At 52.3% G+C, this 230,686-nt stretch carries 200 protein-coding genes, 2 tRNA genes, 3 pseudogenes and 1 riboswitch (1 of these 206 only partly in view); of the genes and pseudogenes, 92 read left to right on the top strand and 113 right to left on the bottom strand.

Features of this window, described 5'->3' with window-relative positions; all coding sequences use genetic code 11:
• Positions 1-33: 33 nt before the first annotated feature.
• The 13 genes from AB8809_RS11145 (at position 34) to AB8809_RS11085 (ending at position 17,022) form a co-directional block, all read left to right on the top strand.
• Positions 34-1,527, top strand: a complete 1,494-nt coding sequence (locus AB8809_RS11145) for a PLP-dependent aminotransferase family protein (protein WP_349855987.1) — start codon at positions 34-36, stop codon at positions 1,525-1,527.
• 190 nt (positions 1,528-1,717) lie between these two features.
• The gene (locus tag AB8809_RS11140) at positions 1,718-2,812 is read left to right on the top strand and encodes an ABC transporter ATP-binding protein (protein ID WP_349855988.1); all 1,095 of its coding nucleotides are present in this window, start codon (positions 1,718-1,720) and stop codon (positions 2,810-2,812) included.
• A 371-nt stretch (positions 2,813-3,183) separates the two neighbouring features.
• Positions 3,184-3,936, top strand: a complete 753-nt coding sequence (locus AB8809_RS11135; protein ID WP_349855989.1) for a hypothetical protein — start codon at positions 3,184-3,186, stop codon at positions 3,934-3,936.
• Positions 3,937-4,048: 112 nt separating this feature from the next.
• Positions 4,049-6,010: a DUF1800 domain-containing protein gene (locus tag AB8809_RS11130; protein WP_349855990.1), complete on the top strand. Its 1,962-nt coding sequence runs from the start codon at positions 4,049-4,051 to the stop codon at positions 6,008-6,010.
• A 16-nt stretch (positions 6,011-6,026) separates the two neighbouring features.
• A complete protein-coding gene (locus AB8809_RS11125) occupies positions 6,027-7,226 on the top strand; it encodes a DUF1501 domain-containing protein (RefSeq protein WP_180779669.1) in 1,200 nt (399 codons plus the stop codon).
• A 32-nt stretch (positions 7,227-7,258) separates the two neighbouring features.
• A complete protein-coding gene (locus tag AB8809_RS11120) occupies positions 7,259-10,330 on the top strand; it encodes a DegT/DnrJ/EryC1/StrS family aminotransferase (protein ID WP_349855991.1) in 3,072 nt (1,023 codons plus the stop codon).
• On the top strand, positions 10,327-11,355 hold the full coding sequence (locus AB8809_RS11115; protein ID WP_015840466.1) for an NAD(P)-dependent oxidoreductase: 1,029 nt from the start codon (positions 10,327-10,329) through the stop codon (positions 11,353-11,355). Before AB8809_RS11120 ends, AB8809_RS11115 begins: the two co-directional genes overlap by 4 nt.
• Before the next feature lie 351 nt (positions 11,356-11,706).
• Entirely contained in the window at positions 11,707-12,486 is a 780-nt protein-coding gene (locus AB8809_RS11110; protein ID WP_181844877.1) for an SDR family oxidoreductase, read from the top strand.
• Positions 12,487-12,653: 167 nt separating this feature from the next.
• Entirely contained in the window at positions 12,654-13,469 is an 816-nt protein-coding gene (locus AB8809_RS11105; RefSeq protein WP_349855992.1) for a TauD/TfdA family dioxygenase, read from the top strand.
• Between the two features lie 13 nt (positions 13,470-13,482).
• A complete protein-coding gene (locus AB8809_RS11100; RefSeq protein WP_225182491.1) occupies positions 13,483-14,532 on the top strand; it encodes a Stf0 family sulfotransferase in 1,050 nt (349 codons plus the stop codon).
• Positions 14,516-15,760: an aspartate aminotransferase family protein gene (locus tag AB8809_RS11095; protein WP_349855993.1), complete on the top strand. Its 1,245-nt coding sequence runs from the start codon at positions 14,516-14,518 to the stop codon at positions 15,758-15,760. The genes AB8809_RS11100 and AB8809_RS11095 overlap by 17 nt, the downstream gene beginning before the upstream one ends.
• 69 nt (positions 15,761-15,829) lie before the next feature.
• On the top strand, positions 15,830-16,483 hold the full coding sequence (locus AB8809_RS11090; protein ID WP_349855994.1) for a 2OG-Fe(II) oxygenase: 654 nt from the start codon (positions 15,830-15,832) through the stop codon (positions 16,481-16,483).
• Complete coding sequence (locus tag AB8809_RS11085; RefSeq protein ID WP_349855995.1) at positions 16,480-17,022, top strand: AAA family ATPase; 543 nt, start codon at positions 16,480-16,482, stop codon at positions 17,020-17,022. Before AB8809_RS11090 ends, AB8809_RS11085 begins: the two co-directional genes overlap by 4 nt.
• A gap of 47 nt (positions 17,023-17,069) precedes the next feature.
• On the opposite strand, the gene AB8809_RS11080 is transcribed toward AB8809_RS11085, so the two are convergent.
• Positions 17,070-17,318 (bottom strand): GlsB/YeaQ/YmgE family stress response membrane protein, encoded by a 249-nt coding sequence (locus tag AB8809_RS11080; protein ID WP_005972245.1) that lies wholly within the window; start codon positions 17,316-17,318, stop codon positions 17,070-17,072.
• 398 nt (positions 17,319-17,716) lie between these two features.
• Between AB8809_RS11080 and AB8809_RS11075 the strand changes: the two genes are divergently transcribed.
• Complete coding sequence (locus AB8809_RS11075; protein ID WP_349855996.1) at positions 17,717-18,508, top strand: hypothetical protein; 792 nt, start codon at positions 17,717-17,719, stop codon at positions 18,506-18,508.
• Positions 18,509-18,619: 111 nt separating this feature from the next.
• Here the strand turns inward: AB8809_RS11075 and AB8809_RS11070 are convergent, their stop codons facing one another.
• A complete protein-coding gene (locus AB8809_RS11070; protein WP_015840474.1) occupies positions 18,620-19,243 on the bottom strand; it encodes a transcriptional regulator in 624 nt (207 codons plus the stop codon).
• Between the two features lie 264 nt (positions 19,244-19,507).
• Between AB8809_RS11070 and AB8809_RS11065 the strand changes: the two genes are divergently transcribed.
• Genes AB8809_RS11065 through AB8809_RS11055 form a run of 3 tightly spaced genes read left to right on the top strand, consistent with a single transcriptional unit; the run spans position 19,508 to position 22,573 of the window.
• Positions 19,508-20,482 (top strand): threo-3-hydroxy-L-aspartate ammonia-lyase, encoded by a 975-nt coding sequence (locus tag AB8809_RS11065; protein ID WP_349855997.1) that lies wholly within the window; start codon positions 19,508-19,510, stop codon positions 20,480-20,482.
• A 10-nt stretch (positions 20,483-20,492) separates the two neighbouring features.
• Positions 20,493-21,434, top strand: coding sequence for an ornithine cyclodeaminase family protein (locus tag AB8809_RS11060; protein WP_349855998.1), 942 nt, complete (start codon positions 20,493-20,495; stop codon positions 21,432-21,434).
• A complete protein-coding gene (locus tag AB8809_RS11055; protein ID WP_349855999.1) occupies positions 21,431-22,573 on the top strand; it encodes a DSD1 family PLP-dependent enzyme in 1,143 nt (380 codons plus the stop codon). The genes AB8809_RS11060 and AB8809_RS11055 overlap by 4 nt, the downstream gene beginning before the upstream one ends.
• A 102-nt stretch (positions 22,574-22,675) precedes the next feature.
• Here AB8809_RS11055 and AB8809_RS11050 read toward each other — a convergent pair whose 3' ends face one another.
• Both AB8809_RS11050 and AB8809_RS11045 read right to left on the bottom strand, forming a co-directional pair.
• Positions 22,676-23,152 (bottom strand): OsmC family protein, encoded by a 477-nt coding sequence (locus AB8809_RS11050; RefSeq protein ID WP_181844867.1) that lies wholly within the window; start codon positions 23,150-23,152, stop codon positions 22,676-22,678.
• 3 nt (positions 23,153-23,155) lie between these two features.
• Entirely contained in the window at positions 23,156-23,683 is a 528-nt protein-coding gene (locus AB8809_RS11045) for a MarR family winged helix-turn-helix transcriptional regulator (protein WP_015840479.1), read from the bottom strand.
• Between the two features lie 62 nt (positions 23,684-23,745).
• Here AB8809_RS11045 and AB8809_RS11040 point away from each other — a divergent pair, with 62 nt between their 5' ends.
• Positions 23,746-24,618, top strand: coding sequence for an EamA family transporter (locus AB8809_RS11040; RefSeq protein WP_349856000.1), 873 nt, complete (start codon positions 23,746-23,748; stop codon positions 24,616-24,618).
• Positions 24,619-24,719: 101 nt separating this feature from the next.
• Here AB8809_RS11040 and narI read toward each other — a convergent pair whose 3' ends face one another.
• The 5 genes from narI to AB8809_RS11015 all read right to left on the bottom strand — a co-directional run bounded on the left by narI (position 24,720) and on the right by AB8809_RS11015 (position 33,595).
• Positions 24,720-25,397 carry a respiratory nitrate reductase subunit gamma gene (narI, locus tag AB8809_RS11035; protein WP_180778088.1) on the bottom strand — a complete coding sequence of 226 codons (678 nt, stop codon included), beginning with the start codon at positions 25,395-25,397 and terminating at the stop codon, positions 24,720-24,722.
• 26 nt (positions 25,398-25,423) lie between these two features.
• Entirely contained in the window at positions 25,424-26,143 is a 720-nt protein-coding gene (narJ, locus tag AB8809_RS11030; RefSeq protein WP_349856001.1) for a nitrate reductase molybdenum cofactor assembly chaperone, read from the bottom strand.
• Positions 26,136-27,701: a nitrate reductase subunit beta gene (narH, locus tag AB8809_RS11025; RefSeq protein WP_015840483.1), complete on the bottom strand. Its 1,566-nt coding sequence runs from the start codon at positions 27,699-27,701 to the stop codon at positions 26,136-26,138. Before narH ends, narJ begins: the two co-directional genes overlap by 8 nt.
• Entirely contained in the window at positions 27,701-31,492 is a 3,792-nt protein-coding gene (locus AB8809_RS11020) for a nitrate reductase subunit alpha (RefSeq protein WP_180778048.1), read from the bottom strand. The genes narH and AB8809_RS11020 overlap by 1 nt, the downstream gene beginning before the upstream one ends.
• 714 nt (positions 31,493-32,206) lie before the next feature.
• Positions 32,207-33,595, bottom strand: coding sequence for a NarK family nitrate/nitrite MFS transporter (locus tag AB8809_RS11015; protein WP_180778047.1), 1,389 nt, complete (start codon positions 33,593-33,595; stop codon positions 32,207-32,209).
• Positions 33,596-33,930: 335 nt separating this feature from the next.
• On the opposite strand from AB8809_RS11015, the gene narX reads away from it, so the two are divergent.
• From narX to AB8809_RS10995, 4 genes are all read left to right on the top strand, one after another.
• On the top strand, positions 33,931-35,739 hold the full coding sequence (gene narX, locus AB8809_RS11010) for a nitrate/nitrite two-component system sensor histidine kinase NarX (RefSeq protein ID WP_349856002.1): 1,809 nt from the start codon (positions 33,931-33,933) through the stop codon (positions 35,737-35,739).
• Entirely contained in the window at positions 35,732-36,382 is a 651-nt protein-coding gene (gene narL, locus AB8809_RS11005; RefSeq protein WP_010276892.1) for a two-component system response regulator NarL, read from the top strand. The genes narX and narL overlap by 8 nt, the downstream gene beginning before the upstream one ends.
• Before the next feature lie 262 nt (positions 36,383-36,644).
• Positions 36,645-37,922, top strand: coding sequence for an acyltransferase (locus AB8809_RS11000; protein WP_180778045.1), 1,278 nt, complete (start codon positions 36,645-36,647; stop codon positions 37,920-37,922).
• A 295-nt stretch (positions 37,923-38,217) separates the two neighbouring features.
• Positions 38,218-39,258, top strand: a complete 1,041-nt coding sequence (locus AB8809_RS10995; protein WP_015840488.1) for a DUF481 domain-containing protein — start codon at positions 38,218-38,220, stop codon at positions 39,256-39,258.
• A 73-nt stretch (positions 39,259-39,331) separates the two neighbouring features.
• Here the strand turns inward: AB8809_RS10995 and AB8809_RS10990 are convergent, their stop codons facing one another.
• Positions 39,332-40,018, bottom strand: coding sequence for a gamma-glutamylcyclotransferase (locus tag AB8809_RS10990; protein WP_181844860.1), 687 nt, complete (start codon positions 40,016-40,018; stop codon positions 39,332-39,334).
• 437 nt (positions 40,019-40,455) lie between these two features.
• Here AB8809_RS10990 and AB8809_RS10985 point away from each other — a divergent pair, with 437 nt between their 5' ends.
• The 3 genes from AB8809_RS10985 (at position 40,456) to dauA (ending at position 44,528) form a co-directional block, all read left to right on the top strand.
• Positions 40,456-41,259: a siderophore-interacting protein gene (locus tag AB8809_RS10985; RefSeq protein ID WP_349856003.1), complete on the top strand. Its 804-nt coding sequence runs from the start codon at positions 40,456-40,458 to the stop codon at positions 41,257-41,259.
• 286 nt (positions 41,260-41,545) lie between these two features.
• Positions 41,546-42,646 (top strand): sodium-potassium/proton antiporter ChaA, encoded by a 1,101-nt coding sequence (chaA, locus tag AB8809_RS10980; protein WP_015840491.1) that lies wholly within the window; start codon positions 41,546-41,548, stop codon positions 42,644-42,646.
• A gap of 163 nt (positions 42,647-42,809) precedes the next feature.
• On the top strand, positions 42,810-44,528 hold the full coding sequence (dauA, locus tag AB8809_RS10975; protein WP_349856004.1) for a C4-dicarboxylic acid transporter DauA: 1,719 nt from the start codon (positions 42,810-42,812) through the stop codon (positions 44,526-44,528).
• 24 nt (positions 44,529-44,552) lie between these two features.
• Here the strand turns inward: dauA and AB8809_RS10970 are convergent, their stop codons facing one another.
• Positions 44,553-44,969 carry a hypothetical protein gene (locus AB8809_RS10970; protein ID WP_015840493.1) on the bottom strand — a complete coding sequence of 139 codons (417 nt, stop codon included), beginning with the start codon at positions 44,967-44,969 and terminating at the stop codon, positions 44,553-44,555.
• Between the two features lie 138 nt (positions 44,970-45,107).
• On the opposite strand from AB8809_RS10970, the gene folM reads away from it, so the two are divergent.
• Genes folM through AB8809_RS10955 form a run of 3 tightly spaced genes read left to right on the top strand, consistent with a single transcriptional unit; the run spans position 45,108 to position 47,176 of the window.
• A complete protein-coding gene (gene folM / locus AB8809_RS10965) occupies positions 45,108-45,830 on the top strand; it encodes a dihydromonapterin reductase (protein WP_349856005.1) in 723 nt (240 codons plus the stop codon).
• 57 nt (positions 45,831-45,887) lie between these two features.
• Positions 45,888-46,376, top strand: coding sequence for a sigma-70 family RNA polymerase sigma factor (locus tag AB8809_RS10960; RefSeq protein ID WP_219607090.1), 489 nt, complete (start codon positions 45,888-45,890; stop codon positions 46,374-46,376).
• Positions 46,373-47,176 carry a hypothetical protein gene (locus tag AB8809_RS10955; protein ID WP_349856006.1) on the top strand — a complete coding sequence of 268 codons (804 nt, stop codon included), beginning with the start codon at positions 46,373-46,375 and terminating at the stop codon, positions 47,174-47,176. Before AB8809_RS10960 ends, AB8809_RS10955 begins: the two co-directional genes overlap by 4 nt.
• Before the next feature lie 86 nt (positions 47,177-47,262).
• On the opposite strand, the gene AB8809_RS10950 is transcribed toward AB8809_RS10955, so the two are convergent.
• Together AB8809_RS10950 and AB8809_RS10945 are read right to left on the bottom strand one after the other, a co-directional pair.
• On the bottom strand, positions 47,263-47,838 hold the full coding sequence (locus tag AB8809_RS10950) for a YceI family protein (RefSeq protein ID WP_349856007.1): 576 nt from the start codon (positions 47,836-47,838) through the stop codon (positions 47,263-47,265).
• Positions 47,839-47,998: 160 nt separating this feature from the next.
• Positions 47,999-49,294, bottom strand: a complete 1,296-nt coding sequence (locus tag AB8809_RS10945) for an immunity 26/phosphotriesterase HocA family protein (RefSeq protein ID WP_349856008.1) — start codon at positions 49,292-49,294, stop codon at positions 47,999-48,001.
• Positions 49,295-49,415: 121 nt separating this feature from the next.
• On the opposite strand from AB8809_RS10945, the gene rstA reads away from it, so the two are divergent.
• The 4 genes from rstA (at position 49,416) to AB8809_RS10925 (ending at position 53,543) form a co-directional block, all read left to right on the top strand.
• On the top strand, positions 49,416-50,153 hold the full coding sequence (gene rstA, locus AB8809_RS10940) for a two-component system response regulator RstA (RefSeq protein ID WP_015840499.1): 738 nt from the start codon (positions 49,416-49,418) through the stop codon (positions 50,151-50,153).
• Positions 50,150-51,463, top strand: coding sequence for a two-component system sensor histidine kinase RstB (rstB, locus tag AB8809_RS10935; protein ID WP_342414309.1), 1,314 nt, complete (start codon positions 50,150-50,152; stop codon positions 51,461-51,463). Before rstA ends, rstB begins: the two co-directional genes overlap by 4 nt.
• Positions 51,464-51,641: 178 nt before the next feature.
• Positions 51,642-52,106, top strand: coding sequence for an acid resistance repetitive basic protein Asr (gene asr, locus AB8809_RS10930; RefSeq protein WP_043881779.1), 465 nt, complete (start codon positions 51,642-51,644; stop codon positions 52,104-52,106).
• Between the two features lie 825 nt (positions 52,107-52,931).
• Positions 52,932-53,543, top strand: a complete 612-nt coding sequence (locus tag AB8809_RS10925) for a helix-turn-helix domain-containing protein (RefSeq protein ID WP_015840502.1) — start codon at positions 52,932-52,934, stop codon at positions 53,541-53,543.
• Between the two features lie 63 nt (positions 53,544-53,606).
• Here AB8809_RS10925 and AB8809_RS10920 read toward each other — a convergent pair whose 3' ends face one another.
• The 5 genes from AB8809_RS10920 to fimA all read right to left on the bottom strand — a co-directional run bounded on the left by AB8809_RS10920 (position 53,607) and on the right by fimA (position 59,300).
• Positions 53,607-54,185: a fimbrial protein gene (locus AB8809_RS10920; protein WP_349856009.1), complete on the bottom strand. Its 579-nt coding sequence runs from the start codon at positions 54,183-54,185 to the stop codon at positions 53,607-53,609.
• Between the two features lie 12 nt (positions 54,186-54,197).
• Entirely contained in the window at positions 54,198-55,247 is a 1,050-nt protein-coding gene (locus AB8809_RS10915; protein WP_349856010.1) for a fimbrial protein, read from the bottom strand.
• The gene (locus AB8809_RS10910; RefSeq protein WP_015840505.1) at positions 55,244-57,874 is read right to left on the bottom strand and encodes a fimbrial biogenesis usher protein; all 2,631 of its coding nucleotides are present in this window, start codon (positions 57,872-57,874) and stop codon (positions 55,244-55,246) included. The genes AB8809_RS10915 and AB8809_RS10910 overlap by 4 nt, the downstream gene beginning before the upstream one ends.
• 81 nt (positions 57,875-57,955) lie before the next feature.
• Entirely contained in the window at positions 57,956-58,660 is a 705-nt protein-coding gene (locus AB8809_RS10905; protein WP_015840506.1) for a fimbria/pilus periplasmic chaperone, read from the bottom strand.
• Positions 58,661-58,748: 88 nt separating this feature from the next.
• On the bottom strand, positions 58,749-59,300 hold the full coding sequence (gene fimA / locus AB8809_RS10900; protein ID WP_015840507.1) for a type 1 fimbrial major subunit FimA: 552 nt from the start codon (positions 59,298-59,300) through the stop codon (positions 58,749-58,751).
• Positions 59,301-60,048: 748 nt separating this feature from the next.
• Here fimA and AB8809_RS10895 point away from each other — a divergent pair.
• The 4 genes from AB8809_RS10895 to AB8809_RS10880 all read left to right on the top strand — a co-directional run bounded on the left by AB8809_RS10895 (position 60,049) and on the right by AB8809_RS10880 (position 64,619).
• On the top strand, positions 60,049-60,351 hold the full coding sequence (locus AB8809_RS10895) for a hypothetical protein (protein ID WP_015840508.1): 303 nt from the start codon (positions 60,049-60,051) through the stop codon (positions 60,349-60,351).
• Between the two features lie 315 nt (positions 60,352-60,666).
• Positions 60,667-61,488 (top strand): serine protease, encoded by an 822-nt coding sequence (locus AB8809_RS10890; protein ID WP_015840509.1) that lies wholly within the window; start codon positions 60,667-60,669, stop codon positions 61,486-61,488.
• Positions 61,489-61,948: 460 nt separating this feature from the next.
• Positions 61,949-63,727 carry an EAL domain-containing protein gene (locus tag AB8809_RS10885; protein WP_182100164.1) on the top strand — a complete coding sequence of 593 codons (1,779 nt, stop codon included), beginning with the start codon at positions 61,949-61,951 and terminating at the stop codon, positions 63,725-63,727.
• 46 nt (positions 63,728-63,773) lie between these two features.
• Entirely contained in the window at positions 63,774-64,619 is an 846-nt protein-coding gene (locus AB8809_RS10880; RefSeq protein WP_181846906.1) for an EcsC family protein, read from the top strand.
• Between the two features lie 7 nt (positions 64,620-64,626).
• On the opposite strand, the gene hrpA is transcribed toward AB8809_RS10880, so the two are convergent.
• Positions 64,627-68,514: an ATP-dependent RNA helicase HrpA gene (hrpA, locus tag AB8809_RS10875; RefSeq protein WP_349856011.1), complete on the bottom strand. Its 3,888-nt coding sequence runs from the start codon at positions 68,512-68,514 to the stop codon at positions 64,627-64,629.
• Positions 68,515-68,850: 336 nt separating this feature from the next.
• On the opposite strand from hrpA, the gene AB8809_RS10870 reads away from it, so the two are divergent.
• Positions 68,851-69,456, top strand: a complete 606-nt coding sequence (locus tag AB8809_RS10870; RefSeq protein WP_015840513.1) for an FMN-dependent NADH-azoreductase — start codon at positions 68,851-68,853, stop codon at positions 69,454-69,456.
• 65 nt (positions 69,457-69,521) lie between these two features.
• Here AB8809_RS10870 and AB8809_RS10865 read toward each other — a convergent pair whose 3' ends face one another.
• Together AB8809_RS10865 and AB8809_RS10860 are read right to left on the bottom strand one after the other, a co-directional pair.
• The gene (locus AB8809_RS10865) at positions 69,522-69,755 is read right to left on the bottom strand and encodes a YnbE family lipoprotein (RefSeq protein WP_015840514.1); all 234 of its coding nucleotides are present in this window, start codon (positions 69,753-69,755) and stop codon (positions 69,522-69,524) included.
• 15 nt (positions 69,756-69,770) lie between these two features.
• Positions 69,771-72,362 (bottom strand): YdbH family protein, encoded by a 2,592-nt coding sequence (locus tag AB8809_RS10860; RefSeq protein WP_349856012.1) that lies wholly within the window; start codon positions 72,360-72,362, stop codon positions 69,771-69,773.
• Positions 72,363-72,734: 372 nt separating this feature from the next.
• Here AB8809_RS10860 and AB8809_RS10855 point away from each other — a divergent pair, with 372 nt between their 5' ends.
• The 3 genes from AB8809_RS10855 to AB8809_RS10845 all read left to right on the top strand — a co-directional run bounded on the left by AB8809_RS10855 (position 72,735) and on the right by AB8809_RS10845 (position 77,475).
• Positions 72,735-74,288: a PAS domain-containing methyl-accepting chemotaxis protein gene (locus AB8809_RS10855; protein WP_015840516.1), complete on the top strand. Its 1,554-nt coding sequence runs from the start codon at positions 72,735-72,737 to the stop codon at positions 74,286-74,288.
• A 520-nt stretch (positions 74,289-74,808) separates the two neighbouring features.
• Complete coding sequence (locus AB8809_RS10850) at positions 74,809-76,362, top strand: PAS domain-containing methyl-accepting chemotaxis protein (RefSeq protein WP_181828696.1); 1,554 nt, start codon at positions 74,809-74,811, stop codon at positions 76,360-76,362.
• Positions 76,363-76,482: 120 nt separating this feature from the next.
• Positions 76,483-77,475 (top strand): 2-hydroxyacid dehydrogenase, encoded by a 993-nt coding sequence (locus tag AB8809_RS10845; protein WP_349856013.1) that lies wholly within the window; start codon positions 76,483-76,485, stop codon positions 77,473-77,475.
• A gap of 33 nt (positions 77,476-77,508) precedes the next feature.
• Here AB8809_RS10845 and AB8809_RS10840 read toward each other — a convergent pair whose 3' ends face one another.
• From AB8809_RS10840 to AB8809_RS10830, 3 genes are all read right to left on the bottom strand, one after another.
• Positions 77,509-77,799 carry a DUF333 domain-containing protein gene (locus AB8809_RS10840; protein WP_180778024.1) on the bottom strand — a complete coding sequence of 97 codons (291 nt, stop codon included), beginning with the start codon at positions 77,797-77,799 and terminating at the stop codon, positions 77,509-77,511.
• Between the two features lie 294 nt (positions 77,800-78,093).
• Positions 78,094-78,432: a 2Fe-2S iron-sulfur cluster-binding protein gene (locus AB8809_RS10835; protein ID WP_300991967.1), complete on the bottom strand. Its 339-nt coding sequence runs from the start codon at positions 78,430-78,432 to the stop codon at positions 78,094-78,096.
• Positions 78,433-78,464: 32 nt separating this feature from the next.
• The gene (locus tag AB8809_RS10830) at positions 78,465-78,617 is read right to left on the bottom strand and encodes a hypothetical protein (RefSeq protein ID WP_369987480.1); all 153 of its coding nucleotides are present in this window, start codon (positions 78,615-78,617) and stop codon (positions 78,465-78,467) included.
• 545 nt (positions 78,618-79,162) lie between these two features.
• Here AB8809_RS10830 and AB8809_RS10825 point away from each other — a divergent pair.
• Positions 79,163-79,435 (top strand): hypothetical protein, encoded by a 273-nt coding sequence (locus AB8809_RS10825; RefSeq protein WP_014915626.1) that lies wholly within the window; start codon positions 79,163-79,165, stop codon positions 79,433-79,435.
• Positions 79,436-79,906: 471 nt separating this feature from the next.
• Here AB8809_RS10825 and AB8809_RS10820 read toward each other — a convergent pair.
• From AB8809_RS10820 to AB8809_RS10810, 3 genes and pseudogenes are all read right to left on the bottom strand, one after another.
• A pseudogene (locus AB8809_RS10820) lies at positions 79,907-80,174 on the bottom strand (transposase); the annotation flags it as partial.
• Positions 80,104-80,478: a hypothetical protein gene (locus AB8809_RS10815; RefSeq protein ID WP_349856014.1), complete on the bottom strand. Its 375-nt coding sequence runs from the start codon at positions 80,476-80,478 to the stop codon at positions 80,104-80,106. The pseudogene AB8809_RS10820 and the gene AB8809_RS10815, both read right to left, overlap by 71 nt.
• 52 nt (positions 80,479-80,530) lie before the next feature.
• The gene (locus AB8809_RS10810) at positions 80,531-80,896 is read right to left on the bottom strand and encodes a hypothetical protein (protein ID WP_349856015.1); all 366 of its coding nucleotides are present in this window, start codon (positions 80,894-80,896) and stop codon (positions 80,531-80,533) included.
• 300 nt (positions 80,897-81,196) lie between these two features.
• On the opposite strand from AB8809_RS10810, the gene AB8809_RS10805 reads away from it, so the two are divergent.
• Positions 81,197-81,550, top strand: a complete 354-nt coding sequence (locus AB8809_RS10805; protein ID WP_336712816.1) for a hypothetical protein — start codon at positions 81,197-81,199, stop codon at positions 81,548-81,550.
• Between the two features lie 6 nt (positions 81,551-81,556).
• On the opposite strand, the gene AB8809_RS10800 is transcribed toward AB8809_RS10805, so the two are convergent.
• From AB8809_RS10800 to AB8809_RS10770, 7 genes and pseudogenes are all read right to left on the bottom strand, one after another.
• The gene (locus AB8809_RS10800; RefSeq protein ID WP_349856260.1) at positions 81,557-82,090 is read right to left on the bottom strand and encodes a lipid II-degrading bacteriocin; all 534 of its coding nucleotides are present in this window, start codon (positions 82,088-82,090) and stop codon (positions 81,557-81,559) included.
• Positions 82,085-82,363 (bottom strand): annotated as a pseudogene (locus AB8809_RS10795) (2Fe-2S iron-sulfur cluster-binding protein); the annotation flags it as partial. The gene AB8809_RS10800 and the pseudogene AB8809_RS10795, both read right to left, overlap by 6 nt.
• A gap of 185 nt (positions 82,364-82,548) precedes the next feature.
• A complete protein-coding gene (locus AB8809_RS10790; protein ID WP_349856016.1) occupies positions 82,549-83,103 on the bottom strand; it encodes a hypothetical protein in 555 nt (184 codons plus the stop codon).
• A gap of 84 nt (positions 83,104-83,187) precedes the next feature.
• Positions 83,188-83,430 carry a hypothetical protein gene (locus AB8809_RS10785; protein WP_349856017.1) on the bottom strand — a complete coding sequence of 81 codons (243 nt, stop codon included), beginning with the start codon at positions 83,428-83,430 and terminating at the stop codon, positions 83,188-83,190.
• A complete protein-coding gene (locus tag AB8809_RS10780; RefSeq protein WP_349856018.1) occupies positions 83,427-83,747 on the bottom strand; it encodes an MFS transporter in 321 nt (106 codons plus the stop codon). The genes AB8809_RS10785 and AB8809_RS10780 overlap by 4 nt, the downstream gene beginning before the upstream one ends.
• The gene (locus AB8809_RS10775; RefSeq protein ID WP_349856019.1) at positions 83,747-84,883 is read right to left on the bottom strand and encodes an N-acetylmuramidase family protein; all 1,137 of its coding nucleotides are present in this window, start codon (positions 84,881-84,883) and stop codon (positions 83,747-83,749) included. The genes AB8809_RS10780 and AB8809_RS10775 overlap by 1 nt, the downstream gene beginning before the upstream one ends.
• A 1-nt stretch (position 84,884) precedes the next feature.
• A complete protein-coding gene (locus tag AB8809_RS10770; RefSeq protein ID WP_349856020.1) occupies positions 84,885-85,694 on the bottom strand; it encodes a TIGR02642 family protein in 810 nt (269 codons plus the stop codon).
• A 77-nt stretch (positions 85,695-85,771) separates the two neighbouring features.
• Between AB8809_RS10770 and AB8809_RS10765 the strand changes: the two genes are divergently transcribed.
• Positions 85,772-86,647: a hypothetical protein gene (locus AB8809_RS10765; protein ID WP_349856021.1), complete on the top strand. Its 876-nt coding sequence runs from the start codon at positions 85,772-85,774 to the stop codon at positions 86,645-86,647.
• 354 nt (positions 86,648-87,001) lie between these two features.
• On the opposite strand, the gene AB8809_RS10760 is transcribed toward AB8809_RS10765, so the two are convergent.
• From AB8809_RS10760 to AB8809_RS10745, 4 genes are read right to left on the bottom strand one after another with little or no spacing between them, the layout of a single operon-like run.
• Positions 87,002-88,789: a DUF3427 domain-containing protein gene (locus tag AB8809_RS10760; protein ID WP_349856022.1), complete on the bottom strand. Its 1,788-nt coding sequence runs from the start codon at positions 88,787-88,789 to the stop codon at positions 87,002-87,004.
• A gap of 22 nt (positions 88,790-88,811) precedes the next feature.
• Positions 88,812-89,105: a nuclease domain-containing protein gene (locus AB8809_RS10755; protein ID WP_369987588.1), complete on the bottom strand. Its 294-nt coding sequence runs from the start codon at positions 89,103-89,105 to the stop codon at positions 88,812-88,814.
• 5 nt (positions 89,106-89,110) lie between these two features.
• The gene (locus AB8809_RS10750) at positions 89,111-89,758 is read right to left on the bottom strand and encodes a DUF1367 family protein (protein WP_349856024.1); all 648 of its coding nucleotides are present in this window, start codon (positions 89,756-89,758) and stop codon (positions 89,111-89,113) included.
• Positions 89,755-89,880 (bottom strand): hypothetical protein, encoded by a 126-nt coding sequence (locus tag AB8809_RS10745; protein ID WP_349856279.1) that lies wholly within the window; start codon positions 89,878-89,880, stop codon positions 89,755-89,757. Before AB8809_RS10745 ends, AB8809_RS10750 begins: the two co-directional genes overlap by 4 nt.
• 32 nt (positions 89,881-89,912) lie before the next feature.
• Here AB8809_RS10745 and AB8809_RS10740 point away from each other — a divergent pair.
• Both AB8809_RS10740 and ttcA read left to right on the top strand, forming a co-directional pair.
• Positions 89,913-90,569: pseudogene (locus AB8809_RS10740) on the top strand (tyrosine-type recombinase/integrase); the annotation flags it as partial.
• Positions 90,570-90,636: 67 nt separating this feature from the next.
• Complete coding sequence (gene ttcA / locus AB8809_RS10735; protein ID WP_349856025.1) at positions 90,637-91,572, top strand: tRNA 2-thiocytidine(32) synthetase TtcA; 936 nt, start codon at positions 90,637-90,639, stop codon at positions 91,570-91,572.
• Positions 91,573-91,683: 111 nt separating this feature from the next.
• Here ttcA and AB8809_RS10730 read toward each other — a convergent pair whose 3' ends face one another.
• From AB8809_RS10730 to AB8809_RS10720, 3 genes are all read right to left on the bottom strand, one after another.
• Positions 91,684-91,860, bottom strand: a complete 177-nt coding sequence (locus AB8809_RS10730) for a hypothetical protein (RefSeq protein WP_015840535.1) — start codon at positions 91,858-91,860, stop codon at positions 91,684-91,686.
• Between the two features lie 491 nt (positions 91,861-92,351).
• Positions 92,352-93,335 carry a zinc transporter ZntB gene (gene zntB / locus AB8809_RS10725; protein WP_015840536.1) on the bottom strand — a complete coding sequence of 328 codons (984 nt, stop codon included), beginning with the start codon at positions 93,333-93,335 and terminating at the stop codon, positions 92,352-92,354.
• A gap of 137 nt (positions 93,336-93,472) precedes the next feature.
• On the bottom strand, positions 93,473-95,089 hold the full coding sequence (locus tag AB8809_RS10720; protein ID WP_305888124.1) for an ABC transporter substrate-binding protein: 1,617 nt from the start codon (positions 95,087-95,089) through the stop codon (positions 93,473-93,475).
• A 164-nt stretch (positions 95,090-95,253) separates the two neighbouring features.
• On the opposite strand from AB8809_RS10720, the gene mpaA reads away from it, so the two are divergent.
• The 4 genes from mpaA (at position 95,254) to AB8809_RS10700 (ending at position 98,126) form a co-directional block, all read left to right on the top strand.
• Positions 95,254-95,973 (top strand): murein tripeptide amidase MpaA, encoded by a 720-nt coding sequence (mpaA, locus tag AB8809_RS10715; protein WP_181828704.1) that lies wholly within the window; start codon positions 95,254-95,256, stop codon positions 95,971-95,973.
• A 79-nt stretch (positions 95,974-96,052) separates the two neighbouring features.
• Positions 96,053-96,556 (top strand): thiol peroxidase, encoded by a 504-nt coding sequence (gene tpx / locus AB8809_RS10710; RefSeq protein WP_015840539.1) that lies wholly within the window; start codon positions 96,053-96,055, stop codon positions 96,554-96,556.
• A gap of 369 nt (positions 96,557-96,925) precedes the next feature.
• The gene (locus AB8809_RS10705; RefSeq protein WP_349856026.1) at positions 96,926-97,705 is read left to right on the top strand and encodes a hypothetical protein; all 780 of its coding nucleotides are present in this window, start codon (positions 96,926-96,928) and stop codon (positions 97,703-97,705) included.
• Between the two features lie 139 nt (positions 97,706-97,844).
• The gene (locus tag AB8809_RS10700; RefSeq protein WP_320704140.1) at positions 97,845-98,126 is read left to right on the top strand and encodes a hypothetical protein; all 282 of its coding nucleotides are present in this window, start codon (positions 97,845-97,847) and stop codon (positions 98,124-98,126) included.
• A 42-nt stretch (positions 98,127-98,168) separates the two neighbouring features.
• Here AB8809_RS10700 and tyrR read toward each other — a convergent pair whose 3' ends face one another.
• The 4 genes from tyrR to AB8809_RS10680 form a co-directional block, all read right to left on the bottom strand.
• Complete coding sequence (gene tyrR, locus AB8809_RS10695; protein WP_181848709.1) at positions 98,169-99,737, bottom strand: transcriptional regulator TyrR; 1,569 nt, start codon at positions 99,735-99,737, stop codon at positions 98,169-98,171.
• 136 nt (positions 99,738-99,873) lie between these two features.
• Positions 99,874-101,418 carry a M20/M25/M40 family metallo-hydrolase gene (locus AB8809_RS10690; protein WP_015840543.1) on the bottom strand — a complete coding sequence of 515 codons (1,545 nt, stop codon included), beginning with the start codon at positions 101,416-101,418 and terminating at the stop codon, positions 99,874-99,876.
• A gap of 160 nt (positions 101,419-101,578) precedes the next feature.
• Positions 101,579-102,622 (bottom strand): YcjF family protein, encoded by a 1,044-nt coding sequence (locus AB8809_RS10685; RefSeq protein WP_015840544.1) that lies wholly within the window; start codon positions 102,620-102,622, stop codon positions 101,579-101,581.
• Positions 102,619-104,016 carry a YcjX family protein gene (locus AB8809_RS10680; RefSeq protein WP_180778010.1) on the bottom strand — a complete coding sequence of 466 codons (1,398 nt, stop codon included), beginning with the start codon at positions 104,014-104,016 and terminating at the stop codon, positions 102,619-102,621. Before AB8809_RS10680 ends, AB8809_RS10685 begins: the two co-directional genes overlap by 4 nt.
• A gap of 271 nt (positions 104,017-104,287) precedes the next feature.
• Between AB8809_RS10680 and AB8809_RS10675 the strand changes: the two genes are divergently transcribed.
• The 5 genes from AB8809_RS10675 (at position 104,288) to AB8809_RS10655 (ending at position 115,667) form a co-directional block, all read left to right on the top strand.
• The gene (locus tag AB8809_RS10675; RefSeq protein WP_349856027.1) at positions 104,288-106,030 is read left to right on the top strand and encodes a ShlB/FhaC/HecB family hemolysin secretion/activation protein; all 1,743 of its coding nucleotides are present in this window, start codon (positions 104,288-104,290) and stop codon (positions 106,028-106,030) included.
• Positions 106,031-106,041: 11 nt separating this feature from the next.
• A complete protein-coding gene (locus tag AB8809_RS10670) occupies positions 106,042-106,557 on the top strand; it encodes a toxin-activating lysine-acyltransferase (RefSeq protein ID WP_349856028.1) in 516 nt (171 codons plus the stop codon).
• A 27-nt stretch (positions 106,558-106,584) separates the two neighbouring features.
• Positions 106,585-114,387 carry a hemagglutinin repeat-containing protein gene (locus AB8809_RS10665; protein WP_349856029.1) on the top strand — a complete coding sequence of 2,601 codons (7,803 nt, stop codon included), beginning with the start codon at positions 106,585-106,587 and terminating at the stop codon, positions 114,385-114,387.
• Positions 114,387-114,995, top strand: a complete 609-nt coding sequence (locus AB8809_RS10660; RefSeq protein ID WP_349856030.1) for a hypothetical protein — start codon at positions 114,387-114,389, stop codon at positions 114,993-114,995. Before AB8809_RS10665 ends, AB8809_RS10660 begins: the two co-directional genes overlap by 1 nt.
• A 117-nt stretch (positions 114,996-115,112) precedes the next feature.
• Positions 115,113-115,667 (top strand): hypothetical protein, encoded by a 555-nt coding sequence (locus AB8809_RS10655; RefSeq protein ID WP_300992021.1) that lies wholly within the window; start codon positions 115,113-115,115, stop codon positions 115,665-115,667.
• 92 nt (positions 115,668-115,759) lie between these two features.
• On the opposite strand, the gene pspC is transcribed toward AB8809_RS10655, so the two are convergent.
• The 3 genes from pspC to pspA all read right to left on the bottom strand — a co-directional run bounded on the left by pspC (position 115,760) and on the right by pspA (position 117,094).
• Positions 115,760-116,125: an envelope stress response membrane protein PspC gene (gene pspC, locus AB8809_RS10650; RefSeq protein ID WP_015840550.1), complete on the bottom strand. Its 366-nt coding sequence runs from the start codon at positions 116,123-116,125 to the stop codon at positions 115,760-115,762.
• Positions 116,125-116,349 (bottom strand): envelope stress response membrane protein PspB, encoded by a 225-nt coding sequence (gene pspB, locus AB8809_RS10645; protein ID WP_010276759.1) that lies wholly within the window; start codon positions 116,347-116,349, stop codon positions 116,125-116,127. Before pspB ends, pspC begins: the two co-directional genes overlap by 1 nt.
• Positions 116,350-116,428: 79 nt before the next feature.
• A complete protein-coding gene (gene pspA / locus AB8809_RS10640; protein ID WP_010276756.1) occupies positions 116,429-117,094 on the bottom strand; it encodes a phage shock protein PspA in 666 nt (221 codons plus the stop codon).
• A gap of 225 nt (positions 117,095-117,319) precedes the next feature.
• On the opposite strand from pspA, the gene pspF reads away from it, so the two are divergent.
• Positions 117,320-118,306 carry a phage shock protein operon transcriptional activator gene (gene pspF / locus AB8809_RS10635; RefSeq protein ID WP_015840551.1) on the top strand — a complete coding sequence of 329 codons (987 nt, stop codon included), beginning with the start codon at positions 117,320-117,322 and terminating at the stop codon, positions 118,304-118,306.
• 71 nt (positions 118,307-118,377) lie between these two features.
• On the opposite strand, the gene AB8809_RS10630 is transcribed toward pspF, so the two are convergent.
• Both AB8809_RS10630 and leuA read right to left on the bottom strand, forming a co-directional pair.
• The gene (locus tag AB8809_RS10630; RefSeq protein ID WP_015840552.1) at positions 118,378-119,895 is read right to left on the bottom strand and encodes a cellulase family glycosylhydrolase; all 1,518 of its coding nucleotides are present in this window, start codon (positions 119,893-119,895) and stop codon (positions 118,378-118,380) included.
• Between the two features lie 350 nt (positions 119,896-120,245).
• Positions 120,246-121,922 carry a 2-isopropylmalate synthase gene (gene leuA / locus AB8809_RS10625; protein WP_349856031.1) on the bottom strand — a complete coding sequence of 559 codons (1,677 nt, stop codon included), beginning with the start codon at positions 121,920-121,922 and terminating at the stop codon, positions 120,246-120,248.
• 274 nt (positions 121,923-122,196) lie between these two features.
• Between leuA and AB8809_RS10620 the strand changes: the two genes are divergently transcribed.
• Positions 122,197-123,009: a helix-turn-helix transcriptional regulator gene (locus AB8809_RS10620; protein ID WP_349856032.1), complete on the top strand. Its 813-nt coding sequence runs from the start codon at positions 122,197-122,199 to the stop codon at positions 123,007-123,009.
• Positions 123,010-123,252: 243 nt separating this feature from the next.
• Here the strand turns inward: AB8809_RS10620 and AB8809_RS10615 are convergent, their stop codons facing one another.
• Together AB8809_RS10615 and AB8809_RS10610 are read right to left on the bottom strand one after the other, a co-directional pair.
• Positions 123,253-123,741, bottom strand: a complete 489-nt coding sequence (locus AB8809_RS10615) for an RES family NAD+ phosphorylase (protein ID WP_040032173.1) — start codon at positions 123,739-123,741, stop codon at positions 123,253-123,255.
• Positions 123,738-124,178, bottom strand: a complete 441-nt coding sequence (locus tag AB8809_RS10610; protein WP_015840556.1) for an antitoxin Xre/MbcA/ParS toxin-binding domain-containing protein — start codon at positions 124,176-124,178, stop codon at positions 123,738-123,740. Before AB8809_RS10610 ends, AB8809_RS10615 begins: the two co-directional genes overlap by 4 nt.
• A 171-nt stretch (positions 124,179-124,349) precedes the next feature.
• On the opposite strand from AB8809_RS10610, the gene sapA reads away from it, so the two are divergent.
• The 6 genes from sapA (at position 124,350) to fabI (ending at position 130,684) form a co-directional block, all read left to right on the top strand.
• Entirely contained in the window at positions 124,350-126,038 is a 1,689-nt protein-coding gene (gene sapA / locus AB8809_RS10605; protein WP_349856261.1) for an ABC transporter substrate-binding protein SapA, read from the top strand.
• Complete coding sequence (gene sapB / locus AB8809_RS10600; protein WP_015840558.1) at positions 126,035-127,000, top strand: putrescine export ABC transporter permease SapB; 966 nt, start codon at positions 126,035-126,037, stop codon at positions 126,998-127,000. Before sapA ends, sapB begins: the two co-directional genes overlap by 4 nt.
• A complete protein-coding gene (gene sapC, locus AB8809_RS10595; protein WP_015840559.1) occupies positions 126,987-127,877 on the top strand; it encodes a putrescine export ABC transporter permease SapC in 891 nt (296 codons plus the stop codon). The genes sapB and sapC overlap by 14 nt, the downstream gene beginning before the upstream one ends.
• Before the next feature lie 16 nt (positions 127,878-127,893).
• Entirely contained in the window at positions 127,894-128,886 is a 993-nt protein-coding gene (gene sapD, locus AB8809_RS10590; protein WP_180778000.1) for a putrescine export ABC transporter ATP-binding protein SapD, read from the top strand.
• The gene (gene sapF / locus AB8809_RS10585) at positions 128,886-129,701 is read left to right on the top strand and encodes a putrescine export ABC transporter ATP-binding protein SapF (protein ID WP_015840561.1); all 816 of its coding nucleotides are present in this window, start codon (positions 128,886-128,888) and stop codon (positions 129,699-129,701) included. Before sapD ends, sapF begins: the two co-directional genes overlap by 1 nt.
• Before the next feature lie 194 nt (positions 129,702-129,895).
• Positions 129,896-130,684, top strand: coding sequence for an enoyl-ACP reductase FabI (fabI, locus tag AB8809_RS10580; protein WP_015840562.1), 789 nt, complete (start codon positions 129,896-129,898; stop codon positions 130,682-130,684).
• Between the two features lie 29 nt (positions 130,685-130,713).
• On the opposite strand, the gene AB8809_RS10575 is transcribed toward fabI, so the two are convergent.
• The 6 genes from AB8809_RS10575 to AB8809_RS10550 form a co-directional block, all read right to left on the bottom strand.
• Positions 130,714-131,073, bottom strand: coding sequence for a hypothetical protein (locus AB8809_RS10575; protein ID WP_181846188.1), 360 nt, complete (start codon positions 131,071-131,073; stop codon positions 130,714-130,716).
• A 4-nt stretch (positions 131,074-131,077) separates the two neighbouring features.
• Positions 131,078-131,464, bottom strand: a complete 387-nt coding sequence (locus AB8809_RS10570) for a DUF6331 family protein (protein WP_349856033.1) — start codon at positions 131,462-131,464, stop codon at positions 131,078-131,080.
• A 30-nt stretch (positions 131,465-131,494) separates the two neighbouring features.
• Positions 131,495-132,466, bottom strand: a complete 972-nt coding sequence (locus tag AB8809_RS10565) for an FAD:protein FMN transferase (protein ID WP_349856034.1) — start codon at positions 132,464-132,466, stop codon at positions 131,495-131,497.
• 100 nt (positions 132,467-132,566) lie between these two features.
• Entirely contained in the window at positions 132,567-135,443 is a 2,877-nt protein-coding gene (locus AB8809_RS10560) for a flavocytochrome c (RefSeq protein WP_349856035.1), read from the bottom strand.
• A gap of 334 nt (positions 135,444-135,777) precedes the next feature.
• Positions 135,778-138,144: a glycoside hydrolase family 31 protein gene (locus AB8809_RS10555; RefSeq protein WP_349856036.1), complete on the bottom strand. Its 2,367-nt coding sequence runs from the start codon at positions 138,142-138,144 to the stop codon at positions 135,778-135,780.
• Positions 138,145-138,178: 34 nt separating this feature from the next.
• Complete coding sequence (locus AB8809_RS10550; protein WP_015840567.1) at positions 138,179-139,489, bottom strand: MFS transporter; 1,311 nt, start codon at positions 139,487-139,489, stop codon at positions 138,179-138,181.
• 320 nt (positions 139,490-139,809) lie between these two features.
• Here AB8809_RS10550 and AB8809_RS10545 point away from each other — a divergent pair, with 320 nt between their 5' ends.
• Positions 139,810-140,880: a LacI family DNA-binding transcriptional regulator gene (locus tag AB8809_RS10545; RefSeq protein WP_182100146.1), complete on the top strand. Its 1,071-nt coding sequence runs from the start codon at positions 139,810-139,812 to the stop codon at positions 140,878-140,880.
• On the opposite strand, the gene AB8809_RS10540 is transcribed toward AB8809_RS10545, so the two are convergent.
• Complete coding sequence (locus AB8809_RS10540; protein WP_180778084.1) at positions 140,871-141,773, bottom strand: LysR family transcriptional regulator; 903 nt, start codon at positions 141,771-141,773, stop codon at positions 140,871-140,873. The genes AB8809_RS10545 and AB8809_RS10540 overlap by 10 nt on opposite strands.
• Before the next feature lie 419 nt (positions 141,774-142,192).
• Between AB8809_RS10540 and AB8809_RS10535 the strand changes: the two genes are divergently transcribed.
• The 3 genes from AB8809_RS10535 (at position 142,193) to AB8809_RS10525 (ending at position 147,798) form a co-directional block, all read left to right on the top strand.
• Entirely contained in the window at positions 142,193-144,505 is a 2,313-nt protein-coding gene (locus AB8809_RS10535) for an FdhF/YdeP family oxidoreductase (protein ID WP_180777994.1), read from the top strand.
• Positions 144,506-144,741: 236 nt separating this feature from the next.
• The gene (locus AB8809_RS10530) at positions 144,742-146,676 is read left to right on the top strand and encodes an exoribonuclease II (protein WP_181848725.1); all 1,935 of its coding nucleotides are present in this window, start codon (positions 144,742-144,744) and stop codon (positions 146,674-146,676) included.
• 204 nt (positions 146,677-146,880) lie between these two features.
• On the top strand, positions 146,881-147,798 hold the full coding sequence (locus AB8809_RS10525; RefSeq protein WP_015840572.1) for an aldo/keto reductase family oxidoreductase: 918 nt from the start codon (positions 146,881-146,883) through the stop codon (positions 147,796-147,798).
• A 53-nt stretch (positions 147,799-147,851) separates the two neighbouring features.
• Here AB8809_RS10525 and AB8809_RS10520 read toward each other — a convergent pair whose 3' ends face one another.
• Entirely contained in the window at positions 147,852-148,355 is a 504-nt protein-coding gene (locus tag AB8809_RS10520; RefSeq protein WP_015840573.1) for an Lrp/AsnC family transcriptional regulator, read from the bottom strand.
• 71 nt (positions 148,356-148,426) lie between these two features.
• Between AB8809_RS10520 and AB8809_RS10515 the strand changes: the two genes are divergently transcribed.
• Together AB8809_RS10515 and AB8809_RS10510 are read left to right on the top strand one after the other, a co-directional pair.
• The gene (locus AB8809_RS10515) at positions 148,427-149,608 is read left to right on the top strand and encodes an MFS transporter (RefSeq protein ID WP_349856037.1); all 1,182 of its coding nucleotides are present in this window, start codon (positions 148,427-148,429) and stop codon (positions 149,606-149,608) included.
• A 515-nt stretch (positions 149,609-150,123) separates the two neighbouring features.
• The gene (locus AB8809_RS10510; RefSeq protein WP_015840575.1) at positions 150,124-152,187 is read left to right on the top strand and encodes a carbon starvation CstA family protein; all 2,064 of its coding nucleotides are present in this window, start codon (positions 150,124-150,126) and stop codon (positions 152,185-152,187) included.
• 141 nt (positions 152,188-152,328) lie between these two features.
• Here the strand turns inward: AB8809_RS10510 and araD are convergent, their stop codons facing one another.
• Positions 152,329-153,024, bottom strand: a complete 696-nt coding sequence (araD, locus tag AB8809_RS10505; protein ID WP_349856038.1) for an L-ribulose-5-phosphate 4-epimerase — start codon at positions 153,022-153,024, stop codon at positions 152,329-152,331.
• Between the two features lie 334 nt (positions 153,025-153,358).
• On the opposite strand from araD, the gene osmB reads away from it, so the two are divergent.
• Complete coding sequence (gene osmB, locus AB8809_RS10500; protein WP_010276685.1) at positions 153,359-153,574, top strand: osmotically-inducible lipoprotein OsmB; 216 nt, start codon at positions 153,359-153,361, stop codon at positions 153,572-153,574.
• A 58-nt stretch (positions 153,575-153,632) separates the two neighbouring features.
• Here osmB and yciH read toward each other — a convergent pair whose 3' ends face one another.
• Both yciH and pyrF read right to left on the bottom strand, forming a co-directional pair.
• Entirely contained in the window at positions 153,633-153,968 is a 336-nt protein-coding gene (gene yciH / locus AB8809_RS10495) for a stress response translation initiation inhibitor YciH (protein ID WP_181828727.1), read from the bottom strand.
• Complete coding sequence (pyrF, locus tag AB8809_RS10490; protein WP_349856039.1) at positions 153,965-154,708, bottom strand: orotidine-5'-phosphate decarboxylase; 744 nt, start codon at positions 154,706-154,708, stop codon at positions 153,965-153,967. Before pyrF ends, yciH begins: the two co-directional genes overlap by 4 nt.
• 328 nt (positions 154,709-155,036) lie before the next feature.
• On the opposite strand from pyrF, the gene AB8809_RS10485 reads away from it, so the two are divergent.
• A complete protein-coding gene (locus tag AB8809_RS10485; RefSeq protein WP_349856040.1) occupies positions 155,037-156,080 on the top strand; it encodes a zinc-dependent alcohol dehydrogenase family protein in 1,044 nt (347 codons plus the stop codon).
• A gap of 81 nt (positions 156,081-156,161) precedes the next feature.
• On the opposite strand, the gene lapB is transcribed toward AB8809_RS10485, so the two are convergent.
• Both lapB and AB8809_RS10475 read right to left on the bottom strand, forming a co-directional pair.
• Positions 156,162-157,331 (bottom strand): lipopolysaccharide assembly protein LapB, encoded by a 1,170-nt coding sequence (gene lapB / locus AB8809_RS10480; RefSeq protein ID WP_300992113.1) that lies wholly within the window; start codon positions 157,329-157,331, stop codon positions 156,162-156,164.
• 12 nt (positions 157,332-157,343) lie between these two features.
• On the bottom strand, positions 157,344-157,649 hold the full coding sequence (locus AB8809_RS10475; RefSeq protein ID WP_194430329.1) for a LapA family protein: 306 nt from the start codon (positions 157,647-157,649) through the stop codon (positions 157,344-157,346).
• 251 nt (positions 157,650-157,900) lie between these two features.
• Between AB8809_RS10475 and AB8809_RS10470 the strand changes: the two genes are divergently transcribed.
• The gene (locus tag AB8809_RS10470) at positions 157,901-158,845 is read left to right on the top strand and encodes a sugar-binding transcriptional regulator (RefSeq protein WP_320704105.1); all 945 of its coding nucleotides are present in this window, start codon (positions 157,901-157,903) and stop codon (positions 158,843-158,845) included.
• Positions 158,846-158,933: 88 nt separating this feature from the next.
• On the opposite strand, the gene AB8809_RS10465 is transcribed toward AB8809_RS10470, so the two are convergent.
• From AB8809_RS10465 to pgpB, 9 genes are all read right to left on the bottom strand, one after another.
• Positions 158,934-159,932 (bottom strand): sugar phosphate isomerase/epimerase family protein, encoded by a 999-nt coding sequence (locus AB8809_RS10465; RefSeq protein WP_320704103.1) that lies wholly within the window; start codon positions 159,930-159,932, stop codon positions 158,934-158,936.
• A 98-nt stretch (positions 159,933-160,030) separates the two neighbouring features.
• Entirely contained in the window at positions 160,031-161,521 is a 1,491-nt protein-coding gene (locus tag AB8809_RS10460) for an FGGY-family carbohydrate kinase (RefSeq protein ID WP_349856262.1), read from the bottom strand.
• 2 nt (positions 161,522-161,523) lie between these two features.
• Positions 161,524-162,468, bottom strand: coding sequence for a transketolase C-terminal domain-containing protein (locus tag AB8809_RS10455; protein WP_349856041.1), 945 nt, complete (start codon positions 162,466-162,468; stop codon positions 161,524-161,526).
• Positions 162,461-163,291, bottom strand: coding sequence for a transketolase (locus AB8809_RS10450; RefSeq protein ID WP_349856042.1), 831 nt, complete (start codon positions 163,289-163,291; stop codon positions 162,461-162,463). Before AB8809_RS10450 ends, AB8809_RS10455 begins: the two co-directional genes overlap by 8 nt.
• Before the next feature lie 151 nt (positions 163,292-163,442).
• Positions 163,443-164,540: an ABC transporter permease gene (locus AB8809_RS10445; RefSeq protein WP_349856043.1), complete on the bottom strand. Its 1,098-nt coding sequence runs from the start codon at positions 164,538-164,540 to the stop codon at positions 163,443-163,445.
• Position 164,541: 1 nt separating this feature from the next.
• Entirely contained in the window at positions 164,542-166,017 is a 1,476-nt protein-coding gene (locus AB8809_RS10440; RefSeq protein ID WP_349856263.1) for a sugar ABC transporter ATP-binding protein, read from the bottom strand.
• 77 nt (positions 166,018-166,094) lie between these two features.
• Positions 166,095-166,727, bottom strand: a complete 633-nt coding sequence (locus AB8809_RS10435; RefSeq protein ID WP_349856044.1) for a DUF2291 domain-containing protein — start codon at positions 166,725-166,727, stop codon at positions 166,095-166,097.
• 44 nt (positions 166,728-166,771) lie between these two features.
• Positions 166,772-167,713, bottom strand: coding sequence for a D-ribose ABC transporter substrate-binding protein (locus AB8809_RS10430; protein ID WP_349856045.1), 942 nt, complete (start codon positions 167,711-167,713; stop codon positions 166,772-166,774).
• A gap of 263 nt (positions 167,714-167,976) precedes the next feature.
• Complete coding sequence (gene pgpB, locus AB8809_RS10425) at positions 167,977-168,753, bottom strand: phosphatidylglycerophosphatase B (protein ID WP_320704091.1); 777 nt, start codon at positions 168,751-168,753, stop codon at positions 167,977-167,979.
• A gap of 272 nt (positions 168,754-169,025) precedes the next feature.
• Between pgpB and ribA the strand changes: the two genes are divergently transcribed.
• A complete protein-coding gene (gene ribA / locus AB8809_RS10420) occupies positions 169,026-169,619 on the top strand; it encodes a GTP cyclohydrolase II (RefSeq protein WP_107167579.1) in 594 nt (197 codons plus the stop codon).
• Between the two features lie 72 nt (positions 169,620-169,691).
• Here the strand turns inward: ribA and AB8809_RS10415 are convergent, their stop codons facing one another.
• The 3 genes from AB8809_RS10415 to AB8809_RS10405 all read right to left on the bottom strand — a co-directional run bounded on the left by AB8809_RS10415 (position 169,692) and on the right by AB8809_RS10405 (position 175,812).
• Positions 169,692-171,323 carry an ABC transporter substrate-binding protein gene (locus AB8809_RS10415; RefSeq protein ID WP_320704089.1) on the bottom strand — a complete coding sequence of 544 codons (1,632 nt, stop codon included), beginning with the start codon at positions 171,321-171,323 and terminating at the stop codon, positions 169,692-169,694.
• 212 nt (positions 171,324-171,535) lie between these two features.
• On the bottom strand, positions 171,536-174,208 hold the full coding sequence (acnA, locus tag AB8809_RS10410) for an aconitate hydratase AcnA (protein ID WP_349856046.1): 2,673 nt from the start codon (positions 174,206-174,208) through the stop codon (positions 171,536-171,538).
• A 299-nt stretch (positions 174,209-174,507) separates the two neighbouring features.
• A complete protein-coding gene (locus AB8809_RS10405; RefSeq protein ID WP_015840587.1) occupies positions 174,508-175,812 on the bottom strand; it encodes a dicarboxylate/amino acid:cation symporter in 1,305 nt (434 codons plus the stop codon).
• Positions 175,813-176,730: 918 nt separating this feature from the next.
• Here AB8809_RS10405 and gstA point away from each other — a divergent pair.
• Positions 176,731-177,339 carry a glutathione transferase GstA gene (gene gstA, locus AB8809_RS10400; protein ID WP_015840588.1) on the top strand — a complete coding sequence of 203 codons (609 nt, stop codon included), beginning with the start codon at positions 176,731-176,733 and terminating at the stop codon, positions 177,337-177,339.
• Positions 177,340-177,393: 54 nt separating this feature from the next.
• On the opposite strand, the gene pdxY is transcribed toward gstA, so the two are convergent.
• The 5 genes from pdxY to anmK form a co-directional block, all read right to left on the bottom strand.
• Positions 177,394-178,254, bottom strand: coding sequence for a pyridoxal kinase PdxY (pdxY, locus tag AB8809_RS10395; RefSeq protein ID WP_015840589.1), 861 nt, complete (start codon positions 178,252-178,254; stop codon positions 177,394-177,396).
• 84 nt (positions 178,255-178,338) lie between these two features.
• Entirely contained in the window at positions 178,339-179,616 is a 1,278-nt protein-coding gene (tyrS, locus tag AB8809_RS10390) for a tyrosine--tRNA ligase (protein ID WP_349856047.1), read from the bottom strand.
• 236 nt (positions 179,617-179,852) lie between these two features.
• Entirely contained in the window at positions 179,853-180,536 is a 684-nt protein-coding gene (gene pdxH / locus AB8809_RS10385) for a pyridoxamine 5'-phosphate oxidase (protein WP_349856264.1), read from the bottom strand.
• Between the two features lie 106 nt (positions 180,537-180,642).
• Positions 180,643-180,960 carry an MliC family protein gene (locus AB8809_RS10380; RefSeq protein ID WP_336710137.1) on the bottom strand — a complete coding sequence of 106 codons (318 nt, stop codon included), beginning with the start codon at positions 180,958-180,960 and terminating at the stop codon, positions 180,643-180,645.
• A 97-nt stretch (positions 180,961-181,057) separates the two neighbouring features.
• Entirely contained in the window at positions 181,058-182,170 is a 1,113-nt protein-coding gene (gene anmK, locus AB8809_RS10375) for an anhydro-N-acetylmuramic acid kinase (RefSeq protein ID WP_015840593.1), read from the bottom strand.
• A gap of 349 nt (positions 182,171-182,519) precedes the next feature.
• Here anmK and AB8809_RS10370 point away from each other — a divergent pair, with 349 nt between their 5' ends.
• Positions 182,520-182,987: a glycine zipper 2TM domain-containing protein gene (locus AB8809_RS10370; RefSeq protein WP_015840594.1), complete on the top strand. Its 468-nt coding sequence runs from the start codon at positions 182,520-182,522 to the stop codon at positions 182,985-182,987.
• A gap of 131 nt (positions 182,988-183,118) precedes the next feature.
• Here the strand turns inward: AB8809_RS10370 and slyA are convergent, their stop codons facing one another.
• The gene (slyA, locus tag AB8809_RS10365) at positions 183,119-183,556 is read right to left on the bottom strand and encodes a transcriptional regulator SlyA (protein WP_015840595.1); all 438 of its coding nucleotides are present in this window, start codon (positions 183,554-183,556) and stop codon (positions 183,119-183,121) included.
• A gap of 227 nt (positions 183,557-183,783) precedes the next feature.
• Complete coding sequence (locus AB8809_RS10360) at positions 183,784-184,023, bottom strand: DUF1289 domain-containing protein (RefSeq protein WP_015840596.1); 240 nt, start codon at positions 184,021-184,023, stop codon at positions 183,784-183,786.
• A 288-nt stretch (positions 184,024-184,311) separates the two neighbouring features.
• On the opposite strand from AB8809_RS10360, the gene gloA reads away from it, so the two are divergent.
• Positions 184,312-184,719 carry a lactoylglutathione lyase gene (gene gloA / locus AB8809_RS10355; protein ID WP_180742737.1) on the top strand — a complete coding sequence of 136 codons (408 nt, stop codon included), beginning with the start codon at positions 184,312-184,314 and terminating at the stop codon, positions 184,717-184,719.
• Positions 184,720-184,865: 146 nt separating this feature from the next.
• Positions 184,866-185,537, top strand: coding sequence for a ribonuclease T (rnt, locus tag AB8809_RS10350; protein WP_015840598.1), 672 nt, complete (start codon positions 184,866-184,868; stop codon positions 185,535-185,537).
• Positions 185,538-185,650: 113 nt separating this feature from the next.
• Here rnt and AB8809_RS10345 read toward each other — a convergent pair whose 3' ends face one another.
• On the bottom strand, positions 185,651-186,001 hold the full coding sequence (locus AB8809_RS10345; RefSeq protein ID WP_015840599.1) for a Grx4 family monothiol glutaredoxin: 351 nt from the start codon (positions 185,999-186,001) through the stop codon (positions 185,651-185,653).
• A gap of 341 nt (positions 186,002-186,342) precedes the next feature.
• Between AB8809_RS10345 and AB8809_RS10340 the strand changes: the two genes are divergently transcribed.
• Entirely contained in the window at positions 186,343-187,194 is an 852-nt protein-coding gene (locus tag AB8809_RS10340; RefSeq protein ID WP_349856048.1) for an NlpC/P60 family protein, read from the top strand.
• A gap of 95 nt (positions 187,195-187,289) precedes the next feature.
• Here AB8809_RS10340 and AB8809_RS10335 read toward each other — a convergent pair whose 3' ends face one another.
• Positions 187,290-187,379: a YnhF family membrane protein gene (locus AB8809_RS10335; protein ID WP_129706256.1), complete on the bottom strand. Its 90-nt coding sequence runs from the start codon at positions 187,377-187,379 to the stop codon at positions 187,290-187,292.
• A gap of 406 nt (positions 187,380-187,785) precedes the next feature.
• Here AB8809_RS10335 and purR point away from each other — a divergent pair, with 406 nt between their 5' ends.
• Both purR and cfa read left to right on the top strand, forming a co-directional pair.
• Positions 187,786-188,811, top strand: coding sequence for an HTH-type transcriptional repressor PurR (gene purR / locus AB8809_RS10330; RefSeq protein WP_015840601.1), 1,026 nt, complete (start codon positions 187,786-187,788; stop codon positions 188,809-188,811).
• Between the two features lie 200 nt (positions 188,812-189,011).
• Positions 189,012-190,163, top strand: a complete 1,152-nt coding sequence (gene cfa / locus AB8809_RS10325) for a cyclopropane fatty acyl phospholipid synthase (protein ID WP_336710215.1) — start codon at positions 189,012-189,014, stop codon at positions 190,161-190,163.
• A 61-nt stretch (positions 190,164-190,224) separates the two neighbouring features.
• Here the strand turns inward: cfa and AB8809_RS10320 are convergent, their stop codons facing one another.
• On the bottom strand, positions 190,225-190,860 hold the full coding sequence (locus AB8809_RS10320) for a riboflavin synthase (RefSeq protein WP_015840603.1): 636 nt from the start codon (positions 190,858-190,860) through the stop codon (positions 190,225-190,227).
• A gap of 248 nt (positions 190,861-191,108) precedes the next feature.
• Here AB8809_RS10320 and AB8809_RS10315 point away from each other — a divergent pair, with 248 nt between their 5' ends.
• Together AB8809_RS10315 and AB8809_RS10310 are read left to right on the top strand one after the other, a co-directional pair.
• On the top strand, positions 191,109-192,482 hold the full coding sequence (locus AB8809_RS10315) for an MATE family efflux transporter (protein WP_349856049.1): 1,374 nt from the start codon (positions 191,109-191,111) through the stop codon (positions 192,480-192,482).
• A 160-nt stretch (positions 192,483-192,642) separates the two neighbouring features.
• Positions 192,643-192,719 (top strand) — tRNA-Val (locus tag AB8809_RS10310).
• 695 nt (positions 192,720-193,414) lie between these two features.
• Here the strand turns inward: AB8809_RS10310 and uca are convergent.
• The 8 genes from uca to AB8809_RS10270 all read right to left on the bottom strand — a co-directional run bounded on the left by uca (position 193,415) and on the right by AB8809_RS10270 (position 202,124).
• Positions 193,415-197,020: an urea carboxylase gene (gene uca / locus AB8809_RS10305; RefSeq protein WP_349856050.1), complete on the bottom strand. Its 3,606-nt coding sequence runs from the start codon at positions 197,018-197,020 to the stop codon at positions 193,415-193,417.
• 111 nt (positions 197,021-197,131) lie between these two features.
• On the bottom strand, positions 197,132-197,272 hold the full coding sequence (locus AB8809_RS10300; protein WP_349856051.1) for a hypothetical protein: 141 nt from the start codon (positions 197,270-197,272) through the stop codon (positions 197,132-197,134).
• Entirely contained in the window at positions 197,263-197,898 is a 636-nt protein-coding gene (locus AB8809_RS10295; RefSeq protein WP_349856052.1) for an urea amidolyase associated protein UAAP2, read from the bottom strand. Before AB8809_RS10295 ends, AB8809_RS10300 begins: the two co-directional genes overlap by 10 nt.
• A gap of 11 nt (positions 197,899-197,909) precedes the next feature.
• Entirely contained in the window at positions 197,910-198,656 is a 747-nt protein-coding gene (locus tag AB8809_RS10290; protein ID WP_349856265.1) for an urea amidolyase associated protein UAAP1, read from the bottom strand.
• Between the two features lie 13 nt (positions 198,657-198,669).
• On the bottom strand, positions 198,670-199,461 hold the full coding sequence (locus tag AB8809_RS10285; protein WP_180778080.1) for an ABC transporter ATP-binding protein: 792 nt from the start codon (positions 199,459-199,461) through the stop codon (positions 198,670-198,672).
• Complete coding sequence (locus AB8809_RS10280; protein ID WP_015840611.1) at positions 199,458-200,273, bottom strand: ABC transporter permease; 816 nt, start codon at positions 200,271-200,273, stop codon at positions 199,458-199,460. Before AB8809_RS10280 ends, AB8809_RS10285 begins: the two co-directional genes overlap by 4 nt.
• Positions 200,274-200,296: 23 nt before the next feature.
• A complete protein-coding gene (locus AB8809_RS10275; RefSeq protein WP_015840612.1) occupies positions 200,297-201,355 on the bottom strand; it encodes a putative urea ABC transporter substrate-binding protein in 1,059 nt (352 codons plus the stop codon).
• A gap of 59 nt (positions 201,356-201,414) precedes the next feature.
• Positions 201,415-201,516: riboswitch (guanidine-I (ykkC/yxkD leader) on the bottom strand.
• A gap of 194 nt (positions 201,517-201,710) precedes the next feature.
• Entirely contained in the window at positions 201,711-202,124 is a 414-nt protein-coding gene (locus AB8809_RS10270; RefSeq protein ID WP_181848477.1) for a MarR family winged helix-turn-helix transcriptional regulator, read from the bottom strand.
• An 81-nt stretch (positions 202,125-202,205) separates the two neighbouring features.
• Between AB8809_RS10270 and AB8809_RS10265 the strand changes: the two genes are divergently transcribed.
• The gene (locus AB8809_RS10265; protein WP_181828748.1) at positions 202,206-202,469 is read left to right on the top strand and encodes a DUF3861 domain-containing protein; all 264 of its coding nucleotides are present in this window, start codon (positions 202,206-202,208) and stop codon (positions 202,467-202,469) included.
• Positions 202,470-202,542: 73 nt separating this feature from the next.
• Here the strand turns inward: AB8809_RS10265 and katG are convergent, their stop codons facing one another.
• Both katG and AB8809_RS10255 read right to left on the bottom strand, forming a co-directional pair.
• Positions 202,543-204,717: a catalase/peroxidase HPI gene (gene katG / locus AB8809_RS10260; protein WP_015840615.1), complete on the bottom strand. Its 2,175-nt coding sequence runs from the start codon at positions 204,715-204,717 to the stop codon at positions 202,543-202,545.
• Positions 204,718-205,020: 303 nt separating this feature from the next.
• Positions 205,021-206,286 (bottom strand): metallophosphoesterase, encoded by a 1,266-nt coding sequence (locus AB8809_RS10255; RefSeq protein ID WP_349856053.1) that lies wholly within the window; start codon positions 206,284-206,286, stop codon positions 205,021-205,023.
• Positions 206,287-206,365: 79 nt separating this feature from the next.
• Between AB8809_RS10255 and AB8809_RS10250 the strand changes: the two genes are divergently transcribed.
• Positions 206,366-207,139 carry a DeoR/GlpR family DNA-binding transcription regulator gene (locus AB8809_RS10250; protein WP_015840617.1) on the top strand — a complete coding sequence of 258 codons (774 nt, stop codon included), beginning with the start codon at positions 206,366-206,368 and terminating at the stop codon, positions 207,137-207,139.
• Positions 207,140-207,186: 47 nt separating this feature from the next.
• On the opposite strand, the gene AB8809_RS10245 is transcribed toward AB8809_RS10250, so the two are convergent.
• The gene (locus tag AB8809_RS10245; protein WP_349856054.1) at positions 207,187-207,978 is read right to left on the bottom strand and encodes an HAD-IIB family hydrolase; all 792 of its coding nucleotides are present in this window, start codon (positions 207,976-207,978) and stop codon (positions 207,187-207,189) included.
• Positions 207,979-208,585: 607 nt separating this feature from the next.
• Between AB8809_RS10245 and AB8809_RS10240 the strand changes: the two genes are divergently transcribed.
• Both AB8809_RS10240 and AB8809_RS10235 read left to right on the top strand, forming a co-directional pair.
• Positions 208,586-209,881: a cation:dicarboxylate symporter family transporter gene (locus AB8809_RS10240; RefSeq protein WP_332409242.1), complete on the top strand. Its 1,296-nt coding sequence runs from the start codon at positions 208,586-208,588 to the stop codon at positions 209,879-209,881.
• 244 nt (positions 209,882-210,125) lie between these two features.
• Positions 210,126-210,202, top strand: a tRNA-Val gene (locus AB8809_RS10235).
• Between the two features lie 359 nt (positions 210,203-210,561).
• Here AB8809_RS10235 and narP read toward each other — a convergent pair.
• Positions 210,562-211,194: a nitrate/nitrite response regulator protein NarP gene (gene narP / locus AB8809_RS10230; protein ID WP_015840619.1), complete on the bottom strand. Its 633-nt coding sequence runs from the start codon at positions 211,192-211,194 to the stop codon at positions 210,562-210,564.
• 98 nt (positions 211,195-211,292) lie between these two features.
• Positions 211,293-213,011 (bottom strand): nitrate/nitrite two-component system sensor histidine kinase NarQ, encoded by a 1,719-nt coding sequence (gene narQ, locus AB8809_RS10225; RefSeq protein WP_349856266.1) that lies wholly within the window; start codon positions 213,009-213,011, stop codon positions 211,293-211,295.
• Positions 213,012-213,262: 251 nt separating this feature from the next.
• On the opposite strand from narQ, the gene napF reads away from it, so the two are divergent.
• Genes napF through napC form a run of 7 tightly spaced genes read left to right on the top strand, consistent with a single transcriptional unit; the run spans position 213,263 to position 219,192 of the window.
• Positions 213,263-213,799 (top strand): ferredoxin-type protein NapF, encoded by a 537-nt coding sequence (gene napF, locus AB8809_RS10220; RefSeq protein ID WP_349856267.1) that lies wholly within the window; start codon positions 213,263-213,265, stop codon positions 213,797-213,799.
• Positions 213,796-214,116 (top strand): chaperone NapD, encoded by a 321-nt coding sequence (napD, locus tag AB8809_RS10215; protein ID WP_349856055.1) that lies wholly within the window; start codon positions 213,796-213,798, stop codon positions 214,114-214,116. The genes napF and napD overlap by 4 nt, the downstream gene beginning before the upstream one ends.
• Complete coding sequence (napA, locus tag AB8809_RS10210) at positions 214,113-216,599, top strand: nitrate reductase catalytic subunit NapA (RefSeq protein ID WP_349856056.1); 2,487 nt, start codon at positions 214,113-214,115, stop codon at positions 216,597-216,599. Before napD ends, napA begins: the two co-directional genes overlap by 4 nt.
• A 5-nt stretch (positions 216,600-216,604) precedes the next feature.
• Entirely contained in the window at positions 216,605-217,297 is a 693-nt protein-coding gene (gene napG / locus AB8809_RS10205) for a ferredoxin-type protein NapG (RefSeq protein WP_349856057.1), read from the top strand.
• Positions 217,284-218,147: a quinol dehydrogenase ferredoxin subunit NapH gene (gene napH, locus AB8809_RS10200; protein ID WP_349856058.1), complete on the top strand. Its 864-nt coding sequence runs from the start codon at positions 217,284-217,286 to the stop codon at positions 218,145-218,147. The genes napG and napH overlap by 14 nt, the downstream gene beginning before the upstream one ends.
• On the top strand, positions 218,144-218,581 hold the full coding sequence (gene napB, locus AB8809_RS10195) for a nitrate reductase cytochrome c-type subunit (RefSeq protein WP_349856059.1): 438 nt from the start codon (positions 218,144-218,146) through the stop codon (positions 218,579-218,581). The genes napH and napB overlap by 4 nt, the downstream gene beginning before the upstream one ends.
• An 8-nt stretch (positions 218,582-218,589) precedes the next feature.
• On the top strand, positions 218,590-219,192 hold the full coding sequence (napC, locus tag AB8809_RS10190) for a cytochrome c-type protein NapC (RefSeq protein WP_015840628.1): 603 nt from the start codon (positions 218,590-218,592) through the stop codon (positions 219,190-219,192).
• 721 nt (positions 219,193-219,913) lie between these two features.
• On the opposite strand, the gene ccmI is transcribed toward napC, so the two are convergent.
• The 13 genes from ccmI to nrfD form a co-directional block, all read right to left on the bottom strand.
• Complete coding sequence (gene ccmI / locus AB8809_RS10185) at positions 219,914-220,783, bottom strand: c-type cytochrome biogenesis protein CcmI (protein ID WP_349856060.1); 870 nt, start codon at positions 220,781-220,783, stop codon at positions 219,914-219,916.
• On the bottom strand, positions 220,780-221,238 hold the full coding sequence (locus AB8809_RS10180; protein WP_349856061.1) for a cytochrome c-type biogenesis protein: 459 nt from the start codon (positions 221,236-221,238) through the stop codon (positions 220,780-220,782). Before AB8809_RS10180 ends, ccmI begins: the two co-directional genes overlap by 4 nt.
• On the bottom strand, positions 221,235-221,792 hold the full coding sequence (locus AB8809_RS10175) for a DsbE family thiol:disulfide interchange protein (RefSeq protein WP_040032209.1): 558 nt from the start codon (positions 221,790-221,792) through the stop codon (positions 221,235-221,237). The genes AB8809_RS10180 and AB8809_RS10175 overlap by 4 nt, the downstream gene beginning before the upstream one ends.
• Positions 221,789-223,744, bottom strand: coding sequence for a heme lyase CcmF/NrfE family subunit (locus tag AB8809_RS10170; protein WP_349856062.1), 1,956 nt, complete (start codon positions 223,742-223,744; stop codon positions 221,789-221,791). Before AB8809_RS10170 ends, AB8809_RS10175 begins: the two co-directional genes overlap by 4 nt.
• The gene (ccmE, locus tag AB8809_RS10165) at positions 223,741-224,223 is read right to left on the bottom strand and encodes a cytochrome c maturation protein CcmE (RefSeq protein WP_332409228.1); all 483 of its coding nucleotides are present in this window, start codon (positions 224,221-224,223) and stop codon (positions 223,741-223,743) included. Before ccmE ends, AB8809_RS10170 begins: the two co-directional genes overlap by 4 nt.
• Positions 224,220-224,441, bottom strand: coding sequence for a heme exporter protein CcmD (gene ccmD, locus AB8809_RS10160; RefSeq protein WP_015840634.1), 222 nt, complete (start codon positions 224,439-224,441; stop codon positions 224,220-224,222). Before ccmD ends, ccmE begins: the two co-directional genes overlap by 4 nt.
• Complete coding sequence (locus AB8809_RS10155) at positions 224,438-225,178, bottom strand: heme ABC transporter permease (protein ID WP_180777951.1); 741 nt, start codon at positions 225,176-225,178, stop codon at positions 224,438-224,440. Before AB8809_RS10155 ends, ccmD begins: the two co-directional genes overlap by 4 nt.
• Positions 225,179-225,244: 66 nt before the next feature.
• A complete protein-coding gene (gene ccmB, locus AB8809_RS10150; protein WP_349856063.1) occupies positions 225,245-225,901 on the bottom strand; it encodes a heme exporter protein CcmB in 657 nt (218 codons plus the stop codon).
• Complete coding sequence (gene ccmA, locus AB8809_RS10145) at positions 225,889-226,521, bottom strand: cytochrome c biogenesis heme-transporting ATPase CcmA (RefSeq protein ID WP_181828763.1); 633 nt, start codon at positions 226,519-226,521, stop codon at positions 225,889-225,891. The genes ccmB and ccmA overlap by 13 nt, the downstream gene beginning before the upstream one ends.
• Before the next feature lie 615 nt (positions 226,522-227,136).
• Positions 227,137-227,982 carry a heme lyase NrfEFG subunit NrfG gene (gene nrfG / locus AB8809_RS10140; RefSeq protein ID WP_349856064.1) on the bottom strand — a complete coding sequence of 282 codons (846 nt, stop codon included), beginning with the start codon at positions 227,980-227,982 and terminating at the stop codon, positions 227,137-227,139.
• A complete protein-coding gene (gene nrfF / locus AB8809_RS10135; protein ID WP_349856065.1) occupies positions 227,979-228,380 on the bottom strand; it encodes a heme lyase NrfEFG subunit NrfF in 402 nt (133 codons plus the stop codon). Before nrfF ends, nrfG begins: the two co-directional genes overlap by 4 nt.
• The gene (locus AB8809_RS10130) at positions 228,373-230,247 is read right to left on the bottom strand and encodes a heme lyase CcmF/NrfE family subunit (protein WP_349856066.1); all 1,875 of its coding nucleotides are present in this window, start codon (positions 230,245-230,247) and stop codon (positions 228,373-228,375) included. Before AB8809_RS10130 ends, nrfF begins: the two co-directional genes overlap by 8 nt.
• Before the next feature lie 21 nt (positions 230,248-230,268).
• Positions 230,269-230,686, bottom strand: partial view of a cytochrome c nitrite reductase subunit NrfD gene (gene nrfD, locus AB8809_RS10125; protein WP_225182417.1) — the end only. It continues 545 nt past the right edge of the window; only the last 418 of its 963 coding nucleotides appear in the window; its start codon lies beyond the right edge, outside the window; it ends in the stop codon at positions 230,269-230,271.

Raw genomic sequence — 230,686 nt, 5'->3', positions numbered from 1 at the left:
AGTGCCAGTTTTGAATATTTGAAGGATCCACTTTTGCGCTCACTTCTGACCGACTTATTGCTTCAGCGTTTAGCCAACCAGCAAGACGGTGCGCTAAACAAGCGTTTGTACGACTGCATTCGGCTAGCGATTCTTGATGGCGCGATTGCCGCTGGCGAGCGTCTGCCGTCGTCGCGCGATCTGGCGCAGCAGCTATCGCTGTCACGTAATACCGTACTGACCGCTTACGAACAGCTCCTGGCAGAAGGCTATATTGATGCGCGCAAAGGAAGCGGGACATTCGTCACGGAACAGTTACCCGATGGCAATATGCAACCGGTGAGCAACGACAGCGCCGGAGAAATCCGTGAACCTAAACATGAATTATCGCGTCGCGGTATGCATCTGCTGGGTTATGCCGGTGCCTCCGCCCGCCAATGGGGCGCGTTTATGCCGGGCATCCCGGATATCGCTAGCTTTCCTCACGATTTGTGGCGACGGATTCAGACGCGACTGACGCGCCGCGTTCGTCCCGAACAGCTTTCCTATTCACCGATTGGTGGCTGTCCCGAACTGCAACTCGCTCTGGTGGATTATCTGCGCGTCGCCCGCTCTGTCGAATGCACGCCGGAGCAGATTCTGATTACCGAAGGCACGCATCAGGCGATGGATCTGCTGGCTAAAATGCTGTGCAACCCCGGCGATTTGGCATGGATTGAAGATCCCTGTTACTGGGGGATTCGCAATGTTCTGACGATTAACGGCCTGCGAGTCGCCCCCGTTGATGTCGATGAACAAGGGCTGGCACCGCCGGAAACGCTGGCACCTGATGCCGTTCCACGCCTGATTTGCGTGACACCGTCACATCAATATCCACTGGGCGCGGTGATGAGTCTGGCACGGCGTCAACGTCTGCTGGCACTGGCGCAGGAGCACGGTTGTTGGGTGGTGGAGGATGATTACGATAGCGAATTCCGCTTCTCCGGCAGCCCGATCCCCGCGCTGCAAGGGCTACAGGCGCAATCACCGGTGATCTACATCGGCACATTCAGCAAAACACTCTACCCCGGTCTGCGTGTCAGCTACATGGTGCTGCCTCCGCTGCTGGCGCAGTCGCTAAAGACCGCACATTCCGAACTCTATCGCGGCGGTCACTGGCTCACACAAGCGACGCTCGCGCAGTTTATCCACGAAGGCCACTACGCCGCACATATCCGCCGCATGCGCCTGCTCTACGCCCGACGTCGCGCGCTATTGACGTCGTTGATTGAACAACATCTGGGCGCGGATTACGTTGGAGACAACAGCAACGCCGGGCTGCATATGCTGCTCAGTCTGCCTCCTCATATCGACGATGTCGTGCTAAGCGCGGCAATCTTGCGCCGTGGCGTGATGGTTAAACCCCTCTCCAGCTACTACCTGCAACCGACGCAACAGCGTGGTTTATTACTGGGCTACGCCAGCGTGGAAGAGAGCCAAATGACGAAGGCGTTTTCCGTGATTGTGGCCTGTATTCAGGCGCTGAATACCCGCCATTCCGACGTCTGATCGCCCTCGTATTCATCCAGGCCAGCACGCACCGTTACGGTGCCATTTGCGTCAACACGCCCCATAACAGCGCATCTGTGGTAGTGAACGATCGCGTTTTCGTGCATTGCGCGCGGTATTTTCTGTTCGCTTAGTATCCGGCATGGTTTATGCATTCTTATGAATAACAGTGACTGCCGGAGAGTGAAAAATGAGAAATTATGTCAGCTTCAGGAATGTTCAGAAGACCTATGACGGCGACCGTCTGATCGTCAAAAACCTCAATCTGGATATCCGTGAAGGTGAATTTCTGACCCTGCTTGGGCCATCCGGCTCGGGAAAAACCACCAGTTTGATGATGCTCGCCGGGTTTGAAACCCCGACGCAGGGCGAAATTCTGCTGCGCGATGCGCCGCTGCACCATCTTCCACCACATCAGCGTGACATCGGTATGGTATTTCAGAACTACGCTCTGTTCCCACATATGACCGTGGCAGAGAATCTCGCCTTTCCATTGTCCATCCGTCGCCTGAACCGCGCCGACATCAAAGAGAAAGTGGATCGAGTTCTGGATCGCGTGAAACTCACCAGCCTGGCCGACCGCTACCCCGCGCAGATGTCCGGTGGCCAACAGCAGCGTGTGGCGCTAGCCCGCGCGTTGGTTTTCGAGCCTAAACTGGTGCTGATGGATGAACCGCTGGGCGCGCTGGATAAACAGCTGCGCGAGCATATGCAGTTGGAAATCAAGGAGCTGCATCAGTCGCTGGAGTTAACCGTGGTGTACGTCACCCATGACCAGAGCGAAGCGATGACGATGTCCAACCGCGTCGCCGTGTTTAACGATGGCGTGATTCAGCAGATGGATAGCCCCAGCGATATCTACGAAAAACCGGAAAACGCCTTTGTGGCACAGTTTATCGGCGAAAATAATACGCTGCTCGCCACACGCGCCGAGGCCGAAGGCGCATTCTACCGGGCAACACTGGACGACGGCACTTCACTGCGTGCGCTGAAAGTCCGCCCCAGTTCGCCGGGTCGAAAAATTACGCTTTGCATCCGCCCGGAACGCGTTCACGTCAACGCGCCCCACGTCGACGACAGCATGCAGCAGGTCAAAGCCCGCATTCAGCAGTTCATCTATCTGGGCGATCACGTCCGGATGATGACGGAAGTGGCTGGGCAACCGCAATTCATGGTGAAACTCCCCGCCAGCGAGATTCAGTCGCACTGGAAAGCCGGCACCGAAGTCAACTTGTCATGGCAGCCAGAGCACCTGCGCGCGCTGGATAGCATCATCACTCATTAACTGACAAAAGCACGGATATGAATCGCACGCAGTGCGCAAAAATGGGCGCACTGCTTTTTACCTCACCCCGTCACTCTTGCTCTCTGACCATCAGTATTAACCATAATCACCTTCCCCACGCCCCTTCACATGCAGTTTGAAGAATGACCGATATACTCTGAGGTTATTTTAACTCGATAATACACCTACCAAAAAAGCATTTTGTGGATAAAAAACTTAGCATATTCATCATAATATTTTCGGTGATAATGAATATTATTAAATAGACAGGAGGAAACCCCGTTAAAGAATAATTTAACAATCACAATAGAACGTTCGACAAAACCGTAGGAAATATAATCAGAAGTAAAATGATAAAAGGATTTTTCATTATGCTTTCAGAATATCATGCCCCCCCCATTATAAAAACATTCTACCGCCCTATAGAGGTTGCTATTCGTTGGAGTTATTTAATACCATCAGAGTCTGAAATACTTGATAAATTCGATGAAGCACCGCTAACTTTCTTACATTATTCTGCTCAAATGTGGCCAAAACTGTCATTAAACCACGAAAGAGTGATTGATGGGCTCATCAATGGGGAACTGCGGCATAGTAAACGCGGAGTGACCAGTTCAACCCCCATAGACTTAAGCGATCCCGATTTATCCATTCGTCATATCGATCTAAAAAACTGGATGATGTCATATTATCCAAACGAGAAACCCGATTTTTTATTCTCTCCAGAGGAACAATTTTCCGCCATAACAATAAATATGAATTCGGTGCATATACTTTTAGCCGAATTAGAGGTGATGCGTATAAAGAACAACCACCTTGAAACCCAGCATAATAATATACAAAACGATTACCTTTCACTAAAAGCTATTTGCGCATCAGCGATGCTGAATTCAACGCAGCCTGCACTGGGAGAACGAAGTGAAAGTACATATCTGACAGTTATTGGGGCATTAATTAGCCTTTATAATAAACATTCACCTTCAGGCCAGGCATATACGCTTTTTACCTCTCAGGATGCGGTGATTTCTGCCTTAATTGCTCACTATGGCGATAAAAGGGGCATTTCCAAAAGCACGCTTGAAAACAAGTTCGCTCAGGCAAAACGTCTACTCAATAACTCATAGTTTTTACCCTTACCAGGGTCTACATCACCCCAGCTAAGGTGAAAACCACATACTCTTTTTACATAGTAGATATCCACATCATTCTATTACGTCTGAGGGATAATCTACTATCATGCATAAACAAGCTCGTTTTGCATTAGCGTATCTTACGCCATTTCATACCCAGCAGATCTCGTCGCCCCTTAGAAAACCACGACCATCATCTTTTGCAAGTAGTCTGTGCAACATTCTCATTCTGCTGTGGACTCTCACATTCTGCACCTCAGGAATCGCCTTAACAATTGCAGAAACACGTCATCTGGTCGACCGCACTGGATTTGGCACAACCCCACAGGATATTGAACGTTTCAAAGAGATGACGCGGGAACAAGCCGTGGATTATCTGCTAAGCACACTCGATGCGCCTTTTTACACTCTTCCCCCGGCTTTCGTGCAGAAACCTTATCCAGATTACTGGCAGGAAGGCTGGCGAGAGCAAAATATGATTTTCTTCCGTATCAACGAAATTAACCAGCTGCAGACGTGGTGGGTACAGGAAATGATTCTGACACCCACTCCATTTGCCGATCGCCTCACGCTGTTCTGGCACAACCATTTCGTTTCCCGGTTTGACAACACCCTCATCACCGCCCCTTTTTTCGATCAGCTCACTCTATTTCGGCAGGTCGGTAGCCAGAGCTTTCGCCTTCTGATACGAAAAATACTCCAAGACCCCATGATGCTCAGCGGGTTGGATAACACCTCTAATACACGCCAGAATCCTAATGAAAATCTTGCAAGAGAATTGATGGAGCTCTTTACCCTAGGAGAGGGTAATTACAGTGAAAATGACGTCAAACAAGTGGCCCGCATTCTGGCCGGGCATGGTGTCAACGCCATGCAGCAATGGCGTTATCGATTTGACGCCATTGCGGCGGTATCTGGCGAAAAAACGCTGCTAGGCAAGAGAATTCAAGGAACACCCGATGAAGAACTCGATCAGCTTGTTGATGTTTTATTGTCGCAACCCCAAACGGCAACGCGTTTAGCAGGAAAGTTTTACCGCGCCTTTATTTCGCTAGAGGATAACCCTGAAACGGTATCCGCATTAGCACAAAATTTACGCAATAATGACTATGCGATGAAACCGTTCATACGTGAATTGTTGCTCAGTCCCGCTTTTTGGCACGAGCGCAATCGTGGAGCATTGGTCAAATCCCCGCTGGATCTTATCGTCGGTTTTTCTCGCACGCTGTCGCTGGTGTTGCCCGATCAACAGATCCTACTTGATTATCTTCAGACTCTGGGACAAAGCCCCTTTATGGCTCCCTCAGTGGCGGGATGGGAAGAGGGAATGGCATGGCTTGATAGCAAGACACTGGTCGATCGTACCAGAGTGTTAACCCGACTGTGGTCTGCTGTAGAAAATCCGCCGCCTGACAATGATGGGTTAATCGTGCGTTTTTCATCCGAAAGTCGTGGGCTACCTGCTCGCTTTATCGTCACCGCCAATGGGCAAAAGCTTGCCAGAATTACTGCAAAGATCGGGGCAGATACCCGGCAAGAACAAACTTCCAACGAGCCAGGAAATCTGAAACCCATGTGGGAAACCGTCGCTATTCTCTTACCCAGTGGATCCGCAACATTGGAAAATGTCACCATTACGATGGATGCAGATGAACCCGATACCCATTTATTTATCAATTGGATTTCCTTCAATGGCTATCGTTTTTCTCCCCATCAAGCCAGTTGGGTCATCCCGAAAGGTTCCTCCTGCCAGGCAGATTCACCGTTAGGATCTTTTTACTGCAACCTGAGTTTATCTTTTGACCTTACTCTACCGGTTGGGAGCGAAGAGGCCAGTCTGATCGATCGGAGTACGCCACTCAACGCCAACATCGAATACGGTACAGGTCGCCTAAAGCCGCAATTTAGTCAATCGGGAAGCACGCTACCCACTAGCGTCACACCTTATGCCCGTATATCTCCTCATTCACTACTGGCTATCTCGCCTTTTAGACAACCCGTCAGTTGGGATAACAGTGCCGTGACCTTAAAGGCACTGACACTTGACCCTGCATTTAATATGAAATAGATAAGGATATCTGCTTATGTCAGCACCGTTTATACCGTCACGGCGTTTACTTCTCGGTGGGCTTGCCGCAGGGATATTAACAACCATGCTTCCCCTGCGCGGGTTCGCCAAAAGCACCATTCCTATTAATAAGCATTTGATCGTCATTGAATTATTTGGGGGAAATGATGCGTTAAACACGTTGGTTCCCTATCGGGATCCGCTCTATCGACATTATCGCCCTATGCTAGCGTTAAAAGCGCACGAATATGCGCCTTTAAACGACGATTTAGCTTTTAACCTCGCCTGGAAAAAACTCGCTCATGTATTTCAAAAGGGGGAGTTAGCGGTAATACAAGACGTGGGTTATCCGTCGCCCAATCTGTCTCATTTCAGTTCCGCCGCAATATGGGCCAATGGCGCTGATACCCCGACGCTGAAATCAGGATGGGCTGGTCGCGTTCTGAGCACCTCTTCACGTGAGGAGCGGTATCATGATACCGATGGCATTATTCTCTCTGGCGATCAGTCTTTACTTATCCATCCGACGATCCAGGCGCTGACGCTTCAGGATAGTCGCGCCCTGCTTAGCACCGATTTAACCCTGGCCTCCTCCCAAACCAATGATAACCGCCCTCCCGCAGCACAACACATCCTGCGGTTAATGGAGAGTACCAGCACGATAAGTCGACGAATTCAAAATAAGCTGCGCAATCAGAACCATTTCACTCGTCGATTTACCCACGACGGCTACATTGAACCGCAAAATGCCCAAGCGGCAACAATACTCTGGCTTATAGAGAATAATGTCCGTTCACCGCTGTACAAAATCAGTTTGTCTGGCTTCGATCTGCATAGCAATTTGCGCGGTGAGCATGAACGCCAACTCAGCAAAGTAGAAACGTTAATGCTGGGGCTACGGCAAGGACTCATCGATATTGGCGCCTGGCAGGACAGCCTGATTATGGTGCACTCAGAGTTCGGACGTCGGCCAAAAGAAAATGCATCGGGCGGAACCGATCACGGCACCTGTGGGCCAATGTTGTTATTGGGTGGTCAAGTCGAGGGGGGCATCTGGGGAGCCCGCAGCCCACTCGATAAGTTGGATAGCGATGGCAACCCTTATTTCTCTACCGATTTCCGCTCGATATACGCCGCCGTCGCCGAACGTTTTTGGAAACTTCCAGTGACTCAGGCTGGGGGAACGCCGCTCTCTCCTCTGAATATTCGCCTTTAACCGATCGCCTTATTTCTACGGGACACCCTTGTATGAAAAAAACCATGGCACTGAACCATCCGACTACGATCACCGATAGCGATAACTGGCAAATGCTGGCAAAAATCCGGCAATCCTGTCGTGATAATATCCATATAAGCGGAGGCCTCCCCGCCGGACAAGCCGATATTCTCGTGTGCCTCACGCTGTATAACGAACCGGCTCCCATGCTTGCCGATACGCTGGCAGGGCTGGTTCGTAATCAGCAAGAGTTAACCACAACGTTTACCAATCGTCCGCCCAACCTCATCATTTGCATCCTACTTGATGGCACCGACAGCGCTCACCCATCAACCGTCTCGCTTTTAGCCTCGCTGGGATTACTGCCAATGCAAACGCCCACATCGGACAAGCAGAGCAATTCATTGACGCTTCAGGTCAGCGAACAGTCCACCTCTCATATTCTGCGCTGCTGTGATCAATCTGGGATAGCTGAAAGCGCGGAGCAGAACATGACGCTACTTCTTGCCAACAAGCGCCATAATGCAGGAAAGCTGGATAGCCACGCCTGGTTTTTTTGGGGTGTAGGGCGTGTCGTTAAGGCCGAATTTGCCATGCAGATCGATGCGGGATCGGTCACTGAGTCAGCATGTTTGATACAGTTGCTACAACATATGTGGCGAGATCCTTATTGTGGGGCCGTCACAACGCGCGTGATGCTCCCGGTTCCTACTGATGCAAACCTGGCGCAGAATTGGCAATATGCCGATTTTATTTGGGAAAAAGTCAGTGATTGGGCCATCGGCAGTGCTCTGCATTATCTGGAAGTGGTTCCTGGACAATGCAGTATGATTCGATGGAGCCAATTTTGTGAAAATCACGGACATCCGCACGCGCCGGTTGAGGCCTATCTGCGTGGGTTAATTCCCCAAGGTTTATTAGAGCGTAACCTGTTTCTAGCGGAAGATCGGGTTATGGGGTTTGAACTGGCCACACACCATCAAGGGAGTGGGGTACGTTATGAGCAAGGTGCCGTTGTACGTTCAGACCCAGCGCCTACCTTCATAGAACTTCTGCGCCAGCGACGACGTTGGGTCAATAGTACCCTTGCCGCTCGCTTACACTCGTTATCCCGATTGCCCGAGGTGATAACGCAGTCCTCTCTTTCGCCAATGCGACGCTGCAATGTTACGCTTTCTTTACTTTGGGGAATGTTACAGTTTATTTCTCAATTTATGATGCCCTCATTTAGCGCCATTTTGCTCGCGGCAGGTGTACACACATTTGTCAGCCGTATCCTGCCAGACGCCAATCCGTCACTTAACACCACTGCAGCCATAGGTGCGGCACTGCTTTTTATTGTCATCTGGATCGGAACGCTCTGTATGAACCGTAGAGCCACGTTGAATAATGAGGCTGGCACGTGCTACCACATCGCTGCGATGTCGGTACTCGGAGGATTACTGGGAGCAGCATGTATCCTGGCACTGTTGGAAACCTCCATAACGAACGTCAGCCTCATGGGCGTGGCTCTGTTACTGCTTTGCCTTGCCATTGGCCTGCATTCATGGAGTTATCTACGGCAGTTCCTACGCTGGATGCCCCTTTACCTCATTCTATTACCGATTTTCAGCCTCTATCTGACAACCTACTCTATCGCCAACATTAATGATGTCAGTTGGGGAACCAAAGGCTTGACCACTCATCAGTCTGGGGATAATAAACAAAAATCGTGGGCGGCCACTCGCGACAAACTGCTATTTATCTGGGGTGCCGGTTCACTGACCGTCGTGTTACTGTTCTTGCTGGCACTCCCTAACACGCAATGGATGTTCATTATCCAATGCGCTGCCATGTTTTTCTGTGTTCGTATAATACTGTCATCCATCACCAGCATCGGTGCCAGTCTCACCAAACGATTGCGCATGCGGCGTAAACACGCATCTGTTCCCTTTGTCGATCGCGTTGAATATCCCGTCTCCTCTTTGCTCCCTATCGTCAGGCCGGTTTTCCCACCTTTCGAGTCCTTCTCGTCGATCATAGAAGAGAGTCTTACCCGCGGTAATGTCACCAACAATGGCCCCTATGTTCGCCAATTAGAAAGTCGGTTAACTGAATATCAATCGGTTCCCACACGCGTATTCTGTAACGGTGAGCAGGCATTAATTACCCTGTTACTGGCAGCAGACATTAAGGGCAAAGACGTTATTGTCCCCTCATTTACCTTTGCTGGCACGCCTCATGCTGTCGTTATGGCTGGGGGGACGCCAGTTTTCGCTGATATTAAAAGCCAGGATTGCCCGCTGCTGGATCCCAACGATGTTATACGTCGCATCACTGCGAATACTACCGCGATTGTCGCTGTGGACGTTTATGGCTATGCCAGCGACTATGCCGCATTACAACAAATTGCGCGAACCCACGGACTGCGTCTGTTTATCGACAGTGCCCCTGCATTTGGTACCACGGTTAATGGACAACGGATCGGTGGCTTCGGCGATGCACAAATTTTCAGTTTTCACGCAACGAAGTCATATAACACCATTGAAGGTGGCTGCCTATGCAGTCATGACGCGGAGCTCATCAAACGTGCCGAAGCGATTCGCAATTTCGGGCAGGATGCATCTGGTATCTGTGTACTTCCTGGATTGAATGGCAAGATGAGTGAACTCAACGCGATTATCGGGCTGGCACAACTCCCTTATCTGGAATCCCAATTAACATGCCGTCGGCAAGCAGCATCGCGTCTGATTACGGGTATGACTTCCATTCCCGGCCTGACCCCCTGCTTACCCCCAGAAGGGCAATCCCCTGTCTGGCAATATCTCCCCATTTACGTAGATGCGAAGCGTTATGGTATGAGCCGTAATGACCTGCAACACGCGCTGCATGCACAAGGGATCATGGTGCGCAGCTATTACGCACCAGCCTGTCATCTCATGCCCGCCTATGCACGGAAGCCGCAGGCCTCACTCCCACAAACCGAACTTCTGTCTGCATGTGTTTTGGCATTGCCAATTTACAACGACATGACGGAGAAAGAATGCGAACTCATCCTTACTTCACTCAGCGCATTAGCCCTTTCTCCCCTCACTCACCATGTTGCTGAAGGAGTACACGCATGAAAAACACGATATTGGTCGCTGGCGCAGGTGGCTACATCGGCATACCGCTATGCCATTTATTAATTAATCAGGGATACCGCGTGGTGGCCTTCGATCGCTTTTACTTCGGCCAGCCCGTATCAGAAATGCCACAATCTCCAGAATTCCATACGCTACGTGGCGATATACGCCACATCACCCCCGATATATTGCACAATGTTGAAGCCGTCATCGATCTCGCGGGATTAAGCAACGATCCTGCCGCACAAATATCGTCCACGCTCACCCATGCCATCAATTACGACGGCGCTTGTCATCTCGCCAATACGGCAAAAAAGGCGGGTGTTCAGCGCTACATCTATATGAGTTCCGCCTCGGTTTATGGTCGTTCTGGTGCAGAATCAGCAGATGAAGAAATGGAGTGCAAACCACAGAGCCTCTACGCGGAGCTAAAACTGAATGTTGAACGAGAACTTATTCGGCTAAGCGATACCACCTTTCAGCCAATTATTCTGCGTAACGCCACAGTGTTCGGCCTGGCACCTCGTATGCGCTATGACCTCTCCGTCAATATCATGACGCGTATGGCCGTGCGGGAGAAATTCATTACCATTGATGGTGATGGCCTCCAGCACCGTCCGTTTATTCACGTTCAGGATGTCGCCCGTGCCGTACTACTCGCCTTACAGCTTGATCTCCCACTTTCAGTGCCCCCCGTTTTTAATATTGGTGGCGACTCGTTAAATCACACCATCAACAGCATTGCTGCCATCATCACCGAGGAAATTCCCGAGGTGAAAATCGTTCATCACCCTCTATCTCTGGATACCCGTGATTATCAACTCTGTTTTTCCCATGCGAGAACTACGTTAGGTTTTTTACCTACACGCAGCATTCGTGATGGAGTAAGAGAAATTGTTCATGTGCTAACTACCGATCAGTTGGCGGGAACACAGCCGACCTGCTTTACCGCACAGTGGTACACGGATTTAATTGAGTGGGAGAAACGCTTACAACCTTTGCAGCTAGATGGGCATCTTTTTTAGGTTTATACAGATAACATTGATGGCGGCGGGGTTGTAAAACAATCCCGCCGCACAGTCACACCAACACGGAGGTAACAATTAAAACGAAGAAAATAATTATCTTTATACTGAATAATTTTATTTAGGTAATTAATGCGTGACTAATCACAACTCAAAAATATCCTGTTTATTAATGACAGAATATCGCTGGAGTTTTTTCCTGATATCTATTTAAACTCAATACAGTTTCAAGTGCGATCCCTTCCTATTTCAAGTTTCAGGTACGTTATTCAATAATAACGTTTTATTCTGCAACACGAATTATTTAGGGCACATTCTAATGGATGGAAATCTCAATATAAGGGAATCGGTATGGATACGCCGCACTTCTTTGCCCTGTCTGGAAAAACCGCGCTCATCACCGGAGGATCGCGTGGGTTAGGGTTGCAAATTGCCGAAGCACTCGGTGCACAAGGCGCTCATATTATCCTCTCAGCGCGCCACGCCGATGAATTACAGACCGCGCAGTCACACCTCTCCTCGCTGGGTATTCGTGCCGAATGGATTGTCGCCGACAATACGCAAGACCGCGATATTGAACGCCTCGCAGAGGAAGCTATCGCTAAAACAGGTCAGATAGATATTCTCGTCAATAATGCCGGTACAGCATTCGGTTCCCCGGCGGAAGACCATGCGATTGCTGACTGGGATCGCGTCATGAACCTGAATATCCGCAGCCTGTTTTTATTAACGCAGAAAATCGGTAAAGGCAGCATGATCCCCCGCCGCTATGGAAAAATTATTAACGTGGCATCGCTTGCTGGTTTACAGGGTAATCTGCCCGGCTGGCTGGAAGGCATAGCCTACAGTACCAGCAAAGGTGCCGTGGTGAATTTTACCCGAGCATTAGCGGGCGAATGGGGAGAATTTAATATCACCGTCAATGCACTCGCGCCCGGTTTTTTCCCTTCAACGATGACGCAGAACCTGTTGAATCGGCTTGGCGTCGATGCGCTGGCGCAAAAATCTCCACTGCGACGCATTGGTGATGATGAAGACTTAAAAGGTGCTGCGATCTTATTTGCTTCCGACGCCAGTAAATATATTACGGGCCAAATACTTTCTATTGACGGAGGTATGAGCGCCATATAAATCCCTCCGCATTATTAGCTCTACCCTAAATAATTCGAGTTTCAGGCAGGTGGAAAATCTGCCGACAGCAGATTTGAACGCAGCTAACACCCATGCAGCGTGAAGTATGACGGATATAGATTCATGTACGGTGTTTTTCAGTCGAGCTAATTACAGGAGTAATAGCGATGAAAAGTTGCTTTGATGGATGGTCACCACAGGTTATTGATAGTGAAGATAAAGCGGCCGTTATTGCGCATCTCGAAAAATATCGATTTGCCATCGTTACCAGCGAATGGGAATACGATGATACTGACTTCAAAAAAATATCAGCGCTTTATTCGCTGGGGGAGATTTATCAGTCAGCCTTTAACCGTCAGGAACATAAAGAAGGCGTTTCCACATCTGGGGTAAATCAGATTGGCGGGCTCTCACACGGCACGCATATGGTTTTCAATAGTACCTCACACCTTTCTCTTCATACCGATGGTTCTTATATCCCGATTGGGAGCATAAAAACGTCGATTCTTCTGTGTAAGCAGCATGCCAGCCAGGGCGGTGAAACCGTGCTGTTCGACAGCGTTTCCGCCTTTCAGCAGCTTCAGGCTGAACACCCTGATTTAGCGAATATTCTGCTCGAAGAACAGATTTTCCGTCGCCGTTCAACCGGCACACAGTCAGGGAAACAGTATGCCCATATCGGCCCGGTTTTTCGTCGCGATCGCGACGGTGGGTTTATTGGTGGCTTTACGCTGGATATGACCGCCGACTGGGAGTATTCGCGCGGCATCAACCCGCGCGTTGTCGAGGCCGTCGAGTATCTATCACAACTGGCCGCTGAAGGTAGCCGCTATCACCTGACATTCCCTCTTTATCGCGGGCAGGCCTTGATCATGCGTAACGATAAAATCTCTCACGGACGTCATGCCTACACGGACGATCCCGCCCATCCGAGAACGCTGCTGCGCGGAATGTTCACCCGCGAACCAACCCTGATCGCATAATCAAGGAGAGAGAATGACCGATCGTTCAATGACAGAATCCGTCTTAGCGGCACGTTGGGATGGCTGGCTGACGTGCCCGCAAGAGCACCTCCACGCTCGGATGCGGGATGAGTTAGCCGAGACGCCGATCAGCGAGAAAACGCTGGCAGCCATGCTGGCCTTCGTTCATGAATACCGACTCAACGGCGTAAACTGGAGTGCTCAGGGTATACGCGGAGACGAAGTTCAGGATCAACTACAAGGCCTCCAGCACGATGCACCGCCGTATTTTGCGCTGTTTTGCGAGAAAATTGCCCTTGCTGAAAAATATAAATGGGTCGGCGGCAGCGTGGATGCAGACGTTCTGGCAGCACAAACCCGCTATCAGAAATTTGCTATCGTCTCCACGCCCAGAGCGGGCACCCACCTACTCCGCACGCTGCTAGGTTCCCACCCGAACATTGAAATGCACGGTGAAGCGTTCAACCGCTTTGGTCAACATTTGTTGCCCTATTCCGTTAAAGACACCGCTATTGAGACGATCCTGCATCGACACCTGTTCAAACCCTATTTTGAATACGTCGAGGCGGTTGGTTTCGTACTGTTTCGGGATCTTGATACTACCTGGGGTGATGCGCCGATTTGGCCTGCCTTGCAGGCGATCCCCGACCTGAAACTGATCCTGCTGGAAAGACAAAGTCGGCTACAGCAATTCGTGTCGTTGAAGAAAAGCCTGCGCGACCGTATCTGGTACGTCGGTCAGCATGACAGCCGCCCGGTTTCTCATGAGAAAATGGCGGTATCGCCCGATGAATTAACAGCGTTCATCGATAACAATCTGGAAAATCAGGCTGCGTTTTATCAGGCTTTTCAGCACCACGACATCCTCAGTCTTGACTACGAAACGCTGATGTCAGCACCCGATCGTGTTGCCAGCACGGTACTGTCCTTTTTGGGGATTTCCGATTTCAGGCTCTGCGCCGGCACAGGGAAAAAAGAGACCCGATCTATTGATACGATCGTGAGTAACGTTGACGACCTCAGAACCACGCTGACAGGGACAAAATATGAATCCTACCTCTAACTCATACTGGCCGCCTTATACGGCTCTCGCAGAGAAAGACGAACGCCCGCTGATTCATCGTGGTGAAGGGGTTTATCTCTACGATGAACGCGGCCAGCGCTATTTTGACGGGATGTCCGGCTGCTATAACCACTGTCTGGGGCACTCTCACCCTGAATTCATTGCCGCCCTGCAACAGCAACTATCCACACTGATTCATGCCTGCAATATCTATTCAAATACCCAACTCCCCGGTGAACTGGCTGAGAAACTTGCCGCGAAGCTCATCGGTACGGGTCTGAGCAAGACGTTCATCGTCGGGAGCGGCAGCGAAGGCGTTGAAAGTGCACTAAAAATGGCCTGGCAATATCAGGTCAACCGCTCCCATCCGGCGCGAACGAAAATCGTGGCGATCAACGGCGCGTACCACGGCTGTACACTCGGCGCGATGATGGCGACAAGACGCCCGTTTATCAATGAAGGCATTTTACCGTCTCTGCTCGACAGCAATACGATCACGATGCCCCCGCCTGAACATCTCAGCGACATCTGCGTCTGGGAAACGCTGCTGGAAGAACAGGAATCGAGCATCGCTGCCGTCATTATTGAACCGATTATGGCAATGGAGGGCACTCGGCTCCTGCCGGAGGGCTTCCTGCAACAGCTCTCGCGGTTAACAAAGAAACACGACATTCCGCTGATCTGTGACGAGGTCTACTGCGGCGTTGGCCGCGCGGGAACATTCTGTGAATCAGTCGCACAAGGCGCACAGCCTGACATCGTCATTTTCAGCAAGTGTCTCGGCGGTGGCGTTCCTATCACCGCCGTACTTGCCACTGAAGCCATTACCGACAGCTTCACCGGACAAGCGCCGCCGTTTTTCCGCCACGGTCATACGCAATCCGGCAACCTGCTAGGCTGCCGCGCGGCGCTATTTGTCATGGATTATCTGGAGGCACATCACCTCTACGATGCGGTCACGGCAAAGGGAAGGACGCTCCTCCAACTCGCCAAACAGCATTTCCCTCAAACCGAGGGACTGATCAGCCTGCAAGGCAAAGGCCTGATGCTGTCGATGACATTTGCCTCTCTCGAACAGTGCGGCCGCGCGCAGGCGGCGATACGTCAGCAGGGTGTCATCGTTGGCGCAGCAGGCCCGTACCTAAAATTGGCACCGGCCTTCACGATTTCAGCCAATGAAACCGAGGAACTGATTCAACGTATGACTACCGCACTGGGAAGCCTCTGATGGGCGTTAGCCGCCGCTATCGGGTGTGATTAACACCCATCAGATATAATTAACAACAGGGAGTGAAAAATGTCCGACTATTTTGATCTTGAACGTATCATACACGGCAAACGACATGAAACCCCGTTCCAGTGGGGCGAATTAACCCAGATATGGCGTAACAGCAGCATCGCCTCGACGCTTGCCCATGAGTTCCCAACCGATGGATTTAACTACCGTGAACGTAACGGCGGTTACTTTTATCGTCGAACGCTGATTCCTTTAGCCTCTGGCAAAGTGAGCAATGCCACCACGCTCTCTGACGCCTGGCTGGGAATGTGTAACGAGCTGACCTCTGACGTCTTTACTGCCGCCCTGTCCGCCTTTTGCGGAGCCGACCTTTCCGAACTCAAAATGGAAGCGGTGGCTTTTCGCGGCGGCCGGGACACCCACTATCTCCCCCATGTCGACGCGTCGCTGAAACGCGGATTCCGCCTGATTATCTATTTCAACGCCGAATGGGAAGAAAGCTGGGGCGGCGCCTTTCAGATTCTCAACCCAGACAACCATGCGGACGTCTGCCATTCCGTCCTCCCGCTCATGGGCAACGCCAGCGTCATCATCCGCAACGGGTTTTATGAAACCTGGCATGCCGTCGTGCCACTAACTGGCGTTTCCGTCAAAACACGTAATGCGCTGAATATTACCTATTACGAACCCGGCACGACGAGTACGGCACAGTGAAGAAGCTTATTTTCCTCTACGGGCCACCTGCAGTGGGGAAACTCACGATCGGTCGCCTGCTGGCGGAGAAAATGGGAGCAACGCTATTTCATAATCATCTGACGTATGATGTCGCGATGGCGGTGCTCCCGCCTGATAGTGCATTTAGCACGCTCAGGCGCTTCGCTTGTCAGCTCAGGCTCTATGCCATCGCACTGCTTTTTGCAGAGGATGAGCGCGACCTGATCACGACCTTCTGCTATGAGGGAGCCAAAGACGACGGGTACATTGAGGCGATAAAGACACTGTGCGCGGAACAGGGCGTTACGCCATTTTTCGTGCAGCTCCGTAGCGACGAAACGCATCTCTTAAATCGAGTGGAAAACGCTGATAGACAGCAGTTCGGTAAAGTAAATACGCAGGATAAGCTCAAAGAAATTCTGAAGAATTATAACTACGCCGATACGATCGATGCCGCCCATCATCGTTCACTGCACACTTCTGCGCTGGCACCTCACGAGGCCGCAGAGCAACTGCTCGACTGGTTTTCTTCATATTGAAGCAATAAAAAGGCCGTTGCCCCAGAACAGGGGCAACGGGTATAGCACTAGTCTCGAATCTTGCGGTACACCCACAGCACGACAATCGCGCCGACAATCGCCACCACAAAACTGCCGAAGTTAAAGCCATCGACCCGGCCGAACCCAAAGAAAACGCTGATATAGCCGCCCACGACCGCACCAACAATCCCGAGCAACACCGTCAGGATAAAGCCGCCGCCGTCTTTACCGGGCATAATCCACTTAGCCAGAATCCCCGCAATCAAGCCAAAAATAATCCAGGACAGAATACCCATACCTACTCCTCGCGTTTTCGTTTCACCACACCCGACACTGCCACTCATTGGCAAATCGGACAGTTAAGCAAGTATAGGTGAGGATTGAGGAAATGGTTGGCGGTATGGGAGAAGACAGAGAGTCAGTACCTCATGTATATATACGCGCCAACCAGATAAAATCTTGGATGGATTCTCAACTCATAGAGGAAACACCTAAAATACCCATGATGTTAAAAATGAAATAAGATAAATTAATAGCTAGCTAAAAAAATGACATTAGATATAATTTCCATGTATTTTTTCATATATTAGTTTATTTTAAAACCCTCAGAAGGTATTATATTGAGAGTAATTAATTTTATTATTTTAATCACCCTAAAAACTCATTCATAGCAACCTATATCTAGAGATAAAAAATGAAAGAAAATGAATTGCAAACTGCAATCATGTCATCTTTACAAGACTATTGTTCTAGGAACGAAATTGGCTATCAGCACATGTCTTTTTATAATAATCAACAAGGCGATACGTTAAATAAATTATGTGCTGATTTCGTATTCACGCTCAGTTGTTGCCATTTTTACATGGCTGAGGTTAAAGTTCTTGATAGTAGCGGGGAGTTGAATTCTTGGGATGATGAGCAATTTATTGCTAATTGTTATTTTGAAGAATATGGTTTCCCTATCCGCTATTTTTACAACGAGGCGAATGTTTCATATCTCTCTCGACCTCAACCCAAGAATTATGCTGAACTCGTAATGGAAGAGATAAAAATGAGCAGGCCAAGTTTATTAGATAGCAAACGACCACTAGTTAATAACCATTTATATATAAAAGACTTATTTAATACACATGGTGCTACAGGTGAAAGAAATATTGGAGCGATACTCACAGCCTTAGGTGAAAATTATCTTAAAACAAATGGAATGATTGCTATAGCGTATGGAAACAATGGTATGCTTTACGCTGACATACTCACACCACAAATAGCAACCGATATATCAGAAACATTAAGAAAGTATGCCAAAAATAAAAATATAACAAACAACCTGAAAGGAATTATCAGTAACTATTTTTCTGGCGAGAGTGATCTCATACAGGCAATGAATGATCCTCAGAGAAATTTTCCCATTAAATTCTCATCTAACAATAAAAAAAACAATCACCAAAAGAATAACGATAAAGGTTCGAATAGCCCGCGTATGTGATTCTAGAAAGTCAATAAAATTCTTACGATATAATCTAGTCGCATATAGGCCTAACATACTTGCGCTCCGAAAGGAGCGCTCTAGCACTTTAGTTTCAACTAACCTTTCGCCCTATTCCTTCGCATACAAATACACCGAAGCCCGCGATACACCCAGGTACTGTGCGATGGTTTCCATCGATTTTTTGACTTCCAGCAGGCCGCTGTCTTTCAATTCCTGAAGCAGGATTTTTCTGTCCTGCGCTTTTAGCGCCCGTGGTGTGGTGGCAAGCCGGGCGGCGAAATTGTCGATGTGTTGTCGGATTGCCGCTGCGCCGTTTGGTTCCAGATGCTCGGTCACAGAATCGGAAGCAAGTTGGGTGAACTGCGCTAGCGTATTCTGCATGCCACGAAATAGCGTCATGTCGACGTTCAGGCATAGCGCCGCGACGTAGTCACCGTCTGCATTTTTGATGCCGACCGAGGTGCTTTTTACTGGACGCCCATCGGCAAACTGGTTGGCGTAATTCGCCAGAATGTTAGGAAACTCGGGCGAGGCGATGCGGGCAAGACCCAGTTCCGTCGCAGGAGCACCCACCTCCCGGCCAGAGAGGTTATTGTGAATGGAAAGTATCGCGTGTTCCGGGTTCTTCAGATCGTGCACGACCACTTCACAAAATGGCGCAAACGTCTCGCTCAGCCCTTTCGCGATGGCCTCTAGCTGCGTCAGCAACAGACCTTCTCCAGATGCCGCCATATTTCTCTCCCCTACCAATATTTGCGCCAGCGCGTTTTCTGGCGCTGAGTGTACTGTAAGTACACCCGATTTAGTACCGCGCCTTATCCCTACTCATTCTGCCCTTTTTCAGCAGCACACGATGAGTCTCACAGCAGCGAGACGCTAAACATAAATCAAGTTAGACAATTTATCTAATTTTATATATTTTGTTTATTGCGCATTCGACAGCATCGGGGTCAGCGGCCTCGGTATTCACAATCACGATTAGCAGGTGATCCAGACATGAGTTACTTACGCCTCCCCACTTTCGACGATGTGGTAGCCGCAGCGGAACGTATTGCTGGCTATGCCAATAAAACGCCGGTGATGACATCACGCACGGTCAATGACGTATTCGGCGCAGAGGTTTTCTTCAAATGTGAAAACTTTCAGCGCATGGGCGCATTTAAGTTTCGCGGTGCCATGAACGCGCTGTTGCAGTTCTCCGACGAGCAGAAAGCCGCTGGCGTCGTCACGTTTTCTTCCGGTAACCATGCACAGGCCATTGCCCTTTCCGCCAAATTACTTGGTATTCCGGCAACGATTGTCATGCCGCACGATGCACCGGCAGCAAAAGTCGCCGCAACGCGTGGCTATGGCGGAAACGTGGTGGAATACAATCGCTATACCGAAGATCGTGAGCAGATTGGTAGAGATCTCGCCGAAAAACATGGCCTGACGCTGATTCCTCCTTACGATCACCCGCACGTTATTGCCGGACAAGGCACGGCTGCCAAAGAGCTGTTGGAAGAAACCGGTGAGCTGGATGCCCTGTTCGTCTGTCTGGGCGGCGGCGGGCTACTATCGGGTTCGGCGCTTTCTGCTCGCCAGCTATCACCGCATTGTAAAATTTATGGCGTCGAGCCTCTCGCGGGCAACGACGGACAGCAATCTTTCCGCAGCGGAAGCATTGTGCATATTGATACACCCAACACCATTGCCGACGGCGCACAGACCCAGCATCTGGGCAACCATACCTTTCCTCTGATTCGCCAGAACGTCGACGATATTCTGACCGTGACGGATGACGACCTGATTGACGCTATGCGGTTTTACGCCGAACGCATGAAGATTGTCGTGGAGCCAACGGGTTGCCTCAGCTTTGCGGCAGCACGCAATCTCAGAGAATCGCTACGCGGTAAACGCATCGGCATTATTATCAGCGGCGGAAACGTCGATATCAGCCGCTACGGCGCTTTTCTGACCGGCAATGCTTGAGGAAAGAACCATGATTTTTATTTCTGAAGCAGAATCGGCATCACTCATCAGCCATGAGCTGGCCTATGATGCCGTTCGCGAGGCGCTGCTCGCCGCCAGCAAACCGGAAGCTCGCAGTTTTTCGGTGGTACACGGCCAAGGTTCCGATCCAGGTAACACTTTCAGCATCAAAGCGTCCGCCACAAGTGAACTTGCGGGGCTAAAAGTCGGTTCGTTCTGGCCGGGAAACCCTGCTAACGGGCTGCCCCGTCATAATTCCCTGATTTTGCTGTTCGATCAGCAAATCGGGAAAATCGCTGTCGCGATTGAAGCCGGAAAGGTAAACGCCTTTCGTACCGCCGCTGCCAATGCCGTTGCCGCCGATTTGCTGGCAAGACCTGATGCCTCGGTTTTGGCCGTGTTCGGCACCGGCAATCAGGCGCGTTATGAGTGCGCCGCGCTGGCAAGAATTCGCCCGATTCGTACCGTGCTGATTGTCGGGCGCGATAGCCGCAAATCCGCAGAGATGGCACAAGAACTCAAGGCCGCCGGGCTGGATGCGCAAATCAGCGATGCGGAAAGCGCGTGCCGCGCAGCGGATATCATCGTGACGGCAACGCCATCCCGCGCGCCGCTGTTTAATGCTGACTGGGTTAAAGCCGGAACGCATGTCGTCAGTATGGGATCGGACGCCGTCGGCAAGCAGGAACTGCCGCCAGAACTGTTTACCGCTGGCCGCCTGTTTTGCGATCTGCCTTCCCAGTCCCGCATGATAGGTGACTTCCAACACGCGCCAGCCCATGTGACGCTGACGGCCATCGGCAACGTGATTAGCGCAGGTGCTACGGGACGACAAACGCCGGACGACATCACCGTGTTTGACAGTTCCGGTTTGTCCATTCAGGACTTATATATCGGCCAGCGCATTCTTGCCGCCTGGCAGCAGGCTCAACGAGACGAAGGTGCACAATGAACAATATTGCATGGCTTAACGCGCTGGAAACGCCCTTTTTACTGATTGATGAGTTCCGCTTTCAACGCAATATCGACAGGCTTTATCAGCGAACGGAAGCGTTGGGCAGCCGGGTTCGACCGCATCTCAAAACGCTACGCTCGATTGAAGCCGGTCGCTATCTGCTCAAAGATGCCAATTCACCCGCGACAGTTTCGACGCTGGCAGAAGCGGAAGCCTTTGCCGAGGCGGGTTATACCAACCTGCTCTATGCCGTGGGAATCGCCCCGCACAAACTGCCGCGCATCGCCAACTTAATCCGTAATGGCGTGAATATTCATATTCTGCTGGATAGCGCGGAACAGGCGCAGGCGGTGGTCGATTTTGCTCGCGCCAACAGCGTGACATTTTCAGTCTTTATTGAGATCGACTGCGACGGGCACCGCGGCGGCATCCCGCCGGAAAGCGACGCGTTACTTGCGCTGGCGAAACAGATCGACGGCAACGGTGCAACACTCACTGGCCTGCTGGCGCACGCGGGAGAATCGTACGCTTGCCGCACAGACGAGGCGATCAGGGCGGCCGCACGTGCAGAATGTGAAGCCATCAACACCGCCGGACGGCGTGTTCGCGCGCTGGGGATTGCCTGCCCTGAACTCAGCGTCGGTGCCACGCCGACGGCACATTTTGCCGAAGATCTCACCGGCGTGACCGAAGTCAGAGCGGGCGTGTTCACCACGTTCGATCTGGTAATGAAAAATGTCGGGGTGTGCACATTGGACGATATCGCCCTGTCGGTTGTCAGCACCGTCATTGGTCACAACCGTGAAAAAGGCTGGGTGTTTATTGATGCAGGCTGGATGGCGCTTTCCCGCGATCGCGGCACAGCACCTCAGGCAAAGGATTACGGTTACGGGCTAGTTTGCGACCTGTACGGCAGCCCTTACAACGACCTCTGCGTGACGATCACCAATCAGGAACACGGCATTATCACGCTACCTGTCGACAGTGGACTTTCGGTCGATCATTTCCCCGTCGGCACGCGGTTGCGGATATTGCCTAACCACGCCTGCGCGACAGCCGCGATGCATCAACACTATCAGGTGCTGAAATCGCACAGGAATGCGCAGGAAACCTGGCAGCGCATTACCGGATGGTGATGACCGGCTACATGCAATCGCTCATCCCGCCCGATCTGCACGCGTCGGGCGGTGATTTCACATCACTCACGTTTATCTCTGCGCGCCGTCAACGCGTTCAGTTCAGTTGCTCGTCCCTAACGTCGGCTCGCAGTTCACCGGAAAATTCACCGAGTGGGCGATGTAGCAGGCGTCATGTGCTAGTTCATGCAACTGGGCATATTGCTCAGCGGTAGGCTGCTTTTCGCCGCTGAATGTTACCTGCGGACGCAGCGTGACGTCCAACATCGCCGTTTTTCCTGCCGCATTCACGCCCATCGTGCCCACCGCGTGATCCTGATAATCATCCACGCAGAAACGTTTTTTGGCCGCAATGGAAAGAAACCACAGCATATGGCAACTGGACAACGAGGCCACCAGCGCCTCTTCAGGGTCGACTGCGTCTTCCAGCGAAAAAGGTAGCGGGACAACATGCGGTGACGATGAGGCACGCAGCGTAATACCGCCATCAAACTGCCACTGATGCAGTCGGCTGTAGCGGTTATCAATAAAATCTTGCCCATCGCGCTGCCAGCAGATTAAAGCACGGTATTCAGACATGGCTCAGTTCCCTTTGTTATGATTTTCCAGCCCTCGCAGTAGCGCCGCGAGGTTATCATCAAGCGCAGCCAGGACATCGGCAGGCAGTACCGAGAGCACCTGACGCTCGTTCTCAATGTGTGCCTCAACGGCACGGTTAATCAGTTCAAGCCCCGTACCAGTGAGTTGCACAAGCGTACTGCGCGCATCCTGTTCATTCTGCACGCGTTCGATAAATCCACGGGTTTCAAGACGCTTTAGGCGGTGAGTCATGGTACCCGACGTCACCATCAGCGTGGAGAACAAATCCGTCGGGCTCAGGCAATGCGGCGCGCCCGCACGCCGCAGCGTCGCCAACATATCAAATTCCCAACTGCTCAGATCGAATCGGGAAAAACAGGATTCCAGACGCTGATCCATGAGCACGGCACAGCGTCGTAGACGTCCAATCGGTCCCATCGGGCTGGCATCTAGATCAGGCCGTTCGCGCCGCCACTGTTCAAGAATGGCATCGACCGCGTCGTATTCGCGCTCGCGAGTTTGATTTTTCATTTATCTTGACTTCAAGTTAATTAATCAACACTATCATAATATCTTGAATTGAAGGTAAAGTCATGAACACTGCATCCTCACCACACTATTGGCGTGACGTTCTACTCACGGCGATGGCTCCCGCGATTTGGGGGTCTACCTACATTGTGACATCCGAACTCCTGCCACCGGATCGTCCCTTCACGGCGGCGCTTATCCGCGTGCTGCCTGCGGGTCTATTACTGCTTTTATTCACCCGCCGCTTTCCTGCCCGGCAAGACTGGTGGCGCATCGTCGTGCTCAGCGCTCTGAATATCGGTGTTTTTCAGGCACTGCTGTTCGTCGCCGCTTACCGTTTGCCTGGCGGATTGGCAGCGGTACTGGGCGCGATCCAACCGCTGCTGGTCATGGTGTTGGTCTGGGCGGTGGATCATCGCGCCCCCAGACTGGCTACGCTGTGGTCGGCGATCATCGGCGTCGGCGGCATGGCCATTCTGCTGCTGTCGCCGCAGACGACCTTTGAACCTATCGGAATCGCCGCTGCGCTGCTGGGTGCGGTGTGTATGGCGACGGGAGTCTGGCTGACGCGCCGCTGGCGGCTCGATCTGCCCGTGCTGCCGCTTACCGGCTGGCAACTTTTCATCGGCGGATTAATGCTGGCGCCAGTCGCATGGCTGGTTGATGCGCCGCTGCCCGCGTTAACCCTGTCGCAATGGGCCGCCTACGCCTATCTTTGCCTTGCGGGTGCCGTACTCGCTTATGGGCTCTGGTTCCGTGGCGTATCCCGTCTGCCAACGGTTGCCGTTGCCTCATTAGGGCTGCTAAGTCCACTCACTGCCGTAGTGCTGGGTTGGGTTCTGCTTTCGCAATCGATGACCGGTACGGCGTTTCTGGGTTTGGCGATCGTGTTAGCCAGCATTTTCGCCGTGCAATGGACGACGGCACGAGGTAAGTAATTAATGAAGAACTGCTGATAACGGCCGTTGTTGGCGGGGAAAGATGAAAAGGAAGACGTTAAAACGGCGGCGTTACGATAACGCCGCCGTTTTTATCATACTTAGCGACGGTTACGCACGAGCTGGTAGCGACGCGTCAGATACTCGACCGGTGCGCTCCAGATGTGAACCAGACGACAGAACGGAAACAGAACGAACAGCGTCAGCCCCAGCACGATGTGCAGCTTGAAGATCAGCGCAACCCCAGCCAAATGTGCAGACGCCCCGCCCTGGAAAAACGCCACGCTTTGCGCCCAACCAACCAGCTTCAACATTTCACTGCCGTCCATATGCTGTGCAGAGAACGGAATGGTCAGCAGCCCCAGCCCCGCCTGAATCACCAGCAAAGACAGAATAAGAATGTCGCCAACGCTGGACGTGGCACGAATGCGCGGGTTGGTCAGACGGCGCTTTAACAACAGCACGCCACCGACAAACGTCAGCAGACCTGCCGCACCACCGCCAAACATCGCCATTTTCTGTTTTACGTCCATTGGCAGGAAGGCTTCGTACATCCAGTGCGGCGTCAGCATACCGAGGAAATGCCCGGCAAAGACGCCCAGAATCCCCAGATGGAACAGGTTGGACGCCAGACGCATCCCTTTCTTATCCAGCATTTGGCTCGAACCCGCACGCCAGCTGTACTGGCCGTAGTCATAGCGCAGCCAGCTACCAATCAGGAAAATGGCCATCGCCAGGTAAGGATAGATGTCAAAAAAGAACACATTGCTGAAGTTTATAAAAGAAGAGTTCGTGATTGCACTCATTAGCGTTGCCCTCCCGCCGATGTCGCGTCAAGATTCAGATATTGCGGCACCACCGCGCCAGCGAAGCGGCGTTGGTGTTGCGTTTGTTGGGCCGATGCGCAGCCTTCTTCGCCGAGGAACTTAACCTGTTCCTCTTCCCACACGGCATCCAGCGCCTGCGGCGTGTCGTCGCGCGTTTCGTCAACCACCTTGTGTGTGACATCGTCACTTTTCAGGTCGCTACCGGACAGCGCCAGCAGCAGATCGAACAGCACAGCATAGCTGCTGTCACGCTGCTGCAAACGCGCGCCAATCAACGCCAGAATTGGCGCGATGTCGACTAAACCCGCGCGGCTCTGCGCGGGCTCCAGACGAGAAAGGTACTCAAGATACAGCGGTAGGTAGTCCGGCAGCTCACGGCAATCCAGCGCCAAACCGGCATCCTGATATTGCTGCATCAGATCGACCATCGCCTGACCACGGTCACGAGACTCACCGTGAACGTGCTCGAACAGCAGCAGCGAGGTCGCCCGGCCGCGATCAAACAGGCCGCTGTACTCCGCCTGTTTGTCCAACAAATCTTGCGCACACAAGGTATTGATGAACTGCATCAGTTGATGGCTTTCACGCAACGGTAAGGCATCGGCCTGCTCTACCGCCTCGATCAGCTCAGCTTGGTTTTCCCACAACTCGCTATCGGGGTAGTCCAGCAGGCGGGCAATAATCCGCAGGCTAATCATGATTAGTCTCCCGCATGACTTTGCTGTTCATATCGCGCGTTTTGCTGCTGACATCAATCGCATCAATACGCTTGCTGTTGAACAAGTTGAACTTGGTATCGCTGCCGTGGCAGCCATCGCCAAAGCTGAAGCCGCAGCCTTTGCTTTCCGGGAAGGCTTCACGAGCCAGTTCACGATGGCTTGATGGAATCACGAAACGGTCTTCGTAGTTAGCAATCGCCAGATAGCGGTACATTTCCTGCGCCTGAGCTTCCGTCAACCCAACCTGTTCCAGCGCACTGGTATCAATCTTGCCTTCTACGCTTTCCGCACGTTTGTAGTGACGCATCGCCAGCATACGTTTCAGCGCCAGCAAGACAGGCTCGGTATCCCCTGCGGTCAGCAGGTTCGCCAGATACTGCACCGGAATGCGCAGGCTTTCGACGTCCGGCAATACGCCGCTGTGTGCCAGTTGGCCGGCATCCGCCGCAGACTGAATCGGTGACAACGGCGGGACGTACCAGACCATCGGCAGCGTGCGGTATTCTGGGTGCAGCGGCAGCGCCAGCTTCCAATCCATCGCCATTTTGTACACCGGCGACTGCTGTGCCGCTTCAATGACGCTGTTTGGAATGCCGTCTTTCAGTGCTTGTTCAATCACTTTCGGGTCGTGCGGATCAAGGAACACGTCCAGTTGGCTCTGGTACAGATCTTTCTCGTTTTCCACCGACGCCGCTTGTTCGATGCGGTCGGCATCATAGAGCAGCACACCCAGATAGCGGATACGTCCAACGCAGGTTTCCGAGCAGAGCGTCGGTTGACCGCTTTCGATACGCGGGTAGCAGAAAATACATTTTTCTGATTTGCCGCTCTTCCAGTTGAAGTAGATTTTCTTGTACGGGCAACCGGTCAGGCACATACGCCAGCCGCGGCATTTATCCTGATCGATCAGGACGATACCGTCTTCGCCACGTTTGTAGATCGCGCCGCTCGGACAGGTCGCGACACACGCCGGGTTCAGGCAGTGCTCACACAGACGCGGCAGATACATCATGAACGTGTTTTCGAACTGGCCGTACATCTCTTTCTGCATATGCTCAAAGTTTTTATCTTTGGCGCGTACGCTAAATTCACCACCCAGATCGTCTTCCCAGTTCGGGCCGTTCTCGATTTTCTTCATCCGCTGGCCGGTAATCAGCGAGCGCGGGCGGGCGACAGGCTGATGCTTACCTTCCGGCGCTTTACGCAGGTTCTGATAGTCGTAGTCGAACGGCTCATAGTAGTCGTCGATTTCCGGCACATCCGGGTTAGCGAAGATTTTGGACAACACGCTGACGCGATTACCCATACGCGGCTCAAGCTTACCGCTGATTTTACGGATCCAGCCGCCCTTCCATTTTTCCTGATCTTCCCAGGCATGGGGATAGCCCACGCCCGGTTTGGTTTCGACGTTGTTAAACCAGGCGTATTCCATCCCTTCACGGCTGGTCCAGACGTTTTTACAGGTAACGGAGCAGGTGTGACAACCGATGCATTTGTCCAGATTCAGCACCATGCCCACTTGTGAACGAATTTTCATCAGGCTTTCTCCTGCTGTACCGATTTTTGTACTGTTTGTTGCTGAACCGTTTGTTGCTGAACATAGTCCTGGCCTTCATCATCCAGCCAGTCGATGCGTTTCATTTTACGAACCACGACGAATTCATCGCGGTTTGACCCGACGGTGCCGTAGTAGTTAAAGCCATAAGCCAGTTGGGCATAGCCACCGATCATATGGGTCGGTTTCGGGGTGATGCGGGTCACCGAGTTGTGAATACCGCCGCGCTGTTGGGTCACTTCCGAACCAGGCAGATTAATAATGCGTTCCTGCGCGTGGTACATCATCGTCATGCCCGCAGGTACACGTTGGCTAACTACCGCACGTGCCGTCAGCGCACCGTTGGCGTTAAACGCTTCTATCCAGTCGTTATCCGCAATGCCCAAATCGCGGGCATCCTCTTCGCTCAGCCAGATAATCGGGCCGCCACGTCCCAGCGTCAGCATTAACAAGTTGTCGCTGTACGTGGAGTGAATGCCCCATTTCTGGTGCGGCGTCAGGAAGTTCAGCGCTTTTTCCGGGTTGCCGTTAGGTTTCTTATTCATTACAGGTTCTGCCGCACGAGTATCGACCGGCGGACGGTAGACCAGCAGGCTTTCACCGAAGGCGCGCATCCACTCATGGTCTTGATACAGTTGCTGGCGGCCGGACAGCGTACGCCACGGAATCAGCTCATGAACGTTGGTATAACAGGCGTTATAGGAAACGTGTTCGTCTTCGAGGCCAGACCAGGTCGGGCTGGAGATAATCTTGCGCGGCTGCGCCTGAATATCGCGGAAGCGAATTTTCTCGTCTTCTTTATTCAGTGCCAGATGCGTGTGGTCACGCCCCGTGAATTTGCTCAGCGCTTCCCATGCTTTCACCGCTACCTGACCGTTGGTTTCCGGGGCCAGAGACAGAATTACTTCTGCCGCGTCGATCGCCGTTTCAATCTTCGGACGACCTGCCGCCGCACCTTCCGCTTTGGTGTAGTTCAGCTTTTTCAGGAAATCGACTTCGGTCTGCGTGTTCCAACCGATGCCTTTACCACCGTTGCCCAGCTTGTCCATCAACGGACCGAGCGAGGTGAAACGTTCGTACAGGTTCGGGTAATCGCGCTCCACGACCATCAGGTGCGGTGCCGTTTTGCCCGGAATCAGATCGCATTCGCCTTTTTTCCAGTCATCCACGCCAAACGGCTGTGCCATTTCCGCCGCCGAGTCGTGCTGAATCGGCAAGGTCACCAGATCGGTTTCCTGGCCCAGATGTCCCTGACACACGCGGGAGAAAGCTTTCGCAATACCTTTGTAGATTTCCCAGTCGCTTTTGGAATCCCATGCAGGATCGACAGCCGCAGACAGCGGGTGAATAAACGGATGCATATCCGAGGTATTCATGTCGTCTTTTTCGTACCAGGTTGCCGTTGGCAGAACGATGTCGGAGTACAGGCAGGTGCTGGACATACGGAAATCAAGCGTCACCACCAGATCCAGTTTTCCTTCAACGCCCTGATCGCGCCATTCCACTTCTTCCGGCTTCACGCTGCCTGCCGTGCCCAGATCTTGCCCCTGAATACCGTGCTCCGTACCCAGCAGGTACTTCAGCATGTATTCGTGGCCTTTACCGGAGGAACCCAACAGGTTAGAACGCCAGATGAACAGGTTGCGTGGGTAGTTTTGCTCACTATCCGGCTGTTCAGCGGCAAATTTGATTTCGCCTGATTTCAACGCGGCAACGGTATAGTCCTGCGGCGTTACACCCGCGGCCCGCGCTTTCTCCGCGATATCCAGCGGGTTAACGTTCAGTTGCGGCGCAGACGGCAGCCAGCCCATACGTTCAGCACGTACGTTGAAGTCAATCATGCTGCCGCTAAAGCGGGATTTGTCCGCCAGCGGTGACAGCAGCTCTTGCGGCGCGACGGTTTCATAACGCCATTGGCTGGAGTGGTTATAGAAGAACGACGTGCTGTTCATGTGGCGCGGCGGACGCTGCCAGTCCAGACCAAACGCCAGCGGCGTCCAGCCCGTTTGCGGACGCAATTTTTCTTGTCCGACGTAGTGCGCCCAACCGCCACCGCTCTGACCGACACAGCCGCAGAAAATCAGCATGTTGATGATGCCGCGGTAGTTCATGTCCATGTGGTACCAGTGGTTGATACCCGCACCGACGATGACCATAGAGCGCCCGTGCGTTTTATCCGCGTTGTCTGCGAATTCACGTGCAATACGGATGATGTTCTGACGAGAAACGCCAGTAATCTTCTCGGCCCAGGCAGGGCTGTACGCTTTGACATCATCGTAATCACGCGCGCAGTTGTCGTCGCCCAGACCGCGATCCAGACCGTAGTTCGCCATCGTCAGGTCATACACGCAGGCAACCAGCGCTTCGCTACCGTCAGCCAGCGTCAAACGCTTAACCGGCAGTTTGTGCAGCAGAATTTCTTGTAGCTCAACGTTGTTGAAATGCTCGCTGACCGCGCCACCAAAATACGGGAAGCCGACATCAACGACATCGTCGTGCGACCCCAGCAGGCTCAAGCGCAGCTTCACTTCTTCACCGCTCAGACCGTCGCGCTGTTCCAGATTCCATTTGCCCTGATCGCCCCAACGGTAGCCAATCGACCCTTGCGGTGCCGTCAGGTTGCCGCTTTCATCGTCAATCGCGATGGTTTTCCACTGCGGATTGTTGTCCTGACCGAGGTTGTCCACCAGATCGGAGGCTCGCAGCATACGACCCGCCGCGTAGTAACCGTCTTCGCGCGGTTCCAGCAGCACCAGCATCGGTAAGTCCGTGTATTGGCGCACATACTCGCTGAAATACTGACTTGGTTTGTCGAGGTGGAATTCTTTGAGAATAACGTGGCCCATTGCCAGCGCCATCGCGCTGTCGGTCCCTTGTTTCGGGTTCAGCCACTGATCGCACAGCTTGGCGATTTCAGCGTAATCCGGCGTGACCGCCACGGTTTTGGTGCCTTTGTAGCGGACTTCCGTAAAAAAGTGGGCATCCGGGGTACGGGTTTGCGGAACGTTAGAACCCCAGGCAATGATGTAAGAGGAGTTATACCAGTCGGCAGACTCCGGTACGTCAGTTTGTTCGCCCCACGTCATCGGTGACGCAGGCGGCAAGTCACAGTACCAGTCGTAGAAGCTCAGGCATACACCGCCGAGCAAAGAGAGGTAACGCGCACCCGCGGCGTAGGACACCATCGACATCGCAGGAATCGGGGAGAAACCGATAATGCGGTCTGGGCCGAAGGTCTTGGCTGTGTAAACGTTAGAGGCGGCGATCAGCTCGTTGACTTCGTTCCAGTCAGAACGAACGAAGCCGCCACGGCCACGAATTTGTTTGTAGTATTTGGTTTTTTCGGGGTCGTTAACGATGGATGCCCAGGCATCAACTGGATCGCTGTGCGTCAGTTTCGCTTCACGCCACAGTTTCAGCAGGCGCTTACGCATCATTGGGTATTTCAGGCGGTTAGCGCTGTAGAGATACCAGGAATAGCTGGCTCCGCGCGGGCAACCGCGAGGTTCATGGTTAGGCAGGTCCGGGCGGGTACGCGGATAGTCAGTCTGCTGCGTTTCCCACGTCACCAGACCATTTTTCACATAAATCTTCCAGCTACATGAACCGGTGCAGTTTACTCCGTGGGTAGAACGTACGATTTTGTCATGCTGCCAGCGACTGCGATAGCCGTCTTCCCAGTCACGATTGGTATTGAGGGTCTGGCCATGACCATCGGAAAACGGTTCGGCCAGTTGTTTGAAGTAACGTAACCGGTCAAGGAATTTGCTCATCCGGACTCTCCTGCTGCGAAGCCTGCTGGCCCCTGTCGTTATGAAATGCTCGTAGCAGACATCTGTTTTTGCTTACGACACATCGCTCAAGTTGGCGCTAGGGTATCCAGCAACCACGTCGCCAAATTTGATAACGATCAAGAGTGTCCCCCGGTGAAAAACGGAGTACATCAGCAACTACCACTAAAGAATTATCACGAAAAAACAAACTAAATTACTGATATATAATGATAAAAATAAAACCATTAATTTTGTGTTTATACTGAATTCATACACACGACTATTTAGAGGTAGTAGTCGGAAAGAGACGAAGAATCGTACAAATTCAGTAAAGGGGGGACGCTGGATGCAGCGTGAAAAAAACGCCTCCCCGAAAAGGAGGAGGCGCCGTAGTCACATTTTTATGTTTTATGCAGGTATTGCGAATATTTCGTGCGCGACAACACTGTCATTTTCATGCTACTTCGTAGCACGCGCCCGACTCGGGGCGGCTCAAGCGCCGCTCGCCCCGAGACCCCAGGCTTCCGGCTAAATTATGCCGCTGCGGCGGTCCCATCGGTGTTCATGAGCACTATTCGAGCCGCCAGTGACGCGTTCCAAACGCGGCACTGACTTTCGCGGCGTCCATGCCGCTCACTCGGTGCTCATGCCCACCGCTGCATAATTTTTACGCCGGAAAAACAGAAACAGAGAATATTCTGGAATTTTAGGCAACTAATTTTTCTTTCTGGCATAGAACAGCCAGGTCACCAATACGCACACAACATAGCACACCACAAACACCTTCATCGCCCCCGTGGGTGAACCGGTTAACTCCAGCGACATCCCGAAGGCTTGAGGAATGAAGAACCCGCCGATCGCGCCAATGGCCGAAATAAAGCCCAGCGCCGCCGCCGTGTCCGTGGCTGCGGTACTCTGCGCATCCGCATCGCTCCCGCCTTGCGATTTAACGCGATCCGCCGTTAATTTACGGAAAATCACCGCAATCATCTGGAAGGTTGAGCCACTCCCCAAACCTGCCGTCAGGAACAGCATCATGAAGATGCCAAAGAACATCTCGAATGAACCCGTAGAGTTCGCACTCGGCAGAGACAGGAACAGCAACACCGAGAAAATCGCCATCAGGATGAAGTTAATCAGCGTAACTTTCACACCGCCAAAACGATCAGATAGCATTCCGCCCACCGGACGCGCCAACGCCCCCAGCAGCGGCCCGAAGAACGCGTAGTACAGAATCACAATGTCTGGGAACTGCGTTCTGGACAGCATGCCGAAACCCGCAGAAAAACCGATAAATGAGCCAAACGTAGACAAATACAGGAAGCTGAGCACCCACAGGTGCATTTGCTTCAGAACCGGCAACTGCTTGCGTATTGACGCATTAGGCGCAGGAAGATCGTTCATGCCAAACCAGGCCGCGGTTGCAGCAATCACCAAAAACGGTACCCACATCCATGCCGCATGGTGCAACCAAATCTGATGGCCGTCTGGCTGAACAACACCATTGCCGGAGAAGCCCAGAATTGGCAGGAAGATCACCACCGGCACCAGCAGTTGCATCACGCTCACGCCGAGGTTACCCAAGCCGCCATTAATGCCTAGCGCGCTGCCCTGCCGTGATTTGGGGAAGAAGAAGCTGATGTTAGCCATGCTGGAGGCAAAGTTTGCGCCTGCAAAACCACACAGCAGGGAAATCGTCACGAAAATATTGTAAGGCGTGTGCGGGTCTTGTACGGCAAACCCGAGCCAGATACACGGGATAATCAGAATGAAAGTACTCAGCGTCGTCCAGCGGCGACCGCCAACCAACGGGATAACGAAGGAGTAAGGTACACGCAACAGCGCGCCGGAGACGGAAGGCAGCGCGGTCAGTAAAAATAACTGATCTGTGGTAAAACGAAACCCGACCTTGTTTAGGTTAACGGCTACGGTGCTGAATATCATCCAGACACAAAACGACAACAGCAAACAGGGAACAGAGATCCAAAGGTTACGCTGTGCTATCCGTTGGCCGCCAGATTGCCAGAATTTTGTATCTTCAGGGTTCCATTCCCTGATCAGCGTACTTTGCGATACTTTTTCGGGTGATGAAGGCTGCGTCATAAAAACCTCGATAAATAAAAACGCGGTAGAATTAAGGCGCAACATTAGGGATTACACCGCAGGTAAAGTTGATGCAAATCAACGCGCTGTCAGGTAAAAAAACCGTGTAAAAACAGCCACACTCCTTAATGAGTAATAAAAATAGAAAAATAAGCAGCGATAATTCAATCTGTTATATCTCCATTTTTTCTGACTGTCATACCCCCTTTCAAGGCACGGATATTCGGTGGTACTCACTAGTGGGTATAGGGTTATCATGTAGGATCGGGAAAAATGCCAAAAGGGTTATCCTTCCCGGTACTGATTTTCTACTCCTCCAGCAGAGGTCGCTGTTTATGTTGAAACGTTTCCTGCTGCCGCTGTCGCTCGTCAATCAGGTTGCACTATTGATGCTGCTACTCGGTTTGCTGGGTATTGCAGGTATGTCGGTTTCCAGTTGGATGTCTCAGAGCATCCAGGGGAACGCGCACGCCATTAATAAAGCGGGCTCGCTTCGCATGCAGAGTTACCGCCTACTCTCGATGGTGCCACTCTCTGCCGAGAATGAAATTTACCTGCAAGAACTGGAAGAGGACGAAATCAGCAGCGACCTACAGCAGGCCGTACGTCGGGAAGGACTTAGCGAACAATTTACCGCGTTGCGTGTTTTCTGGCTGGAGAATCTACAACCACATCTGCGACAGGCAACGCATTCTTCCGATGCGTCGGCAGATGTCGCCCGCTTCGTGAAGCAACTGGACGATCTGGTCTCCGCCATCGATCATAAGACCGAGCAGCGCTTGATGATGGTCACGCTGGTGCAGCGCGTCTTTATCGGCATCATGCTTATTCTGCTGATCACCACGTTCTTTTATCTGCGTCGCCGTCTGTTGACACCGTGGCGACGCTTGGTGTCGATGGCGCAGGCCATCGGTCACGGCGATTTCACCCAGCGCGTCACCATTAACGGTCATGATGAAATGAGCACGCTGGGACAGGTGCTGAATAGCATGTCGGATGAACTGTCCGCCATGTACCACAGTCTTGAGCAGCGCGTGGCAGAGAAAACCGCCGACCTGCAACAGAAAAACGATCTACTCTCTTTCCTTTATCGCGCCAGTCGACGCCTGCATACCGGTGCGCCACTGTGCAGTCGGCTAATGCCGATTCTGAACGAACTGTCATCGCTGACGCCGCTTCGCAATATTCAACTACGGCTGTATGAAGATAACAATCAGGAGCAGTTTCATCAGTTCAGTGATTTCAGCCAGTCGCAGCCGGATCACTGCCCGGACAACAGCTGCCAAAGTTGCGGCATGCAGGTAAAACGTGAAGAGATGCAGGGGGAGCCTCACTGTTGGGATCTGCACGATAAACACGGGCAGTACGGCGTCGTACTGGCCACGCTGCCAGACAATACCGCACTAAGCCGCGATCAGAATCAGTTACTGAATACCTTATTGGAACAGTTGACCAGCACGCTGGCGCTGGAGCGGCAATCCAACCATCAACAGCAGCTGATGCTGATGGAAGAACGCGCCACGATTGCCCGCGAACTACACGACTCTATCGCGCAGTCCCTCTCCTGCCTGAAAATTCAGGTGAGCTGCCTGCAAATGCAAGGCGGTGATTTGCCCCCGGCTTCACAGCAGCTGTTGACGGAAATGCGGGAAGAGTTGAACACCGCCTATCGCCAACTGCGTGAACTCCTGACCACCTTCCGGCTGAAACTGTCGGAATCCGGCTTACTTGCCGCGCTGCGGGCCTCGGTCGATGAATTCAGCAAACGACTTGGGTACCCCATCGAACTCCATTACCGTCTGCCGCCGCAGTCGGTCTCCGCACATCAGGGCATTCACGTCCTGCAAATTGTGCGTGAAGCACTGAGCAATATTTACAAACATGCGCAGGCCACACAGGTCGATATCACCCTGCAACTACGTCAGGGCCACATCGAACTTAGCGTGGCCGATAATGGCATCGGCATTCCTGATGATGCCAGCCGCGCCAACCACTATGGACTTATTATCATGCGCGACCGTGCACGGGGTTTGCACGGCGAATGCATTGTTCGACGCCGGCCATCGGGGGGCACTGAAGTGAACGTCAGCTTCCTCGCCGAATACCGTCACCGGCTGCCATTAACAGGAGAAACTCATGATTAACGAAGATGCTGCCACCCTACTGCTGATTGATGACCATCCCATGTTGCGCAATGGCGTGAAGCAACTCATCAGCATGGACCCGGAATTACAGGTAGCAGGTGAAGCCAGTCACGGCGAACAGGGTGTTGAGCTCGCGGAGCAGTTGGATCCGGATTTGATTTTGCTCGATTTGAACATGCCCGGCATGAATGGCCTGGAAACGCTGAATCGTCTGCGGGAAAAATCGCTGTCTGGTCGTATTGTCGTCTTTAGCGTATCTAACCACGAAGACGATGTTGTCAACGCCTTAAAAAATGGGGCCGATGGTTACCTGCTGAAAGATATGGAGCCAGAAGATTTACTGGCTGCGCTGCATCAGGCCGCTTCAGGAAAAATGGTGCTGAGTGAAACACTGACGCCGATTCTGGCCGCCAGCCTGCGTGAAAGCCGTCACAGCAGCGACCGGGATATTCAGCAGCTCACGCCGCGCGAACGCGATATTCTGAAACTGCTGGCTCAAGGATTGTCCAATAAAGTCATTGCCCGCAAACTCACGATTACCGAAAGCACCGTTAAGGTTCACGTCAAACACCTGTTGAAGAAGATGAAGTTAAAATCACGGGTTGAAGCGGCCGTCTGGGTATTACAAGAAAAAGTGATTTAATTAAATTGTCATAAAAAACAGCTATTGTCAGCGGTACGGATAAGGCGCTCTGGCGCCCTACCGTCCGAGATTATCCTCGCGCGAGCGAGGATGCAGCGACAGTTGATGCAAATCCCGCCAACGCCCCACAAAATGTAAACGGTTGCTAAACGAAACCGGCATTTATAGCCATTATCCTAATTAATGTGACGTTGCTCTCGTCTAAACTAGTTTGTAATCGCATTTTTCGGCTTTTACACCGAGTTTAACGTTGAGGAACAACATGAAGAAGGTCAATAAGGAGCGATTTATCGGCCTGGAATGGTTACGATTTTTGCTCGGCTGCTATGTGATGATTTATCACACGGTCCACGTTTATCCCCAGCGTGAGCGCATTCCTTTCTTAAGCGAGCTCACCAGCATGGGATTCTTCGCGACCAGCACGTTCTTTGTTCTGTCGGGTTTTTTACTCGCGCATGTCTACATTAAAGACGGGCGTCTGCGTGAGCCGGTTCGTCAGTTCTGGGCCAAACGCTTCTTTAATCTTTACCCTATCCACATCATTGCCCTGCTGTCTTCCATTGCCGTCGTCACGCTCATGCAGTGGCTGGCCGTGCCGCCGGAAGGGCAAGTCGCCAGTGCGCGTTTTGTTATTTATGACACTAACGACCCCGCTGCCGACCCCGAAACGCTGCGCCATTACATGACGAATGCGCAATTGGCGTTCAACGGGTTATTGCAGGTACTGATGTTGCAGGCATGGAATCCTTACTTCCTGACCTTCAATGCCCCGTTATGGTCGCTTTCTACCCTGTTCTTTTTCTATCTGACCTTCCCGCTGCTGGCCCCGCGTCTGCTGAACAGCCGTCATCCGTGGTTGTGGATGGGGATCGTCTGCCTGTTATACCTGCTGCCGCCGATTTGGGTTATCTGGCAACAGCAGTTCGGCATGCCGTACACCGGGTTATTGCAGCGCGGGCCGATCTTCCGTCTGCCGGAATTTCTGGCCGGGATTTTGGGGTATGCGCTATTCCGTCATTATCGTCAGAAAGATCGCTTGCCGCTGACCAAAGGCCAGCGCTCTGCACTCGCCCTCTTTATCAGTGTAAATTTTCTTGTCGCCACCTGGCTGTTCACAAAAGGCGAAGCCTATTGGTACTTCCTGTTGCATAACGGCTTGCTTCTGCCTGCACAGGTCGGTTTGGTCTGCCTCAGCGCGTTGGCTCGTGAGCCTGACAGCGCGTGGCTGCGACATTGGTCCCCGCGTCTGGGTGCAGCATCGCTCTCGATCTTTGCGCTGCACGTTCCGCTTTTCAATCTGTTCCGTACGCTGGAACAGCTGGTGCGCGGTAATCCGATGGCCTGCTTTAGCGATTGGGATCAATGCATTGCCGCCGCCGGTCAGGTGCAGCTTTCCATGACGGGCTATATTATTTTCCTGCTCACGACCGTGACGCTCTGTGTGCTCTTCCAGGAACGGATCGTGCTGCGCGTGAGGACGTTCCTGACCTCGCGTTTCCTGAACACCAACAGTACTTCACGAACGCAACGCGCCGCGTAGCATCAGTTCTCGCACACGCCTCTCTGGCCTGAAATCGCTCGGGCCAGAGAAACCTGCCCACATGACACATGCCTTTCTATCAGCCCCAAAATGTGACAGACATCGCGTTATAGCTGTTAATCATCAATAGCAACTTTTATAACTATTTACATTCTAATCAATTACCGTTTTCGAGTAGAGCATCACTTCGATTCCTGTTAATGTTTGCCGTTCCGGGCTAAACCGGTTCGTTTTCAACGGCTGTACGTCTCTGACGGACATCTCAATACATGTCACCACTGTTTACTTGGCAATAATGACACTATCCAAACACGCAATCTCTTCCCTCAGTCTGGTTATCGCCCTCTCTGCTGGCATTACACAGAGCCGCGCTGACACCATTTGGCTGAACAACGGCGACAAGCTCACAGGGAAAATCACGCTGCTCGACGGCGGTAAACTCTTTATCAACACCGACTATGCTGGCTCTATTTCTGTAGCCTGGGACAAGGTGAAAACCTTTGAATCCGACCATGGTCTGGTGATTCAAGGCGAACGCTACGAGAAAGGCGTCCTGTATCCGACGATCAAAGCGAGCGAAAACCGTGCCATCGTCGCGAACCCGTCACTTGCTAACGAAGCCGCAGGCCCGCAAACATTGCCACTTTCCGAGATCACGTCCATCGTCGCGCAGAAGCCGCTGGTGACCGATTTCGCCTGGAAAGGCAACATTGATGCCGGCATGTCGCACAAGAAAAGTTCGACTGAAACGGATAACTACGATGTGACGCTGAACACCAAAGCGCGTCACGATACATGGCGACACAACCTTGATGCCAGTTACCATTTGGCAAAAGAGGATAAAGTCGAGAGTACCAAAAATGCGGCTGGCGAATATGCGCTGGACAAATTCGTGGATGAGAACTGGTTCTGGCAGGGCCGTTATCAATACAAACGTGACTGGATCGAAAGTATTAAAATCAACCGTTCCTTCGGTCTCGGTCCCGGTTATCAGTTCTGGGATAACGATTTAGGCGCGTTCTCTCTGACCTCACTGGTCAACTCCCAAACGTTTGTATACCGCGATCAGGGCGATGATGATTTCTACTCTGGTGCAATCAAATGGGCGTATAACCGCTATATGTTTAGCAAATCGGTTGAAGCCTTCACCAACGGTGAATTGGGGCGTTCATTTGATGGCACTGCGCCAATCTATCTGAAAGCGGATGCAGGTCTGCGTTTCAAACTGACCGACTGGTCTTCGATGACCATGAAAGTGTCACGTACCCGTATTGAAAGTAATCAGGGGAATGTTGACGACACGCTGTACACCATGGGTGTTGGCGTCGGCTGGTAATTCGGTCACTTCATACGTCTCAAGGTGAACGGCGATGTTGTCGTTCACCTCAATTCTCACGCTCATCGCGCCGTTATTGTCCGTTCCCTGCTGCCGCAGAACACGACTGTTGCAGAATACGCACCCGCTGCGCCAGTTCGCTCACGCTTGCATCTTCCGTTCCGTGATTTTTCAGTTCCTGCTCCAACGCAAACAGATATTGTGCATTGGTGCCGAGCGGCCCGCTCGCACGGGCAATCAGCGGGGCAACGCTCTGAATACAGGTATCATTTTCATTCAAAGGGTGTTCCGGTTCGGACACAAACACCAGCGCCGTCAGCGGTGCGCCGTTTTTCCGATGCAGCTCACACCAGAGTGGACGATAGCAGCCCGTCAGCATTTCACGCTTCCACAGCAGCTCCAGATCTTCACGCAGAGACGCTTCCGGTAACCGGAAAGCCAGACCTGTCGTTTGTCCACCGGGCTGCAACGCCAGCATCCGTCCCGGCTGGGTTACCGTGCCGCGACCGATGGTGAGACGCAGGCAAAAAGCACGCTGCCACCCTGTCAGCGTGGCAAGGCAGGTTTCTTCAGCGTCAAAAACCGGGTTCCACATCAGCGAACCGTAGCCAAATACCCAGACCGGACAGCTATTGGGCCGGAGCGCCAGCATCCTGTCCAACGAATCAGCCCGCTGTTGCGGCGTGAGCAGTAAGGTTTCCTCAATACAACCAAAAGACGTTCTACAATCTGCTTTCTGCAAAAAATCGCGTGTTAACACTACTTACTACCCCCAACCTTACTCTTTTTCTGCTCGTCAGATCGGCTCTCGCCCTGCGTTTAAAAACCTAACTGCTCCATCTGCTCAATTTTACAACACCATCAATATTGAGGTTATTCATTTATGGCTTTGCAATCAAGTTTGATAGTGGTCACAAAAACTAAAAAAGTTCGTGATAATGTTTCATCCACGCGATATTCCGATTTTGTATCAACTTAATCGGCAATGCGCCGCCAGACTTGACGTTTTCCTGAGACAAACCTCATTTTTGTGACGTCAGCAACCTGCCGAAAATCGTACGTTTGCCGCTTACACGCCAGCGCTCGCAGAATATCGACGGCGACAAGATAATAACGGCCAAACATCAAATGATAACAATTATCATCTCGTGTTATTATCTTCTTTATTTTGGCATCGACTACCCACGGAGACACTGCATGGCAACGCCGCGTCAGCCTGTTTTAGTTCAGGTTAAACAGATCCACGATATTTCCCCTCATTTGCGCTGCATTACTTTCCAGCATGACGTGTTGCGCGATTACCCAGCCGAGCGCTATGGCGCGCATATCAAACTTTTTCTGCCACAGGCGGGACAGCAAAAACCGATTCTGCCAGCCATTGGCGAACGCGGCCCGATCTGGCCGGAGGGCGAAGCCCGCCCTATCGTTCGCACTTATAGCGTCCGCGCACTGCGACCGGAAGAGGCGGAGCTGGATATGGTTTTCGCGCTGCATGATCACGCTGGTCCTGCCGTCGTCTTTGCCCGTCAGGCCAAGCCCGGTGACTGGGTCGGTATTTCACAACCCGGCGGCCCGCTCCCTATGCTGCCGCCAGCCGCCGCTTATTACCTGGCCGCTGACCCGTCGTCGCTCCCCGCACTGATGGCGCTGTTAGAGAACCTGCCTGACGATGCTCAGGGACATGCCGTCATTCGTGTCGACAGCGAGGCAGATAAGCTCGATATCGTTAAACCATCACAGCTTCAACTGCACTGGATCGTCGGCGGAACAGACGCGACCGATACGCTGTTGCAACGTTTTCAGGCGCTTCCAACAGCTGAAAATGTATTTTACTGGTTAGCGGGTGAGGATCGTATCGTGGTTCAGCTTCGTCGCCATGTGCGTCGTGAACGTGGGTGTGAACGAAATCAGATGTATGCAGTGCCTTATTGGCGAGAGGGGTTAAATGAAGAGGATTATCATCATAAACGCCACGATATCATGGACAATCCTGACGAATAACCACAAAAAATACATTTGATATTATTATGATAGGGAGAAGATACACAGATTCTCCCTTTTCATTTGAATTTTATCTCAAAGCGTAAAAATCCGTAAAACTCCCCGCATTACGCCGACAATCTGTTATCATATTGTTCGTTTCATTACGTTATAACTACTTTTTAGTAACCTTTTGCTGTTTATTACCGTTTTATGCCCTGAATAATTCGAGTGTCCGGTATGCTAGCTTGAAGTATGACGGGGATATTTTGCCGTATCATTCCTCTGGATAAGGAGAACTCCCGCAATGAAGTCTCATGCTGAGGTGGTCAAAACTCGCCATCATGAATACTCACTCATTTTTCCTGTTATTGCGCTGGCCGTGCTCTACATGTGGGGCAGTTCACAAGATTTCATCGCTATTCTCGGCATCAACGCCCTTGCGTTAGCCGGAATACTTTTCAGCGCGTTCAGCGTGGTACGTCACGCCGACGTGCTCGCGCACCGTCTGGGTGAACCCTACGGATCGCTGATCCTCAGCCTGTCCGTTGTCATTCTGGAAGTCAGCCTGATTTCAGCGCTGATGGCAACCGGTGACGCTGGCCCAGACCTGATGCGTGACACCCTCTATTCGATTATCGTGATTGTCACCGGTGGCCTGGTGGGCTTCGCCCTCTTACTCGGCGGCCGCAAATTCGCTACACAATACGTCAATCTCAGCGGCATCAAGCAGTACCTGATGGCGATCTTCCCGTTGGCCGTGATTGTGCTGGTTTTCCCCAGCGCGTTGCCAGATGGTAATTTCAGCGTAGCGCAGTCGCTGATTATTGCCGCTATTTCTGCGGCGATGTACGGCGTGTTCCTGTTGATTCAAACGCGTACGCACCAAAGCCTGTTTGTGTATGAGCATGAAGACGAAGGCGATGGCGATGACCCTCATCACGGTAAACCATCCGCACACAGTTCGCTATGGCACACTGGCTGGCTTCTGATTCACCTGATTGCCGTTATCGCGGTAACCAAAATGAACTCCATGCCGCTGGAAGCGCTGCTGACCGAAATGAACGCGCCGACGCAGTTTACGGGCTTCCTGGTTGCGTTGTTAATCCTCTCGCCTGAAGGGCTGGGAGCGATCCGCGCCGTCCTGAAAAATCAGGTGCAGCGTGCCATGAACCTGTTTTTCGGCTCCGTGCTGGCAACCATTTCACTGACGGTCCCTACCGTTACGATCATCGCCATGATTACCGGCCGTACGCTGAACTTCGGTCTGGATATGCCGCACATTGTCGTGATGCTGTCGGTGCTGGTGCTATGCCACATTACGTTCTCCACCGGTAGAACCAACGTATTAAGCGGCAGCGCACACCTGGCGCTCTTTGCCGCCTATCTGATCACCATCACACTGTAACCCCTCTGCCGACGCGGTTTTCGCCGCGTCGGCCCCGCAAGACTTCACTTCTCTTGATGTATATCTGGATCTTCTGAGCATGTCCGGCGTATCGTAAGGCTGTCGTCGACGGACCGACAGGCCCGCCATGTTGATCTATTTCCTTACTTTGGTTTCTGCTTAGATGAAAACGCACGGAATTAACGGTGTCAGGCCATTCAGCGCGCTGATTGACGCGTGCTGGCGCGAAAAATATACGCTGCAACGTTTTACCCACGACATTATCGCCGGCGTTACCGTCGGTATCATCGCTATCCCTCTGGCGATGGCACTAGCCATTGCCAGCGGCGTGCCTCCGCAGTACGGGCTCTATACCTCGGCTATTGCCGGGATCGTCATCGCCGTCAGCGGCGGTTCACGCTACAGCGTGTCGGGCCCGACGGCCGCCTTCGTCGTTATTTTGTATCCGGTGTCGCAGCAGTTCGGGCTATCCGGTCTGCTGGTTGCCACCTTGCTTTCCGGTGTGTTTCTGCTGCTGATGGGGGTCTGCCGCTTCGGCCGTCTGATTGAATACATTCCTCTCTCCGTGACGCTAGGGTTTACCTCCGGGATCGCGATCACCATCGGTACCATGCAAATCAAGGATTTCTTCGGTTTGCAGATGGCCGTCGTCCCCGAGCATTACGTTGAAAAAGTGGCGGCACTAGCGCAATCGCTGCCTACTCTGCATCTCGCGGATACGCTGATTGGGGCAACGACACTGCTGGTTCTTATCCTCTGGCCCAGACTCGGTATTCGCTTACCCGGCCATTTGCCCGCCCTGCTGGCAGGCGTCGCGGTGATGGGGATCATGTCGCTGCTCGGTGAGAATGTGGCCACCATCGGCTCCCGATTCAGCTATATGCTGGCGGATGGTTCGCAAGGGCAAGGGATTCCGCCTATCCTGCCGCAGCTCATTCTGCCGTGGGATATTCCGTCGCCGGATGGCAAGACAATGACGCTGGATTGGCAAAGTATTTCCGCGCTGCTGCCTGCCGCATTTTCTATGGCGATGCTGGGCGCGATTGAGTCGCTGCTGTGCGCGGTCGTGCTGGACGGGATGACGGGGAAAAAACACAATTCTAACGCGGAGCTGATGGGCCAGGGATTCGGTAACATCATCGCGCCTTTTTTTGGCGGTATTACCGCGACCGCCGCGATTGCCCGCTCCGCCGCTAACGTGCGTGCAGGCGCGAACTCGCCGATCTCCGCCGTGGTTCACGCACTGTTGGTGTTATTGGCGCTGCTGATCCTTGCGCCGTGGCTGTCTTATCTGCCGCTGGCGGCAATGGCGTCACTGCTGCTGATTGTCGCCTGGAACATGAGCGAAGCACACAAGGTAGTGGATTTACTGCGCCACGGGCCAAAAGATGACATCATCGTGATGCTGCTGTGTATGTCGTTGACCGTGCTGTTCGACATGGTGATCGCCATTACTGTCGGCATCGTGCTGGCATCCCTGCTCTTCATGCGGCGCATCGCGCAGATGACCCGTCTGAGTGAACTACCGGACACCAAAATACCGGACCATCTGGTGCTGCGCGTTAACGGCCCGCTGTTTTTCGCCGCAGCAGAGCGCATCTTCAACGATCTGACCGTGCGCAGTGAAGGCTATCAAAATATCATCTTGCAGTGGGATGCCGTGCCGGTGCTGGATGCCGGCGGGCTCAATGCGTTCCTGCGCTTTAGCGAAACGCTGCCTGAAGGCAAGCAGCTCATCATCACCGACATTCCCTTCCAGCCGTTAAAAACGCTGGCGCGGGCGAAGGTTCATCCGATTGAAGGGCGGCTTAGCTTCTACGGCTCATTAGCGCAGGCGATTGAGGCGACGACGGCGCGCCCCAACGTAGCAAAAACAGAGTAGAAATACCGTGCAGGCTCCGCCGTACTAGTGCTGTACGGCGGGCATATTGAAGCGGACGGACAGACGTTCGTCCCGTAGCGTTAAATCCAGCGCGGCGTCACATTCGCCGCTAATGGTGCTCAGTTGCTCGTTCGTCAATGAATAAGGCAGTTGGATATCAAACGCGTTCAAGCCTTGCTGACGTGCCAGCGTAATCAGCCTGATAATGTTGGTTTCGTCACTCACCTGCGTAGAAAGTACCTGTAGCGCAAGCATCTTCAGCCGCTCTTTCGGCGCACTTTGCCGAGACGGCGCCATCTTGGTCACCATACCAAAAATCGGCATCACGCCGTACATCGCATCCATAAAGCGCCAACGTTTTTTGCACAGTGCCGCCAAATAATCCGTATAGTCCAGACAGAGTTGCTCACTGGAACTTGTAGACTCAGGGGATTTTTCCATATTCCCACCTCTCCTCTTCGCCAGTGTTGTGTGGCGTACTACCCTGACGGGTATAAAACCATAGCCTGTATAGTAGTTAATTCGGGTATATTGTCACGGTTCGCCCCCTTTTGACTAGCGTGTTGAGGAGACCTAATTGTGACAACTTTTTCTTCTGCTCCCGTGTTAATTACCGGCGGCGCGCGGCGTATTGGGCTGGCACTGGCGCGTTCGTTTCTGACGCAGTCGATTCCGGTTATCATCAGCTATCGTACGCCTTATCCCGAGCTGGAGGCGTTACAGCAAGACGGGGCGGTTTGTCTGGCCGCCGATTTTTCCACCACGGAAAATATCTATGCGTTTGCGGAGCAAATCCAGTCACTCACGCCGCGGCTGCGCGCCATTATTCACAATGCCAGCCGCTGGGAACCAGAAAGTGCCACAATACCGCCAGAACAAACGCTGGCCGATATGCTGCAAATTCATGTCTATACACCCTACTTGCTCAACCAGTTACTGGAACCTTGTCTGCGTGGGCAAGGCACCGCGGGTGCGGATATTATTCATCTGACGGATTACGTGGTAGAAAAAGGCAGCGATAAACACATCGCCTATGCCGCCAGTAAAGCGGCGCTGGATAATATGACGCGATCGTTTGCCCGCAAGCTGGCACCGGAGGTGAAGGTCAACGCGATTGCCCCCGGTTTAATTCTGTTTAATGAACAGGATGATGAAGCCTATCGTCAGCAGGCGCTGGACAAATCCTTGATGAAAATCGCCCCCGGCGAAGAGGAGATCGTCCAATTGGTGGCCTACCTGCTCAACAGCCGCTACGTTACCGGGAAAACGCTGGGCGTTGATGGTGGCCGGGCTTTACGTTAACGCACTGAGTCTCACTGTGAGGATAAAAACATCACCACCAGCGACGTTCGCCAGCAGTTGACTGCACATTTGACGCGCCTATGGCGCTATGGACTGGTGCTGTCGCGTAGCCATGAAGTTGCCGAAGAGCTTGTCCAGTCTACCTGCGTTCGGGCGCTCGAAAAGAGTACGCAATTTATACCCGGCACGCGTATCGACAGATGGCTGTTCTCCATTCTCCATTCAATATGGATTTCCGAACTGCGCGCCCGCCGCGTGCGTCAGGGACAGGGGTTTATCGAAAGCGAAGCATTGCTGGCCCCGGATACCCATGAGCAGGATGACAATCGCCTGCATTACCAGAAAATCATGCAGCGCGTCAGCGCGCTTCCCGAAGCACAGCGCAACACCGTCTTTTTAGTTTATGTCGAAGGGTTTTCCTATCAGGAGGCGGCAGACACGCTATCGGTGCCGATCGGCACCATCATGAGCCGACTGGCTGCCGCACGGGGTACGCTGGCTAAATCCATTGATACGTTGCCCTCTGCAAAGGAGAAACTGCCTTGAACACCATGCGTTTTACGCCTCCCTACAGCGACGAGGCCATCGTTGCCTGGCTGGATGGTGAGATGAATGAAGCCGATGCGCAACGATTCAAGGCATTACTTGAGGGAGATGCACAGCTTGCCGAGCGCGTCGCCGAACTGATGAAAAGTCAGCTTGATTTTGAAGCCGCCTTCGCCCCCTTGCTCAATAAAGCGCCTGAAGCAGCCATGCAGGCCAGACTTGAGACGTTAATGACGAACGCGCCGACATCAGCGCCCCCGTCACCTCATGCTGGTGTCAGCCGCCGTTCGCTTATTGCGGCGTCACTCAGTTTTTTGCTGATTGGGTCAGGGTTAGGTTACCTCGCGCGTTCGCCCCGGATGATTCTCAGCGACAGCGAGAAAATTCGCGATCTTGAAGCGCAGTACATGTCACTGTACCGCGCGGAAACCCTACTCGATGCGGATAATACCGCACAGACCTTGCAACGAGGGCTCTCGCGCACGGCTCAGGACATGGGATTGCATCTCAATGAGCAACAGCTGACGCTTCACGACGCAGAGTTGAAAATGGTGCGTCTGCTGCGCTATGACAATATACCGATTGCGCAGATTACCTGGATGCATGCCGAATATGGACCGATGGCGCTGTGCATTTCCCCCGAGCGTCAGGCAACGTCCACGGCGCTTAACAATGAGCAACGTCATGATATGCAGGTTGTCTGGTGGTACGCTCACCACTATCAGTTCGTCTTAATTGGCCGTAGCCCTGTTGCCTCGATGACAGAAAATGCGCGCAGGTTACAAACGTCGCTGACATAGCCCGTGAACAGCCTTCCACACACGGACGACTCCACGTGTGGAAGGCCACTATTTATACGGAGTGTCGGGTTAGACCGAGTTGCGGGTTAGACCGAGTTTCGGGCTTTCGCCCGGATTTCAATATTAATCGCGACGCGATCGTCCACCACCCCGGTAAACCGATCCATGTTAAACGAGGAGCGCGAAATCGCGGTGGTAGCATGAAGAGACAGCGAACCGTCATGCGATGACGTTCCGCCCTGTTCTTCAAGTGTGGCTTCCAGAATGACCGGACGTTGGACGTTTTTTACCGACAGTGAACCAAAAACCCGAAAGTGCCCCTGCCCCAACGCCACAACCCTACTGCTGGTGAACGTAATATCGGGATAGTGTTCAGCATCAAAAAACAGGCTGCTTTTTAACTGATAGGTCAACAGGCTGTTGGAGGCCTGTAGCGTCGTGATCGGGATTTTCACATCAATACGGTCATTCATTTCCTTTTCAGCATCCAGTGTAATGTTGCCCGTCACGCCGTCAAGAGAGGCTTGTGACGGGTGCCCAAATGCTTGCCACGAAAGCCCAATGACGGTGCTATCAGTAGCAACGGTGTAGTTAAGCGGCATAGCATGTAACAGCGGGCTGATGAGCAGCCCACTGACCAATACGGGAAGGATGCGTGTCATAACAGGATTCTCCTCAGAATAAACAACGCGTAAACGCTCAGGAGGGAGAATTTATTCGGTCAATCCTTATTATTTTTCTCGGTACGGAAAAAAACACCGGGCATTCATGGTGGACGGGCTTTGCGCTAAAGTCCCGCCCAATAAGATCGCTGGCGCTATGTCACGCTTTGTTCTTCGCTCGCCCCTTGCGCTGGTACGCTTTATTGCCGGCGACATACGTCAGGTAGGCCGCACGCGTCATCCCACCAACATGTTGAGCAAACCCATCGTAGGTGGTGTCGGGCGGCAAATCGAACTCAGCCAACACCTGCGCCCATGCTTCACGGTGTTCTGGATTGAGTAGCGTTTTATCGTAGTGAGGGAAACCGCTATCGGCAAAGCATTCGGCCGACACGCTGCTATAGGCGCCATTGTTCATGTAGCTGCGTCCGGCCCTGAAAACCGTATCCTGACTGGCTTTATTGATCGAACAAGGCCCCCATGACAGGCGATAGTCGCTTTTCTGTGCGCTGATACTGGATCCATAGCCCACCGGGAACAGAATGTCTTCTTCCGCCAATATCTTCGATCCCACAAATTCATAGTTACCGCGCAGAAAGGCGTCATCCATAACGATCCAGCATTTTTCAGACAAGGGCGACGCCACAATCTCCGATAAGGAGGGATTACGCACGGTGGTGCGAAACAGATAAGGCCGGACAAACAGCGGCATCGTCATCACATCATGCCAAATGCTGTGTTCAGCAAACAGCGCGTCCTTTTGCATCTGACGCAGGTTACCAATAACCAGAACATAGCCATCGGTATGTAAGTCTATTTCAACCCGAAAAATGTCGCCTGGAACCGTTTTATGCTGCTGGTTTTTCATACTCATCAGCCGTTCCAGCTTATCCGCGTAATCAGTCGGTACACGCTCGGGGTAAGATTGTAGCCAGTCGACAAGCTCTTCTTTGCTGACCAAATGCCGACATTCCGGCAGCGGTAGCCGAATAGAGTTTCGGTAATTGCTGGCGTTGATGTAGCCATAGTTTCCCGAGTTCAGCGTTCTGACGCCCGCAGAAAACACAACGCCATCCGCCTTCACACTGGAAACACTGGTGTACGTCAGCTTTTTCTCTTTACCACGCGTCGTTCTCGGCAAAATCACCTCACGTCCACGCGTATGAATAATGACATCGTCTTCCTGATAATTTAGCGCAGTGGCGGTAATGCGCTTGCGGATCGTGTCGCCATCAAAGCAGATAAAATAGTCATCGCGTACGGTTAAAATATCCCATTCAGGCGATAACGGTTCCAGCCCAAAATAAGGGCGTAAGGCTTCCTGCATCCAGCTGTTTATCTGGTCAATCGGTTTCATCTTCAGCGCGGTTCCCAGTGGAATAATCGGTAATGGTGGCGTGGCCGTTCTTGATAAACGACGAAAATCCGGTGCGATATCGCCCCAAAAAGCACGCACCGCAGCTTATCTAATTTGGACAAGCAAACAAACACTTAACACCCATTTACGCTTCATATCTCGTTTATCATCTATCATCAGGCTATGCTATCAGCAGTGAGATGGGGATGACGTAGATACCATGCATAAGATTGTTTTTATAGAAGATGATACTGAAGTAGGAAAATTGATCGCGGCCTACCTCGGCAAGCATGACATTGATGTTCAGGTTGAAGCTCGAGGCGATCAGGCATTGGCCTTTATTGAACAACAGCAGCCCGACCTTGTGTTGTTGGACATCATGCTGCCCGGTAAAGACGGTATGACCATCTGTCGGGAATTGCGGCCACAGTATACCGGCCCGATTGTGCTGCTGACGTCGCTGGACAGCGATATGAACCATATTCTGGCGCTGGAAATGGGCGCCGATGATTACATCCTGAAAACCACACCGCCTGCCGTGTTGCTCGCCCGCTTGCGCCTGCATTTACGCCAGTACGCCACCGCGCCACAGGTTGTGGCGGAAAACGCCGCGCCTGCTGCATTACAAGTGCATAAATCACTGCACTTCGGTCTGCTCTGCATCGATCCGGTCAATCGCGAAGTGACATTAGGACAAGAGCACATCGTGTTATCCACCGCGGACTTCGATCTCCTCTGGCAACTGGCGACCCACGCCGGTCACATCATGGATCGGGATGCGCTGCTGAAAAACCTGCGCGGCGTTACCTATGACGGCATGGACCGCAGCATTGACGTAGCGATTTCCCGCTTGCGTAAAAAACTGTACGACAACCCGCTGGAGCCGTTCCGCATCAAAACAGTGCGTAACAAGGGTTATCTGTTCGCCCCCAATACCTGGGAGAGCGTCACGCTATGAGAAAGCTGTTCGTCCAGTTTTTTCTATTGCTGTTCGCCTGTTTTGTCGTCATGACGTTACTGGTCGGGCTGGTCTATAAAGTCACGGCCGAACGTGCCGGGCGTCAGTCCATGGATGACCTGATGAAAAGCTCGCTGTACCTCATTCGTAATGAGTTGCGCGCGATCCCGCCTCGCGACTGGCATAAAACCATCAACCAGCTTGATTTAAACCTGTCGTTCAAACTGCACATCGAACCGGTGAGCAAGTATGCGCTGAGTCCCAAGAATCGCCAGCGTCTGAATCAGGGGGAAATTATTGCACTGGATGACGAATATACGTTTATCCAACGCATCCCCCGCAGCCACTACGTGCTCGCTGTCGGCCCTATTCCGTATCTGTTCTTCCTGCACGAAATGCGGCTGCTGGATTTACTGCTGGTGATGCTGATTGGGCTGTCGCTGGCGCTGCCGGTTTTCCTCTGGATGCGGCCACACTGGCAGGCGATGCTAAAACTGGAGAATGCGGCACAACGCCTGGGCGATGGCCATCTGGAAGAGCGTATTCACTTCGATAGCACCTCAAGCCTGTTCCGGCTTGGCATTGCCTTCAACCGCATGGCCGATAACCTGAACCAGCTCATCAACAGTAAAAAACAGCTGATTGATAATATTGCACACGAGTTGCGTACGCCGCTGGTCAGGCTGCGCTATCGGCTGGCCATGAGCGACAATCTGACAGAAGACGAGCAGCAGGCGCTAAACCGGGATATTGGCCAGCTTGAAGCACTGATTGACGAGCTGCTGACCTATGCCCGACTCGACCGTCCGCAGGTGACGTTGCACCTTGCCAATATCGATATTCCTTCGTGGTTACAGGCAAAAGTTGACGATTTTCGTCTAATCCACCCTGACAAACATATTTCGTTGGATATGCCCCCTTCAGCGCAGATTGGCGCACTCGATTTGCGCCTGATGGAACGGGTTCTGAATAACTTGATCGGTAACGGGTTGCGCTTCTGCCATAGCCGATTACACATCAGCCTGACGTCCGACGCCGAACATATCGCCTGTCTGCAAGTCGAAGATGACGGCCCCGGTATTGCGCCCGAAAGCCGGGAAAGCGTGTTTGAACCGTTTATCCGTCTGGAAGCGGGTATCGAGAACAGCAGTGGCGGGTGTGGGCTCGGGCTGGCCATTGTTCATGCTATCGCCCGCGCCTACGAAGGCAGCATTACCGTGGATGAAAGCCCGCTCGGCGGCGCTCGTTTCCGCTTTTGCTGGCCGGTAAAAACCACGACAGCGCAGCCAGCCATCGCCATCCAGCACTAACGCAGAGACGGCGGTAACCCCGCCGTTTCTCTCCTGTTTCCCTCAGTTCCCTGGCTTGTACATTAGGTTACACGCCGAAACCAATCACTCACTGAAGCCGCTCTCTGTTTCTCCTATTCTCTCTTCACCGGCCCAACCGAGGGCTACGAAACGTGAATGAGATAACGAGGAAATGATGATGAATAAAGTATTAGTTATGATCGCAGGTGCGGCACTGGGTCTGTCCTCTGTAGCGTTTGCCGCGGATACCGTAACCACCGCACCAGCTCAGCCAACGGCGACCACGTCTGCTCCGGCTAAAGCCGTTCACCATAAAAAACAGGTGAAAAAAGCGAAACCTGCCGCTGAACAAAAAGCGCAGGCTGCCAAGAAACATGTGAAGAAAGCGAAGCCAGCGCCTGCTCAGAAAGCGCAAGCTGCCAAGAAACACGTGAAGAAAGCTAAACCAGCTCCTGCTCAAAAAGCGCAAGCTGCCAAGAAACACGTGAAAAAAGCTAAACCAGCTCCTGCTCAGAAAGCGCAAGCTGCCAAAAAACACGTGAAGAAAGCTAAACCAGCTCCTGCTCAGAAAGCACAGGCTGCCAAGAAACACGTGAAAAAAGCGAAAACTGCAAAACCGGCTACCACCACGCCAGCCGCGTAATCAATAAGTACCCGCTCCTTCCCCACGGGAAGGAGCCACTTTCGGTCAGTCCCGATTTGAATCAAATCGCTAAAGGATGACCAAAATAGAGCAACTATCAAACACCCGGTTTACCGGGTGTTTATTTCATCGGGGGACGGGAAAATGATGCGTCGTTATTCATTTGAAATTATGTTGTCCCTCGTTCTGCTTTGTGGCCTTATCACCCTGAGTTTTTTTCTCTAACCGTCAGTATTCCTCTCTCCTCCGACTATCCCTGTATTTTCAATGTCGAAGCCATACGTAAATAAAACCTCACGCCGCTTTGATAACAAGTCTCATTAACAGTATTATTTCTTGGTGTAATTTAATAATTTTCGTTCCCATCTGACAGGTCAAACCAGATAAAACCACCACCCAAACCAAATAATATCAATGCCTTATAAATATACACCTGAGCTGCAATGACAAATAAGCCAATAACAATTGAATTATCGAAATCTTAAACTACAATTTCGAAATCAATAATAATTAACATTGGATCTCAAATAAATTTATTATTAAAAGTAAAGCACACTAACTACAAGGTTTAATTTCCGAAAACATCATGACATCAAAAAACAATGCCGCACTGCGGTCTTGTTTGTCATTTCATGGTGCTAATGAAGCATTACCCATATAGTCATTTAAACTAATGAGGTCTCTATTGATTAAAAGACAATAATATATTTAGTCGAATATGGATTGACTTTCAAAACCACACAATTAATTACATACCTTTAAGGAATTTACATTCATCATAAGACGAAATGGACGCGTTATAACTCCATCATGCACAGGTTTTAAATGAAAGAATTAAATACATCTATTTTTCGCATCACAAAAATACTTTCTCCACACAGCAATATCGCAACCCCAACCAAAGTTATTAAAGGGAAACGGCTCTATTTCTTTTATCCATCAGGGGAGCAAGTTATTTACTTCCTGGATGAAGGAACATTCTTAATGAAGCAATCCATCGATGATAAGGTTATTTCTGTTATCTTATCACCCGCTATCGTTGGCTGGTCCATGGTGACACTTGATGGTGGCGAACTTTATCTGGAAAGGGTCGATTATGGGAAAATTCGTAGTATTCCTTTCAATACCGCCATGCGCATCATTACGGCTTATGAACGTTTCGATGATGTCTTAACGATTGTTAATACCGGCTTTCATGCACTGATCGATCACTGTATTGGGAATCATGGCGATTCACTTTCTATCGTGCATAAAATGCTACGTTCGCTGAATCAACTTCCCCCGGATGTCAAACTCCGCTTTTCTGCTCTGTCCTATATTTCTCAACGGACATCACTATCAAAAAGCACGATAAAACGGGGACTGAAACAATTACAACAACAAGGTTTACTCACGTTAGAACACGGTAAATTACGCCACCTCACTGAATGTAATTAAATAATCACTTATCACGACGGGTCACCTGACCCGTCACGTCTCTTCAATACCGTCTTCCAACGTTTACTGATAGGTTAGGGTAAATGTTGCATCCGCATTTGCAGAACCGACCGTGACTGGCGTACCAATCGCAACATACTGCCCGTAAAACACCAGCGGCACGCGTGCAGCGTTTGCCGACAGCGCATAAACGGGTGTCGGTTGGCCAAGTGGCAACCGACGGCGTTCGCTATCCAGTATCGCCACGGCAACATTCGTCGCACTGCTACTGGCATTAAGCGCGAGCAGCGTACTATCCCCCACTGGCGCGCTGCCATGAAACGTGATCTCGACGCCAGATGCCGCGACGCCGCAGTTCTCCAGCACAATCTCGAAACGCGTAGGATTAGGGCTTTGCGATCCTACCGCAAACTGCTTACTTGGCCAGGTACCGAGTTCAACCGTTTGTTCCTGCGTCCCTGTGCTGACGCTACAGCTGTTCGCCAGCAGCGTCGCCGTGAGCCGCATATTAGTCAGCCCGAGATCGGCACGGACTGGCTGCACAGCACACGTCATAAAGAGCAGAGAAACCCAGCCGAAACGCGCGGCCCATGTTACTCGCGTACGCACCGCGCCAGCCATCACACCCTGAGATCGGTTCATCGATTCCCCCTTTTAGTAAAAATCGACGCGCAGATAGGCATTTGCTGTCGCGACGCCTTCCTGGGGCTTAGTCCCCGTCACGCTGACCGGATACGCAGTAATCGCCACATTGGCACTTGCTGCCTCATCCAGCGTAAAAGGAATCACGCTCGCAATATCATTGGGCGTCAAGGGATTACTTCCACTGTCTGTAACAATAAAGCCGACGTCAGGATTGTCAGAAACCACCATGTTGCCAGACGATTTATCAGCCTGAAGACGCATCGACATACTTGCCTGTGCATCGATACCGTTGCAGGCGATACCAATCGTCCGCGTCACCGGTGGAACCCCCTCCGGTTTTTCACCCGCCGTTTTAAACGCCCCTGATGAAATTCCGCCAAAATCAATGCTGATGATCTGACCCGCATTCAAAACGCAACTTTGAGGAACCGTGACCGAACCGCTCATGTAGCCAACCACCAGTGGCGACCCCACGCTTTGCCCACTACCTCCCTGATTGCCATAGAGGTAAAAAATGGGTGTCATCGGGATATTGGAAACCCCGACAAACTTGCGTTTGATACGGAAATTTACCTGAACCCGACTGCCCGTTGTCGCATTCCCACCGCACAGTCCATCACAGTTGTTGCTCACATCGGTAAACGGCACATTATGAAAAATGCCCGCCGAGGTGCGGTTATAAACAAAAATACGCGATGCCACCTGGAGATAATCATTGCCGGTAATATCAAACCAGTTCACGCCGCTTTCCGTTGATGCCAAAACCAACGATGGGCCGGACCGGGCGGAATAGTAGACCGTATCTCGGTTATTACATGGACCACTTATCGCATAGGAACCTGCATCGGTTTTTTCATTCCACCCCGTAACATATCCGACATTGTTCTGGCTGGAAGCCAGCGCGTAAGTGTAGTCATACGTTAAAGGTGAACCACTTGAGGTCGTGCATTGTATCGCACTGGCCTGACTGGCAATCCCCAACAAACCCGCCACGCTGACGCCGCGCCACCACATAGCGCTTCGCGTTGCGCCACTTTTATTTTTCGTTAATAATTTCATTGACATACCGCCTTCGTATAGGATACCGGTTGGTTTTCACTGCCGTCTGGAAGAGCGTAGCGAAGCGTACATTGCTGCTGTGAACCACTACCCCATGCAACCTTCAGCTCGCCTTCAGGGGTTAGCCCAGACAGGAAGACCTGCCCATCGTCACCAACAATACCGGTGCTATCGCTGTCTACACGGGAGACAAGCGCACCAAAAGGAACCGGTCGGCCATTACGCTGCTGTAGCGAAATTAGCGCACGCCCGCCTTGATAGGCGGTAAAGCTGGCACGAACCATCGCCCCTCGCGTCGGTACAAGGTTGGCGACAGTATTGTTGACCTCTGTGTTTTGATTTAACGAGTTGACGTCGAGGGCAATGCGGTTATTGCGATAAACGCTGGCGTAAGGAATAACGGCATAGCCACGCCAGTCAGTCTGGATACCGGTGGTATTCTCCACTTTGACACGGCTGGTACCGGGAACCTTAATCAATACGTTGGTATCGCCCAGCGGCTGACTAAACGTGACCCCATCGGCATGCGCCACCACTCCGCCGCTCACCCCATAGTTAAGCTGACGGGTGTTGCGCGTATAGTTGTAGTTGGCGTTGCTGTTGCCATAGGTGCCCTGATAGCCAAGCCCCGCGTTCCCACTATTCCCAATGCCGCGATTACCATACCCTTGGGAGACGTTGTAGTTGAGATTGCCATCCGACAGCATCGTGCCACTGAGCCCTACCTGCTGTAACGTGCGCCCCTGATTGTCCGACGTCATGTTGTAGGAAGCGTAAGCCGTATTCTGTGAACGCCGCAGGTTAATCCCTTCACGATGTCCACTGAGCCACTGACTCAGTGGAACAGAGAGGTTAAAAGCAAACAGCTGGTTCCGTTCTTCCAGTCCTTGATTCTTGTTATAGCTGTAACTCAGGTTATAACTCACACCGCGGTACACATTGCTGTAGCCGACCTGCAACAGATCGTTTGTACCCTTGGTATGCCAATAATCCTGTCGGCTTCCCGTTAAAAATAAGGACCCCATTCCCTTCCCTAACTGCTGGGTGATATTCATCTGCATCCTGCTTTTTTTCGCGTTATTCAGGTTGTAGTAGTCGCGTACCACAGGTTGAACATCGGTAAAGTCGACCGTATAACCACTCATGTTTTTATAGCTGGCTTCATCCAGCGTAAAAAAACCTTTGGTTGAATAGCGATAACCCAGGATCTGAAAATTCGTCCCCAGATCATTCAGCGATTTGGCATACAGGAAACGCAGTGATTGCCCTTTATGATCGCTACCATCCGATAACGTGCTATAAGCCTGCGTGAGATCGGCTGAAAATGCGCCCCAGTCGCCGAGGTTTTTCCCTGAACCTAGCGTCAGTGCCTGATAATCTTCAGCCAGTTGTGTGCCGCCATACAACGTCACCCCAGCCGAACGCCCCCAGATCAGCGTCCCCTGACCAAACAAGGGCTGATCCTGTTGTGGATTATTGCTACGGTATTTACCGACCATCGCGGAATATTTCATCCGGTTCTCACGCTGGAGCAGCGGCACGGCGGAATACGGCACGAAAAAGCTGTTCGTCGAGTTATCGCTCTCAGTAATGGTTACCTGTAAATCGCCGCTGGATGACGTTGGGTAAAGGTCGGTAATTTCGAACGCACCAGGCGCAACATAAGCCTGATAAATCACATAGCCATTTTGTCGGATGGTGACGCGGGCGTTGCTTTTGGCAATCCCCCTGATCGTTGGTGCAAACCCTCTCAGGCTGTCCGGCAGCATCGCGTCATCGGACGCAATCTGTACGCCGCGAAATCCCAAACTATCGAAAACCTCGCCTACTGTATTGCTGTCGCCGAGAGTCAATTCGCTGCGCCAGGGAATGATGGCACGCTGTAAATAAGTACTGACATGCTGGAATTCGTTATAGCGCTGGTTTGCATAGCGGGAATAACGCCAGGTAGAGTAATCGCGCAACCGCCAGCCGTTCCAGTTCACTCCGCTATCAAGATTAAGAAAATAGCTGTCACTGCGAGCATCGCCGTGCGTATTACTGCCCGTGAACTGGTAATTAAATAACGCTGACGTGATGCCCTCATCCCACTCCTCCGGCGGAATATATCCTCGCCCGGCATTTTTTAGCGCAATTTGCGGCAAGCTGATGTTCAATCTCTGGAGTTCAAAGTCAAAGCGCACGCTGGCATCGGGAATCGCCTGAGGCACGTTGATGCATGCGGAAGCCGGTTCATCACGTAAAGAAGGAAACGACTGTAGATTGACATTAAGTTGTTCCAGCAACGCTATCGGCAGGCAAGGCTCAAGACCTGTATCATCACTGGACGGTTTATCGGATGGCGTGCGTAGTTGAAACGCAACATCACGAGAAAACGCATATTCTGCGTTAACATAAATCTCTACCCGATAGATACCCGGTGGTTGCCCTTCACCTTTATCAAAGCGAGAGAGATCGGCAATAGCCGAAGGATCGTCCGATAAAAATGTCGGATTAAAGAAAGTCTCAGCATCACCAGCGAGTGGGAATGCCATGTACAGCATCACGGCCGGGTACCAACGCAGGCATGGACGGACTGCGCGATAAGGGGCGGCGGAACGCTGCTGTTTCGTCGGTTCTGAACGCATACAAAAGTTCCTCATCTATGATGATGAAAAGCGCAGGCAATCGCTGCAACGCAGCTTGACGCCGGCCTGTACCTCACCGTTTCATAGCCCTTTACCTGTGACGCGCGGCGTCATGGCTCCGTAATCGTTAATGGTCTGGAAACTCACCGCACCGGGTGCTCCCCCAGACAGCGTCAGTGATGTCGAACCTTTTGGCGGCACCATCGTGTTGGGAAGTTTCTGGCTGCCAGACTGGAGGTTGACCAGCGTAATAAAATAAGGAGAGGGGTTGGTGATCGTGAGCGCCGAGCCTGACTGCTGGAAGCGTAACGTCGCGGGTGCGCTATCGGCCCCCGTGGGAAGATTAGCGGGTCTGACAAAAAGTTTAATGCGAGATAACACCGCCAATTGCAGCGCGTTCTTATCCTCCAGCGATCGTTTCTCAACCGCCGGAATCGCTTTGACATTGACCCAATAAACGGATTCGCGATCGGTAGGCAAAGGTGTACCGACATACATCAGTCGCAATGTGTTCTCACCTTTGGGTTTCACCACAAAAAGCGGAGGAGTCGCCAGAAAATCTTTGGTTTTATTCCCGTCTTTATCTTCTACCCAGGATTGAATCAAAAAGCGGTTATTTTCATCACTGTTAATAATCGAAAGTGAAGCCTGATTGGCCTCTGCGGAGTAGATCACCCGCGTAGCGCCCAGCGCAATCCCCCCCGCCTGTGCCTGATGAACCGTCAATAAAGCAAAAAGCACCAGACCGAAGGTGAAAGATTGAAATAAGAGAGATGAGTTCTGCACACGCAACCTCACGATAAAGTGTTGTTGAATTGGATCTAAAGACACAGCGAAAGCCAGTCCCTGGCTTTATTTCCTCCCTAAGGCATCTTTATTGATAATCGATGGTAAACGTGGCATCGGCATCTGCCGCGCCCGGCGTCGTGGTCGCCTGCGTCGCTTTATAGCGTGCATTAAACGCCAGGACGTTGCTGCCATCGTTCAGAGTTTGCGGGGCTGAATACACAGCGCCATTTGGCGTCAGAACCGCACCGGTACGATCGGAGATTTCAATACCCACACCGCCTGCCGCACCAGATGCCCCGCCACCAATGTTACTGACGGCCAAAACGGTGTTGTCATTCGAATCAGCCGTACCGGTAAAGGCGACAGCTGCCGTAGTAGAAACAGTGGAATCACAATCTTCGAGGTTGATGGTGAACGGCACTTTGCCAGAGTAGGTTCCCACGCCGGTAAAACGCGCGGTACGGTATTGGCCCAGATTCACAATCTGATCGGCCGTATTGGTACTGACTGCACAAGCCGCGTTAACGATCTCACCTTTAAAATGAACCGTTCCACCTGCAACGGTGGCCGCAAAAACGGTCACACTGGATGACAATAATGAGGCGCCAATCAAGGTATTGAGTAGAGATTTATGCATAACTTATATTTCCTGATAACAGATAAAAGTTAACGATCGCCTTAAAAACAATCGTGGCTCTGTCGCTAAAGCGACATCTCGATCTTTTTCCTCAGTGCATCAGTCAGGGTCTCTTCTGACGTCCTTAGACACAGAAAAACGTCAGGCCAAGATGGCCTGCACACGTTCCGTCGTGATGCGTTAATAAATATTTTTCATGATGGTTAATTTGTAAAAGTTGGTTGCAGCCTGATAAAAAAAGTAAAAAACCAGCATTAAAAACCAACAAAATAAAAAATATTGAAATTTAAAATCACAAAATAAAAACAATCAGGAATATACGTTTATTTTTTTATTCAGCAGTGAATCCTCGCATAAAAAACACGAGCGCATGAAATGGGCCAAATGAGCCCGTATGTTTATTTTTTATGATGTTTCATGGTTGATTTCACAACGTAAAGCGGACCACTGCGATAAAAACGCGAATGCGTCATCGATAGATAGGAAATAAAAAAGCGGATCACACAGGATAAAGAAAAAACGATGGTATTGAGGGTAAGTAGCTAATGGAGAAACAGTAGGCATTGCAATGAAATACCCAATCACGCAGTGCAAAAGCGCTCAACCTTCGAGTGATGTAATTAACTGATTTAAAAAATGATTATTCACACTGGATGAACATCACTCAACAAAGGTTTAGGTGCAATAAAGTTTTATCATTTGATGCCGTTTATACCATTACACACCAGGCAATACCGAGAACACCATAATGAAAAAAATCCTGCAAAAAACAGCCATCTTGCTCTGCATTGTGGCTGCAACACCGTATACCTTCGCCTCATCCTCTTCATCAACAGGCATCATTCGCTTTGTCGGTGCCATCGTCGAGCCCGTTTGCGATGTTACGACACAGTCAAGCAATGTGACTGTCAGTTGTGAACGGCAAGGAAGAGTACAAACGCTACAAATGAAAAACGGCTCACACTATGCGGCTTTGCCACAAAGCATCGGTTCCGTGAGCGCAAAAACCTTGAGTTCAAATGTACGTATCGTGACCGTCAGCTACGAATAAGGCTGATGGCACCGCGAGATGTCATTTACTGATCTGAAAACGCTACGCCACGTAAGACTGCGGCGTAGCGTTTAACCTATGGGGACATAGTGAAACAGTCGCAGAACGGTTTTTCGCAAATAATCTCGCCCCGCAACAACCCTTTTGACGTTCGATAATACCCTGCCCGCTGCCGTGCAGTGATGTCATACCGCGCCTTTTACACTCAATAACATTTTAATTTTCAGTCCCTCACCAACAAATACATCTATAGTTAATCCAACGCGCTATATTTAGCGCCTCAAGATGGCTTTTATCATAAGGTTTATTCACTACATGCGCATATCAGCCTGGTTGTTATGTTCATTATCATTTATCGCCCCGCTAACTTGGGCTGAATCCCCATCCACAGATACCGACGCGCAGAAGCAGCAGCAAATTTTATTTTTCAATCACGACGATCGGGATGTGGTTCCTGATACGGCGGTCTGGCCGTGGCAGGCTATTGGGCAGTTGGAAACCGCCAGCGGTAACCTCTGCACTGCGACGCTGATCTCCCCTCATCTGGCGCTGACGGCCGGGCATTGCGTGGTCACGCCACCGAAAGGCGAGATCGATAAACCCGTCGCGCTACGCTTTCTGGCGACAGAAAATGGCTGGCGTTATGAAACGACGGAAATTGAAGCACTGGCGAATAAAACCCTCGCCAAAAAATTGAAAGCTGACGGCGAAGGATGGATCGTTCCGCCTTCAGCCGCACCGTTGGATTACGCCCTGATTCGGTTAAAGCAAACGCCGCCGGGAATTCGCCCGCTGCCGCTTTGGCAAGGCAGCCGCCAGGAGTTGATGCAGGCGTTAAAGGATAACGGTCAGCGCGTCACGCAGGCTGGTTACCCGGAAGATCATCAGGAGACGCTTTACCGCCATCAAAACTGTTTGATCACTGGCTGGGTTCACACCGCCGTGATGGCGCACCAGTGCGATACGTTGCCTGGCGATAGCGGTTCCCCTCTGATGCTAAATTCAGCGACAGGCTGGGTGCTTATGGGCATTCAAAGCTCTGCGCCCGATGCCAGTGAACGCGATCGCGCCGATAACCGAGCCGTTTCCGTTACTGCGATTCGTCAGCAGTTAGAAATGTTGGCAAAACAACGTTAACGACTAGCAGATACGCCAGGTAGAAACCGTTATTCAGGGATCACCTGGCGTCCCCGTCTTCCCATCCGCGTCACAGTATAAAAAAATATCTGTTCTATTCTTATCAGAGATATAGGTTATTCATCCATATTGTTACTGTAACAACGGAACAACAATTATCAGGATGCTATTTTTACCTTATTGAAAATGCCATTTTTTATAATTAGATTCTCATTTATTCGCAGAGCGTTTTCTCAGCTAAACGGTTTATTTTTACTCATAAGCAATTGGAAAATATCATGAATTTACAGCGGGCATTGAAACATGAAAACATGACTTAAGACAAAAAATCGCCTGAACCTTAACGGAAAGATAAAGGTGGTATAATAAGTTACCTCAATTTTTAACCTCTATGTTATTGTGTCGCCGTTAAATTAAATTGATGTCGTCGCGATTATTATTGCGGAAAGGAAGAGTCTACATGTTAAAACATTTGAGCCATGACGAAAAAATACGCATGCAGACTCTCGACGAATTACAAAAAACCGATATATCTCAAGACGATATTCTTCACAAGCTCACAAAATTAGCCTGCCAACTGCTCGAAGCCCCGACGGCCCTAGTGACGCTAACCGGCACCAAATCTCTGCACGTTAAAGCAAAAACCCATTTCCCATTGGATGATATGGATAAAATCGGTTCATTCGACCATTTTACCGTACAAACGGGTCAGGCCTTTATCTGCCCTGATGCTATTCATGACGAGCGTTTTAAGGAAAGTCCTTACGTAAAAGGGACGCCGTTTATTCGCTCCTATGCGGGTGTTCCGCTTAAAACCAAAGAAGGTTACGCCATCGGAACATTCAGCATTATCGATTATGTTCCGCGCACGTTCAGTAAAATCCAGCTGCGGTTACTGCATGATTTAGCCGCCATCGCGATAGTATTAATGGAATACCGCAACGCGATTGGACTGATTGATGCCGTGACCCTATTGCCCAACCGCCAGCGCCTCATTGACGACATCAGCCGCATTACCGACATCCACGAGCGCTACCTGCTTATTCTGATTGATACCATCGACATTTCTTACGCCTATGAAATGGGATGCGCGCTGGGTATGCCGACGGTAGAGGGTCTGCTGAAAGATATCGGTATCTTCCTGCGCCTCAGTTTGAGCTCGCCAGAAAATATTTACTGCGCCGCGGTAGGACGCTTCGCCCTGCTGGTGAAGTCGGAAAATAAAGAACAGGTTCTGGCGGAGCTCGATGCCTGTGCCGAGCGGATTCATGAAAGCATCACCAGCCATATTCCGCTCAAGCTGGAATTTTTCGTTGGATATACCGAATTCCAGATCCCGGCCAACGATCCTCAGCGAATCCTGCGTGAATCTATGAGCGCGCTGCGTGCCGCTATCACGACCAATACTCGTCAGTTCGCCTACAACCAAGAGGCCGATAAGGCACAGCAAATCGCGTTTACCTTGCTCAATGAATTGGCCGACGTGTTACAGAACAACAAACCGGGTCTCTATCTGGTTTACCAGCCGAAATTAAGTATCAAGACCAACACCGTTATTGGCGCCGAAGCGCTGATTCGCTGGCGTCACCCTGATTTGGGTGAGATTTACCCTGACCAGTTTATTCCGCTCGCGGAAGGCACCACGCTGATGCGACCATTGACGGACTGGGTTACCCGGGAAGCGGCATGCCAGGTGAAGCAGTGGCGTCAGCAGGGGTTACACTTCCCGGTGTCAATTAACGTTTCTGCCAGAAATTTCTCCGAGAATGATTTTATCCCACGCCTCATCACCATTCTGGAGAACCACGGGCTTACCCCTCAGGATATTGATATCGAATGCGTCGAAACGCAGAAAATCATCGAAAGCACCGAAACACTCGCCACCATTCAAACTCTACAACAACTCGGATTTACCATCGCGCTTGATGATTTTGGCACGGGATATAGTAACCTAAGCTATCTGCGTAATATCCCCTCTACGGTGATAAAGCTGGATAAATCGCTGATTAAAGATATAAAAACGGACCATAAAAGCCGCGTCATTGTGGAATCGATTATCAGTATGCTGCACAAACTGAACTATATTGTGTTGGCGGAAGGCGTAGAAAATAAAGAAACGCTCGACTACCTGGCCTGTTTTGGGTGTGATGAAGTGCAGGGCTACTATTTTTCCCGGCCCATTCCTCCCGAGGCATTCACCACCTGGTTAACAACGCGCTCGTCACAAACCTCGACATAACATCCCCCGTCAGCGGGCTATTCAACAAACGGTATGGAGAACGCGCATGACTCTTCTTACTTCGCAGGATGAGCTCGCTATCAGAAACGCCATGGCGCTACTGGAAGCCCCCTCTTTTGCCATACAGGCGGCGAGTCTGGTTGGAAAACCGATTGAATGGAGCCTATCGAAATTACCCGCCTTGGTGAAAAACAAAATACAGGATGTGGTTCACACGGCGTTGTACAAAGCGGTAGACGCTGCGCTCTATACGCTGGACGATGCGCCCGCTCGCGTGGCGTCGCCAAAGACACATAAACTGGCCGTCGCCGCTTCTGGTGCGGTCAGCGGCTTTTTTGGTGCCGCGGGTCTACTGGTCGAACTGCCTATCAGCACGACGATCATGATGCGTTCCGTGGCGGACATCGCCCGCAGCGAAGGTTTCTCCCTCAGCGATCTTTCCGTTAAAGCCGCTTGTGTGGAAGTTTTCGCGCTCGGTGGAACACAAGAAAGCGATGATGCTGCCGATTCAGCCTATTACACCTCACGCGCCGTTCTGGCTGATATCACCAAACATGCCAGCCGCGAATTAATCGGCATTGCTGGCAAAAAAAGCGCAGGGAAAGCCTCTGCAAGAATGAGCACCTCACAGGCAGGAAAAACGCTGGCAAAGCTGATTGATGCCGTCGCAACCAGACTCGGTGTGACCATGACAGAGAAAATGGCCGCGCAGATTGTCCCGGTGATTGGCGCTGCCAGCGGTGCCGCCATCAATACGCTGTTTATCCACCACTACCAAAACATGGCGAAAGGCCATTTCATCATAAAACGTCTGGAACAGACCTATGGTGAAGAGGCAATCAGGTCGGCTTATCTGGAACTAAAAAACAACCGTCGCGACCTGATGGAATAACAAGAGATTAGCCTTCGACCTGCTCCATCGCCTGCAATACGCGCTTATCCGAGATCGGGAACGGCGTCCCGAGTTGCTGGGCAAAGTAGCTGACGCGCAGTTCTTCAAGCATCCAGCGCACCGCTTTAACGTCGTCATCGTCACGTCGCTCCGCTGGCAGCTTGTTCCACCACTGCTGCCACGCCTGTTGAACCTGCTCCACCTTCAACATCTGTGCCCGATCGCGGTGGACATCCTGTGCCAGTTTCTCCAGACGTCGTTCTATCGCTTGCAGATAGCGCAGCACGTCCGGTAGGCGCTGCCAGCCGTTTTCGGTCACAAAGCCACGGAACACCAGACCGTTCATCTGACTCTTGATATCGCTTAACGCCAGCGCCATCGCCATGTCTACGCGCCCTTTCAGACGTTTATTAATGGTGAAAACGGCCGTCAGGATTTGCTCAACCTGTTTGGCGATATCCACCACCGTATCGTTCAATTCCGCACGCACTTTTTCATGCAACTGCTGGAAGGCTTCTTCCTGCCAGACCGGACCACCGGATGTCTCAATCAGTTTATCCACCGCGCAGGCGATACAGTCATCGATGAGATCCAACACTTTGCCGTACGGGTTGAAATAGAGACCGAGCTTCGCCTTGTTTGGCAGCTTTTCATGTAGATATTTGATCGGTGATGGAATGTTCAACAGCAACAGGCGACGTAGTCCCTGCCGCATCACCTGCTGTTGCTGGTGCGGCGTATCGAACAGACGAATTGCCACGCTATCCTTTTCATCCACCAACGCCGGATAGGCTTTAACCGAGTAACCGCCGCGTTTCTGCTCATAGCAGTCCGGCAATGAACCAAAGCTCCAGACGTGCAGACCGCGCTGCTCCAGCCCATCATCCGCCACGGATGATAGCGTCTGCTGCACTTTATCTTTGAGCTGATCCTTCAAGGCGTTCAGGTCTTTGCCTTCCCGCTGTGTCCGATTCTTCTCATCGATGACGCGGAACGTGATTTTCAGATGATCAGGCACCTGATCCCACTGCCACGCTTCGCGCGGCACTGTCACACCCGTCATCAACCGTAACTCACGCTCCAGCGCATCCAATAGCCCTTTCTCTAGTGGCGTGGTGCGCGCCAGAAACGCTTCGGCGTAGTTCGGCGCGGGAACAAAGTTACGGCGTAATGGTTTAGGCAAGGATTTAATCAGCGCGATCGTCAGTTCGCGCCGCACGCCGGGGATCTGCCACTCGAAGCCCTCTTCACGCACCTGATTGAGGATGGGCAGCGGAATATGCACCGTGACGCCATCCGCATCCGCACCCGGCTCAAACTGATAGGACAGCCGTAATTTCAGACTGCCCTGATGCCAGAAATTCGGATAATCCAGCGCGCTCACCTTCTCCGCGCCGTCTTTAATCAACATGCTCTTTTCAAAATTAAGCAGGTCGGCATTATCCCGGCTGGCGACTTTCCACCACTTGTCAAAGTGGCGCGACGAGATGACATCGTGCGGCAAGCGCTGATCGTAGAAAGCAAACAGCGTCTCGTCATCCACCAGAATGTCGCGGCGGCGCGATTTGTGCTCTAAATCTTCGACCTCCGCCAGCAGCTTGAGGTTAGCGCGGAAAAAGGCGTGATGCGTTTGCCAGTCGCCTTCCACCAGCGCATGGCGGATAAACATCTCACGCGCCAGCGTTGGATCGATTTGGCTGTAGTTCACCTTGCGCGCCGCCACAATCGGCAGCCCGAAAAGCGTCACCTTCTCCTGCGCCATCACCGTGCCCTGCGCTTTTTCCCAATGGGGCTCGCTGTAGCTCCGCTTAATCAGATGCTGGGCTAGCGGTTCGATCCACTCGGGCTCAATACGCGCGGCAATACGTCCCCACAGGCGACTGGTTTCCACCAGTTCAGCCACCATCGTCCACTTAGGCGGCTTTTTGAATAGCCCCGACCCGGGGAAAATCGCAAACCGTGCGTTACGCGCGCCGCTGAACTCCTGTTTCTCAATATCTTTCTGCCCGATATGCGACAACAGCCCGGTGAGCAGCGAGCAGTGAATACTCAGGTAATCGGCCGGTTCGCTGTTGACCGGCAGCCCCAGTTCTTTCACCACCTGACGCAGCTGCGTGTAAATATCTTGCCATTCGCGCACGCGCAGGTAGTTAAGGAAATCGGTGCGGCACTGACGGCGGAACTGACTGGAAGACAGCGTTTTCTGCTGCTCACGCAAGTAGTCCCACAGATTGACGAAAGCCAGAAAATCGGAGTCTTTATCGGCAAAACGGCGATGTTTCTCATCCGATGCCTGCTTCTTATCCAGCGGTCTTTCGCGCGGATCCTGAATCGACAGCGCGGCAGTGATGACCATAACTTCACGCACACAGCCGGTTTTACGCGCTTCCAGCACCATTCGCGCCAAACGTGGATCGATCGGTAATTGCGCCAACTGCTGCCCCTGCGGCGTCAGGCGATAATGCCCATTTTCCGCCAACGTAATGGCACCTAGCTCTTCCAGCAGCCGCACGCCGTCCTGAATATTGCGTTTATCCGGCGCTTCAACAAACGGGAACGCAGCGATATCGCCGAGCCCCAGAGACGTCATTTGCAGAATGACGGAAGCCAGATTGGTACGCAAAATTTCAGGATCGGTAAATTCAGGCCGCGACAAGAAATCCTGCTCGGAATAGAGGCGGATACATACCCCGGCGGCCACACGACCACAGCGCCCTTTACGCTGATTCGCCGATGCCTGTGAGACGGGCTCAATCGGCAGGCGCTGGACTTTGGTACGGAAACTGTAGCGGCTGATACGCGCCGTGCCTGGATCGATCACATAACGAATTCCCGGCACGGTCAATGACGTTTCCGCTACGTTGGTCGCCAGCACGATACGGCGGCCATGATGTGACTGAAAGACGCGGTTCTGCTCCTGATTCGACAGACGCGCGTACAGCGGGAGAATTTCGGTATGCGGCAAGTCCAGACGGGTCAGCGCTTCTGCGGTATCGCGGATTTCACGTTCGCCGCTCATGAAGACCAGAATATCCCCCGGCCCTTCGCGCGTCAGCTCGTCTACCGCATCAAAAATGGCCTGTAGCTGATCGCGTTCGCTGTCGTCGGCATCTTCCACCACAGGACGATAGCGCACATCCACCGGATACGTCCGCCCGGACACTTCGATGATCGGGGCGTTATTAAAGTGGCGAGAAAAACGCTGCGGGTCGATAGTAGCCGACGTAATAATCACTTTTAAATCAGGGCGCTTTGGCAACAGCTGGCGCAAATAGCCCATGATGAAATCGATATTCAGGCTGCGTTCGTGCGCTTCATCGATGATCAATGTGTCGTACTGCATCAACAGGCGATCCTGCTGAATTTCAGCCAGTAAGATACCGTCGGTCATCAGTTTGACCAGCGTATTGTCACTCACCTGATCGTTAAAGCGGACTTTATAGCCGACGCTGCCGCCCAGCGGCGTTTCCAGCTCGGCAGCAATGCGGTCAGCGACGGTTCTGGCCGCCAGACGCCGCGGCTGCGTATGGCCAATCAGGCCGTGCACGCCACGCCCCAGTTCGAGACAGATTTTCGGTAACTGCGTGGTCTTCCCCGACCCCGTCTCGCCCGCGACGATAATCACCTGATGGTTACGCAGCGCTTCGAGTATCTCGTCTTTTTTCTGGCTAACGGGAAGCTGTTCAGGGTAGTGAATCGCCGGACGGCTTGCCCGTCGATTCTCGACTTTCTGGCGCGCCGCGACAATCTCCCCCTCAATTTCCTGCGCGATCGCAGCCTGAGCCTGCGGGCTGCTGACCTTCGCGGCGCCCTGCAAGCGGCGGTGCAGACGCTGCCGATCGCGAAGCATTAGCTCACTTAACTGCGTAGATAATGCACTGAGAGGTGATTTCACGTTGCTCTTCCTTAATCGTTTCTCTAATTCTTTTCTCTGCCGGGACAATACGCGTCGCCGAATCTGGCTCAATTGAGCCTACCTGATTTCAAAACACGGCATGTTTAAACCGTGGAAATGCTTAAACCGTGGGAATTTTTAAGTCGTGGATAGTAGCACATTGTCATAAGCGGCTCTAATCACCCCGCGCAGTCTTATTCAAACATCGTCTTATTCAAGAAAATCGAATAAAGACCTCGAATATTTGCACTTTTCACTTTCCAGAGCACCGCATAAGATGTGACACATCAAAGGGCGTTATGTTGTCGCCCACTTCAATCACTAAAGGAATTGGCAATGAGCAAAGTATTGGTTCTGAAATCAAGCATTCTGGCAGGTTATTCTCAGTCAAACCAACTGGCCGACCACTTCACCGCCGAGTGGCAGTCTGCACATCCAAACGACAGCATCACCGTACGCGACCTGGCCGCTCAACCGATTCCGGTTCTTGATGGCGAATTAGTCGGCGCACTGCGTCCTTCCGATGCTGCACTGACCCCACGTCAGCAAGAAGCGCTGAAACTGTCCGACGATCTGATCGCCGAGCTGCAGGCGCATGACATTATCGTGATCGCCGCGCCAATGTATAACTTCAACATTCCTACCCAGTTGAAGAACTACTTCGACCTGGTTGCCCGTGCTGGCGTCACGTTCCGCTACACCGAGCAAGGCCCAGAAGGTCTGGTGAAAGGTAAACGCGCTATCGTCTTAACCAGCCGTGGCGGTATCCATAAAGGCACAGCAACCGACCTGCTGGAACCGTACCTGCGCGTCTTCCTGGGCTTCCTGGGCCTGACCGACCTTGAGTTCGTATTCGCAGAAGGTTATGGCTACGGCCCGGATGTGGCGCAGAAAGCGACCGAAGCGGCGAAAACCCAGCTGTCTCAACTGGTCACTGCATAACGAATCGTTATTCATCGCGAATCATTGTTACCGACCTTGCCATTATATTGCTTTAATTGGCTTAATTATTGCGCGCCCTCCGGCGCGCTTTTCTTTATCTCATCACCGGCTGCATTGTCCGATTTTTCGAGCAGTTGCGTCGCTTCTTTATCCGCTTTGATGTGAATTTCATGCTCGATCTTCACGTTCATATTGATAGTGATAGGCTCTTTGGGCGCAGCCACTTCGATACGCGGCACACATCCTGTCAGGAAAACGACCGTGCACCATGCCACCAGCAATGTCTCGCTCTTGTTCATTGTTCTGCCTTGAATTTATTCATTTGCCTGTTGTTCCAGCGTATCCCGCAAGTTATCGCCAAAACGTAAGCTGCGCCATAGCTGGAAGATATTCTCCTGATGGCGATAGTTAAGAATAACCTGTCGATTCGCACTGAGCTGCGGATTTTTCCCCTGCACCTGCGAGGCTAATGTCAGTTCACCCTGATTACTCAGGTCAAGCGTGGCATAGGAACGCCCGATCTCCAGATAGCGTAACCAGCCAATTGCCGCACCGCCTGCCAGATTTTTACTCGCTAACTCATCTGCCAATTGGTTATCCAATCGCAGCGTCAGGAAGCCATCATTGGTAATGCGTCCACCTTCAATCAACATGGTGGGGTGATTAAAATTCAACGGAAGCGTACCGCTCACGCGCCCGGACAGCGCGAACTGCTTTTGCTTCAACACCGTCAGCAGTTCGCTGAGATCCACGCTCTTAACGGTAAATAACGCGGGTTCCCGCTGTGGCCAGCGCAGCGTCGATAGCCCGATATGCCCATCCAATACGTCCATATCCGCCTGAGACATAATCAGCGGTCGTCGTTCGCTGTACGGGTAAAAACCCTGGAGATCGACGCGGATATTGCTCATGCGAAACAGGTTATCCAGTACGTCAATTCGCAGCGTGACGGGCTGCCTGACGCCCAGTTGCCAGCGCTGATCTTTCAAGCGGTAAGGCAGAACAAAGTTTACGCCGCTGACTTCACCATCCTGTAACCACAGCCCGCCATTTTTCACAACCCAATGCCCACCCGCGCTGAACCCTTCTTTACGTGCAGCGGAGAAGGCCGCCTGTGCGTAAAACTGTCCGGCGCGAATGTTCATTTTCAACTGTGGGGAAAGCAGAGGCTGAAACACCTTAAGCGGCTGCGTCGGCCACCATGCACCACCGCGCAGTCGCTCACCATCCCAGCGCCCACGCAGTCTGACCGGGCCGATATCTTCAGCCTGAAGCTGCCCCTGTAGCTGGAAATCATCCGGGCTGCGCCCCTGCATCGCCAGCGTTAACAACGAAGGTGGCAGATAGCCACCGTTGCTGAAATGCGTCCGCTCTGAGGCCAGTTGCAACGCCCCTTGAAAGTGCTCACCAGAACGGGCGCGCTGCCAGCGGATCGGCTCCGTAATCGTCAGCCGAGGCTGGTGCACCGTCACAATGCCATAACCCAATTGATCCAGACCGCTCGACAACTGGCTGACTTCGAGCAAGGTGTCCTGCCACTGCCCACGCCCGGCTACGTCCCACTGACCTTTCAGCGGCGGCAGGTGACCATTGCCCCAATAACGCCATTGCCACTGCCCTTGATCCGGCCAGAAATCCTGTGCCTGACCGTCAAGGTGCAGGTTAAAACGTCCCCAGTATGCTTCTCGCGCTTTCACAATCGCCTGTAGTCGTCCATTCACGCCGGTCGCACTGACCCGAACGCCCGCCAGCGGCCAGCGCGCCTCTTCCAGATAAATCTGCGGCGCAGGCGTTCCCCAGGCACGCAGCAGCGCCCCTGGTAAAAGAGCGAGTTCAGGATTGAGGATCGAACCTTGCAACACCCCCGGTAGCGTCGCCGTCAGGGAGAGCGCCGGTAAATTAGCCTGCCCGGTAAGCTGAAAGCGCAATTCGCTGTTGAGCAGGCCAATATTGCCCGGCCCCAGCACCAGTACAGCGTTCGCCTTGCCGTTATGTCCTTGCGTCAACATATTCAAACGCGCATTAATCGTGGTGGCATCCAGCCCTTGTCGCCAATGCTGCAACGTCATGGCGATCTGCCCTGAAAGTGGCTGATCGGCATAAGGCCAACGCCAGACGCCGTTAGTGACCTGAATTACCTCATCCGTCAGTTGCCACGGCAGCGATATCAGCGGCGTGTCATCATTCGCCGCATTCAGCACTAATTCACCAGCTTGATGATGCCAGTCCAGCAGGAGCGAAAGTGGATCCGGCGTCTGTCCTGAATCCAGTTTTCCGGTAAGTCGTCCCTGTATCGGCGCGGCATCCAGCGTATCGGCCAACGTCATTTCACCGCTGACCTGTAGACGTACAAATCCCGCAGGCGTGGCGAGCATACCTTCATGCAGGGTCAGTTGTGTCTCATTCAGTTCAGCCCTAACCACCACTTGATCGCCCTGATAATCCAGCGTTTGTCGCCGTTTACCGTCACTACTGAGTCGCACCTGCCCGGCATAATCCTGCCAGGGCAGCAGCGTAAACGCTTTTATCTGAATATCGGCAGCAGGCAATCGCTGTTGCCACTGCGCCAGTTGCGCTGGGGATTCGGAACGGCTACTCGCTGGCACATGCTGCAGACAATCGCTGTTTAACGTCACGGCATCAATCGCAACATGCCATCGCCAGCCATGCCAACGCAGCGTCATATTCCGTACGTCAACGAGCTGGCACTCGCCAGCCATAATGCTGAACCCCGCGCTATATGGCCCACCGCCCTGCCAGCCAGGCACCCCATTCACGACTAAAGACATCTCCGTGGGCAGCCAGATTGTGGCGATGCGTGGCAGCCACTGCGGCAGCGTTCGCCAGGAAAGAAACAGCAGCGCGACAAGCAGGAAAGCGATTGGAAGTGCATGTTTTTTAATCATTAGCGCGAATTAAGCATCCTGTTCAATAGCGGCAAAAATTCGTCCTATCTGTCTCTGTCGTTTATTCATTCACAAATCGCTCTTTTTGTTAACAAACAATCCTATCCAACTCACATTTACCACCATTGAGCGTACATGCTCATTACCCTTTCGTGGTAAAATGTTTAATTGAGGTTATATTTTGTAATGAACCACGTTATCTCATCATGAACAAAGCGTTTCGGGGTGAACATCAGGATTATCTCCTTCTGTCCGAACCGCCTTAAAAAAAGCAATGAGCAACCTGAACCATTACTGCTATCCACTCATTCATTTCCGTGGATACACCTCAGTTAAATCAGTATTCGGACACAGCATATCAAGGACTGCTTCATGCGTAATAACACCCCTGTCACCGACCGCCAGCTCACTCTTTCTGAAAAAACCAGATTGATGTCGGTCACTACGCCAGAAAGCCATATTACCTATGCAAACAAAGATTTTATTGACGTCAGCGGCTATAGCACCGATGAGCTAATGGGGCAGCCCCATAATCTTATCCGACACCCGGATATGCCACCAGCCGCCTTCGCGGATATGTGGAAAACGCTGCGTGCGGGCAATATCTGGACAGGCATAGTGAAAAATCGGTGTAAAAATGGCGACCATTACTGGGTAAAATCCAGCACTACACCGTTGAGAAAAAGCGGGGAGATTACCGGTTATATGTCGGTGCGAACCGCCGCGTCGCCCGAAGAAATTCGTCAGGCCGAAGCGCTCTACGCCAATGCAAACGAAGGTAAACTGAAATACCGCACCTTCCATCACGGCCTGCTCATTTATACCGGGCCATTACGCATCCTAAGCCTGTTTAAAACCATGCCGCTACGCTGGCGCATCCGTAGCTACTTTCTGCTTTTTAGCCTGATCCCGTTGATCGCCGCCTATTCCCTGCTGGCGGGAACGGCATTGGCTTCCGTACTCTTTCCGCTGCTCATCGCCTGCTGTTTTGTCAGTGGCGAGCTTCTGGTGCACCATATCGCTCGCCCCATTGAACAAATCCTGTCTCAAGCTATGCGTTCCGCTGCCGGCCAGGCAGACAACCTGACGCAGCTTAATCGCGTGGATGAAATTGGCATGTTGATGCGGGCCGTAAATCAGTCTGGTATGAATTTCCGCACCTTCGTGGACGATGTGAACACCAATCTGAGTGAGTTGAAAAACGCCTGTAATGAAATCGCGCAAGGCAACCAGACGTTGGCACAGTGCTGCGAGGAAACGGAAGAAAGCCTGCAACAAACTGCCGCCTCTGTGGAACAGCTGACTGCGACGATAAAAAGCAATGCGGAAGCCTCACTTCAGGCTTCGATATATACGCAGGATGTCAATCAGGCGGTAAATTCTGGAGAACAGGCCGTCAGCCAGGTCTCTACTACCATGGAGACGATCACGCGTTCCAGCGAACGCATTACCGATATCGTCAGCGTGATGGATAACCTCGCATTCCAGACCAATATTCTGGCCGTGAACGCCGCCGTCGAAGCCGCACATGCCGGGGAACAAGGTAAAAGTTTTGCGGTAGTCGCCAGTGAAGTTCGCTCGCTGGCACAGCGCAGCGCTTCCTCTTCCAGCGATATTTCGACCATCATTGACGAAACGCTGAATAGTATTCGTACTGGCGAACAACAGGTTTCGCATACACACAAATCCATGAGCAATATTCTGCTTCAGGTTCAGCATGTCACCAACTTGATGAATGAGATCAGCCTCGCAACACAGGAACAATCTCAGGGGCTGGAACAAATTAATGAAGCAGTAAACCGCATCGATGAACTCACGCATCAGAATACTGCGCTGGCCAGTCAGTCACACTCGGCCACCGATCATCTGCAACAGCAGATATCAAGCATGGTACAGGCCGCGTCTGTCTTCAGCCTTTCTCGCTAAATCTCGTCTTCACGGGCGCTCACGTCAGAGCGCTCGTCGCTCCTCTTCTCGCCATTTCGCCGTTATCCAGCATTCGTTGCCGCAGTGCAAATTCGCAGAGTCATAATATACTTAACAAACGAATGCTTTTGGTCATCGGCACGTGCGTTTATCGCGAGTCGGGTTAGATAACTACTTTCCCGCAGAAAAAATAACGGGCGAAATTAGTGACAATATATAAGTCTACCCGCTAATTATTTCGCAAATATTGCCGTTAATTAAATAGCACTCATCGCTTTCCCGTTCGCTAATAGATCTAAAAATATCATACTTATACCCTAAATAACTCGAGTTGCGTGACAAAACGCTAGGGTTTTGAACAACGCTAAAGCGTTGGCCCGAAGAGTGAACCTCAGGAATGAGGTTCATTAATACCCAGTCACTTACACAAGTAAGTGACTGAGGTGAGTCAGAGCAGTCAACGCACAAGCAGCTTGAAGTATGGTGGGGATATGCTTGCTTATACTAAAAGGATTAATAAATGCGTAAGAATTTTCCGGTCAGTGATATTCAGTATTTATTAGATGAAAAAGCCAAGCTAATGTCGGTTACCACTACCGATAGTCATATCACTTATGCAAATGACGATTTTATTGATGCCAGTGGTTACGACTTTGAAGAAATCCTCCACCAACCTCACAATATCGTGCGCCACCCAGACATGCCTCCGCAGGCGTTTGCCGACATGTGGGCGACGCTAAAGGCAGGTAAAATCTGGACTGCCGTCGTCAAGAACCGCCGCAAGAATGGCGATTACTATTGGGTAAAAGCCAGTACGACACCGCTGATGAAGGAAGGGAAAATAACAGGATATATGTCGGTACGAACTCGGGTTTCACAGGAAGAGATTCGGCAAGCTGAAGCACTTTACCGTCAAATGAATGAGAATAAATTAAAAAACCGCCGACTCTTTCAGGGGCTGCTGATTTATAAAGGACCACTAAAATTTCTTAGCTTATTTAACGTCATTCCCGTACGCTGGCGGATAAGAAGCTACGTATTCCTTTTTATGCTATTTGCGCTGCTTTTCTTACTTGCTACCCTTCCACTCACTACGCCGCTATTAATTTTTGCTTTGGTGCTACTCACTAGCGCGGCCATAACCAGCGAATTATTAGTTCAGCATTTGGCAAAGCCGCTGGAAAAAATTCTACGCCAGGCCATTAATTCCGCATCCGGGCAGGCAGACAACTCGTTTCAGCTTAATCGTGTGGATGAAGTCGGCATGTTACTACGCGCTGTCAATCAATCCGGTATGAACTTCCGCACGTTTGTCGATGATGTCAACGGCAAGCTGGTCGAACTGCGCCACGCTTGCGGCGAGATCGCCTCCGGGAATTACACACTGAGCCAGCGCTGTGAAGATACCGCCCAAAGTCTACAATCCACCGCGTCATCAATGGAAGAACTGACAGCGACGATTCAAAGCAACGCCTCTGCTTCTCAACTCGCGACGCGCTGTGCGAACGATGCCAATCAGGCCGTCGATGCCGGGGAGAAAGCCGTCAGCCAGGTCACAGACACCATGGCAGTCATGACGCGTTCCAGCAAAGAAATCACCGACATCATCAGCGTGCTGGATAATCTGGCGTTCCAGACCAACATTCTGGCGCTCAATGCCGCCGTAGAAGCCGCTCACGCAGGAGAACAGGGTAAGAGTTTCGCCGTGGTCGCAGGGGAAGTGCGTATTTTGGCGCAGCGTAGCGCCGCCGCCGCCAAAGACATCGCGGAAATTATCGATACCACGATCGCCAATATTCACACCAGCGATAAACTGGTCAATCACACCAGCCAGTCGATGAACAATATATTGACGCAGGTGCAGCAGGTTACGCAGCTTGTGAATCAGATCAGTCTGGCGACACAGGAACAATCGCAAGGGCTGGGGCAAATTAACTCAGCGGTGAACAACATTGATGAATTGACACGTCAGAACACGATTTTGGCCACACATTCCAGTTCTGCCATTAACAGCCTGGAACAGCAGATCTCCACGATGTCTGAAGCCGTGTCAGTTTTCAGTACGCCTCGCTAAACCCGCTCTTACGCTCTTATTGCCCCGTCAATTTCAAACCGTTACTGTCAGTCAGGTAACGGTTTGTCACCGCCCTATTTTCTGATAGCTTAATCTAAGGATTTTTCGGAGAAACTATCAATGAAACTGGCAATTTACAGCACCAAGCAGTATGACCGTAAATATCTGGAGCAGGTCAATCAGCAGTTTGGCTATGAGCTGGAGTTTTTTGATTTCATGCTGACATCGCGCACCGCGAAAACAGCCGCGGGCTGTCAAGCTGTCTGCATCTTTGTGAACGATGACGGTGGTCGCGAGGTGTTAACCGAGCTGGCAGAGATGGGCATTAAAACGCTGGCGCTACGTTGTGCAGGCTTTAACAACGTCGATTTAGACGCGGCGAAGGAACTGGGCATCAGTGTGGTGCGCGTTCCCGCGTATTCCCCTGAGGCCGTCGCCGAGCACGCCGTCGGATTGATGCTGACGCTTAACCGCCGTATTCACCGCGCTTATCAGCGTACTCGCGATGCGAACTTCTCTCTGGAAGGGTTGATTGGATTCAATATGCACAACCGGACGGCGGGCATTATCGGCACCGGAAAAATCGGCATCGCCACCATGCGTATCCTGAAAGGTTTTGGCATGCGCCTGCTGGCCTTCGATCCCTATCCAAACCCGCAGGCATTGGAATTAGGGGCAGAGTATGTCGATCTGAAAACGCTGTATGCCAACGCGGATGTCATCTCCCTGCACTGCCCGCTGACGCCGGAGAATCATCACCTGCTGAATCAGGCAGCCTTTGCACAAATGAAAAACGGCGTCATGATCGTCAATACCAGCCGTGGTGGACTGATCGACTCACAGGCGGCTATCGACGCGCTGAAACAACAAAAAATCGGTGCGCTGGGTATGGACGTTTATGAAAACGAACGCGATCTCTTCTTCGCCGATAAATCCAACGATGTGATTCAGGACGATGTTTTCCGCCGCTTGTCCGCGTGCCATAACGTACTGTTCACCGGGCATCAGGCATTCCTGACGGAAGAAGCGCTGATCAGCATTTCTCAAACCACGCTCCAGAACCTCAAAGACATCAGCCAGAACGCGCCTTGTGCAAATCTGGTTACACTTTAAGTCATTCCTGCGGCAGTACTGACTGCCGCACACTTACCCCGCAGGACAGCTTCCATTCATCAGCGACTGTTCGCTACAGCGCTTACCATTGGCTAACTGGCAGGCCCCTACGCTCGCACCGTCAAGCTGCCGAGAGATCCCCATCGTGCCGCCAATCAGCGTACAGTTGACGTCAACCGGAGAGCTGCTTTTCAGCAACACGACGGCATTCTTATCATCATTTTGCGTGGTATCTTGCTGGGTAGCCGCAGCGTTCTGGCTATGATTGCTGCATCCTGCCAGTAACAACACAGCGGCAGTACACAGCCATGGCAATAATTTCATGTTTTGGCCTCAGATCGGGTGGAGAGTCGGCTCTGACACCACATTTGGCATCAACACCTATCGAATAGATTTTTCAGACAAGGACTATATCTATCACACCTCGGGACGACAACACAGGGTTCAATGCGGGTAATCGGGAAAAGATCAAGGAAATGGTGGGTTATCTGGGAAGTGGGGCAACTATAAAGCACAAGCATTATGGTCTGGCCCAAATGTTTTTGTTTTGATAATGCCCCTTCTTTATGAAGGGGACATATTTTCCATTTTAAAGATACAAGCTTAAAAAATCCGCAATCAGTTCCATCTCTGCCAGTCTTCAAAGAAGACTTTGTGCGCTTTTTCTTCATCTTCCAGGAGCTCTTCTACCCCTGTTCGAATAATACAGTCGCTTTGAGGATATGCTGAACAGGTTAATATAAATCTAACTTTCTGCTTATCGCTTAGAAACGTACCATCCGATTGATCAACGAGACCGCTAATCAGTAACGCAGCACATGAAGAGCATGCTCCGGCACGACATGAATAAGGTGAATCAACACCAGCCTCTTCAAGTGAATCTAAAATACAAACATCATCAGGAGCCTGAATTACAGCCCCTGTGGTTAAATCTCTAATTGTATAAGTATGTCCCATCACTTTTATCCTTTTATAAAAATTGAAATTTTTTACCGTACACAGAAACACTTCGCGCGATTACATCCAGGCCGTCTTTTATTTGAGTCATCAGCGCGATGCTCTTTATCAACGACCTCCTCTTTTTTATTAACGTCTTCTGACACATGTTCATTTTTCAAACGTTCATTGTTTTCTTTTTCCATTTTTCCCCTCTTTATTAAATTGATTAGTGAGCATGGTGGAAATTTCCGCTCAGCCAATGACAGCTGTCACAGCGCGAGAGATATATTACGTCTAATTCCTATTTTGTTATTTTAAAGCACTTTACTAATCAGACGGTTGCTGGGCAGCATCGAATGCTCGGTTTGCGTTACCGAGCGAGTGAGCGGGTACATAAATGTACAACAGTATTCGATAGCAACATTACGATGAGGGATAAGGGAAATGCTCAGAATGCAAACGTGATTAATCTATACTTATTACATAATCGTCTCATATTAAAATATAATTTCACATGAAATAATTTTCATTATCACCAATTTTTTTAAAACACTCTAGCCACTAGCAAAACACCTAAATATTCTTATTTTATTTCTTGATATACTTTCATCTTATTCATATAAAGAGAATGGCACTCTCCCTTGCCAAAGAAAATAAAATAACCTAGTCTCACTTTACTGCCCTGTGAAAAATATTAATAGGGCAACACAGCAATTGAATTATCCATTAAATTAAATGAGGTGAAATAATGTCAGATCAACTTTCTGGTGGATGGACTGCTTTCCGTGATTTGAATGATGCTGATAAATCACTTTTTAAATCTACCGTACATTTGCTGGGTGTGGCTTACACACCGCTATTTGTTGCAACACAGGTGGTATCCGGTACGAACTACTCGTTCCTGACGAAAGGCACGGTAACGACCCCAGAAGCCCCGCTAAAAATTGTCAAAATTCATATTTATAAGCCACTGAGCGGCGATGCGCACATTACTAAAATTGAAGAAGTCTTACCACAATAAATAGTTCATAGAAAAAATGACACTACGGCTAGGTTGCTTATCTCACTAGCCGTAGCGTTGTTTATATCTTCTACTTCCCTGCTTTTCCAGAACCACCTCCTGCCTTGCCTGAATTTCCGCCTGAAGATGAAGGAGCATTACCTCTATTTCCGCCCGATGGATTTCCGGTTGTGCTAGGCCAGTTTCCTCCCTGTTGAGGGTGACTGGACGATGATCCCCTTGATGTGCCTTTACTCATGATATCTTCCTCTCTTGGTTAAAGACTCCTCTATCAGGATAGTCATAAGCGGCACCGTTGCCAAAAATGGCTTCAGTTCTCGATAACATACAAACAGAATCGGTATTCTGTTTGTATGTTATCACTTTGAAAAAGTTAGTAAAAGTAGCGATCCCCCCTCGACCATAGAGCCATTGTGGAACGCTGGCGTAAAACGATCTGGTATTCGTCGCCGTAATCCGTACCATACACGCCAGATAGCTGACCAGCTCACGCTTTATCGCTGGTTTTAAAGCTTTTTTCAATAACGTCTTTCAGTGCGCGGCACTCGAGATTCAGATCCGCAAACATCTGTTTCAGCCGGCGGTTTTCATCCTCGAGGCTTTTCATCTTTTTGATATCAGAGGCTTCCATACCGCCAAACTTCGCTTTCCAGTTGTAGTACGAAGCCTCAGAGATCCCGGCTTCGACGGACTTCAGAACGGCGATAATCTGATGTTCGGTGAATCGGGCTTTGTGCATGGCGATCTCCTCCAGGGACATAATCAGTATGCCGGAAGATCTCTAAAAATGAATGGTCCGGTTTACCGGGATGCTTACGTAACTTGCTCAGTCTGTTCTCAATTGACTCAATCTGGGCAATGTTGCGATCAAGTCCTTGCTCAGCCTTGATGAACTTATCGTAAAGCTCAATGCGCGCTTCGACTGATTCAGCATTCTGTAAATCCTCCATGATTTTGTTCAGCGTTTTCGTCACTGACAGCGCACGGGCTCGAATGAAAATCAGCTCATCACGCAGATCAGAATCCTTGGCTGCATCGAACAACTCATCGGCATCCAGATATTTAGCGTAAGCACCGTGTGTTCTAGCGTATTGATTACCGCGTGGAAATGCGTTTGTCGGCCCCCCGTATTGCCGGGGTTTCCCTCAGTAAAGCGACCATTGGAATCTCTGCCGTGCCTTTTCGTTTCAGGTGCGGAGGCTTCGCAGCTGTCGTTGTCTGTGTTTGCTGATTCCTAAATGCCATTATAGCCAGAATTACCGCGCTTTTTCTCGCTTTTGCGAACAGAGAATTTTCGAACGCCTGTTTAATGAAATCCTGTGCAGCCTGTATCGTGATCTGACGCTTCGCAGAGTTATATGGAACCTCATGCTGAGCGCACCAATCCACTGGAAAGATTCTCGTCGCTGAGTATGCGTTTGCATAATCGGTCAGCAGCTTTTTCCAATCGTACTTAACCATAGCGTCCTACTGAGTAAGCATTATAGAGCCACCTCTGGGAAGTGACTCTGGAATGCCTTACTCACCGCACTCCGGTTGTGGCTTAACACATAGTACAGTTAGCCTTTGGCCTGAATCTTTTTCTCAATGTGTTGATCGGTGACTTGTGTCATGTACTTGCCTTTTGTTGGGACGATGAAAGCACCGACGGATGCTGACCGGTGCTTTTCATACTGTACTTCATCATTACTATTAGATTGTGATAACTGTTATTATCTTAAATAGATGATGCATAGGTATACTCAATAAGGAATGCAAACTATGGGATGGAAAAAAAAAGCAATATTCAGTGTCTTGATAACCGTGGTTTCGCTATCAGTGTATAAATATTACTCTCAGTTCATTGGACCTTCATGTGACGAGATCACTTATGAGCAAGTAGTAACTAATGTACAAGATGATCTAATCGAGCATCGCATACCACGTTGGCTAAAACTAAGACCAACCTCTCCCGACATTGCTTCACCTGATATCATCTTTGATAAAGAAAACACATCTAGAACAGTAGATGTTTATCTATTACCAGTAACCGTATCCTACCCAAAAAAATCTCATCAGTTGTTTGCCATGTATGAATGCAAAAGCGGTTCTGTTGAATATAGCGTCAAGAACTGAGCAAGTTTATAAACGCTGACCACGCCCAGAAATATCAAGTGTGCCAGGGATTTGAATTTCATAAGGAGTACCGTTGAATTTATCAAGTACTCCTGTTGACCACTCTCCTAACCTGTCACGATGGGTACTAGGATTGGCATCATAAAGATCATTATAAGCACGAATCCCACCATTATAACTCCATGCACCATCGGGTGAAATACTAAGAACCCCTTCTGTTTTTAGCGTAATATTGCCAAGATAGGAAGCAGGGATAATGCCGTCTAGCACAGTATTACGATTGAAATCACTGCTAATATCAAATCGACCAATAAAACCTTGATTGATAATATTCATGATCGGTGGAATTTGACTAACATCAATAGAAAGCCCTACGTCATTTATATTAATAGATTTATTAGTTCCATTACCAAACAAATAATGTCGGAAAGCATCTACTGGGGTAAACAACCCGTCTAAAAGTTCTGGAGAATCGTTGCCACCAAGTAATCCGAATAAATACTCAGACATATCACGATATGAATCATAACCCAATAGCATTTCCTCCACCCCAGTTTTAATAACACAATTGCTATTAGGGTATGCCGCACAAGTCAATACAAAATATTTCTGTTGCTCTTCGTCTAAAAAAGAAGCATCACGCTGATCAACACTCCCACTAATAAGTAGAGCTACACATGATGAGCATGACCCAGCACGGCAAGAATAGGGTAAATCAAGCCCTGCTTCTTCAGCAGCATCGAGTATATAAGTATCGTCAGAACATTCAAACTCAACATTACCTGTCAAATCTTTAATTTTATAAGTAGCCATACTCATTATCCTTTTATTTAAATAAAAATTTATCGTGCGCAGTGGCATTTCTTTCTATTACATCCGTTCTTCCTTTTGGCATTATCGGTGGGAATACTTACCGATTCATTTTTTTCCTCCTTCGTATCGAGTTTTTTAGAGTCTTGCTCTGATTGAACGTATTTATCTTTCAACATTTTTTCCTCTTATTGTAAAAAACTCTCTATCGCGAGTTTTGGTTTAAATTTTTCTCGTATAGCATCCAATTGTCTATTAACCTGCTCAATCGCCGTCAGTAACGGGTCAATCCAGTAAACGGCCTGCCCATACGTCAATCGGCACCCGGAGGCTGCGGTACTAACACTGGCTGCGTCAACTCCGCTGGCAGTGGCACGCATTGCGCTGGCACGTAGACGGTGCGCGTAGTCGAGCAACCCAGTAACGACATCATCAGGCACACACTCACGACTAGCAGGACTACGTTTAATAATTGTCCTGTAAACAATCTGCTTTTCATTAGAATTCGCTTTAATAATTGCGCCGTGTTGATTCGCGTTGCGCGCGATTTCGTTATAACGATGGAACTGAAGCGACTGCCCGGCGATAATAGCTTGCTGACTTGTATTGATATCGTCCGACTGCTGCTTATCCCGCTGCGCAATATCCTTATCCCATCGCAATCCCTGCGTATACCAACCCGCGCAGGACGCAGCAGCCAACCCGCCGCATAGCAGCAGCGCTTTCATTTTCGTGGTTAACATGGTTTCTCTGTTAAAAAGTGAGAGGATTGATGAGGGGGAGTAATTTAGATTTCACGTAGCGTCGCCAAAACAACGCTAGAAAGGCTAATTTTTAGACAAATTAATCTGTTTTAGGACAAAGTGCCGAATTCCTATCATCGCAATACATAGCAAAATAATGCTATCGGCCTGTCTATCTGATCCACTTCCACCAATCAGCGCCCCCATGCACGAAATAGAAAGTGCCGAATACATTAGTTTGCCGATTACTCCATCTTTAACGTGGTCACTGAACACGCACCACCCAGCCCACAAAAGAATGGTGACGTAGGCGATGGTGAAAATCATTGTGCACCTCCACCAAATCGGGATCGGATGAGCCCCCACAGATCGGCAGCTTCAATGGCTTTGATAACGGCAGCAATCAACGAACCGCCAAACGCACCCAGAAGAAAGCCAATCCCACCAGCCGACGAAGGATTGATATTGAAATAATCACCAACAATGCCTGTCAGGTAGTGGGCGCAGGCGCTACCCGTGAAAACAAAGATCGCGATCCCGCGTGCCGTTCTTAAGTCGCTCTGGAATGGTACAGATATCAGTGCACCAATGAGCCCGGCTACCGCCCATTGAGATTGCTCCCACAGTCGGGATAGCCATTCCATTACGCAGCCCCCTGGTACTTGGCATATGCACTCTCAAGTTTGGTGTCATAGCGATTTTTGGCATACGCTGGACCGTTGTAAATTCGGGCGAAGGTTGCCCAATCACGACTTTTCAGCGCCGATAGCAGTTTGTTATCCGCTTTAATAAAGCGCACGAACGTATCGAGTTGGCCGGCCGCTGTGTATTGGGCGTTAATGAAAGCTTGTAATGTCGGGTAGCCGCAAGTTTTCCAGTGGTAACCCATGATCTGGAATGCTCCCCACGATGCAGATTGCAACGCGCAGCCGCGATCAATAACTGTCGCAGCCCGGTCCATATCTTTATCCTCTTTATCGGTGGACTGATAACTACCAGGTTTACGAGCCACCAGATCAGGATGTTTCGCTAATTCGGTATTTGCCCGATCACCGCCGAAATGTTTCGTCAGTTGCTGGTACATGACATGCGGCTCATATTGCACTTTGACCCGACCATCCGATAGAAATCCGCTGCCGTTACTTTCTACTTCGGTCACAGCTTTAACCGTAGCAACCGGAACACCTAAACCACTCGCGGCGACCCGGTAATCTAAAAGGGTGAGAATTTTGGACATAACACGTTCTATGTGCAGGAAATAAAAAAGCCTGCTGGGCGAACCATGCAGGCTTGAGGACTGACCAATAAAAAACCGGAGCAGCTTTCTGAGGCATACTCCGGTATCTTTTCGCGAATTTAGCGCGTATAGGCGATTAGGTAAATTGGGTTTCTGTAGTAATCCGGCGTCTTTTAATGCCAAGACAACATCCATTTGCCCATTTTGATTTTTCGCTGCTTTATCGCAACGCTCTGTCGCTTTTTTCCATAAATCAGATTTAGAATGTTTTTGGGCAGGTTCACTTAATAACCTTTCAGCCGCCGCTACTGCGTATTTTTTATTTGGGCTTTCCGGCGGTAAATAATTCCCTCTTGGAATGCCTTTTACATAACCATCCTGACACAGCCCAAGAAATGCAGATTTGGGGCAACCCTTTTTTTGGCTTTCTTTGCTATCCGTAAAATGTGTTATTGAGTATTCCCAGCACTCTTTTGGATTTGGTTTATTAAAATTGTCGAATGCAGCCACCACGGCCACTGCTGTTTCACCATAAATTCCCATGTCATGCCTCCATTTCATCATGAATTTTAATGCTGAGAGCGTTAACCGCCTGAGACTCTTCAACATACAACCAGCGCATACAGCGTTTAACCAGATCCAAATATTGCGGCCATTCACCGGCGGCTATCACAGCCCCTATGATAGCCAGCGATTTACGCAGATGCTCGAACGTCGGCGCAATATGCCCGTTACCACCACATTCATTACACACCGCAATGGCTGGGCGTAGCGTTTTCCCCGTTCCGTTACAGCGTGGGCAGACATTCAATTGCGCCGCCTGGCGTTCCGACCATTCCCGTAACGCTTTACGCTCATAACCAATTCGCTCATTTAGCTCGGCGATTTCTATCCCCGCGCTGATGTAATCAGCGTGGCTCACCTTCTCGCGGCAGCGCTGCCTTTCAAGTTGCTTAATCTCTGAGCGAAAAGCATCAGTATTCTTGCGCGCCTGCGCTGCTTTAGCGCCGTATCTGCACAGTAGCCCGGCGATATGATCGATTTGCGCGGGAAGATTGCGCTCAAGCACTATGCTTAGCGCCAACTGACAGGCGGGGACTGAGTACATAAGGTGAGTTCGAGTTTTTACCCAGTTAGAAATCGCAACTCGAATACGTTGTTCTGCCTGGCTATCGTGGCGATATTTTGCCATTAGCACATCAAAGCCAATGGAATGGTATTGCTGTGTGACGGCAAAAGCACCAACGATCTGATCCTTGGAAAGAATACCTTGCCCGCGCTCAACATTTAGTGATTCAATGCTCATACAGCGCGGATCACGCATTTTGATAAGTTGCTCTATAGCTATGGCCATTTGGTCAGTCCTTCTTATTTTAGCATTAAAAAATCGATTTCAGTGTAATCAAAACCAAGATATTTTAAGCTAATTAAATGATTTTTATTTTACTGATTTATTTAAAATACAAAAATCAGTTGCAAATGGAGATAATTGAATTGAGAAACACTTCATGGATTTTTAAGTTTATTTGTTACTCCACCTTGGCTTTATCTCTATTTTTCTTATGGAAATGGATCGAGTTATCCAATCAACAGAATCGAGACCTAGTAGAAACAATAAGCAATGGAATTATAAGTGGAATAGTTACATCCTTGATTGTAGTAATATTTTCTTTCTTATGGCGTTCCAATATCACTCCTTGGTTAGAAAACACCCTATATAAAGACACTAAAGTAGAAGGAATTTGGGAGGGTATGCTAATTCCCTATATTGGAATTGATCAAATTGATAAAAGACGACAAAAAATAGTCATGGGGATAATATCAAAGAGAAAGATGGGGAGTGACGTAAATAGCAAAACAGAGATCAAAAAAGAAACAGGAGTTTCAGCATTACTAATTGACAGCAAGGGAAAAGAGGAAAAAGTTGATGCGGAATTGATTTTAAAAAATGATGGGAATGATAGAGAAGAAAGCAATCACGAATCATCAACTATAAAAATATCTATCGCTGTCGTACCTATTGAAATTAGGGCGGAAATAAAAAGATCAGGACATACAATAACCGCAAATATTATTGAAATAGGAGGAGCAAGTCAAATACATACATACTCAGTGAAAGGATCATTCAAAAACCTTATCTTTACGGGCGAATATGAGAATGATGATCCTTCCAATATAGATAGAGGTAGTTTAAGTTTAATGCTTATAAAGAACGGTCGTGTTTTTGAAGGTTTTTTTTCTTCATATGCAGATAATGAAAATAAAATGCACCCTTTTAAATGCATTTTACAAAGACAAAAAAAATAAATACTCTAACTACCTACTATATAGGATCATTGATGCCCTACTCAGTGAGGCATCAATGATCAGTTAGCCCCTGTATAGTTATTCTCAGTTACTCCCTCCAACAAATCTCGTCGGAGGATCACCAATATCAGATGCAATTCCACTGGCAAGAGACTTGTACGTATTTCCCTTAGCTTTCATCTCAATCCACACACAGTGAGAAAAAGCCAGAAACAGATCTGGCACACCAGCACAAACACCCAACCGCTTTGCATCACGCGCTGCCTTCGGTCCACGCTTTACCTCATTTGGGATATGCAGTAGATAATCGCCGATGCCAACACCATCAACAACGATATTATCTACCCACTCAATCTATGAGATTGCAGCTCGATAACTAACTGGGCTTAAAGTGAAATTCAGCTCCACCGCCCCTTTCTGGGTAAAAAGCTGGTATGTCTTATTCTTTACATCAAAATTATAAACACGATAAATAAAATACTTTTCTTCACAAGCTTTTGATACTTTCACTTCATTTTCAGAAATATAAAAAACCGTATTTTTACCACCCATAGTTGTTTTAACTTCAATATATTTCTCATTCCCATCAGAATCGAAGGAAAGGATATCATATCCAGCCGCACAGTTCATTTCCGATACTTGTTTAACTTTCTCTGCAAGATCTGCCCTTCCTGCTTTTATCAACTCGTTTTTTTCATAATGCAAAACCAACAACTCCCCCTGACTTCCTAAGTTCGAATTCCTTTCATCTGCTGCCGCTCGATCAATCTCTGATATCTCTCGTTGACTTTTATAAACGGTCGACGTTCTCTCTTTATATTTCCTGTTGTTTTCTTCTTCTTTAAGAAAAAAATTCGCAGGATCAAAATCATCGGCATCACTTACTAATGGAATGCTATGTACAAGATTGCTCGAATCAAAAAGATCATTTAATTTTTTACTAATAGCCGAGTTTATTAACCGCCATTTAAAATGCACTGGATTAGAACTATTTCCGTTATGCCACTCATATCGAAGAAGTCCTAAATATGAGTACTTATCTTTCTTATTATATCTCAAAAATAGATGAATATTGCTAGTATTGTGATCATGTCCAATAAGACGTTGAACAAAGTCATCGTTGATACTCATTTTTGTCTGGGTTTTCCAATTCAGTAAACCATCATCTGACAAAGAATCCCCATATGGATTACCCTCATGTGGTTTTTCCAAAGTTACAATAAAAACAACATCTTTATCAATTTTTACTATTCCAGACACTCCCCACTTCCCTGATTGTGGAGTGAACTTATAATTGGGTTCAAAAAGATTACAAATTTCTTCCCTGTTGTATTTATTATTAACAGATAAACTTTCATTAGCAGTCTTAAGGATTATTTCAAATCCTAAATTTCTCAAAACTGAAAAGCATATTGAATCATCCCCCCCACTAAATTCTGAAGATATTAATGGTCTATTTATAATGTGTTTCACTGAAAACCCTAAAACTTGTTTAGGTGCATACCGTTTCCCATCATAAATCAGATCATATGTACTTGAGTGTTTATAGCAATAATTTTCAAAACTTATATTAGGAAATTGATTTAGCGTTTGAATGACATGAGAATCAGTTAACTTAGAAAGAAATTTCTCAAAATCTGATACTCTACCAACTTTATCTTTTTTTATATTTATCACCTTATTGGCATCTAAATAAATAGAAGTACAAGCCATAATGTATGTAGCCATATCAATATTTATCTTAGATATATAAGATCTTTGATGGGGGGTACCTTCAATAGTTATCGGCGGATAGTCTTTTCCCTTTATAGCAACCAAATGATTTTTATGTTCGGATTTTTTAGAAATTCTCATCGGGTTTTTAAGAGAATAAAACACAACGGACACACTGTAGTCATTATACCCATTAATTATTTCGTGCTTCGCGTTAGTTTTTGCAAAGCCGATATCACTAATGTAACCAGCATGACAAACAAAAATTACATCGTTTTCTCTTACGAGATTTAATGTTTCTCTATACCCATTCTTAGTCCCAATACCAACGACAGAATGTAGATATCCGCCAGGAACTTCCTTATGATAATTCTCATTATTTGTCACCCAAAAATATTGTCTTTCTTGACTGCCTTTTTTATTTTTCATATTCACTCTTATAATATTATTGTTAATATTGATTTCTTAATGTGTAATATAATGAGCTGAGAAATATTTCCTCCTTCTCCCCTGCCCGCCAATCATACGGCACACGCCCATCAATCACATCGTGACAAGATGAACAGCCATAGACAGCCCAGAAATCGTCACCTTTATACCCCATCCCATGCGTAGGGCTGGGAAGATGGCACAATACCGTTGTTTCGAGATTAGCGTTACAGATGCCAGAGATCTGCAACGTACAAGCCTGCCCTCGGGCAGACTCACGTAGCGCTTTGCTTCTGAAAGCAGGAAATTTTCTCATCATAATCAAAAGTTCATCAGTTGGCTAACAGCTTGTTCCATTTCATATTGATCAGCAAAATACTGGCTCAACGTCTCGTTCCAGATCACGCCAAATACGCCGCGGTAAACCTTGTCGAACTTCTCTTGCCCCATATTGACGAATGCAATGCTCCAACGCTGTTTAAGCGTGCCACCATCAGGATTAGGTGCCAAATCATAGAATCCGGCCTTTACCATGGCGTGATTCAAGTAAGCATCTTTGGTTTTAACCGCTTCAGGATCAAAACGCTGGCGGCGTTGGGCTGCAATCCTTTCCAATACCCGCACCGCAATGCCCTTCGTCACGTTGTCATAGAGCGATAAATCGCCCGCTTCCTGCGCCAGCTCCTTGGCAACTTCCTGGGCTATCCATGCCTCCGATTTGCTGACAAACGCCCATTCTGGTTCCCAGTACGCAAAACCCAGCTCAAGTAACTTCCAGAATTTACGGTGATGTTTGATATTACGCCGGTCGCCGATAGGTGTGAGCGAGATCGGAGTGCCGATTGGCACCCCTTTCATTACGTCACGATCGTGATCGGTACAATACTTGATGCCGCTGCCGGGCAGCAGAACGCCCAGCGCTTCGGTTTTGTGCTTCTTAGGTGATTTGGTGCGGGTAGCTATTGTCATGCGACTACCCCTTCACGTTCGGCGCACATTTCCGGCAGATTTGCACGCACAAGCACTTCGGCAAACGGAGGCGGAACGGCATTGCCGCACTGCACAACCTGAGCGGTTTTCGTGTGCCGCACAACTATGCCGGCTGAAGCATGCGCAGGGTGATATTAGCCAAAATGATATTTTGGACTATAGAAGCCAGCTACTGCACGGGGAAACACGCTATCCCACTGCCCTGCTCTGCTCACTACTCCGCTTTGCGCACCGCTCTGGTTTTATATCAGGTAGGCCATTTGTAGGGGATAAAGAAGCTGCAAAAAAGCCGCCCACGCCCCGCTCCGTTACTTAAGCATGAGTTTGACCAGCTTATCGGTAGTTTGTCGGGGCAAAGCAAGAACCTATGGCAATTGGCATTTTACACCGGGCTACGCCATGGTGAGTTAGCCGCATTAGCCTGAGAAGATATCGACCTGGATGCAGGTGTTATCCATATCTCACGTAATTTAACAATCCTCGGGCACTTTGGCCCTCCTAAAACTCAGGCTGGTATCCGTACAGTCACCTTGCTTAAACCGGCTCTGGAAACACTTCAGTCTCAAATGAAAATCACGGGGAACAAGCGCACGAACGATATTGTCTATCACCACAGAGAATATGGCCTTACTGAAATCCAGCGTTTACGCTTCGTTTCTCTACCCAGAACACGCACCGTGAGCAAAAAATCAGTTACACATGCGGCACCATAGAGCCATTGTGGAACGCTGGTGTAAAACGATCTGGTATTCGTCGCCGTAATCCGTACCATACACGCCATGATTACGCAGACCGTGTTAGCGTCTGCGCCGAACCGTTTTCTATCCGCAACGCCTTTTGCAACGAGCACAGATAAAATGTCAGAAAAACAAGAGATTAACCCAAAAACTCAGTACAATTTAAACAAATTGCAAAAGCGCCTGCGGCGTAACGTCGGCGAAGCTATCGCTGATTTCAATATGATTGAAGAAGGCGACCGCATTATGGTGTGCCTGTCCGGCGGGAAAGATAGCTTCACCATGCTGGAAATTTTGCGCAATCTGCAACAGAGCGCGCCCGTTAATTTTTCTCTGGTCGCGGTGAATTTAGATCAGAAGCAGCCAGAATTCCCAGAGCACGTTCTGCCGCAATACCTTGATAGCATCGGCGTGGAATACAAGATCGTCGAAGAAAATACCTACGGGATTGTGAAAGATAAGATTCCAGAAGGCAAAACTACGTGTTCACTGTGTTCACGTCTGCGTCGCGGGATTTTATACCGTACTGCAACGGAACTTGGCGCGACAAAAATCGCCCTCGGCCATCACCGCGACGATATTCTGCAAACGCTGTTCCTGAATATGTTCTACGGCGGAAAACTGAAAGGCATGCCACCGAAGTTGATGAGCGATGACGGCAAACATGTCGTTATCCGCCCGCTAGCCTACTGCCGTGAAAAAGATATCGAACGTTTTGCGGAAGCTCGTCAATACCCGATTATTCCGTGCAACCTGTGTGGCTCGCAGCCAAACCTGCAACGTCAGGTGATTAAAGATATGTTGCGTGACTGGGACAAACGCTACCCTGGCCGTATTGAGACTATGTTCAGCGCTATGCAGAATGTTGTGCCTTCTCATCTCGCCGATCATGCGCTGTTTGATTTCAAAGGTATTCGTCACGGTAGTGACGTGGTGGATGGTGGCGATCTGGCTTTCGACCGTGAAGAGTTGCCATTACAGCCTGTTGGCTGGCAACCGGAAGACGATGAAGAAGCGTCGTCACTCACCCGCCTCGATGTGCTGGAAATTAAATAAGCGCGACATTCTCGTCAGGAATAGCATTAAGACGCTGAACACGGTGGCAAGCAGCAGCAGTTGCTGTTTCGCCACCGTTTTTATTTCCATTTTCTGTCGTGTACAGCGCCGTCATCGGCCTTGCGGTGGTTCAGTGACCGGTTCGTGTTCCGGCCCTGTCGGTGGCGGGTCAGGAATGGGCGGTGGATCGGGAAGCGGACGAGGTGTCGGGTCATTCGGTATAATGGGAATCGGTTCAACCGGAACCGTATCGGCTTGCAGATAATCCGCTGCGCCTTGAGTGAGCATATTTTCCTCCTCGGTGTTGGATAATGTTAAAGCAAATCCAGCGACTGAAGCAGTACAGACATGCGTTACGGATGGTCAGTCAGTACCACCCTTCCCCTTAAGCATAGTAAGCTAATGAATAAAATGCCAAAGGCATTTTATAACGTCGCTTGCGACGGCCCGAAGGGAGGTGGCGCGTAGCCCACCATAATAAAATGCCAAAAGCATTTGGCAGCATTGTGTGGGATGAACAGGCAAAAGTGGGATCGAAGGACAAAAAAAAGCCGACAAAACTGTCGGCATGGTGTGAATCAATTGTGCTATGCAGTAATTCAAAAAAGGAAGTAAGACAATATGGAGCGCAACGCCCATCGCTTGACGTTGCATTCACCTGCGAGAATGATAGTGCCGTACAACAGAGTAAAAAATGTTGATATTGCTCAATTTACGCGTGGTTTTTTAGCCGTTCGCGACAGTTTGTGATTATCTGCGCACCCACACACCGCAAGTCGCTATAGCCATTTACTGCGTTTTAACCACCATGCAACGCCGCCAACCAATATCACCAACATCAGGCAGAACGTGAAAAAACCAAACGGTGCATCCCCGCCGGGAATTCCCCCTAAATTGACGCCAAATAGACCGGTTAAGAACGTCGTTGGTAAAAAAACCATCGCCAAAAGCGACATCGTATAGGTACGGCGATTCATTGCTTCGGTCATCAACGCGGTGATTTCATCCGAAAGTACCGTGGTGCGCGCAATACTGGCATCCAGATCCTCCAACCCACGTCCTAGCCGATCGGCAATTTCCTGCATTCTGCGGCGATCGTCATCTTGCATCCAGGGCAATTTCTCACCAGAAATACGTGAGAACACATCGCGCTGTGGCGTCATATAACGGCGTAGCACAATGAGCTGTTTGCGGATCAGCGCCAGCTCACCGCGCGGTGGAATCTTTTGCTCCAGCAAATCGTCTTCCAGATCGATGATTTTCTCATGCAAATCATCAATAAACTCGCTGGTGTGATCGGTCAATGATTCCGCAATCGAAACCAACCAGCTTCCGCTGTCCGTTGGCCCATTGCCCTCCTTCAGGTCGGTAAGAATCTCATCAATAGCTAGAACCTTACGACGTCGGGTAGAGATAATCAGCTTGTCGGTAATAAATACCCGAACTGCCACCAGTTGATCCGGCCGTGCATTGGCATTCAGATTAATACTGCGCAGCGTAATTAACGTGCCATCCCCCAAACGCGTCACTCTGGGGCGGATGCTTTCCCCCGCCAGCGCATTGCGCACGCTATCCGGTACCAGAGTCGTTTTATTCAACCAGCGCGCGCTGGCAGGCAATGTAGAGTCCAGGTGCAGCCAACAGGGTTTCTCGCTGTTAACCACATCCTGCTCGCCAATCGGGGTTATGCCCCCCTTTCCATCCAACTGATACGCATGAACCGCACCGCTGTGTTGCAACTCTTTTCCTGCAAAGGATTCCACGTCTTGCCTCCAACGGTGTTTGCTATCGCTCTTTTGCTATTAATTCTTTTACTATCAACTGTGCGATTGTCAGCCGGAATGGTCATCATGACCACGCCGGCGTTATCGCCACATCATTCGATGTGTCAATCTGGTATTTAATGCTTCTCGATGTAAAGCATATGGCTGTAGGCCACGTCTTCAGGGTTAGTAATGGGATAACCTTTCACCCACGGTTTGATCAAACGTCCGTTGGTGTATTGATAGATCGGCGCAATCGGTGCTTCGTCCATCAATATCTGCTCTGCCCGGTTATAGTCGGCATTCAGCGCCTGCGGGTTAGTTTGATTACCCGCTTCGTCCAGTACGCGATCGTAATTCGCATTTTTAAAGCGCGCGATGTTACCGCTATGGTGCGAAGTCAGTAGTGAGAGGAATGTCGACGGCTCGTTATAATCCCCCACCCAGGACGCCCGCACGACATCAAAATTACCGCTATTGCGACTGTCGATGTAGGTTTGCCACTCTTGGTTGGACAGACGGACGTCAACCCCCAGCGTTTTCTTCCACATGGACGCCACGGCAATTGCGATTTTTTGGTGGCTTTCTGAGGTGTTGTACAGCAGCGATAATTTCAGCGGATTATTTGGACCATAGCCTGCCGCCGCCATCAGCGCTTTAGCCTGCGCATCCAACTCATCCTGAGAATACTGTTGCAACAGACTTTCCGTCGGTTTGAAGCCTGCGGTGACATCCGGCGTGAAGTGCCAGGCCGGTTTTTCCCCCGTGCCCAGTACTTTTTCCGCAATCACCTTGCGATCGATAGCATAAGACAGCGCTTTTCTTACTCGGGCATCGTTGGTCGGCGCCCGCTGGGTGTTAAATGCGTAATAATACGTGCCAAGTTGATCCGGCGTATAAACCTGACCGGGCAAATCTTGCAGCAGCTTTTGATACAGGTTTTTAGGGAACGATTCGGTGATATCAATATCCCCGGACAGGTAGCGTTTTGTCGCGTTCGATTCCTGATTGATAGGAACAAAGGTCACCTTTGTCAGGCGGGTGTTGGCGTTATCCCAATAATATTGATTCTGCGTCAGCACCAGTTTCTCATTCACCACGCGCTGATCCAGCTTAAACGCGCCATTGCCAACCAGGTTACCCGGCTTCGTCCAGTCGTTCCCGAATTTTTCTACCGTGGCCTGATGTACCGGAAACAGGCTGAAATTCGCCGTCAGGCTGACAAAATAAGGGACTGGCTTGCTGAGCTGCACTTTCAGCGTATGGTCATTGACCGCCGTCACACCAAGCTGATCGGCAGGCAGCTTGCCCGCCAGAATCTGCTCGGCATTCTGAATTCCTGCAAGCCGAGCAAACCAGGAGAACGGCGAGCTGTTTTCAGGTGTCACCAGACGGCGCCAGCTGTAGACAAAATCGTTTGCCGTAACGGGGTCACCGTTAGACCAGCGGGCATTATCACGCAAGGTAAAGACAAACGTGCGGTTATCGGTCGTCTGCCAGCGTAGCGCTACGCCCGGAACGATGTTCCCCTTGGCATCCTGATTGACCAACCCTTCAAATAAGTCACGTGCCACCTGTGCTTCCGGCAGCCCCACCGCTTTTATCGGGTCGAGAGAAGCCGGTTCATCTTTAATGTGGCGGACGATTTCCTGTTTTTCGGCCAGAGCCGTTCCCGCCGGAACCTGTGCCGCGACGGCATTGCCCGCCATGGCCGCCATCAACGCGACATAAAATGCAGAATATCTAGAGTGCATGATGATTTGACCTGAAAGCATAATGAAATGATTGAAGAATATAATAGTCAGAAATCAGCGCTATCATCCAGCGCTCACCCGCAATTTGTCAGCTCACATCGCCGTTTGCGTCTCCAGGTCGATTTTTTTATGATGAAACGCATACGCAACCACAGGGCAATATCATGGAAAACACGATCATTCCTCTTCAGGCACGCCAGCAGCGAGGCAATTTGCCGTCGTTGGGCGAACCTTATGGGAAATCGCTGCTGGGCGCACCGCTGCTGTATTTCCCCGCCGAGCTAGCGCCCTCGGAGAGCGGGCTGATTATTGCTGGAACGCACGGTGATGAAACCGCAGCGGTGGTGGCGCTTTCCTGCGCGCTGCGTACGCTGTTTTCAGGGCAGCGTCGCCATCACGTCATTCTTGCCGTGAACCCAGATGGGTGTCAGTTGGGACTGCGCGCCAATGCTAACGGCGTCGATCTCAACCGCAATTTTCCAGCCAGTAACTGGCAGCCGGGGAAAACCGTCTACCGCTGGAATAGCGCGGCGGATGAACGCGATGTTGAGTTATCTACGGGTGAAACCGCCGGTTCAGAACCGGAAACGAAAGCCCTTTGCACACTGATTGAGAAACTTAATCCCCACTGGGTTGTCTCTTTTCATGAGCCACTCGCCTGCATTGAAGATCCACATCGTTCCGAACTGGGTCGATGGTTGGCGCAGCAATGCGAGCTGCCGTTAGTATCGAGTATCGGCTACGACACACCTGGCTCTTTCGGAAGCTGGTGCGCCGATCGTTCGCTCCATTGTATTACCGCTGAGCTTCCGCCAATCTCGGCAGACGCTGCCAGCGAGTGCTACCTTAACGCGATGGTTGCGCTGCTAAGCCAGCAATTTTAATGATAATTTTTATACCAATGTTGCTAATGTTGCCCTAAACTGAGCAGCGTGTTAATCACCTGTAATTAAGGACGCAAACATGTCACAGAACGTACATTTTCAAGGCAATCCTGTGCCAGTATCAGGGTCATTCCCAGCCAAAGGAAGCAAAGCCCCGGCATTTACTCTGGTCGCTAAAGATTTGTCAGATACCCCACTCAGCAACTATGCTGGCAAGCGCAAAATCCTGAACATTTTCCCAAGCATCGATACCGGTGTTTGTGCCGCGTCCGTGCGCAAATTCAACCAGCTGGGTTCTGAGCTGGATAACACCGTTGTTCTGTGTATTTCTTCCGATCTGCCATTCGCGCAGTCCCGTTTTTGCGGCGCGGAAGGTCTGAACAATGTCGTTGTGCTGTCTACCCTGCGTGGCGGTGAGTTCAAAGAAAACTACGGTGTTGCTATCGCTGATGGCGCGCTGAAAGGCCTGACCGCTCGCGCGGTTGTTGTACTGGATGAAAACGACAACGTGCTGCATAGCGAGCTGGTGAACGAAATCACCACTGAACCAGACTATGACGCCGCACTGGCTGTTCTGAAATAAACAACACTGACAGCTATTCGCACTGTCAGTATTGAAAAAACGGCTGCTTACGCAGCCGTTTTGTTATTTTGATATCTATCGATTCCCATACATATAATTGGGTTTTTTGTTAATCATCTTGTCTCTATTTGATATATTAATTTTTATTAATAATTTATTTCATCACGCTTATGATATGAATGTATCAGTTTTTCGATAATACCCATCTTATATAGAGTTTCTCGCCATACTTTGGCGTTTTCATCGTGGGAAATACTATGCCAATAATAACTACTATTTTCTGTGTGGAATAATGAATGTGGAAAATAGAAAGTAATTGCACCATGACTAACTCTGGTATGTTAGTGCTATTCACAGGAGTGATGGCTGTTGAGAATATTATTACTTCCCCTTCAAATAGCGGCTTTATTTTCAGGCCTCGCTTTTAGCCAAAGCAGTGAAGCTGCATTCACGTTTGATCCTCTGAAATGCCATATCCCTGATCCAGAAGGCAAAGCCTATGTTGCCTTGCGGGATACGGTATTCCACATCTCTATCGATCAGCTCAGCATCCTGCACGACCCTGTTTTACGCGATGGCGAAACCGTGCCACTCCCACCCGATCCTAGCGAGCCTCTCGGGTGTAAAGGCAATCCGCTGAGTCAGCAAAGTTTATTGTTCAGTCGCAATTTCAACGGAAAGCTGGGCGATCGTCCTGACTGGCCCAAAACCTGGCCGTTACGGAAATTCCAGCTATTCAGCTCAACGCCGGATCATTGGGGACTCCATCTAGACGAGCGCCATGACAAGATGTGTGAAAACCGCTTAAAACAGACAGGTCTGGTTCCCAACATGACGGCCTGTTTATTTGAGAAGAACCCTGCACGCCCAGACCGATATGACGTGGAGGAGGCAGGAAGCTGGCTGATTGATCCTGAGGTATATTCAGCTCCGTTTAATAAGAGACTTGCTATTTTTTGTATGTTTGCCATTTCTGGGGGAACCGACTGCGAAGTCAGTTATAAAATTTTCCCTACGGTGAACCTCTACTATACCTTTACACCTAATGAATTACCGCTGGCCGAGGTTATTAATTTTGATAAATATCTGAGAGAAAAATTAGAACAGGCCGTGATTAAAGATTATCCCTGGAAGAAGAGTCCCCCCTAATTTAATTTTATATATGGAAATAAATATATGGCGGTCACATATGAATACCATTACGGAAATGGTGGATTTATCTTATCAACCCATCAACAGAAAGAGCTTGAAAAATTACTTATTGAACAGACAGCTCTAGCAAGTTCAGGTGCGAAATCGCTCTATTGTTTGTTATACCTTGTCCGGCACAACACTGCTCGTATCGGCTTCTTTTGCTAATCTGGATCCCGCAGAAGCTATCATTGAAAACTATAATGCTGGCGATCTTGGATTAAAATTCAAATCTCTTGTTGTTCCTAACTATTCCAATGCAGCTGCTTCACATGCCAGTAATATGGATCAGCTCGTTGACCAATATATTCAATTACACTCAGAAATGATTACAGACCGCTTCACGCTCCCTACATCCTCTGATTTATGGTATGCCTGAATCTGCTATCTTTAACGGCTGCTTGCGCAGCCGTTTTGTTATTTATTCCTCGTCGTCCCCCGCCGCTTTACGTTGGCTGAGTCCATATTCCCGCAGTTTGTTGGCTATCGCCGTGTGCGATACCCCTAACCGCTTCGCCAGTTTGCGCGTACTTGGATAGGATTGATAAAGACGGGTCAGTACGGAACGCTCAAAGCGTTTGTTGATGTCATCCAGCGAGCCGTCGAGCAAGGTTTCATCCTGTGGCGCATCAATCGAAAACGCAGGGAGATCGATGTCCTGCATATGCAGCTCGTTGCCTTCCAACTGCGTTAGCGCTCGGTAAATGGTGTTCCTCAACTGCCGAACATTACCCGGCCAGCCATACTGCGGCAGGAAATGTTCCACATCTGGAGCCAGTTTAGGCCGTGGAATCCCCTGCTCATCGGCAAACCGCGCCACAAAGAGCTCGGCCAGCGGCATAATGTCCGCCGGACGCTCACGCAGCGGCGGTAACATCAGCGTGAGCACATTGAGGCGATAATAAAGATCCTCCCGGAACTCGCCGCGCTGCACCAGTTCCAACAGGTTTTTCTTGGTTGCGCAAATCACCCGCACGTCCACATGAACTTCGTGATCTTCGCCCACGCGACGAAATGTCCCGTCATTAAGGAAACGCAGTAACTTAGTCTGCATCTGCGCTGACATTTCACCGACTTCATCTAACAGAACCGAACCGCCATTAGCCTGCTCAAAGAACCCTTTCTTACCTTCCTGCGCATTGAGATACGCACCGGGCGCATGGCCAAACAGTTCACTCTCCATCACATCATCGGGTAACGCCGCGCAGTTCAGCGCCAGGAAAGGATTTTTGCCACGTGGTCCGCGCAAATGGCACGCTCGCGCCAGCATATCTTTGCCCGTCCCCGTGTCGCCGACGATCAGCAACGGCGCATCCAGCATTGCCAGTTTGCGCGCCTGCTCAACCACCTGACGCATTTTCGGGCTAACGGCAACGATGTGATCAAATTCATTTTCATCATTTACGGTGAGATTCTGTAGTTGCCGTCCCATGCGAGCGGCCGATTTCAGCATCACCAGCGCTCCCGCCGTGGCGGTTTTACCGTCATCATCGTCCAGACGGACCGGCGTCATTTCCAGCAAGAAATCCTGACCGCGAATCACTACGCGCTCAGCGACGACAGTGCTACTTTTTTCCAGCCAGTTGGCAAAATTGAAACCGGGGATCATGCTGCCAATCGTCAAATCGCTGATGGTCTCTGCCGATTGCTCAAACAGCGCCAACGCGGCAGGATTAAATAACTCCGGTTTTCCTTTCATATCCAGCGAGAACACCGGTTCCGGCATAGATTCCAGCAGCGCATTCAGCGCCCGATGTTCACGTTCAGACGGCATAAACGCCACAGTGCGCACATCGCTCACGTTTTCAATACGGCGGATTTCCGTCATCAACAGACGAAAAGCATCGAAATCGAGGGTGGCAAAATTGAGGTAAATACGGCCAATGGGGGCAATTTCGATGCCGCGTAAATCAATATTGCGTGACGCCAGCAGATCTAGCAGTTCACGGACCATACCAATGCGGTCTTCACAAATCACTTCCAGATGCATCAACGGCTACCTTCTTCAAGAGACACGATATGGCTATTGCTGTTGATAATACCCTTTCGTTTGCACCGGATGAAGTCAGGTGGCAGCAAAAGTTGACACATCTGTACGTTTTTTCCACGTCAATAGCGAAACGGGATTATGGCAGCGGCGTCGTGGCCATCGTCACAATAGTTCGAACGCCTTCCAGGTAGTTACCGAGACGTAAATTCTCATCAAAACTATGCTGGTTATTATCGGCATTCACCAGAGGAACAATGACGTAAGGCACTTTCAACACGCTGACCGCCCCGCTCATTGGCAACGTTCCGCCCATCATACGGTTCTTCTCCGGTGCGATGCCGCGCGGCGCGGTTGTGGTCGCGACTGCCCAGCGCCCCAGAGGAGAATCGATCTCGGTTCTGGCCGCATAGGCACTGCTCGGATACGCCGTCAGATGAAGGGAAATCAGATGCGGATACTGCTCGCGCTCAGCCTGCGTAGGGGCTTCGCCCGCAATGATATGAAAACCTTTGCTGGCGATATACTGACGTAACAGGGCATACATATCATCCGGTGACGTCTCCGGCACGGTACGAATATTCACGCTGGCCGTTGCGGTTGCCGGAATGGCATTAGCCGCTTTTTTTCCTGTATCGCCCGCTTTAATACCGAGAATATCCAGCGAAGGATATTGCACTGCCTCTGCCGCATTGCTGGCGACCTTCTCTAACTGAGACACACCAAAGCGTTTTTCCAACGAACCCGCAGGTGGTGCCGTTTCCGCTACCTGTTTTTTATCGCTATCGCTAAGCGTGACGCGGTCATAATAGCCAGGGATCGTAACCTTACCGTCCGCATCCTTCATGCTGGCAAGCAGCGTAACCAGATTTTGCACCGGATTCGGAATGACATTGCCATAGCCGCCGCTGTGCGCTGCCGCGTTAGCACCGAAAACTGTCATATCGATTTGAATGGAACCACGGTTGCCGAAGTTGATGCCAGGGCGATTGCTGGATGGCATCGCACCGTCATAAATCACCATCCCATCGCTTTTCAGCAGCGTCAAATGTTCGGCCATCACCGTCGTCAGGCCGGGTGAGCCCTTTTCCTCTTCGGAGTCCAGCAGCACCTTGATGTTGACGGCGGGTTCAACGCCTTTATCTTTCATCGCATCCATAGCGGCGAGAAACATCGCAATCGGCCCTTTATCATCAGCGGACGCACGGGCAAAAAGACGCCATTCCGGGTTGATGTCTCCTTTCAGAAGACGTGATTCAGGTAGCGTCTGCCATTGACCCGCGGCATCTTTTTCTTTCAACACGGGCTGCCACGGCGGCGTTTGCCATTCAGTCGGATTCACAGGCTGCCCGTCAAAATGCATGTAAAACAAGATGGTTTTACGATCGGCTTTTGGCGTGCCTAGCTCAGCATAAACCAACGGTTTATCACCATTCGCCAGTTGCTGCGTGGTGAAGCCGCGCTTCTGAAAGGCCTTTTCTAGCCAGCCAGCATTGCGCTGGATATCCGCCGGCACGGCGGCATCATTAGGCAGCGTGAGTAATTCGAGATATTCAGGAAAACTGTTTTGCGCGTAACGCTCAGCATCGGCAGGTGTCAGCACCAGCTGTGCGCTGGCAGGTAAGCAGAAAATGGCGGCCGACAGCGACAGTGCTGCCAGCGTCAATTTTTTATCGAGAATCATAAAAACGTCCTGTTATATAGCGATGAGGAGTTTTTATCCTACACACGATTCTGTCATAGCGGTACTGTCTGCCAAAGTCGGACGCCGCTTGTGCTGTATTTCCCCGTTAAGCAGAAAGATAAATCACGATGGCACACGTCCAGTGCCATCGTCTTGATCGCTAACGCCCTTTTTGCAGCGTTTCTTTCACCTGACCAATCAGCTCGCGGCGGAAATCACCGAGGCGCGGTTTGTCATCCAGCCACGGCAGCGGTCGGCACAGTTCCATCGCTTTGATGCCCAAACGTGCGGTCAGCAGACCCGCGCCAATGCCCTGTGCGGCACGAGTCGATAGCCGCGCGGCAAGATCCTGCGACATCCAGTCCATGCCAATTTCCCGTACCAGCTCCGATGCGCCAGCAAACGCGATATTGATCAGCACCAGCCGGAACAGGCGAATGCGACTGAAATAGCCCAGTTCGATGCCGTACAGTGCGGCAATACGGTTAATCAGGCGTAGGTTGCGCCAGGCGATAAATGCCATATCCACCAGCGCTAGCGGACTGACGGCAATCATCAAGGTAGATTCCGCAGCCGAGCGGCTGATTTCACGCCGTGCCTGCGTGTCCAGTACAGGCTGAACCAGACGTGCATAAAGCTCTAGCACTTCGCGGTCATTGTGGGTTTCATGGAGCGAAGCCTGCCAACGTTGTATCGCTGGATGGCCGCTATCAAGCCCTGCCTGCCGCGCCAGCTTTTCACAGAACTCGCGCCCACGCCCCACACCATGACTGTGTAGCAGATCGCGGGCCACGTCGCGCTCTTCAGCACGTTCCCGCAAACGATAGAGCCGTCGCCACTCGACGACCAGCGAACCGACGCCCGCTGCCACAATCAGGCTACCCGCGGTAATGCCGCCCAGCGCAATCCAATCCTGCTGTATCCAAGCGTTATGCAGCGACTGCACACCCTGTGCCAGCGCGCTGACGCCAAACAGCCCTATTCCCGCCATCACCATACGCCGCCACAGGCTGCGCTTCGGCCGCAGCGCCGCGCTGATCGCCTCTTCCGCGGCCCCTTCTTCCGGCACTTCTTCTTCACGACTAATGGGGGAAAAAGGCGTGCCGCTCTGCTCGTCAAATGCTAATCCTGCACGCAGTTGCGGCAGTGGCTCTTGCGGTGAAGCATCATCGAACGTGACACGGGGTTTCAGTGGTTCGTTCATCGCAATTTATCCTTTAACAAAAAGTCCATGACCGTATCCAGCCGAATATGCGGCAACGGTGTGTCTACCGTCATTTCTCGCGGGCGGAACTGATCAAAGTGGAAGCCCTGCGTTTGCCAGAATGCCGCACCCGGCAAGCGAGCAGGCACTTCGCCAGGGTAAACCGTCAGCGGCTGACCGTCGCTGAGTCGATGCCCCTTCAACGCCGGAATTTTCTGTCCCTGATGATCGACGACGCCACTCTGCGTTGACTGGATCGACGCAATGCCTTCACAGCGCATATCAATGCCTTCAAACGCGGCGTTCTGCCACGCCTCTTGCACCAGTTGCTGGAGTAAAGACACCAGATTGGCGTGCTGATCGGCGGTAATGTGATCCGCTTTACTCGCCGCAAACATCAGTTTGTCGATGCAAGGCGAGAACAAACGGCGGAACAGCGTACGCTTCCCGTAGTGAAAACTTTGCATCAGTTGGGTCAGCGCCAGACGCATATCGTTAAACGCATGAATACCGCTATTGAGCGGTTGCAGGCAGTCAACTAGAACAATCTGTCGATCGAAACGGACGAAGTGATCCTTATAAAACCCTTTGACGACCGACTGACAGTAATAGTCAAAACGCTTGCGCAGCATGCCGATGTTGGTTTTCTCATCCGCCTGCGCCAGCTTGGCTTCACCGATATTATTCACCTGCGGCCAGGGGAAAAATTGCAGCACCGGTGCGCCCGCCAGATCGCCCGGCAGCACAAACCGTCCCGGTTGAATAAAGTGCAGCCCTTCCTGTTTGCAGCGATGCAGATAGTCGGTGTAAGCCTGCGCCACCTCGGCAAGCTGATTTTCATCCGCCGGAGCCAGCGGATCAATTTTCTCACACAGCGCCAGCCAGGGCTTTGCCCACTCGGTGCGTCCCCCTTGCAGCAAGCCGCTCATTTGCTGCGACCAGCTCAAATAGGTTTGTTCCAGCAGCGGCAGATCCAGCAGCCATTCGCCGGGATAATCGACAATTTCCAGATAGAGCGTCGAGGTGTCTTTAAAGTGACGCAGTAATGAATCTTTAGAACGATAGCGCAGCGCCAGACGGATTTCGCTCACGCCGCGCGTCGGCGTCGGCCAGTCAGGCGGAGAGCCATACAACGCTGCCATGCCTTCATCATAGGCAAAGCGCGGCACGCCCAGATCGCGCTGCGGCACGCGTTTTACCCCCAGCAAACGCTCTTCACGCACGGGGGAAAACATCGGCAAATGTGCACCGCTGTGGGTATTCAATAATTGATTGACGAACGCGGTGATAAACGCGGTTTTGCCACTGCGGCTCAACCCGGTGACAGCAAGACGCAGGTGACGATCTACGCCGCGATTGACCAGTGAGTTAATTTCGTTCTGTAGTCGACTCATCGAATGAACCATCACTCCTTTGGTTGAGAGATATATCGTATCAATATAACAAAATCAGAAAAACGCCTCACGCCGACATAAGTTCAACCACGATCATCTATCTCATACCGTATTTTTACCGCCGGAATGTAAAGAAACGATAAATTTAAGACAACTCTTAGCAAGCAATAAGACAACTCTTAGCAAACAAATTGTTAACGTATATAACCTGAAATTGTACCAAGTAACAAATATTGTCCCAATTATAATCAATAATTCAGGTTAATTAATTATGCTACGGAATGCGTCATTCACTGACGGGTATCAACCTGCGCGTCTCAGCCCGCTTGCGCTATTTATTTTATTGACCACCTCAGCAAGCAGCTGGGCGGCAGATAATAATCTGACGCCTCTTGCCGCACCGAACCGGGTGGATGAACAGCTAAATATCAACCAGCAGGATCGCCAGCGTGCGATGCAGCAGCAACTAGCGCCGCAAACGCCCGATGTGCGTTTGCAGCCACCCTCCTCATTCTTTACTACGTTGCAATTTCCGAAGGAACAACAGTGCTTTACGCTGTATCACATCATACTGACCGGCAAAGAAGACTTCCCCTCCTGGCTGCGTATGCCGCTGCAACAGCTGGCCGATCAGGGTAAAGGTCAGTGCCTGGGCGCTCAGGGTGTCAACCTGCTGATGAGCGCACTGCAAAACCGTCTGATCGACCATGGCTATGTCACCGCACGCGTAATGGCACCGCCGCAAAACCTGAAAACCGGCACCCTGCATATCACCCTGATTCCGGGCAAAACGCGCCAGATCAAACGGACCAAAGAGAGCGATCGCTACGTGAGCCTCTGGAGCGCCTTGCCGGCGCGTGAAGGCGAACTGCTGGATTTGCGTGATATTGAGCAGGGACTGGAAAACCTGCAGCGCGTGCCCACTGTACAGGCAGAGATGGCGATTGTACCGGGCGAACAGCCCGGCGAAAGCGACATTGACGTCACCTGGAAACAGGAAAAAATGTGGCGTCTCGGCGCGACGCTCGATGACTCTGGCACCGAAACCACCGGCCGTTATCAGGGCGGCCTGACGCTGTATATCGATAACCCCTTCGCACTCAGCGACCTGTTCTATATTTCCGGCAACCATGACATTGAATCCGGCAGCGAAAAAGGCAGCAAGAACTATATGTTGCACTACTCCGTACCGTTCGGTTACTGGATGGCGGGCGTCACCGCCAGCGGCTACGACTACAACCAGAATGTGGCGGGCGCGTATGAAGACTACAACTACAGCGGCAACAGCAAAAACCTTAACTTCCAGCTGAGCCGTGTGCTGTACCGCAGCGGCAGTCAGAAAACCTCAATGAGCTATGAAATTCTGACGCGCGAATCACAGAACTTCGTCAACGATACCGAAGTGGATGTGCAGCGACGTAAAACCAGCGCCTGGCGTCTGGGCCTCCAGCATCGCCACTACTTCGGCGCCACCACTCTTGATGCCGCCGTGAGCTACCAGCGCGGCACCCGCTGGTTCGGCGCTATTCCGGCGCAGGAAGAGTATTTCGATGAAGGCACCGCGCTGGCGAAAATTATCCAGTTGAATGCACAACTCGATGTGCCGTTTACGCTGGGCAATCAGACCTTCCGCTACAACGTGCAGTATCTGCGCCAGATCAACCATACCAAACTGACGCCACAGGATCAGCTGTCGATTGGTAACCGCTGGACCGTGCGCGGCTTTGATGGTGAACGCACCCTGACGGCCGACAACGGCTGGTTCGTGCGCAACGATCTGGCCTGGCGCACTCCGCTTCCTAACCAGGAACTGTATCTCGGCGCTGACTACGGCGAAGTAGACGGTACGCGTGATTATCTCGCCGGGAAACATCTGGCGGGCGGCGTGCTTGGTCTGCGCGGTAACGCCTTTAACACCGGCTACGACTTGTTTGTCGGTGTGCCGTTCTCCAAACCGGAAGGTTTCCACACCAGCCCGGTCACTCTCGGTTTCAACCTCAGCTGGCAGTACTAAGGAGGCGCGTGATGAAGATTCCTGTTAATGGCTATCAGTTAACCGCCCCGCTGCTAGGCGGTCAGTTCAGCGAAGCGGAAGCGCTTGGCGCGGCGGTCTGGCTGTGGATGCATTCGGAGCAGCACCGCGATATTCCGCTCAGTGTACTGCCGACGCTGCTGCTGCCCGCCATCAAACATCAGCAGTTTGTTATTGCCAGCCGCGATGACAAACCCGTGTTTTTCCTCAGTTGGGCGTGGATGGACGAAGAAGCGGAACAGCGCTACCTCACTGGCCCCGGCATCCTGGTGCAGCCGCAGGACTGGACCAGCGGCAACCGCCTGTGGTTCCGCGACTGGCTCGCGCCATTCGGCGATCAGCAGGCATTTCGTCGCATCGTCGGCGGCACGCTGTTTCCCCACTTATGTGGCCGTGCGCTGTACCACAAAGGGGCGGAACGCGGACAACGGGTACTGCAATTCCGTGGCGATGACGTCACCCAACAACAATTCAGACTCTGGCAGCAGAACACGCCGCTGGTTGCTTAACATCACTTTTAGCAGGGATAACTTTTCGTGAATAAGAACCTCTATCGCATCATTTTCAACAAGGCTCGCGGCCTGTTAATGGTGGTTTCCGAAATCAACCGCGGCCAGGGTAAAAGCGGCGCCAACGGCGTCGGCCATACGCTGAGCCAGCTGATTGGCCGCATGAAGCCCGCCACCTTCCTGACCATGACCGCACTCGGACTGGTCACGCTCGCGCCACAGGCGCTGGCGGCCGGAATTGTCGCCGACAAGAGCGCCCCGGGCGGCCAGCAGCCGAATGTGATGCAGAGCGCCAACGGCACGCCGCAGGTCAATATCCAAACACCAAGCGCCGGTGGTGTTTCGCATAACAAATACACCCAGTTTGACGTCGATAACAAAGGCGCGATTCTTAATAACTCGCACAAACAGGTGCAGACCCAGATGGGCGGCTGGGTGGCGGGTAACCCATGGCTGGCGAAAGGCGAAGCCAAAATTATCCTTAACGAGGTCAACTCGCGCGACCCGAGCAAGCTGAACGGCTATGTCGAAGTGGCAGGCCGTAAGGCGCAGGTGGTCATCGCTAACCCGGCGGGCATCAGCTGCGACGGCTGTGGCTTTATTAACGCCAATCGCGCCACTCTGACCAGCGGCACGCCGCAGATGACCAACGGTGAACTGCGCGGTTACCGCGTGGGCAATGGTGAAATCGTGGTAGAAGGTGCTGGCATGGACAGCAGCCGTCAGGATTACACCGACCTGATTGCCCGCACCGTGAAGGTCAATGCCGGTATCTGGGCGAAAGATGTGACCGTCACCACCGGTAAAAACGAGGTGGCCGCCGATAACAGCACCGCCACAGCTACAGCCACAAGCGCGACGGACAACGACGTCAAGCCGACGTTGGCGATCGACGTCGCCCAGTTGGGCGGCATGTATGCCGGTAAAATCCGCCTGGTGGCGACCGAGCAAGGGGTCGGCGTCAGCAACAAAGGGACTCTTGGCAGTCCGGCGGGCGACATCACCATTAACGCCAATGGCGATATCGTCAACAGCGGTACGGTCAATGCCGGTCAGGATCTGCTGCTGGGCGGTAAAAAAGTTGACAACAGCGGTACCCTATTCGCCCAGCGCGATCAGAGCACGACCGCCAGCGAGGCGGTGACGAATACCGGCCTTATCGCCGCCAAAGGCAACACCCGTGTGCGCGGCGACAGCATCCGCAACAGCAAAGGTGCGGCCATTGCCGCCGGGATGAAAACCGATGGCACGCTGGCCAATAGCGGCAATCTGACACTCACCAGCGACGGTAAACTGACCAGCAAAGGTCAGGCGCTGGCCGGTGGCGATCTGAACGCCAGCGCCAGCCAAATTGATCTCAGCGGCAGCGATACCGCCGCGCATCACACCACTCTGACCAGTAACAGCGATATCATCACCGACGACGCGCAGCTGCTGGCGAGCGGCGATTTGAAACTCTCCGCCGCCGGTAAACTTAGCAACGATCGCGGCGTGATTAACGCCAATACGCTGCAGGTCAGCACGCCGGTTATCAGTAACCGCGGTGGCCAGTTACTGCAGAGCGGCGAGAGCGATCTGCAACTCAGCAGCGACAGCATTGATAACCAGAATGGCCGCATCGCCGCCAATGCCAAAAAGCTCAGCGTACAGAGCGCCAGTCTGAATAACCAGGGCGGCACCATTATGGCGGCCGGTTCCGGCTCGCTGGATGTTGCGGCTAGCAGTGGACTGAATAACCAGAACGGTACGCTGGCCGCCGCCAGCGATCTGGCGATCGCCACTCCGGTGCTGAATAACAATCAAGGACAGATCTCCGCCAATAAGCAGTTGACGCTCGAGCAGCAAAACAGCAGCGCCCTCGCCCGCACCGCAGCCACCAGCAGCGATCTGCGTATCAGCAATGAAGGTGGCCGTCTGGTGGCAGGTCAGCAGTTGATCTTCCGCGGTCGCGAGATTAATGGCAGCGGTGAAATTCTGTCGCTTGGCGATATGGATCTCAGCTTCGCCGACGGCTTCAGCAACACCGGCAAAACGCTGGCGAACGGCGATCTGACGCTGAATGTTAACAACAGCCTGATCAACACGGCGCTGCTTGGCGCAGGCGGTAAGCTGAATGTGCAGGCCAGCAACATCGACAACCAGACCACTGGCGAACTGAGTTCCCAGCAGACCACGCTGAACGCCAGCGATACGCTGAACAACCGCGGCCTGATCGACGGCGTGCTGACCCGTATCAACGCCAGCACCGTCAACAATGTCGGCACCGGCCGTATTTATGGCGACGGACTGGCGATCGGCGCAACGACGTTGAATAACCTGGCGGAAAATAACAGCAGCGCCACCATCGCGGCGCGTCAGCGTCTGGATCTGGGCATCGGTACGCTGAATAACCGCGACCACTCCCTGATCTACAGCAATGGTGATATGGCCATCGGCGGCGCGCTGGATGCGGACGCACTGGCGACCGGCAAAGCAGGCGAAATAAACAACCACAGTTCGACTATCGAATCTGTGGGCAATATGGCGCTGAGCTTCACCGCGCTGAACAATATCAATGACAACTTCGTCACCAGTATGGTGCAGTTGTCCCAGCAGCAGAAAGAGGAGTACATGGTGGTGGACCTGAGGAATGGCGTCCACTACAGCCCTGACGACTACAACATCAGCTTCTACAAAGATGAAGTGCGCCATATCTGTATCGAAGGCGTGGTGTGTGGTCGCGACCATTACTATCAGTACAGCTATACCAAGACCATCAGCGAAGAGCAGATCACCCAGAGCGACCCGGCGAAAATCATCGCGGGCGGTCAGATTTCACTCTCCGGCGATAAGTTGCTGAACGACAAGAGCCAGATTATTGCCGGTGGCACCCTGCTGACGGCGGTGAAGGAACTGGTGAATACCGAAGTCACTGGCCAGAAACTGACGGAAAAAGTCGGTCAGGTCATCGAATGGGATCGTATCCATAAAAAAGGCAAAGACAGCCAGAAAGCACGCGCTTCAGCCTATACACCGCCAACGGAAATTCAGTCCATCAACCTCAGCCCGAGCGTGATGAAGGAGAATACTCAGGCAACCAGCAGCGTACCATCGCTGGCTGAGTATGCCACGCAGCGCGTGGAAGTGGCCGGACAGAACACCGATGTGATTCGTTCCATGACGCCGGATGCTTCCCTGCCAACCGGCAGCCTGTTCACCACCCTGCCGGATGCCACCAGCAGCTATCTGATCGAAACCGATCCGCGCTTCACCAATCAGAGAGCCTGGCTGAGCTCCGACTATATGCTGAGCCAGCTGCAGACCGATCCGTCGATCACGCAAAAACGCCTCGGCGATGGTTTCTATGAACAACGTCTAGTGCGCGAGCAGATCGTTGAGCTGGTCGGCCAGCGCTATCTCGCCGACTACACCAGCGATGAAGAGCAGTATAAGGGCCTGATGGAAGCGGGTGTCAGCTTCGCGAAGACATTCAACCTGGTGCCGGGCGTGGCGCTCACTGCCGAACAGATGAAACAGATCACCCAGGATATGGTGTGGCTGGTGGCGCAGGATGTGAAGATGCCGAATGGCACGACTCAGCGCGTGCTGGTACCGCAGGTGTATGCACAGGTGCAGCAAGGCGATATGGACGGCAGCGGTGCGTTGCTGGCCGGTAAGAACGTTAGCATTGGCATCAGCGGCGGCATGCTGAACAGCGGACGCATCAGCGCCACACAGCTGGTTAGTGTTTCCGGCGACGATATCGTTAACGTCGGCGGCATTATTGCTGGTAAATCCGTGTCGCTGCAGGCGACCAACGATATCACTAACACTGGCGGCACGGTGCGTGCCACTAATACCCTGCTAGCGCAGGCCGGACGCGATATCACCGTTGCCAGCGAGACTAACCACGCGGAAAGTCAGAACGGCAGTAACCGCTTCAGCCGCGACAATATCGACCGAGTGGCAGGCATGTATGTGCAGGGTGACGATGGCAAACTGCTGCTGCAGGCAGGCCGTGATGTCAATCTGCAGGCCGCGCAGGTGGTCAGCTCCGGTGAAAACAGCCAGACGCAGATCGCTGCTAACCGCGATATCAATATGACCACCGTCACCACCGGCAGTAGCGACAAGGTGGTGTGGGATAAAGATAACCACATCACGCAGACGCTGACTCAGGCACAGGGCAGTGAAGTCACCAGCGACGGCAATATCTCGCTGAATGCCGGCAATAATATTAACGCCCAAGCGGCAAAACTGAATGCCGATCGGCAGCTTGCACTGACCGCCACCAATGATATCAACCTCGGCAGCGCCAGCAGCCAGGAATATCTGGATATGAATTCGAAGGTGAAAGGTTCCGGCTTCCTGTCGAAACGCACCACTACCACCCGCGCCGGTTACGATGCCACGCTGGCAAACGGCAGCAGTCTGGGCGGGGAAAATATCTCCGTCAGCGCGGGTAACAACCTGAATATCACCGGCAGCGATGTGGCGGCGGATCGGGATCTGGCGCTGCGTGCCGGTAATGACCTCAACGTCACGGCGGCGGAAGAGAGCCGCGACAGCTGGTCGATGAAAAAAACCACCAAGTCAGGCCTGATGAGCAGCGGCGGCATTGGCTTCTTTGTTGGTTCGATTAAAGAGAGTTCGACCTCCGATACTGCGGCACTGACCCACAACAACAGCACGCTGGGCAGCGTCGATGGCGATACCAGTCTGGTGGCGGGCAATAATATCGCCGTGCAAGGCTCTGATGTGATCGCCGGTAACGACATCAATATGGTGGCGAACAATATCACCATTGATGCTGCGAATAACCAGAGCACCACCGATACCACTTACGAGCGTAAACAGACGGGTCTGACGCTGGCGCTGTCCGGCGCGATCGGCAGCGCTATTAATGCCGCTTACACCAGCGCGAAAGCCGCCGATGAGCAGCAGGATGGCCGTATGGCATCGCTGCAAAAGCTGAAATCAGGTCTGGCAGGCGTACAGGCCGCTCAGGCAGCGGTACTGGCAGCACAGAGCACTACCGATCAGAACGCCATTGGCGTCAGCCTGTCGCTGAGCACCTCGAAGTCGAAGAGCGAGAGCCACAGTGAAGCGGTTAACGCTTCCGGCAGTACCGTGCAGGCGGGCAACAATATCAACCTGGTAGCGACCGGTTCAGAAAATGGCACCGATGGCGATCTGACGATTGGCGGCAGCCAGTTGAAAGCGGGTAACGATGTGCTGCTGTCAGCGAACCGCGATATCAACCTGCTGTCGGCGCAGAATACCCAACTGCAGACCGGTAAAAACAGCAGCAGCGGTGGCGGCATCGGCGTGAGCATCGGCGCTGGTCAGGGCGGCGCGGGGATCAGTGTGTTTGCTAACGCCAGTAAAGGTTCCGGTAACGAAAATGGCGATGGCCTGACGCATACCGAAACCACCGTCGACGCCGGTAATAAGCTGACGGTTAACAGCGGACGTGACACCACCCTGCGCGGCGCACAGCTGAGCGCCGACCAGGTGGTGGCGAATGTCGGCCGTAACCTGACGCTTCAAAGTGAGCAGGACGTTAATAACTACGACTCGAAGCAGAAGAACAGCTCAGCAGGTGCCAGCTTTACCTTTGGCAGCATGACTGGCAGCGTCAGCGCCAACGTAGCGAAAGATAAGATCCACAGCACCTATAACAGTGTGCAGGAGCAGACCGGTATCTTCGCTGGTGATGGCGGCTTAGATATCACCGTCGGTAACCACACACAGCTGGATGGCGCAGTGATTGGCAGCACCGCCAGCGAAGATAAAAACCGTCTCGACACCGGCACGCTGGGCTTCAGCAATATCGAAAACAGTGCCGAGTTTGAGGTATCGCACAGCAGCGTCGGCATCAGCACTGGCGGGCTGGGCGCACAGGATCTGCTGAAAAATGCCGTACAGAATCTGGCGGCTAATGGTCTGGGAGCGGATGGCAGCGATGGGAATGCTTCCGGTACGACTTATGCCGCCGTTTCGCCGGGATCGCTGATTATCCGTGACAAGGCGAACCAGCAGCAGGATGTCAGCGAACTGAGCCGCGATGTTGAGCATGCGAATCAAAGCATCAGCCCAATCTTTGATAAGGCGAAGGAACAGCAGCGTCTGAGCCAGTTGCGGTTAATTGGCGACGTTGTTAATCAGGGCGTGGATATCACCCTTACCCAAGGGCAGATCATGGCGAACAGTGCCGGGATCGAAGCTGCGGGTGAGTGGGATAAGACGAAAGAGACGCGCAAAGAGTACTGGGACCGCGTGCAGAATACTGCGGCTTATAAAGATATCAGCGAGCAGTATAAGGCAGGTGGCGACCTGGAAAAAGGTATTCGTGCCGCAGCGGCAGCCATCACTGCACTGGCGGGTGGTGATCCACTGAAAGCGCTGGCTCAGGGCGCTGCACCTTATCTGTCAAGCTCGGTGCGCGATTTAACCCTGCAAAATAGTGACAATCCAACCGCCGGGCAGATCGCGGCAAATGCCATTGGTCACGCCATCGTTGGCGGCGTGGTGGCCGAGCTTTCTGGTTCAAACGCCACTGCGGGTGCAGTCGGTGCGGCGGGAGGTGAACTGGCGGCACGCGCTATCGTCAACTATCTCTATCCAAACAGAACGGTTGAGTCACTGACTGATGATGAGCGGGCGAAAGTCAGTAATCTGGCGTCTCTGGCAGCAACCATGGCGGCAGGCCTGGCGAGCGATTCTTCTGCAGGCGCGGTAGCAGGACATGATGCAGGTAAAAATGCCGTTGATTATAACCTGCTGTCCAATAAGTACGGCGTTGAGAAACTGAGTAAAGAAGGTCGCGCGCTGTATGAAAAACTCAAAGCCGCGGGTATCGGTGGTATGGATGAACTGCAGGAACGCTTTACTGCCTGTGGCTCTAATGGTAAATGCCAGACCGATATCCGCAATGAGTACCGTAAATTGGAAAAAGAAGCAGGCGAAAAGCTGGTCGCGATGTATAAATCTGGGGCAATAACGGCTGATGAGTTCGGCTATCTCGTAACAGATTATGCCAGAACGATGATGTATGGTGCGCGACAGGGCCAGCTAGATTCTGATTACTCTGGATTCATCGGTGACATCTATACGCAGACAGGCATTGACTGGACACCAATGGGCGTCGCTGGCAATCCGTATGTCGCCGCTATTAAGGGCAGTGAACAACTTGCCGAATGGAAAGCACAGGGACTGAGCGATGAGAAAATCCGTGAGCTGGCACTGAAAAACGATATCATTAGCTCAGCCCTAACACCTGTAGATATCAATGGCATACTGAGCCTATACGATAATGGTGCATCGGCGCAGGACGTTGTAAAATTTGCTTCTGGCATGGTGTTCAATAAAGTCGTACAAAAAACTCAGGCAGGTACAGGGAAAGGGAATGTTTTAAATCAGGCAGATAAAGTTGCAGCACAGGCGCAGCAAGATCTGCTGGATAAAATCAAGAGCTTCCCGTCGAAAACCCAGGCGAATAAAACCGCCACCATGGTTGGCGCCTATGACCCAGTGACAGGTAAAACCGCGGTAGGAAGCAGTAATGCCAGTATCACAGCAGATGCACTGGATCCTAAAACTGTTGCCTACATTGAAAAACAGTTAGGCGTCAAAATCGGTGAGTTTACGAGTTTTTGTAAGAACAAAGCAGGAGCCTGTGCTGAAGTTTCCGCAGCAGACCAACTGGTTCGTCAGGGCGTATCTCCGGAAAATGTTAAATTCACGGATGCCGTCAGGCCAAGAGCGGTGTACGACGCAGGTACAGTGACACCTGAATCGGTCATAAAACCTTGCGAAAATTGCCAGGTAACATGGCCTAAAGGAAAATAATGATGAATACCTTAAACATAAACTGGAAACCTGAATTCGGTACAATTTTCACCTGGTTTGCGATGGACAAGCATGGGAAAATTGCCGTTATGGTTAATAACTGCTTTGGTGATCTGCCGAAAGCGCTTTTATCTATCGATAATGCCGAATTATTACTCGATCAGTTAAATGAGTTTTTATGGGAAGAATCAGAACACTTTACCGACTATCCCGAGAATAAATGTGGGCAGACTGTGTCTGACCTCTATTCGGGGTTAAGGTTTAGCCATATGGCTAACCGGGAAGAATTTGATCAATGGCTAACAGAACGTTCCGGGCATGAACATAAACTCGGGGAATATAATGTACCTTCAGTAAAAGGATTCTTTGTCTATCAGGGCATTGAGGGCAGCTATGAGGGTGAAGATTATCTTGCTGGCTATGATGGCGAAACGAAAATGGGGGATTATTTCAGATTCTTAATTCCTACAGTTTACGGCTCAATAAACGATTTCCCCAGCGAGCTGCGTCACGGCATTGCAGTATCAGACGTAGCCGATTTCACAACAGATCGACTATTCGATAACGACAGAGTTAACGACTACTTCCCCAAAATGTACAGTGAATAATCGTGTAGCCTCAGCATAATGCTGAGGCTTATTTTTACTCTGATTGAATAAAACGTTTAGATATTATTCTCCCCTTTCACTAGATGATTTGAATAGTCCAGTATCGAGGAAATGAAAGTGAAATTTGTACAACTAACCAACCTTGCTGCGATAACTATTTTAGCTTCAGGCTGCTCCATCATGCCGAATAATTCCTTTTTTATCCCACCAGCTGAAAAAACTGACTCCCCGTGGGTACGCATCGTAGATAATACCGAACAGACAAGTATCTACCAGACATTAAACGGTAAACGCACTGGCGGTCTTATTCGTTCCAGTGAATGGGTTTTACAAAACACCCAGGATCGCGGAATGCCAAAAGTATCCGGAGAAAAATACGATATCGACTACTACGAAACACCATTAGTAGCAGGCGTTGAAACCGCGATAGTCAACGTTTATGTTGAAAGTAAATACTCATGCCTGATCACCACTCGCTTTATTCCAGAAAAAGGCAAAAATTATCAGTTCCAGTTGGAAGCCGATACCTTGAATTACCAGTGCCGCGCGCATGCCAGCGAAATCGTGAAGGACAGTAATGGTCAGTGGAAACTGGTACCGCTACAGAATGTGCGCTACAGCGCGAAAGAAGGAAATGGCTGGCACCCGATGCATAGTGGGATCGGATCATAGAGATTGCAGCGAAAAAGCAGCGTGACGTTATCCACTCTCGACACAAGTCGTACGGTGGATAACGTCAGCGAAAGCGTATAACTGATGACAAATTACAGGTGACGAAAGCGGTTCTGAACGCCAAACGTATCCGAGGTGACATAGCGCTCAATGCTGCGCAGGCGCTGTTCGCTGGCCTGCAATGTCGCATCCGCCTCATTCAGCAGTTGGCTGGGTGTGCGGGCCGTTTTTTCATCCTCAAATCCCATTCCCGCCGGAGCCGGATCGAGCATAAACGTCAGAATGATGTAAGCCACGATAGTGAAAAAGAACAGGCCGAAAAACATCGACAGCACCACGATTATCCGCAGGAGCTTCACCGGCACGTCAAAATAACGCGCTAAACCAGCACAAACCCCTTTCAGCATGCCTTCTTCCGGTATGCGGTATAACGTTTTACCTGACCACGTATTTTTCATTACGATTTTCTCCAATCCGGGTGTTCTGCATCCAGAATATCTTCCAGTGCTCTGATACGCTCACGCATGCGGTTGGACTCTTCCGTTAAGCGTGTCAGACGTTGCATATCGTTTTGTCCCAGTTGAGCACTGTTTTTACGCTGGCTGTAATGTAGCCAAAGCCATATCGGCGCCACAAACAACATGAAAATGGTCAGCGGAATGGCAAGAAACAACGCACTCATTGTGTCTCCTTAGTTATTATTCGCACGCGGGTGGCTGCCGTTTTCTAACGACAGCCATCCGATGGCATCTACGCGTTTATTACTCTGCTGGCTTAACTTTAGCTTTAAGCGCCGCCAACTGCGCGCTGATTTCATCGTCCGCTTTCAGCTCGGCAAACTGCTGATCCAGCGATTTTTGTTTCCCCAGACCGTGGCTTTCCGCTTCCGCTTCCATCGTGTCGATGCGGCGTTCAAACTGATCGAAACGCGCCATCGCTTCGTCCAGCTTACCGCTGTCCAACTGGCGGCGCACATCACGCGACGATGCCGCAGCCTGATGACGCAGCGTCAGTGCCTGCTGGCGAGCGCGGGTTTCACTTAATTTGTTTTCCAGCTCGCCGATTTCACGCTTCATGCGCTCCAGTGTTTCATCCACGCTTTCGGCTTCATGCTGCAATACGGCGATCAGGTCAGTCAGTTTCTGCTTTTCAATCAGCGCCGCACGGGCCAAATCGTCTTTATCTTTACGCAGTGCCAGCTCGGCTTTTTCCTGCCACTGATCTTGCTGACCATGCGCTTGTTCAATACGGCGGGCAATCTGTTTCTTTTCTGCCAACGCCCGCGCCGAGGTTGAACGCACTTCAACCAGCGTATCTTCCATTTCCTGAATCATCAGCCGCACCAATTTCTGCGGATCTTCAGCTTTATCCAGCAATGAATTGATGTTGGCGTTCACGATGTCGGCAAAACGAGAAAAAATACCCATAATTACATCCTCTTCATGATTTCCAGCGTCTGATTACGCCTGATTTATCACCGTGACCAGCCGAGCCAGTCGCGATCTCCCTATAGGTATATCAATAAGCATGCCAACTTTTAATTTCATTTAACTGATTGAAAATTAAGAAGTAGATAATTTTGACTATTTTTCTCTTTTCGTTAGATTAGTCAAATACGCTAATAGTTAGTAAAAATAACACGGTGGAACATCATGCTTCAGGAAAAAGAGAATCTGCTGGGCGAGGCCAACAGCTTTTTAGAGGTACTGGAACAGGTGTCACAGTTGGCCCAGTTGAATAAGCCAGTGCTGGTAATCGGCGAACGCGGTACGGGTAAAGAGCTGATTGCCAGCCGCCTGCACTACCTTTCCCCCCGTTGGCAAGGGCCATTCGTTTCTCTGAACTGTGCGGCACTCAACGAGAATCTGCTCGACTCCGAGCTATTTGGTCACGAAGCCGGTGCCTTTACCGGCGCGCAGAAACGCCATCTGGGACGCTTCGAGCGCGCCGACGGCGGAACACTATTTTTGGATGAGCTAGCCACCGCGCCGATGCTGGTGCAGGAAAAATTACTGCGGGTGATCGAATACGGCATGCTGGAACGCGTCGGCGGCAGAGATCAGCTACAGGTTGATGTGCGGCTGGTGTGTGCGACCAATGACGACCTGCCTGCACTTGCCGCCAGCGGTAAATTCCGTGCCGACCTGCTTGACCGTCTGGCCTTTGACGTTGTGCAGCTTCCGCCGCTGCGCGAACGCCAGCAGGACATCATGCTGCTGGCCGATCACTTTGCGATTCAGATGTGCCGCGAATTACATCTGCCGCTGTTTCCCGGTTTCACGCCCGCCGCGCGCCAGACGCTGCTGAATTACGGCTGGCCAGGCAATATCCGCGAGCTGAAAAACGTCGTTGAGCGCTCGGTGTATCGTCACGGCGACAGCGAACAGCCTCTTGATGCCATCATTCTGAATCCCTTCCGTCGGACTCCCGCCATTCAGGAAAAAACACAAGCCACATCTGGTCAGCCGGATTTACCGCTGGATATGAAACCGTGGCTACTGGAACAAGAGAAAAGCTTGATCGATCGGGCATTAACTCAGGCAAAGTTTAACCAACGTAAAGCCGCTGAACTGCTGGGATTAACCTATCACCAACTGCGTGGATTGCTGAAGAAACACGATATCGCGGTAAATGAGTAAGAAACGGGAAAGAAAAAGCGGGCGAATTCACGCCCGCGGAATCAGTAGATTAATAGGTCAGCGACGTGCTATTACGGCTCCACGCCCCATATCAGCTTACCTTTATCGTGTACGGTGATCTTATCCCAGTTGGTGTAGCTCGTGACGTTAGCACCGTATGAATAGTCATTCGTTTCATTCACGTTGCTCCAGTCTCCGGCGTGGATACGCACCTGCACTTCACCGGTTTCAGCACCCGGCTGAAGAGAACCGGCTCCGCTGCTGAAGGTCACAAGAACATAGCGATTGGCTTTATCGGTACTGGCGGCTGGCGTACCTGTGCTGGTCACAATGTTGTTAGGACCGACGTTCGCCCAGTCAACAAAGAGGTTCGCACCCGGTTTGCCATCATCATGGAAGTAGTAGCGCACTTGCAGATCGCTAAGTTTGATCGGCGTACTTCCGGTATTTTTGATGTTGACGGCCATGCGAATCGCATCATCGGAAGGGTTGTTATCCACATTACGATATTGCAGCACGACGTCACCCGTGGTTCCGCTACCTGGATTGGTCGGTTCCGTTGGCGTGGTTGGCGTATCGCCACCGCTTAGATTCGCAGCCGCGCGAATCTGTGCTCTGACAAATTTGCCTGACGTCGACAGATTCTGCTCCGTCCAACCGCCTGTTTTGCTCGCTCCCGGAGCCAGCGCCGCAGACGCCTCTGATTTATCGTTAAGCGACCAGTTAACCCAGCTCACACCACGGTTGTTCAGGAAATCGATCCAGGTCTGCGATTCAGGCAGGAACGGTCCGCCATTGCCGGACGCATCGCTTGTCCCCCACTCGCTGACAAAAATCGCGGCACCGCGGCTTTGTGCATAATCAATGCGATCGCGCAGGAACTGCCCGTGCGTACCCGCATAGAAATGCAGCGCGTACAGCGTATTCGGATCGGGCAGCTGATTATCCGCCGCGTCATGAATATCCTGACTCCAGGTACCCGTGCCAACGATAATCAGATTATCAGGATCTTTACTACGGATAGTTTCAGTCACTTCCAGCGCATAAGGCCGAATTTGCCCGTTCCATGTCACGCCGCCGTTGGGTTCATTGGCGATTTCATAAATCACGTTCGGCGAATTACCGTACAGCCCCGCCATTTCGGCAAAGAAGGTTTTTGCCTGTGCTTTATAAATATTAGGATCGTTATCCGACAAAATGTGCCAGTCGATGATGATGTAGACGCCGAGGCTTTGTGCCGCCGCAACGGCTTCTTTGACCTTATTCGCGAGAGAAGGATTGGAAATATAGCCATCCGCTGCCGTGTACATGGCAACACGGAATACGTTAATCCCCCAGTCATCGCGCAGCCATTTCATCGAATCTTTGTTGACGTAGTCACCAAACCACTGCAAACCGTGCGAACTGATCCCTCTCAGTTGCACCCTTTTCCCCTGTTCGTCCACCAGTCGCCCATTTTCAATGGACAGTTGACCATGCGTTTCCACCGGTGTGGCGGATAATGCAGAAAAACTGAGCGACATCCCCAGCACCGTTGTTACCACCCCTAACGTCAATTTCCTGACGATTTGATTCCTTCTCATCCACATATTCCTTATCTCCATTGTGAACACCCATGATCTTGGGTATAGGCATGATAAGGGAGATTTTTGTTCCCGCAAACAATTTAGGAAATATCCCAATCAGTTTGATTTTATTAATTATTTACAGAGAAATAGTAAGCGTGTGATGTAGTGAGAGTTGATAAGAAGACAGCATGTTTACTGGCGCGTGATCCTGATGTCCGTGGCACAACCTTGACGGGGACTTCTACCCTGAATTCCCCAGTCGCAATGATACATTTCCCAACAGGCGTACTTGCAAAAGAACAACAAAGCACCCGATGAGCGTTAATAAGCGATCGGCCGAATCGACCGACCTGCGATCGTGCACACCCGGCTCAACCAGCGGCCTCGTTGACTGTCGGAAATCTGGCCGCGGCACTCAGCACCGCCAGCACCGAAGCAGTGACAATGTTCGGGTGTCGCCCAACACCAAAGCGCGATCCTGATACGCCAGGCCAGACCGCTTCCACGATAGCGAGCGCTACGGCATCCGCCCCTGCTCCCAGACTGCGTTCCTCGTAGCTGTCGATACGCAATGGCAGTCCCAGTGCCGCCACCGTCGCGGAGATTGGCCCGTTACCTTCCCCCCGGCAATGTCGTGGCTCACCATCAACATCAATTAAAGTTAAATCAACACCTTGCCCTTGAGGATGTTCTGACAGGCGATGCGCGTTGTAGATGAAGCCGGGCTGCTCAAAAACCGGTGCGAGGTAAGTCTGTTCGAAAATCTCCCAAATTCTCTCGCTACTCAGTTCAGTTTCGCTCGCATCAGCCAACGTCTGGACAATTGCGCTAAACTCTACCTGCATACGGCGCGGCATCACGATGCCATGGTCACGTTGCAGCAGAAAGGCAATTCCCCCCTTACCCGACTGACTATTGACGCGGATGATACTGTCATAGTTACGCCCCACATCCTGAGGATCAATGGGCAGATACGGTACACGCCAGACTGCATCCGCACGCTGTGTGGCAAAGCCCTTAGCGATAGCGTCCTGATGCGAGCCGGAAAATGCCGTGAAAATAAGATCGCCGACATAAGGATGACGCGGGTGGATAGGCAGTGCGGTGCAATCTTCCGCCACGCGTGCGACAGCGGCAATATCAGAGAAGTCCAGATGCGGTGGGATACCCTGGGTATACAAATTCAGCGCCATCGTCACCACATCCAGGTTTCCGCTACGTTCACCATTGCCAAACAGACAGCCTTCGACCCGCTGAGCGCCTGCCAGCAGCGCCAGTTCGGCGCAGGCAATGCCGGTGCCGCGATCATTGTGCGGATGAACGGATAACACAATGTGTTCGCGACGTGCTAAGCGCCGGTGCATCCATTCGATCTGATCCGCGAAAACGTTAGGAGTAGATACCTCCACCGTCGTTGGCAGGTTGATGATCATCGGGCGCTGCGGGCCTGCATCCCAGGCTTGAATGGCGGCGTTGCAGACGGCCAGCGAAACCTCAAGTTCAGCCATACAAAAGGTCTCAGGGGAATACTGAAGAACCCATTCTGTTTGAGGGTGCTCTGCCGTCAACTGTCTCAGAAGCGCAATAGCGTGTTCGACCTTTTCGATGATCTGCTCAACGCTCATGCCGAACACGATTTCGCGCCAGACCGGCGCAATGGCATTGTAAAAATGGACGATCACACGGCGTGCGCCGGCCACACTGCGCACCGTTTCTTCTATCAGGTCATCACGTAACTGCGTGATAACCATCGGCGTCACATCATCGGGAATCAAATCGGCATCAATCAAGTGGCGTACAACCTCAAAATCAGTACGCGATGCGGAGGGAAATCCAACCTCTATCTCCTTGAAGCCGATACGCACCAATTCCTGAAACAGATGCAACTTACGTTCGTGGTTCATTGGCTCGAAGAGCGCCTGGTTGCCGTCACGCAGATCCGTGGACAGCCAGACGGGCGCGCGCGTCAACGTGCGCGATGGCCATTGGCGATCGGCCAAATCAACGGCAGGAAAAGGACGGTATTTTTGGGAAGGATCGGTCAGCATAAAAACCTCCAGGGGGAATCAATAGAACCTGCCCCAGCACAGGAAAGCGGCTAATCGTGGGGGTCAGATGGAATCAGGATAGAGCTGACGCAAATGCATGCGTGCCGACCCCGGCCGAGAGACAATCGTCGTAGCCGCGCGCGAATGATGGCTGAACGGCAATACAGACGCGAGGCTCAACGTTGTGATTGCGTTTTCATATTAGGTTTGCACACATCGTCCATCTACATGAAAATAGACATTTCATTGCTTGTTTTGGACAAAGTGAGTCGATATGGGTTTTTCCTCTCCCGGAGACGGCGGGCACGCGCTTGACTTAGACGCAACGGAGGCCTCAACGCAACCTGTCACGGGTGTCGCCATACGCTATCCACAAGGGCATATCGTTCCCATGCACGACCACCGCAGAGGTCATCTGATTTATGCGGACAGTGGCGTTTTGCGCGTGGAGACGCCCACCGGACAGTGGCTGGTGCCACCGACATCTGCCGTCTGGTTACGCCCCGGCGTCCCCCACCGTCTGGTCATCCCGGTTGCCTTACAGGCGCATGGCATTTTCGTGCGCGAGGATATTTGCACGATGTTGCCCACCGTGGATTGTGTGGTGCGAGTATCCGGATTGGCGAGAGAGTTAATCGGTAAATTGACCGATAGAGATGGCCACGAAAGGACGTCGCGCTATACGCAACTGCTCGGAGAACTGCTAATCGAGGAACTGCGCGCCCCTCCGCATCTCCCGTTTTACCTACCCTGGCCTCAGGACGCGCAAATGCAGACGGTTTGCCAGACACTCATGAGCGACCCTGGCTATATCGCAACGGCTGATGACTGGGCTGGCAAGTTGGCTGTTAGCGGGAAAACCTTCCATCGTCGCTTTCTGAAAAGCACAGGTATGACGTTCGGCAAGTGGCGCCAGCAATTGCGCCTGATCTCATCATTGACCATGCTGGTGCAAGGCGCGCCCATCATTCAGGTCGCACTGAACAGTGGCTATGACAGCCACAGCGCCTATACGACAGCATTCAGAAAACAATTCGGTCAATCACCTTCGGCATTTGTGGGAGACAAACGCCGAAACACAGAGTGAGTTCGTCGAGGGGAGCCATTTTTCAGGCAAAAAAAAGCCAGCACATAGGCTGGCTAAAATAATACTGGAAGCAATGTGAGCAATGTCGTGCTCTCCTTCAGTGCCTGCGAGAAGCCACTGCCGAAGTGCGAAAATGATGATAATAGTTATCAGTATCATCTGTAAAGCACTTTGTTGAGAATTTTTCTCATTTCCATACTAACGATAGGGTTCCTGACTGCATTATCGCTACCAATCGCAAGCTCAATGCCCCGTAGGGTTAAACAGTCTATGACTGTAAAAATCTGGGATCGCTTCAATCAGTCTCAGCTGGCTTACCGCCGGATGTAGCGGATTAATCAGCGCATTACGCATGCTGCCAAACGGCTTAACCGTGCTGGTCGGCACCCAAATCACCAGTGATTGCCCCGCATTCAGGCAGCGCGACCCCAGCGCCTGTACGTCAGGCATAAACGGGTAGCGGTGCCAATCCTCAGGCAGCATGTCCAGCGTAATGGACTCTTGCGGGACGTCGTCCGGCAGTTCATACACCCCCAGACGATAGCTGGCAGGCAGCAACTGCGGCGAAGGCAGATAATTACCCATTTCCAACATCGCGACCGCGGGCGTTTCACTAAAATACAGAACCGGCGTGTTGGGCTGATTGAAGCGAGCACCGTGCAGGAAGCTCACGCCCGTCTGCCCTGAAAATGACTCCAGCCAGATCGCTTTGGTAATGCGGTACAGCCTCATATGAATTCGCCGTATTCGATCCGGCTCAGCGCATTATCAACCAGCTGACGCCCTTTGTGCGTATCCAGCATTTCCGCTGGCGTTTTCCCGCCAAAGGCCGGGATACCGCTCTCCATCCACAGTTGTGCCTTCGCTTCATCTTCAAATGTCGTCATGGCTTTCAGCCATAAACGAAACGTCTCCAGCGCGGCCTCTCCCTGTTCCAGTGTTAAATGCTTACGACGGAACAAACGGGAAATGTTCGAGGGATCGACGGACAGTGCCGAGCCAATTAGCTTCCGGCTTAGCCCGCTGGCATCCGCACCACGTTTCAGCATCGCGCCGGAAATTCCGCCGCGTACCACACTGACAAACATCAGCGGGTCATGAAACACGCCGTCAGGCAGTTCGGCTTCACGGGCAAAGTTTTCAACTTTAAGACTGATTTCTGCATTCATGGTCACTTCCTCGTCATTATGACTTAACTATAGCATTCACTATGACGTTTTCAATCGTTAGTCTGGTGACTCAACCGGTTGGAAAGTCGCCAGACGCGCATAACAAGAGTGGGGAGGATGCCAAGAGTGCGATACACTCTGTGTATAACCGTATTGACTGAAAAATCCCGTATGTTCGGAAAAACCTGTTTCGCACTGGCATTCACCTGGCTGGCATTGCCTGCACTGGCCGCATCGCCGTCCGTGCCAGCGTCACCTGCTCCGTTGGAAAATATTCACCAGAGCGGCTTTGTCTATTGCGTCAATGATGTCCTGAACACGTTTAACCCGCAGATGGCGCGCAGCGGCGTCACCATTGATACGCTGGCAGCACAGCTTTATGACCGCCTGCTGGACGTCGACCCTTATACTTATCGTCTGATGCCAGAGCTGGCTCAGCGCTGGGAAGTGCTGGACAACGGTTCGACATACCGTTTCTACCTGCGCCGCGATGTGCCGTTTCAGCGTACCGCCTGGTTCAGCCCAACCCGCAATATGAACGCCGACGACGTGATCTTCAGCTTCCAGCGCATGCTGGACGAAAAGCATCCGTATCATGATGTTAACGGCGGTGAGTACCCCTATTTCGACAGCCTGCAATTCGCCGATTCGGTACAAAGCATCCGCAAACTAGGCGAGTATAGCGTTGAGATCCGCCTCAATAGCCCGGATGCGTCTTTCCTCTGGCATTTGGCCACGCACTACGCACCGATCCTGTCTGCGGAATACGCGCAGCGTCTGGCAAAAGAGGACAAAAAGGAGCTGCTGGATCGCGAACCGGTCGGTACCGGCCCCTATCTGCTCAATGAATACCGCAACGGGCAATATATCCGGCTGACGCGCAACGACGATTATTGGCGCGGCCTGCCACGCATGCAGCAGGTCGTTGTCGATCTCGGTTCCGGCGGTACGGGTCGCTTATCCAAGCTGCTGACGGGCGAATGCGATGTCCTCGCCTATCCGGCGGCTAGCCAGCTAACGATTCTGCGTAACGACCCTCGCCTGCGTCTCTCGCTGCGCCCTGGCATGAACGTCGCCTATCTGGCTTTCAACGTACGTAAACCCCCGTTGGACGACCGCCGCGTGCGGGAAGCCATCGCACTGGCGATCAATAACGACAGACTGATGCAGTCGATCTATTACGGCACGGCGGAAACCGCGGCGTCGATTCTGCCTCGCGCCTCATGGGCGTACGACAATGAATCGCAGATTACGGAATATAACCCGCAGAAAGCGCGGCAAATCTTGCAGGATTTGGGGCTGACGAACCTCAACCTGCGCCTGTGGGTGCCCAGCGCCTCGCAGTCCTACAACCCCAGCCCGTTGAAAACGGCAGAGTTGATACAGGCCGATCTGGCGCAGATTGGCGTCACCGTGACCATTGTTCCGGTGGAAGGCCGTTTTCAGGAGGCACGGTTGATGGAACTCAGCCACGATTTAACGCTGGCGGGCTGGGCAACGGACAGTAACGACCCGGACAGCTTTTTCCGACCGCTGCTAAGTTGCGCGGCGATTCGCTCCCAGAGCAACTACGCGCACTGGTGCGATCCCACGTTTGATGAAGTGCTGCAAAACGCGCTCTCGTCACAACAGCTTTCTAAGCGGATTGACTATTATCAACAGGCACAGCGTATTCTGGCAGAACAATTACCCGTTCTGCCGCTGGCATCGTCATTACGACTACTGGCCTACCGCTATGACATGAAAGGGCTGGTATTGAGCCCGTTCGGCAATGCCTCGTTCGCGGGCGTCTTCCGCGAGGATCAGCAGGCGCAGCAGAAACCCTCTGCACCGGAAACCGTGGAGGAAGCACAGCCGTGATTATTTTTACCTTACGACGTCTGGTGTTACTGATAGTGACACTGTCACTACTAACATTGGTTGGCTTTAGCCTCAGCTACTACACGCCCAATGCGCCGCTCAACGGCGCAGCGCTATTTGATGCCTATCACTTTTATCTCACCAGTCTGCTTCAGGGAGATTTTGGCCGATCCAGCATTAACGGGCAGGCCATTAGCGAGCTGCTGAAAGAAGTGTTCCCGGCCACGATCGAGCTTTGTCTGCTGGCGTTTGCGCTCTCGCTGCTGGTCGGCATTCCGCTGGGCATTACCGCCGGCGTGATGCAGAACCGCGGCGCGGATATTGTGATCAGTACACTGGCGCTTATCGGCTTTTCCCTGCCGGTATTCTGGCTGGCGCTGCTGTTAACGCTCTTTTTCTCGCTGCACCTCGGCTGGCTGCCGGTTTCAGGCCGCTTTGACCTGCTCTATCAGGTGAAAACCGTCACCGGGTTTGCCCTGATTGACGCCTGGCTGTCAGATTCGCCACACCGTGGCGAAATGATCGTCAGCGCTATCCGCCACTTAATTCTGCCGATTACCGTGCTGGCCGTCGGGCCGACGACTGAAGTGATCCGCCTGATGCGCGTCAGCACCACGGAAATTATCAGCAAAAACTATATTAAAGCAGCGGCCACTCGCGGACTCTCGCGTTTTACGGTCATTCGTCGCCACCTGATTCACAATGCGCTACCGCCAATCATTCCCAAACTGGGATTGCAATTTTCCACGATGCTGACGCTGACGATGATTACCGAAGTGGTCTTTAACTGGCCGGGCATCGGCCGCTGGCTGGTGAACGCCATTCGCCAGCAGGATTATGCCGCGATTTCTGCGGGCGTCATGGTGGTCGGCGCGATGGTCATCACGGTCAACATCCTGTCCGATATTTGGGGTGCTATGGCAAATCCGTTGAAACACAAGGAATGGTATGCCCTTCGATAACGTTTATAGCGAAAAACGGCTGCCAAGCCGACTGGGCGATACCTGGCGGGCGTTCCATCAGGATATGCTCGCGATGATCGGGCTATACGGTTTTCTGATCCTGATTGGCCTGTGCCTGTTCGGCAAGTTTCTTGCGCCTTATGAAGTGGATCAGCAATTTTTAGGCTACCAACTGTTGCCCCCCTCCTGGTCCCACTATGGTGAAGTGTCGTTCTTTCTTGGCACCGACGATTTAGGCCGCGACCAGCTAAGCCGCCTGTTGAGCGGCGCGGCGCCGACCGTCGGCGCATCGCTCATCGTCACCTACGCAGCGGCGCTGTGCGGCATCGTATTGGGCGTTTTTGCGGGCGTCACCCGCGGGCTGCGCTCTGCGATGCTCAACCATATTCTGGATACGCTGCTGTCGATTCCCTCGCTGCTGCTGGCGATTGTGGTGATTGCCTTTATCGGCCCCAAACTCGAACACGCGATGCTCGCCGTCTGGCTGGCGCTGCTGCCGCGTATGGTGCGCACCATCTACAGCGCCGTACACGCAGAAATGGACAAAGAGTACGTGATCGCCGCTCGTCTTGACGGCGCGTCCACGTTTTATCTGGTGTGGTACGTTGTGCTGCCGAACATCGCTGCGCTACTGGTTTCCGAGTTTACCCGCGCGCTGTCGATCGCCATTCTGGATATCGCCGCGCTGGGCTTTCTCGATTTGGGCGCACAGCTGCCGACGACCGAATGGGGCGCGCTGCTTGGCAACTCGCTGGAGCTGGTTTATGCCGCACCGTGGACCGTGATGCTGCCCGGCGCGGCTATCGCGCTGAGCGTGTTAATCGTCAACCTGCTGGGCGACGGCATCCGCCGCGCGCTCGTCGCGGAAACGGAATAAGAGGCGACGACTCCCTATGCCATTACTTGATATCCGTAACCTGACGATTGAATTTCTCACCGCCGACGGCCCCGTCAAAGCCGTCGACCGCGTCAGCATGACGCTGAGCGAAGGGGAAATTCGCGGTCTGGTGGGCGAATCCGGCTCAGGTAAAAGCCTGATCGCCAAAGCCATCTGCGGGATCACCAAAGAGAACTGGCGCGTAACCGCCGACCGCTTCCGCTTTGATGATATCGATCTGCTGCAACTGTCGTCGCGCGAGCGGCGTAAACTGGTCGGCCATAACGTCTCCATGATTTTTCAGGAACCGCAATCCTGTCTCGATCCGTCCGAGAGTATCGGGCGGCAGTTGGTGCAGGCGATTCCCGGCTGGACGTATAAAGGCCGCTGGTGGCAGCGATTCAACTGGCGCAAACGCCGCGCTATCGAACTGCTGCACCGCGTTGGGATTAAAGATCATAAAGATATTATGGGCAGCTATCCCTATGAGCTGAGCGACGGCGAGTGCCAGAAAGTGATGATTGCCATCGCGCTGGCGAACCAGCCGCGCCTGCTGATTGCCGATGAACCCACCAACGCGATGGAATCCACCACGCAGGCGCAGATTTTCCGCCTGCTTTCGCGGCTGAATCAGAACAATAACACCACGATTCTGCTCATCAGCCATGACCTGCAAACCATGAGCAAATGGGCTGACCGGATCAACGTGCTCTATTGCGGGCAAACGGTAGAGAGCGCGACCAGTGAAGATTTGATCACCGCGCCGCACCACCCTTATACGCAGGCGCTGATTCGCGCAATGCCCGATTTCGGTCGTTCGTTGCCGCACAAAAGCCGGCTGAACACGCTAACCGGTGCGATCCCCTCGCTGGAGCATCTGCCGATTGGCTGCCGACTCGGCCCGCGCTGCCCATATTCACAAAAGCAGTGTATGCAAACACCGCCGCTGCTCTCGGTTAAGAACCACTTATATGCCTGCCACTTCCCGCTCAACATGGAGGAACCGTAATGGTTGAGATGCTGCTTGAAGCCCGCAACCTGACCAAAACGTTCCGCTATCGAACCGGACTGTTCCGTCGTCAGCATGTCGAGGCGGTGAAATCCGTCAGCTTTACGCTGCGTGAACGACAAACGCTCGCCATCATCGGTGAGAACGGATCGGGGAAATCGACGCTGGCTAAAATGCTGTCAGGCATGATAGCCCCGACGTCCGGCGAACTGGTTATTGACGATCACCCGCTGCATTACGGCGATTACCGTTATCGCAGCCAGCGCATCCGCATGATCTTTCAGGATGCGAGCAATGCGCTCAATCCGCGCCAGCGCATCGGGCAGCTGCTGGATGTCCCGCTGCGGCTGAATACCGACCTCAGCGCCGAAGCGCGCGAACGAGCGATTAATCAGGCGCTGCAGCAGGTCGGGTTACGCCCCGATCATGCCTATTATTATCCGCATGCGCTCGCGCCGGGACAAAAACAGCGTGTCGGTCTGGCGCGCGCGCTGATCCTGCAACCGAAAGTGATTGTGGCCGATGAGGCGCTGGCATCACTGGATATGTCTATGCGGTCACAGATTATCAATCTAATGCTGGAGTTACAGGAAAAGCACGGTATCTCTTATATTTACGTGACGCAGCATCTGGGTATGATGAAGCACATCAGCGACCAGATTCTGGTGATGCAGGCTGGTGAAGTGGTCGAACGCGGCAGTACTGCCGATGTGTTGTCCGCCCCGCTCCATGACCTGACGAAACGTTTGATTGCCAGCCACTTCGGCGAAGCGCTCAGCGCCGACGCCTGGCGACGCGACGGCGCACAACGTTAATCTCCGCGCACAACGACGGTATCCCCGCTACGGCCGCAGGACGGTGAAAGAAGGGAGGATACTGCTCGGAGTACCGCTACCGTCCCCAACATGGTAGAATCGCGCGGTTTATTCATCTCGGTCGTCACTTGCCGCGTAGGTTTACCGGCACCGAAGTGGCGATCGCAGCAACAATGATCACAAGGATTACTGCTATGGGTTTTCTTACCGGTAAGCGCATTCTGGTAACAGGTGTTGCCAGCAACCGTTCTATTGCCTACGGTATTGCACAAGCAATGCAGCGTGAAGGTGCCGAACTGGCCTTCACGTATCAGAACGACAAATTGAAAGCACGCGTTGAAGGCTTTGCCAGCGAGCTGGGCTCCAGCATCGTTCTGCCGTGTGATGTCGCTGAAGATGCGAGCATCGAAGCACTGTTTACCGAACTGGCTAACGTATGGCCGAACTTTGATGGCTTCGTGCACTCTATTGCTTACGCACCGGGCGACCAACTGGACGGTGACTACGTTGATGCCGTGACCCGTGAAGGTTTCAACATCGCTCACGATATCAGCTCTTACAGCTTCGTCGCGATGGCGAAAGCCTGCCGTAAAATGCTGAACCCGAACTCTGCGCTGGTTACCCTGTCCTATCTGGGCGCTGAGCGCGCTATCCCGAACTATAACGTGATGGGTCTGGCAAAAGCGTCTCTGGAAGCAAACGTACGTTACATGGCGAACGCCATGGGTGCTCAGGGCGTGCGCGTTAACGCCATCTCTGCGGGCCCGATTCGTACACTGGCTGCATCCGGCATCAAAGACTTCAAGAAAATGTTGTCTCATTGCGAAGCCGTTACACCAATCCGCCGTGTCGTTACCATTGAAGACGTGGGCAACTCTGCTGCGTTCCTGTGTTCCGATCTGGCTGCCGGTATCTCCGGTGAAGTTCTGCACGTTGACGGCGGCTTCAGCATCGCTGCAATGAACGAGCTGGAACTGAAATAAGTCATCAAAAGTAGCCTGTCCCTGATGGGCTACTTTCCTCCCTTTCTCAGCAGCGCTACATCTATCAGATAACGCAGCATCTTCTGGTCATAATCCAGATCGGTACTGGTGTATTGTGCCGGGTCTCTATTGACCCACGAGTCCGTGACCCGAACGCCGGCGGGTGAACCATCCAGTTTCACCGCATAGATAAAAAAGCCCGTCCAACTCCGATGAAAACGGAGCCAGCCGTCCTCAAAATAGATAAACCATTTATCTTCCATTTGCTTTGGAATGATGCCCTGCTTCATTGTTTCAGCGTCCTCATCCGTAAACAGCGCCTGAAAATTAAGCGGCGCAGTTTGCTGCGGTGCGGGAGCGTGTTTCCAGTCTTGTGCCTGAGCGTGCATAAATTTAGTCGTTTCCTTGCGGTAAACTGGTACGAATGTGCAGCAACAAGGTAATAAAGGCCTGTTTATCCGCCAGATTATTCAGATAACTGCTGGATATCACCGTGGTATCCAGTAAGGTTATTTGCTCAATGGCGCGGTGTAGAGTGTGACCAAGTTCTGGGGCGTCCAGCTTGCGGGCTGCGGCATAAAGTGTATCAGCAGAGAAATCAAATGCATCAAAGCCACAGCAGGCTGCCACGCACTCGGTTTCAATAATCAGCCATAACGGTAACAAGCCTTCGAGCACGTCATCGACATTAACAGCCAAATGATGCCGCCCGGTTAAATCGGGTAAGACAATGCGCTCGTTATCCCCTATCGGGATAAAATCTTCCTTAATAAACGACACGTTATTCACCTTCCGGCTCAGATCCAACCTTCACCGTATAGTCGCCGAATAATCCGTATCCAGCAATTCAAACGTATGATGTTGCTGAGAAGAAAAGATGATCTCTTTACTCTTCGTCACAAAGATGGCCTCAATGTCCGGTTGATGCTGTAGAAACTCAATGCCCACGTTCACGCCCATGCCGTAGAGCAGCGTGGTGTAAATATCACCGTCGAGAGAATCATTCGAGATAACCGTTACGCTGTGCAGTTCATTATCCAGCGGATAACCCGTCCGAGGATCGATAATATGATGGTAGATGCGATCGTCCACGGTAAAAAAGCGCTCATAAACGCCGGATGTCACCACGGATTTGTTCTTCACCTTAATGATGCCAAGCAGGCTATCGCGATCCGCAAAAGGCTTCTGCAACCCGACGCTCCATAGCCCTTGCTCATCCGTCAGCGCGCTGCCGATAGCCAGCACGTTCCCCCCCAGATTGATCAGCGCATCCTGAATCGCATGTTGATGCAGAACATCTCGGACGATATCGGCAATATAGCCTTTCGCAATCGCCCCCAGATCGATCTCCATTCCGGCGCTTTCTAGCAATACGGCACAATCCTGCTCTATGAGAATAATGCGCTCGGGATGTGTCAATGCCAGCGCTCGTTGTATCGATTCGCTGTCAGGCACCGTGCTGCCGCTAAAACCGATTTTCCAGAGTTTGACGACGGGACCTATCGCCACATTAAAGCCACTATTTTCAATCAGACTCACCGCTTTAGCGCGCTTAATCAGCGCAAAGACAACCGGGCTGACCGGCACAGACGCTTTTCCCGCCGCGTGATTGATACTCATCACTTCCGACTGCGCCCGATTAACGGTTAGAAGGTCTTCAAGCTGCTTGATGCGCAGGAAAACTTGCCTGACAGCGGTTTCATCATGAACAAAGAGTTTGAGCAGAATGGGGCTACCCATGAGATGAACGGAATAGACGTAAGCATTATCGACAGAAGGCATACGGTAGCTCCAATGAACGAACGGCAATACAGAGAGGGAAGCATCGGAAAATCGCGGACGCCCTTTCAGACGCCCGCCAGTATACCTACTGTTTTATCACTTATTCCTCTACCAGCATCGACTGATTTTCCGCCGTTTTCACCGTTGTTTTCACAAACTTCGCCTTCCGTGCTTTCGTTGGGAAAATACCAGAACGACGCGGCATCCGCGCATAGGCCGCCGCCTGAATACCCGCCTGAATACCGAAGATAATGATATCCGCCACGGCGTTGCCGCCAATGCGGTTCGCGCCGTGAATACCGCCAACCACTTCCCCTGCGGCATAAGCCCCGGAGATCGTCTCTTTATAGCGGTTCAGCACTTCCGCTTTCTCGTTGATGGTCACGCCCCCCATCGTGTGGTGCACGCCTGGCGCCACCTTAATCGCGTAGTAAGGCGCCTGATTTAACGGATCGCGCATCCCCGTCGTACGGCCAAAATCCTCATCCTGTTTATCGGCAATGAAGGCATTGTAGCGTTCGATCGTGGTTTGCAGTGCAGCCGACGGCATATCGAGCTTATCAGCCAGTTCCGCGACACTGTCCGCTCTGACGGTCAGCCCTTGCGCGACATACTCTTCGACCGCCCGATTACGGTTTCTCACCTGCTCGTCGAACAGGATGTACGCATAACCTTCCGGCAGATTCACGATGGCTGACGAGACGTTATCCCGCGTTTCCATTTCGTTAAAGAAGCGCTCTCCACGCTGTGACACCAGAATAGCCCCGCCGCCGCGAATGGATTCGGAAATCAGATAAGATGTCGTTTGTTCCACCGTCGGATGGGTCTGAATTTCGCCCATATCCACCGTATCCGCACCGATATGCTCCAGCAGCCGAATCCCGCCGCCCATCGCACCTTTGTGGTTGGTGGTGACGAAGCCTTTCAGGTCTGGGCGGTATGACTCAACCATTGCCTGATTGGCGCTAAAACCGCCTGTCGCAACAATCACCGCTTTTGTCGTAATCAGACTTTCTTCCTGCTCATCATTAACGACTTTGACGGCAGTAACCTTGCCCTTATCCTGCACAATTTCGGTTACCGACGTTTCCAGTAGCACCTCAATATTGTACTTATTGAGATTTTTAATCAGTCCGCTGACCAGATAACCGCCCACCGCGGCGCCGTTGGCAGGCCGATGCGTTCTGTCAACGCTCATGCCGCCCGTCGTGGTGATATCGCTCAGTTCAATATCGTGCTGCGCCAGCCAGTTAATCGCGTCAGATGCGTGCTCGACGAAATAGTGTACCAGCGCGGGATTGTTCTTCTGTTTGCCGCTTTTCAGGGTTTCGTTATAGAACAGCGCGTGGCTATCTTCGATGCCTTTATTTTGCTGGAAGACGGTTCCCGCCGCGTTCATACCAGCAGATGCCTTGATGGTATTGCCACCAATGACCGGCATCTTTTCAATCACGATAACGCGCGCGCCCTCTTCGCTGGCCTGAATCGCCGCCGCCAGCCCCGCACCGCCGCTGCCAATCACTACCACGTCCGCTTCGCGGCGCGCGTCAGGGTTACCGCCATCGGCAATAATGGCGTCTTTGCTGGATTTCACCATCGCCTTGGTGACAGCCTTTTTAATCGCTTCACTCTGTGCCGTTGCGCCCGTTACGGCATCAACATGTGGGCTATTGGTATCCAGAATGCGTTCGCGGATAATATCAAAACTGATTTTCAGTGAATCATCGATCTCGCTATTTTCCAGCTCGATATCGGCGACCCGATTCTGCTCAAAATGAACATGAATTCGCAGCTCGCCACATTCATCCTGAATGCTTTCCTGATAAACCCCGGATTTAAATTTTTTTCCGGTTAAATTTACATCCCGAATCATGGCTTCGACTAATGAAAAACGCCACAGCGGTTCGGGAATCATTAATGCTTCACGTTTATCACTGGCAATATAAAGTTCGAGTTTTTCCTGCTCGGCAATACGATCTGCCCAGTCTGGATAAGCAATACAGGCTCTGCCGACGGCAATCAGGTCATAACCATTTTCCAGCGCCGCGTCGGCGTCTGCCTGATTCACAATATCCCCGACGCCAATAACCGGAATCGCGGCTAATGTTGCAGAACGACGGGAAACATATTTTTTAATCAGCGGCGTCGGGTCATTAATCTCAATAATGGATGAGCGCAGGATATTTCCCATAGAGAAGTGGACATAATCCAGCCCGCGTGCCGCTAATTTCTCCAGCAGATAGAGTGAATCATCAAAATGAATGCCCGGTTCTTCGATCTCTTCCGGTGAGAAACGATAGCCGATAATAAATGCAGGATCGGCGTATTGAGCCGCGACCTCATGGGTGATATCCAACACCGCCAGCGGAAATGCCGCACGGTTATCACGGCTGCCGCCCCATTTATCTGAGCGCTGATTAGAGTGTGGAGAATAGAACTGTTGGATCAGGTAGGTGTTCGCGCCGTGAATTTCTACCCCATCGAATCCCGCCTGAATAGCACGACGGACGGCATCGCCAAATTTGCCGATCATGGCGTCAACCTCATCGCCCGACAGCGCGACCGGAACCGTCGCTCCTGCGCGCGGCGCGGCAATAGCGCTCGGAGCAACCGGTGTCGCACCGCCAATAAAACGCGGTTCGACCATGCGGCCACCGTGATAAATTTGCAGGATCGCCGTCGAGCCTTTTTCTTTAATCGCCGTCGCAATTTTAGCCAACCCGGCAATTTTATCGTCGTGGTCTATCCCTATCGCACCGGGAAACGCTAACCCTTTGTCATCAATAAAGCAGCATTCCACAATTACGGTGCCGATACTGCCAGCTCTGGCCTGATAATATTCCACCAGCTCTTTGGTGACACTCCCATCGTAAAACCCACTACAGGTGGTCATGGGAGCCATCAGTACCCGATTTTTCAGCGTCGCGCCGTTGGGGAGTGTAAAAGCGGCAAATAGATCATGGTGATTATTCTTCATAGCGAATACTCCACTTAAAATAAAAACTCTGTTCGCAAATGAATCGAAAGCTGCCGTATTTGTTTTTATTAATTTTTTTGGCTGATAATTTGCGAACTTATTACTTACCAAGTATCTATTTTTTTAACTGTTATAAAATGTTTTTTTACTATTTAAACTATTTTGTAGTTCCGCTTTTATTAAGGGTATTCGCACAACTCTTTTCTATATTTAATATTCCATTCACTTCATTAACATTTCTTTATCCTGAAAATAACCAATCGAATATTATTTATATTCTGCATAACAAAAAAACGCCCCGGTAAACAAATAATCCGGGGCAAAAATGGGATGGCTATTGGTGTTGATAGGTCTCCGTGCGAACGCCGTTGATGTATAGCTGACGCTGCTCGCCCGCCGGCAAGCGCAGCGTCGCGTGCCGCCAGGCAGGCTGATATCGCCCTTCCGATGTGAACGTCACGTCAATGCGCTGGTTATCCGTACGAATTTCCCAACGCAGCCACAGCGCGTTTCCTTCGCGCCATTGCCACGTTTCACCATCGTCTTCAAACAGTAGTCCGCTGTCCGTGCCTCCCGCCGCAGGCGGAAAGAGCAGAAATTCACGCTGTTCGTCTTCACGGGGGCTGACATATGCCGTTCGCTCCGACAGCGGGATCATCGCCCCCGAGCGGACCATCAGTGGAAGGCGCTCCAACGGGGCATCCAGCACAATGGTCTGTCCGCCGCTGAACCACTGGCCGGAATGAAAATCGTACCAGCCTGACGTATTCGCTGGCAGATATACCGTACGCTGACGCTGCCCCGGTTCAACCACGCTGGCAACCAGAATATCGCGTCCCAGCATGAAATCGTCAGTTTCTGCCAGCGTCGCGCTGTCTTGATCGTGATCGAGGAACGTCGGGCGCAGCATCGGTTCATCATCCGCGCTAGCCTGCCACAGCAAGGTGTAAAAATACGGCAGCAAACGATAGCGAAGCTCAATGGCGCTGCGTATCGCAGGCGTTACCGCAGGATACATCCACGGTTCGTTCACCGTATGATCGTCATTCCAGGAATGGATGGTGAAACGCGGATGCATCACGCCATTTTGTACCCAGCGTACAAAAAGCTCGGCGTCCGGTTTGTCACCGGAGAAGCCGCCGACATCATGCCCAACATTAAACAGGCCGGACAGACTCATTCCCACGCCCATTCGCGTGTTGTAGCGCAGCGTTTGCCAGTTGGTGCGATTATCGCCGCTCCAGGTTTGCACGTAGCGCTGCATTCCCGCACAGCCGGAACGCGAGATCAGATAAGGGCGCAGCGTCGGGGCAAAACGCTGCTGTGCTTCCAGCGAAGCACGCATCATCAGCAACGGCATCAGTGGGCGAATGTGTTTGATCGCCATCGTGTCGCCGAATCCGTGGCAGCGGGCTTCGCCATCCCAGACTTCATATTCGTTATTGTCATTCCACGTCGAATCAATCCCTTTCTCCAGCAGTTGCCGGGTGACGTTCTCCTGCCACCACGCCACCGTTGCCGGGTTAGTGAAATCAAGGTGCGACCCTTCGTCGTCCCAAAAGCTGGAGCGTTCTGGCACATCGGACTCGGAATCGAGGATAAACAGCCCCTGCGCCGATACCTCTTCATATTTGGGGTGGTCTTGCAGTAAACAGGGCTTGATATTGGCAGCCAGCTTGAGGCCCGCATCATGAAAAGCCTGCGACATCACCTCCGGCTGCGGGACTTTGTCGTAGTTCCAGTTAAACACATAGCGCTTATTGTTAATCGACGTGTAGCCCGACGAGAGTTGAAATGAATCACACGGGATATTGTGTTCGCGGCACAACGCGATAAATTTCATCAGCTGCTGCTGCGCATCGGGCGCATCCGTGTAATGCATGGTGGAACCGCTATAGCCGAGGCTCCACTTTGGCCCAAAGAGCGTTTTACCCGTCAGGCGCACGAACGCTTTTGTCACATCCAGCACGCGCGGCCCGATGAACAGGTAATAGTCGAGATCGCCCGCTTCCGCCTGATAGCGCCGATAAGCCAGATGGTAGTTATCGATTTCATTACCGAGATCGAGCCAGGTCGTGCTCAGGTTATCGTAAAACAAGCCGAAACTGACATCATCGCGTCGGGTAATGGTAAACGGAACATGCTTATACAGCGGATCGGTGCTCGCCGCGTTGTAGCCCATCGCATCCAGATTACGGAACTCAAACCGGCGTCCTGTGCGTTCCAGATCGCCCGCCTTCTCGCCCAGACCGTAATAACGCTCAGTTGGGAAACGGCGCTGATAATGCGCCACACCGTCACCCTGTGGATTCAGCAGATAGGCGCTGGTGGGTCTATCCGCGGCAAACGGCTGCCATTCACCCTGTTCATCACGGTATTCCCACGCCAGCCACAGCGGTTGATGAATCGTAATACGCATCCGCGTGGTGCTGACACGCAATGCATTGTCCAACTGTTCCAGCGAGAATCCCGGCAGGCTAAAGCCTTCGCTACTTTCGCGGCTGCGCCCCTGCCAGGGAACATCCTGCTGCGGCGCGATGCTCCAGGTGCGATTCAGCTTCAGTTCATCATTTTGTTTAACCAGCACGCGGGCCAACATCGGTTCCAGCACGTACAGGCGAAAAACATGTCTGTCATCCACCAGCAACTCAACATGGTCGGCGCTCTGATGACGGAACACCCAATTTTTCAACGTTTTCATACAGCGTCCTTTTCAGGAAAAAATAAATTAGCCGTTACGCCTGTGGCCGCGCTTTCCCACGACGTTCAGCAATAAACGCGATCAGGAAGACGGCACCGATCAGATCGAAGAATCCCATGGCGACAAACAACGGGTTAAACCCGATTTTGTCGGCGGTGACGCCAATCAACAGCGAGAACAGGAAGCTGGCAATCCAGGCGAATGAACCACGCATCCCGTTCACCGTTGCCATCTGGCCTTTATCAAACGATTCCACGACCAGTGCGCTCAACATGCAGGAAATCACCTGATGGCCGAACCCGCCGATGGAGATCAGCAGAATCGCTACCCACGGATCTTTACTGATGGCGACCAACGCCAGCGACAGCATCAGAAACGCGCCCGTTACCGAGCTGGCCACAATCGAGTTAACGCGCGAACAGCCGAACCAGCGGGTGTAGAGCCGAGTGAGGTAGCCGCTGGCGACGCTGCCCAGATCGGCGGCAAGAAACGGTAACCACGCAAACATCGCGATTTGTTTCAGATCCATACCGCGTTCATTTGCCAGATAGAGCGGCACCCAAAAGCTGAGCACGGCCCACGCGGGTTCCGCCATAAACGCGGGAATCGCAATACCGTAAAAGCGTTTGTTTTTTGAGACGGTTTTCAGTGCGGTAAAGAAAGGCAGTTTGACAGGAGGCGCTTCGTTGTCCTGACGGATGAAATCCAGCTCCTCGCGGCTTAAATTGGGGTGATCTTCCGGGTTATGGTAGAACAACCACCACAGCATCACCCACAGCAGCGCCAGCCCACCGGTGAACATAAACGCGCCCTGCCAGCCCAGATAGGCATGCGCCACGACAATAATCGGCGGTGCCAGCATCGCGCCGATGGAGAAACCGACACCGGCCCAGCCTGCCGCAATTGGGCGTTCCTTTTTCGGGAACCACTCGCCCAGCGTTTTGGCATTCGCCGGCGTCGCCGCCGCTTCGGACGCGCCCATAAAGAAGCGCAGGATCGCCAGATGCAGCCAGCTTCCCGCTCCCGCGTGGAAGATGCACATCAGCGCCCAGATTGTGGCACAAATCATAAAGCCCATTTTCAGACCAATGACATCGATCAGCCAGCCGCACACCGGCTGGAAAATGGTATAGGCCAGTTGGAATGCACCCACAATCCAGGAATATTGTTCGGTGGTAATGCCCATCGTGGTTTTCAGTTCTGGTGCCAGAATACCGAGCGAATTACGCGTGATGTAGTTAACAGTAACGCCAAGCAGAAACAGGCCAAGAACCCACCAGCGCAAATTTCTGAATGTCCGTTTACCTTTGGTAGCGATGGAGGACGAATTGATGTCGAGACTCATGGTGACTCCTATACAGGAAAGTAGGGTTACATTGGTCTGATATCTCAGCGGCATTTTTGTATTTATAGCCTACCGAACACTCAAACCATTTTTATATCATTGTATTTGTTAACTTAAATCCTTTTTTATTGCCTCTAACCACTGAAATTGGTTTACCAAATTGAGAGTAGAACAATTGAAAATCGTGAAACACTCACTTTTTTGAAAACATTTTCATGCTATGGTCAAAATGCAGGCAAAAAAACCTCTGTACCGCCTGAAAACAGGCAACAGATGGCAATGAAAACTTTGTCATTTTCGAAGGTGAACGGGATCACAAAATGAAAGGAAACCTGAAAATACGTGAAATTGCGCAGCGGACAGGCTACTCGATCAGTACGGTTTCACGCGTATTGTCTGGTCAGTCCAATACCAGCGAGCACGCAAAAGCAGACATTCTCAACTGTGCCCGCCAGTGCGGCGTACTGGCCGATCTTGCCAACGGCCGCCTGCTCTTGAACGGGCTGACGATATTCGCCCCGCCGCGCGCTTTTGATATTCGGTCCGACATCTTCTATCACAAAGTGGTACAGAGCATCATTGATGCCCTGAAGCCACACGATGTGCGAGTGCGGTACTGTGGACTGGAGGAAAATGACAGCGATGCCGCGCTCTTTTTAGACAAAATGCGCGATCCGGCCACGGAGGCGGCGCTGCTGATCGGCATCGACGATCCCTATATTCACGCGCTGGCGGCAGACAGCGGTAAGCCCTGCATATTGATTAACTGTCTCGACCGTAAGATGCGATTACCGGGTGTGGCACCGGCACACCGGTTAATCGGCGAGTTCTCCGCGCACTATCTCTTCGAGCAAGGACACCATACCGTGTTGACGCTGTTATGCCTGCGTCGCTACACAATGGAGCTACGTCTGGACGGTATCCGGGATGCCTATCAGTATCATAATCTGCCGTTTTCCAGCGGGGAGAACTTGCTGTCGTTAGATAATTTCAGCACGGCAGATGCGGAACAGGCGATGACCGCCTTTTTGTCACGCTGTCCGCAGGATAAATGGCCTACGGCTATTCTGGCAGGCGGTGATTTCATCGCGGTCGGGGTGGTCAATGCGCTGCATAAGGCGGGATTACGCGTACCGCAGGATGTCTCGGTGATGAGTATGGATGGCTTCAATCTGTCGGCCATCCACGATGTACCGCTAACGTCGGTACACGTGCCGCGTGAAGCGCTAGGCGAAGAAGCCGTCAGGCTGCTGCAATATCGTTTGATCCGTCCCGAAGCCCCGGTTGGCAACACGCTACTCAACGGTACGCTGGTGGCACGCCAGTCCGTCAGGCGGCTACGCGCCAGTAAATCGGTTGCACCCGTACAGGACGAAAGCCTTTACGACTGAGCCTGCAACCACTGCTGCGCCGCATCAAAGAAGTTCTGCGCCAGCGGCGTTGCTCTGCCTGCCTGTGCGACAACAACCGCGGCGCGGCGGCGCATCGGCGGAAATTGCAGCGGCCGCAGCGTTAACGCAGGCGTCATTTCCGGGATCAAGCTACCGTGGGGAACAATCCCACACCCCAGCCCAACATAGGTACTTTGGATCAGTTGCAGGACAGAAGCGCTTTCCACCTTGACCCACGGCGAGACGCCCATTTCGCGAAAATGGCTATCCAGATAGCGGCGGAAATAGCGGCTGGCCTCCGCCAGGCAGAGCGGCACGTCAGAAAGTGCGGTGAGAGGCAGCGGCGTGTCACCCACTAACTGCGGGAAATGCTGAGGATGAAACAACAGATCGATACCCTGCTCCGTCAACGGCGATGCCTGAAAGTGCAGCTCCTGTAGCGTCGAAAACTCAAAAAAGCCGATACCGACATCTACCGAATGCGCATTCAGCGCTTCCAGCAGTTGATCCGCACTGAACAGCGAAATCTGAAAATCCAACTGCGGGTAAACCTCATTGACCGCGGCCAGCAGGCTCGATAACGCGATGCTGCTTTGCGGCACCGCACCGATGCGCAATACGCCACTCACGCCACGCTTCAGCGACGCCACTTCAAGCTTCAGCCCCTGATACACCGAGACGATCTCCCGCGCCCAGGCCAGCACGCGCTCGCCTTCGGCGGTAAAGCCTTCAAAATTGTTACCCCGGTTGATTAGCGCCAAATCCAGCTCTTTTTCCAGATTCTTCAACCGCATGGAGAGCGTTGGCTGGCTGACAAAACTGGCTTCCGCTGCCCGGCCAAAATGGCGCTCTTTCTCCAGATTGCACAGGTATTGCAGTTGCTTAATATCCATCGTCAGACTCTGTAGTGGGCAAGCCACAAGTATACCCTAAATAATTCGAGTTTCAGGAAGGCGGCAAGTAAGGGAATCCCGATGAGCTTACTCAAGTAAGTGATTCGGGTGAGTGAGCGCAGCCAACGCACATGCAACTTGAAGTATGACGGGTATATACTCTGATAAATAGCCTCTATCCCACCATAGCCGCATTTGATTAGACGGGATCGCCGACGGCACCTAAACTTCCCTCAAGAGCAAATATTTAAAATTTTGTTCACATAAAAAAAACAAAACCCTAAATAATTCGAGTTTCAGGACGGCGGCAACGCAGCGAGTCCCCAGGAGCTTACTCAAGTAAGTGACTGGGGTGAGCGAGGCGGCCAACACACCTGCAACTTGAAGTATGACGGGTTTATTCACCTGCGGAACATGCTATGAAATTCAAACCATCCATCAAGCCATACCGCAATGCGGCTGGCGGCTGGGGCTCGTTGGAAGCCACCACGCGTTTTGTGCTCGACAGCAAGCAAGCGCTGAAAAATATCCGAAACTTGTTGCGGGTCAATAAATCGAAAGGTTTTGACTGCCCCGGCTGCGCCTGGGGTGATGACAACAGCAGCACGTTCAGTTTCTGCGAAAACGGCGCGAAAGCGGTAAGTTGGGAAGCGACGCGCAAAGCGGTCGATCTGGATTTCTTCGCCGCCCATAGCGTCACGACGCTACGCCAGCAAAGCGACTATTTCCTTGAGTATCAGGGGCGTTTAACCCACCCGATGCGCTATGACCGCGCCAGCGACCGCTATGTTCCCATCGACTGGGACGCAGCGTTTGCGCTGATTGCTCAGCACATCAATAATATGGCTCATCCCGATCAGGTGGAGCTTTATACGTCCGGCCGTGCCAGTAATGAAGCCTCTTATCTGTATCAGCTTTTTGGCCGCATGTTGGGCACCAACAATTTCCCCGACTGCTCAAATATGTGCCATGAGGCCAGCGGAATTGGCCTGAAACAAAGTATCGGCGTGGGGAAAGGCACGATCCGGCTGGACGATTTCGAACACGCTGACGCGATTTTCGTTTTTGGTCAGAATCCCGGCACCAATCATCCACGCATGCTGCACAGCCTGCGCCACGCTGCCGATCGCGGCGCGCACATCGTCTCCTTTAATACGCTACGCGAACGCGGTCTGGAACGTTTTGCCAATCCGCAGAATCCGCTGGAGCTGCTCACGCCGCTGTCCGGCACCATTAGTGAAACCTACCTACAGCCTAATCTGGGCGGCGATATGGCTGCCGTGCGCGGCATGGTAAAAGCATTGCTGGAAACACATCGCCAGCGTCTGTCTGCCGGGGAAGCGGGTTTATTCGATCAGGATTTCCTGTCTACACACACCCAGCAGGTGGATGAATACCTCGCCGTGGTGGACGCCACCAGTTGGCAGAAAATCGAACAGCAATCCGGCCTGAGCGAAGCGCAACTACGCTATGTGGCGGCGATTTATCAGCAGTCTCCACGTGTGATTTGCACCTGGGCGATGGGCATTACCCAGCACAAGCATTCCGTCGCTACCGTGCGGGAGATCGTCAACCTGCAACTGCTGTTCGGGCAGTTGGGGAAACCGGGTGCAGGTCTGTGTCCAGTACGCGGCCACAGTAATGTGCAGGGTAACCGGACCATGGGGATCGATGAGAAGCCGACAGCGGCATTTCTCGATCGTCTGGCGGCGCATTATGACTTCACACCGCCTTACGCCGCAGGCCACAACACGGTAGAAGCGCTGGAGGCCATGCTGCGTGATGAGATAAAAGTGCTCATCGCGCTGGGCGGTAACCTCGCTGCTGCTGCACCGGATTCAGCGCGTACCGAAGAGGCACTCAGCCGCTGCGATCTAACCGTGCATATCAGTACCAAACTCAATCGCAGCCACCTGGTTACTGGCAAGGTTGATGCGCTGATTCTGCCGACGCTTGGCCGAACCGATCTCGACATGCAGGCCAGCGGCCCGCAGTTTATTACCGTCGAAGACTCTTTCAGCATGGTGCATGCGTCACAGGGTGTCGGGCAGCCGCTTTCGCCGTTGCAGCGCTCGGAAACCGCGATTGTTGCCGGGATTGCTGATGCGGTCCTCGGTCATGAACAGCTCGACTGGCTGGCGCTGGCGGACGATTACTCACGCATCCGCGATCACATCGCCGCGACCATTCCCGGCTTTACCGATTTCAATGCCAACTGCGACCTGCCGGGCGGATTCTATCTCGGTAACGCTGCCGCCGAATTGCGCTTCAATACCCTCAACGAGAAGGCGCAATTCAGCCAGGCCAAGTTGCCCGATACGCTGTTCCCACAGCTACAAGGCAGCGACGTGCCTTTTACCCTGCAAACCCTGCGTTCACACGATCAGTACAACACCACCATTTATGGGCTGGATGACCGCTACCGCGGCGTGTACGGGCAGCGGGAGGTCCTGTTCATGCACCCGGATGATATCAGCGCGCTGGGGCTGGAAGATGGCGATCTGGTCGATATCGAAACGCTGTGGAACGATGGCATAACCCGTATCGTCAACGGTTTCAAGCTGGTGAGCTACGCTATTCCACGCGGCAATCTGGCGGCCTACTACCCGGAAACCAACCCGCTGGTACCGTTGTCCAGCTTCGGGGATGAAACGCACACGCCGACCTCTAAATCGGTACCGGTTAGTGTTCGACGCAGTACGCAAGCAGAGCCTCTGCTGCGTATCGCCTAAGCATCTGCCCATTAGGCTGTAAATCATTCCGTCAACGCCCCTGCCGTGCCACAAACTCGATGATGTGCACGGCAGGTGAAGGCGTTGAAATCAGTCCTGACTTTTCTCAGATTGATTCGCGCTTTCACCGCCACAATACACCCACACCATCCCCGATTATTCTTGCCGCCAGCACCCGATTCGAGTAAAACTGTGAACCGCTAATTGAGCCATTCACAACCGTATTTCTGGACGCTATGTTTCAAGATAATCCGCTGCTTGCACAGCTAAAACAGCAACTTCACTCTCAGACACCGCGTGTTGAAGGTGTCGTCAAAGGCACCGATAAAGGATTTGGCTTTCTTGAAGCTGACGGACAAAAAAGCTATTTCATTCCCCCTCCACATATGAAAAAAGTGATGCACGGTGACCGGATTACCGCCACCCTGCATACGGAAAAAGATCGGGAAATTGTCGAACCTGAAACGCTTATCGAACCCTTCCTGACCCGATTTGTTGGCCGCATTCATAAAAAAGACGATCGTTTATCCATTACGCCTGATCATCCACTGCTAAAAGATGCGATTCCCTGCCGTGCCGCACGCGATGTGACGCACAATTTTCAGGAAGGCGATTGGGCGGTGGCAGAAATGCGCCGTCACCCGCTGAAAGGCGACCGTGGATTTCATGCTGAACTGACACAGTACATTACGACGGGCGATGACCCGCTGGTGCCGTGGTGGGTGACATTGTCACGTCATAATCTGGAGCGTGCTGCACCGGACGTTGAAGCAACGGAGCGCCATGACGGTGAACTCGTCCGCGAAGATCTGACCGCGCTGAGCTTTGTCACTATCGACAGCGCCAGCACTGAAGATATGGACGATGCACTGTACGTACAGGACAACGGCGATGGTTCTCTACAATTAACTATCGCGATTGCCGATCCGACCGCCTATGTCGACGCGGGTAGCGAGCTGGACAAGATTGCACGCCAGCGCGCCTTCACCAACTATCTGCCCGGCTTCAACATCCCGATGCTGCCGCGCTCGCTGTCCGATGATATCTGTTCACTGCGCCCGGACGAGCGCCGTCCTGTCCTCGCCTGCCGTGTGACGATTGCCGCCGATGGTGCGCTGGGTGACGATATTCACTTCTTTGCCGCCTGGATCGAATCCAAAGCCAAGCTCGCGTATGACAATGTCTCCGACTGGCTGGAAGAACAAGGCGAATGGCAGCCGCAAAATGACGCGATTGCTGAACAAATCCGTTTGCTGCACCGCGTCTGTCTGGCTCGCAGCGAATGGCGCACTACCCATGCGCTGGTATTTAAAGATCGTCCTGATTACCGCTTCCTGCTGGGTGAAAAAGGCGACGTATTGGATATCGTGGTTGAACACCGCCGCATCGCCAACCGTATCGTTGAAGAAGCCATGATTGCCGCCAACGTCTGTGCGGCCATTGTGCTGCGCGATAAGCTAGGCTTTGGTATCTATAACGTCCATAACGGCTTCGATCCGGTATCGATTGATCAGGCCGTTACCGTGTTGGACACCCACGGTGTTCAAGCCGACGCGCAGACACTGTTGACGCTGGAAGGGTTCTGTAAGCTGCGTCGTGAGCTGGATGCCCAACCGACACAGTTCCTGGATAGCCGTATTCGCCGCTTCCAGTCTTTCGCGGAAGTCAGCATCACACCGGGGCCGCACTTTGGTCTGGGGCTGGAAGCCTATGCCACCTGGACATCCCCTATCCGTAAATACGGCGATATGGTGAACCACCGTTTGCTGAAAGCGGTTATCACCGGACAGGCAGCGGAAAAACCGCAGGACGATGTTACGGTACAGTTGGCAGAACGCCGTCGCCTTAACCGTATGGCCGAGCGTGATGTCGGCGATTGGCTGTACGCCCGCTACCTCAGCGACAAAGCGGGTACCGATGTGCGTTTCAACGCGGAAATCATTGATGTCACACGCGGCGGCCTGCGTGTCCGCCTGCTGGATAACGGCGCAGTCGCATTTATCCCATCCTCCTTTATCCACGCCGTGCGCGATGAGCTGGTGTGTAGCCAGGAAATGGGCACCCTCGCGGTGAAAGGCGATGTGGTTTATCGTCAGGGTGATACGCTGGACGTCGTCATCGCGGAAGTTCGTCTGGAAACCCGCAGCGTCGTGGCAAAGCCAGCCGCATAAGCGTCATACCGCCGATTCATCTCGGCGGGCAGCATCTCCGCGCGGGCGTTCATAACGAACGACTCCGCGCGTCATCATCGTTTATTCCGCGATATGCTTTACCACCGACTTTTACCAATGAGTTGTTTATCGAAATAGCCACGCCTGAACCGTTTTGATCGCAGTCAACGGCAGGCGGCAACTCTACTAACAGGAGTGTTCCCGATGAAAAAAATAACAATCGGCACATCCGCGATACAGGCTTCCAACATTGCGCTGGGCTGTATGCGAATGGCGAAGAAAAGCACGAATGAAGCGGCTGAGATCCTCAATGCTTCCGTCGAGGCGGGCATCGATTTCTTCGATCACGCTGATATCTATGGTTCCGGCTTGTCGGAAGAGATTTTCGCCGCGGGTTTACACAAGACGTCTATCCGCCGGGAGTCGATTTTTCTGCAATCGAAATGCGGTATCCGCAAAGGTTTTTTTGATTTTTCCAAAGCGCACATCATCGCCTCTGTTGACGGCAGTCTGCAGCGTTTAAAAACAGACTATCTTGATACGCTCCTGCTGCATCGCCCAGATACGCTGTTTGAACCCGATGAGGTTGCCGCCGCCTTCGATGAGCTGGAAAGCAGCGGGAAAGTGCGCCATTTTGGCGTCAGCAATCAGAACCCGTTGCAGATTGAGCTACTGAAACAATCCGTGCGCCAGCCGCTTATCGCCAATCAATTGCAGTTCAGTATCATGCACACGGGGATGATTGATGCGGGTTTTAACGTGAATATGACGAACCCCGCATCGGTGAATCACGATGGCGCCATTCTGGAATACAGCCGCCTGAATACCATGACCATTCAGGCCTGGTCACCCTTCCAGTACGGCTTTTTTGAGGGCGTTTTCCTCGATAATGAGAAATTCCCCAAGCTGAACGCGACGATTAATCACATCGCCGAGCAGCATGGCGTCACCAACACCGCGATCGCCACCGCGTGGATCTTGCGCCACCCTGCCGCGATGCAGGTGATTATCGGCACCATGAGCCCGGAACGTATTCGTGACATCGCTGCGGCGTCTACCCTATCGCTCAGCCGCGAAGAATGGTACGAGATTTATCGCGCCGCCGGAAACGTTCTGCCTTAAGACACATGTTGTCTTAAGCGCACAGGCCCTGCGTCTCGGGTAACGGGAACGCGTTACAAACTGGGCATAGGGCCGCGTTCAACAAAGGTCGACAGGACAATATAGCTACGTGTGCTGTCGACACCTTCCACTTCCTGTAGCTTGCCTAACAGTTCCTCTAAGTCTTCCGTATCCCGGGCACGAACCTTGAGCATGACGCCACAATCTCCGGCAACGGTATGAAACTCCTCAATTTCCGGCAAATGACTTAGTGCCAGTAAACGTTTGGTACTCACGACATTCTTCGTGTTTACCAGCACAAAGGTTAATAAGGTCCGACCGACCTTACAGCCATCAATCTTTGCAATGGTCCCCTTGATGACCCCGTCCTTTTTTAGCCGCTTCACTCTCTCATGCACGGACGGTGCGGAAAGGTGCAGCGCTTCCCCTAACTCGGCATAGCTCCGACTGCTGTCGGTTGCCAGAAGGGCTAATATCTTTCGGTCCACTTCATCCAGTTTTGCGGGGATATGCCTTTCTTGCCTAAGCACATTCGTTTTTTCTATTTCATTAGTCATTTTATTTCCTTGCCCTAATGGTATTAGGCATAATTTAGCACATGCAAAAATTGTTAGACATAGGGGATATCATGCCTATTGCTTTATGGGCCCTGGTTATTGGCGCCTTTGGGATTGGAACGACAGAATTCATCATCGCGGGTTTGCTGCCGGCAATCGCTACCGATTACGGAGTAACGATTCCTGTGGCGGCATATATGGCGACAAGCTATGCGCTGGGGGTCTTTGTCGGCGCGCCTGTACTTATTATTCTCGGTTCCCGGCTACCCAAAAAAACCATGCTGGTTTTTCTTGCCGGACTCTTTATTCTGGGGAATTTGGTCACCGCTCTCGCACCGTCTATAGGCATAGCGATCGTCGGACGCATTATCACGTCTCTGACACACGGTGCCTTCTTCGGGATTGGTTCTGTACTCGCCGCGGAAATGGTGCCTAAAGAGAAACGTGTCAGTGCGATCGCCTTTATGTTTTCCGGCCTTACGGTCGCGAACCTTATCGGCGTCCCAGTAGGAACCTGGATTAGCCATCAGTTCTCCTGGCAAGCCACGTTCTACGTCATCACGATGATTGGGGTCGCCACGGCGGTCGGCGTAATTATGCTTATTCCTCCCACAGCCAAACCCAAAGCACAGCATATCGGGCATGAGTTTGCCGCATTCGGAAACTCAAAAGTCCTGTTGTCAATGGGCATCACTATTCTTGGTCCCGCAGCTTTCTTTACCTCAATTACCTATATCGCGCCCATGATGACGGAAGTCGCTCACTTTTCAGAGGGATCGATTACCTGGCTGTTGATGGTATTTGGTTTGGGCTTATTCGTTGGCAACTGGCTGGGCGGCCGTTTCGCTGACAGAGCGTTAATGCCCATGCTGTACATCACGCTGTTTGGACAGGCTGTCATTTTGTTTATCTTCCATTTGACGGCCAGCAGCCAGATTGCCTCGATAGTGTGCATATTCCTGATGGCGGCTTTTGGATTTGCGACCGTCTCTCCCATTCAGAAACTGGTGATGGACAAGGCCAGAGCCGCAGGTGCTCCGACGCTAGCTTCCGCGGTCAATATTGGTCTCTTTAATCTTGGTAATGCCCTTGGTGCCTGGGTAGGCGGAAGCGTTATCGCCAGCGGCTTTGGTTTCACTGCGCCAAACTGGGCTGGCGGGATCCTGTCGCTGAGTGCACTGATCCTTGCTATCGCGGTTGGGGTGGTCGATAAACGAAGCAGCCCGTTGACAGCATCAGTAGAATGCCATTAATGAAATAGACAGCACATACAAAAATACGCGGGCGATGTCCGCGTATTTCTAATGACATTGCCAGCATGGATCCACGATCTTTATCGCACGTCGGAGCTGATTATTCATCAGACTGCGTCCTCTGTTTTGCCGCCCTTATTTTCTCCCTTTTTACCGCGCCAGCACGTTAGCCCTTGTTTGGGCTTTAATTTTCTTTACAAAAATTCACCTTCGCTCACATTTTCTCATCCACTCCCTTCTCTTCGCCATTAAACCCACTATTGTTAAATTGCATTAACACTCGCGCCATATACCCCAAATAATTCGAGTTGCAAGACAAAACGTTGACGTTTTGAACAATGCAAAGCATTGGCCCGCGAGGGCGAGGCTCATTAATGGGCCTCGTAACGCGGCGAACGCATGAATCCCCAGGAGCTTACACAAGTAAGTGACTGGGGTGAGTAAGAGAAGCCAACGCACATGCAGCTTGAAGTATTAACGGTATACCCTTTCTGAATAACGAAGGAGCCGTTGTTATGAGTAACGTAAAGAGCATTGTGATCTGGCTGCTAGTCGGCCTGGCGGGCGCCTTTGCGTTCGCCACGCTGGCACTGAGCCGCGGTGAACACGTCAATGCCGTGTGGTTAGTCGTCGCTGCTGTATCGTGTTACAGCATTGCCTATCGCTTTTACAGCCTGTTTATCGCCAAAAAAGTTTTTGAGCTCGACGATCGCCGCCTGACACCGGCGGAGCGTCATAACGACGGTCTGGATTACGTTCCCACCAATAAATGGGTCCTGTTCGGCCACCACTTCGCCGCCATCGCCGGTGCCGGACCGCTGGTCGGGCCGATCCTCGCCGCACAGATGGGCTTCCTCCCCGGCACGATCTGGATTCTGGTCGGCGTTATGCTGGCGGGCGCCGTGCAGGACTTCCTGGTACTGTTTATCTCAACCCGCCGGGATGGTCGTTCTTTGGGTGAGATGGCGAAACAGGAACTCGGGGCATTCGCGGGTATCATCACCATGCTCGGTGCGTTGGGCGTGATGATCATCATTCTCTCAGCATTGGCGCTGGTCGTCGTTAAGGCGCTGGCGGAAAGCCCATGGGGGCTGTTCACCATCGCCGCCACCATCCCTATCGCGCTCTTTATGGGCGTTTACATGCGCTTTTTACGTCCGGGTAAAATCGCGGAAGTGTCTATCATCGGTTTTGTGCTGATGATGCTGGCGATTGTGTATGGCGGTAACATTGCTGCACATCCCTACTGGGGTCCGTTCTTCACACTGAAAGGCACGTCGCTCACCTGGATTCTGGTGATCTACGGCTTCATCGCCTCCGTGTTGCCGGTCTGGCTGCTGCTGGCGCCGCGTGATTACCTTTCCACCTTCCTGAAAATCGGGGTCATTATCGGTCTGGCCTTCGGTATCGTGTTCGCGATGCCGGAAATGAAAATGCCCGCCGTTTCCCGCTTTATTGACGGCACCGGCCCGGTCTTCTCCGGTACGCTGTTCCCCTTCTTGTTTATTACCATCGCCTGTGGCGCGATTTCGGGCTTCCATGCGCTGGTTTCCAGCGGCACCACGCCGAAACTGGTTGAACGTGAAAGCCACATCCGTTTCATTGGCTATGGTGCCATGCTGATGGAATCCTTCGTCGCCATCATGGCGCTGATTTGTGCCTCAGTCATCGAACCGGGCATCTACTTCGCCATGAACTCACCTGCCGCGCTGATCGGCACCACGGTTGAGAGCGCCTCGCAGGCCATCAATAGCTGGGGATTTGTGATTACCCCGCAGGAGTTGAGCGCGATTGCCAATGACGTTGGCGAAGCCTCCATTCTTTCCCGCGCCGGCGGTGCACCAACCTTCGCAGTGGGCATGGCCTACATCATCACCGAGATCTTTAATAGCCGGGCGATGATGGCATTCTGGTATCACTTCGCGATTCTGTTTGAAGCTCTGTTCATTCTGACCGCAGTAGATGCCGGGACGCGCGCCTGTCGCTTCATGGTGCAAGATCTGGTGGGGATTGCAATTCCCAGACTGGCCAATAGCCACTCCTGGTTGGGGAACCTGGCCGGTACAACCGTCGCCGTTTCCGGTTGGGGATTCTTCGTGTATCAGGGTGTCATCGATCCACTTGGAGGGATCAATACGCTCTGGCCATTGTTCGGTATCGGTAACCAAATGCTGGCTTCAATGGCGTTAATTCTCGGTACCGTGGTGTTGTTCAAGATGAAGAAACAGCGCTATGCGTGGGTGACTATCGTCCCTACCGTGTGGCTGTTTATTACGTCGATGACAGCGGGCTGGCAAAAAATCTTCCATGAAAAACCTAGCATCGGTTTTCTGGCACAGGCGAAACGCTTCGCGGCGGGCATTGAGCAAAATACCCTGATCGCCCCGGCCAAATCGATTAAAGACATGGAAACCATCGTCTTCAGTAACCAGATCAACGCCGCGCTGTGCGGGTTCTTCATGCTGGTAGCGGTGACGATGCTGGTTTCTGCATTCTTCGTCATTCGTCGTGCACTGAACAGCGATGTCCCAACGGCAAAAGAGACGCCAGTTGTATTACGGGACGGCGTGCAACCTTAAACGCCACCGACGCCCATTTCTCAATCCCTCCCTCGCGGAGGGATTTTTTATGGCGTGCCATCTCTGTCCGACATAAAAACGATAGCGCCGCAAATGCGGCGCTATGTAACTTAAATGGAAAGTGAAAGGAATCGCTGCGGTTTATTGTCCGTAATAGGCGTTCTTACCGTGCTTACGCAAATAGTGTTTATCCAGCAGGGTTTGCTGCATCTCGCCCAGTTGAGGTGTTAGCTGGCGCGAGAAAATCCCCATGTAGGCAAGTTCTTCCAGAACAACAGCATTGTGCACCGCGTTGTCTGCATCTTTCCCCCATGCAAAGGGGCCGTGCGAGTTAACTAGTACGGCGGGGACATCTACCGGAGAAATGCCACGCTGCTGGAACGTTTCGACGATCACTTGCCCGGTTTCCCACTCGTAGCGACCGTTGATTTCTTCATCCGTCATCAGGCGTGTACAGGGAATAGGACCATAAAAGTAGTCCGCATGCGTGGTTCCCCAGGCTGGAATATCTTTACCCGCTTGTGCCCAGATCGTGGCATGGCGGGAATGGGTATGCACAATACCGCCGATATCGGCAAACGCCAGATACAGTACACGGTGGGTATCGGTATCTGACGACGGTTTCTTCGTCCCCTCAACCACCTTGCCACTTTCCAGTTCAACGACAACCATATCCTCTAGCGTCATGGCTGAATACTCCACGCCAGAAGGTTTGATCACCATCAGACCATGCTGCCGATCCACCGCGCTGACATTTCCCCAGGTGAATGTCACCAGATTGTGCTGTGGTAAGGCCAGATTGGCTTCCAACACCTGTTTTTTTAGCGTTTCTAACATATCAGCCTCCCATCGACGCGATGACACCATTTTCGCGGCCTGACGAGCGCGTCGCTATGGGCTAAATCGCTAAAGACCTAGCGGTGTTCTGCTATGGGAAAAAGAAAGAGACACCCCACATAATTGAGCAAAAAACAGCCAGATTTATCAATTATTGCTATCGTTAACATAACCGTGGGGGAATTAAGAGTTTTTACCTGTTGCAGTTTTTTCCGATGATTATACTTGTCATCAAGCGGTAAAAGGCTCGATTTCTTTATTTAATACCGTAAAAAGCACGTTGTTCGATATTTCCTCACAAGAAACGTGAGACAAAGAGCAGAAGGGGAAAAAGATGAAATTAAACAAACGTTTTGCAACAGCCGCCCTGGCGATTACGCTTGCTGTTACGCTCGCGGGCTGTTCAAACATGTCTAAACGTGACCGTAATACCGCGATTGGTGCCGGTGCCGGTGCGGTAGGTGGGGCTATCTTAACGGATGGCGGAACATTAGGAACGCTGGGCGGCGCCGCTATCGGCGGGCTGATTGGCCGTCAGGTCGATAAATAACGAATTCATGAGCAGCAGGTTTACGGGAGTATGCCTGCTGCTTTTATCTTTATATACTTTAGCCACCGGCCAGCTTAACCTTCATTCCTTTCGCTTCCAGAAGCTGTTTTAGCAGATCGCGTTTATCTCCCTGAATTTCGATCACACCATCTTTCACTGAACCGCCACAGCCACATTTTTTCTTCAATTCAGCCGCCAGCTTATCCAAAGCAACATCGTCAAGATCGAGGCCGCTAATTAGGCATACGCCCTTTCCTTTACGTCCACTCGTCTGACGCTGGATGCGCACAATCCCATCGCCTTTTGGTCGAACCGCCTTTTCTTCTTCCGGCTTAATACGCCCGGTTTCCGTGGAGTAAACCAGTTGGCTATTTTCATCACGACGCATGTTCATGATGACGCACCGTTTAACAGTGAAGCGCGAATCTCGCGCAGCGTCTGTGCCGGATCCGCAGATTGGGTGATCGGACGTCCAATAACCATGTAATCCACTCCCGCCTGCTGCGCCTGCACCGGCGTCATGATGCGGCGCTGATCGCCAACGTCGCTACCCGCAGGACGAATACCCGGCGTGACCAACTTAAATGCCTGACCGCATACCTGCTTCAATCGCAGGGCTTCATGTGCGGAACACACCACGCCATCCAGCCCGCTGTTATACGTTAACACAGCCAACCTTTCCGCCTGCTCAGCCGGGCTGACGGTAATGCCAAGCCCGCGCAGATCGTCTTCATCCATGCTGGTTAACACCGTCACAGCAATCAGCAGCGGCGCATCGTTACCAAACGCCACCAACGCCTCTTTCGCGGCCGCCATCATGCGCGAACCACCGCTGGCATGGACATTCACCATCCACACGCCAAGATCGGCCGCTGCCGCAACGGCGTGAGCGACGGTGTTTGGAATATCGTGGAATTTCAGATCGAGAAACACATCAAAGCCGCGCTGTTGTAACGTCTGCACGAACTGCGGGCCGAACAAGGTAAACATCTCTTTGCCTACCTTCAAACGGCAATCCTGCGGATCGATACGGTCAACAAACGACAGCGCCGCCTGCTGACTGGCATAGTCCAGCGCGACCACAATCGGGGATGATACCGTTTGATGCTTTTGCTGTAGATTCTCGTTTTTCATTCGTCACCCAGTCTCTTGCGAAGCCAAAATTCCCGCCGCATTCTACATGCCCCGCCCCTGAAATCCCAGCCGCCTGTAGACCAATGCCGTTAAAGAGGCTGTCTGGAACAGAAATCATTGATAGCCATTAGTATGTTGTAACTAATCTACATTAAATGATATTCACCTGACATCAGGGTTTGAAGGTCAATGATGGAAGCGGTTGGATAAGGCCTCACAAAAAAATCAGGGAAAGAGATAAAAAATGGTTCTTTATTCGCCACCAGGAATAGACATGCTAAAGTTAAATAACCTTATGGTTTATTTAACGAATTCACGAGGCTAAAAAATGAAAGCAGCAGTATATGATGGCAATGGAAAAATTTCATGGAAAGAAGTGAAGGATGCAACACTAGAAGAAAATACTGACGCTTTAGTAAAAATAATAAAAACCACTATTTGTGGCTCAGACTTACATATATTGAAAGGAGATATGCCGTACGTACCCAGTGGTAGAGTATTGGGACACGAAGGTATAGGGATTGTAGAAGAAATTGGAGATGCGGTAACTCAATTCAAAAAAGGTGATAAAGTTGTTATTTCTGCAATTTCATATTGTGGCAAATGTCACCATTGTAAAAAAGGCCTATATTGCCACTGTGAGTCCAAAGATGGTGGATGGGTTTTAGGTAACTCTGTCAACGGTACTCAAGCTGAATATACTCGGATTCCGCATGCAGATAATTCGTTGATTAAAGTACCAGAAAACGTAGATGAAGAGTCAGCACTGATGTTAAGCGATATCCTGCCGACAGGGTTTGAAGTTGGAGTCCTGGCAGGCGAAGTTAAACCAGGTCAAAAAATTGCAATTATTGGTGCTGGTCCAGTTGGACTATCTGTACTCATCACATCTCAATTCTATTCTCCAGCCAAAATAATTATGATTGATATGGACAAATCCAGATTAGAAATGGCAAAACAGCTTGGGGCAACTCATACAATAAATCCCCAATCAGATGATTATGCATCCATATGTAAAGAACTAACTGATGGATACGGTGTTGATGTCGCTATTGAATGTGTTGGCATATCAGAAACGTTTGAAATGTGCCAAGAAATAATAGCCAAAGGTGGAAGAATCGCTAATATAGGCGTTCATGGTAAAAAAGTAGATTTACACATGGATAAACTATGGGGGAGTAACATACAGATAACGACTGGTTTTGTATGCACTCATAGCACACCAATGCTAATGGAAAGTATTTCTTCAGGAAAAATAGATCCCAAAAAGTTAATATCTCACCATTTTAAACTGGACGAAATTGAAAAGGCATATCAGGTCTTTGGAAATGCCGCCAAAGAAAAAGCCATCAAAATAATATTAAGTAAATAAAGATAACCATTTGGTGGTGAATGATGAAATCTATACGATTAAAAAACAATACTATTGTCTGAAAGTGGCGCTAACGGATGGTTACTGGCCGTCGAGCCCACGGATCGGCTTTATGCTGGCCCAGGTGCGGCAAGAAGGACATTGCCAATAGAGTGATTGCGACGTGAAGCCACATTTGCGGCAACTGTAGCGGGGTTTGGTGCGAATCTGTTCGCCCACCATGTCGCGCAACCCCTGAAGATTTTCTTTTGTTCGTCCGTCTTCTGCTTCATGCAGGTGAAAATCCATCAGACGATGGAACACGCGCATTGTCGGGTGACGTTGAAGCTGACGGTTAATATAAGCCTGTGCAACCTCTGCACCCTCTTCTCTTTCGAGGATGTCGGCCAGCATCAATTCCGCCGTCGCACCGGTATTTTCTTCTACACAGCGTTTGAGAAAATTCGCCCAATCCAAGGGCTTATCTAAATGCTGATAGCACTCCTGGAGCATCGGCAGCGTTTCGCTAACCAGCTCTTTATCCTGATCGAGAACCTGTCTCAGCGCTTCCACGGCACGCGAATAATCCTGCTGTGCCATGTAGATGCGCCCCATCATGATAGACGCACGGGCGCATTGATTATCCGCCGCCGCGCCTTTCTTCAGGAGCGTTAACGCTTTATCCAGATCGTCACTGCCCATCGCCAGCAGCGCCAATTCGCAATAAAAATGGGCAATGTCCACGCGGAGCTGATCTTTTCCCATCTTGACCAATTTCTCCGCAGCATCAATCGCCGCCGGCCAGTCGCTGGTCGCCTGATAAATCTGCAAGAGCTGTTGCAAGGCGCTGCGCCGGAAATCTTCTTCATCCACCAACTGGTTGAAACTTTCTTCGGCGCGGTCGTACAACCCCGCAGCCATGTAGTCACGACCCAGTTGTTGTACCGCCAACAAACGTTGTTCAAAGGTGAGCGATGCGCTTTCGGTTAGCGCCTGATGGATACGAATCGCACGGTCAACTTCGCCGCGCGAACGGAACAGGTTACCGAGCGTGAGGTGGGCTTCAAAGGTGTTGCTGTCATCCTTGAGCATGTCGAGGAACAGTTCAACCGCCTTATCCTGCTGATTGGACAACAGAAAGTTAACCCCGGTGACATACTCACGGGACAGGCGGTTAGATTCCTGCTCTTTGTCCTGCTGCGCACTTCTGCGACCCATGTACCAGCCGTACGCGGCGGCCACGGGCAGCAACAGAAACAGCAGTTCTAACATAGAGAGAATTCCTTAGTGGGTGACCGTCTGCACTGGCGTCACGTTCTCCTCGGTAGAGGTAGAAAGCTGTTGTTCCAGACGCTTGATTTTACGTTGTGCACGGCCAAGCGCAATGCGCTGACGCAGATAAAACAGACCACAAATGACCCAGCCAAGGACAAAGCCCAGGGCAAACAGCGTCGCAAGCAGCGTGGAGATACGGTAATCCCCCTGTGCCAGCAGGTAGTTAAATGTCACAACCTGATCGTTGTGCGCACCCAGTGTGACAGAAATGATGAATATCGCCAGCACGAGTAAAAAAATCAGCAAATATTTCACATTGTCCTTCCTGTGATATCCATTAACCGGATGAATTATGCCAAATTTTGGCGACAAACCCCATTAAATTACCATGTCCAGCGCAGACAGGGAAATCACGGCGTCAGCTCGATTTTTTGTCGCCGCACTTATCACCACGCTTCCACTGTACAAAAGTCAAAAACAAGAACCCTGCTCCACCACCGTCTACGCTTGTTATTTATTCTGTGCTGAATAAAAATGACAACAGCATGCCAGCAAGGGGAAAAGTCATGTCAAAGCAGGACGAACAGCGATTATTGGTCAAGATCGCTACGCTCTATTATAGCGAAGGGATGAAACAAGCAGAAATTGCCGCCTCACTCCATTTGTCACAGTCTTTTGTCTCCCGCGCCATCACGCGCTGTGTTAAAGAAGGTGTGGTCAAAATCAGCGTAATTCAACCCCCGAACATGTTCATGGGGCTGGAAGCAGCAATTCAGAAGCGCTACGGCATCGATCAGGCTATCGTGGTAGATGTCGCCGATAACGCCACGTTGACGCAAATCAAGCAGGCGATTGGCTCTGCGGCCGCGCACTATGTCCAGACCAGTATCCGGCCTGACGACCTGGTTGGTATTTCATCCTGGAGCAGCACGCTGCGAGCAATGGTGGATAGTCTGCATCCGCAAAGCGTCAAGGCTCAAGGCGTCATCCAACTGTTAGGTGGCGTGGGGCCGAACGGTAACGTGCAAGCGACGATCCTGACACAAACCTTAGCCAATCAGCTCAGTTGCCCCGCTTACCTCTTACCTGCACAAAGCATCGAACGCTCGGTAGAGGATCGCGCTCGTTTGGTGACCAGCGATGAAGTTTCCAGCGTGGTCGATAAATTTAGCGAGGTGAGTCTGGCTCTTGTGGGTATTGGCGTGCTGGAACCGTCGCAATTGCTGAAAAATTCCGGTAACTACTATCACGAAGCGATGCTGCAACAGCTGGCTGAACGCGGTGCCGTGGGCGATTTGTGTCTGCATTACTACAATGCCGAAGGCGAACCAGTGTTGCAGGACGATGAAGATCCGGTGATTGGTATGGCGCTGCCGCAGTTGCGCCAGTGTCCGCGCGTGGTCGCGCTAGCGGGCGGCATTGAGAAAAGTGCCGCGATTCGCGGCGCATTAACTGGCCACTATGTTGATGTGTTGATTACCGATCGACTCACCGCCGAGACATTGATCTAACACGCTAATCACCTTATGGTGAGTAAAACGGTAACGTCAGGCGCAGGATGATTTCCCCCTGCTCCGCGCCTGACGAAACGTGACGAAATTACTCGTTAACGTTAATGGATGACAGCAACGCATCCTGCACAATTCGTTGCGCCAGTAACGGATTTTGCGCTTCCTGCGCCGCCTGAAGCGCCGGGATATCCAGCTTGTCTAGCGCGCGATAAATGTGCTTCAGGAAACGAATGGACAGCTTCGCCGCCTCAACGTGGTTCTCACGGAACGGGAATTGATCGAGCTGCCAGACGCCCTGCCAGTTATTGATTTTCAGCACGTAGAAAAACTCGAAGATCTCGGTCATATGCACGGTGCCGACCACCAGATCGTCATCCCAGCCGCGCAGGTTGTCATTCACATCCATGCCGAACAGCCGACCACGATCGATAATCAACTGGGCCGAGTCAGCTGGCGATTCGCCGCCATACAGCGCATGCCCAAAGTCCAGCAGCACGCCGACGTTATCCAGTCCAATGTCTTCAATCCCCAGCAGCGTCCTTGCAGCAGAATCCCAGGTCATTTTCACACGCGGTTCACGTGGCTTGTACTCGATAGCGAATTTTACATCCGGGTTCGCCCCTGCCAGATCGCGCATTCCGTCAACCGCCAGCTTCCACAAATTTTTATGGCTGACCTGGAATGGATAATCCCAGCCATCCTGACCTGGCCAGACTTTAACGTAATTCGCACCCAATTCACGCACAATGCCAGCAGATTCATGCATTAATTCAAATGCTGCCGCTCGCGCAGCCGGATCGGGGTTGGTAAAGGCACCGCGCGACCACTTTTGCAGATAAATTTCCGGCGTGATGCCAATCGCCTTCAACCCTGCCTCCTTCAGCGCATCCTTCACTTCGCTGAGCGTTACGCCCGGCGTGAAGGGATAAGGCAAATCGACGTAGGAAAGCTCGCCGACCTCTTTGGCCGCTTTGATCTGATCGATCGTACTCAGTGCTGGCCCGTAGCCGTCCACCGCGTAGCGGTCGATATAATTCGCAAAATGCCACAAACCGGCACCAAATTCAGGGTAGGTATACGTTGCCATAAAAGTCACCTCATTGATTTGTAAAGATATTGAGCTGCTTATTTTTCTTGCGTATCGGATAGGTTCTTACTACTAAAAATGCTTACTGTTAAAAATAATCATGATTGAGGCCGTAGACGCGCACGCGCCACTGCCGTGCGCCACTGTTGATACCCCTCCAGAATGGCGTGGCTGGCCGCCGAGGGCTCGATGACCTCCACTTCTCTGGGCAAAGCGGCAATCTGTTCGTTGTGTTCCCACCATCCCAGTATCTTTCCGCCCAGATACGCCGCGCCCAGCGCAGACACTTCCGCGTTATGGTTGCGAATCAACGGGCGCTGCAAGAGGTCAGCCTGAAACTGCATCAGCCAGCGGTTTTGCGTCGCGCCGCCGTCCACGCGCAGCGCGGGTAATGCGGCCTGCGACGCCTGTTCCATAGCGAAAAAGACATCGGCAATCTGATATGCGATGGATTCCAACCCCGCACGAGCGATGATGGCAGGCGTGGTGGCATCGCATAAACCACACAGCAGGCCGCGTGCTTGCACATCCCAATAGGGCGCGCCCAGCCCGGATAAGGCCGGAACAAAAAAGACGCCCTGAGTAGACTCGACGCTAAGCGCCAGCTCAGTAAGTTGCGTAACAGAAGGAATGCCCAGCATCTGACCAATCCAGGCAAATCCCGAACCGGTGTGGGTAATGTTGCCTTCCAGCGCGTAGCGTAATTCGCCATCGTGCCAGGCAATCGTGGTACTAAGCCCCGCAGCATGCTGATGCGGCGTATTGATGGTGGTCATCAACGACGAACCCGTGCCGTATGTCGCCTTGATTTCACCGCTTTGGGTGATGCCCTGCCCGTACAGCGCTGCATGAGAATCGCCAATCAGCGCCACAATTGGCACGCCAGCAGCAAGCCCGCTGATGCCCGTCACGCCCGTGTGACCATGCAGCGCCGAGGACGGCGTGACGGCAGGTAAGCACACGCTGGGAATACCGAACAGTGCCAGCAAATCTTCATCCCAGCAGCCGCGGTGAATATTGAACAGTTGGGTTCTCGCCGCGTTGGAGTAGTCGGTGGAATACGCTCGTCCACCGCTAAACTGCCAGTTAAGCCAGCAATCCACTGTTCCGATGCACAATTCCCCTTGCATCGCGCGGGCGACGCCATCCGGCAGTTCTGCCAGCATGGCATGCAGCTTGGCGGCGGGAAAAAGCGGATCGACTTGTAGCCCGGTTCGGGATTCGATGAGGCGCGCTTCCGCACTGCCCTGCAATGCCTGACAAAATTTCTCGGCACGACGATCTTGCCAACTGACCAGCGGCGTCAGCAGCCTTCCGGTGCGCCGCTCCCAAATCAGCACCGACTCACGCTGGTTACTGATCGCCACGCCCACCACCTGAACCCGGTGTAGTGACGACAGACAGGCTTCTGCCGCCTGACAAACCGCACGCCAGATCGCCATCGCGTCCTGCTCGGCTCTGCCCGGTTGCGGATGCGTCACCTGCAAAGCGACTGCCGCTTTAGCCAGAATACGTCCCTGCTCATCGACGGCAATCGCCTTGGCGTTGGTCGTCCCTTCATCGATTGCCAAAATAACCGGCGTAAACATCATCAGCCTCCCGGACAAAGACGCAGTGCTGCGTTGACAATGCCCGTCGCGTCCAGACCGTGATGCGCCCGCATCGCGCTCCGATCGGCGGCAATCGCGTATTGACCATCGGGAATCCCCAACCGCACAAGAGGAATTCCGCTGCCCGCTTCCGCCAGCACTTCCGCTACCAGGCTGCCTGCACCGCCGTTGACGTTGTGTTCTTCTACTGTGATGATTCGAGGTGTTTCACTCAGAATTTCAAGCAATTGCTGAGTATTGCACGGGCGGATAGAGGAAAGATTGACCACCGTAGCGGCAAGTCCTTTTTCTGCTAATAATTCAGCTGCCGTCACAATTTCATGCACGGTCGACCCTAGCCCAACCAGTGCGATATCGTGGCCTTTGCGCAGCACATCGATCTGCCCTGGAACAAAACGATATTGATCATCATGCAAGGCAGGCAGCGGTTTACCATCAAGACGGATGTAGACAGGCCCCTGATGTTCAAACGCATAATCGATAATCTGGCGGCACTCTTCCGGGCTGGACGGCGCGTAGATCTCAATATTGCCAAACCCTCTCAGCACCGCGATGTCATCAATACTGTGGTGCGTGCTGGCGAGCGGGCCGTAACTACAGCCAGCATTCAACCCGAATAGCTTGACATTGCTGTTGTTGTAACAGACGTCAACTTTGAGCTGCTCATTCGCACGGGAGATCAAAAACGGCGCCGCGTTACAGGTCACGGCAATCTTGCCGCCGATGGACAACCCCACCGCCGTGCCCACCATCGTTTGTTCGGCAATGCCCACGTTGACGATGCGGTCAGGGAAACGCTGTATGAAAGGCGAAATCTTCGCCGTTGAGCTTGAATCCGCCAACACCGGGACGACATCAATCCCCTGTTCGACGGCCTTGATGAACTGCTCGACCATGACGGTTGCCAAATGCTCTGCGTTACTCATCTTTTAATTCCTCCAACGCCAGTGCAATTTCCTCGCCTTTCGGCACGCGGTGATGCCACTCAGCCCGCCCTTGAATAAACGATACGCCAGCGCCTTTTTCCGTATTTGCAATCACCACATTCGGCTTGCCGTTACGCGGCAGATTCTCCAGCGTTTCCACCACCGAGCGCATGTCATTACCCGCACACTCCGTGACCTGTAAGCCAAAGGCTTGCCACTTCTCCGCCAGCGGATCGGTGTTCATGATGGAACGCGTCGGCCCCGCTAGCTGTAGCTTGTTCTTGTCGTTGATGATGACCAGGTTATCCAGTTGGTAATGCGCCGCCGCCAGTGCCGCTTCCCAGTTGCTGCCTTCTGCCAGCTCACCATCCCCCGTCAAGACAAACACCCGACGCGGGCTGTTATCGCGCTTCGCCGCCAGCGCGATACCAACGGCAACCGGCAACCCATGCCCCAACGCACCAGTGTTCAGTTCAATCCCCGGCGTTTTGTGTTTGACCGGATGCCCCGGCAAATGCGAATCAGGGTGCTGGTAGGTGGTCAGCCACGATTCCGGGAAGTAGCCCGCTTCGGCCAGACAGCAGTAATAGCCGCCGACCGCATGACCTTTTGACTGGATGTAGATATCTCGCAGTGGATCCTGTAGCCGATCCGGCGCACAGTTCAGAATGCGAAAATACAGTGCCGTCAGCATCTCAACCTGTGACAGGTCAGCCCCCGTGTGCCCGCCAGCCGGGCTATTGGCATTCAGATGAATAATGCGGCGACGAATGGCGCGAGCTTTTTGCGTCAGCGCCTCCACCGACAAGGAGTACGGATTCATACCTCACCTCGCTTGAATTTTTACTCAAAAACGAATATTTATTCATAACAAATCAAAAAAAATTGCGTTCAAATCGGGCCTCGATATACCTACCGATATCATTCCCACCGCGACTCAACGCCCCTTGCTACCTACACCTCACGGTGTTTCTTCATGTCCCTTCCGCTGCGGCCTTCTGTGACACAATGGCGGCCTTGTGCTGCATACGGTTTTGCATCTGGTCGATAATGACCGCTACGATAATAACGATACCTTTAATCACCATCTGCCAGAATTCACTCACGCCCATCATCACCAGTCCGTCGGCAAGAATCCCGATAACAAACGCGCCAATCAGCGTGCCCAGAATCGTGCCACGTCCGCCTGCCAGCGACGTTCCGCCAAGCACCACAGCAGCGATCGCGTTCATTTCAAAGGCCGTGCCCGTTGCCGGGTGGCTGGCGACCAGTTGAGACGACACCACGATACCCGCAATAGCCGCGCAGAAACCGGAAATGGTGTAGACCCAGACTTTGACCTGACGCACTTTAACGCCGGAGAGCTCAGCGGCACGTTCGTTGTCGCCAATCGCATAGACATGCCGGCCGAACGGCAGACAGCGCGCTACATAGGCAATCACCACGGCCAGCACCAGCATCAACCAGATCGCCAACGGTAATCCCAGAATCGTGCCAGAGCCAATCAGCTCAAAACCGGTATTGCCCAACTGCGGGTTACCACCTAAGCCGGGAAACGTTTCCCCACCGGAAATCAGCATCGATGCCCCACGCACGATGTACATCGTCCCAAGCGTGCAGATAAAGGGCGCAACGTTATACCGCGTGATGATCCAGCCGTTGATGGCACCGATGAGCGCACCGATCAGCAACACAACGGGTACGATGACCCACACGCTGGGGAAAATCGCGACGCCGAACATCGGCAGCACAATTCCCTGGGTAATCATGTAACCCGCCACCATGCCGCACAGCCCCAGCGTGGCGCCGATTGACAGATCAATTCCGGCGGTAATGATGACAAACGTAATCCCCAACGCCAGAAACGCATTGATGGCAATGTGCTTCACCATGATGATCAGGCTGCCTGTGGCTAAAAACCCTGGCACCGTGAAGGAAAAGAACCCCAGAATCAGGAATAGCGCGATGAACGTGCGCAGCCTGAGAATCAATAGCAGGATGCTCTCCCGTGAGCGTACAAACTTACCCGGCGATAGCGCGCCTGACGCCGCCGTAAGGTGAGTCGTTTTCATGTCAGAACCCTTGTGCACTTGCCGAAACCAATGCCGACTCGCTGGCAGACTGACGTACGATATTCGCCGTCAGCTTGCCATTCGACATCACCAAAATACGGTCCGATACTGCCATAATCTCTTTCAGATCCGAGGTGGAAAACAGCACGCCGATGCCCTGTTCGGACAGCCCGACCATCATTTCAAATACGTCGGCTTTGGCTCCGACATCGATGCCCCGCGTCGGCTCGTCCAGCAGCAACACCTTGGGGCTGGTGAGCAACGAACGACCAATCACCACTTTTTGCTGATTGCCGCCGCTGAGCGCCTGAATTTCGACCTCGGGCGAAGAGACTTTGATCGCCAGTTGCCCAATCGTACTGGCAACCACCTCCTGTTCCTGCCTCTGGAAGATCGCCATACCGTATTTCAGCCGTCGCCACAGGCTGGCGATAGTGAGATTGGAGGCCACCGATGACAGCGGAAAGATGCCGGTTTTTTTACGATCTTCCGGCACCAGACTCATGCCCATACGAATGCGCTGCGCGGTAGAAAGCCGTGAATTAACCGGTTTGCTATCGAGATAAATCCTGCCCAGATAGTCATTCTGAATACCCAGCAGACACTCGAACAGTTCGGTGCGTCCCGCCCCCATCAGTCCGTAAATGCCGACAATTTCCCCTTCACGCACCATCAGCGAGACATCATTGACCACCTGATGCCCGGCATCATTGAGGCAGGTAAGGTGCTCCGCTTCCAGCACGGGCGCACCAAACGTTCTGCCTGGGTGCAAAAAACTGGTGACAGGGTCACCGCCGAGCATTTCCCGCACGATCCACGGCACGTCGATGTCGCTGACGGCCGCCTCCGCCTGAAAACACCCGTCGCGCAGGATGGTGATGTAGTCACCAATCGCCATCAACTCTTCCAGTCGGTGTGAAATGTAGATAATGGAAACATTCTGACGAGTCAGTTCGCGGATCACGCGAAACAGAATCTCGACCTCCGTTTTGCTCAGCGCGGAGGTAGGTTCGTCCAGAATCAGAATGTCGGCTTGATCCGCCAGCGCCTTGGCGATTTCCACCAACTGCTGCTGGCCGACTTTCAGGCTGGCGACTTCGGTGCGCGGTGAAATAGCCTGATCGAGACGCGCCATCAGCTCCGCCGCAATCCGCTCCTGCTCCTGATAATCAATAGGTGCAACGCCCTTTTGCAACTCCCGTCCCAGAAAGATGTTCTCCGCCACGCTCAGGTTCTCGGACAGGTTAAGTTCCTGATGCACCATGCCGATACCTTTTGCCGCCGCATCACGCGTATCCGCGATGCGTACCGCTTCGCCATTCAACAGAATTTGCCCGGATGTCGGCTGCTGCACGCCGGCCAGAATCTTCATCAACGTCGATTTACCCGCCCCGTTTTCACCAATAATCACGTTGACCTTGCCGCGATACACGTTGTAGTCGACGTTATCCAGCGCTTTGGTGCCGGGAAACAGCATGGTAATGCCACGGGTCGCCATCACTATTTCGGGGCGGCTCACCGCGTTTGATTGCAGAGAAGCGTCTGGTTTTTCCATTATTGCGCTCCTCCACCGCTCGTTTCGGTCAGGTTTAACGTCATCGGTACCGCATCGCTGATGCTCTGTTTCGTTATCACCAGTGCAGCCAGAACATTGACAGGTTTACCCTGCACGCCTGCCTCCAGCGCCGGCAACGACGAGATCGCTTTGTTATTCAGCGCACGCGCCAGTTGGGCGAACTGCACCTGATTTTTGAAATCCTCAAAGCGGATAAACCCAGCCGCATCACGAATGGCATTACCTTTGACGATCGGCCCAAGTTGAAGCGTGACAGCGTCACCTTGCACATCAAGCATCAATTTCCCTTCGCGACTTTCCCGATCAATCCCGCGGACCGTGCCATGAAGCCGTGCATAGACGGCTTTACGCGCTGAATCCTCCAGTGCCGCCTGCGCTTGCTTCACTTCATCCCAGGACAACGCCTGCTGCTGCGCAGCTGGGAGCAACGTTGGCTGCCACAGCGCCGTCGCAATATTCTCTGGCGTCATGGTGCTATAGCCCGGTGTGGAGGCTGGATCGACCGGAATGATCGGTTTACCGTTTTCATCCAGATCGACCACCGTACAGGCCGACAGCAGCAAGGCACCGATCCCAACCCAGCAGGCACGGTATCGTTCATCGAACAGCATAACGACTCCTTTATCAGCAGGAGCTGACGCTCCTGTCGCCTTAATTACGGTTTCAACGCAAAGGTGTTGAGTTTGGTCGCATTAGATTCATCGATCAGAATGCAGTCCATCAGCTGTTTCTCTTCATGCTGCGCTTTGCCGTTTTTCAGGTAGTAATCCGCCTGTTCGACCGCCATTTGCGCCTGCTGCCAGCCGGGTTGTAGCACCGTGGCTTTGATATTGCCTTTATTGATGATGGAGTCGCGCACGTAGTCGCTGCCGTCAAAACCCACCACAATCACGTCGTGACGCCCTGCAGCTTTCAGCGCCGCTTCCGCCCCCAACGCCATCGTGTCGTTGCCGGAAATCACACCGGTAATATCCGGATTTGCCTGCAAGATGGCTTCCATGCGAGTAAAGGCTTCCGTCTGGCTCCAGTTCGCCGTTTGTCTGGCGACGCGCTTCATGTCGCTATATTGATCGATCACATCGTGGTAGCCCTGCGAACGGACGTGTGCATTGGTGTCTGACTCGCGGCCAATCAGCTCGACGTATTTGCCTTTCTGCCCCATCAGCTCGACAAATTTCTCCGCACCGAGCTGCGCACCCTGATAGTTATTGGAAACGATCTGCGCCACGGCCACGCCAGTTTCATTGATTTCACGATCGATCAGGAAAGCGGGAATACCGGCGGCTTTCGCTTTTTTCAGCGGGCCAATGGTGGAATCTGCGCCTGCATTATCCAGAATGATGGCCTTTGCTTTGCGGGCAATCGCGGTCTCAATCAGCTGGTTTTGTTTGCTGACATCATCGTCATGCGATGCCACCAGCGTGGTGTAACCCAGTTCGATCGCTTTGGTTCTGGCGCCTTCGGCTTCCGCTTTAAAGAATGGGTTGTCGTGTGAAGGGGTAATAATGGCAATCAACCCGTTATCTGCGGCGAACGCACCGGCAGAGAAGGAAAACATGATAGCCAGCAGAGAGGATTTCAGACGGTAAGGTTTCATTGTTATTCTCCTGTTTGAATATATATTCAATATTGAATTAACATTCAAATGAAGTTTTACAACCAACCGAAAAATTGTCCAACAGCAAAAACAGGAATAGCGAGGCAGCTCACAAATTGTTTACATTTTGTGCGAGGCGATAATGGTGAAAACGGAGAAGAAACAGGAGAGAAAAAAGCGGATGACTGATGCCATCCGCAGGATACGCGCTACAGGGGATTATCTATGGGGTACGACTGACTACAGGAACGATAATTCGAGTGCTATGAGGATTTATTGTCGGCGGCATCCTCCTCCGCCTGTTCTTTGATTTCTTCATACTGGAGCGAGAGTGGCCCGCACCAGCGCTGTGCCAGCCAACTAGCTACCACCACCAGCAGCCAGCTAATTAACGTCGCCACCACCAAATCCTGCGGCCAATGCATGCCGAGCACCAGGCGACTCCCCATGACCCCGTTGGCCCAGAGCATCAGGATCACCACCGTTTTATAATGTCGGCGCGCCCACAGTAGCCCAACGCCCAACAGCGCCCAGGTTGCGGCAAACATGGTGTGCCCGGAGGGAAAAGCAAATCCAGTTTCAAACTGCCAATGGTTGCGCAGCCATTGTGGAATCTGCGTTTGGTCCTGCAACTGCGTTTTCACCAGTTCCGAACGTTCCTTACGCGGGAGTGAATAGAAATAGCTGTCGTCCACCTGATGGTTTTGTTCCAGCCAGACCACATAGGGCCGAGATTCCTGCACCCATTCTTTAATCGCCGATTTGATACCCTGTCCAATCAGTACGGTAATCGCCATGATGACCAACAGACCGAGCGCTGGCTTCAGACGAAAACGCAGGCACCAGAGAAACCAGAGACTCAGCACAATGCTGGTCAGAATGCCCCACGGCGACGTCACCGTTTCTGTAATCCAGAAGAGTACGCGTAACCAGAGCCCGTTATACTCCGGTTGCCACTGCCAACCGCTCATCCAGATAATCATTGGCATAATCAGTAATAGTGCGGCACCAATGGTTGTTCGCTTGGCAATTTCGTACATAATTTCTTCCCATAATTCAGCATGATGCTTTGCAACAAAACTTTCACAATTCTATCAGAAAATCCGACACGAACTGTCAGTATGGCGTAAAATAGCGCTCAGTTCTGTCAACGAACCTGAAACCAGATGGCAGTCTGGTCACGTTATAATTCAATTTTTGTGATGTTCTTAGACAGGCTTTTTTGCTGGTCAAGCGCGATGGGTCGCAGTAGGATTCGTCTCAGCATTTTTTTGGACACAGCTTTTTGGATACAGCATTTTTGGAGGAAAGTATGCAACTAAAACGGGTGGCGGAAGCCAAGTTACCCACCCCGTGGGGCGATTTCCTGATGGTCGGTTTCGAAGAGATCGCCACAGGTCACGATCACCTCGCTTTGGTTTATGGTGATATTTCCGGTTCAGTTCCCGTACTTGCCCGTGTGCATTCCGAATGTCTGACAGGGGATGCATTATTTAGTCTGCGCTGTGACTGTGGTTTCCAGCTTGAGGCCGCATTGGGCCATATCGCCGAAGAAGGTCGCGGCGTGCTGTTATACCACCGCCAGGAAGGCCGAAATATCGGGTTACTGAATAAAATCCGTGCCTATGCGTTGCAGGATCTGGGCGCTGATACGGTAGAGGCCAATCATCAGCTTGGGTTTGCCGCCGATGAGCGTGATTTCACGCTGTGCGCCGACATGTTCAAACTGTTGGGTGTTGATGAAGTTCGCCTGCTGACCAATAATCCGCAGAAAGTGAAAATCCTCAACGAAGCCGGGATCAATATCGTCGAACGCGTGCCATTAATCGTCGGACGCAACCCGAAGAATGAGAACTATCTGGCAACCAAAGCTGCCAAAATGGGGCACATGCTGGATATGAAATAACGATCCCGCTTCGCGTCAGAATCGTTTCTTTAAATGACAACAGCCGGTTTCTCACCGGCTGTTTTATTGAGATTAGTGCTTTAGGATGTACATATCTTGCGTGTAATAATCGCCGCGCACATTCGGCGAAAAACCACCAACATACGTCTTAACCATCTGTGGCTGAACATAATAGTAGATAGGCAACAATGGAATAGTGTTATCTAAAATATCCGAAGCCTGTTGATAAATAGCCTCTTTCTCCTGCTTATCCTTGACCGTCAGCGCCTTTTTCAGCAACGCATCATACTGGGCATTACTGAATTTACCGTTGTTGTTACTGTCATTGGTTTCCAACGTATTCAGGAACGTACTGGCTTCATTGTAATCCCCTGTCCAGGATTGTCTGACCACTTCAAAATCCCCCGTACGTACGGTATCCAGCATGGTTTTCCATTCCTGATTTTGCAGCGTCACTTCTGAACCAAGATTTTTCTTCCACATTGAACTCGCGGCGATCGCCACACGTAAATGTGATTCAGAGGTGTTGTAAAGCAGGTTGAATTTCAGCGGATGTTTTTCATCGAATCCGGCCTCTTTCAACAGTTTTTTCGCTTCGTCATTGCGCTGTTGCTGTGTCCAACTTGCCCATAGAGGATCCTTACGCTGGAAGCCCCCGATATTTTTAGGAATCAAACTGTAAGCAGGCGTCTGTCCCATCCCCAATACATTATTTGCGATGATGTCTTTATCTAAGCTGAGGTCCAGAGCACGACGGACACGAGGATCGTCAAAAGGAGCCTTTTTCGTATTGAAGCGATAGAAGTAGGTACCGATCTGCGGTGCCACCTTCACTTCCTGCGGGTATTCTTTTTTCAGTGATGCGAACTGAATCGGTGATAAAAGCCCCGTAATGTCAATTTCGCCCGATTTATAACGATTTAATTCCGCCGCTTGCGAGCTGATCGGCAGGTACGTCACTTTGTTAATCACCGTATGCGCGTTATCCCAATACTGGCTATTGCGCTTGCCGACAATGCGTTCGTTAACCACCCACTCGCTCAGCGTGTAGGGACCGCTGCTGACAAAATTACCGACCTGCGTCCAGTTTTCTGGATGTTTTTCAATCACCGCTTTCGGTAATGGCACCAGTACATGGTAAGCCGACATTTCCAGAAAATACGAAAGTGGATGCTCCAGCGTAACTTCAACGGTATGACTATCCAGTGCCTTGATACCCAAGGTGTCTGGCGCTTTCTTACCCGCCATAATATCCGCCGCATTCTTCACGTACATGCTAGCGACATAGCTGCCGTAAGGTGACAGCGTTTTCGGATCGCCAAGGCGTCGCCAGCTGTAAACCACATCGTCAGCGGTAATCGGTGAACCATCGGACCATTTGGCATCAGGCCGCAGGTGGAACGTCCACACCGTGTTGTCTTTATTATCCCAGCGCTCAGCCAGTCGCGGCTGGATAACACCATCATCACCGACACGCACCAGATTATCGAAGAAATCATTGATAATGTGGCCTTCTACATCGCTTTCCACCTTGTGCGGATCCAACGAGGCAGGCTCAGAACCATTGCCGCGCACTAACTCTTGCTTATCCGCCAGCACCGCGCCGGCAGGAACCTGAGCTGCAAAAGCCGATGTCGCCCCCGCCGTACACAGCGTGAGAAACAGCAGCGAGTGTTTGAAACGTTTTTTGATCAACTCATTCATGTAACCTCCTGTTATATCCCCGTCATTCTTAGCAGCATTCACGCTGTATTCGGGGCATGGCTGGGCAATAGTTTTTACTTATTCCCCATGTAGTTAGCGTCACTACAACCTAACCACAATTCACCTGAGGATTCGAGCATTTAATGTGGGAAAACGTGCGCCGGTGCAGAGGAAAAAGTGCACCAGCGCGACAGGACTAAACGGGAGTGGCGTTACAGCATATTGCGGATAACGTAATGTAGGATACCGTCGTTCTGGTAGTAGGTCAGTTCGTTACGGGTGTCGATGCGGCAGCGGGTGCTGATTGCCTGCGTGTTACCGCTGGCATCCGTGATGTTGACCTCAACCGTAGCACCCGGTGTTAGCTGATTTAATCCCGTAATCGAAATCTGCTCGTCTCCGGTGAGCTGTAGCGTCTTACGCGTCACCCCTTCAGGAAATTCCAGCGGTAGAATCCCCATCCCGATCAGGTTGGAGCGGTGAATACGCTCGAACGATTCGGCAATCACCACGCGAACCCCCAGCAAACGCGGGCCTTTCGCTGCCCAGTCGCGGCTAGAGCCTGAACCGTATTCTTTCCCCGCAAACAGCGCCAGCGGGACATTGTCGTCCTTGTAGCGCATCGCCGCGTCATAGATCGTCATCTCATTCTGCGACGGGATGTGGCGGGTATAGCCACCCTCTTTACCCGGCACCATCTCATTACGGATACGGATATTGGCGAATGTCCCGCGCATCATCACTTCATGGTTACCGCGTCGTGAACCGTAAGAGTTGAACTCCGCAGTTTCGACGCCGCGCTCCAGCAAATATTTCCCAGCCGGACTATCGCGTTTGATATTGCCTGCCGGTGAGATATGGTCGGTGGTAACCGAATCCCCCAGCATCGCCAGAATACGCGCCTTGTGGATATCCTGAACCGGTTCAGGTTCTTTCCCCATATCCAGGAAGAAAGGCGTCTGGCGAATATAAGTCGACTCTTCCGGCCATTGATAGGTGGGATTGTCATCGACCTCAATGTCCTGCCACTCCTGTGTTCCTTCAAACACCGCCGCATACTGTTTATGGAACATACCCGCGCTGACGTTCAATACCGCGTCTGCCACCGCTTTGGTCGACGGCCAGATATCTTTCAGGTAGACGGCTTTCCCGTCACGATCTTCCCCCAATGGTTCTTGCGTCAGATCGACGTTCATATTCCCCGCCAGCGCATACGCGACGACCAGTGGCGGTGACGCCAGCCAGTTCGTCTTCACCAGCGGATGAATACGGCCTTCAAAGTTACGGTTGCCTGACAGCACCGCGCCAACCGTCAGATCGCCGGCTTTTATCGCGGCTTCAATCGCATCCGGCAGCGGCCCGGAGTTACCGATACAGGTAGTACAGCCGTAACCCACCAGGTTGAATCCCAACGCATCAAGGTACGTCGTTAATCCCGCTTTGGCATAGTAATCGGTTACGACCCGTGAACCGGGCGCCAGCGAGGTTTTCACCCACGGCTTGGTTTTCAGGCCGCGTTCTACGGCGTTTTTTGCCAACAGCCCGGCCGTCATCAGCACGCTCGGATTCGAAGTATTGGTACAGGAGGTGATCGCAGCAATCACGACAGCCCCCTGCTGTAAACGGTGCGTTTCGCCTTCCAGCGTGAATTCTTCATAGTCAGAACGGTTCTTCACCGTGCTGACATCCAGCTCCCGACTGGCTTTGAAAGCCTCCGGTACCCCCGCTAAAGGCACACGATCTTGCGGACGTTTCGGCCCCGCCAGACTGGTTTCCACCGTCGCCAAATCCAGCGCGAGCTGGCTGGTAAATACCGGTTCATCCCCGGTATTACGCCACAGCCCTTGCTGCTTACTGTAAGCTTCCACCAGCGCAATCTGTTCTTCCGCACGGTTGGTCAACCGCATGTAGTCCAGCGTGATTTGGTCGATAGGAAAGAAGCCACAGGTCGCACCGTATTCCGGTGCCATGTTGGCGATGGTTGCACGATCCGCCAGCGGCAGCGAATCCAGTCCATCACCGTAAAACTCCACAAACTTGCCGACCACGCCGTGTTTACGCAACATCTGCGTGACCGTCAGGACCAGATCGGTTGCCGTGATCCCTTCGCGCATCTTGCCGCTTAGCTTGACGCCAACCACATCAGGGATCAGCATCGAAACAGGCTGCCCCAGCATCGCCGCTTCGGCCTCTATCCCGCCGACGCCCCAGCCGAGCACGCCCAAACCGTTAATCATCGTGGTGTGTGAATCGGTTCCCACCAGCGTATCGGGATAGGCAAACTGTTTGCCGCCCTGCTTTTCATACCAGATGGCCTTAGCCAGATACTCCAGATTCACCTGATGGCAAATTCCGGTTCCCGGCGGCACAACGCTAAAGTGGCTAAAGGCATTTTGCCCCCAGCGCAGAAATTCATAACGTTCACGGTTACGCGCCATTTCCAACTGTGTGTTATCCGTCAGCGCCTGACGATCGCCGAAGTGGTCAACCGTCACCGAGTGGTCGATAACCAGATCGACCGGCGACAGCGGGTTAACCTTATTCACATCGCCGCCTAGCCGTTTCACCGCCGCTCGCATCGCCGCCAGATCGACCACGGCGGGCACGCCGGTAAAATCCTGCATTAATACACGCGCGGGACGATAAGCGATTTCCCGGTCAACATGGCCTGTCTTCAGCCAGTCCACGACGGCCTGAAGATCGTCCTGCTCTACTGTGTCGCCGTCCTGATGGCGTAGTAAATTCTCCAGCAGCACTTTGAGTGATTTCGGCAATTTATCGATGTTGCCGAGCGTTTTCGCCGCCTTTGGCAGGCTGTAGTAATGGTAAATCTGCTGTTGTACCGTCAGTGTGTCCAGACAAGTGTCGCGAAGGTGTGATGACATGCTTCCTCCCAAATTAACTTGCTATTCGTTATTCTGCATCGGGCGATTAATGAATAACCAGCCTGAGCTTGCGGTCTTATTTAAAGATAACACAAACAAAAAATAACGTTTTTGCAACAACACGATATGAATGCAGCAATAGCCGCTAACTATTGAAAAGCAGCAGCGCGGAACAAGCGCAAAGAGGAAAGTGAAAATGGTAGAAAACAGTGGTAAGGGTGGCGTGGAGAGGATAGCGAAGGCAAAAAAGAAAGACGGCTCGGATGCCGTCTTTCTCTGCGTATTAACCTGAACTGGATTTAGACATTCCCGGTTGCCATCACAGGGGCTTCTTCCTCGGAATGCTCATGCTCGGGTTCTTCCAGATCGTGGTTGCGTTCCAGCTTGGCAACAACCGCGGTCGCCATGCCGTTACCAATCACATTGGTCGCCGTGCGGCCCATATCCAGAAACTGGTCGATACCAATAATCAGTAAAATGCCGGCTTCGGGTAAGCTGAACATCGGCAATGTCGCCGCCACCACCACCACCGCCGCACGTGCTACGCCCGCCATACCTTTACTGGTAATCATCAACGTCAGCAGAATCAGCGTCTGCTGCGTCAAACTGAGGTGAATATTGTAAGCCTGCGCGATAAACAGAATGGCAAACGCCTGATATATCATGGAGCCGACAAGGTTAAAGGAATACCCCAATGGGAGTACAAAGCTGGTGATTTTTTTAGGAACGCCGAACTCGCTCAGCGCTTCCATTGTTTTTGGATAGGCCGCTTCGCTGCTGGCGGTGGCAAAAGCCAGCATACTGGGTTCACGCAACAGTTTGATCAACCCCCAGGTTGCTTTCTTGCCGAGGAACAGCGCACCGGCACCGAACATAAGCCCCCATAGCAGCGCCAACCCAAGGTAAAACTCACCGATGACCTTGCCAAAGTCGAGCAGAAGCCCCAGACCTTCGGTCGTAATAGAAGACGCCAGCGAGGAAAATACGGCCAAAGGCGCTAATCGCATGACATAGTCCGTCACCCGAAACATCACTTTCGCCAGTTCCTCGACCATCGATTCCATGGTAACCGCATGCTTGTTTTGGCCTTTCACAAAAGCCAGTGCAGAACCAAAAAACATCGAGAACACCAGGATCTGCAATATTTCATTATTCGCCATCGCCTCGACGATGCTGCGTGGAAATATATGGGCAATGAAGCTTTTCAGCGTAAATCCACCGGTACTTACGCCAGTATCTACCGCTATTGGCGTACTGGGAATGGCGAGGTTCATGCCAACACCGGGCTCGAAGATATTTGCCAATAACATGCCAATAAAAAGGGAAACCATTGAAGAACAAATAAACCACACCATAGCCTTCAGGCCTATTCGGCCGACGGAAGAAGAATTCCCCATACTGGCAAGACCAGATACCAATGTGGCGAATACCAATGGTGCAATAATCATCTTTATCAGACGAAGAAAAACATCGGTCACTAAATTAAAGTAGGAGACGACTTCTTTAGCTTGCTGCTCAGTTAATAAAGAATGACAAATCCCGCCAACAATAATTCCGAGAACAATAGCCAAGGCGATAAAAAACAATAAGCTGTTCTTTTTCATAGTAACCTCATGGTAATAAATAGCACCAGACAATACGCATTATTAGTAAGAATTCACCGTTCGATACATCATCGCAATCACCTTACAGTTCATCCTGTTCTTGGTCGTAATATTGTCTGTATCTTGATACAAGAATAACTGGGAATGTTATTGACTCTTCATCATTAATAGAAACATTTCAACAACGCGAGGGGATAATTGGAAACCTCATGACTCGCTAATTTCACGCTCTTTTCACGAAAATCATTCAACATAGCTACTCCTCTTTTGTTACATGCAACAAATAAAGGGGTAATTTAATCGGCATGACAATAAACGACGTCCCTTCATACCCCCTCCTATTTTCATTTTTAAATATCCATGAGGCACTCGCCTTGGGGAAATAACTTAAATTGACGGTACCATGAAAAATACGAAACCTGTCACTAATGAAATTTTTCTTATCAACAGATTTAGTAATAATTAATTAACATCTATAAGTCATGCGCAGAAAAACATCACTCATGCCGCTGATTTAACCGCATGTGCTTCAAAAACCCACTGTGCCATTTTATTTAGCGCGTTCCCTGCGTTATCGCCTCTTCACCCTGCCTGTCGCGATCAGGCTCACCCTGAAGCCCCCTAACAAACCGTAACGCAGGTGAATCTTCCCCAGCCAAAGATGGCATACGTCACGTGCGGCACGGCTTTACTCACCTTCGTGCCAAAACCAGCAAGACGGCCTCGAAATGACGTATAAAAATTTGACGTTGCACCGTCAAAATCGCCCAAATTTCATGCAATAATCATACATAAGGAGTATTTTGCAAGAGGCCTCACACTCTCCCGTTACGTTTTGTTGTAAAAAAACGACATGTAGCTATTCAACAATCATCAGCGCATGTGTTGATGGAAAAATAATAATAGAAAGGGGTTTTCATGAAACTGTTTTATCAAGCTGAAAGCAGTTCTCTTTTTACACACATCGTTTTGATCGAATCCAAACTGGAGTTCAAGCTGGAGAAGGTTAATCTGCGCACGAAAAAAACAGAGCGTGGAACCGACTATACGTTCATCAACCCAAAAGGGATGGTGCCAGCGTTAGAGCTAGATGATGGTTCTATCCTGACGGAGGGTGTCGCCATCGCTGAGTACATTGCCGATCTGGTTCCGCACTGTAACCTTATCGCCCCCACCGGCAGCATGGCGCGCTACCATACTCTCGAATGGCTGAATTACATTTCTGCTGAACTGCACAAAACGTTTACACCGATCTTCCGTCCTGGTACGCCGGAGACGTATAAAGAGCTGCTAATGGAATATTTGCAGGTCAAATTCCGTTATATCAATTTGGTGTTAAGTGAGCAGAATTATTTAGTCGCCAACCGTTTCAGTATCGCCGATGCGTATCTGTTTACCGTGATGCGCTGGGCACAGTCGCTAAAACTGGATATGTTCCGCTACCCTGCGCTGGCGGCTTACCTCGACCATATTGCCGAACGTCCTTCCGTCGCGACCGCGCTTAAGGTTGAAAGGTTGAAAGGTTGAAAGGTTGAAAGGATAACACGCCATAACGCCCCGACATTCGGGGCGTTATACGTTTTACGACAGACGAACCGCCTGGAAATGATGACGCGGATTGGCAATCCCATCCTGAGCGGCAACCAGTTGCAGCTCATATTCATTCATCTCTTTCGTCACCAGCATGACTTCATAAACAGCCGCCGTGGTGTGCTCCAGCGCTTTATCCAACGCCACGCCTTTAAGCAAGTTCACCAGCAGTAATCCACTGGTTAAATCGCCCACGCCGACAGGTTGACGCTCAAATTCCACCAGCGGTCGGCTGATATGCCAGGCATCCGTCGGCGTAACCAACAGCATTTCAAAACTGTCTTCACGCGCGGCGGCTCGGCTAAGGTGCTTAACCAGAACGATTTTTGGTCCTTTTTCACACAAGGCGCGCGCGGTTGCCACAGCTTCCGCCACGTTATGCACGGTACGGCCACCCAGCAGTTCCAGTTCAGGCAGGTTCGGCGCGATAATATCGGCCGCTAGCAGCGACTGCTGACAATGAAAATCAGACACGCCGGGCGCGACGATGCAGCCTTTCTCTGGCGTACCCATCACCGGATCGCAGAAGTACAGCGCATCAGGATTAGCCGCTTTTACCTGCCGCACAATCCCCAGAATATGTTCACCTTGCTCCGCTGAACCGATATAACCGCTCAGTACAGCATTACAGGTCTTCAGTTTGTCAATATTCGCAATCCCCTGCACCACTTCGGTCAGGTGGCTGGCAGGCATCACACACCCCGTCCAGTGGCCGTATTGGGTATGATTCGAGAATTGCACCGTATTCAACGGCCAAACGTTTGCGCCCATCCGACGCATCGGAAACTCTGCCGCGCTGTTACCGGCATGACCAAAAACGACATGGGATTGGATGGAAAGTATATTTTTCATTAGATACGACTCAAATCCTTGCCAGCGCCTGCGCGCCTCAACTTACAAGAAGAAAGGGAGCTGGCGCTCCCTTATCGGTAATGCTTATGCTTTCCAGCAGATCAGGCAGTAGTGCTTTTTACCACGGCGCAGTAAGGTATAGCGATCAAACAGACGGTCAGGCGCGCTGAAGGTGTATTCAGGATCGGCCTGTTTTTCGCCGTTAATGGTTACCGCATTCGAGGAGATCATCGTACGAGCCTGACCGCGTGACGGCACCAGTTCGGCACTCACCAACGCCTGTTGCAAATCGGCGCCGTTTTCCAGTTCGATAATCGGCATACCATCCTGCGCCAGTTGGGCAAAATCGTCCTGCGTCATATCCTGCAACGCGCCAGAGAACAGACTTTGTGTAATACGACGAGCGGCTTCCAGACCCGCTTCGCCATGCACCATACGGGTCACTTCTTCTGCCAGCACATACTGCGCACGCGGAGCCTTACCGCTGTTTTTGTCTTCTTCTTCCAGCGCGTCGATGTCTTCGAGGCTCATGAATGTGAAGAATTTCAGGAAACGGTACACATCGGCATCTGCCGTGTTGATCCAGAATTGGTAGAATTTGTAAGGGCTGGTCTTGCTGGCATCCAACCAGATCGCGCCGCCTTCCGTTTTACCGAATTTCGTCCCATCCGATTTGGTGATCAATGGCACGGTCAAACCGTAAACCTGTTTCTGGTTCATACGGCGTGTCAAATCGATGCCGGACGTGATGTTGCCCCACTGGTCAGAACCACCAATTTGCAGCTCGACGTCATGCTGCTTGTTCAGCGAGGCAAAGTCATATCCCTGCAACAGGTTGTAAGAAAACTCGGTGAAGGAAATGCCCACGTCATCACGGTTTAAACGCTGTTTGACGGCTTCTTTGTTAATCATCTGATTAACGGAGAAATGTTTGCCGATGTCACGCAGGAAATCCAGCACGTTCATACCGCCAAACCAATCGTAGTTATTGGCTGCAATCGCGCTGTTTTTGCCGCAGTCAAAATCCAGGAATGGAGAAACCTGACGACGGATTTTCTCTACCCATTCACCCACGGTGTCGGCCGTGTTCAGCTTACGTTCTGTCGCTTTAAAACTTGGGTCACCGATCAGCCCCGTGGCGCCGCCTACCAGTGCCACCGGTTTGTGGCCAGCCAGTTGGAAGCGTTTCAGGCAAAGCAGTGGCACCAGATGCCCCAAATGCAAGCTGTCAGCGGTGGGATCAAAGCCGCAATACAGTGCAATTGGCCCTTGCGCCAGCCGCTCTGCTAACGCACCCTCATCCGTCACCTGGGCAATCAAGCCCCGCTCTTGCAATTGTTTAATCAGGTTACTACTCGCCATCGATAACTCCATTTTTATAAAAAACAGGCTGTTACGTCCCTTCTTTGGGTGACGCACAACGCCGTGAGAAATGCGCAGCATACCTGCCTGCCGCCGCATGATGATTTCGCTGTCGCATTACCTTACGCAATAGGCTACGAACGCCATATCGCCGCGCAATGCCCAGTCAACGCGAAACTTCATAGAATAAAGTGCTGATGATAGGAGCGCCAGCGTTTAACACGGATATTTCGCGATTAAGGCGCTAAACGATTAATCTGCCAGCCTTCTTCCTGTCGCTGGTAGAAAAATCGATCGTGCAAGCGGTGTTCTCCGCCCTGCCAAAATTCGACAGAATCGATAACGACGCGGAAGCCTCCCCAGAAGCTCGGCAAAGGCACCTCGCCATTCTGGAATTTTTGCTTCAATTCCAAAAATTTGCTTTCCAACACACCGCGCGCTGAAATCCGGCTGGACTGCTTGGATACCCACGCGCCAATCTGACTGTCTTTCGGGCGACTGTGGAAATATTTCAGCACCTCAAGCGTGGGGAGCTTCTCTACGCGACCCAGAACCATCACCTGTCGTTCCAACATATGCCAAGGGAACAATAGGCTGATACGTGGGTTGTTTTCCAGATGACGGGCTTTGCGACTACCCATATTGGTATAAAACACCATGCCTTTCTCGTCATAGTGCTTAAGCAGAACGATGCGCTGGTAAGGTTGCCCGTGCTCATCAACGGTCGCGACGGACATTGCGGTAGGATCGGCCAGTTTCGCGTCACAGGCCTGCTTCAGCCAGCGTTCAAATAAATCCAGCGGGTTAGCGGGAAGATCGCTACGACGAAGCCCACCACGCGTGTATTCACGGCGGATGTCGGCAATATCGGCGGATTGAAGAAGAGGAGTACTGTCAGAGGGCGTGCGTTCCTGAGTCATAATATCCTGCTGTCGCAATGTCGGGCCAGAAGCGGGCGAAAATCCCATTTTGCTCCCGTACCCGAAAAATCGCAATCAGCAGTAACACCGCAACCGTGCGGCGTAGTTACATCGGTGCCAGTATGCAGTCATCCACGATAACCCGTTCACCACGTTGGATAAATGCACGATCGCCTTTGCTCCAGAATGTGTAGGTGCCATTGCTGTATCTGACGCCAGAAGCGGACACCACCTGAGGGAGAGCGAGACGTTCGCCATCTAGCAGGAAACTCACCTGCGAAGGCGTTTCACCGCCCTGCTGTAGTGTCACCGTGAGCGGCATGGTGCCGCATTGATAATGCAGCGTTTCAACCGTTTGTTTATGACCGAAATAGCTGCATCCGCTCAGCAGAATCAGCGCTGTCCCTGTCAGCAATCGTTTCATTTTTTTCTCCTGTCATTCTTGTCGATGGCGGCAACTGACACGGCCGCATACTGAAGTTTAACAAGAGGATAAACATGAACCTCTCGGCAAAATCCGATTAATCCGCGTTGACCGGATAAATCGCGCCTAATACCGTTTCCTGACTCGCTCCCGTGACGGAAGGCAGATTGCCAGACAGTCCCGACAGCGTGCGTGAAGCTAGCCAGGCAAATGCCAGCGCTTCCATGTCATCACCGCTTACGCCACATTCATCCGTCGTGCTGACTTCGATGCCCGGCAGCAAAGCCGAGAGACGCGTCATGATGAGCGGATTACGCGCTCCACCGCCACAAACCAGTAAACGTTCACATCCGCCGACCAACAGCACCTGTTCGGCGATGCTCATCGCGGTTAACTCAACCAGCGTTGCCTGAACATCCTGCGGTGCCATCGGCGGCAGGCCAGCCAGCATTCTCTCCAGCCAGCTCAGGTTGAAATACTCGCGTCCAGTGCTTTTGGGCGCCCGTAACGCAAAATACGGGTCGGTCAACATCCGACGAAGCAACAGCGGATTCACTTGCCCGCTCATCGCCCACATGGCGTCTTTATCATACGGTTGTGCACAATGCCGCCAAATCCAGGCATCCAGCAGCATATTTCCGGGACCGGTATCGTAACCGCGCACGGGCGCACCCGGCACCAACAGCGACAGATTGGCGATACCTCCAATATTGAGCACGATACGCCGTTCGACAGGATGTAGCAGCAACGCATGGTGGAACGATGGCACCAGCGGTGCACCTTGACCACCGTAAGCCAAATCGCGGCGGCGAAAATCTCCCACGGTGGTAATACCCGTCAATGCGGCGACACGGTTATTATCACCGATCTGCAACGTGCAGGGCGCATCGCCCGTGGGCTCATGCCAGACCGTCTGCCCGTGACAGCCAATCGCCGTAATATCCTGAGCTCTCAACTCCGTTTCTTTAAGCAGCGTCAGCACCGCTTCGGCAAACAAGATCCCCAGACGCGTATCCAACTGCCCCAGCGCCGACAGTGTCACCGCCTGCCCCTGACACATCCCCAGGATCGCCATTTTGATGTCCTGCGGTATCGGGTGACAGTAGCTGGCCTGCTGAGCAACCGTATGTTCGTCAATCGCGGCTAGCACAACATCCACACCATCCAGACTGGTGCCGGACATTACGCCAATATATCTGCCTGATCTCATTATGTAGCCTTTGCCCCTGTGGGATAAAAAGAGAACACCGATAACAACCGTTATATCGAGAATAAAAGTAGCACGTTAACACGCTGAATTATTAAATTTTTTGCGTTTTTGCCACACGGGCTAGGTTTTAACCAAATGTGGGTTTTTGATAATATTTGCTACAAAAAAAACCACTTCTCGTGCTATTTACTTCTCTGTTTATACGAAATTTAAGCGCACTATTATATTCTGAAAAAAAGAGTAAAAAGAGTGGCATGCTACACTGAGCCAGACCATAATTTATTGGTATAACACTGCGTCGGCCGCGGCTGTGCCAGCCCGACATATTCGCGATTAAGGAGTTTGAATTATGATGAAGCGTTTACTTGTGGTTACCCTTGCAGGTATCACGCTGGCTGGTTGTGCTAATACCAGTACGCTTTCAGGTGATGTTTACAGTGCATCCGAAGCTAAACAGGTACAGACCGTTACCTACGGTACGATTGTTTCTACGCGCCCGGTTCAGATTCAGGCGGGAGAAGATTCTAACGTGATCGGCGCACTGGGTGGTGCCGTATTGGGTGGTTTCCTGGGTAACACTATCGGCGGCGGTTCCGGTCGTAGTCTGGCAACAGCAGCTGGCGCAGTCGCCGGCGGTGTAGCGGGTCAAAGCGCCACAGGTGCACTGAACCGCACGCAAGGTGTAGAACTGGAAATTCGTCGTGATGACGGTAGTACCATTATGGTGGTACAGAAACAAGGCGATACGAAATTCAGCGCAGGTCAACGCGTTGCTATGGCCAGCAATGGCCGCAGTATCACCGTTTCTCCACGCTGATGCTGTGTGACGCTCGCCACTGTCTGTGGCGAGCGTCACAACGAATAATCAACTCCCGGAATAAACAACCAATAACAGATACCGGTAATATTGCCGGGATTTAATTCTCCCTCTGCGTAACCCAAATTTAGCTACGCTTGATTTTCATGTAATGCCAATATATTTTTCTCAAGGCGCGCAACCAGCAGCGCTAATTCATCAACCTGCTCCGGCGTAATTCCAAATAATACTTCATTACGTGTATGGCTAATTACGCCATTGACTGCCTGTATAATCGGCTCTGCTGATTCGGTCAGCATAATACGTTTTGCCCGACGATCGTGCGCACAAACGTGGCGAGTGATTAACCCTTTTTCCTCAAGCTGATCCAATGTTCGGACTAACGAGGGTTGCTCAATACCTATCGCTTTGGCCAGCTGAATCTGCGACTGACCAGGGGGTAGATGGTATATGTTATGCAGCGTAACCCAATGCGTCTGGGTCAGTTCAAGTGGTTTTAATCGATGATCGACCAGCGCACGCCACACGCGCACCAGACGGGCTAAATCAGATCCTAATGGCAATTCCATCACCTCTCCTTATTGTTAGCACGCTAAGTTATATCCCTGGATTGCAATCAACTCTGATTTATAAAATAAGAAACGACTTTATTGTTGTAAAAATAGAACCATCGTGAAATGGATTCTATCAAATAAAAGTCTTCTAAAAATGATCTCAGGCTTATTTTATTCAATCGAACGCTCCTGCGTTGCTTAAACAAAATTTCACGTAAATAGATCATCTAAGACAAGATGACTTAAAACAACGATGGCTGACGGGATTCTGCTGGCGTATCGGTTTTCTCTGAACGCTGTGAGCGTTTCATTCTCTGCCGACACAAACGCAGCACATCCTGTTTCTGCGCATCACTCATTTGGCCCCAACTAAAGCGTTCATTACGACTGCGAAAGCAACCGCGACAATACCCGCCTTCATCCGCCTGACAAATACCACGGCATGGATTAGGGACAACAAAGAGTTCAAGTTGCTCTGGCACAACACCTCCTGCTACAACTCTATTTATTGAAGCCCTGTTCTTTACCGCTGGCAAGCCAAAACAGACAGTCATAATGAAAATAATTAGATAACCATTGTAATAACTGACGATTTTTTTACACGTCAAGCGATCTAAAAGTGCTCCAACGCGCTATTTGCCCCTCCTGTTAGTACGTTTTAACACAAACCTCACCATCGTGTCGCATTTTTAGCATCATCCCAACAGCTTGGACTCGACAGAGCCACAACGCTATACTTCCCTTTTGTTGCACTTTTTAACGAGGACACTATGCGTTTACTTCACACCATGCTGCGTGTTGGCGATTTACAACGTTCTATCGATTTCTATACTCAGGTTCTGGGAATGCGCGTGCTGCGCACCAGCGAAAATACCGAATACAAATACACGCTGGCTTTCGTCGGTTATACCGAAGAGAGCGAAGGTGCGGTTATTGAACTGACCTACAACTGGGGCGTCGACAGTTATGATCTGGGCAACGCCTATGGTCACATCGCACTGGGCGTCGACGATGTTGCCGCAACCTGTGAGCGTATCCGCAAAGCAGGTGGCAATGTCACGCGCGAAGCCGGTCCGGTCAAAGGCGGCACCACCGTCATCGCGTTCATTGAAGATCCAGACGGTTATAAAATCGAATTGATCGAAAATGCCCACGCGGGTAACGGCATCGGCCACTAATATCTCGCTTTATACAGGTGCTGCAGCAGCACCTGTTCTCCCCCCTTCTTCTGCCATCACCGTCGTTTGAACGGCAACGGCATGCTGCATCTCCGGCCAAAATTTGCAATAATGCGCGCTGCGTTTTGCTAACAATTAAGAGACAAATGGCTGATAAAAGTGATCTGAACGCCCTGAGCGGTCGTTTTCGTGGGTTTTACCCGGTAGTGATTGATGTTGAAACTGCCGGATTCAATGCGAAAACCGATGCCTTGCTGGAAGTTGCGGCGGTAACATTAAAAATGGATCAAGACGGTTGGTTGCAGCCAGATGAAACGCTACATTTTCATGTTGAGCCATTCGAAGGCGCGATCCTCGAACCCGCCGCGCTAGCATTTAACGGTATTGACCCCACAAACCCGCTACGCGGTGCAGTGAGCGAATATGATGCACTGCATGAAATTTTCAAAGTCGTGCGAAAAGGGATCAAGGAGCAAAACTGTAATCGTGCCATTATCGTGGCGCATAACGCCACATTCGATCATAGTTTCATGATGGCAGCAGCGGAGCGCTGTAGCCTGAAACGTAACCCGTTCCACCCTTTCGCTACCTTCGATACCGCGGCACTCAGCGGGTTGGTGTTAGGCCAAACCGTACTAGCTAAGGCCTGTATTACCGCAGGGATTGCGTTTGACTCCAGTCAGGCACACTCCGCGCTGTATGACACCAACCAGACGGCATTACTGTTCTGCGAGTTGGTTAATCGCTGGAAACGCCTGGGCGGCTGGCCGATTGCGCTGGAAGAAAATTCGCTGGAAGACGTATCAGCCGAAGACTGAAAAAATGGGAAATCCAGAGAACAAAAAACGGGTGCCATGAGGCACCCGCTGGAAGAGGATTTACGCTCGCATCGTAACAACATTACGCATCGTCATTACGCCAAAAGAAAGTATTACTCTTGATCGGCCTGCTGCGATTTGTATTTGTCTGCCGTTTCTTTGATCAGCGGTTGCAGTTCGCCACGCTGAAACATTTCAACCACGATATCACAACCGCCAATCAACTCACCATCAACCCACAGCTGCGGGAATGTCGGCCAGTTCGCGTACTTCGGAAGCTCAGCGCGGATATCCGGGTTCTGTAAAATATCAACATACGCAAAACGCTCGCCACATGCAGACAACGCCTGAACGGTCTGTGCGGAAAAACCACAGCTTGGCAATTTCGGGGAGCCTTTCATGTACAGCAAAATCGGGTTTTCAGCAATTTGGCGCTGAATTTTTTCAATTGTCGGTGTCGTCATCTTCTTGCTTCCTTAAACCTATAGGATGGCTAACGTCCAAAACGCTAGCCATGAGCCGCCGTCAGAGGTACCACGACAGCGACATTGACTCAGTGATATTGTACCGATGCCACTAGCCACAAAAAAACGCCATTTTTTGTAAGGGTATTTTCCCTGCAAGTTATTCGCCATTGATGAAATCAACACCAGAATGCGTTGATAAATCAATCGAAAAAACAACTATTAACGTTTTTTCACTATTCTGTATGAATAAAGCGGTCATGCCCACTTTTTTATGACGCCGTTTTCAGGAATACTGTGCGGATTGAGCGAGTTAAGGATTATGTTCGGTCACTTTTATTATGCGCTTATTTATTACTCTTTTTATATTATTTTTCAGTAATCTATCCCTGAACGTCGTTCAGGCTGCGCCGCATACCCCGCATTCTGCGCCGAAGAAAAGCGCCGTTGAAGAAACCAACAAGAAAAGCCGCCAAACAAAGGGTAATGCTAAATCACCGACACCGATCAAAAGCAAAAAACCAGAACCTACCGCCGCCAGAACGAAAACCAAGCCCCGTAGCGCGAACAAATCAACAGAGAAAAAGCCATCCCGGACGCAAAGCAGCACGCCCGCGCTAGTGAAAAAAAACCTCAAAAAGCTGAAGCCTGAAGAAGAGAAGCAGACGACCGCGCAGGTCAGAGTCAAAACCGGGCTGAAAAAGACAGTGCTCAAGGGAAAGGTAGATAAAAACCCGTCACCCACGGAAAAAGGAATGGCGCTGAGCGCGGCACATAAAAAGCGTTATCAGCATGCCAAAACGACAGCAATGAATAAGTTGATGAGCCAGATAGGTAAGCCTTATCACTGGGGCGGTTCATCACCCTTTACTGGATTCGACTGCAGCGGGCTGGTCTATTACGCGTACAAAGATGTCGTTAAAATCCAAATTCCGCGCACCGCTAACGAAATGTATCATCTGCGTGATGCCGCTCCGATTAAAAAGAGCGAACTGGAAAGCGGCGATTTGGTGTTCTTCCGCATCAATAATCGTGGCGCAGCCGATCACGTCGGAGTTTATCTGGGAGAAGGGAAATTTATTCAGTCGCCGCGTACAGGTTCAGATATTCGTATCAGCAAGCTGAGTGAAGATTACTGGCAGGAGCACTACGTGGGCGCGCGTCGCGTGGTCACACCGCAGACAATTCGTTAAGAGACAGACAACCTACATCGAATGGAAATGATTCAGACACGTTTTATGTAGCATCAACGTGTCTGAATACCTAGCCTGTGCAGAGCATCGTTCGGTTAATTCAGCACCGCAATAAAACTAAACGTGATGATGACAGCCAACGAGCCAACGGTTGTCAGCAAAGACATCTTCAGATCTGTATCCATAAACCACTCCTTTATTAGCGAACAAATTTTAGCTGAAAATTTCACCTGAAAGCGCTATCTGAAATAAAGACACCGCGATTCACAGCCGAACCCATTTAGGCAGTTAAATCTACAAATAATAGGGTTATTACGATTCTTTCATAATTCTAGTGAAAAATCTCGGACGTATGCATCACTAATAGTATAAATTACCCCTTTCACTTTCATGATAAATCGGACACAATCCGCTGTTTATGAAAGCGCTGCGTATCAGTCGAAAAACGTCAACCCAGATCCCTTCGGTATAACATTCGGCATTCTCCTTCTGAAATCCTGTTTTTTAGCTTAGAAGAAGAACATTAAACGTAGGCAAACGATTAACAATATACTTACGTCTGTAACAGGTAAGTTCAGGAGTCATTTTTAGATGGCAACGATTAAAGATGTGGCAAAACGTGCTGGCGTTTCCACCACAACCGTATCGCACGTGATCAATAAAACACGTTTCGTCGCCGAAGAGACCAAGGCAGCCGTCAGGGCGGCAATCAAAGAATTGCACTATTCGCCCAGCGCCGTCGCCCGCAGCCTCAAAGTTAATCACACCAAATCTATCGGTTTGCTGGCCACATCCAGCGAAGCGCCCTACTTCGCCGAAATCATTGAAGCTGTCGAAAACAGCTGCTACGCCAAGGGTTACACGCTGGTGCTGTGTAATTCGCATAACGACATCGGTAAACAGCGCGCCTATCTCTCCATGCTGGCGCAAAAACGCGTCGACGGCCTGCTGGTCATGTGCGCCGAATATCCACCTGAACTGTTGGCGATGCTGAAAGATTATCGCAGCATTCCGATGGTCGTGATGGACTGGGGGCAGATGCACAGCGATTTTACCGATACGATTATCGATAACGCCTTTGAAGGCGGTTATATGGCCGGTCGCTACCTGATCGAACGTGGTCATCGGGATATCGGTGCTATCCCTGGTATTCAAGAACGTAACACCGGCAGCGGACGCTACCTCGGCTTCTTAAAAGCGTTAAAGGAAGCCGACATCACCGTGCGTGAAGAGTGGGTTGTTCAGGGCGATTTCGAGCCGGAGTCCGGTTATAAAGCGATGCATCAAATTCTCGCGCAGAAACAGCGGCCAACGGCCGTATTCTGCGGTGGCGATATCATGGCGATGGGCGCGATCTGTGCGGCAGATGAATTAGGTCTGCGCGTGCCGCAGGATATTTCGGTGATCGGTTATGACAACGTGCGCCACGCGCGTTTCTTTACGCCGGCACTGACGACCATCCATCAGCCGAAAGAGCGTCTGGGGCAGTCTGCTTTCGCGATGTTGCTGGATCGCATTACCAGCAAGCGGGAAGATGCGCACGTCATCGAAGTGCACCCGACGCTGATTGAGCGCCGCTCGGTTGCAGACGGCCCTTACCTCGACTATCGCCGCTAACGGCAGCAATACCGTCCAAACGATTTTTCTATTCCTGTTCGCTTTCCTCTCTGCTTCAGCCCATTTTCTTGTATGCTGGCTGAAGCAGTTATAAATCTACTATCGCGTTTCATTTCCTCTGGTGACAGCCGATTACGTCGGCTGCGATAAGTGCTGTCCAGGTGTTTTACGATACTTTTACATAAAGTTAAGGAGACATGATGGGTTCACCTTATACAGAAGAATGGGATCACGATGCCACGCCTTGGTTCCGCATAATGCGGGATAAGTTGGCCGCTGCGGATATCATAATCAACGGTACCCGCCCTTTTGACATCCGCGTGATTAATCCCGGCATTTTTAAACGTGTCTTGCGAGAAGGTTCATTGGGATTAGGTGAAAGCTATATGGATGGGTGGTGGGAGTGTGAACGGCTGGATATGTTTTTCCATCGTGTCCTGCGCGCAGGGCTAGGGAAAACCTTACCTCACCGCCTGCACGATGCCATGCGAGTCGCCCTCTCTCGCGTCACGAATTTACAATCCCGTCGGCGCGCTCAAGTGGTCGGTGAAGTGCACTACGACCTGGGGAACGATCTTTTTACCCTCATGCTGGATCCTTACATGCAATACTCCTGCGCCTACTGGAAACAGGCACAAACGCTGGAACAGGCACAGGAAGATAAACTCACCATGATTTGTGAAAAACTCCAGCTTAAATCCGGCATGACGCTGCTGGATATCGGCTGCGGATGGGGCGGGCTTGCTGAGTTCGCGGCGCGGCGTTACGGTGTTTCCGTTTACGGCATCACCATTTCCAGAGAACAGCAGGCACTGGCACAACAGCGCTGTCAGGATCTGGACGTCATCGTTGCGTTACAAGACTACCGCGATCTGAACCAGCAATTCGATCGGATTGTTTCTGTTGGCATGTTTGAACACGTCGGCCCGCGTAACTATGGCACTTACTTTCGCATGGCAAAGCGTAATCTAAAGCCTGATGGACTGTTTCTGCTGCATACCATCGGAGCCAATAAGACCACCCCACACATTGACCCCTGGATGAATAAATACATTTTCCCCAACGCCTGCATTCCCTCCATACAGCACATTGCGCAGGCGAGTGAGCCTTACATGGTGATGGAGGACTGGCACAACTTCGGTGCCGATTACGATCGCACATTAATGGCATGGCAAGCCCGTTTTCAGCAATGTTGGCCGCAACTTGCCACACGCTACACTGAACGCTTTCGTCGAATGTTCAGCTATTATTTGAACGCTTGTGCAGGGGAATTCAGAGCAAGAGAACTTCAGCTCTGGCAGATCGTATTCAGTATCAATGGAATAGATGGTGGATTACGCGTTTCACGCTGAGAGGAAAGAGAAAACCGGACGAGGTTGTTCGTCCGGTTTACAAAAACAGGCAACGTAGAAATTACGCTTCGTTGGCGGGGTCGCTCGCCTGCTTGCTGGCCAACACGCGTTCAACCGTATCCACTACGGCCTGTGTCTGCGGATCGATTTCAATGTTGATGCGATGCCCCAGACGTTTCTGTCCCAGCGTCGTGCGGTTCAGCGTTTCAGGAATTAAATGCACGCAGAAACGCCCGCGGGTGACTTCCCCTACCGTCAGGCTGATGCCATCAATCCCGACGAAGCCTTTATGCAGCACGTATTTCATCAGCGCTTCATCTGCCAGGCGGAACCAAATCTGATGGTTATTCTCTGAAACCTGAATCTTCACCACTTCAGCCGTACACATGATGTGGCCCGACATGACGTGTCCACCAATCTCGTCACCGAATTTTGCGGCGCGCTCAATATTCACGACATCGCCTTCATGAATATCGCCCAGATTCGTTAATCGCAGCGTTTCTTTCATGAGATCAAAACTGACACGATCGCCGTCAATGGCGGTTACCGTCAGGCAGCAGCCGTTGTGCGCCACCGAGGCGCCGGGCACCAGCCCTGGCAGTAGGTCGGGGGGAAGTTGGACAACGTGCGTGCGAAAGTTGGATTTTTCTTCAATCGACACCACCGGCGCGGTGCCCTGAACAATACCGGTAAACATGCGGTTTGCCTCTTAAAAACAAAGAAATGACTTTGTGCAGTGTGCCCGATATTCCGCGGAAAACCAAACCGGAATACGGTACGCCAGACGCTATCGAAACCGCAACGTAACAAAAAGAATATATTCTCTTTCAAGCTGGTTTACTTTTATTAAGTCGTTACAATAACGATCTCGTTTTATTCTTGACGTTTTTCATATCCAGATTATTCATCCCGCTAGCAAAATTAAGTCATTCAAGGAAGGTATCCGTGCAACAGTATCTGACAGAAGCGCGTAAATTATCGGCGCTTGCTGTTCCTGTCATTATTGCGCAAGTGTCTCAAACGTCGATGGGTGTGGTTGATACCATCATGGCCGGTGCTTATAGCGCCACCGATATGGCCGCCGTCGCCGTGGGAACCTCTATCTGGCTACCCGCCATTCTTTTTGGCCATGGCCTGCTGTTGGCGCTGACGCCCGTTGTCGCACAGCTCAACGGTTCCGGTCGACGCGATCGCATCTCGCATCAGGTACGACAATCCTTTTTTCTGGCCGCCATTATTTCCATATTTACCATGCTGGCGCTGTATCAAGGGGAATATGCCATCAATCTGATGAGCGACGATTCGCCAGAACTGGCCGCGAAGGCTATCGGTTACCTGCATGCGCTACTGTGGGGCGTACCCGGCTATCTGTTCTATCAGGTTTTACGCTGCCAGTGCGAAGGGCTGTCCAAAACCTACCCCGGCATGATGATTGGGTTCATCGGGCTGTTAATCAACATTCCGATTAACTATGTCTTTATCCACGGCAAATTTGGTATGCCCGAACTGGGCGGCGTAGGCTGCGGCGTCGCGACCGCGTCGGTTTACTGGATCATGATGCTGTTGATGATGTTCTATACCCGGCACGCCTCCTGGCTACGCGATATCCGCCAGCATCGCCCTGCATTCCGTCTGGACGGTGCCGTGCTAAAACGCCTCTTTGGCCTCGGTTTACCCATCGCGTTGGCGCTGCTTTTTGAAGTCACGTTGTTTGCCGTGGTGGCACTATTGGTGTTGCCGCTGGGCGTCGTCGATGTGGCTGGTCACCAGATTGCCCTGAACTTCAGTTCGCTGATGTTTGTTCTTCCGCTCTCGGTTGGCGTTGCCACTACCATTCGCGTCGGGCATCGCTTAGGCGAAGGTTCAGTTGAGAACGCCCGCATTGCCGCGCACACTGGCATTATGGCCGGCGTGGCGTTAGCCAGCTGTACAGCCATTTTCACCACGCTACTGCGTGAACCTATCGCCCTGCTCTACAATCAGGACCCGCTGGTTGTCGCGATGGCTTCTCAGCTCATGCTGCTGGCTGCCGTTTATCAAATCTCCGATGCCGTTCAGGCCATCGGCAGTGGCGTGTTACGCGGCTATAAAGATACCCGGTCGATTTTCTATATTACGTTCACCGCGTACTGGGTGCTGGGATTGCCGAGCGGCTACCTGCTGGCGTTGACGGATATCATCGTCCCACGCATGGGACCGGCGGGGTTCTGGTGTGGTTTCATCATTGGCCTGACGGCAGCAGCAGTGATGATGGTGACGCGGATTCGTTTTCTCCAGCGCCAGCCTGCCGCACGGATTTTAGCGCGCGCCGCCCGCTAGATAACGTTTCATCCAGTTTACGTCGAAAAAAACGACGGAATGGATACAACCCCAGCAATCGCGCTGGCAAGAGCACAAAATTGCATTTTTCCTCTTGCCAGCTTTCCCCTTGCTCGCTACTATTCGCCTCGCTGTCAGACAGGCAGCCCGGTATCTCAATGCGTTCATAGCTCAGTTGGTTAGAGCACCACCTTGACATGGTGGGGGTCGTTGGTTCGAGTCCAATTGAACGCACCATTCCTTGTATTTCAAAATACTTCATGTTCACTATTTCCTACTGAAAATAATCTGCTCAATCCTCTGTTGAATCTGCATTAATTATCTTCCCGTAATACCAATTGCATTCCGTCTATTTGATCTGACTCAAAAGCAACGCACTGAACTTCCACAGGTTTGTATAGACACCTCGACGGTTATGATAGAATCCTTCCGCGAAAATGATATTGAAAGAGTAGATTGCAATGGATTGGTTACGTGATTACATACCGCTACTTCTCATTGGCGGTGGAATATGGGAAATTTTTCACGTCTATAACGGATTAAAGTCAGGCGTATTGGTTGAGAGAATTAATAGAAAAGACGTGACCTTTCATCGTGGTGAATTTTGTTTTAATTTTTGGATCGGCTTTCATATTATTTTTTCAATAGGAACGTTCGCCGTTAGCCTCTTTCTCATCAAAAAATATTTGCTCCTCCCTGACTGGCTGCACGTGTATGTCTCTCACTTTTATTCGCTCTGACAACAGCAACGTCTCGATGTGACTTTGCATGGTGTCCACACTTATCACAGGTCGTGTCACGCCAGAGTATTACTCTGGCGCAAAAGCAAACGTTCCGCCACTCTTTCTACCCTGCTTAACCGTCTGGAAAAACAGGGCTCAACTCCACATGCCACTTGAAGTATGAAGGGGATATACGACAGAGCGCCGCCGTTATTCCGTTAGAGGTTCGATCACCACCACGCACTGCCCGGCGCGCACGGATGCACCGGGCTGGCAGCGGATATCCTGCACCATGCCGCGCTGCGGCGATACAATCGGAATTTCCATTTTCATCGATTCGAGAATCATCAGTGTTTCTCCCTCCGCGACCGTTTTGCCAACCTCCGTCGTCACCTGCCACAGATTGCCGGAAATCGAACTTTCTACGCCGACCAGTCCCGGTTGGAGCGGCGCGTCGTCCGCCTCCTCAATCACCATGTCGACACTATCCGTCAACGATTGACCGGCAATACGCCAGCGTTCGCGCTCCGCCTCAAACGCTGCCCGCTGACGCACGCGGAATGCCTCGATGCCCTCCGCTTCCCGTGACAGAAAATCCTGATAGGCGCTTAACGCCAGCTCGCTTTGCTCGATCCGCAACGGATAGCGCCCCAGCGGGAAATCCCGTCGGATAGATAACAATTCGTCGGCCGACACCGGATAGAAGCGAATTTGGTCAAAGAAGCGTAGCAGCCACGGTTTACCGTCAAACGCGTCAACGCCGCGATAGCGATCCCACATTTGCAGCGTACGTCCGACAAACTGGTAGCCTCCCGGCCCTTCCATGCCGTAAACGCACAGGTACGCACCACCGATGCCCACCGAGTTTTCCGCCGTCCAGGTGCGCGCCGGATTATATTTGGTAGTGACTAAGCGATGGCGCGGATCCAGAGGCGTTGCCACCGGTGCACCGAGATAAACATCACCCAGCCCCATCACCAGATAGCTGGCGTCAAAAACCGTGCGGTAAACCTCATCGAGGTTATCCAACTCGTTAATACGCCGGATAAATTCAAGATTGCTCGGGCACCAGGGCGCATCGTTGCGTACCGTGGTCATGTATTTTTGGATCGCCAGTTGGCAAGCGGGATCGTCCCAGGACAGCGGCAGATAAACCACCCGCGACGGCACGGTCAGATTCTGCTGGGTGCAAACCTCCTGCCATAGCGTGGACAGCACGTCCAGCAGGTGCAACAGCGAAAGCGCCTCAGGGCGATAATGTACCTGCAACGAGCGGATACCCGGCGTCACGTCAACGATGCCATCGAGCGTCAGTTGTTCCAGCGCCAGCATCAGCGCATGGACGCGGAAACGCAGCGCGACATCCAGTTCCGCCGCCCCCACTTCCAGCAGTAAATGGGTATCGCCGGACAGTCGTGCAACCAGTCGTTTATCCGCGTCACCGATATCCAACACCACCGGAGAAATCAGCGCGGCAGGCGACCAGTCGATCGCAATCGGAGCAAGCTGCTCCACCTCCGCCTGACGTGCCAGCGCCAGCGCGCGCGCCGTGGGGAGATCGACAGGAATAAAGCGTACGCGGTCACCGGCGTTGAGCTGCCCCAGCGCCCACAGATCGGCCTCAATCACCGTCACCGGGCAAACGAAGCCTCCCAGACTCGGACCATCCGGCCCCAGAATCACCGGCATATCGCCAGTGAAATCCACCGCGCCGATAGCATAAGGGTTATCGTGAATATTCGACGGGTGTAGCCCCGCCTCACCGCCGCTATCGCGCACCCACTCCGGTTTCGGACCAATCAGACGCACGCCCGTGCGGCTGGAGTTAAAATGCACTTCCCATTCGGTGGTGAGAAACGTGTCCATATAGGCAGGCGTGAAATAATCCGGTGCTGCATGTGGGCCATAAATCACGCGCAGTTCACGTACGGTAGACAACGTGGTGCGCAACGCGTCCGGCAGGCTGTCGCCGATACGTCGGTCAGCGAGCGGCGCGAAGTGCAATACATCACCCGCCCGTAGCGCTCTACCCGCGTGACCACCAAATTGCCCCAGTGTGAAGGTGCTTTTACTGCCGAGATAATCCGGCACGTCGAGACCACCGCGCAGGCAAAGATAGCTGCGGACTCCCTGCGCATTCGCCGCACCTAAGCGCAGCGTGGCGCCCGCCAGTATCGCAAAGACGCTATCCATCAGGACAGGTTTGCCGTCTAATTCGATAGCGATAGCCGCACCGGTGACCGCCGCCACCGCATCCGTATTAAAACGCAACGTCGGCCCGTTCATCGTGATCTCCAGCGCGGCCGTGCCCGCCGGATTCCCTACCAGACGGTTGCCTAAACGCAGCGCGCGATCGTCCATTGGACCCGATGGCGGCACGCCGACCGCCCAGTACCCGAGACGTCCGGGATAGTCCTGTACGGTGGTCTGCGTACCCGCGCTCACCACTTCGCAGGTTGTCGCCTGATAGACCAGCGCATCCAGACAACGTGTCCACGGTTGGCCGCAGGCAAATGGCTCTGCCGCCAGAATCTGACGCAGATAGTCACGGTTGTGTTCCACGCCGTAGAGTCGCGTATCCGCTAGCGCCCGATCCAGCCCAGCCATCGCCTGCTCGCGGGTAGGCTCATAGGCGATAATCTTAGCCAGCATCGGGTCGAAAAACGGCGGGATCTCGCATCCGGCCGTCACCCAAGTGTCGATGCGCAGACGATGCCCCTCTGCGGCGGGAAACGCGACTTCCGTCAGTAACCCCGGCGACGGCTGGAACTGCTTGCCCGGATCTTCCGCGTACAGACGCGCCTGAATCGCATGCCCCTGAGGATTTAGTCCGACGGCCAGCTCGCGCAGCGGTGGTAAATCCCCCGCAGCCAGTTCGATCATCCAACGCACCAGATCCACGCCCCAGACCTGTTCCGTGACGCCGTGTTCCACTTGCAAACGCGTATTCACTTCAAGAAAGTAAAAACGGTCCGTCGCGCTGTCATAAACGAATTCCACCGTTCCGGCACTGCGGTAATTCACCGCCTGCGCCAGACTGATTGCCGCCGCGCACAGCGCATCGGCGACCCCATCCGGTAAGTTGGGCGCGGGGGTTTCTTCAATCACTTTCTGGTTACGGCGCTGTACCGAACAATCCCGAACACCCAACGCCAGCACGTCGCCCTGACCATCGCCAAAAATCTGTACCTCCAGATGCCGGGCGCGCTCGATATACTTTTCGATGAATACGCCTGCATCGCTGAAGTTGTTCTGCCCCAGACGTTTTACCGTTTCAAACGCGTCGGACAACTCCGTGGCGCTATAGCAGATGCGCATTCCGATCCCGCCGCCGCCCGCCGTGCTTTTAAGCATCACCGGATAGCCGATCGTTACCGCCGCACCGAGGGCCGCATCAATATTTTCCAGCAGCTCGGTGCCTTCCAGCAGCGGCACGTTGTGTTTTTTCGCCAGCGCGCGCGCCGTATGCTTTAAGCCGAATACCCGCAGTTGCTGTGGCGTCGGCCCGACAAAGGCGATCTGCGCCGCTTCGCAGGCTTCGGCAAACGCCGCATTCTCGGACAGAAAACCATAGCCGGGATGAATGGCCTGCGCGCCGCTATGCCGAGCCGCAGAGAGAATTTTTTCTACATCCAGATAGGTGTGCGCCGCCGCGCCCTCGCCCAGGCTAATGGCTTCATCGGCGTCCTGAATATGCAGGCTACTGATATCGGCATCGGAATAGACCGCGACGCCACGGACGTTCATCTCGCGCAGCGAACGCAGAATACGGCACGCTATCGCACCACGGTTGGCAATCAGAAGTTTGTCGAACATACGCTAGACTCATGCAAGGGCAGGTCGTCCCGCCAGAATGCGATCCGCATGATGGTCGTCCATCACGGTAACGGTCAAAGGATGTAGAGGCGTGCTACCACACCGAAATCATCAGGTTTTGTCAGACTGAGAACGGCTCGTCGACGGCAGAAAATACCGGTTTGCCCTTGCCTCCAGCGCGCTCACCAGCCACATTTTCACTCGCTGCCAGCGCGTAGGTTTTTCACCGCCGCGATCCGTCGTCAGTTCCATACCAGCACCTCCGCTGGCGTTGGGTTCCAGCCGTTGCACGGGTTATTCAACTGCGGACAGTTGGAGATCAGCACGATGACATCCGTTTCAGCGCGCATTTCCACGTATTTCCCCAGTGCAGAAATGCCGTCCTCAAAGGTCAACCCGCCTTCCGCCGTCACCGGCACATTCATAAAGAAATTGATGTTCGCGCCAATGTCCTTTTTATTCAGGCGGCCATCGTGCAGACAGGCGCAGAGAAAATTGTCGCGACAGCTATGCATGTAGCGTCGGTCGAGCGCATAGCGCACGGTATTGCTTTCCTGCGCACAGGCACCGCCCAGCGTGTCATGGCGGCCGCAGGTGTCGGCGACAATCGTCAGCAGCGGATTTCCAAGGTTGGAATACAGCACGCTGCCCGTCGTCAGATAGACGCTATTCTGGCGTCGCAGCGTACGTTGTGGATCGTAGCGTTCGCGCGGGTCACCGACGCGATAGAACAAGGTATCCACCGCCTGATTGCCTTCCAAATCCAGCAGTCGCAGCGTCTGTCCCTGTTTCACCTCAAACAGATAGGGTTCTCCGGCAGGAATCACATGGCGGAATACCGCCTCCTCAGGCGTTTTATTGCTGGCAATTAACGTCATGTCCGGCCTCCTTACAGATAAAAGCGTTCGGTATTGTGAAACGCACGTGCATTTTCCTCACGGAACGCACGGCAGTACGCGGCAACATCTTCGCCTTCCGCTCGGCTCCAGGTAAGCGCAATCGGGCGCGGCGCATAAGTCGGATGAGGATCCATCGGGTGTTGCAAGGCGGTCAGCACCACCAGCGTATCCATCGGCGCATACAGCTCGATGTAGTCCCCCGCCTGAGCATAATTGGCGTGAAAATGAAATTGCCCTTGCTCATCCACGGTGACTTTGCTGAACAGGTTGATCGTCATCAGCAGATCTTGCAGATTGAGGTTCCATTTCCCCATCTCGACCAACAGGTTATCCATGCCGTTACGGAAAAAGTCGTTGCGCCGTTCCTGATAACGCCCTTGCCCGTATTTCTCCTGTACTTCCTGCGCATTGAGCACGCCGCCAAAGCTGTCGTGCCAGCCGCACGTATCGGTAACGATCGCCGCCAGCACGCGCCCCATATCGGAATAGAGACAGTGCCCGACCGTCAGCCTGGCGGTATGTTGCCCTTTCAGGGTATCCGGTAGGTTCAGGCGTTCGCTGGTCTGGTGCGCATTGAACAACAGCAGGCCAACATTGCCGCCGCCTTCAACATCTTCGATGCGCAGAATCTGTCCGCGCTTGAGAATGAAAGAGGTATGTCCTCCGCCCGGAATGACTTCTTCATCAAATGGGGTTCGGCCTGTCGATGTGTTTGTCGATGTCTGTATCTCTGTCATCACAGAAAGCTCCTTAAAGGGGGGATATCGCCGCACTGACCACGGGAGGCACTGGCGTAAGCGCACGCTGACGCGTAGCGAGACGCTCCTGATTAAGCGGGATGTCATAGGTAATGCGTGCGCCATAGGCTTCCGGCGCATGCGGATCGACACGGACTTTGTCGAACACCAGCAAACGCGTACCGAGGTGGAAACCTTCCGGCAAATCGTGGGTGACCATAAAAACCGTTAAGCGGGTTTCCCGCCACAGCTCCAACAGCAGCGTGTGCATATCGCCGCGAATACCGGGATCCAGCGCGCCAAACGGCTCATCGAGCAGCAGGATGCGAGGCTGGACAATAAACGCCTGTGCAATCGCAAGCCGTTGCTGCATGCCGCCGGAAAGCTGGTTGGGGTATTTATGCATGGCGTGTCCAAGCCCGACGCGCTCCAGCATCCGCGCGGCGCGATCTCTTGCCGCTTGCTTATGTTGCCCGAATAACCTGCCAAGCCAGGGGGAACGCGGGATTTCCAACCCTATCACCACGTTTTCCAGCACGGTCAAATGTGGGAAAACCGAATAGCGCTGAAACACCACGCCGCGGCTGGCATCCGGTTCTGCGGGCAGCGGCTTCCCTTCAAGCCGAACTTCGCCACGGCTGGGCGTTTCCTGTCCCAGTAGCAGGCGCAGAAAGGTGGATTTACCGCAGCCGGATGCCCCGACCATCGTGCAGAACGCCCCTTCCTCAACGTTCAGGTTAAGCCGTTCCAGCACCACGTGGTCGCCGTATTCCTGCCAAATGTTATCGATTTCGATAAAACTCATGCTTTGCTTTCCTCTGACCACGGGAACCAGCGGCGATGCAGCCAGCGCAGCGCCATATCCATGAGCCATGCCAGCAGCGTGATCCATACGACATACGGCAGAATCACATCCATCGCCATGTAGCGTCGTACCAGAAAGATGCGGTAACCCAGCCCGGCCGTTGCTGAAATCGCTTCGGCAGAAATCAGGAATAGCCACGCAGCGCCCAGCAACAGCCGCAGTGAAATCAGCAGCCGCGACAGCAGTTGCGGCAGAATGACACGCAGAACCACCACCCAACTGTTCGCACCTAATGTCTGAGCTTTAATCAACGTTTCCTGCGGTATGTTGCGGGCGCGCTGTTCGAGATCGCGCGCTAGCATCGGCGTAACGCCAATGACGATCAGCATCACTTTCGAAAGTTCATCTAAGCCAAAGACGATAAAAAGGATGGGTAAAATCGCCAGCGGCGGGATCATCGACAATACGGTCATCAACGGCGAGAGCGACGCGCGAAAGAGCGGGAAAGCCCCTGCCGCAATCCCGAACAGCAGGCTCAACAGGCTGGCGATCCCCAGCCCCAGCGCGAGGCGCACCAGACTGGCCTGCGTATCCAGCCAGAACAGGTAGTCACCGCTGCGTTTGTCCTCGGTCAATGCCATGCGCTGCATCGCCTCGGCCATTTGCCCGAGACTCGGCAGGAGTTTGTCATTCGGGTTAGCCTCCAGCCGCAGCGCCGACCCAACGAGGTACAGCACCAGCAGCACGACAAACGGCAGCAGAACCAGCAACAGTCGTCCGCCCCGGCTGGGTGAGCGATTGATCAAGCGCACGGTAGTTTCTCCAGTCTGTGGGATCAGAGTTTGTGCTCTGCGGCCAGACGCACGAAAGTGTCGTCAAAGCGCAGTTTCACATTGGCACGGTCACCCTGTGTGACCTGTCCGGGGAATGTCATGCCGATAAAATCTGCACTCTGTGCGCCTGCGCCAAGCAGCCCTTTATCGAAGGAGAAATCCGCGACGCGCTTCATGGTGTTAGGAAGATCCGAACTGGTCAGAAACGCCAGATTGTCCTGCGCGGAATAAAACAGATGGGTGGTTTTTAACTGGGCCTGATAGCCGGCCAAGTCGGTGCCGGAAGCAGCAGCCATTGACTCCAGCGCCGGTTTGTCGCCCGCTTTCATTAGCGCCATCATTTCAAACCAGGCACCAGCCAGCGCTTTGCCCAACGCCGGATTGTCCTGTAGCGTCTGCGTGTTCACGACCATCATGTCGATCAGCTCACCGGGGATCTGACCGGACTGAAAGACTTCCGTGGTGTCCGGCTGGCTTTTGATTGCAGAAAGCTGTGGGTTCCAGGCGACAGCCGCCTGCACGCTGCGGGTAGCGAAGGCGGCGACAATATCGGCATCCGACGTGTTGACGACCGTGACATCCCGTTCTCTCAAGCCAGCGGTTTCCAGACCGCGCACCAGCAGGTAATGCGAGACCGAGAGTTCAGGCAGATTGACCTTCATCCCACGCAAATCGCTCAGCGTTTTCCCTTTGCCTTTGAGCACAATACCGTCGTTGCCTGCGGAGAAACTGCCGAGCAGCAGCGCCGTGGTATCCACACCGCCCGCGGCAGGAATAGTCAGCGCATCCATGTTGGTCATCGTACAGCCGTCAAATTGTCCGGCGGTGTATTGGTTGATCGACTCGACGTAGTCGTTGAGCTGGGTGACCTTAATCTTGATGCCGTACTTGTCGGCCCATTTATCAATAATACCTTGCGTGCCGATGAATCCCCACGGCATCCATCCGGCGTAGATAGTCCAGCACACATTGAATTGCGTTTTAGGCGCCGCCTGAGAAGGGAAGCTCAGCAAGGCTGAGAGACTGAGGACGCAAACGCCCAGTAAACGAGATAGGTTCATGCCAGACCTCCGGTTGAGTAGGAAAAAAGCGGGAACAGCGCGACACCATGGGTGTTGCTGTCTCCCGGGCTTTTGTCCCGCCGTGTAACCTCAACTGGAGGTCGCCAGCTCTCGGACCAGACATCCATATTGCATGGATCGGAACCCTAGCCAGCTATTCAGGTTGTTCAGCGCCCTATGTGGTGCTGTCCCGAATAGATAAGAGCAAAATGCGTGCCAGCACCGAAAATTCCGGTACTGCGGTGGTTTATAGGGAGAATGATAGGGAGAAGTGCGCCGCTCTCGCGCCATCTCGGTGCAGTAGCACAGCGAGTGCGCTTCACGGCAGTGCAGTGAGGGTTAGCGGGCATGGGGCTTAGCGTGCAGAACGGTTCTCCGCTATTTTTTCCAGCAGCGCGCTGAACGTGGCCTGTTCCTCAGGTGACAGTACCTGAAGCATCTGCGCCTCAATCTGTTTTTCCTGATGCAGAAAAACCTGCGTAAACGCGACGCCCTTATCGGACAGACTGAGCCACACGCTGCGGCCATCATCCGGGTTATCGATCTTGCGGACATAATCGCGTTTGACCAGCTCCGCGACCATGCGGGTGATCTGCGCCTTATCTCGCCCCACCGTTTTCGCCAGCAACTGAGGCGTAATGCGCCCTTCCATCGCGATGATCTTACATAGCCGGATATGCACCACATCCAGACTAATGTCGTGTGCTTTCATCTGTTCCTGCATCTGTGCCTTATAGCTTTCCAGTAAGGCAAAAAGAGCTTTCATCATGTTTTATTGACTCAATCAACCAATGATCATATAGTTGATTTTATCAACTATCTATCATGAGTTCAATTTACCGAGGCTACGATGGGAAACGTCTATCAGATTACGGTGGAAGAAAAAGCAGAGCCGCAGCGCACGCTGTCGTTTGAATACTCGATTCACGATGACCTGTTCAAGATACTGGAAAAAGTTGATGGCAAGATGGACATGACGCCAGAACAGACTCAGGCCTTTATCGTCGGTTTGAAACTCTTCAGCGAAGTCATGATGCAGCAAAGAAAACACCCGCTGTTTAAGGAATTTGCCGCCCCGTTCAAAGAATTTATGCTGAATCTCAAAAAGCAGTGAGCCGCAAAGGGCCGCGGTAAAAATGCAGCTCCCCGCGCAGCATGAACAGCAGTACGGGGAGCCTTACCTCTTGTTACTCTGCCAGATCGAAGCGATCCGCATTCATCACTTTCACCCAGGCAGCAACAAAGTCATTCACAAACTTCTCTTTGTTGTCGTCCTGTGCATAAACCTCGGCGTAAGAACGCAGAATGGAGTTGGAACCAAAGACCAGATCCAGACGCGTCGCCGTCCATTTAACTTCACCCGTTTTACGATCGCGGATTTCATACAGGTCTTTACGGTATGGCTTCCACGTGTATTTCATGTCGGTCAGGTTGGCGAAGAAATCATTCGTCAGCGCCCCTTCACGATCGGTAAATACGCCGTGCTTCGTGCCGCCGTAGTTGGTTCCCAACACACGCAGCCCGCCAACCAGCACCGTCATCTCTTTCGCCGTTAACCCCATCAGCTGAGTGCGATCGAGCATCAGCTCTTCCGGGCTCACGGCATAATCTTTCTTCAGCCAGTTGCGGTAGCCATCGTGGATCGGTTCAAGAACGTCGAAAGACTCCACATCGGTCAGGGCATCGGTGGTGTCGCCGCGTCCCGGCGCAAATGGCACGGTGATATTCACGCCCGCTGCCTTCGCCGCTTTCTCAATCCCGACATTACCTGCCAGCACAATGGTATCGGCCACGCTGGCCCCGGTTGCGGCCGCAATATTTTCCAGTACGACCAGCACTCGCGCCAGACGCTCCGGTTCGTTCCCTACCCAATCTTTCTGCGGGGCGAGACGAATCCGCGCACCGTTGGCACCGCCGCGCATATCAGAACCACGGAACGTGCGAGCGCTATCCCATGCGGTGGCTACCAGCTCACTAATGGACAGGCTACTTTCTGCAATGCGTGCTTTGACAACATCGACATCATAGTCGGTACGGCCTGCCGGAACCGGATCCTGCCACAGTAAATCTTCCTGCGGTACATCCGGGCCGAGGTAGCGCGTTTTCGGCCCCATATCACGGTGCGTCAGTTTGAACCACGCGCGGGCAAACACTTCGGAGAAGTAAGCCTGATCCTGATAGAAGCGCTCGGAAATCTTGCGATATTCTGGGTCAACTTTCAGCGCCATATCGGCATCGGTCATCATCGGGTTGTAACGAATAGACGGATCTTCAACGTCCACCGGTTTGTCTTCTTCTTTAATGAAGACAGGTTCCCATTGCCATGCTCCCGCCGGGCTCTTTTTCAGTTCCCACTCGTGATTCAGCAGCATATGGAAGAAGCCGTTATCCCACTGCGTCGGATGCGTTGTCCAGGCACCTTCCAGCCCGCTGGTGACGGTATAGCGCCCTTTGCCCGAACCTGTCGGATTATGCCAGCCCAGGCCCTGTTCACCCACATCCGTTCCTTCCGGCGCCTTACCCAGCAGGCTGGCATCGCCATTACCGTGGGTTTTGCCTACCGTGTGTCCACCCGCCGTCAGGGCAACGGTTTCTTCATCATTCATCGCCATGCGGGAGAAGGTCACGCGCATATCCTGTGCGGTACGCAGCGGATCGGGATTGCCGTCGACGCCTTCCGGGTTAACGTAAATCAGCCCCATCTGTACAGCAGCCAGCGGGTTTTCCAGCGTGGTACGATCGTCGCTACCGTAGCGCCCGGTGCTTTTCGCCAGCCACTCTTTTTCGGAACCCCAATAGATGTCTTTTTCCGGGTGCCAGATATCTTCACGCCCAAAGGCGAAACCGAATGTTTTCAGACCCATAGATTCGTACGCGATATTACCTGCCAGAATAATCAGATCCGCCCAGCTGAGTTTATTGCCGTATTTTTTCTTGATTGGCCACAGTAAACGACGCGCTTTATCGAGGCTGACGTTATCCGGCCAGGAGTTGAGTGGTGCAAAACGCTGGTTACCCGTTCCGCCACCGCCGCGACCGTCGGCTGTACGGTAAGTCCCCGCCGAGTGCCAGGCCATACGAATCATCAGCCCGCCGTAGTGACCCCAGTCCGCCGGCCACCACTCCTGACTGTCGGTCATCAGTGCATGCAGGTCTTTCTTGAGGGCATCGACATCGAGGGTTTTGAGAGCGTCGCGGTAGCTGAAATCGCTGCCTAACGGGTTGGTCTTGGTATCATGCTGATGAAGAATGTCGAGATTGAGGGCATTTGGCCACCAGTCCGTGTTTGATGAGCCAGTAGCCGTATTTCCGCCGTGCATAACCGGACACTTGCCGGCTGGTTTCGTTTTATTCTCGTCCATCATTATCTCCCAGTATGTTGCATTGCCTTAATCGCTGCGCAAGAAGGTGGGTCGTCCTCCGATAACCTTACGGAGACTTCACCTATTCCCTCTTCTTGATGCAAGACAGTGCCAGAGTCTCCCTATAATTTATAATTGTATATGCTAACTTCTGCGATAGTTTAAGCTGATGAAAAGCGGCTCAATCGCACATTTTTCCTATCTGCATCAATAATCTTGCCGATAGCACAGTTTGCGATAATGAGCCGTCTTATCATTATGACAGTCTCTTTGAGGAAGCCGCTGACGCTATTCCCAAAAAACCTACAGCGAAGACGAACGGAGTATGAACTGGGTAATTTCGGCGCGTTTCCCTAAGCGGATCGGAAAGCCATTCCACAGCCCCGCACCATTGCTCACGTACAGATGCATGCCATCCACGTCATAGCTGCCAGACACATAGCCTTCATTCGCCAGCTGTGTCACCCAGTGCATGCCCAGCACCTGACCACCGTGCGTATGGCCGGAGAGCTGTAAATCCGCCCCGGCACGCGCATTTTCTTTCGCCCCCGTTGGCCGATGGCTAAGCAGAACAACGGCGCTATTTGGCGATACTCCGTTGAGCGCCGCGCCCGTATCCGGCAGCGGCTGTTGAAAATCGGCGGCAGTACGATCGGTGATGCCCGCCAGTACAAACGTGGCATTATCGCGCCCGATCGACACATGTTCATTGAGCAACAGGCGCAAACCCAGCGCGTTCAGCCGCTGCACCCATTGCGTATATTCCACGTAATATTCATGGTTGCCCACGATGGCAAACACGCCGTGTGGCGCAGTCAGGTTACGCAACGGCTCCATATCCTCGTGGCGAGCGCTCACGGTGCCATCGGCCAGATCGCCAGTAATCACCGTCAGATCGGGCTTAAGCGCATTGGTTTGGGCTACCACCGTCGCTATCCACGGGCGCTGTAACAGACGACTGGCATGTAAATCGGTTAGCTGCACCAGCCGGAAACCATCCAATTCGGGTGGCAGTTGCTTCAGTTTAACTTCTACCGTACGAACCTCAGGAACACGCACCGCCTCCCACACGCCGATAGCCGCCAGCCCCATCGCCACAACGGCAATGCCACCACGCAGCGCCATATTTTTCAGCAGAACATTCCCCGCTGGCCGAAATAAAAAACGACTCGCTACGCCAAGAAGATCGATAGCCAACAGCAGAAATGCGGCTATCAGCAGCGCGCCAAACGCCCAGCCCAGAAGCATCAGGACAAACGCGGGCACTTCCGGCGACGCCATCGTGCCAAAAAACGTGCGCGTAATCAGATGATGCTGTGACGCCAGCAGCACTAGCACCGCCAGTATGCGTTTTACGGATATACTGACACGCAAGCGCCAGACCAGACGCCAGATAACATAGAGGGCGATAAGCCCGGTAATGATATGAAACACGGATGTTTTTCTCTCTTTATCGGTGATATCGGTATAGTAACGCGTAAATTTTACACTATGACGCACACATTGCAGAGCAACGCGGCAGAGAGGTTGTGTTACTGGAAGGGGCGGATTAACATGGCGCGATTCCATGCGTTACACAGCCCAGACAAAAGTGGCACCTGCTCGCTGACAGCAGGTGATGCATGATAGTGATTAACAAAGGACATTTATGTTCGATTACACCGACTTTCCCGAACAGCGGCAAGCCAAAATCCGGCAAATCCTCAGCGAGGAAGGCAAAGTCGTCTGCACGCAGCTCTCACGTGAATTGAACGTATCCGAGCACACCATACGTCGCGACCTGAAGGAGCTGGCGCAATCCGGTGCCTGTAAGCGCGTCTACGGCGGTGCGGTCATCATGCCACCAGAAGCCATCGATTTTGCCAGCCGAGCGAGTATCGATGCCGTCCAGAAAGATCGTATCGCTCAGGCCGTTATCCCGCTGATAAAACCTAACAGTTGCGTCTTCTTTGACACTGGCACCACCAATCTGGCAGTGGCGAAGCAGCTTCCGCTGGGCCTGAAATTTACCGCCGTGTGTAATTCGCCCATTATCGCGACAGAGCTGATGCAACATCAGGATGTAGAAGTGATTTTTCTTGGCGGACGGATCCAGAAAGAAGTCGGCGGCGCAATTGGTATCGATACGCTCAGACAGCTAGAGAAGATGTATTTCGATCAATGCCTGCTGGGGGGCTGTGCCTTTGACGCCAACGAAGGATTGACCGTTTTTGAATATGACGATGCAGAATTCAAAAAGTGCCTTGTCACCCGCAGCAGCGAAGTGATCGTCGCGCTGACCGCTAATAAGATCTCCGCTTTGGCGCGCTATCGCGTCGCTGGGTGTGAAGATATTACCGCGCTGGTGACCGATGATGAAATCGCCCCTGCCTGTCAGGACGCATTAAGCGAAAAAAACCTGGATCTGATTATTGCCAGATAACACGACGGTAGCCTCAACGGCTGCCGGTTTGCTTCCTGCGGCTCAATTCATGAAAGCAGCAACTTTATCGTGTTGAGAACCCCATCGTCGTCATTGCTACGGGCAACAAAGTTCGCCGCGGCTTTGGTTTCCTCAAACGCGTTGCGCATCGCAAAGCTGTAAGCCCCGCGGCTCATTAACTCAATATCATTGTAGCCGTCGCCAAACACCATCGTTTCCTCTGCCGTCACCGCCAATTTGTCCTGAAGGATGTCTACGGTATGCCCTTTGTGTACGCCGACATTAGCAATATCGATCCAAGCCGCTTCAGAGACCACGATATAGACATGATCGTGAAACGCATCGAGATACTTCGCCGTCTCATGACAGTGCCCTTCCGGGTCATAAACCGTGATTTTCACAAAGTCATCGGTGACGGTAGCAAAGCTGGAGATCAGCGTCACGTTGGTGTACGACCTCTTTACCTTTTCCAGTAAAGCCGGGTTGATCGTTTCCCTGACCATCGCACCATGTGGGGTACAACCGATGACTACGTGTCGGTCATCCACACTTTCCAGCACGCCAATCAGACTCAAGGCCAGACGGTTTTTGATAAGCGATTGGTAAACGTAATCTCCCCGATATTTGATGCGCGTCGCGCTATCTCCCAAAATCCAGATATCTTTTGCAGCATCACCAAAAAGCGCTTCGACCCGCTCACACTGCTTACCCGTACAGGCGGCAAACTGTACGCCCTTATCTTTCATTAACGCATAAACCTCAGCAAACAGAGTCCTGTTGTAATCGCCATCGCTGTGAAGAAACGTGCCGTCCAGATCGGTAATTACCAACTTGATCATTCCACTCCCCCTTTCAGATTTTACGTATACAGATAGCCGTGAGTCAGGCTGTCGCAGCCTGTCTGAACAAAGAAAACATCGCTTTGTGCGGCGTGTTAGATAACTGACGCGGTGATTCGACGCCAATGCTCGATCAAGCTCGATAATGAGTTAGATATACACAAAAGAGCACAGAAAGCACAACAACAATCCATTTACGCCAGATTCATTGAGGTATAACGCGAGGGTTAGCATAGCACTTATTGACAATGCGCAACAAGAATCAAAAACAATCATAAGTGAGCAAAGAAAGAGTTAAAGCAGTGGCAGAACCGTCAATGATCTCTGCAACACTTAAATATCCAACCGAGATCATGTTATTCACATTTCATTAGACCCCACCGTTGACAACGTCACTGCTACGCCATATTCATATGTACGGACAAGTTAAAATGTCCGCACATATGAATATGACAGTGGCTACGACACATGACTCATCACGCGGGTTGTATCGCTAAAAATAAAAAAATCTTGTTAGTTCATGTCGTTAGGGACATTCACTGCATGATGGCGAGTTTTGCTGGTTCAGCCTTTATCCGTACTGTTCAACCTACAAGAGATCAACACTATGTCGACAAAAACACCTGTCTGGAAAGGTCTGACATTTCAGGTTCTGGCAGCGATGGCCCTGGGCATTGCCCTCGGTTTTGCCGCACCGGAATTGGCCGCAAAGTTTAAAATCCTCGGCGACATCTTTCTAAAACTCATCAAAACCGCCGTCGCACCGCTCATCTTTTTTACGGTGGTACACGGCATCGCCTCCGCAGGGGATATCAAGAAAGTGGGAAAAATCGGCGTGCGTGCGCTGATCTATTTTGAGCTGGTGTCTACCTTCGCTCTCGCACTCGGTCTCGGCTGGGCAAACATCATTGATATCGGTTCAGGCATTCATGCCGGGAGTATCAGTCAGACAGCTACCGCTGCCGTTGACTCTGCGATAGCAAAAGGCCACATGCCTACCACCACCATGGATTTTATCTACGGTATTTTCCCCGATAACTTCATCGGCGCCTTCGCTGGTGGGCAGCTCTTGCAAGTACTGGTGGTCTCACTGATTTTTGGTTTCGCTTTACTTGCGCTCCCCCACGAAAAACGCAGCGTGATTGAAAATGGCATGAACCGTATCTCAGAATGCTTCTTCGAGTTCATCAATTTAATCATGAAATTAGCCCCGATTGGTGCTTTCGGTTCCGTGGCGTATGCCGTAGGAAGTAACGGCAGTAGCGTGCTGCTTTCGTTACTGAATCTGGTATTGATGTTTTATGCTGCCGTCGCCTTTTTCATCATTGTTATCCTGGGCGCTATCTGCCGATTTACCGGGTTTAGCCTGACTCGCTTTCTTAAATATATCCGCGATGAGATCGTCATCGTGCTGGGTACGGCCTCGTCCGAAAGTGCCTTACCTCGGCTGTTACAGAAACTGGAACGTTTTGGTTGTTCACGCCAAAGCGTGGGGCTGATTCTCCCGACAGGCTATGCATTTAACCTCGACGGAACCAGTATTTACATGTCGATGTGTACGCTGTTTATCGCCAATGCCTATGGCGTCGACCTGAGCTGGCAACAGCAGATGGGCATCTTGCTCATCATGCTGGTGACATCAAAAGGCGCCGCAGCCGTCTCTGGTGGCAGCTTCGTGGTGTTCGCGGCAACGGTGGCAACAGTGGGTAATCTGCCGATAGAAGGACTGGCGTTAATTTTCGGTGTCTATCGCTTTATGTCTATGGCGATTGCGCTGTGCAATACCATCGGAAACAGCGTGGCCACTATCGTCGTTGCAAAATGGTGCGGTGAATATTCACCTCAGCCTGACAATGCACTGGACAGCACACCCCTTACTCAGGAAACCCGCCCCGCTCGCTAATCGCAAGCCAAACGCGGCAAAAACGGAGCATTACAGATATCAGCCAGGACGACTCACAGGGATTCTGGCTGAATAATTAACCTCAGGACGCAAATCCGGCTAAACATTCGACACTTGAAAGAAGATGATAAACAAAGCGCTTGCCACCAGCGCCGGAGCCGTCCATAATAGCGCCCATTCCAAACGCTGGAATGAAGAAAAGCATTCTAATCAAAACGTTACTGATTAAGATGTTATCTCCTGTACGACCGTAGCTCAGTTGGTTAGAGCACCACCTTGACATGGTGGGGGTCGGTGGTTCGAGTCCACTCGGTCGTACCAATTCATGTTCTGCAAATATTACCCTATGCCCGTAGGTTAATGAATGTGAGTTGAAATTCCTCTTACTCGTATCCTGTTAGTCTCGCAAAACTTAATTCAATCCTGACGTTTTTCCCGCTGTACATTCTGATTAATTCAAATTCAGGCTACTGCGATAAATCGCGCTGGCTAAAACCCTTCTTCTTTTTGGGCTCGATTCGTAAAAAATCATTCGTCATTTATGCTCAAAGAATACCGGCCTATCATGGGACGATGAATCAAAGGAGTGACTGGCCTCGACGGTACGCCTATTGACGAACTGGTTACAAACGCCAAGGCAGACTAAAAAATCGTCTCATCTACCAGACAACAACGCGACCCTACTGGCCGCGTGTCTCCAGATACAGCACCGTGGCAGCGACGCGAGAGCGTACGTTGAGTTTGCGCAGCATGTTGCGGATATGCACTTTTACCGTCTCTTCTGAGATATACAACACTGCGGCGATTTGCTTGTTGGATAATCCTGACGCCACTTCCTGCAGCACATCCAGTTCGCGCTCCGTCAATACGGTAAAAGGCGACGGTGTTTCCTGTATGGCGATGCGGTGGCGTAGCACGTCCCTGACTTGATCGCTGAAAGCATCACTGCTGCGAATGGCATCCAGTAAGTGTTCTGGGGCGCTATCCTTAAGCAGATAGCCATCGGCCCCCGCGTCCATCAGCGCATAAATATCGCTGGGCGCATCGGAGACCGTCAGCACAATCACACGGGCACAGATCCCATCGCGCCGCAGCGCGTGAAGCGTATCCAGCCCGCTCAATCCTTTCATGTTGAGATCGAGCAAGATGATATCGGGAGAATCCCGGTTCGCGAGGCTCAGCGCCTCCATGCCGTTACTGGCTTCCCCTATCACGTCAAAGATGGCATCGGTCGCCAGTAGCTGACGGATTCCCCGGCGCATAAGCGGATGATCGTCGACGATCAACACACGATAAGATGGTTTTTCTGACATGCCCAGCCCCAATGTAATATGGATCTTATTATTTTATTTATGATTATGATCTATGATTTATCGCCGTCATACTTCAAGCGACCTGCTTTCCACTCGACTTATTCCGGGTAGAGAGTGTTCGTGTTATCGCGTTCACGCGCTGCCGTCGGCGTCGAGAAACAGACGCTAACCTGCGTTCCCCCTTCAGGGTGAAGGCCGATAGATAACTTTCCGCCTAACCGTTCGGCACGCTCCTGCATAATATTTAAACCGTAGTGTCCTGCGGGTTCCTCCTGATTGATAATGCCACAGCCGTCATCACGAATATCAACACAATGACGGCCATCAGGCTGCGTCCGACAGTTGACGGTAATCGCCGTCGCCTGCGCGTGTTTAATGGCATTCAGCACCGCTTCACGGATGATTTGTAGCAAGTGAACCTGCTGTGAGGCATCCAGCGCTTGCGTAGGAATCCGGCAGTCAATCGTGATTGCCGCCGGAGTCTGCGCGCGCAGCGGCGCGATCATTTCCTGCATCGCCGCAGGCAAATCGGCCTGTTGCAGCGTCAGTCGGAACGTACCCAGCAGTTCCCGCAGTTGGCGATAAGCATCGCTGAGCGCCTGTTCAAAATCGGTGATGATCTGCTGGGCCTGCGCATTTTCTTCCGCGACCGCGCGCTTTAACAACGTCATCTGGATATTCAGATAAGAGAGCACCTGAGCCAGTGAGTCATGCAGTTCACGCGCGATGGTGGCGCGTTCCTCCATCAGTAATAGCTGCTGGTAGTGCTTCTGCGCCTGATTAAAATAGAGGCCGCGGCCCAGCATATTAGCAACGCTTTCCATCAGCTGCGCCGACGGTTGCTGCGTTGATGCCTGCCATCGCAACTGCCCAAACTCAACCTCTTGCAAACGGATGGGCAAGGTCTGCCACGCAGCCTGCTCATCCGGCTGGCCTTCACATAACAGCCAGTTCTCTCCTACCCGCATTTCCAGACAGCCGACCGTTTCATAGCGGCGAACAATTTGCAGAATCTGCTGAAAGCAATGTCTGTCGATGGTGCTGACATTCATCGCCTGAGAGCAGTTGTACAGCACCTTCAGCATGCGGTTCACTTCCTGCAAGCGCAGCGTTTTCTGCCGTACCTTGTCTTCCAGAGAACGATAAAGCTTTTGCAGTTCATCAGTCATGCTACTGAAGGTTTGCGCCAGTAAGCCCAGTTCGTTAGGCAAATTGACGTCCAGCCGCGAATGGGTAAAACGCCCCTTTTCAATAGACGCACAGGCCGCCATCAGCTTATTCAACGGCACGACCACCTGACGGCGGATGCGGCGCAGCGTAAAGAAGATCAGTATATAGATAGTGATCGAACCAATTATTGATGTCACAACAACTATCATCATCTTGCGTTCGGAATAGTGCTGCAACGCCAGCACAAAGAGATCGATCTGCGTGACATAGCGAACAATGTTGTCCTGATACCACGTCCGATCCCCCGCGCTCAGGCGCTCATCCATCGTTTTCCAGCTTTGCAACAGCGCAGCGTAGCGATCGCGCACATCGCGCGGCACATACCAGCGATCCAACAGATGAAAAACCGGGGAATCCAGCGTTTGCGCATAAAGGCGGCGATGCGATGCTAATTCTGCGCGATCGCCCTGCAAGTCATATCCCATGCGATAGCTTTGCATACGCATGGAGCCAGCAACGTTGATCGCTTCTGCATCGCGTAAACCGCTGGCCAGCGTTAGTAGCGCAATGCCGGTCGTCAGGAATGAAAGCAGCGCGATATAAAAAAATGCGCGAGCCAGGCTGGTAGAAACAGGACGTTTAACCATCACAACGAGCAATCCCCTTTAACGTCATACCTACTCTAAATAAGTAGAGCAGCGTCTCAGCGCCACTATCGCGATCCCCATCCGAACAGGCAAGCCAATGAGACGCGAATCCCACATAAGCTTGATCCGGCACCTCCATTTACCTCTAAAGGGTGATTATCGCATACAGCCTAAGAGGAATAGTGTAACCCCTACAAAAACAGCGTGTTTCTTATTGGATATTTCATTGCATGCCAGAGCGACAAACTGCCATGACTAACCTTTCCCGACGTTCCCTACTGACTGGTGGCCTACAGCGGGCAGACAACGCGTTGCGTCCGCCGTGGAGCGGCGTAGAAAGTCGGTTTCTGAGCCAGTGCATACGCTGTAACGCCTGCATTGATGCCTGCGATTCGGGGATCATTCAGCGCGGCTCGGGCGGTTTTCCCACCATCGATTTTCAGCGCGGCGAATGCACGTTCTGCTACGACTGCGCGCGTGCCTGTCCACAAGCGCTGTTCGCGGAGAGCCACACCACGCCGTGGGAATACCACCTGACAATTCAGGACGCCTGTTTGTCGCTACATCAGGTGGAATGCCGCAGCTGTCAGGATGCGTGTGACGCCGGGGCGATACGGTTTCGTCCCGCCATTGGGCGCGTTGCCGCACCGTCAATCGACGACGATGCCTGTACCACCTGTGGCGCCTGTATTTCCGGATGCTCTGTCGGCGCTATATCGATGAAAAAGATCACTGCGGGGCATCACCCCGCACCAACGCGTCTCCTGACGCAACAGGAAAACCGATGAGCACAGTCTGGCATGTTTGCAGTGTAGTGGTTCACGTCAATACGGCACAGATGGCGGCCGTGGGCGAGGTGTTAGCGACGCTGCCCAATATCGAGGTGGGTGCCAGCGATAGCGATACCGGAAAAATGGCCGTGGTGCTGGAGTCAGATTCAGAAGACGCACTGTTAAAACAAATAGCGTCAATACGCGAACTTACAGGCGTACTGGCTGTTTCGCTGGTTTATCACCAGCTTGATGAACCGTCTTTTGCTGAACAGTCTTTTACTTTCGATGAACAACCTCTTGATCAACAAGCTCAGGGTGAGGAAATACCATGAAACTCAGTCGACGACACTTTATGAAGGCGAACGCTGTCGCAGCGGCCGCTGCGGTCGCGGGCATCACCATCCCTATCGCGGTCCGCGCCGCGACCGAGCAGTCAGAAGCCATCCACTGGGATAAAGCTCCCTGCCGTTTCTGTGGCGTAGGGTGTGGTGTGCTGGTAGGGACGCAAAACGGCCGCATCGTCGCCAGTCAGGGCGATCCCGACGCGCCGGTTAACCGTGGTTTAAACTGCATCAAGGGCTATTTCCTGCCAAAAATCATGTACGGACAGGATCGCCTGACCCAGCCCTTGCTGCGGATGCGTGATGGTAAATTCGATAAAGAAGGTGAATTTACCCCGATCTCTTGGGACAAAGCCTTTGACATCATGGCGGAGAAATTCAAAACCGCCCTGAAAGAGAAAGGTCCGAACGCGATAGGGATGTTTGGCTCTGGACAATCGACGATTTGGGAAGGCTATGCGGCCGCTAAATTGTTCAAAGCCGGTTTCCGCTCCAACAATATTGACCCCAACGCGCGACACTGTATGGCATCGGCGGTCGTGGGCTTTATGCGAACCTTCGGTATGGATGAACCGATGGGCTGCTACGACGATATCGAGCAGACCGATGCGTTTGTACTGTGGGGCTCCAACATGGCGGAGATGCACCCGATTCTCTGGTCGCGCATCACCGATCGCCGCCTATCGAACAGCAATGTTACCGTCGCCGTGCTGTCCACCTATCAGCACCGCAGTTTTGAGCTGGCGGATAACGGTATGGTATTTACGCCGCAAACCGATCTGGCCATTCTCAACTACATCGCTAACTACATTATTCAAAACAATGCGGTGAACGAGACCTTCTTTACCCGCCACGTAAACCTGCGCAGAGGCGTGACTGATATCGGCTACGGGCTGCGTCCGACGCACCCGCTGGAGAAAGCGGCGAAAAATCCGGGCTCCGACGCATCCGAACCCATGAGTTTTGAAGAATACAAAGCCTTTGTCGCCGACTACACGCTGGAAAAAACAGTCGCCATCAGCGGCGTCCCTGCCGACCAGTTGGAAGAGCTGGCAAAACTCTACGCCGATCCGAAGAAGAAAGTGATCTCCTACTGGACGATGGGCTTTAACCAGCACACACGCGGCGTCTGGGCGAACAATCTGGTTTATAACATCCACCTGTTGACGGGCAAGATCTCCCAACCTGGCTGCGGGCCGTTCTCATTAACCGGTCAACCTTCTGCCTGCGGTACTGCACGTGAGGTCGGCACCTTCGCCCACCGTTTGCCTGCGGACATGGTGGTAACCAACGAGAAACACCGCGCGATAGCGGAAAAACTGTGGCAGTTACCGACCGGTACCATTCCTGAAAAGATCGGTCTGCACGCCGTCGCACAAGACAGGGCGCTGAAAGACGGCACGCTGAATGCCTATTGGGTGATGTGTAACAACAACATGCAGGCTGGCCCGAACATCAATCAGGAGCGTATGCCAGGCTGGCGCGACCCACGCAACTTTATCGTCGTTTCCGATCCCTACCCGACCGTCAGCGCGCTGGCTGCCGATCTGATTTTGCCGACCGCAATGTGGGTGGAAAAAGAAGGCGCTTACGGCAACGCCGAACGCCGGACACAGTTCTGGCGCCAGCAAGTGAAAGCGCCGGGCGAATCAAAATCGGATCTGTGGCAGGTCGTGAGCTTTGCCAAGCGCTTCGCCGTAGAAGAAGTCTGGCCGGAAGCACTTCTGGCGCAGAAACCGGCCTATCGCGGCAAGACGCTCTACGACGTGCTGTTTGCGAACGATGTCACCACGCGCTTCCCACTCAGTGAATTAGCGGAAAATCAGTTGAACGACGAATCCCGAGACTTCGGTTTTTATCTGCAAAAAGGCCTGTTTGAAGAATACGCCGCGTTTGGCCGTGGGCACGGTCACGACCTAGCGCCATTCGATGACTACCACAAAGCTCGTGGGCTACGCTGGCCAGTGGTTAACGGTAAGGAAACGCAGTGGCGCTATAGCGAAGGGCATGATCCTTACGTCAAAGCGGGAGAAGCCTACCGTTTTTACGGTAAACCAGATGGCAAGGCGGTGATTTTCGCGCTGCCATACGAACCTGCCGCCGAAGCGCCGGACGACGAGTACGATCTCTGGCTCTCCACTGGTCGCGTGCTGGAGCATTGGCACACCGGCAGCATGACGCGTCGCGTACCGGAACTGCACCGCGCCTTCCCCGAGGCCGTGCTGTTTATCCACCCACAGGATGCCAAAGCGCGCGATCTGCGTCGCGGTGAGAAAGTTCGCATTATCTCGCGCCGTGGTGAAGTCGTCTCCGTGGTTGAAACACGCGGCCGTAATAAACCACCGCGTGGACTGGTGTATATGCCGTTCTTCGACGCCGCGCAGATGACCAACGTCCTGACGCTGGATGCCACCGATCCGCTGTCGAAAGAAACGGACTTTAAGAAATGCGCCGTCAAGCTGGCTAAGGTGTAGCGCGCATGGCACGCCCGGAACATTCATCACCCGCTCGCCGTCGCTTTCTGCGTGACGCCGTCCGTGCCGTTGCGGGTTTATCCGCCGCGGTCACGATACTCGGCATTCAGCAGCGACGCGCTCAGGCCGACGCGATCCGGCTACGGCCGCCGGGTGCGCTGTCGGAAGCAGCGTTTTCCGGTGCCTGCATCCGCTGTGGCCAATGTGTTCAGGCCTGCCCGTACGACACACTGAAACTGGCAACGCTGGTCTCCGGTTCCGCCGCCGGAAGCCCTTACTTTGTCGCACGCGATATCCCGTGCGAGATGTGTGAGGACATCCCCTGTGTCGTCGCCTGCCCCAGCGGCGCCTTACAGCCGCTGGACACCATCGATGACGCCCGCATGGGATTAGCGGTGCTGCTCGACCAGGAGAACTGCCTGAACTATCAGGGGTTACGTTGCGATGTGTGCTATCGCGTCTGTCCCCTCATCGATAGCGCCATCACGCTGGAGCCGGAGCGCAATGCCCGAACCGGAAAACACGCCCGTTTTCTGCCTACGGTGCATAGCGATGTCTGTACCGGCTGCGGCAAATGTGAAAAAGCCTGCGTACTGGAACAGCCTGCGGTAAAGGTTTTGCCGCGCGCGCTGGCAAAAGGCGAACTCGGACATCACTACCGTTTCAGTTGGCTGGAGGCACGCAATGGCAAATCGTAAGCAGGACGCCGGACGAGAAGCCCGGGCGAAAAAAGGCTGGTGGCGCAGCCACCGCTGGCTGGTATTGCGCCGTCTGACGCAATCTCTGGTGCTGCTCATGTTCCTTAGCGGCCCGCTGCTAGGGTTCTGGATCTTGCGCGGTAACTACAGCGCCAGTCGTTTGCTCGACACGGTGCCACTCAGCGATCCGCTGATGGTGCTGCAAAGTCTGGCCAGTGGTCATCAGCCCGCCACGCTTGCGCTGATTGGTGCGCTGATTATTGCGTTGAGCTATGCACTGGCAGGCAAACGCCTGTTCTGTAGCTGGGTCTGCCCGGTTAATCCGCTCACCGATTTAGCCGCCTGGCTACGTCGTCGTTTCGGCATCACCGCTTCGGCGACGATCCCCCGTAATCTGCGCTATCTGCTGCTGATGCTTATTCTGGCAGGAAGCGCACTGACGGGCGGGCTGCTGTGGGAATGGGTCAATCCGGTCTCACTGGCAGGGCGCGGGCTGATTTTCGGGTTTGGCGCAGGTATCTGGCTGCTGCTGGCACTGTTTCTGTTTGATTTGCTGGTCGTGGAACACGGCTGGTGTGGGCATCTGTGCCCAACCGGCGCGCTGTACGGTGTGCTTGGCAGTAAAGGCGCGCTGGCTGTGGATGCCGCCGAGCGTGAACGTTGTACCCGCTGTATGGACTGTTTCCATGTCTGTCCAGAGCCGCAGGTGCTGCGCGCGCCCTTGCTCGATAAACACAGTCCGGTACAGATCACGGACCGAGACTGCATAACATGCGGACGCTGTATTGATGTCTGCGCTGAAGACGTTTTTAAAATAACCCTTAGATGGAAATCGGGAGCAAAGTCATGAAAAGCCTGAGAATGGGATGGTTTCGCTGGATCACCGCCCTGGCGATACTGTGCAGTGCGATAGCCACTGCACAGGTCGATTTAAGTCAATCGCCGGAAGTCGCCGCGACACAGCCGGGAAATAGCCGGATGCCGAAGCAGCAGGAGCGTATGGCGCTCAACTATGTCAACCAGCCACCGATGATCCCGCATAGCGTGGATGGCTATCAGGTCACCCCGACCTTTAACCGCTGCCTACAGTGCCACGGCGTGGAGAATTATCGTTCCACCAGCGCCCCCCGGGTCAGCCCAACCCACTTTGTCGACAGAGACGGTAAAGTGCTGAGCAATGTCGCCCCTGCCCGTCATTTCTGCCTGCAATGCCACGTGCCGCAAGCGGATAGTTCACCGATCACCGGTAACACGTTCACCCCTTCTAAAGGCTTTGGACAGTGAGGTTTGCTATGAAACAGCCAGGAAAAGTGGGACGGTTGTTGCGCCAGCTATGGCAATGGTGGCGCCGCCCGAGTCGGCTGGCGCTGGGAACATTGCTCATTATCGGCTTCGCAGGCGGTATTTTCTTTCTGGCGACGTCCCAGAAAGGCATGGAAATGAGCAACAGCGAAGCGTTCTGCATCAGCTGTCATGAAATGCGTAATACCGTCTATCAGGAATATATGGAAACCGCGCACTACAGCAACCGCAGCGGCGTACGCGCCACCTGTCCCGATTGCCACGTTCCGCATGAGTTTGTGCCGAAAATGGTACGTAAGATTCAGGCCAGTAAAGAGCTGTACGGCAAAATAATGGGCACGATTGATACGCCACAAAAATTTGAAGCACACCGGCTGACGATGGCGCAGAACGAATGGCGGCGCATGAAAAACAACAATTCTCAGGAATGCCGCAACTGCCACAACTTTGACTATATGGACTTCTCAGGGCAAAAAACAGTCGCGGCGGAAAAACACAGCGAAGCGATAAAACTCGGTCAAACCTGTATCGACTGCCATAAAGGCATCGCCCACAAACTGCCGGACATGCACGGCGTCAAAAGCGGGTTATAACTCCCCTTCGTAACATTCGGGACGGCGTATGCCGTCCTATCGTTGCTGACAAAGCCCGTAGAGCGGTAGTAACGGATAGATCGTAAAGACGCTGCAAGTACGTCCATGTAAGCTCGGATTGCGCCATCCCTGGCGCAAACGCTTTACTCTTCTATTCCGTTACTCCCGTTTTCATTCTGCAAATAGAACGGTATAAGGACGGCATCCCCTTCAACATGAAGGCCGTCCACAGCAATCCTCCGTGCAGGCGGAGGAATCCCTTCACAAATAAAGATGTGCTACGTTCAGTCTTTTGATTTTATGGGGTTGGTTCGCGTAAAAAACCGCGCTGAGGTGGGCGTAGCCGCCGGATGAGCGGCATGGACGCCGCGAAAGCCTGCGCCGCGTATGGAACGCGTCGCAGGCGGTCCGAACAGCGGATACGAACGCCGAAGGCACCGCAAAGCGGCGCGATTTACCGCGAAAAGCCAGGGGTCACGGGGCGACGGCGACTAAGCCGCCCCGTGTCGGGCGCGTGCTGCAACGGTTGCAGAAAACAACGTTGGATAATGCGCACGAAATCTTCACGCTACTGACATAAACGGCTGAGATTCCAAATCTCTGCCTGTGATGAACCATAAGCGTTTGAGCGGAAACACTACGTTTGGAAGAGATAACTTGTCGGATAACAAAAGGGCGATATCTCGCCCTTCTGCTATTGATGATAAAGACAAAAGAATTTTTACTTCCCAGTGACCGCCTGCACCGACAGTGATGCTTTCGCCTGCGCGACGCTGCGCTCGATGACCGCACGGCGTGTGTCGTTTTGCGGGAGCAGCGTCAGCATCGTTTGCCAGGCGTCAATCGCGTCCTGATAGCGCTGGGCTTCATAGGCATTGAAAGCCAGCAGGCTCAGCACGCGCACATTGGTCGAGCCGGAATGCATCAGTTCACGCAGCATGTCTCCACCACGCTGGCTATCACGCGGGTCGGTGGAGCGCGACAGCAGATCGGCATAATCCAGTGCCAGATCCGTATTTTTCGGATCGAGCTGGAACGCCCTGGCAAATGCCTGCACGGACATGTCGTAGTTGTTCAGTAATCCTGCAATGCGCCCCAGCATCCACCAGTCTTGGGGATTATCTGGCTGAGCTTCCAGTTGGCTACGTAGTCCCAGACCGAGACGCGCGACCTCTTCAATGGTCAGTGGTTCAGCGTCGGGATCCAATGCCCGCTTCATCAGGTCCGGCGTTAACGCAACGACCTGCTGTAACTCCTGCACCCGATTAACCGCAGACGTCTTCCAAAACACGCCGAGGCTGACGATAACCAGCAGTAATACGCCCGGCAACAAAACCCAGCGGTTTAGCGGACGCAGCTGTGCCTTCGCACCGCCGGGAATATCCTGCAACAGCGTATGCTGGAGCTCTTCAACCAGTTGAGCACGCTCCTGTTCATTGGCAACATCCGCAGTAAGCTCACGCAGCCGGTCGCGATACAGCGCCTGATTAATCGCATCACGATCGTATTCGCCCCGTGACGACCACGGCGCAAGCAGCAGCGCAGAAAGCGCAATCAGCGATAGCACAATGGTTGCTGTCAGTAGCATCATTCCGGTTTCTCCTCACGTCCCAACAGCGTCTGCAAGCGCTTTTTATCCTGTTCGCTCATCGGTTCTTTAACGCTCTTGATGCGGTGCGCACGCCGGATAATCATCCACGCTCCTGCTGCCAGAAACAGCGCAGGCAGCAGCCATAATAGAATGGTAAACGGCGTGATCGGCGGCTCATACGTCACAAAATAACCGTAACGATCCACCATATAATCGACAACCTGCTCTTTCGTTTGCCCCTGCTGCATCAGCTCGTACACTTTCTGCCGCATATCCGAAGCAATCATCGAATTGGAATCGGCAATGCTGTTGTTCTGGCATTTAGGGCAACGCAGTTGCATGGTCAACTCACGAAACTGTTGCTCCTGCGTGTCGTTGTCAAAACGCAATACCTCGGAGGACGCCAGCACGCTGAACGACAGCAGTAATGCACCAAGGAAACTCAGCACTCTCATGCGCCGCCCTCCTTGCTGTATTTCTCCCACAGCGGTTGCAGCGTTTCTTGCCACACCTGCATATTGAGATCGCCCGCATGGCGATAGCGAATGATGCCTTTCCCGTCGATCAGGAAGGTTTCCGGTGCGCCATACACGCCCAGATCCAGCCCCAACATGCCGTCACCATCAAACAAACTCATCGCATAGGGGTTGCCTAACGTTTTCAGCCACTCAACCGCTTTGGGGCGTTCATCTTTATAATTCATGCCCACGACGCGAATTCCCTGAGCCGCCAGCGTGTTGAGGAACTGGTGTTCCGCGCGGCACGTCGGGCACCAGGTCGCCCAGACGTTCAGCAGCAGCGGTTTTCCATCGCTTAGTTCAGATTGGTTATAAACCTTTCCCGGCTGATCCAGCGATTCAAGACGAAATTCGGGAATCGGTTTACCAATCAGAGCAGATTCCAACCGCATGGGATCGTCACCGTCACTGTTACGCACCAGTTGCCACAACAAAGCAACGGCCAGCAGTAAAAACAGGACGAGCGGGATTAACAAGATTTTGCGGCTCATGATGATGCCTCCCTAACAGCGCAACGCAGGCGATAGCGAGGATCGAACATGCACAAGATGCCGCCTAGCGCCATCAGCCCCCCGCCGTACCAAATCCAGCGGACAAAGGGTTTGTAATACAGCCGTACCGCCCAGCTACCGTCATCCAGCTCTTCGCCCAGTGCCGCATAGAGATCGCGCGTTACACCCGCATCAATAGCGGCTTCCGTCATGATCGCGCCGCTGGTGTTGTAGAAGCGTTTTTCCGCTTTCAGCGTCGCTTCCGGCTTGCCGTTACGCGTCACCTCAATCGTCCCTTTACCGCTGTGCCAGTTAGGCCCAACGACATCACGCACGCCTTGAAACGTAAAACGGTAATCGTGTATTTGGATGCTGTCGCCAGCCCGCATTCGCACATCCCGCTCAACGCTATAATTCTGGCTGAAGGCGATCCCTACCACCGTCACCGCCAACCCAATATGGCCGCACACCATGCCCCACTGGCTCAGTGAGAGCTTGGTCAAACCGCGCAGCAGACCATGACGCCGAGTGGAATTGCTATGCAGCTCGTATACCGTTAAGAAGAACACCCACAGCGCCATCGACAGGCCGACCACCGTCATGGCAACCAGCGAATCTTGTAACAACCACGGCAGCAGCAGCGACAGTGCCGCGGTCACGGCCAGCGCAATCAGCAGCAGCTTACGCAGCTTTTGCGGCTCATCGCGCCGCCAGCGAACCAACGGCCCTACGCCCAGCAGTAAGGCAAACGGTGCCATTAATAGGGTAAACATGGTGTTGAAGAACGGTGCGCCAATCGAGATGCTGCCTAAGCCCAATTGCTTATGCACCAGCGGCAGCAGCGTTCCCAGCAGCACCACGAGCGTTGCCGCCATCAGGATCAGGTTATTGCCGAGCAGAAAAGTCTCACGCGACCAGAGTGAATTCGTTACCCGCGCCCGTACCCGGTTGCCTTTGATGGCGAACAGCAGCAAAGAACCGCCGATAACAATGACCAGAAACGCGAGAATAAACATGCCGCGCGCCGGATCGGAGGCAAAGGCGTGCACCGACACCAATACACCGGACCGCACCAGAAATGTCCCCAGCAGGCAGAGCGAGAACGCACCGATAGCCAGTAGTACCGTCCAAGCCTTGAAGCTGCCGCGTTTTTCGGTAACTGACAGCGAATGCAGCAGTGCCGTGCCCACCAGCCACGGCATCAATGATGCATTCTCGACCGGATCCCAGAACCACCAGCCGCCCCAGCCAAGCTCGTAATACGCCCAACCCGAACCCAGCACGATACCCAGCGTCAGGAATGACCAGGCTGCCTGCGTCCACGGTCGGGACCAACGCGCCCACGCGCTGTCCAGTCGTTCCGCCAGCAGCGAAGCGACCGCAAAGGCAAACGCCACAGAAAACCCGACATAGCCCATGTAGAGCAATGGCGGATGGAAGATTAACCCGACATCCTGCAACAGAGGATTAAGATCGCGCCCGTCAATCGGGTAGTCCGGCAGCGTGCGCGTAAAGGGATTCGACGTCAGGATGATGAACAGCAAGAAACCGACATTAATCATCCCCATAACGGCCAGCACACGGGCGACCGCATCCAGCGACATCCCTCGACTGAATATCGCCACGGCGAAGGTCCAGCCGCTCATCAGCAGCACCCAGAGCAGCAGCGACCCTTCATGTGCACCCCACGCTGCCGCCACGCGATACCATACCGGCAACGCACGGTTCGAGTTGTTGGCTACATAAAGAACGGTGAAATCATTGATCACCAGCGCATGCACCAGCACGAGGAAAGACGCCAAAATGCATGCAAACAGCGCCCAGGCAAGCGGACGCGCCAATGCCATCAGGCGGGTATCCTGACGCGCCGCGCCCCACAGCGGATACACGCTGAGCAACAGCGCAACACCCATAGCCAGACAGAGCAGATAATTGCCCACTTCAGGCATCATAACCGTTTACCCTCTGTGGCAGTCGCCGGTGCATGGCCGTGCTGTCCTTCCATCGCCGCCTTGATTTCCGGTGGCGTGTAGTTTTCATCATGTCGGGCCAGCACTTCTTTCGCCATGATGTGATCGTCGGTGTCCAGAATGCCCTGTGCCACCACGCCTTGCCCCTCGCGGAACAGATCCGGCAGCATCCCGTTATAGGTTACCTCGACGGAACCCTGCGCATCATAAACGGTGAAACGCACTTCCAGACTTTGGCTGTCGCGACGCACGCTGCCCGGCATCACCATGCCGCCGACGCGCAAACGCTGCCCGATCGCCGGTTTTTCCTGCGTTTCGTTCTTGCCGTACAGAATTTCACTGGGCGTATAAAAGAGATCGATATTTGAGCTCAGCGCATAGAGCGTGAGCGCTACCGTCAACACCGCACCGCAAATGACGGCCAGAATGGCATAAAGGCGAGTTTTACGCGGCGCACTCATGGCGTCACCTCCACCGCTTTCGACTGACGGGCCGTGCTCTTGCGCTGCTCGCGCGCCTGCTGGCGACGGATGTCGTTCATCAATGTACGACGATGCCAGAGGGTCTGCCCGACCAACGCACTCAGCGGCAGCAGCGTTAGCACCACGGCCAGCCAGACGTAAAAGGCATAGCCGCCCATCGCAAAGAAATCCTGCCAGCTTGTAAAAGCGATGTTCATCGTGCGACTCCCTCTTTATTGACCAGCGCCGCAACCCAAGGCGCACGACGCTGCTGCATCAGTATCAGATTACGCAAGCGCATGAGTGACAACGTCACGAAAAGACTCATGAAACCTAACATCATGATTCGCAGCGGAAGACGCATGGCGGGATCGATGGTCTTCTGCATTTTTGTCGATCCTTGATGCAGGGTATTCCACCACTCGACCGAGAAATGGATGATGGGTAAATTCACCACGCCGACCAGTACCAAAATGGCAGCCGCACGACCAGCAAGACGGCGATCGTCAAACGCGTTGTAGAGCGCGATGATACCCACATACAGGAACAGCAGAACGAGTTCCGATGTCAGGCGCGCATCCCAGACCCACCAGGTCCCCCACATCGGTTTACCCCAGGTGGATCCCGTAGTCAGCGCAATGAAGGTAAATACTGCCCCGACCGGCGCCATCGCCGCGACGGCAAGCTCTGCCGTTTTTGACTGCCGAATCAGTCCGATAAGCGCAAACATCGCCATCACGGCATAAACGCCCATCGACCATACGGCCGCTGGCACGTGCAGGTACATGATGCGATACCCTTGCCCTTGCTGATAATCCGCAGGTGCAAAACCAAATCCCAGCAGGCAACCGCCGATCAACAGCGCCGCGCTAATCAAGGCAAACCACGGGATAAGCCTGCCGCAAAGGCCATAAAGGCGATCCGGCTGCGTAAGCTGATAGTTTTTTTTCAACATAACGAGTGCTCACTCTGCTAAAACTCATCCCAACGGGACGATGAACGCGATCCTGAGATCGGAAAATTATTGTATGCTCACCCGCAACGCCGCCGCCGTGGCAAACGGGCTCAGGGTGGCGCTGCCCGCCAGAAAAGCGCCGAGGATCGCCAGATACCCACCGACCGGCAGTTGCATCATGGCGGCCTCGACCGCCGCCGTGGCAAAAATCAACAGCGGTATGGTGAGCGGCAAGACCAGCAGGCTTAACAGCACACCGCTGCGGCGCAATCCGACCGTTAATCCCGCCCCAATCGCACCCAGAAAACTGAGCGTTGGCGTGCAGAGCAACAGCGTTAACGCCATCACCCACCAACCGTGGCTGTCCAGTCCAAACAGCAGCGCCGCCAGTGGGGAAAGCAGTAACAACGGCAGCCCGCTAACCATCCAATGCACCACAACTTTCGCCAGCACCACTAACGGCAGCGGCAAAGGCAGCAGCGTCAGTTGTTCCAGCGAACCGTCCTGATAGTCGTCGCGGAAAAGCCGATCCATCGCCAGTAGAGAAGCCAGCAATGCCGCGACCCACACCACACCCGGTGCCACACGCATCAATAGTTGTGGCTCCGATCCAATGGCCAGAGGGAACAAAATGATGACGATCAGGAAGAACCACAGCGGGTTGAGAATTTCGGCGTTATTACGTAACGCGACGCGCAACTCTCGGGCCATCAGACGCCGCATGATAGTGCTCCTTCACTCGGCGTAAGCTGGATACAGCGAATAGTCTGAGCGAACGGACGCAGCGGCTGGTGAGTGGTTAAAATGATGATGCCGCCGCGCGCAATATGGTGTTCCATACGCTGTGTCAGCATGTCGACGCCCGCCACGTCGAGCGCGGTAAGCGGTTCATCCAGAATCCACAGCGGAACATCGGTAAGCCACAAACGCGCCAGCGCAACGCGCCGCTGTTGTCCTGCCGAAAGGCGCGCCACGGGTACGTCCTCATACCCTGCCAGCCCGACAGCGGCCAGCGCCTGCCAGTGCGCCTCCTGATGCTGATGCGGATAGAAAAAGCGGAGGTTCTCCTCACCAGTCAGGACGCTCTTGATGCCCGGCTGATGACCTAACCACAGAAGCTGCTGGTTAAACTGCTCACGCATGCGGTTGATGCGTTGCCCCTTCCAGCGGATTTCCCCCGACTCGGGCGTCGCCAGACCGCTTAAAATGCGCAACAGCGAGGTTTTGCCCACGCCGTTAGCACCGGCAATCTGCACCATTTCACCGGGGCTCGCCGTAAACGACAACGCACTGAACAGCACATGCTCATCGCGTATGCAAACCACATCGCGCGCTTCTAACATCGGGGTGTACTCCTGCTTTCTAATGCCATATACCCTTGGATATAGAATAACATGGTGCCCTTACTCCCCCCTCTCGGGGACCCTAACCATAAAGAGTTAATCTCTTTTATTGAGATCAATAAAACCGGTGATTCCGGTTATTCCTGTCATCGCACCGTATCGAAAACCACGCCGACATGCTTAAACCGGAAATCTATTGGGCATATTTTTATGCAGCTGCCGAGACTATTTCGTGCGCCACAAGACCTTCATTTCATGCTACCGCTTAGCACGCGCCCGACGCAGGGCGGCTCAATCGCCGTCGCCCTGCGAACCCTGGCTTCCGGCTAAATTATGCCGCTGCGCGGTACCATCGGTGTTCATGAGCAAAACCCGAGCCACCAGTGACGCGATTACTAACCCCATTAATGGGGTTAGCCCTGCAGGCCAGCACAAGTGCTGTTCAAAACGTCTTTGACGTTTTGTCCGACGCGGCACTGGCTTTCGCGGCATCCGTGCCGCTCACTCGGTGCTCACGCCCACCGCTGCATAATTTCTACGCCGTATAACAGTAAAACCAGTAATAAGCTGTAGCCGTACGGAATGAGAAACAACGAAAGCAAAACGTATCGCGCGCTATTTCTGGCTGTTCTTCAGCAGCGTTGCGGTGTTGATCGCCTCGATCAACTGGACGCGATTAACCCGCGGGCTATAGGTATCCAGCAGGCGCTGCCAAATCGTAATTGCGCGTGCATAGTCCGCTTTCAGGAACGCGTCTGACGCCAGCAGCATCAGCGCTGTCACTTCATTGGCATCCAGCGCCAGCGCTTTATCGACCATCTCCTGCATAGGCGGCGTGACGGCCTGGCCCGCCTGGTAATACAGCACCGTCGCCAGCGCCGAATACAGCTCCGCGCTGTCACCCTTCAATACAATCGCCTGCCGATAAGCGCGCAGCGCGTTGTCATAGGCGTTGCGGTAAAGATAATATTCACCCAGTTCAGCCCAGAGGACGCTGTTACCCGGCGTTTTGCGAATACGGTCCTGCAAGGTAGCCAGCTGCTTTTCCTGCTGCTGCGCGGCGCTAAAATCGTGTAGCGGATCGGCCAATCGCTGGCGTTCTGCCTGAACAAGCGCACCGCGCTGGCTTAGCATGTAGAACGTCGTACTGGCCAACAGGATAGCGATGAGCGCGACCGCAACGGCGATAACAGGCATCGGGCGCGATGCAGAAACTGAAGGTGACGCTAACGGCAGGTCATGAGACAGCTCGCGCCCTAGCATTCTGGCTTCATGTTCAGAAAGGGACTTCCCTGCCTGCTCGCACTGAAAATGCCAGATGCGATCCGCTAAACGCGGTAGCTTGTCCTCTCCCTCCGTCTTGCGTTGGGGCAACAGCGGCCACAACAGTCCGGCAGCCAGAGCAACACTCTCGGCAACGATGAACACGATATTTAACAGATTTAGGGTTAACAGGTTCATTGGCTCGCCCCACGGTTCTGTCGCCGTATCACCCGCCACGCGATAACGGCAATCGCTAACAGCAAAAACAGCGGCGTGAGCCAGAGAATGCCCGTTTGCATTTTCATCGGCGGGTTGTACTGAACAAAATCACCATAGCGCTGATTCATAAACGCAATGATTTCTGACTTGTCCTTGCCCTGCTCCACCATAGAGAAGACCTCATGGCGCATGCTGACCGCCACGGGCGAATTCGATTCCAGCAGGCTCTGGTTCTGACATTGTGGGCAGCGTAATTCGCCGGCAATCGCCATCGCTTCCTGCCGCTGTGCCTGACTGGAAAACGCCCAGGTATCCACCACCTGAGCCTGCACAGAAAAAGCCAGCAACATAAGAAGAAACGCAATGTGTTTAGTCATAGGCTTTTCTTCCTCTGAACCACCCCAGCAGTGCGCCCGCGACCATCAACAGGCCGCCGCCCCATACCCAGCGAACACCGGTTTGTACATAGAACCGCATGGCATAGCGGTTTTCGCCGGTTTTCTCACCCATCACGGCATACCATTCTCTGATCGGCCCCCAGGCAATACCCGGTTCAACCATCTGCTGCTTGCGTGCGTTGTAATAACGACGTTCCGGCATGACGCGGGCGATCGGCGAGTCGCCACGATAAATCGCAATCACGGCTTGCTCTGCGGTGTAATTCTGCGCCGCCACTAAATCCAGCTGTAAAAAGCGGAAATGGTAGTCGCCTAGCGAGACCTGTTCCCCTTGACCGACATTGGCACTGATTTCCTGCTTGCTGCCCGCAGAGAACACAATCCCCAAGGCAAACAGCGCCACGCCCGTATGTGCCAGCAGTGCAGGAAGCTGGTGGCGTATCGCGGACAGCGGCTGTAACCACTGCGCGGCCATCACCCAGCCGATCACCCCCGCAGCCAAAGCGACGGCGACCCCATACGGCCACAGGATCAGCGCGGTGACGACACCGACCACCAGCGTGATGCCTAAGCGCCGGACAGGCCACCGTGCACTGCGTTTCCAATAGCCTCCCGCCGCAGCCCCGATGAGCAGCAGCATCAAGCCCCCGAAGGGCAAGAGCACACGATTAAAATAGGGCGCACCTACGGAGATCTTTCCCCACCCCGCTAACCCATAGATCATCGGGTAAAGCGTGCCAAGCAGTACCACCAGCGCGACGGCGCTGAATAACAGCAGCACCAGCAGTAGCGCGATTTCCCGCGACCAGCCGGAGAAGCGGGCAGCGGAGCGGACAAGCTGAGCGCGCCAGCCGTAAACCGCCAGCGCCGCCATACTTAAGCAGGCAAACAGAATAAATAAAGGCACCGCGCGGTCATGTTCGAGGGCGAAGGCATGGACGGAAACCAATATCCCGGAGCGCACGATCAGCGTGCCCAGCAAACATAAAATGAACGTCAGCAATGCCAATATGAGCGACCAGTGACGGAAGATGCCGCGCATGCGGGTAACCGACAGGCTGTGAAGCAATGCACTGGCCGTTAACCAAGGGAGCAGCGAGGCATTTTCTACCGGATCCCAGAACCACCATCCTCCCCAACCGAGTTCGTTATAGGCCCACCACGATCCCAGGATGATCCCCAGCGTTAACAGGCTCCATGCAGGCAGCGTCCAGCGCCAGCAGATCCAGGCAGCAGGCGCCGTAAACTCACCGTGGATCAGAGCCGCTAACGCCAGCGCCGCACTCACGGTTAATCCGCCATAGCCCATATAGAGCAGCGGCGGATGGAGGATGAGGCCAATGTGTTGCAGCATAGGGTTGAGATCCCTCCCCGACACTGCAGGCGGGAAGAGACGCACAAAGGGATCGGAGAAAAAGACAATGAAGACCAGCAGCGCGGTCGCTATCACGGCCAGTACCGCCAGCGTCAGCGGGAACAGGTCGCTCGTCGCCTTACGGTAGCGGAAGGCGAACGCAGCGCTCCAGCCGGTTAAACATAACAGCCACAGCAGTAGCGATCCTTCATGTCCGCCCCAGACCGCGGCAATCTTTAGCCCTAGCGGTAAATCACGGTGGCTATGCTGAGCGACGTAATTAACAGAAAAATCATCCTGCACCACGCTCAGCGTCAACGCGACAAACGCGAATAGCACAAGGCCAAACAGCACCAACGTCCAGCACCGCGCCAGTCGGTATGTACCCGACCAGCGCAGGGTGTAGCCTGAAAATGTTAGCAACGCTGTCGCCACACCGACGCAAACCGCCAGCAACAGCGCCACATACCCACATTCTGGCAATAACAACATCAACAGGCCTCTTGCTGGGAATTAGACAACGGTTAACTGCCCCGCATAGAGGATAAAAAAGCGCAGTAGCAGGACACCCACCAGACTCATGCCACACACCGCCAGCACACCATAAGGTGAATGCAACCGGCTAGCCCATGACTTGAGCAGCAAGGGAATGACTAATCCAATCCCGACAACGCCCAGCCAGAACCATACGGCCCAGAATCCCCCAGCCAGTGCGGCCACCAGCGCGCGCTGCTTCCCATCGTCCCCTAAGGCCAAGCCGATAAAGAACGCGAACAGCAAGAAGATCTCCAGCCACACGACCGGTGTTTCAACGCGGTGTACAAAGTGCGCTTCTTCGCTATGCGGATTATTACGATAGCGGCAGGCCATGGCGATCAACGCTACCGCGGCACCAGAGGACACCCCTGAAAACAGGAACAACGCCGGTAAG

The sequence above is a fragment of the Pectobacterium aroidearum genome, assembly GCF_041228105.1.
GTDB classification, from domain to species: Bacteria; Pseudomonadota; Gammaproteobacteria; order Enterobacterales; family Enterobacteriaceae; genus Pectobacterium; species Pectobacterium aroidearum.
Note: the sequence above shows the minus strand (reverse complement) of the source record. Positions and strands in the feature narration are given on the sequence as shown.

Coding starts and splice junctions, on each gene's coding strand:
- AB8809_RS10835 (WP_300991967.1), bottom strand. CDS start 78,432: ATGGGACATACTTATACAATTAGAGATTTAACCACAGGGGCTGTAATT.
- AB8809_RS10560 (WP_349856035.1), bottom strand. CDS start 135,443: ATGAAGAATAATCACCATGATCTATTTGCCGCTTTTACACTCCCCAAC.
- AB8809_RS10660 (WP_349856030.1), top strand. CDS start 114,387: ATGATGAATACCTTAAACATAAACTGGAAACCTGAATTCGGTACAATT.
- AB8809_RS10460 (WP_349856262.1), bottom strand. CDS start 161,521: ATGTTTACGCCGGTTATTTTGGCAATCGATGAAGGGACGACCAACGCC.
- AB8809_RS10245 (WP_349856054.1), bottom strand. CDS start 207,978: ATGATCAAGTTGGTAATTACCGATCTGGACGGCACGTTTCTTCACAGC.
- AB8809_RS10910 (WP_015840505.1), bottom strand. CDS start 57,874: ATGCGTTCAGAACCGACGAAACAGCAGCGTTCCGCCGCCCCTTATCGC.
- AB8809_RS11065 (WP_349855997.1), top strand. CDS start 19,508: ATGAGTTACTTACGCCTCCCCACTTTCGACGATGTGGTAGCCGCAGCG.
- AB8809_RS11115 (WP_015840466.1), top strand. CDS start 10,327: ATGAAAAACACGATATTGGTCGCTGGCGCAGGTGGCTACATCGGCATA.
- AB8809_RS10250 (WP_015840617.1), top strand. CDS start 206,366: ATGTTCGATTACACCGACTTTCCCGAACAGCGGCAAGCCAAAATCCGG.
- AB8809_RS10130 (WP_349856066.1), bottom strand. CDS start 230,247: ATGTTGTTATTGCCAGAATGTGGGTATGTGGCGCTGTTGCTGGCGGTT.
- AB8809_RS11090 (WP_349855994.1), top strand. CDS start 15,830: ATGTCCGACTATTTTGATCTTGAACGTATCATACACGGCAAACGACAT.
- AB8809_RS10455 (WP_349856041.1), bottom strand. CDS start 162,468: ATGAGTAACGCAGAGCATTTGGCAACCGTCATGGTCGAGCAGTTCATC.
- AB8809_RS10855 (WP_015840516.1), top strand. CDS start 72,735: ATGCGTAATAACACCCCTGTCACCGACCGCCAGCTCACTCTTTCTGAA.
- AB8809_RS10265 (WP_181828748.1), top strand. CDS start 202,206: ATGGGAAACGTCTATCAGATTACGGTGGAAGAAAAAGCAGAGCCGCAG.
- AB8809_RS11095 (WP_349855993.1), top strand. CDS start 14,516: ATGAATCCTACCTCTAACTCATACTGGCCGCCTTATACGGCTCTCGCA.
- pspC (WP_015840550.1), bottom strand. CDS start 116,125: ATGAAAAATACGTGGTCAGGTAAAACGTTATACCGCATACCGGAAGAA.
- sapC (WP_015840559.1), top strand. CDS start 126,987: ATGCCCTTCGATAACGTTTATAGCGAAAAACGGCTGCCAAGCCGACTG.
- AB8809_RS10670 (WP_349856028.1), top strand. CDS start 106,042: ATGAAGATTCCTGTTAATGGCTATCAGTTAACCGCCCCGCTGCTAGGC.
- sapF (WP_015840561.1), top strand. CDS start 128,886: ATGGTTGAGATGCTGCTTGAAGCCCGCAACCTGACCAAAACGTTCCGC.
- osmB (WP_010276685.1), top strand. CDS start 153,359: ATGAAATTAAACAAACGTTTTGCAACAGCCGCCCTGGCGATTACGCTT.
- AB8809_RS10520 (WP_015840573.1), bottom strand. CDS start 148,355: ATGACTAATGAAATAGAAAAAACGAATGTGCTTAGGCAAGAAAGGCAT.
- AB8809_RS10525 (WP_015840572.1), top strand. CDS start 146,881: ATGAAAAAAATAACAATCGGCACATCCGCGATACAGGCTTCCAACATT.
- AB8809_RS10950 (WP_349856007.1), bottom strand. CDS start 47,838: ATGACACGCATCCTTCCCGTATTGGTCAGTGGGCTGCTCATCAGCCCG.
- AB8809_RS10275 (WP_015840612.1), bottom strand. CDS start 201,355: ATGAACCTATCTCGTTTACTGGGCGTTTGCGTCCTCAGTCTCTCAGCC.
- AB8809_RS11100 (WP_225182491.1), top strand. CDS start 13,483: ATGACCGATCGTTCAATGACAGAATCCGTCTTAGCGGCACGTTGGGAT.
- AB8809_RS10870 (WP_015840513.1), top strand. CDS start 68,851: ATGAGCAAAGTATTGGTTCTGAAATCAAGCATTCTGGCAGGTTATTCT.
- AB8809_RS11125 (WP_180779669.1), top strand. CDS start 6,027: ATGTCAGCACCGTTTATACCGTCACGGCGTTTACTTCTCGGTGGGCTT.
- AB8809_RS10915 (WP_349856010.1), bottom strand. CDS start 55,247: ATGAAATTATTAACGAAAAATAAAAGTGGCGCAACGCGAAGCGCTATG.
- AB8809_RS10620 (WP_349856032.1), top strand. CDS start 122,197: ATGGGTTTTTCCTCTCCCGGAGACGGCGGGCACGCGCTTGACTTAGAC.
- AB8809_RS11020 (WP_180778048.1), bottom strand. CDS start 31,492: ATGAGCAAATTCCTTGACCGGTTACGTTACTTCAAACAACTGGCCGAA.
- rstA (WP_015840499.1), top strand. CDS start 49,416: ATGCATAAGATTGTTTTTATAGAAGATGATACTGAAGTAGGAAAATTG.
- AB8809_RS10175 (WP_040032209.1), bottom strand. CDS start 221,792: ATGAGCCGCAAAATCTTGTTAATCCCGCTCGTCCTGTTTTTACTGCTG.
- AB8809_RS10370 (WP_015840594.1), top strand. CDS start 182,520: ATGATGAAGCGTTTACTTGTGGTTACCCTTGCAGGTATCACGCTGGCT.
- AB8809_RS10845 (WP_349856013.1), top strand. CDS start 76,483: ATGAAACTGGCAATTTACAGCACCAAGCAGTATGACCGTAAATATCTG.
- ccmA (WP_181828763.1), bottom strand. CDS start 226,521: ATGTTAGAAGCGCGCGATGTGGTTTGCATACGCGATGAGCATGTGCTG.
- AB8809_RS10775 (WP_349856019.1), bottom strand. CDS start 84,883: ATGGGAATTTATGGTGAAACAGCAGTGGCCGTGGTGGCTGCATTCGAC.
- AB8809_RS11000 (WP_180778045.1), top strand. CDS start 36,645: ATGAAGAAGGTCAATAAGGAGCGATTTATCGGCCTGGAATGGTTACGA.
- pspF (WP_015840551.1), top strand. CDS start 117,320: ATGCTTCAGGAAAAAGAGAATCTGCTGGGCGAGGCCAACAGCTTTTTA.
- AB8809_RS11045 (WP_015840479.1), bottom strand. CDS start 23,683: ATGAAAAATCAAACTCGCGAGCGCGAATACGACGCGGTCGATGCCATT.
- napD (WP_349856055.1), top strand. CDS start 213,796: ATGAGCACAGTCTGGCATGTTTGCAGTGTAGTGGTTCACGTCAATACG.
- AB8809_RS11130 (WP_349855990.1), top strand. CDS start 4,049: ATGCATAAACAAGCTCGTTTTGCATTAGCGTATCTTACGCCATTTCAT.
- AB8809_RS10535 (WP_180777994.1), top strand. CDS start 142,193: ATGAAATTCAAACCATCCATCAAGCCATACCGCAATGCGGCTGGCGGC.
- AB8809_RS10830 (WP_369987480.1), bottom strand. CDS start 78,617: ATGGAAAAAGAAAACAATGAACGTTTGAAAAATGAACATGTGTCAGAA.
- AB8809_RS11135 (WP_349855989.1), top strand. CDS start 3,184: ATGCTTTCAGAATATCATGCCCCCCCCATTATAAAAACATTCTACCGC.
- AB8809_RS11070 (WP_015840474.1), bottom strand. CDS start 19,243: ATGGCGGCATCTGGAGAAGGTCTGTTGCTGACGCAGCTAGAGGCCATC.
- AB8809_RS11080 (WP_005972245.1), bottom strand. CDS start 17,318: ATGGGTATTCTGTCCTGGATTATTTTTGGCTTGATTGCGGGGATTCTG.
- AB8809_RS10675 (WP_349856027.1), top strand. CDS start 104,288: ATGCTACGGAATGCGTCATTCACTGACGGGTATCAACCTGCGCGTCTC.
- AB8809_RS10805 (WP_336712816.1), top strand. CDS start 81,197: ATGGGATGGAAAAAAAAAGCAATATTCAGTGTCTTGATAACCGTGGTT.
- narL (WP_010276892.1), top strand. CDS start 35,732: ATGATTAACGAAGATGCTGCCACCCTACTGCTGATTGATGACCATCCC.
- narX (WP_349856002.1), top strand. CDS start 33,931: ATGTTGAAACGTTTCCTGCTGCCGCTGTCGCTCGTCAATCAGGTTGCA.
- sapA (WP_349856261.1), top strand. CDS start 124,350: ATGTTCGGAAAAACCTGTTTCGCACTGGCATTCACCTGGCTGGCATTG.
- AB8809_RS10970 (WP_015840493.1), bottom strand. CDS start 44,969: ATGGAAAAATCCCCTGAGTCTACAAGTTCCAGTGAGCAACTCTGTCTG.
- lapB (WP_300992113.1), bottom strand. CDS start 157,331: ATGTTAGAACTGCTGTTTCTGTTGCTGCCCGTGGCCGCCGCGTACGGC.
- AB8809_RS11120 (WP_349855991.1), top strand. CDS start 7,259: ATGAAAAAAACCATGGCACTGAACCATCCGACTACGATCACCGATAGC.
- cfa (WP_336710215.1), top strand. CDS start 189,012: ATGGGTTCACCTTATACAGAAGAATGGGATCACGATGCCACGCCTTGG.
- AB8809_RS10530 (WP_181848725.1), top strand. CDS start 144,742: ATGTTTCAAGATAATCCGCTGCTTGCACAGCTAAAACAGCAACTTCAC.
- AB8809_RS10450 (WP_349856042.1), bottom strand. CDS start 163,291: ATGAATCCGTACTCCTTGTCGGTGGAGGCGCTGACGCAAAAAGCTCGC.
- AB8809_RS10575 (WP_181846188.1), bottom strand. CDS start 131,073: ATGCACGCTCAGGCACAAGACTGGAAACACGCTCCCGCACCGCAGCAA.
- AB8809_RS10285 (WP_180778080.1), bottom strand. CDS start 199,461: ATGAGTTTTATCGAAATCGATAACATTTGGCAGGAATACGGCGACCAC.
- leuA (WP_349856031.1), bottom strand. CDS start 121,922: ATGCTGACCGATCCTTCCCAAAAATACCGTCCTTTTCCTGCCGTTGAT.
- pdxY (WP_015840589.1), bottom strand. CDS start 178,254: ATGAAAAATATACTTTCCATCCAATCCCATGTCGTTTTTGGTCATGCC.
- narJ (WP_349856001.1), bottom strand. CDS start 26,143: ATGATTAGCCTGCGGATTATTGCCCGCCTGCTGGACTACCCCGATAGC.
- AB8809_RS10630 (WP_015840552.1), bottom strand. CDS start 119,895: ATGTGGATGAGAAGGAATCAAATCGTCAGGAAATTGACGTTAGGGGTG.
- AB8809_RS10750 (WP_349856024.1), bottom strand. CDS start 89,758: ATGACAATAGCTACCCGCACCAAATCACCTAAGAAGCACAAAACCGAA.
- slyA (WP_015840595.1), bottom strand. CDS start 183,556: ATGGAATTGCCATTAGGATCTGATTTAGCCCGTCTGGTGCGCGTGTGG.
- AB8809_RS11075 (WP_349855996.1), top strand. CDS start 17,717: ATGAAAGAAAATGAATTGCAAACTGCAATCATGTCATCTTTACAAGAC.
- AB8809_RS10465 (WP_320704103.1), bottom strand. CDS start 159,932: ATGGCAACGTATACCTACCCTGAATTTGGTGCCGGTTTGTGGCATTTT.
- AB8809_RS10890 (WP_015840509.1), top strand. CDS start 60,667: ATGCGCATATCAGCCTGGTTGTTATGTTCATTATCATTTATCGCCCCG.
- AB8809_RS10765 (WP_349856021.1), top strand. CDS start 85,772: ATGATTTTTATTTTACTGATTTATTTAAAATACAAAAATCAGTTGCAA.
- AB8809_RS10435 (WP_349856044.1), bottom strand. CDS start 166,727: ATGCTGTTCGATGAACGATACCGTGCCTGCTGGGTTGGGATCGGTGCC.
- AB8809_RS10270 (WP_181848477.1), bottom strand. CDS start 202,124: ATGATGAAAGCTCTTTTTGCCTTACTGGAAAGCTATAAGGCACAGATG.
- AB8809_RS11060 (WP_349855998.1), top strand. CDS start 20,493: ATGATTTTTATTTCTGAAGCAGAATCGGCATCACTCATCAGCCATGAG.
- tyrS (WP_349856047.1), bottom strand. CDS start 179,616: ATGGCGAGTAGTAACCTGATTAAACAATTGCAAGAGCGGGGCTTGATT.
- AB8809_RS10445 (WP_349856043.1), bottom strand. CDS start 164,540: ATGAAAACGACTCACCTTACGGCGGCGTCAGGCGCGCTATCGCCGGGT.
- AB8809_RS10255 (WP_349856053.1), bottom strand. CDS start 206,286: ATGGAATCGCGCCATGTTAATCCGCCCCTTCCAGTAACACAACCTCTC.
- AB8809_RS10760 (WP_349856022.1), bottom strand. CDS start 88,789: ATGAAAAATAAAAAAGGCAGTCAAGAAAGACAATATTTTTGGGTGACA.
- gloA (WP_180742737.1), top strand. CDS start 184,312: ATGCGTTTACTTCACACCATGCTGCGTGTTGGCGATTTACAACGTTCT.
- AB8809_RS10335 (WP_129706256.1), bottom strand. CDS start 187,379: ATGGATACAGATCTGAAGATGTCTTTGCTGACAACCGTTGGCTCGTTG.
- tyrR (WP_181848709.1), bottom strand. CDS start 99,737: ATGCATCTGGAAGTGATTTGTGAAGACCGCATTGGTATGGTCCGTGAA.
- AB8809_RS10295 (WP_349856052.1), bottom strand. CDS start 197,898: ATGACGTTAATTGCCAGCAATAAAACGCCTGAGGAGGCGGTATTCCGC.
- AB8809_RS10895 (WP_015840508.1), top strand. CDS start 60,049: ATGAAAAAAATCCTGCAAAAAACAGCCATCTTGCTCTGCATTGTGGCT.
- pspA (WP_010276756.1), bottom strand. CDS start 117,094: ATGGGTATTTTTTCTCGTTTTGCCGACATCGTGAACGCCAACATCAAT.
- AB8809_RS10925 (WP_015840502.1), top strand. CDS start 52,932: ATGAAAGAATTAAATACATCTATTTTTCGCATCACAAAAATACTTTCT.
- AB8809_RS10865 (WP_015840514.1), bottom strand. CDS start 69,755: ATGAACAAGAGCGAGACATTGCTGGTGGCATGGTGCACGGTCGTTTTC.
- AB8809_RS10320 (WP_015840603.1), bottom strand. CDS start 190,860: ATGTTTACCGGTATTGTTCAGGGCACCGCGCCGGTGGTGTCGATTGAA.
- AB8809_RS10565 (WP_349856034.1), bottom strand. CDS start 132,466: ATGCCTTCTGTCGATAATGCTTACGTCTATTCCGTTCATCTCATGGGT.
- acnA (WP_349856046.1), bottom strand. CDS start 174,208: ATGTCATCACACCTTCGCGACACTTGTCTGGACACACTGACGGTACAA.
- AB8809_RS10685 (WP_015840544.1), bottom strand. CDS start 102,622: ATGAACGAACCACTGAAACCCCGTGTCACGTTCGATGATGCTTCACCG.
- ccmB (WP_349856063.1), bottom strand. CDS start 225,901: ATGCGGCGTCTGATGGCCCGAGAGTTGCGCGTCGCGTTACGTAATAAC.
- gstA (WP_015840588.1), top strand. CDS start 176,731: ATGAAACTGTTTTATCAAGCTGAAAGCAGTTCTCTTTTTACACACATC.
- AB8809_RS10240 (WP_332409242.1), top strand. CDS start 208,586: ATGTCGACAAAAACACCTGTCTGGAAAGGTCTGACATTTCAGGTTCTG.
- AB8809_RS10555 (WP_349856036.1), bottom strand. CDS start 138,144: ATGAAAACGTTGAAAAATTGGGTGTTCCGTCATCAGAGCGCCGACCAT.
- nrfG (WP_349856064.1), bottom strand. CDS start 227,982: ATGAACCTGTTAACCCTAAATCTGTTAAATATCGTGTTCATCGTTGCC.
- ttcA (WP_349856025.1), top strand. CDS start 90,637: ATGTCAGAAAAACAAGAGATTAACCCAAAAACTCAGTACAATTTAAAC.
- AB8809_RS11040 (WP_349856000.1), top strand. CDS start 23,746: ATGAACACTGCATCCTCACCACACTATTGGCGTGACGTTCTACTCACG.
- AB8809_RS10510 (WP_015840575.1), top strand. CDS start 150,124: ATGAGTAACGTAAAGAGCATTGTGATCTGGCTGCTAGTCGGCCTGGCG.
- katG (WP_015840615.1), bottom strand. CDS start 204,717: ATGGACGAGAATAAAACGAAACCAGCCGGCAAGTGTCCGGTTATGCAC.
- tpx (WP_015840539.1), top strand. CDS start 96,053: ATGTCACAGAACGTACATTTTCAAGGCAATCCTGTGCCAGTATCAGGG.
- napF (WP_349856267.1), top strand. CDS start 213,263: ATGACTAACCTTTCCCGACGTTCCCTACTGACTGGTGGCCTACAGCGG.
- mpaA (WP_181828704.1), top strand. CDS start 95,254: ATGGAAAACACGATCATTCCTCTTCAGGCACGCCAGCAGCGAGGCAAT.
- AB8809_RS10680 (WP_180778010.1), bottom strand. CDS start 104,016: ATGAGTCGACTACAGAACGAAATTAACTCACTGGTCAATCGCGGCGTA.
- AB8809_RS10690 (WP_015840543.1), bottom strand. CDS start 101,418: ATGATTCTCGATAAAAAATTGACGCTGGCAGCACTGTCGCTGTCGGCC.
- nrfF (WP_349856065.1), bottom strand. CDS start 228,380: ATGACTAAACACATTGCGTTTCTTCTTATGTTGCTGGCTTTTTCTGTG.
- uca (WP_349856050.1), bottom strand. CDS start 197,020: ATGTTCGACAAACTTCTGATTGCCAACCGTGGTGCGATAGCGTGCCGT.
- AB8809_RS10730 (WP_015840535.1), bottom strand. CDS start 91,860: ATGCTCACTCAAGGCGCAGCGGATTATCTGCAAGCCGATACGGTTCCG.
- AB8809_RS10800 (WP_349856260.1), bottom strand. CDS start 82,090: ATGCTATTGGGTTATGATTCATATCGTGATATGTCTGAGTATTTATTC.
- AB8809_RS10340 (WP_349856048.1), top strand. CDS start 186,343: ATGCGCTTATTTATTACTCTTTTTATATTATTTTTCAGTAATCTATCC.
- pdxH (WP_349856264.1), bottom strand. CDS start 180,536: ATGACTCAGGAACGCACGCCCTCTGACAGTACTCCTCTTCTTCAATCC.
- AB8809_RS10155 (WP_180777951.1), bottom strand. CDS start 225,178: ATGTTGAAAAAAAACTATCAGCTTACGCAGCCGGATCGCCTTTATGGC.
- rnt (WP_015840598.1), top strand. CDS start 184,866: ATGGCTGATAAAAGTGATCTGAACGCCCTGAGCGGTCGTTTTCGTGGG.
- AB8809_RS10345 (WP_015840599.1), bottom strand. CDS start 186,001: ATGACGACACCGACAATTGAAAAAATTCAGCGCCAAATTGCTGAAAAC.
- AB8809_RS10550 (WP_015840567.1), bottom strand. CDS start 139,489: ATGAGTCTCGACATCAATTCGTCCTCCATCGCTACCAAAGGTAAACGG.
- fabI (WP_015840562.1), top strand. CDS start 129,896: ATGGGTTTTCTTACCGGTAAGCGCATTCTGGTAACAGGTGTTGCCAGC.
- purR (WP_015840601.1), top strand. CDS start 187,786: ATGGCAACGATTAAAGATGTGGCAAAACGTGCTGGCGTTTCCACCACA.
- AB8809_RS11140 (WP_349855988.1), top strand. CDS start 1,718: ATGAGAAATTATGTCAGCTTCAGGAATGTTCAGAAGACCTATGACGGC.
- narH (WP_015840483.1), bottom strand. CDS start 27,701: ATGAAAATTCGTTCACAAGTGGGCATGGTGCTGAATCTGGACAAATGC.
- AB8809_RS11015 (WP_180778047.1), bottom strand. CDS start 33,595: ATGACGCAGCCTTCATCACCCGAAAAAGTATCGCAAAGTACGCTGATC.
- ccmE (WP_332409228.1), bottom strand. CDS start 224,223: ATGAGTGCGCCGCGTAAAACTCGCCTTTATGCCATTCTGGCCGTCATT.
- AB8809_RS10880 (WP_181846906.1), top strand. CDS start 63,774: ATGACTCTTCTTACTTCGCAGGATGAGCTCGCTATCAGAAACGCCATG.
- AB8809_RS11055 (WP_349855999.1), top strand. CDS start 21,431: ATGAACAATATTGCATGGCTTAACGCGCTGGAAACGCCCTTTTTACTG.
- AB8809_RS11105 (WP_349855992.1), top strand. CDS start 12,654: ATGAAAAGTTGCTTTGATGGATGGTCACCACAGGTTATTGATAGTGAA.
- AB8809_RS10430 (WP_349856045.1), bottom strand. CDS start 167,713: ATGAAACCTTACCGTCTGAAATCCTCTCTGCTGGCTATCATGTTTTCC.
- pyrF (WP_349856039.1), bottom strand. CDS start 154,708: ATGAAAAACGAGAATCTACAGCAAAAGCATCAAACGGTATCATCCCCG.
- AB8809_RS10720 (WP_305888124.1), bottom strand. CDS start 95,089: ATGCACTCTAGATATTCTGCATTTTATGTCGCGTTGATGGCGGCCATG.
- fimA (WP_015840507.1), bottom strand. CDS start 59,300: ATGCATAAATCTCTACTCAATACCTTGATTGGCGCCTCATTATTGTCA.
- ribA (WP_107167579.1), top strand. CDS start 169,026: ATGCAACTAAAACGGGTGGCGGAAGCCAAGTTACCCACCCCGTGGGGC.
- AB8809_RS11050 (WP_181844867.1), bottom strand. CDS start 23,152: ATGTCTGAATACCGTGCTTTAATCTGCTGGCAGCGCGATGGGCAAGAT.
- pspB (WP_010276759.1), bottom strand. CDS start 116,349: ATGAGTGCGTTGTTTCTTGCCATTCCGCTGACCATTTTCATGTTGTTT.
- AB8809_RS10840 (WP_180778024.1), bottom strand. CDS start 77,799: ATGAAATTATTGCCATGGCTGTGTACTGCCGCTGTGTTGTTACTGGCA.
- ccmD (WP_015840634.1), bottom strand. CDS start 224,441: ATGAACATCGCTTTTACAAGCTGGCAGGATTTCTTTGCGATGGGCGGC.
- AB8809_RS10885 (WP_182100164.1), top strand. CDS start 61,949: ATGTTAAAACATTTGAGCCATGACGAAAAAATACGCATGCAGACTCTC.
- AB8809_RS10985 (WP_349856003.1), top strand. CDS start 40,456: ATGGCAACGCCGCGTCAGCCTGTTTTAGTTCAGGTTAAACAGATCCAC.
- AB8809_RS10790 (WP_349856016.1), bottom strand. CDS start 83,103: ATGTTAACCACGAAAATGAAAGCGCTGCTGCTATGCGGCGGGTTGGCT.
- sapD (WP_180778000.1), top strand. CDS start 127,894: ATGCCATTACTTGATATCCGTAACCTGACGATTGAATTTCTCACCGCC.
- asr (WP_043881779.1), top strand. CDS start 51,642: ATGAATAAAGTATTAGTTATGATCGCAGGTGCGGCACTGGGTCTGTCC.
- AB8809_RS10300 (WP_349856051.1), bottom strand. CDS start 197,272: ATGGAACTGACGACGGATCGCGGCGGTGAAAAACCTACGCGCTGGCAG.
- AB8809_RS10610 (WP_015840556.1), bottom strand. CDS start 124,178: ATGAATGCAGAAATCAGTCTTAAAGTTGAAAACTTTGCCCGTGAAGCC.
- AB8809_RS10545 (WP_182100146.1), top strand. CDS start 139,810: ATGAAAGGAAACCTGAAAATACGTGAAATTGCGCAGCGGACAGGCTAC.
- AB8809_RS10850 (WP_181828696.1), top strand. CDS start 74,809: ATGCGTAAGAATTTTCCGGTCAGTGATATTCAGTATTTATTAGATGAA.
- yciH (WP_181828727.1), bottom strand. CDS start 153,968: ATGAACATGCGTCGTGATGAAAATAGCCAACTGGTTTACTCCACGGAA.
- AB8809_RS10485 (WP_349856040.1), top strand. CDS start 155,037: ATGAAAGCAGCAGTATATGATGGCAATGGAAAAATTTCATGGAAAGAA.
- AB8809_RS10770 (WP_349856020.1), bottom strand. CDS start 85,694: ATGGCCATAGCTATAGAGCAACTTATCAAAATGCGTGATCCGCGCTGT.
- chaA (WP_015840491.1), top strand. CDS start 41,546: ATGAAGTCTCATGCTGAGGTGGTCAAAACTCGCCATCATGAATACTCA.
- AB8809_RS10380 (WP_336710137.1), bottom strand. CDS start 180,960: ATGAAACGATTGCTGACAGGGACAGCGCTGATTCTGCTGAGCGGATGC.
- anmK (WP_015840593.1), bottom strand. CDS start 182,170: ATGAGATCAGGCAGATATATTGGCGTAATGTCCGGCACCAGTCTGGAT.
- ccmI (WP_349856060.1), bottom strand. CDS start 220,783: ATGATGCTACTGACAGCAACCATTGTGCTATCGCTGATTGCGCTTTCT.
- AB8809_RS10290 (WP_349856265.1), bottom strand. CDS start 198,656: ATGACAGAGATACAGACATCGACAAACACATCGACAGGCCGAACCCCA.
- narP (WP_015840619.1), bottom strand. CDS start 211,194: ATGTCAGAAAAACCATCTTATCGTGTGTTGATCGTCGACGATCATCCG.
- AB8809_RS10470 (WP_320704105.1), top strand. CDS start 157,901: ATGTCAAAGCAGGACGAACAGCGATTATTGGTCAAGATCGCTACGCTC.
- AB8809_RS10540 (WP_180778084.1), bottom strand. CDS start 141,773: ATGGATATTAAGCAACTGCAATACCTGTGCAATCTGGAGAAAGAGCGC.
- napB (WP_349856059.1), top strand. CDS start 218,144: ATGAAAAGCCTGAGAATGGGATGGTTTCGCTGGATCACCGCCCTGGCG.
- AB8809_RS10515 (WP_349856037.1), top strand. CDS start 148,427: ATGCCTATTGCTTTATGGGCCCTGGTTATTGGCGCCTTTGGGATTGGA.
- AB8809_RS10170 (WP_349856062.1), bottom strand. CDS start 223,744: ATGATGCCTGAAGTGGGCAATTATCTGCTCTGTCTGGCTATGGGTGTT.
- AB8809_RS10440 (WP_349856263.1), bottom strand. CDS start 166,017: ATGCTGTTTCCCGGCACCAAAGCGCTGGATAACGTCGACTACAACGTG.
- rstB (WP_342414309.1), top strand. CDS start 50,150: ATGAGAAAGCTGTTCGTCCAGTTTTTTCTATTGCTGTTCGCCTGTTTT.
- araD (WP_349856038.1), bottom strand. CDS start 153,024: ATGTTAGAAACGCTAAAAAAACAGGTGTTGGAAGCCAATCTGGCCTTA.
- AB8809_RS10785 (WP_349856017.1), bottom strand. CDS start 83,430: ATGATTTTCACCATCGCCTACGTCACCATTCTTTTGTGGGCTGGGTGG.
- AB8809_RS10415 (WP_320704089.1), bottom strand. CDS start 171,323: ATGAATGAGTTGATCAAAAAACGTTTCAAACACTCGCTGCTGTTTCTC.
- dauA (WP_349856004.1), top strand. CDS start 42,810: ATGAAAACGCACGGAATTAACGGTGTCAGGCCATTCAGCGCGCTGATT.
- AB8809_RS10180 (WP_349856061.1), bottom strand. CDS start 221,238: ATGAGAGTGCTGAGTTTCCTTGGTGCATTACTGCTGTCGTTCAGCGTG.
- pgpB (WP_320704091.1), bottom strand. CDS start 168,753: ATGTACGAAATTGCCAAGCGAACAACCATTGGTGCCGCACTATTACTG.
- AB8809_RS10755 (WP_369987588.1), bottom strand. CDS start 89,105: ATGAGAAAATTTCCTGCTTTCAGAAGCAAAGCGCTACGTGAGTCTGCC.
- AB8809_RS10615 (WP_040032173.1), bottom strand. CDS start 123,741: ATGAGGCTGTACCGCATTACCAAAGCGATCTGGCTGGAGTCATTTTCA.
- AB8809_RS10920 (WP_349856009.1), bottom strand. CDS start 54,185: ATGAACCGATCTCAGGGTGTGATGGCTGGCGCGGTGCGTACGCGAGTA.
- narQ (WP_349856266.1), bottom strand. CDS start 213,011: ATGGTTAAACGTCCTGTTTCTACCAGCCTGGCTCGCGCATTTTTTTAT.
- AB8809_RS10825 (WP_014915626.1), top strand. CDS start 79,163: ATGTCAGATCAACTTTCTGGTGGATGGACTGCTTTCCGTGATTTGAAT.
- napC (WP_015840628.1), top strand. CDS start 218,590: ATGAAACAGCCAGGAAAAGTGGGACGGTTGTTGCGCCAGCTATGGCAA.
- AB8809_RS10995 (WP_015840488.1), top strand. CDS start 38,218: ATGACACTATCCAAACACGCAATCTCTTCCCTCAGTCTGGTTATCGCC.
- AB8809_RS10780 (WP_349856018.1), bottom strand. CDS start 83,747: ATGGAATGGCTATCCCGACTGTGGGAGCAATCTCAATGGGCGGTAGCC.
- AB8809_RS10810 (WP_349856015.1), bottom strand. CDS start 80,896: ATGGTTAAGTACGATTGGAAAAAGCTGCTGACCGATTATGCAAACGCA.
- napA (WP_349856056.1), top strand. CDS start 214,113: ATGAAACTCAGTCGACGACACTTTATGAAGGCGAACGCTGTCGCAGCG.
- AB8809_RS10860 (WP_349856012.1), bottom strand. CDS start 72,362: ATGATTAAAAAACATGCACTTCCAATCGCTTTCCTGCTTGTCGCGCTG.
- AB8809_RS11110 (WP_181844877.1), top strand. CDS start 11,707: ATGGATACGCCGCACTTCTTTGCCCTGTCTGGAAAAACCGCGCTCATC.
- AB8809_RS10405 (WP_015840587.1), bottom strand. CDS start 175,812: ATGAAAAAGAACAGCTTATTGTTTTTTATCGCCTTGGCTATTGTTCTC.
- napH (WP_349856058.1), top strand. CDS start 217,284: ATGGCAAATCGTAAGCAGGACGCCGGACGAGAAGCCCGGGCGAAAAAA.
- napG (WP_349856057.1), top strand. CDS start 216,605: ATGGCACGCCCGGAACATTCATCACCCGCTCGCCGTCGCTTTCTGCGT.